This window comes from Stutzerimonas stutzeri, from assembly GCF_000219605.1.
Taxonomy (GTDB): Bacteria; Pseudomonadota; Gammaproteobacteria; order Pseudomonadales; family Pseudomonadaceae; genus Stutzerimonas; species Stutzerimonas stutzeri.
In genome coordinates this window covers 2,158,651-2,389,336 of record NC_015740.1, presented here as the reverse complement: position 1 = coordinate 2,389,336, position 230,686 = coordinate 2,158,651, and the positions used below count along the sequence as shown (strand labels likewise).

Annotated in this window: 184 protein-coding genes, 2 tRNA genes, 3 rRNA genes and 3 pseudogenes (2 of these 192 running past the window's edge); 91 read left to right on the top strand and 101 right to left on the bottom strand. The window is 63.6% G+C overall.

Annotated features, from left to right (window positions below; translation table 11 throughout):
- From gyrA to rpsA, 7 genes are all read left to right on the top strand, one after another.
- On the top strand, positions 1–1,786 hold the 3' portion of the coding sequence (gene gyrA, locus PSTAB_RS11085; protein WP_013982968.1) for a DNA gyrase subunit A. Its footprint begins 1,022 nt before the window's first position; the window shows 1,786 of its 2,808 coding nt (coding positions 1,023–2,808); the start codon falls outside the window, past its left edge; the stop codon is at positions 1,784–1,786.
- A 119-nt stretch (positions 1,787–1,905) separates the two neighbouring features.
- The gene (gene serC, locus PSTAB_RS11080; RefSeq protein WP_013982967.1) at positions 1,906–2,991 is read left to right on the top strand and encodes a 3-phosphoserine/phosphohydroxythreonine transaminase; all 1,086 of its coding nucleotides are present in this window, start codon (positions 1,906–1,908) and stop codon (positions 2,989–2,991) included.
- Positions 2,991–4,088 carry a prephenate dehydratase gene (gene pheA / locus PSTAB_RS11075; RefSeq protein ID WP_011913461.1) on the top strand — a complete coding sequence of 366 codons (1,098 nt, stop codon included), beginning with the start codon at positions 2,991–2,993 and terminating at the stop codon, positions 4,086–4,088. The genes serC and pheA overlap by 1 nt, the downstream gene beginning before the upstream one ends.
- A gap of 81 nt (positions 4,089–4,169) precedes the next feature.
- Complete coding sequence (hisC, locus tag PSTAB_RS11070) at positions 4,170–5,279, top strand: histidinol-phosphate transaminase (RefSeq protein WP_013982966.1); 1,110 nt, start codon at positions 4,170–4,172, stop codon at positions 5,277–5,279.
- 11 nt (positions 5,280–5,290) lie between these two features.
- A complete protein-coding gene (locus PSTAB_RS11065) occupies positions 5,291–7,519 on the top strand; it encodes a bifunctional prephenate dehydrogenase/3-phosphoshikimate 1-carboxyvinyltransferase (protein WP_013982965.1) in 2,229 nt (742 codons plus the stop codon).
- Positions 7,516–8,205: a (d)CMP kinase gene (gene cmk, locus PSTAB_RS11060; RefSeq protein WP_011913458.1), complete on the top strand. Its 690-nt coding sequence runs from the start codon at positions 7,516–7,518 to the stop codon at positions 8,203–8,205. The genes PSTAB_RS11065 and cmk overlap by 4 nt, the downstream gene beginning before the upstream one ends.
- Before the next feature lie 190 nt (positions 8,206–8,395).
- Complete coding sequence (rpsA, locus tag PSTAB_RS11055; protein WP_013982964.1) at positions 8,396–10,078, top strand: 30S ribosomal protein S1; 1,683 nt, start codon at positions 8,396–8,398, stop codon at positions 10,076–10,078.
- Positions 10,079–10,169: 91 nt separating this feature from the next.
- On the opposite strand, the gene PSTAB_RS11050 is transcribed toward rpsA, so the two are convergent.
- Positions 10,170–10,613, bottom strand: a complete 444-nt coding sequence (locus PSTAB_RS11050) for a MarR family winged helix-turn-helix transcriptional regulator (RefSeq protein WP_011913456.1) — start codon at positions 10,611–10,613, stop codon at positions 10,170–10,172.
- Between the two features lie 80 nt (positions 10,614–10,693).
- On the opposite strand from PSTAB_RS11050, the gene PSTAB_RS11045 reads away from it, so the two are divergent.
- Together PSTAB_RS11045 and PSTAB_RS11040 are read left to right on the top strand one after the other, a co-directional pair.
- Positions 10,694–11,860, top strand: coding sequence for an aminotransferase-like domain-containing protein (locus tag PSTAB_RS11045; RefSeq protein WP_041771944.1), 1,167 nt, complete (start codon positions 10,694–10,696; stop codon positions 11,858–11,860).
- Positions 11,861–11,906: 46 nt separating this feature from the next.
- The gene (locus PSTAB_RS11040) at positions 11,907–12,509 is read left to right on the top strand and encodes a glutathione S-transferase family protein (protein WP_013982962.1); all 603 of its coding nucleotides are present in this window, start codon (positions 11,907–11,909) and stop codon (positions 12,507–12,509) included.
- A 43-nt stretch (positions 12,510–12,552) separates the two neighbouring features.
- On the opposite strand, the gene folE is transcribed toward PSTAB_RS11040, so the two are convergent.
- The 3 genes from folE to PSTAB_RS11025 form a co-directional block, all read right to left on the bottom strand.
- Positions 12,553–13,098: a GTP cyclohydrolase I FolE gene (gene folE, locus PSTAB_RS11035; protein WP_011913453.1), complete on the bottom strand. Its 546-nt coding sequence runs from the start codon at positions 13,096–13,098 to the stop codon at positions 12,553–12,555.
- A gap of 95 nt (positions 13,099–13,193) precedes the next feature.
- The gene (locus tag PSTAB_RS11030; protein ID WP_013982961.1) at positions 13,194–13,754 is read right to left on the bottom strand and encodes a Smr/MutS family protein; all 561 of its coding nucleotides are present in this window, start codon (positions 13,752–13,754) and stop codon (positions 13,194–13,196) included.
- A 57-nt stretch (positions 13,755–13,811) separates the two neighbouring features.
- Positions 13,812–14,408: a cysteine hydrolase family protein gene (locus tag PSTAB_RS11025; protein WP_011913451.1), complete on the bottom strand. Its 597-nt coding sequence runs from the start codon at positions 14,406–14,408 to the stop codon at positions 13,812–13,814.
- Positions 14,409–14,710: 302 nt separating this feature from the next.
- On the opposite strand from PSTAB_RS11025, the gene prmB reads away from it, so the two are divergent.
- The 5 genes from prmB (at position 14,711) to rluB (ending at position 19,906) form a co-directional block, all read left to right on the top strand.
- Entirely contained in the window at positions 14,711–15,634 is a 924-nt protein-coding gene (gene prmB, locus PSTAB_RS11020; RefSeq protein WP_013982960.1) for a 50S ribosomal protein L3 N(5)-glutamine methyltransferase, read from the top strand.
- 208 nt (positions 15,635–15,842) lie between these two features.
- Positions 15,843–17,312, top strand: a complete 1,470-nt coding sequence (gene zwf, locus PSTAB_RS11015) for a glucose-6-phosphate dehydrogenase (RefSeq protein ID WP_013982959.1) — start codon at positions 15,843–15,845, stop codon at positions 17,310–17,312.
- Entirely contained in the window at positions 17,299–18,012 is a 714-nt protein-coding gene (pgl, locus tag PSTAB_RS11010) for a 6-phosphogluconolactonase (protein ID WP_013982958.1), read from the top strand. Before zwf ends, pgl begins: the two co-directional genes overlap by 14 nt.
- Before the next feature lie 17 nt (positions 18,013–18,029).
- Positions 18,030–18,674, top strand: a complete 645-nt coding sequence (locus PSTAB_RS11005) for a bifunctional 4-hydroxy-2-oxoglutarate aldolase/2-dehydro-3-deoxy-phosphogluconate aldolase (RefSeq protein ID WP_013982957.1) — start codon at positions 18,030–18,032, stop codon at positions 18,672–18,674.
- Between the two features lie 104 nt (positions 18,675–18,778).
- Positions 18,779–19,906 (top strand): 23S rRNA pseudouridine(2605) synthase RluB, encoded by a 1,128-nt coding sequence (rluB, locus tag PSTAB_RS11000; RefSeq protein ID WP_013982956.1) that lies wholly within the window; start codon positions 18,779–18,781, stop codon positions 19,904–19,906.
- 44 nt (positions 19,907–19,950) lie between these two features.
- Here the strand turns inward: rluB and PSTAB_RS10995 are convergent, their stop codons facing one another.
- From PSTAB_RS10995 to PSTAB_RS10980, 4 genes are all read right to left on the bottom strand, one after another.
- Positions 19,951–20,691 carry a YciK family oxidoreductase gene (locus PSTAB_RS10995; protein ID WP_011913445.1) on the bottom strand — a complete coding sequence of 247 codons (741 nt, stop codon included), beginning with the start codon at positions 20,689–20,691 and terminating at the stop codon, positions 19,951–19,953.
- Positions 20,692–20,775: 84 nt separating this feature from the next.
- Entirely contained in the window at positions 20,776–21,447 is a 672-nt protein-coding gene (mupP, locus tag PSTAB_RS10990; RefSeq protein WP_011913444.1) for an N-acetylmuramic acid 6-phosphate phosphatase MupP, read from the bottom strand.
- Positions 21,447–22,145, bottom strand: coding sequence for a bifunctional 2-polyprenyl-6-hydroxyphenol methylase/3-demethylubiquinol 3-O-methyltransferase UbiG (ubiG, locus tag PSTAB_RS10985; protein WP_011913443.1), 699 nt, complete (start codon positions 22,143–22,145; stop codon positions 21,447–21,449). The genes mupP and ubiG overlap by 1 nt, the downstream gene beginning before the upstream one ends.
- Before the next feature lie 128 nt (positions 22,146–22,273).
- On the bottom strand, positions 22,274–23,611 hold the full coding sequence (locus PSTAB_RS10980) for a TRZ/ATZ family hydrolase (protein WP_080564976.1): 1,338 nt from the start codon (positions 23,609–23,611) through the stop codon (positions 22,274–22,276).
- A gap of 712 nt (positions 23,612–24,323) precedes the next feature.
- On the opposite strand from PSTAB_RS10980, the gene PSTAB_RS10975 reads away from it, so the two are divergent.
- From PSTAB_RS10975 to PSTAB_RS10940, 8 genes and pseudogenes are all read left to right on the top strand, one after another.
- Positions 24,324–25,860 (top strand): 16S ribosomal RNA (locus PSTAB_RS10975).
- Between the two features lie 91 nt (positions 25,861–25,951).
- Positions 25,952–26,028, top strand: a tRNA-Ile gene (locus PSTAB_RS10970).
- A 6-nt stretch (positions 26,029–26,034) separates the two neighbouring features.
- Positions 26,035–26,110, top strand: a tRNA-Ala gene (locus PSTAB_RS10965).
- 254 nt (positions 26,111–26,364) lie between these two features.
- A 23S ribosomal RNA gene (locus PSTAB_RS10960) occupies positions 26,365–29,255 on the top strand.
- A 134-nt stretch (positions 29,256–29,389) separates the two neighbouring features.
- Positions 29,390–29,505: ribosomal RNA gene (gene rrf / locus PSTAB_RS10955) — 5S ribosomal RNA — on the top strand.
- The 16S, 23S and 5S rRNA genes sit together here with 2 tRNA genes alongside, the layout of an rRNA operon.
- A gap of 215 nt (positions 29,506–29,720) precedes the next feature.
- The gene (gene queD, locus PSTAB_RS10950; RefSeq protein WP_026006452.1) at positions 29,721–30,077 is read left to right on the top strand and encodes a 6-carboxytetrahydropterin synthase QueD; all 357 of its coding nucleotides are present in this window, start codon (positions 29,721–29,723) and stop codon (positions 30,075–30,077) included.
- A gap of 195 nt (positions 30,078–30,272) precedes the next feature.
- Positions 30,273–31,589 (top strand): Na+/H+ antiporter family protein, encoded by a 1,317-nt coding sequence (locus tag PSTAB_RS10945; RefSeq protein ID WP_013982953.1) that lies wholly within the window; start codon positions 30,273–30,275, stop codon positions 31,587–31,589.
- Positions 31,590–31,706: 117 nt separating this feature from the next.
- Positions 31,707–32,767: pseudogene (locus tag PSTAB_RS10940) on the top strand (AI-2E family transporter).
- Between the two features lie 46 nt (positions 32,768–32,813).
- Here the strand turns inward: PSTAB_RS10940 and PSTAB_RS10935 are convergent.
- From PSTAB_RS10935 to PSTAB_RS10885, 11 genes are all read right to left on the bottom strand, one after another.
- Positions 32,814–34,808, bottom strand: a complete 1,995-nt coding sequence (locus tag PSTAB_RS10935) for a PhoX family protein (protein ID WP_011913437.1) — start codon at positions 34,806–34,808, stop codon at positions 32,814–32,816.
- A gap of 185 nt (positions 34,809–34,993) precedes the next feature.
- Positions 34,994–36,589 (bottom strand): isocitrate lyase, encoded by a 1,596-nt coding sequence (locus PSTAB_RS10930; protein ID WP_013982950.1) that lies wholly within the window; start codon positions 36,587–36,589, stop codon positions 34,994–34,996.
- Between the two features lie 480 nt (positions 36,590–37,069).
- Positions 37,070–37,879 carry a secretin N-terminal domain-containing protein gene (locus PSTAB_RS10925; protein WP_013982949.1) on the bottom strand — a complete coding sequence of 270 codons (810 nt, stop codon included), beginning with the start codon at positions 37,877–37,879 and terminating at the stop codon, positions 37,070–37,072.
- The gene (locus tag PSTAB_RS10920) at positions 37,876–38,505 is read right to left on the bottom strand and encodes a DUF7931 domain-containing protein (protein ID WP_013982948.1); all 630 of its coding nucleotides are present in this window, start codon (positions 38,503–38,505) and stop codon (positions 37,876–37,878) included. Before PSTAB_RS10920 ends, PSTAB_RS10925 begins: the two co-directional genes overlap by 4 nt.
- 6 nt (positions 38,506–38,511) lie before the next feature.
- Complete coding sequence (locus tag PSTAB_RS10915) at positions 38,512–38,937, bottom strand: GNAT family N-acetyltransferase (protein ID WP_013982947.1); 426 nt, start codon at positions 38,935–38,937, stop codon at positions 38,512–38,514.
- Complete coding sequence (locus tag PSTAB_RS10910; RefSeq protein ID WP_011913432.1) at positions 38,930–40,096, bottom strand: ribosomal protein uL16 3-hydroxylase; 1,167 nt, start codon at positions 40,094–40,096, stop codon at positions 38,930–38,932. The genes PSTAB_RS10915 and PSTAB_RS10910 overlap by 8 nt, the downstream gene beginning before the upstream one ends.
- Before the next feature lie 77 nt (positions 40,097–40,173).
- Complete coding sequence (gene purB, locus PSTAB_RS10905) at positions 40,174–41,544, bottom strand: adenylosuccinate lyase (RefSeq protein ID WP_013982946.1); 1,371 nt, start codon at positions 41,542–41,544, stop codon at positions 40,174–40,176.
- A gap of 85 nt (positions 41,545–41,629) precedes the next feature.
- On the bottom strand, positions 41,630–42,268 hold the full coding sequence (gene hflD, locus PSTAB_RS10900; protein WP_011913430.1) for a high frequency lysogenization protein HflD: 639 nt from the start codon (positions 42,266–42,268) through the stop codon (positions 41,630–41,632).
- On the bottom strand, positions 42,265–43,392 hold the full coding sequence (mnmA, locus tag PSTAB_RS10895; RefSeq protein WP_140416118.1) for a tRNA 2-thiouridine(34) synthase MnmA: 1,128 nt from the start codon (positions 43,390–43,392) through the stop codon (positions 42,265–42,267). Before mnmA ends, hflD begins: the two co-directional genes overlap by 4 nt.
- A 67-nt stretch (positions 43,393–43,459) precedes the next feature.
- Positions 43,460–43,900, bottom strand: coding sequence for an NUDIX hydrolase (locus PSTAB_RS10890; RefSeq protein ID WP_011913428.1), 441 nt, complete (start codon positions 43,898–43,900; stop codon positions 43,460–43,462).
- A gap of 104 nt (positions 43,901–44,004) precedes the next feature.
- The gene (locus PSTAB_RS10885; protein ID WP_013982944.1) at positions 44,005–46,233 is read right to left on the bottom strand and encodes an NADP-dependent isocitrate dehydrogenase; all 2,229 of its coding nucleotides are present in this window, start codon (positions 46,231–46,233) and stop codon (positions 44,005–44,007) included.
- A 355-nt stretch (positions 46,234–46,588) separates the two neighbouring features.
- Between PSTAB_RS10885 and icd the strand changes: the two genes are divergently transcribed.
- The gene (gene icd / locus PSTAB_RS10880) at positions 46,589–47,845 is read left to right on the top strand and encodes an NADP-dependent isocitrate dehydrogenase (RefSeq protein ID WP_011913426.1); all 1,257 of its coding nucleotides are present in this window, start codon (positions 46,589–46,591) and stop codon (positions 47,843–47,845) included.
- A 59-nt stretch (positions 47,846–47,904) separates the two neighbouring features.
- On the opposite strand, the gene cspD is transcribed toward icd, so the two are convergent.
- Entirely contained in the window at positions 47,905–48,168 is a 264-nt protein-coding gene (gene cspD, locus PSTAB_RS10875) for a cold shock domain-containing protein CspD (protein ID WP_013982942.1), read from the bottom strand.
- A gap of 218 nt (positions 48,169–48,386) precedes the next feature.
- On the opposite strand from cspD, the gene clpS reads away from it, so the two are divergent.
- Both clpS and clpA read left to right on the top strand, forming a co-directional pair.
- Positions 48,387–48,749: an ATP-dependent Clp protease adapter ClpS gene (clpS, locus tag PSTAB_RS10870; RefSeq protein WP_041771942.1), complete on the top strand. Its 363-nt coding sequence runs from the start codon at positions 48,387–48,389 to the stop codon at positions 48,747–48,749.
- 29 nt (positions 48,750–48,778) lie between these two features.
- On the top strand, positions 48,779–51,049 hold the full coding sequence (clpA, locus tag PSTAB_RS10865) for an ATP-dependent Clp protease ATP-binding subunit ClpA (protein WP_011913423.1): 2,271 nt from the start codon (positions 48,779–48,781) through the stop codon (positions 51,047–51,049).
- Positions 51,050–51,173: 124 nt separating this feature from the next.
- Here the strand turns inward: clpA and infA are convergent, their stop codons facing one another.
- From infA to trxB, 4 genes are all read right to left on the bottom strand, one after another.
- A complete protein-coding gene (gene infA, locus PSTAB_RS10860) occupies positions 51,174–51,392 on the bottom strand; it encodes a translation initiation factor IF-1 (RefSeq protein ID WP_013982940.1) in 219 nt (72 codons plus the stop codon).
- A gap of 97 nt (positions 51,393–51,489) precedes the next feature.
- A complete protein-coding gene (locus PSTAB_RS10855) occupies positions 51,490–52,197 on the bottom strand; it encodes an arginyltransferase (RefSeq protein ID WP_011913422.1) in 708 nt (235 codons plus the stop codon).
- Between the two features lie 52 nt (positions 52,198–52,249).
- The gene (aat, locus tag PSTAB_RS10850; protein WP_011913421.1) at positions 52,250–52,930 is read right to left on the bottom strand and encodes a leucyl/phenylalanyl-tRNA--protein transferase; all 681 of its coding nucleotides are present in this window, start codon (positions 52,928–52,930) and stop codon (positions 52,250–52,252) included.
- 45 nt (positions 52,931–52,975) lie between these two features.
- Positions 52,976–53,923: a thioredoxin-disulfide reductase gene (gene trxB / locus PSTAB_RS10845; RefSeq protein ID WP_013982938.1), complete on the bottom strand. Its 948-nt coding sequence runs from the start codon at positions 53,921–53,923 to the stop codon at positions 52,976–52,978.
- 209 nt (positions 53,924–54,132) lie between these two features.
- Between trxB and ftsK the strand changes: the two genes are divergently transcribed.
- The 6 genes from ftsK (at position 54,133) to cysG (ending at position 61,826) form a co-directional block, all read left to right on the top strand.
- Positions 54,133–56,538 carry a DNA translocase FtsK gene (gene ftsK / locus PSTAB_RS10840; protein ID WP_013982937.1) on the top strand — a complete coding sequence of 802 codons (2,406 nt, stop codon included), beginning with the start codon at positions 54,133–54,135 and terminating at the stop codon, positions 56,536–56,538.
- A gap of 17 nt (positions 56,539–56,555) precedes the next feature.
- Entirely contained in the window at positions 56,556–57,182 is a 627-nt protein-coding gene (gene lolA / locus PSTAB_RS10835; protein WP_003298841.1) for an outer membrane lipoprotein periplasmic chaperone LolA, read from the top strand.
- 73 nt (positions 57,183–57,255) lie between these two features.
- Positions 57,256–58,581, top strand: a complete 1,326-nt coding sequence (locus PSTAB_RS10830) for a replication-associated recombination protein A (protein ID WP_013982935.1) — start codon at positions 57,256–57,258, stop codon at positions 58,579–58,581.
- A complete protein-coding gene (gene crcB / locus PSTAB_RS10825) occupies positions 58,578–58,952 on the top strand; it encodes a fluoride efflux transporter CrcB (RefSeq protein WP_011913416.1) in 375 nt (124 codons plus the stop codon). Before PSTAB_RS10830 ends, crcB begins: the two co-directional genes overlap by 4 nt.
- A 72-nt stretch (positions 58,953–59,024) precedes the next feature.
- On the top strand, positions 59,025–60,305 hold the full coding sequence (gene serS / locus PSTAB_RS10820; protein ID WP_013982934.1) for a serine--tRNA ligase: 1,281 nt from the start codon (positions 59,025–59,027) through the stop codon (positions 60,303–60,305).
- Between the two features lie 123 nt (positions 60,306–60,428).
- Positions 60,429–61,826, top strand: coding sequence for a siroheme synthase CysG (gene cysG, locus PSTAB_RS10815; protein ID WP_013982933.1), 1,398 nt, complete (start codon positions 60,429–60,431; stop codon positions 61,824–61,826).
- Between the two features lie 24 nt (positions 61,827–61,850).
- Here cysG and PSTAB_RS10810 read toward each other — a convergent pair.
- The 8 genes and pseudogenes from PSTAB_RS10810 to PSTAB_RS10775 form a co-directional block, all read right to left on the bottom strand.
- Positions 61,851–62,516 (bottom strand): annotated as a pseudogene (locus PSTAB_RS10810) (response regulator).
- 53 nt (positions 62,517–62,569) lie between these two features.
- Positions 62,570–63,133: a PQQ-dependent catabolism-associated CXXCW motif protein gene (locus PSTAB_RS10805; protein ID WP_013982932.1), complete on the bottom strand. Its 564-nt coding sequence runs from the start codon at positions 63,131–63,133 to the stop codon at positions 62,570–62,572.
- Positions 63,134–63,236: 103 nt separating this feature from the next.
- Entirely contained in the window at positions 63,237–64,028 is a 792-nt protein-coding gene (locus PSTAB_RS10800) for an ABC transporter permease (RefSeq protein WP_013982931.1), read from the bottom strand.
- Complete coding sequence (locus tag PSTAB_RS10795) at positions 64,025–64,855, bottom strand: ABC transporter ATP-binding protein (RefSeq protein WP_013982930.1); 831 nt, start codon at positions 64,853–64,855, stop codon at positions 64,025–64,027. The genes PSTAB_RS10800 and PSTAB_RS10795 overlap by 4 nt, the downstream gene beginning before the upstream one ends.
- The gene (locus PSTAB_RS10790; protein WP_013982929.1) at positions 64,852–65,823 is read right to left on the bottom strand and encodes a YVTN family beta-propeller repeat protein; all 972 of its coding nucleotides are present in this window, start codon (positions 65,821–65,823) and stop codon (positions 64,852–64,854) included. Before PSTAB_RS10790 ends, PSTAB_RS10795 begins: the two co-directional genes overlap by 4 nt.
- An 18-nt stretch (positions 65,824–65,841) precedes the next feature.
- Positions 65,842–66,318 carry an SEL1-like repeat protein gene (locus tag PSTAB_RS10785; RefSeq protein ID WP_013982928.1) on the bottom strand — a complete coding sequence of 159 codons (477 nt, stop codon included), beginning with the start codon at positions 66,316–66,318 and terminating at the stop codon, positions 65,842–65,844.
- Between the two features lie 2 nt (positions 66,319–66,320).
- Positions 66,321–67,508 carry an ABC transporter substrate-binding protein gene (locus tag PSTAB_RS10780; RefSeq protein WP_013982927.1) on the bottom strand — a complete coding sequence of 396 codons (1,188 nt, stop codon included), beginning with the start codon at positions 67,506–67,508 and terminating at the stop codon, positions 66,321–66,323.
- Positions 67,509–67,637: 129 nt separating this feature from the next.
- Positions 67,638–69,803, bottom strand: coding sequence for a methyl-accepting chemotaxis protein (locus PSTAB_RS10775; RefSeq protein WP_013982926.1), 2,166 nt, complete (start codon positions 69,801–69,803; stop codon positions 67,638–67,640).
- 390 nt (positions 69,804–70,193) lie between these two features.
- On the opposite strand from PSTAB_RS10775, the gene PSTAB_RS10770 reads away from it, so the two are divergent.
- From PSTAB_RS10770 to PSTAB_RS10755, 4 genes are all read left to right on the top strand, one after another.
- The gene (locus PSTAB_RS10770) at positions 70,194–70,631 is read left to right on the top strand and encodes a cupredoxin domain-containing protein (protein WP_041771941.1); all 438 of its coding nucleotides are present in this window, start codon (positions 70,194–70,196) and stop codon (positions 70,629–70,631) included.
- A 40-nt stretch (positions 70,632–70,671) separates the two neighbouring features.
- A complete protein-coding gene (locus PSTAB_RS10765) occupies positions 70,672–71,934 on the top strand; it encodes a sensor histidine kinase (RefSeq protein ID WP_013982924.1) in 1,263 nt (420 codons plus the stop codon).
- Positions 71,934–72,593: a response regulator gene (locus PSTAB_RS10760; protein WP_013982923.1), complete on the top strand. Its 660-nt coding sequence runs from the start codon at positions 71,934–71,936 to the stop codon at positions 72,591–72,593. The genes PSTAB_RS10765 and PSTAB_RS10760 overlap by 1 nt, the downstream gene beginning before the upstream one ends.
- 327 nt (positions 72,594–72,920) lie before the next feature.
- Entirely contained in the window at positions 72,921–75,218 is a 2,298-nt protein-coding gene (locus tag PSTAB_RS10755) for a TonB-dependent receptor (RefSeq protein ID WP_013982922.1), read from the top strand.
- A gap of 100 nt (positions 75,219–75,318) precedes the next feature.
- Here PSTAB_RS10755 and PSTAB_RS10750 read toward each other — a convergent pair whose 3' ends face one another.
- From PSTAB_RS10750 to exaA, 5 genes are all read right to left on the bottom strand, one after another.
- On the bottom strand, positions 75,319–75,963 hold the full coding sequence (locus tag PSTAB_RS10750) for a DUF2703 domain-containing protein (protein WP_013982921.1): 645 nt from the start codon (positions 75,961–75,963) through the stop codon (positions 75,319–75,321).
- Positions 75,964–76,062: 99 nt separating this feature from the next.
- The gene (locus PSTAB_RS10745) at positions 76,063–76,446 is read right to left on the bottom strand and encodes a 3'-5' exonuclease family protein (protein ID WP_011913400.1); all 384 of its coding nucleotides are present in this window, start codon (positions 76,444–76,446) and stop codon (positions 76,063–76,065) included.
- A 64-nt stretch (positions 76,447–76,510) separates the two neighbouring features.
- Positions 76,511–77,827, bottom strand: a complete 1,317-nt coding sequence (locus PSTAB_RS10740) for a methyl-accepting chemotaxis protein (protein WP_011913399.1) — start codon at positions 77,825–77,827, stop codon at positions 76,511–76,513.
- Between the two features lie 135 nt (positions 77,828–77,962).
- Complete coding sequence (locus PSTAB_RS10735; protein WP_013982920.1) at positions 77,963–78,616, bottom strand: pentapeptide repeat-containing protein; 654 nt, start codon at positions 78,614–78,616, stop codon at positions 77,963–77,965.
- 157 nt (positions 78,617–78,773) lie between these two features.
- Positions 78,774–80,645 (bottom strand): quinoprotein ethanol dehydrogenase, encoded by a 1,872-nt coding sequence (gene exaA / locus PSTAB_RS10730; protein ID WP_041771734.1) that lies wholly within the window; start codon positions 80,643–80,645, stop codon positions 78,774–78,776.
- 311 nt (positions 80,646–80,956) lie between these two features.
- Here exaA and pedF point away from each other — a divergent pair, with 311 nt between their 5' ends.
- The 4 genes from pedF (at position 80,957) to PSTAB_RS10710 (ending at position 84,108) form a co-directional block, all read left to right on the top strand.
- Entirely contained in the window at positions 80,957–81,394 is a 438-nt protein-coding gene (gene pedF, locus PSTAB_RS10725) for a cytochrome c-550 PedF (RefSeq protein ID WP_011913396.1), read from the top strand.
- Positions 81,394–82,308: a substrate-binding periplasmic protein gene (locus tag PSTAB_RS10720; RefSeq protein ID WP_011913395.1), complete on the top strand. Its 915-nt coding sequence runs from the start codon at positions 81,394–81,396 to the stop codon at positions 82,306–82,308. The genes pedF and PSTAB_RS10720 overlap by 1 nt, the downstream gene beginning before the upstream one ends.
- Positions 82,309–82,385: 77 nt before the next feature.
- On the top strand, positions 82,386–83,132 hold the full coding sequence (locus tag PSTAB_RS10715; protein ID WP_013982917.1) for a quinoprotein dehydrogenase-associated SoxYZ-like carrier: 747 nt from the start codon (positions 82,386–82,388) through the stop codon (positions 83,130–83,132).
- 46 nt (positions 83,133–83,178) lie between these two features.
- On the top strand, positions 83,179–84,108 hold the full coding sequence (locus PSTAB_RS10710; RefSeq protein WP_013982916.1) for a quinoprotein relay system zinc metallohydrolase 1: 930 nt from the start codon (positions 83,179–83,181) through the stop codon (positions 84,106–84,108).
- A 6-nt stretch (positions 84,109–84,114) separates the two neighbouring features.
- On the opposite strand, the gene PSTAB_RS10705 is transcribed toward PSTAB_RS10710, so the two are convergent.
- Positions 84,115–85,353 (bottom strand): substrate-binding protein, encoded by a 1,239-nt coding sequence (locus PSTAB_RS10705; protein ID WP_013982915.1) that lies wholly within the window; start codon positions 85,351–85,353, stop codon positions 84,115–84,117.
- Positions 85,354–85,632: 279 nt separating this feature from the next.
- Between PSTAB_RS10705 and PSTAB_RS10700 the strand changes: the two genes are divergently transcribed.
- The gene (locus tag PSTAB_RS10700) at positions 85,633–87,408 is read left to right on the top strand and encodes a PQQ-dependent methanol/ethanol family dehydrogenase (protein WP_013982914.1); all 1,776 of its coding nucleotides are present in this window, start codon (positions 85,633–85,635) and stop codon (positions 87,406–87,408) included.
- A 101-nt stretch (positions 87,409–87,509) separates the two neighbouring features.
- Here PSTAB_RS10700 and PSTAB_RS10695 read toward each other — a convergent pair whose 3' ends face one another.
- Positions 87,510–88,379 (bottom strand): helix-turn-helix domain-containing protein, encoded by an 870-nt coding sequence (locus PSTAB_RS10695; RefSeq protein ID WP_013982913.1) that lies wholly within the window; start codon positions 88,377–88,379, stop codon positions 87,510–87,512.
- Positions 88,380–88,712: 333 nt separating this feature from the next.
- Here PSTAB_RS10695 and PSTAB_RS10690 point away from each other — a divergent pair, with 333 nt between their 5' ends.
- On the top strand, positions 88,713–89,477 hold the full coding sequence (locus PSTAB_RS10690) for an SDR family NAD(P)-dependent oxidoreductase (RefSeq protein ID WP_013982912.1): 765 nt from the start codon (positions 88,713–88,715) through the stop codon (positions 89,475–89,477).
- A gap of 102 nt (positions 89,478–89,579) precedes the next feature.
- Here PSTAB_RS10690 and fabI read toward each other — a convergent pair whose 3' ends face one another.
- The 6 genes from fabI to PSTAB_RS10660 are packed head-to-tail and all read right to left on the bottom strand — an operon-like array spanning position 89,580 to position 97,866.
- Positions 89,580–90,374, bottom strand: a complete 795-nt coding sequence (gene fabI, locus PSTAB_RS10685; RefSeq protein WP_011913388.1) for an enoyl-ACP reductase FabI — start codon at positions 90,372–90,374, stop codon at positions 89,580–89,582.
- The gene (locus PSTAB_RS10680; RefSeq protein ID WP_013982911.1) at positions 90,355–92,016 is read right to left on the bottom strand and encodes an ABC transporter ATP-binding protein; all 1,662 of its coding nucleotides are present in this window, start codon (positions 92,014–92,016) and stop codon (positions 90,355–90,357) included. Before PSTAB_RS10680 ends, fabI begins: the two co-directional genes overlap by 20 nt.
- Before the next feature lies 1 nt (position 92,017).
- Entirely contained in the window at positions 92,018–93,037 is a 1,020-nt protein-coding gene (locus PSTAB_RS10675; protein WP_011913386.1) for an ABC transporter permease, read from the bottom strand.
- A gap of 1 nt (position 93,038) precedes the next feature.
- On the bottom strand, positions 93,039–94,112 hold the full coding sequence (locus PSTAB_RS10670) for a microcin C ABC transporter permease YejB (RefSeq protein ID WP_011913385.1): 1,074 nt from the start codon (positions 94,110–94,112) through the stop codon (positions 93,039–93,041).
- 2 nt (positions 94,113–94,114) lie between these two features.
- Positions 94,115–96,040 carry an extracellular solute-binding protein gene (locus PSTAB_RS10665; protein WP_013982910.1) on the bottom strand — a complete coding sequence of 642 codons (1,926 nt, stop codon included), beginning with the start codon at positions 96,038–96,040 and terminating at the stop codon, positions 94,115–94,117.
- Positions 96,037–97,866 carry an extracellular solute-binding protein gene (locus PSTAB_RS10660; protein WP_013982909.1) on the bottom strand — a complete coding sequence of 610 codons (1,830 nt, stop codon included), beginning with the start codon at positions 97,864–97,866 and terminating at the stop codon, positions 96,037–96,039. The genes PSTAB_RS10665 and PSTAB_RS10660 overlap by 4 nt, the downstream gene beginning before the upstream one ends.
- A 139-nt stretch (positions 97,867–98,005) precedes the next feature.
- On the opposite strand from PSTAB_RS10660, the gene PSTAB_RS10655 reads away from it, so the two are divergent.
- A complete protein-coding gene (locus PSTAB_RS10655; RefSeq protein WP_013982908.1) occupies positions 98,006–99,457 on the top strand; it encodes an HDOD domain-containing protein in 1,452 nt (483 codons plus the stop codon).
- A 5-nt stretch (positions 99,458–99,462) separates the two neighbouring features.
- Here the strand turns inward: PSTAB_RS10655 and PSTAB_RS10650 are convergent, their stop codons facing one another.
- Both PSTAB_RS10650 and gloB read right to left on the bottom strand, forming a co-directional pair.
- The gene (locus PSTAB_RS10650) at positions 99,463–101,016 is read right to left on the bottom strand and encodes a LysM peptidoglycan-binding domain-containing protein (protein ID WP_170934291.1); all 1,554 of its coding nucleotides are present in this window, start codon (positions 101,014–101,016) and stop codon (positions 99,463–99,465) included.
- 100 nt (positions 101,017–101,116) lie between these two features.
- Positions 101,117–101,896, bottom strand: a complete 780-nt coding sequence (gloB, locus tag PSTAB_RS10645; RefSeq protein WP_019405891.1) for a hydroxyacylglutathione hydrolase — start codon at positions 101,894–101,896, stop codon at positions 101,117–101,119.
- Between the two features lie 161 nt (positions 101,897–102,057).
- On the opposite strand from gloB, the gene PSTAB_RS10640 reads away from it, so the two are divergent.
- The 7 genes from PSTAB_RS10640 to nudC all read left to right on the top strand — a co-directional run bounded on the left by PSTAB_RS10640 (position 102,058) and on the right by nudC (position 109,945).
- A complete protein-coding gene (locus PSTAB_RS10640) occupies positions 102,058–102,828 on the top strand; it encodes a class I SAM-dependent methyltransferase (RefSeq protein ID WP_013982905.1) in 771 nt (256 codons plus the stop codon).
- A 34-nt stretch (positions 102,829–102,862) separates the two neighbouring features.
- Entirely contained in the window at positions 102,863–103,318 is a 456-nt protein-coding gene (gene rnhA / locus PSTAB_RS10635; RefSeq protein WP_013982904.1) for a ribonuclease HI, read from the top strand.
- Between the two features lie 14 nt (positions 103,319–103,332).
- Positions 103,333–104,058, top strand: coding sequence for a DNA polymerase III subunit epsilon (gene dnaQ, locus PSTAB_RS10630; protein ID WP_013982903.1), 726 nt, complete (start codon positions 103,333–103,335; stop codon positions 104,056–104,058).
- Positions 104,059–104,152: 94 nt separating this feature from the next.
- On the top strand, positions 104,153–106,405 hold the full coding sequence (locus PSTAB_RS10625) for an Orn/Lys/Arg family decarboxylase (RefSeq protein WP_013982902.1): 2,253 nt from the start codon (positions 104,153–104,155) through the stop codon (positions 106,403–106,405).
- Between the two features lie 177 nt (positions 106,406–106,582).
- Positions 106,583–107,395, top strand: a complete 813-nt coding sequence (locus tag PSTAB_RS10620; protein ID WP_011913375.1) for a crotonase/enoyl-CoA hydratase family protein — start codon at positions 106,583–106,585, stop codon at positions 107,393–107,395.
- A gap of 37 nt (positions 107,396–107,432) precedes the next feature.
- Positions 107,433–109,115, top strand: a complete 1,683-nt coding sequence (locus tag PSTAB_RS10615; protein ID WP_013982901.1) for a FimL-related protein — start codon at positions 107,433–107,435, stop codon at positions 109,113–109,115.
- Positions 109,115–109,945, top strand: a complete 831-nt coding sequence (gene nudC, locus PSTAB_RS10610) for an NAD(+) diphosphatase (protein WP_013982900.1) — start codon at positions 109,115–109,117, stop codon at positions 109,943–109,945. The genes PSTAB_RS10615 and nudC overlap by 1 nt, the downstream gene beginning before the upstream one ends.
- On the opposite strand, the gene PSTAB_RS10605 is transcribed toward nudC, so the two are convergent.
- Complete coding sequence (locus tag PSTAB_RS10605; protein WP_011913372.1) at positions 109,913–110,698, bottom strand: TSUP family transporter; 786 nt, start codon at positions 110,696–110,698, stop codon at positions 109,913–109,915. The two genes, nudC and PSTAB_RS10605, sit on opposite strands and share 33 nt — an antisense overlap.
- A 194-nt stretch (positions 110,699–110,892) precedes the next feature.
- On the opposite strand from PSTAB_RS10605, the gene PSTAB_RS10600 reads away from it, so the two are divergent.
- On the top strand, positions 110,893–111,543 hold the full coding sequence (locus tag PSTAB_RS10600; protein WP_013982899.1) for a hypothetical protein: 651 nt from the start codon (positions 110,893–110,895) through the stop codon (positions 111,541–111,543).
- 57 nt (positions 111,544–111,600) lie between these two features.
- Here PSTAB_RS10600 and PSTAB_RS10595 read toward each other — a convergent pair whose 3' ends face one another.
- From PSTAB_RS10595 to PSTAB_RS10580, 4 genes are all read right to left on the bottom strand, one after another.
- Entirely contained in the window at positions 111,601–112,368 is a 768-nt protein-coding gene (locus PSTAB_RS10595; RefSeq protein WP_011913370.1) for an SDR family oxidoreductase, read from the bottom strand.
- Between the two features lie 56 nt (positions 112,369–112,424).
- Complete coding sequence (locus PSTAB_RS10590) at positions 112,425–113,492, bottom strand: phosphotransferase family protein (RefSeq protein ID WP_013982898.1); 1,068 nt, start codon at positions 113,490–113,492, stop codon at positions 112,425–112,427.
- Positions 113,493–113,699: 207 nt separating this feature from the next.
- Positions 113,700–114,014, bottom strand: coding sequence for an SCP2 sterol-binding domain-containing protein (locus PSTAB_RS10585; RefSeq protein ID WP_013982897.1), 315 nt, complete (start codon positions 114,012–114,014; stop codon positions 113,700–113,702).
- A gap of 59 nt (positions 114,015–114,073) precedes the next feature.
- The gene (locus PSTAB_RS10580; RefSeq protein ID WP_013982896.1) at positions 114,074–114,772 is read right to left on the bottom strand and encodes a histidine phosphatase family protein; all 699 of its coding nucleotides are present in this window, start codon (positions 114,770–114,772) and stop codon (positions 114,074–114,076) included.
- 179 nt (positions 114,773–114,951) lie between these two features.
- On the opposite strand from PSTAB_RS10580, the gene sohB reads away from it, so the two are divergent.
- Together sohB and PSTAB_RS10570 are read left to right on the top strand one after the other, a co-directional pair.
- Positions 114,952–115,974 carry a protease SohB gene (gene sohB, locus PSTAB_RS10575; protein WP_011913366.1) on the top strand — a complete coding sequence of 341 codons (1,023 nt, stop codon included), beginning with the start codon at positions 114,952–114,954 and terminating at the stop codon, positions 115,972–115,974.
- 14 nt (positions 115,975–115,988) lie between these two features.
- Positions 115,989–116,981: a YhdH/YhfP family quinone oxidoreductase gene (locus PSTAB_RS10570; protein WP_013982894.1), complete on the top strand. Its 993-nt coding sequence runs from the start codon at positions 115,989–115,991 to the stop codon at positions 116,979–116,981.
- Between the two features lie 267 nt (positions 116,982–117,248).
- Here PSTAB_RS10570 and PSTAB_RS10565 read toward each other — a convergent pair whose 3' ends face one another.
- From PSTAB_RS10565 to PSTAB_RS10530, 8 genes are all read right to left on the bottom strand, one after another.
- On the bottom strand, positions 117,249–117,749 hold the full coding sequence (locus PSTAB_RS10565; protein ID WP_011913363.1) for a DUF934 domain-containing protein: 501 nt from the start codon (positions 117,747–117,749) through the stop codon (positions 117,249–117,251).
- Positions 117,733–119,391, bottom strand: a complete 1,659-nt coding sequence (locus tag PSTAB_RS10560) for a nitrite/sulfite reductase (protein ID WP_011913362.1) — start codon at positions 119,389–119,391, stop codon at positions 117,733–117,735. The genes PSTAB_RS10565 and PSTAB_RS10560 overlap by 17 nt, the downstream gene beginning before the upstream one ends.
- A gap of 337 nt (positions 119,392–119,728) precedes the next feature.
- The gene (locus PSTAB_RS10555) at positions 119,729–119,944 is read right to left on the bottom strand and encodes a DUF2970 domain-containing protein (RefSeq protein WP_011913361.1); all 216 of its coding nucleotides are present in this window, start codon (positions 119,942–119,944) and stop codon (positions 119,729–119,731) included.
- Positions 119,945–120,071: 127 nt separating this feature from the next.
- Positions 120,072–120,602 (bottom strand): Hsp20/alpha crystallin family protein, encoded by a 531-nt coding sequence (locus tag PSTAB_RS10550; RefSeq protein ID WP_013982892.1) that lies wholly within the window; start codon positions 120,600–120,602, stop codon positions 120,072–120,074.
- Positions 120,603–120,753: 151 nt separating this feature from the next.
- Positions 120,754–121,203, bottom strand: a complete 450-nt coding sequence (locus tag PSTAB_RS10545) for a hypothetical protein (RefSeq protein ID WP_013982891.1) — start codon at positions 121,201–121,203, stop codon at positions 120,754–120,756.
- Between the two features lie 28 nt (positions 121,204–121,231).
- Entirely contained in the window at positions 121,232–122,542 is a 1,311-nt protein-coding gene (locus PSTAB_RS10540) for a leucine-rich repeat-containing protein kinase family protein (protein ID WP_013982890.1), read from the bottom strand.
- 91 nt (positions 122,543–122,633) lie between these two features.
- Positions 122,634–123,662 carry an RNA methyltransferase gene (locus tag PSTAB_RS10535; protein ID WP_013982889.1) on the bottom strand — a complete coding sequence of 343 codons (1,029 nt, stop codon included), beginning with the start codon at positions 123,660–123,662 and terminating at the stop codon, positions 122,634–122,636.
- A gap of 22 nt (positions 123,663–123,684) precedes the next feature.
- On the bottom strand, positions 123,685–124,833 hold the full coding sequence (locus PSTAB_RS10530) for an MFS transporter (protein WP_013982888.1): 1,149 nt from the start codon (positions 124,831–124,833) through the stop codon (positions 123,685–123,687).
- Positions 124,834–125,272: 439 nt separating this feature from the next.
- Between PSTAB_RS10530 and PSTAB_RS10525 the strand changes: the two genes are divergently transcribed.
- Positions 125,273–125,572 carry a DUF1883 domain-containing protein gene (locus tag PSTAB_RS10525; RefSeq protein WP_013982886.1) on the top strand — a complete coding sequence of 100 codons (300 nt, stop codon included), beginning with the start codon at positions 125,273–125,275 and terminating at the stop codon, positions 125,570–125,572.
- 40 nt (positions 125,573–125,612) lie between these two features.
- On the top strand, positions 125,613–126,602 hold the full coding sequence (locus PSTAB_RS10520) for a DMT family transporter (protein ID WP_013982885.1): 990 nt from the start codon (positions 125,613–125,615) through the stop codon (positions 126,600–126,602).
- 5 nt (positions 126,603–126,607) lie between these two features.
- Here PSTAB_RS10520 and PSTAB_RS10515 read toward each other — a convergent pair whose 3' ends face one another.
- Together PSTAB_RS10515 and pnuC are read right to left on the bottom strand one after the other, a co-directional pair.
- Complete coding sequence (locus tag PSTAB_RS10515; RefSeq protein ID WP_013982884.1) at positions 126,608–127,132, bottom strand: AAA family ATPase; 525 nt, start codon at positions 127,130–127,132, stop codon at positions 126,608–126,610.
- Complete coding sequence (pnuC, locus tag PSTAB_RS10510) at positions 127,129–127,689, bottom strand: nicotinamide riboside transporter PnuC (RefSeq protein WP_041771940.1); 561 nt, start codon at positions 127,687–127,689, stop codon at positions 127,129–127,131. The genes PSTAB_RS10515 and pnuC overlap by 4 nt, the downstream gene beginning before the upstream one ends.
- A 230-nt stretch (positions 127,690–127,919) precedes the next feature.
- On the opposite strand from pnuC, the gene PSTAB_RS10505 reads away from it, so the two are divergent.
- Positions 127,920–129,017 (top strand): acyltransferase family protein, encoded by a 1,098-nt coding sequence (locus tag PSTAB_RS10505; protein ID WP_013982882.1) that lies wholly within the window; start codon positions 127,920–127,922, stop codon positions 129,015–129,017.
- Between the two features lie 54 nt (positions 129,018–129,071).
- Here PSTAB_RS10505 and PSTAB_RS10500 read toward each other — a convergent pair whose 3' ends face one another.
- Positions 129,072–129,404 (bottom strand): DUF5629 family protein, encoded by a 333-nt coding sequence (locus PSTAB_RS10500; protein WP_013982881.1) that lies wholly within the window; start codon positions 129,402–129,404, stop codon positions 129,072–129,074.
- 54 nt (positions 129,405–129,458) lie between these two features.
- Positions 129,459–133,151 (bottom strand): methionine synthase, encoded by a 3,693-nt coding sequence (metH, locus tag PSTAB_RS10495; RefSeq protein WP_013982880.1) that lies wholly within the window; start codon positions 133,149–133,151, stop codon positions 129,459–129,461.
- A gap of 162 nt (positions 133,152–133,313) precedes the next feature.
- Here metH and PSTAB_RS10490 point away from each other — a divergent pair, with 162 nt between their 5' ends.
- The 4 genes from PSTAB_RS10490 (at position 133,314) to PSTAB_RS10475 (ending at position 138,388) form a co-directional block, all read left to right on the top strand.
- Positions 133,314–135,590 (top strand): fatty acid cis/trans isomerase, encoded by a 2,277-nt coding sequence (locus PSTAB_RS10490; protein ID WP_013982879.1) that lies wholly within the window; start codon positions 133,314–133,316, stop codon positions 135,588–135,590.
- A 123-nt stretch (positions 135,591–135,713) separates the two neighbouring features.
- Positions 135,714–136,298 carry a Fe-S biogenesis protein NfuA gene (nfuA, locus tag PSTAB_RS10485; RefSeq protein WP_011913347.1) on the top strand — a complete coding sequence of 195 codons (585 nt, stop codon included), beginning with the start codon at positions 135,714–135,716 and terminating at the stop codon, positions 136,296–136,298.
- Positions 136,299–136,445: 147 nt separating this feature from the next.
- The gene (locus PSTAB_RS10480) at positions 136,446–137,429 is read left to right on the top strand and encodes a response regulator (protein WP_013982878.1); all 984 of its coding nucleotides are present in this window, start codon (positions 136,446–136,448) and stop codon (positions 137,427–137,429) included.
- A gap of 2 nt (positions 137,430–137,431) precedes the next feature.
- Positions 137,432–138,388, top strand: a complete 957-nt coding sequence (locus tag PSTAB_RS10475; RefSeq protein ID WP_013982877.1) for a sensor domain-containing diguanylate cyclase — start codon at positions 137,432–137,434, stop codon at positions 138,386–138,388.
- An 18-nt stretch (positions 138,389–138,406) separates the two neighbouring features.
- Here the strand turns inward: PSTAB_RS10475 and PSTAB_RS10470 are convergent.
- The 6 genes and pseudogenes from PSTAB_RS10470 to PSTAB_RS10450 form a co-directional block, all read right to left on the bottom strand.
- Positions 138,407–139,503: pseudogene (locus PSTAB_RS10470) on the bottom strand (DNA topoisomerase IB).
- A gap of 56 nt (positions 139,504–139,559) precedes the next feature.
- The gene (locus tag PSTAB_RS21780; protein WP_013982875.1) at positions 139,560–139,724 is read right to left on the bottom strand and encodes a hypothetical protein; all 165 of its coding nucleotides are present in this window, start codon (positions 139,722–139,724) and stop codon (positions 139,560–139,562) included.
- 104 nt (positions 139,725–139,828) lie between these two features.
- Positions 139,829–140,521 carry a DUF421 domain-containing protein gene (locus tag PSTAB_RS10465; RefSeq protein ID WP_011913342.1) on the bottom strand — a complete coding sequence of 231 codons (693 nt, stop codon included), beginning with the start codon at positions 140,519–140,521 and terminating at the stop codon, positions 139,829–139,831.
- A 93-nt stretch (positions 140,522–140,614) separates the two neighbouring features.
- Positions 140,615–140,896: a hypothetical protein gene (locus tag PSTAB_RS10460; RefSeq protein ID WP_013982874.1), complete on the bottom strand. Its 282-nt coding sequence runs from the start codon at positions 140,894–140,896 to the stop codon at positions 140,615–140,617.
- Positions 140,897–141,038: 142 nt separating this feature from the next.
- On the bottom strand, positions 141,039–141,308 hold the full coding sequence (locus tag PSTAB_RS10455; protein ID WP_011913340.1) for a hypothetical protein: 270 nt from the start codon (positions 141,306–141,308) through the stop codon (positions 141,039–141,041).
- Between the two features lie 400 nt (positions 141,309–141,708).
- On the bottom strand, positions 141,709–143,343 hold the full coding sequence (locus PSTAB_RS10450) for a methyl-accepting chemotaxis protein (RefSeq protein WP_013982873.1): 1,635 nt from the start codon (positions 143,341–143,343) through the stop codon (positions 141,709–141,711).
- 259 nt (positions 143,344–143,602) lie between these two features.
- Here PSTAB_RS10450 and PSTAB_RS10445 point away from each other — a divergent pair, with 259 nt between their 5' ends.
- Positions 143,603–144,433: an undecaprenyl-diphosphate phosphatase gene (locus PSTAB_RS10445; RefSeq protein ID WP_013982872.1), complete on the top strand. Its 831-nt coding sequence runs from the start codon at positions 143,603–143,605 to the stop codon at positions 144,431–144,433.
- A 61-nt stretch (positions 144,434–144,494) separates the two neighbouring features.
- Here the strand turns inward: PSTAB_RS10445 and PSTAB_RS10440 are convergent, their stop codons facing one another.
- Positions 144,495–146,084 carry an ABC-F family ATPase gene (locus PSTAB_RS10440; protein ID WP_013982871.1) on the bottom strand — a complete coding sequence of 530 codons (1,590 nt, stop codon included), beginning with the start codon at positions 146,082–146,084 and terminating at the stop codon, positions 144,495–144,497.
- A 381-nt stretch (positions 146,085–146,465) separates the two neighbouring features.
- On the opposite strand from PSTAB_RS10440, the gene PSTAB_RS10435 reads away from it, so the two are divergent.
- Positions 146,466–148,526, top strand: a complete 2,061-nt coding sequence (locus PSTAB_RS10435; RefSeq protein WP_049790820.1) for a TonB-dependent siderophore receptor — start codon at positions 146,466–146,468, stop codon at positions 148,524–148,526.
- A gap of 15 nt (positions 148,527–148,541) precedes the next feature.
- On the opposite strand, the gene PSTAB_RS10430 is transcribed toward PSTAB_RS10435, so the two are convergent.
- Entirely contained in the window at positions 148,542–149,519 is a 978-nt protein-coding gene (locus PSTAB_RS10430; protein ID WP_013982869.1) for a TAXI family TRAP transporter solute-binding subunit, read from the bottom strand.
- 46 nt (positions 149,520–149,565) lie between these two features.
- Positions 149,566–150,810 (bottom strand): D-amino acid dehydrogenase, encoded by a 1,245-nt coding sequence (locus PSTAB_RS10425; protein ID WP_013982868.1) that lies wholly within the window; start codon positions 150,808–150,810, stop codon positions 149,566–149,568.
- 117 nt (positions 150,811–150,927) lie between these two features.
- Here PSTAB_RS10425 and PSTAB_RS10420 point away from each other — a divergent pair, with 117 nt between their 5' ends.
- Entirely contained in the window at positions 150,928–151,836 is a 909-nt protein-coding gene (locus PSTAB_RS10420) for a LysR family transcriptional regulator (protein ID WP_013982867.1), read from the top strand.
- Between the two features lie 32 nt (positions 151,837–151,868).
- Positions 151,869–153,008 carry a cell division protein ZapE gene (gene zapE / locus PSTAB_RS10415; RefSeq protein WP_013982866.1) on the top strand — a complete coding sequence of 380 codons (1,140 nt, stop codon included), beginning with the start codon at positions 151,869–151,871 and terminating at the stop codon, positions 153,006–153,008.
- On the opposite strand, the gene PSTAB_RS10410 is transcribed toward zapE, so the two are convergent.
- Positions 152,996–153,274: a peptidylprolyl isomerase gene (locus PSTAB_RS10410; protein WP_011913333.1), complete on the bottom strand. Its 279-nt coding sequence runs from the start codon at positions 153,272–153,274 to the stop codon at positions 152,996–152,998. The two genes, zapE and PSTAB_RS10410, sit on opposite strands and share 13 nt — an antisense overlap.
- Positions 153,275–153,502: 228 nt before the next feature.
- Here PSTAB_RS10410 and PSTAB_RS10405 point away from each other — a divergent pair, with 228 nt between their 5' ends.
- The 4 genes from PSTAB_RS10405 to gntR all read left to right on the top strand — a co-directional run bounded on the left by PSTAB_RS10405 (position 153,503) and on the right by gntR (position 158,066).
- Positions 153,503–154,582 carry a gluconokinase, GntK/IdnK-type gene (locus PSTAB_RS10405; protein ID WP_013982864.1) on the top strand — a complete coding sequence of 360 codons (1,080 nt, stop codon included), beginning with the start codon at positions 153,503–153,505 and terminating at the stop codon, positions 154,580–154,582.
- Positions 154,583–154,632: 50 nt separating this feature from the next.
- Complete coding sequence (locus PSTAB_RS10400; protein ID WP_011913330.1) at positions 154,633–155,910, top strand: TRAP transporter large permease; 1,278 nt, start codon at positions 154,633–154,635, stop codon at positions 155,908–155,910.
- Between the two features lie 61 nt (positions 155,911–155,971).
- Positions 155,972–156,988, top strand: a complete 1,017-nt coding sequence (locus PSTAB_RS10395) for a TRAP transporter substrate-binding protein (protein ID WP_013982863.1) — start codon at positions 155,972–155,974, stop codon at positions 156,986–156,988.
- A 58-nt stretch (positions 156,989–157,046) separates the two neighbouring features.
- Positions 157,047–158,066 (top strand): HTH-type transcriptional regulator GntR, encoded by a 1,020-nt coding sequence (gntR, locus tag PSTAB_RS10390; RefSeq protein ID WP_013982862.1) that lies wholly within the window; start codon positions 157,047–157,049, stop codon positions 158,064–158,066.
- Positions 158,067–158,090: 24 nt separating this feature from the next.
- On the opposite strand, the gene PSTAB_RS10385 is transcribed toward gntR, so the two are convergent.
- The gene (locus PSTAB_RS10385) at positions 158,091–159,002 is read right to left on the bottom strand and encodes a LysR family transcriptional regulator (protein ID WP_011913327.1); all 912 of its coding nucleotides are present in this window, start codon (positions 159,000–159,002) and stop codon (positions 158,091–158,093) included.
- 146 nt (positions 159,003–159,148) lie between these two features.
- On the opposite strand from PSTAB_RS10385, the gene PSTAB_RS10380 reads away from it, so the two are divergent.
- The gene (locus PSTAB_RS10380; protein WP_013982861.1) at positions 159,149–160,375 is read left to right on the top strand and encodes an acyl-CoA dehydrogenase; all 1,227 of its coding nucleotides are present in this window, start codon (positions 159,149–159,151) and stop codon (positions 160,373–160,375) included.
- Between the two features lie 86 nt (positions 160,376–160,461).
- Here PSTAB_RS10380 and xylB read toward each other — a convergent pair whose 3' ends face one another.
- From xylB to xthA, 10 genes are all read right to left on the bottom strand, one after another.
- Entirely contained in the window at positions 160,462–161,985 is a 1,524-nt protein-coding gene (xylB, locus tag PSTAB_RS10375; protein WP_013982860.1) for a xylulokinase, read from the bottom strand.
- A gap of 10 nt (positions 161,986–161,995) precedes the next feature.
- Complete coding sequence (locus tag PSTAB_RS10370; protein ID WP_013982859.1) at positions 161,996–163,474, bottom strand: mannitol dehydrogenase family protein; 1,479 nt, start codon at positions 163,472–163,474, stop codon at positions 161,996–161,998.
- 102 nt (positions 163,475–163,576) lie between these two features.
- Positions 163,577–164,680 (bottom strand): ABC transporter ATP-binding protein, encoded by a 1,104-nt coding sequence (locus PSTAB_RS10365; protein ID WP_013982858.1) that lies wholly within the window; start codon positions 164,678–164,680, stop codon positions 163,577–163,579.
- Between the two features lie 38 nt (positions 164,681–164,718).
- On the bottom strand, positions 164,719–165,552 hold the full coding sequence (locus PSTAB_RS10360) for a carbohydrate ABC transporter permease (protein ID WP_011913322.1): 834 nt from the start codon (positions 165,550–165,552) through the stop codon (positions 164,719–164,721).
- A 10-nt stretch (positions 165,553–165,562) separates the two neighbouring features.
- Complete coding sequence (locus PSTAB_RS10355; protein ID WP_013982857.1) at positions 165,563–166,507, bottom strand: carbohydrate ABC transporter permease; 945 nt, start codon at positions 166,505–166,507, stop codon at positions 165,563–165,565.
- 82 nt (positions 166,508–166,589) lie between these two features.
- Positions 166,590–167,897 (bottom strand): ABC transporter substrate-binding protein, encoded by a 1,308-nt coding sequence (locus PSTAB_RS10350; RefSeq protein ID WP_013982856.1) that lies wholly within the window; start codon positions 167,895–167,897, stop codon positions 166,590–166,592.
- A gap of 296 nt (positions 167,898–168,193) precedes the next feature.
- Complete coding sequence (locus PSTAB_RS10345; RefSeq protein WP_013982855.1) at positions 168,194–169,099, bottom strand: AraC family transcriptional regulator; 906 nt, start codon at positions 169,097–169,099, stop codon at positions 168,194–168,196.
- A 66-nt stretch (positions 169,100–169,165) separates the two neighbouring features.
- On the bottom strand, positions 169,166–170,098 hold the full coding sequence (locus PSTAB_RS10340) for a carbohydrate kinase family protein (protein ID WP_013982854.1): 933 nt from the start codon (positions 170,096–170,098) through the stop codon (positions 169,166–169,168).
- Between the two features lie 96 nt (positions 170,099–170,194).
- Positions 170,195–171,568, bottom strand: a complete 1,374-nt coding sequence (locus tag PSTAB_RS10335) for a phosphate ABC transporter substrate-binding/OmpA family protein (protein ID WP_013982853.1) — start codon at positions 171,566–171,568, stop codon at positions 170,195–170,197.
- Positions 171,569–171,659: 91 nt separating this feature from the next.
- Positions 171,660–172,472, bottom strand: a complete 813-nt coding sequence (gene xthA / locus PSTAB_RS10330; RefSeq protein ID WP_013982852.1) for an exodeoxyribonuclease III — start codon at positions 172,470–172,472, stop codon at positions 171,660–171,662.
- A 220-nt stretch (positions 172,473–172,692) separates the two neighbouring features.
- Between xthA and PSTAB_RS10325 the strand changes: the two genes are divergently transcribed.
- The 6 genes from PSTAB_RS10325 (at position 172,693) to PSTAB_RS10300 (ending at position 182,846) form a co-directional block, all read left to right on the top strand.
- On the top strand, positions 172,693–173,328 hold the full coding sequence (locus PSTAB_RS10325; RefSeq protein ID WP_011913315.1) for a GNAT family N-acetyltransferase: 636 nt from the start codon (positions 172,693–172,695) through the stop codon (positions 173,326–173,328).
- 201 nt (positions 173,329–173,529) lie between these two features.
- The gene (locus tag PSTAB_RS10320; protein WP_230624853.1) at positions 173,530–175,212 is read left to right on the top strand and encodes an autotransporter assembly complex protein TamA; all 1,683 of its coding nucleotides are present in this window, start codon (positions 173,530–173,532) and stop codon (positions 175,210–175,212) included.
- Positions 175,209–178,889 carry a translocation/assembly module TamB domain-containing protein gene (locus PSTAB_RS10315; RefSeq protein WP_049790817.1) on the top strand — a complete coding sequence of 1,227 codons (3,681 nt, stop codon included), beginning with the start codon at positions 175,209–175,211 and terminating at the stop codon, positions 178,887–178,889. Before PSTAB_RS10320 ends, PSTAB_RS10315 begins: the two co-directional genes overlap by 4 nt.
- A gap of 481 nt (positions 178,890–179,370) precedes the next feature.
- Positions 179,371–180,714, top strand: coding sequence for an alanine/glycine:cation symporter family protein (locus PSTAB_RS10310; protein WP_013982849.1), 1,344 nt, complete (start codon positions 179,371–179,373; stop codon positions 180,712–180,714).
- A gap of 136 nt (positions 180,715–180,850) precedes the next feature.
- Positions 180,851–181,351: a thiol peroxidase gene (gene tpx / locus PSTAB_RS10305; RefSeq protein WP_011913311.1), complete on the top strand. Its 501-nt coding sequence runs from the start codon at positions 180,851–180,853 to the stop codon at positions 181,349–181,351.
- A 307-nt stretch (positions 181,352–181,658) separates the two neighbouring features.
- Positions 181,659–182,846, top strand: coding sequence for an NAD(P)-dependent oxidoreductase (locus PSTAB_RS10300; RefSeq protein ID WP_013982848.1), 1,188 nt, complete (start codon positions 181,659–181,661; stop codon positions 182,844–182,846).
- A gap of 102 nt (positions 182,847–182,948) precedes the next feature.
- Here PSTAB_RS10300 and murJ read toward each other — a convergent pair whose 3' ends face one another.
- The gene (gene murJ, locus PSTAB_RS10295; RefSeq protein ID WP_013982847.1) at positions 182,949–184,415 is read right to left on the bottom strand and encodes a murein biosynthesis integral membrane protein MurJ; all 1,467 of its coding nucleotides are present in this window, start codon (positions 184,413–184,415) and stop codon (positions 182,949–182,951) included.
- A gap of 276 nt (positions 184,416–184,691) precedes the next feature.
- On the opposite strand from murJ, the gene PSTAB_RS10290 reads away from it, so the two are divergent.
- The 4 genes from PSTAB_RS10290 to PSTAB_RS10275 are packed head-to-tail and all read left to right on the top strand — an operon-like array spanning position 184,692 to position 193,636.
- Complete coding sequence (locus tag PSTAB_RS10290; protein WP_013982846.1) at positions 184,692–185,936, top strand: MdtA/MuxA family multidrug efflux RND transporter periplasmic adaptor subunit; 1,245 nt, start codon at positions 184,692–184,694, stop codon at positions 185,934–185,936.
- Positions 185,933–189,013 carry an MdtB/MuxB family multidrug efflux RND transporter permease subunit gene (locus tag PSTAB_RS10285; protein ID WP_011913306.1) on the top strand — a complete coding sequence of 1,027 codons (3,081 nt, stop codon included), beginning with the start codon at positions 185,933–185,935 and terminating at the stop codon, positions 189,011–189,013. The genes PSTAB_RS10290 and PSTAB_RS10285 overlap by 4 nt, the downstream gene beginning before the upstream one ends.
- 28 nt (positions 189,014–189,041) lie before the next feature.
- Positions 189,042–192,146, top strand: coding sequence for an efflux RND transporter permease subunit (locus PSTAB_RS10280; RefSeq protein ID WP_013982845.1), 3,105 nt, complete (start codon positions 189,042–189,044; stop codon positions 192,144–192,146).
- Complete coding sequence (locus tag PSTAB_RS10275; protein WP_013982844.1) at positions 192,143–193,636, top strand: efflux transporter outer membrane subunit; 1,494 nt, start codon at positions 192,143–192,145, stop codon at positions 193,634–193,636. The genes PSTAB_RS10280 and PSTAB_RS10275 overlap by 4 nt, the downstream gene beginning before the upstream one ends.
- A 58-nt stretch (positions 193,637–193,694) precedes the next feature.
- Here PSTAB_RS10275 and PSTAB_RS10270 read toward each other — a convergent pair whose 3' ends face one another.
- The 7 genes from PSTAB_RS10270 to PSTAB_RS10240 all read right to left on the bottom strand — a co-directional run bounded on the left by PSTAB_RS10270 (position 193,695) and on the right by PSTAB_RS10240 (position 203,494).
- Complete coding sequence (locus PSTAB_RS10270; RefSeq protein ID WP_013982843.1) at positions 193,695–194,687, bottom strand: TRAP transporter substrate-binding protein; 993 nt, start codon at positions 194,685–194,687, stop codon at positions 193,695–193,697.
- Positions 194,688–195,014: 327 nt separating this feature from the next.
- Complete coding sequence (locus PSTAB_RS10265) at positions 195,015–195,374, bottom strand: MmcQ/YjbR family DNA-binding protein (RefSeq protein WP_013982842.1); 360 nt, start codon at positions 195,372–195,374, stop codon at positions 195,015–195,017.
- Positions 195,371–196,159 (bottom strand): aminoglycoside nucleotidyltransferase ANT9, encoded by a 789-nt coding sequence (locus PSTAB_RS10260; RefSeq protein WP_041771733.1) that lies wholly within the window; start codon positions 196,157–196,159, stop codon positions 195,371–195,373. Before PSTAB_RS10260 ends, PSTAB_RS10265 begins: the two co-directional genes overlap by 4 nt.
- 253 nt (positions 196,160–196,412) lie before the next feature.
- Complete coding sequence (locus PSTAB_RS10255; RefSeq protein ID WP_013982839.1) at positions 196,413–197,801, bottom strand: efflux transporter outer membrane subunit; 1,389 nt, start codon at positions 197,799–197,801, stop codon at positions 196,413–196,415.
- Entirely contained in the window at positions 197,798–200,968 is a 3,171-nt protein-coding gene (locus PSTAB_RS10250) for an efflux RND transporter permease subunit (protein ID WP_013982838.1), read from the bottom strand. Before PSTAB_RS10250 ends, PSTAB_RS10255 begins: the two co-directional genes overlap by 4 nt.
- Before the next feature lie 98 nt (positions 200,969–201,066).
- Positions 201,067–202,296 (bottom strand): multidrug efflux RND transporter periplasmic adaptor subunit MexE, encoded by a 1,230-nt coding sequence (gene mexE, locus PSTAB_RS10245; protein ID WP_013982837.1) that lies wholly within the window; start codon positions 202,294–202,296, stop codon positions 201,067–201,069.
- 280 nt (positions 202,297–202,576) lie between these two features.
- Positions 202,577–203,494: a LysR substrate-binding domain-containing protein gene (locus PSTAB_RS10240; protein WP_013982836.1), complete on the bottom strand. Its 918-nt coding sequence runs from the start codon at positions 203,492–203,494 to the stop codon at positions 202,577–202,579.
- 259 nt (positions 203,495–203,753) lie between these two features.
- On the opposite strand from PSTAB_RS10240, the gene PSTAB_RS10235 reads away from it, so the two are divergent.
- From PSTAB_RS10235 to fdhE, 8 genes are all read left to right on the top strand, one after another.
- Positions 203,754–204,770: a zinc-dependent alcohol dehydrogenase family protein gene (locus tag PSTAB_RS10235; RefSeq protein ID WP_011913296.1), complete on the top strand. Its 1,017-nt coding sequence runs from the start codon at positions 203,754–203,756 to the stop codon at positions 204,768–204,770.
- Between the two features lie 106 nt (positions 204,771–204,876).
- Positions 204,877–205,734, top strand: coding sequence for an SDR family oxidoreductase (locus PSTAB_RS10230; RefSeq protein ID WP_013982835.1), 858 nt, complete (start codon positions 204,877–204,879; stop codon positions 205,732–205,734).
- A gap of 33 nt (positions 205,735–205,767) precedes the next feature.
- Positions 205,768–206,724 (top strand): non-homologous end joining protein Ku, encoded by a 957-nt coding sequence (gene ku, locus PSTAB_RS10225; RefSeq protein WP_013982834.1) that lies wholly within the window; start codon positions 205,768–205,770, stop codon positions 206,722–206,724.
- 3 nt (positions 206,725–206,727) lie between these two features.
- A complete protein-coding gene (gene ligD / locus PSTAB_RS10220; protein ID WP_013982833.1) occupies positions 206,728–207,648 on the top strand; it encodes a non-homologous end-joining DNA ligase in 921 nt (306 codons plus the stop codon).
- 172 nt (positions 207,649–207,820) lie between these two features.
- Complete coding sequence (fdnG, locus tag PSTAB_RS10210) at positions 207,821–210,886, top strand: formate dehydrogenase-N subunit alpha (protein ID WP_139113516.1); 3,066 nt, start codon at positions 207,821–207,823, stop codon at positions 210,884–210,886.
- A gap of 10 nt (positions 210,887–210,896) precedes the next feature.
- The gene (fdxH, locus tag PSTAB_RS10205; protein ID WP_013982830.1) at positions 210,897–211,835 is read left to right on the top strand and encodes a formate dehydrogenase subunit beta; all 939 of its coding nucleotides are present in this window, start codon (positions 210,897–210,899) and stop codon (positions 211,833–211,835) included.
- Complete coding sequence (locus PSTAB_RS10200) at positions 211,832–212,536, top strand: formate dehydrogenase subunit gamma (protein ID WP_013982829.1); 705 nt, start codon at positions 211,832–211,834, stop codon at positions 212,534–212,536. The genes fdxH and PSTAB_RS10200 overlap by 4 nt, the downstream gene beginning before the upstream one ends.
- A 23-nt stretch (positions 212,537–212,559) precedes the next feature.
- On the top strand, positions 212,560–213,507 hold the full coding sequence (gene fdhE, locus PSTAB_RS10195; RefSeq protein WP_013982828.1) for a formate dehydrogenase accessory protein FdhE: 948 nt from the start codon (positions 212,560–212,562) through the stop codon (positions 213,505–213,507).
- Between the two features lie 3 nt (positions 213,508–213,510).
- On the opposite strand, the gene PSTAB_RS21775 is transcribed toward fdhE, so the two are convergent.
- Entirely contained in the window at positions 213,511–213,675 is a 165-nt protein-coding gene (locus PSTAB_RS21775) for a hypothetical protein (protein ID WP_013982827.1), read from the bottom strand.
- Between the two features lie 319 nt (positions 213,676–213,994).
- On the opposite strand from PSTAB_RS21775, the gene PSTAB_RS10190 reads away from it, so the two are divergent.
- The 3 genes from PSTAB_RS10190 (at position 213,995) to glgB (ending at position 221,674) form a co-directional block, all read left to right on the top strand.
- Positions 213,995–216,007, top strand: coding sequence for an alpha-1,4-glucan--maltose-1-phosphate maltosyltransferase (locus tag PSTAB_RS10190; protein ID WP_011913286.1), 2,013 nt, complete (start codon positions 213,995–213,997; stop codon positions 216,005–216,007).
- A gap of 134 nt (positions 216,008–216,141) precedes the next feature.
- Positions 216,142–219,468: a maltose alpha-D-glucosyltransferase gene (gene treS / locus PSTAB_RS10185; protein WP_013982826.1), complete on the top strand. Its 3,327-nt coding sequence runs from the start codon at positions 216,142–216,144 to the stop codon at positions 219,466–219,468.
- Positions 219,461–221,674: a 1,4-alpha-glucan branching protein GlgB gene (gene glgB, locus PSTAB_RS10180; protein WP_013982825.1), complete on the top strand. Its 2,214-nt coding sequence runs from the start codon at positions 219,461–219,463 to the stop codon at positions 221,672–221,674. Before treS ends, glgB begins: the two co-directional genes overlap by 8 nt.
- A gap of 141 nt (positions 221,675–221,815) precedes the next feature.
- Here glgB and PSTAB_RS10175 read toward each other — a convergent pair whose 3' ends face one another.
- The 6 genes from PSTAB_RS10175 to PSTAB_RS10150 all read right to left on the bottom strand — a co-directional run bounded on the left by PSTAB_RS10175 (position 221,816) and on the right by PSTAB_RS10150 (position 228,263).
- Entirely contained in the window at positions 221,816–222,823 is a 1,008-nt protein-coding gene (locus PSTAB_RS10175) for a lysylphosphatidylglycerol synthase domain-containing protein (RefSeq protein ID WP_013982824.1), read from the bottom strand.
- Positions 222,820–224,064: a cardiolipin synthase ClsB gene (gene clsB, locus PSTAB_RS10170; RefSeq protein WP_013982823.1), complete on the bottom strand. Its 1,245-nt coding sequence runs from the start codon at positions 224,062–224,064 to the stop codon at positions 222,820–222,822. Before clsB ends, PSTAB_RS10175 begins: the two co-directional genes overlap by 4 nt.
- Positions 224,061–224,864 carry an endonuclease/exonuclease/phosphatase family protein gene (locus tag PSTAB_RS10165; RefSeq protein WP_013982822.1) on the bottom strand — a complete coding sequence of 268 codons (804 nt, stop codon included), beginning with the start codon at positions 224,862–224,864 and terminating at the stop codon, positions 224,061–224,063. The genes clsB and PSTAB_RS10165 overlap by 4 nt, the downstream gene beginning before the upstream one ends.
- Positions 224,861–225,778, bottom strand: a complete 918-nt coding sequence (locus PSTAB_RS10160) for a DUF72 domain-containing protein (protein WP_013982821.1) — start codon at positions 225,776–225,778, stop codon at positions 224,861–224,863. Before PSTAB_RS10160 ends, PSTAB_RS10165 begins: the two co-directional genes overlap by 4 nt.
- A 14-nt stretch (positions 225,779–225,792) precedes the next feature.
- Complete coding sequence (locus PSTAB_RS10155; RefSeq protein ID WP_011913279.1) at positions 225,793–227,046, bottom strand: zinc-dependent alcohol dehydrogenase; 1,254 nt, start codon at positions 227,044–227,046, stop codon at positions 225,793–225,795.
- Between the two features lie 296 nt (positions 227,047–227,342).
- Positions 227,343–228,263 carry a LysR family transcriptional regulator gene (locus PSTAB_RS10150; protein ID WP_013982820.1) on the bottom strand — a complete coding sequence of 307 codons (921 nt, stop codon included), beginning with the start codon at positions 228,261–228,263 and terminating at the stop codon, positions 227,343–227,345.
- A gap of 147 nt (positions 228,264–228,410) precedes the next feature.
- Between PSTAB_RS10150 and PSTAB_RS10145 the strand changes: the two genes are divergently transcribed.
- Together PSTAB_RS10145 and PSTAB_RS10140 are read left to right on the top strand one after the other, a co-directional pair.
- A complete protein-coding gene (locus PSTAB_RS10145) occupies positions 228,411–229,202 on the top strand; it encodes a DODA-type extradiol aromatic ring-opening family dioxygenase (protein ID WP_013982819.1) in 792 nt (263 codons plus the stop codon).
- A gap of 27 nt (positions 229,203–229,229) precedes the next feature.
- Positions 229,230–230,069 carry a DUF2218 domain-containing protein gene (locus PSTAB_RS10140; protein WP_013982818.1) on the top strand — a complete coding sequence of 280 codons (840 nt, stop codon included), beginning with the start codon at positions 229,230–229,232 and terminating at the stop codon, positions 230,067–230,069.
- Positions 230,070–230,073: 4 nt separating this feature from the next.
- Here the strand turns inward: PSTAB_RS10140 and PSTAB_RS10135 are convergent, their stop codons facing one another.
- Positions 230,074–230,686, bottom strand: the 3' portion of a protein-coding gene (locus PSTAB_RS10135; RefSeq protein ID WP_013982817.1) for a M23 family metallopeptidase. 236 nt of this gene lie beyond the right edge of the window; the window shows 613 of its 849 coding nt (coding positions 237–849); the start codon falls outside the window, past its right edge; it ends in the stop codon at positions 230,074–230,076.

Sequence of the window (230,686 nt, the reverse complement as noted above, 5' to 3'; positions counted from 1 at the left end):
CCAGCCGCGCACGCTGAACCTCAAGGAACTGCTGGAAGCCTTCGTCCGTCACCGCCGCGAAGTCGTCACCCGGCGTACCGTGTACGAACTGCGCAAGGCGCGCGAGCGCGGGCACATCCTTGAAGGCCAGGCAGTTGCGCTGTCCAACATCGATCCGGTGATTGCCCTGATCAAGGCCTCGCCGACGCCGGCCGAAGCCAAGGATGCGCTGATCTCCACTGCCTGGGAGTCGAGCGCGGTCGAGGCGATGGTCGAGCGCGCCGGGGCAGACGCCTGCCGCCCGGAGAATCTGGACCCGCAGTATGGTCTGCGCGACGGCAAGTATTTCCTCTCGCCGGAGCAGGCCCAGGCGATCCTCGACCTGCGTCTGCACCGCCTGACCGGTCTCGAGCACGAGAAGCTGCTCGCCGAGTACCAGGAAATTCTCACCCAGATCGGTGAGCTGATCCGTATCCTGACCAATCCGGTGCGGCTGATGGAAGTCATCCGCGAGGAGCTCGAGGGCGTGAAGCGCGACTTCGGCGATGCGCGGCGCACCGAGATCCTCGAGTCCCGTCTGGATCTGACCCTGGCCGACCTGATCACCGAAGAAGAGCGCGTCGTCACCATCTCCCATGGTGGCTATGCCAAGTCCCAGCCGCTGGCCGCCTATCAGGCGCAGCGCCGCGGTGGCCGTGGCAAGGCCGCGACCGGGGTGAAAGAAGAGGACTACGTCGAGCATCTGCTGGTCGCCAACAGCCATACCACGCTGCTGCTGTTCTCCAGCAAGGGCAAGGTCTACTGGTTGAAGACCTACGAGATTCCCGAGGCCTCGCGCACCTCGCGTGGGCGTCCGCTGGTCAACCTGTTGCCGCTGGACGAGGGCGAGCGCATCACCGCCATGCTGCAGGTCGATCTCGAGGCCCTGCGCAAGCAGGCTGCCGAGGGTGACGAGGAACTGGACGACGCCGAAGGTCTGGTGATCGAGCATGACGACATCGACGATGTCGAGGGCGACGACGACAGCGATGAGAAGGACGAACCCACCGGTGCCTACATCTTCATGGCGACGGCCAAGGGGACGGTCAAGAAGACACCGCTGGTGCAGTTCAGTCGGCCTCGTACTTCCGGTCTCATCGCACTGAAGCTGGAGGAGGGCGACACCCTGATCGCCGCCGCCGTGACCGATGGTGCCCAGGAAGTGATGATGTTCTCCGATGGAGGCAAGGTCATCCGCTTCAAGGAAAGCAAGGTTCGCATCATGGGCCGCAATGCCCGCGGTGTGCGTGGCATGCGTCTGCCGGAAGGGCAGCGGATCATCTCGATGCTGATTCCGGAGCCCGACGCGCAGATCCTCACCGCCTCGGTGCGCGGTTATGGCAAGCGCACGGCGATGGAAGAGTTCCCGCGACGCGGTCGTGGTGGCCAGGGCGTCATCGCCATGGTGACCAACGAGCGCAACGGTCCGCTGGTCGGTGCCGTACAGGTGCTCGAGGGCGAGGAGATCATGCTGATCTCCGACCAGGGCACGCTCGTGCGGACCCGCGTCGACGAAGTCTCCTCGCTGGGTCGCAACACCCAGGGCGTCACGCTGATCAAGCTGAGCAAAGGCGAACACCTGGTCGGTCTGGAGCGGGTGCAGGAGCCGTCCGAGGAAGAGGTGCTGGAAGACATCGAGGCGCTGCTCGATGACGATGCCCTCGAGAAGGAAATGCCGGTCATCAGTACCGAGCCGAGCGAAGACGAATTGCTTGGCGGTGGCGGCGATGTGTCGCCGGACGTGGTGCCGACCGACGACGAAGACTGATTGGCGATAACGCCATCCGATAGAAAGCAGCACACCGGGCAGACGGTAGCGAGGCGGTCGGTAAAGAAACCGGCCGTCGAGCCCGGGATTCAATATCGAGCAAGAGCGAGAGAACAGCAGTGAGCAAACGCGCCTTTAACTTCTGTGCCGGTCCGGCTGCGCTTCCCGAAGCCGTCCTTCAGCGCGCCCAGGCGGAGCTTCTCGACTGGCATGGCAAGGGCCTGTCGGTCATGGAAATGAGCCATCGCAGCGACGATTACACTGCCATCGCCGAAAAGGCGGAGCAGGATCTGCGCGATCTGCTGGCGATTCCGTCGAACTACAAGGTGCTGTTCCTGCAGGGCGGGGCCAGCCAGCAGTTCGCCGAGATTCCGCTGAACCTGCTGCCCGAGGGTGGCGTGGCCGACTATGTCGATACCGGCATCTGGTCGCGCAAGGCGATCGAGGAGGCCCGTCGTTTCGGGCACGTGAACGTCGCGGCGACTGCCAAGCCTTACGACTACTTCGCGATTCCCGGACAGAACGACTGGCAGCTGAGCGATGGCGCGGCCTATCTGCACTACGCCAGCAACGAGACCATCGGCGGCCTGCAGTTCGATTGGGTACCGGAGCTGGGCGATACCCCACTGGTCGTTGACATGTCGTCGGACATCCTTTCGCGGCCGATCGACGTGTCGAAGTTCGGCCTGATCTATGCCGGGGCGCAGAAGAACATCGGCCCGTCCGGGCTGGTGGTGGTCATCGTCCGTGAGGACCTGCTCGGCCACGCACGCTCCGTCTGCCCGACCATGCTCGATTACAAGATCGCCGCCGACAATGGCTCGATGTACAACACCCCGGCGACCTTCTCCTGGTATCTCTCGGGGCTGGTTTTCGAGTGGCTGAAGGAGCAGGGCGGCGTCGAGGCGATGGAAAAGCGCAATCGCGCGAAGAAGGACATGCTCTACGGCGCCATCGATGCCAGCGATTTCTACACCAACCCGATCGCCGTTAACGCGCGCTCGTGGATGAACGTGCCGTTCCGCCTGGCCGATGAGCGCCTGGACAAGGCCTTCCTGGCTGGTGCCGACGCGCGTGGCCTGCTGAACCTGAAAGGTCATCGCTCCGTGGGCGGCATGCGCGCCTCGATCTACAACGCTGTCGGCCTGGATGCGGTCGAGGCGCTGGTGGCCTACATGGCCGAGTTCGAGAAGGAGCACGGCTGATGAGCGACGCCGATCAGCTGAAGGCGCTGCGGGTTCGAATCGACAGTCTCGACGAGCGTATTCTCGAGCTGATCAGCGAGCGCGCCCGCTGTGCCCAGGAAGTGGCCCGGGTCAAGACCGCTGCGCTGGCCGAGGGCGAGTCGGCGGTGTTCTACCGCCCGGAACGCGAAGCCTGGGTGCTCAAACACATCATGGAACTCAATCGTGGGCCGCTCGACAATGAAGAGATGGCCCGCCTGTTCCGTGAGATCATGTCCTCCTGCCTGGCGCTCGAGCAGCCGCTGCGCGTGGCCTATCTGGGGCCGGAAGGGACGTTCTCTCAGGCCGCCGCGCTCAAGCATTTCGGCCATGCGGTGATCAGCACCCCGATGGCGGCGATCGATGAGGTGTTCCGCGAAGTGGTCGCCGGTGCGGTGAACTTCGGCGTGGTGCCGGTGGAGAACTCCACCGAAGGCGCGGTCAACCACACGCTGGACAGCTTCCTCGAGCACGACATCGTTATCTGTGGCGAGGTGGAGCTGCGCATCCACCATCATCTGCTGGTGGGCGAAACCACCAAGACCGATCGCATTACGCGCATCTATTCCCATGCCCAATCGCTGGCGCAGTGTCGCAAGTGGCTCGATGCGCATTATCCGAACGTCGAGCGGGTGGCGGTTTCCAGCAATGCGGATGCGGCCAAGCGGGTCAAGAGCGAGTGGAACTCGGCCGCCATTGCCGGCGACATGGCGGCCCAGCTGTACGGCCTGACCAAGCTGGCGGAGAAGATCGAAGACCGCCCGGACAACTCCACCCGCTTCCTCATCATCGGTAACCAGGAAGTGCCGCCGACCGGCGACGACAAGACGTCGATCATTGTCTCGATGCGCAACAAGCCGGGTGCGCTGCACGAGCTGCTGGTGCCGTTCCACACCAATGGCATCGACCTTACCCGGATCGAGACGCGGCCGTCGCGCAGCGGCAAGTGGACCTATGTGTTCTTCATCGACTTCCTCGGCCACCACCAGGATCCGCTGATCAAGGACGTGCTGGAGAAGATTGGCCAGGAAGCCGTGGCGCTGAAGGTGCTGGGTTCCTACCCCAAGGCAGTACTTTAATTGCGGCTCCGGGCTTCAGGAGCAGGTGGCAGGCGACAGGCTTGTGCCTGCCGCCTGAGCCTGCAGCCTGAGGCCTAACCAATGAGTTGTGATTTCCTTGCCCTGGCGCAGCCGGGCGTGCAGAAGCTGTCGCCTTACGTACCAGGCAAGCCGGTCGATGAGCTGGCGCGCGAGTTGAAGCTGGACCCCGCCGGAATCGTCAAGCTGGCCAGCAATGAGAACCCTCTGGGGCCCAGCCCGAAGGCGCTGGCAGCGATCCAGGCCGAGCTTTCCGAGTTGACCCGCTACCCCGACGGTAACGGCTTCGTGCTCAAGCAGCGCCTTGCCCAGCGTTATTCGGTGGGTGTCCACCAGGTCACGCTAGGCAATGGTTCCAACGACATCCTCGAGCTGGTCGCCCGTGCCTATCTGGCACCGGGGCTCAACGCCGTGTTCAGCGAACACGCCTTCGCCGTCTATCCGATCGCGACCCAGGCCGTCGGCGCCGAGGGGCGTGCTGTCGCGGCGAAGAACTGGGGGCACGATCTCGACGCGATGGCCGATGCCATCGACGAGAACACCCGGGTCGTCTTTGTCGCCAACCCCAACAACCCCACCGGGACCTGGTTCGATGCCGCTGCGTTGGGTACTTTCCTCGCGCGCGTGCCAGCCCATGTACTGGTGGTGCTGGACGAGGCCTATATCGAGTACGCCGAAGGTCAGGAGCTGCCTGATGGGCTGGCCTACCTCGCCGACTATCCCAATCTGCTGGTTTCGCGCACCTTCTCCAAGGCCTATGGCCTGGCGGCCCTGCGCGTCGGCTACGCCATCAGCTCGCCGGTGATCGCCGACGTGTTGAACCGCGTTCGCCAGCCCTTCAATGTGAACAGCCTGGCGCTGGCCGCCGCCTGCGCGGCGCTGGATGACGTCGATTATCTGGCAGCCAGCCGCCGGGTGAACGACGCCGGGATGGCTCAGCTGGAGCGCGGCTTCCGCCAGTTGGGGTTGGAGTGGATTCCCTCGCGGGGCAATTTCATTGCGGTGGATTTTGCCCGCGATGCTGCACCGATCAATCAGGCACTCTTGCGCGAGGGTGTGATCGTGCGGCCGGTAGCCGGTTACGGAATGCCGACATTCCTGCGGGTTTCCATTGGTACCGAGCGTGAGAATGCACGTTTTCTGGACGTGCTGACGCAGGTACTGCAGCAGTGAGCCCAGCCGCCGTGGAACAACGAGCCGCACCTGTCATCGATCGCCTGGTGGTGATCGGGCTCGGGTTGATTGGCGGTTCGTTTGCCAAGGGGCTGCGTGAGTCCGGCCTTTGCCGCGAGGTGCTCGGCTTCGATCTGGATGCCCGCTCGCGTGAACTGGCGGTCGAGCTGGGCGTGGTGGATCGCTGTGCCGACACGCTGGCCGAAGCCTGCCGTGACGCCGACGTTATTCAGCTCGCCACACCCATCCTCGCCCTGGAACGACTGCTCGGCGAGCTGGCGAAGCTCGACCTGGGCTCCGCCGTGATCACCGATGTCGGCAGCGCCAAGGGCAATGTGGTGCGCTGCGCGCGTAACGTGTTCGGCGAGATGCCGTCGCGTTTCGTTCCCGGCCATCCCATCGCCGGATCGGAGCTCAGTGGTGTCACGGCGGCCAAGAGCACGCTGTTCCGCCGCCACAAGGTCATACTGACTCCGCTGAAGAACACCGATCCGCAGGCGCTTGCGCTGGTGACCCGGCTTTGGGCGGCGCTCGGTGCCGATGTCGAGCACATGGACGTGGCGCACCACGACGAGGTGCTGGCCGCCACCAGTCACCTGCCGCACCTGTTGGCCTTCGGTCTGGTTGATTCGCTCGCCAAGCGCCATGAGAATCTCGAGATCTTCCGCTACGCGGCGGGTGGATTTCGTGATTTCACCCGTATTGCCGGTAGCGACCCGGTGATGTGGCACGACATCTTCCTCGCCAATCGCGAGGCGGTGCTGCATACCCTAGATGATTTTCGTGCCGACCTCGACGCCCTGCGCGCCGCGGTCGATGAAGGAGACGGGCACAGGTTGTTGGGCGTGTTCACGCGCGCCCGGGCTGCCCGGGAACATTTCAGCAAAATACTGGCTCGCCGAGCCTATGTGGACGTTATGCATTCCAATGACCTCGTTTTCCTCGCCAACCCTGGCGGCAGCCTGACCGGCCATTTGCGTGTTCCAGGCGACAAATCCATTTCGCATCGTTCCATCATGCTGGGTTCCCTGGCGGAAGGGACCACCGAAGTCGAGGGTTTTCTCGAAGGTGAAGACGCCCTCGCCACGATTCAGGCGTTCCGTGACATGGGTGTGGTCATCGAAGGCCCGCAGCAGGGGCGGGTGACCGTCCATGGCGTTGGCCTGCATGGTCTGAAGCCGCCGCCTGGCCCGATCTATCTGGGTAACTCCGGCACCTCCATGCGCCTGTTGTCCGGCTTGCTCGCGGCGCAGCCGTTCGATACCACCCTTACTGGCGATGCCTCGCTGTCCAAGCGCCCGATGAATCGCGTCGCCAAGCCGCTGCGCGAGATGGGCGCGGTCATCGAGACGGCTGCCGAAGGTCGTCCGCCGCTGACCATTCGTGGCGGCCAGCGTCTGTCCGGTATGCACTACGACATGCCGATGGCCAGCGCACAGGTCAAATCCTGTCTGCTGCTGGCCGGCCTGTATGCCGCCGACCAGACCTCCGTCACCGAGCCTGCACCGACTCGTGATCACACCGAGCGGATGCTGCGCGGTTTCGGCTACCCGGTAACGGTCGAAGGACGCACCGCGATCGTCGAGCCGGGGCACAAGCTGCGTGGCACCCATATCGAGGTGCCGGCGGATATCTCCTCGGCGGCCTTCTTCATGGTCGCGGCCAGCATTGCACCGGGCTCGGAGATCGTGCTCGAGCATGTAGGGGTCAACCCGACTCGTACCGGTGTGATCGACATCCTCAAGCTGATGGGCGGCGATATCACTCTGGAGAACCTTCGCGAGGTGGGCGGCGAGCCTGTCGCCGATATCCGCGTGCGTGGTGCGCAGCTCAAGGGTATCGACATTCCCGAAGACCTGGTGCCGCTGGCCATCGACGAGTTTCCTGTGCTCTTCGTTGCCGCGGCATGCGCCCAGGGTCGCACCACCTTGCGCGGTGCCGAGGAGCTGCGCGTCAAGGAGTCGGATCGTATCCAGGTCATGGCCGACGGGCTGCAGACGCTGGGTATCAAGGCGGAACCGACACCCGACGGCATCGTCATCGAGGGTGGCATGATCGGTTCCGGTGAAGTCTGGGCGCACGGTGATCATCGTATCGCCATGTCGTTCAGCGTCGCTGCGCTGCGCGCCAGCGGTCCGATCCGCATCCACGATTGCGCGAACGTGGCGACCTCGTTCCCCAATTTCCTGGACCTGGCTCAGCGGGCCGGGATGCAGGTTCAGGCGGAGGGCGCCTCATGATCAAGCCTGTACCAGTCATCACCATCGACGGGCCTAGCGGCTCGGGCAAGGGAACCGTTGCTGCGCTGCTCGCGGGCAAGCTCGGCTGGAATTTTCTCGACTCCGGCGCCCTGTACCGTCTGCTGGCATTCGCTGCGCGTAATCACGGCGTCGATCTGACCAACGAGGAAGCCCTGAAGGTACTTGCCGAGCATCTGGATGTGCAATTCGGCGCTGCCCGCGATGGGCATGGCATGGTCATCATTCTGGAAGGCGAGGACGTCACCGAGGCCATTCGCAACGAGACCGTCGGTGCGGGTGCTTCCCAGGTCGCGGCGTTGCCGGTGGTTCGGACCGCGCTGTTGCAACGGCAGAAGGCCTTTCGCGAGGCCCCCGGCCTGGTTGCCGACGGGCGCGACATGGGAACCGTCGTGTTCCCCGATGCGCCGCTGAAGATCTTCCTCACTGCAAGTGCGGAAGAACGTGCGCGCAGACGCTACTTGCAGTTGAAGGCGCGTGGTGATGATGTTAATCTCGCGAGTCTTCTTGAGGAGATTCGGGAGCGCGACGAGCGCGATACCCAGCGTGCGGTGGCACCGTTGAAGCCGGCAGAAGATGCCATTCAGCTCGATTCCACTACACTTTCCATCGAAGAAGTGCTGCAAAGGATTCTGAGCGAAGTCGCCGATCGCGACTTGGCTGGATGATCGGAACGCCGAAAGGCGGCCAAACGGACTTCGAGGTCAGCGCAGCCGGTAGGCGCGCCTCGAGCCGTTAACAAGGAGGCATGTGGGAGACCAGATCCAGTCCCGCAGGCCTTTTTTTATATGAATGAACCCACATTGTCTGGAATGTGGAGATTGGGCGGATTCTCGCCCGAAAACAGCAGGAATCAACATGAGCGAAAGCTTCGCAGAACTTTTTGAAGAAAGCCTTAAATCCCTCGACATGCAGCCGGGCGCCATCATCACCGGCATCGTGGTCGACATCGACGGTGACTGGGTCACCGTACATGCCGGCCTCAAGTCCGAGGGCGTCATCCCGGTCGAGCAGTTCTACAACGAGCAGGGCGAGCTGACCATCAAGGTGGGTGACGAGGTCCACGTTGCTCTGGACGCGGTTGAAGATGGCTTTGGCGAAACCAAGCTGTCCCGTGAAAAAGCCAAGCGCGCGGAATCCTGGATTGTTCTGGAAGCGGCTTTCGCTGCAGAAGAAGTGGTCAAGGGCGTCATCAACGGCAAGGTCAAAGGTGGCTTCACCGTCGACGTCAACGGCATTCGTGCGTTCCTGCCGGGTTCGCTGGTCGATGTCCGCCCTGTGCGCGACACCACCCACCTGGAAGGCAAAGAACTCGAGTTCAAGGTCATCAAGCTCGACCAGAAGCGCAACAACGTTGTCGTTTCCCGCCGCAGCGTGCTGGAAGCCGAGAACAGCGCCGAGCGCGAAGCTCTGCTGGAATCCCTGCAGGAAGGCCAGCAGGTCAAGGGTATCGTCAAGAACCTCACCGACTACGGTGCGTTCGTTGACCTGGGCGGCGTCGATGGTCTGCTGCACATCACCGACATGGCCTGGAAGCGCATCAAGCATCCGTCCGAGATCGTCAACGTTGGCGACGAGATCGATGTCAAGGTGCTGAAGTTCGACCGCGAGCGCAACCGCGTATCGCTGGGCCTGAAGCAGCTGGGCGAAGACCCATGGGTTGCCATCAAGGCGCGTTACCCGGAAGGCACCCGCGTCATGGCCCGCGTCACCAACCTGACCGACTACGGCTGCTTCGCCGAGCTGGAAGAAGGTGTCGAAGGTCTGGTGCACGTCTCCGAAATGGACTGGACCAACAAGAACATCCACCCGTCGAAGGTCGTTCAGGTCGGCGACGAAGTGGAAGTCATGGTTCTGGACATCGACGAAGAGCGTCGTCGCATCTCCCTGGGCATCAAGCAGTGCAAGTCCAACCCGTGGGAAGACTTCTCTGGCCAGTTCAACAAGGGCGACCGCATCTCCGGCACCATCAAGTCGATCACCGATTTCGGTATCTTCATCGGTCTGGACGGCGGCATCGACGGTCTGGTTCACCTGTCCGACATCTCCTGGAACGAGCCGGGTGAAGAAGCCGTTCGCCGCTTCAAGAAGGGCGACGAGCTGGATACCGTTATCCTGTCGGTCGATCCGGAGCGTGAGCGTATCTCCCTGGGTATCAAGCAGCTGGAAGACGATCCGTTCTCCAACTACGCCGCCGTCAATGACAAGGGCAGCATCGTTCGCGGTACCGTGAAAGAAGTTGACGCCAAAGGCGCCATCATCGATCTGGGCAACGATATCGAAGCGACCCTGAAGGCGTCCGAAATCAGCCGTGACCGCGTTGAAGATGCGCGCAACGTGCTGAAGGAAGGCGACGAAGTCGAAGCCAAGATCATCAGCATCGACCGCAAGTCCCGCGTGATCAGCCTGTCCATCAAGTCCAAAGACGTCGAAGACGAGAAGGATGCGATGAAAGAGCTGCGCACCAAGCAGGAAGTTGAAAGCACCGGCCCGACCACCATTGGTGATCTGATCCGTGCTCAGATGGAAAACCAGAACTAAGTTCGGTTCTTCATGAAAAAGGGCGACTTCGGTCGCCCTTTTTTGTGCCTGCGATTCCACGTGATGGAGCGCCCCGCCTCGGCGAGAGCTGTCAGCCTTTGGCCTTTTCCATGGCGAGCGCCTGGTTGACCGCGAGCCAGCCGTCTACAGACTGTTCCCCCACGTCATCGAAGGCGCGCTGTAGCAGCCTGACCTGTTCCCGGCGCAGTGCTTGCTCGAGCTTCGCTCCCTCGGCGGTGAAGCGCAGCATGCGTTTGCGCTTGTCGTCCTCCGCCGTGAGGCTTTCCACTAGATGCATTTCGATCAGTTGGCGCAATGGTGTGTTCAGCGCCTGCTTGGTAACGCCCAGGTAGCTCAGCAGTTCCTTGACGCTCAGGTCGGGATAGCTGGCGATAAAGAACAGGATGCGGTGATGCACGCGGGACAGACCGCGACGGGCCAGCATCTCGTCAGGCTTTGCCGTGAAAGCCTGATAGCCGAGAAAGAAGCTTTCCATTATCTGGCGCTGCACGGCGCTTTTTTTTAGGTCAGGCATATTGACGTATTTATTATGAGAGGCGTAATTTCGGTCAAGAAGTTTGACTTATTTTGCAACGCCTCGCACCTGGTATGGAAATGGCCTTCTCCGAACGTATTACTCGCCTGAAAAGCTCCCTGATTCGTGAAATTCTCGCCGCAGCCCAGCGTCCTGAGGTGATGTCCTTTGCCGGTGGGTTGCCGGCTGAGGCGATGTTACCCGCGGTGGATTGGGCCGAGCTGCCTGCGAGCATGGGGCAATACGGCATGAGCGAAGGCGAACCCGCCCTTCGCGAAGCCATCGCGGCTCAGGCCCGGGCGCTCGGCGTGCCCTGCGAGGCCAGCCAGGTGCTGATTGTCAGTGGGTCGCAACAGACGCTGGATCTCGCCTCGAAGCTGTTCATCGACTCGGGCACCGAGGTGCTGGTCGAGGCGCCGACCTATCTCGCCGCGCTGCAGTCGTTCCAGCTGTTCGGTGCACAGTGTCTGGCCGTTGCGCAGCAGGCTGACGGACCGGATCTGGCGGCACTGCGTTCCACGCTGGAGCAGCACGCTCCGGCTTTCGCCTACCTGATTCCGACCTTCCAGAATCCTTCTGCGGTCCGTTACAGCGAAGCCAAGCGTGAGGCCGTTGCCGGGCTGCTGGATGAATACGGTGTGACCTTGCTGGAGGACGAGCCGTACCGTGAACTGGTGTTCGACCAGGGCAGTGCCAGGCCCATCGTGTCGCGCCTCAAGCGGGCCAGCTGGATCTACACCGGCACGGTATCCAAGACGCTGCTGCCCGGTTTGCGGGTAGGCTACCTGATCGCGTCTGCGGACCTGTTTCCTTATCTGCTGCGCCTCAAGCAGTCGGCAGACCTGCATACCAATCGGATCGGGCAATGGCAGGCGTTGCAATGGCTGGGCAGCGACCATTACCAGGCGCATCTCGGACAGTTGCGCGAGTTCTACCGAGTCCGCCGCGATGCCATGCAGGCGGCGCTGACGGAGCACTTCAGCGATCTGGCGACCTGGGAGTTGCCGCAGGGCGGGCTGTTCTTCTGGTTGACGCTCAAGCAACCGCTTGACACGCGAACGCTGCTCAATCGGGCGCTGGCCGAGGATGTCGTGTTCATGCCCGGCGAGCCGTTCTTCGTCGAACCGGACGCGAACCCCGGCTATCTGAGGCTGAATTTCAGTCATGTCGCGGCTGAGCGCATGGACGAGGGACTACGCAGGCTGGCCCAGGTCATTCGCGACGCCGGTGCGTTGGAAGCTGCGTGAGGAGTTATTGCCGGCCCGCGCCGCGGGTCGATCGGGAGGGGAGACCATGTTGAAAGTCTATGGCGATTATCGGTCGGGTAATTGCTACAAGATCAAGCTGATGCTGCACCTGCTGGACCAGCCGTACGAGTGGATTGCGATCAATATCCTTCGAGGCGAGACGCGCTCGGAGGAGTTTCTCAAGAAGAATCCGAACGGCAAGATCCCGGTGCTGGAACTCGAGGACGGCTCCTGTCTATGGGAGTCCAACGCCATCCTGAACTACCTGGCCGAGGGCAGCGAGTTCCTTCCGACCGATCCGCGCCTGCGCACTCAGGTGCTGCAGTGGCAGTTCTTCGAGCAGTACAGTCACGAGCCGTTCATTGCCGTGGCGCGGTACATCAAGGTCTATCTGGGTATGCCGGAAGAGCGGCGTGAGGAATACGAGGCCAAGCAGCTCGACGGCTATCATGCCCTTAACGTGATGGAGCAACAGCTGCTGCGCACGCCGTATCTGGTGGGTGATCACTATTCCATCGCCGACGTTGCGCTCTACGCATACACCCACGTGGCGGAAGAGGGTGGTTTCGATCTGGAAGGTTATCCAGCGATCCGTCGGTGGCTGCAGCGCGTTGCGAGCCATCCGCGGCATGTAGGCATGTACGATTGAGGAGCGAAAAAGACAGGGCCGTGAAGGCCCTGTCTTCTCTGTGCTACTTCACCAGCCCGAGAAACTCGCTACGAGTAGCGGCATTGTCGCGGAACTGACCCAGCATCACCGATGTGACCATGGAGGAATTCTGCTTCTCGACACCGCGCATCATCATGCACATGTGCTGGGCTTCGATGACCACGGCTACACCGGAGGCTCCGGTGACCTGCTGCATCGCTTCGGCGATCTCACGGGTCAGGTTTTCCTGAATCTGCAGTCGGCGCGCATACATGTCGACGATCCGGGCGACCTTCGACAGGCCAAGCACCTTACCGTTGGGCAGGTAGGCGACGTGCGCCTTGCCGATGAAAGGCAGCATGTGGTGTTCGCAGAGCGAGTACAGCTCGATGTTCTTGACCAGCACCATCTCGCTGTTGTCGGAGCTGAACAGAGCGCCGTTGGTCACCTCTTCGAGGGTCTGCTGGTAGCCCTTGCACAGGTACTGCATGGCTTTGGCGGCGCGTTTGGGTGTGTCGAGCAGACCCTCGCGGTTAACGTCCTCGCCAAGTTGGCCAAGGATCGCGGTGTAGTGTTGTTCCAGGGACATTGAGCTACCTGTCAGGCATAGGGTCGCGAACGCGAAGGGTAGGGGGCTGCCGCTCTGCTGGCAAGCCTGTCGAGCGACTGGCGTGAGCCGAGCAGTCATTCGTCGCGCCCTTCCAGCATGGTGCGCTTGAGCACCACGTAGAGTGCGCCGGTCCCACCATGACGCGGCAGGCAGGACGTGAAACCAAGCACCTGTGGGTGTTGCCGCAACCAGGTGTTTACGTGGCTCTTGATCAATGGGCGCTTGCCATCCAGCCGCGCGGCCTTGCCATGAGTCACGCGGACGCAACGGACTTCGAAGCGGGTTGCTTCGGCGATGAAGTCCCACAGCTGTTCGCGGGCCTTTTCCACTGTCATCCCATGCAGGTCCAGGCTGCCTTCGAACGGTATCTGGCCGGCCTTGAGCTTGCGCATCTGTGCGTCCTGCACGCCGTCACGCGCCCAGTAGAGCTCATCCTCCGCGCCGACGTCGATGACGAACTGGTCCGACAGTCCGTCGACGCGCGTCGAGTCGTTGCTGAGCGTGGCGTTGCTGCGGCGGGTCGCGATCTGTTCGCGGTTGCTGCGGACCTTGCCGGTCTCGGCACGGTCATGGGTCATCGGCTTGACACCGCGCACGGCCGATTGGAAGAGGGAAAAATCGTCGTCGTCTTGCATGGGGCCTCCAAACAGAAGGCCAGTCTACCCCAGCCACTGCCGCGTGCAGAAAGCGTCCTAGCGGCTCAGGGCTGCCGTGTCCGGCACGCAGACCGCAAAGTTGTCGGCAAGGATGGTCATTTCGATGCGATGGACCTGTTCGGCATCGATGCTGCCTTCGCCCATCGGCAGGTTGCGCGTGGCGCAGGCGCTGTCGACGAGAGTGCAGCGATAGCCGTAATCCTTGGCTGCGCGAACGGTGGTGCTGATGCTCGAATGGGTCATGAAGCCGCAAACGATGAGATCGAGGCGGCCGAGCTTCTGCAGCAGCTCGTGCAGCTCGGTGCCGGAAAAAGCATTGGGGAGGCGTTTGGCGACCACGGGCTCGCCGGGCAGCGGCGCGGCTTCGGGCATGATCTGTCCACGAAAACCTTGCGGATCGAACAGCCCGCCGCTGATGCCCAGGTGATGCACGTGCACGATCGGTGCGCCGGCCGCGCGCGCAGCTGCCAGCAGGCGGGTGATTTCCGGTAGCGCCCGATCCAGGGCGGGCAGGGCCAGAACGCCACTGCGGTATTCCTCCTGCACGTCGATGACCAGCAGGGTGGCATTCGTCAGCGTCGCCGGGTTATAGCTGCGGCCACTGAGCTGAAGCATGGTCTGTGGCTTGGTCATTGTCGGCTCCTTGTGCTGTGAGGGGGCTGATTGTGGCGCCTGAGCGCGCCGATGTGAACCGTCCAGCCGATTGTTTCGCTTGGCAGGCGAGTGACTGCTCGGTCGCGCTCTTGACGCTCGGATTGCCGCAAAAATTCCGTGCCGAAGGGTACTGCCAGTGATCAGCGAACGCTCGCAACGAATTGGGCATTTACAAAGCTGTCTCAACTTTGCTGGCGAACCACAGGTCTCGGCAACCACCGCCGTAGCTCGGGTTTTCCGATGCCTGTTAAACTCGCGCACTTTTTACAGGAGACGCCCTTGTGACCGCTTCGCTCTCTCGCTTGCGTACCCTGCGTGACTATATTCGCTGGGCTGTCAGCCGTTTTCAGGCGGAGCAGCTGTTCTTTGGCCACGGCACCGACAACGCCTGGGACGATGCGCGTCAGCTGGTTCTGGGTGCACTTCATCTGCCGTGGGAGATGTCCGATAGCTATCTGGACTGTCGCCTGGAAGCGGATGAGTGCGAACACTTGCAGAACCTGCTACGTCGGCGCATCGAAGAGCGTGTACCGACTGCCTACCTGCTGGAGCAGGCCTGGTTCTGTGGCCTGCCGTTCATTGTCGATGAGCGCGTGCTCATTCCGAGGTCGCCCATCGGTGAGCTGATCGAGCATCGTTTCGAACCCTGGCTGCCCGGTACCCCGAAACGCATCCTTGATCTTTGCACCGGGTCGGGCTGCATCGGTATCGCCTGTGCGTATGAATTCCTCGAAGCAGAAGTCGTACTGGCGGACATCTCGTTCGATGCGCTCGAGGTGGCCAACCGCAACATCGAGCAGCATGGTCTCGAAGAGCGCGTCTACACCGTGCAAAGCGATGGTTTCGACGGGCTGCCCAATCAGCGCTTCGACCTGATCGTGTCGAACCCGCCTTATGTCGACGCCGAGGATTTCGCGGATATGCCAGATGAGTTCCATCATGAGCCGGAGCTCGGCCTGGCGTGCGGTAACGATGGGCTGGACCTGGTCCGTCGCATGCTCGCCGAAGCCGCGGATCACCTTGCCGACGATGGTGTGCTGATCGTCGAGGTGGGCAACAGTCAGGTTCATGTTCAGGCGCTGTATCCGGAAGTGGATTTCACCTGGCTGGAATTCACCCGTGGTGGACATGGCGTATTCCTGCTGGCCGCACAGCAATGCCGAAAGCATCAGGCACTGTTCCGCTCGCGCCTGGCGGAGAGCTGATCGGTTTTATCTGGAAGGGCGTAGCGCTCGAATCTTCTACTCCTCGCCAGTCCGGCCCTGCATGGCCGATTGGCGAATCTCGCTGAGCATTTGCCCCGCATGGTGGTCTGCATAGAAGTCCGATCGGGAATCTGTGCCGCTGGCTGGCTGCAATTCCGATCGGTCAGTGTTCGAGCCGTCATTCACTGACCATTGAAGTGGACAGCCCATGCCAGGCATCACCGTAGAACCCACCACTTTTTCCTTGTTCGGCGCCCTGGGCGATCTTGCGCTGCGCAAGCTGTTTCCGGCGCTTTACCAGCTGGATCGTGCCGGTCTGCTGCATGGCGATACGCGAATCCTTGCGCTGTCGCGTGAAGGTGGTGAGCCTGAGGCACACAAGACGCGAATCATTCAGGCGTTGCGAACGCGCGTACCGGCTGGCGAACTCGACGAGCCGGCGCTCGAGCGCTTTGCCGAGCGGCTGCGCTACCTCACCATGGATTTCCGTCGCGGTGAGGACTACGCGGCGCTTCGAGAGTGCGTACCGCAGGACTTGCCCCTGGTCGCCTATTTCGCAACGCCCGCCGCGGTGTATGGCGACATCTGCAGGTTCCTCGCGGCGAGCGGGCTCGCCGAACAGGCCCGGGTCGTTCTGGAGAAGCCCATCGGTCACGATCTCGAATCGTCCAGGGTGATCAACGATGCCGTTGCCGAGCATTTTCCTGAGAGCCGTATCTACCGCATCGACCACTATCTCGGTAAGGAAACCGTCCAGAATCTGATCGCGCTGCGCTTCGCCAACAGCCTGTTCGAAACTCAGTGGGACCAGCACCATATTTCCCACGTCGAGATCACCGTGGCCGAAACGGTGGGCATCGAAGGCCGTTGGGGCTATTTCGATCAGGCCGGCCAGCTGCGCGACATGGTGCAGAACCACTTGCTGCAGCTGCTCTGCCTGATCGCCATGGACCCGCCGAGCAATCTCACCGCTGACAGCATCCGTGACGAGAAAGTGAAGGTGCTCAAGGCACTGGCTCCGATCACGGCCGAATCCATCCATCAGCGGGTCGTGCGCGGGCAGTACGCGGCGGGCAACGTAGGTGGCGTTTCGGTGCCGGGTTATCTGGACGAGGAGAATTCCAACGCGCAGAGCAGCACCGAGACGTTCGTCGCCTTGCGGGCCGATATCTGCAACTGGCGATGGTCCGGCGTGCCGTTCTACCTGCGTACCGGCAAGCGCATGGCGCAGAAGCTGTCGCAGATCGTCATCCATTTCAAGGAGCCGCCGTTCTACATCTTCGCCCCCGAGCAACGCGCGCTGATCAGCAATCGCCTGATCATCCGCCTGCAACCGGATGAAGGCATTTCGCTGCAAGTCATGACCAAGGAGCAGGGGCTGGACAAGGGCATGCATCTTCGCAGCGGGCCGCTGCAGCTGAATTTCTCGGAGACTTATAAAAGCGCGCGAATTCCGGATGCTTATGAGCGCCTGTTGCTCGAGGTGATGCAAGGCAACCAGAATCTGTTCGTGCGCAGGGATGAAATCGAATATGCGTGGCAATGGTGTGATCAGTTGATTGACGGTTGGAGCCGGCTCGGTGCTGAGCTCAAACTGTACCCGGCGGGTTCCTGGGGGCCGGTCGCTTCGATTGCACTGATCACGCGCGACGGGAGGGCGTGGTATGGCGATCTCTGAACTGGACTTACCCACGGGCGTGATCGCCCATAGCTCGGCGGACGCGCAGCGGCAGGCCGAACTGATGGCCGACAGCGTCGCCAAGGCGCTGCGCTACGCGGTACAGACACACGGCGTCGCAAGTCTGGTGGTATCCGGTGGGCGGAGCCCGGTTGCGTTCTTCGAGTCCCTCTCTAGGCGAGAGCTGGACTGGGCAAAGATCCAGATCAGCCTGGCCGACGAGCGCTGGGTCTCGCCAACCGATCCGGCCAGCAACGAAGGCTTGCTGCGGCGCCACCTTCTGCAGAATGCCGCGAATGCCGCCCGGCTGATCGGGCTCTACCAGCCAGCCGACTCGCTCGAGCAGGCTGCGGGCTTCGCCAATGCGGCGCTCGACCAATTGCATCAGCCGATTGATGTGCTCGTGCTCGGCATGGGTGACGACGGGCACACTGCTTCGCTGTTCCCAGGCAGCGCCAACTTGGCGCATGCCTTGCGGGAGGATTGCCCCGAGCGCTGTGTGGCTATGCAGGCACCGGTCGCCCCCGAGGCCCGCCTGACGATGACCTATCCTCTACTGGCCTGCGCCAGGATGCAGTGTCTGGCCATTCAAGGCAGCGAAAAGCTTGAAACCCTGCGTGTAGCGCTGAGTGCCGATCCATTGCAGATGCCCATCCGGGCATTCCTGCACGCTCCGCTCGAAATCTACTGGTGCCCTTGAGGCCCGAGGACTCCTGCATGACCATGGACCAGAAGAATGCCCTGATCGAACAGATTTGCGTCGCGGCGCGGATTCTGCCGGTCATCACCATTGGCAGCGAAGAGCAGATCCTGCCGCTCGCCGATGTCTTGTCGGCGGGTGGCCTGCGTACTCTGGAGATTACCTTGCGCTCGCGTCATGGTCTGACCGCTATTCAGCGGTTGCGCCAGGAGCGACCGGACCTCTGCATCGGCGCCGGAACCGTCCTCGACCGGCGCATGATGGACGAAGTGGAGGCGGCCGGCGCCCAGTTCATCGTCACGCCGGGCTCTACCCGCGACATCCTCGAAGCCGGGGTGAGCTGCTCGGTACCCTTGCTACCGGGCGCGAGCAGTGCGTCCGACGTCATGGAAGGCTACGCGCTGGGTTATCGGCGCTTCAAACTGTTCCCGGCCGAGGTGTGTGGCGGCATCGCCGCGCTCAAGGCCCTCGGCGGACCGTTCGGGGACGTTCGGTTCTGCCCGACCGGTGGGGTGAGCGCTGCCAACGCAGCCCAGTACCTGGCGCTGGCTAACGTCATGTGTGTCGGCGGTACCTGGATGATCGACAGCGCAACGCTGGAGCGCGGCGACTGGGCGGGCATCCAGCAGCGTACCGCGGAGGCCCTGGCCGCTTTGCCCTAGGTCGGACTGGCGCCGCCGTCCGACTGGCGCAAGGTGCGCTGCCGGCATGATCCGCGTATGATTCGCGCCCTTTCAATCGGATTGCCACACCGGGAGGTGCCCAGATGACCGAGCACGAAGAAACCACGATCCACGCCACGCACGGCGAAAAGTTGCAAAAAGTCCTTGCCCGTCTGGGCATCGCGTCGCGTCGCGACGTCGAAAAGTGGATCGTCGAGGGCCGCGTCAAGGTCAATGGCGCGGTTGCCACACTCGGCCAGCGTGTCGATTCCCATGACGCCATAGCGGTCGATGGCCGCCTGCTCAAGCGCGAAGAAACCAGCCAGGTGGTGCGGCGTGTGCTGATCTACAACAAGCCCGACGGCGAGATCTGCACCCGCAACGACCCCGAAGGCCGCCCTACGGTGTTCGATCGCCTGCCACGTCCCAAAGAAGGCCGCTGGATCAATATCGGCCGGCTCGATATCAACACGACGGGGCTGCTGCTGTTCACCACTGATGGTGAGCTGGCCAATCGCCTGATGCACCCCTCGTACGAAATGGACCGGGAATACGCGGTACGTGTGCGCGGCGAGGTCGACGACGAGATGATCGAGCGGCTGAAGACCGGGGTGATGCTGGAGGACGGTCCGGCGCGCTTCACCGATATCCAGGAAGCGCCTGGTGGCGAAGGCTTCAACCACTGGTATCACTGCGTGGTCATGGAAGGCCGCAACCGTGAGGTTCGTCGGCTCTGGGAATCCCAGGGGCTGGTCGTCAGCCGGCTGAAGCGTGTCCGTTTCGGGCCGGTGTTCATGACGTCCGACTTGCCGATGGGGCGCTGGCGCGAGATGTCGCAAGCCGAGGTGGACATTCTCAGCGAGGAGGTTGGCCTAAAGCCGGTCGCCTTGCCGAGCATGAAGGCCAAGACGAAGGAGAAGATCGACCGCATGCAGCGCAAGGTGGCCAAGCCACTGGGGCGAGGCGAGCGGCGGTCACGTGTACTTCGTCCTGCCCACGAAGCCGACATGCCTGTAGCGGATAAACCGCGTGCGGCACGAGATGACAAGAGCGAGCGCAAGCCGCGAGGCAGCGAAAAGCCGCGTGGTACGCCGGTCGCCGAGCGTCCGGGGGATACCCGCAAGGGCGGCAAGCGCCACGAAGGCGGCGGGCGTTCATCGGGTCCGGCGAGGAAGCCGGCCGGAGAAGGTCAGCGGCCCGGCTTCGGGCGCGAGCGTAGCAAGCGTCCCTGACCGGTCTGCAGCGCAGCGCAGTGAATGACTGCGCTGCGCGGACTTCATTGCGCGTCTAGCGCCTGGCCGTTGATGCCGGCGCTATCCGGACCCATCAGGTACAGATAGACCGGCATGATTTCTTCCGGCAATGGATTGACGAGCGGGTTCTCGCCCGGGTACGCCTTGGCGCGCATGTCGGTCCGAGTAGCGCCCGGGTTGATGCTGTTGGCACGCACCGGCGCGGTATCGTCCAGCTCGTCGGCCAGAACCTGCATCAGTCCTTCCGTGGCGAACTTCGATACGGCGTAGGCACCCCAGTAGGCGCGGCCTTTGCGTCCGACGCTGCTGGAGGTGAAGATCACCGAGGCGTCTTTGGAGAGCTTGAGCAGCGGTAGCAAGGTGCTGGTCAGCATGAACATGGCATTCACGTTGATCTGCATGACTCGCATGAAATTGTCGCCGGACAACTGCTCGATGGGCGTGCGAGGGCCAACGATCGCAGCGTTGTGCAGCAATCCGTCCAGGTGTCCGAATTCCCGCTCGATCATGGCTGCCAGCTCGTCGTACTGATGCGGCAGGGCTGTCTCCAGGTTGAACGGGATGACAGCGGGGCGCGGATGGCCTGCTGCTTCGATTTCGTCGTACACCCGATTCAGATTGTCTTCATTCTTGCCCAGTAACAGCACGGTAGCTCCGTGGGCCGCGTAGGCCTTGGCAGCAGCTTCACCGATGCCCCGGCCAGCGCCGGTGACCAGGATGATGCGCCCTGCGAGCAGGTCGGGGCGGGCGGAATACTCGAACATCGGATGCCTCGTAAATCGAAAGTGATGGGTGCTTCGGCAATTACTGCCGAGTGATGATGCTGTGGTGGTGACCCTATGGCTGTTTCAGCAACTGCACAGGGCGCTGTCCAGGACCTGGCGCAGATCCAGCGGGTGATCCACCACTACGTCCGCGCCCCAATTGCTCGGGTTGTCTTGCGGATGGATATAGCCATAGCGCACCGCGGCCGTCCTGCTGCCCGCCGCTCGTCCCGATTCGATGTCGCGCAGGTCATCACCGACGAACAGGACCGCAGAAGGATCAAGGTCGAGCTGTTTGCACGCGAGGATCATCGGCTCGGGGTCGGGCTTGCTATTGGCGACGTGATCAGGACAGACCAGCACGGCAGAGCGGGACGCCAGGCCCAGCTGCTGCATGATCGGTTCGGCGAAACGCAGCGGCTTGTTGGTTACCACACCCCAGCGCAGGTTGGATCGCTCGATTTCGTCCAGCAGTTCCGCCATGCCGTCGTAGAGGCGGCTATGCACGGCGCAATGCTCCTGGTAGCGCGCAAGAAACTCCAGGCGCAATGCTTCGAACTCTTCCGACATGGGGTCCACATCGAAGGCGCCGAGCACCATGGCTCTGGCACCACCGGACACCACGTCACGAATCTGTTGATCCGGCACAGGCTCCAGGCCGCGCGCAATCCGCATGGCCTGCGCCACGGCGATGAAATCGGGAGCGGTATCGAGCAGGGTACCGTCCATGTCGAACAGAACAGCGCGCAGGCGCATCAGGACTCCTTGACGGTCTGGACCATGTAGTTGACGTCGACGTCCGCCGACAGCTTGTAGTGCTTGGTCAGCGGGTTGTAGGTAAGGCCGATGATGTCCTTCACGGCCAAGCCGGCATCACGGCTCCAGGCGCCGAGCTCGGAAGGACGGATGAATTTCTTGAAGTCATGTGTGCCGCGCGGAAGCAGCTGCAACACATACTCCGCGCCGATGATGGCGAACGCGTAGGCTTTCGGGTTGCGGTTGATGGTGGAGAAGAACACCTGGCCGCCCGGTTTGACCAGTGTGGCGCAGGCCCGGATGACCGAGGCCGGGTCCGGTACGTGTTCGAGCATCTCGAGACAGGTGACCACGTCGAACTGCTCCGGTGCCTCTGCGGCCATGGCTTCGGCGGTGATCTGCCGATAATCGATTTCGAGTCCGGATTCGAGAAGGTGCAGGCGTGCAACCGACAGCGGAGCCTCGCCCATGTCGATGCCAGTCACCTGAGCGCCACGCTGCGCCATGGCCTCGCTCAGGATGCCGCCACCGCAGCCGATGTCGATGACTTTCTTTCCGGCCAGAGAGATGTGCTCGTCTATCCAATTGACCCGTAATGGATTGATCTCATGCAGTGGCTTGAACTCACTCTCGCGATCCCACCAGCGATGTGCAAGGGCTTCGAATTTGGCGATTTCAGCGTGGTCGACGTTGCTCATGGTCTGGTCCGTTTATAAAGCTTGAAGAAGAAGCTTGAGCTGCAATCGCTCATGTTGCCAGCTTCGGATAGCGGCGAGGGCGCATAGGTCATTCGGTCGCGGGGGTCCTGCATATCTACTCGCCTTCGTCACTGGCTGTCCGTGCTGGCAATCCGGGCGCCCCATTGGCGGGCATTCGCGATGACACGCTGCTCGTCCATCCGGGTCAGCTTGCCGTTGTTCAACAACTGTTTTCCTCCTACCCAGACATGCCGGACGGCGTCTCGCCCTGTGGAATAGATCAGCTGAGAAACCGGATCGTATATTGGTTGCTGAGCCAAACCGGAGAGATCGACGGCGACCAGGTCGGCGAATTTTCCGATCTCCAGCGAGCCGGTGTGATCATCGATCCCCAACGCCCGTGCACCATTGAGCGTAGCCATGCGCAATGCGCGATGTGCATCCAGGGCGGTCGCTGAACCGGCGACCGCCTTGGCCAGCAACGCGGCGGTACGGGTTTCGCCAAGCAGGTCCAGATCGTTGTTGCTCGCGGCGCCATCGGTGCCAATGGCAACATTGACTCCGGCTTCCCACAGGCGCTCTACAGGACAGAAACCGCTGGCGAGCTTCAAGTTCGATTCGGGGCAATGAATGACACTGCAGTTATGCTCGGTGAGCAACGCGATGTCTTCTTCGTCGACCTGGGTCATATGCACAGCCTGGAACCGAGGGCCGAGCAACTGGAGTCGCGCGAGCCTGGCCAAGGGCCGTTCGCCATGCTTGTGCAGCGCCTCCTGAATTTCGTGCGCGGTTTCATGGACGTGCATATGAATGCAGGCGTCCATCTCGGCGACCAGGATTCTGATGTTTTCGAGTTTGTCATCCGCAACCGAATAAGGCGCGTGAGGCCCGAATGCGATCGAGATACGCGGGTGATGCTTGAGATCGTCGAACAATGCCACGCCATTGCGTAGCGCCTCGTCCGCGTCGCGTGCGCCGGGTACGGGGAAATCGAGCACAGGGACGGCAATCTGTGCTCGTACACCATGCTTATGTACCAGTTCGCTTACCACAGCGGGGTGGAAATACATGTCAGAGAAGCAGGTGATGCCGCCTTTGAGCTGCTCGGCAATGGCCAGTTCGGTACCGCAGCGCACGAAGTCGTCGTCGACCCAGCGTGCTTCGGCCGGCCAGATATGGTCGCGCAGCCAGCGTTGCAGCGGTAAATCATCGGCCAGCCCGCGAAACAGCGTCATCGCCGCGTGTCCGTGAGTATTGATCAGGCCGGGAGCCAACATCATTCCTTCGAGTTCGAGCTTTTCCTGCGCCGGATGCTTGAGTGCTTCCTCACGCGGTGCGATGAGTACGATGCGTCCATCACGGATGCCCAATCCATGCCCCTTGAGCACTACTCCCGCTGGCTCGACCGGAACCAGCCAGGTCGGAAATAGAAGCAGATCTAGCGGAGTGAGGCTTTGCCGGGACATGGGGAGCCGTGACTGGATGAGAAGGTCGACTAGTGTAATGGCTGGGGACGCTGGATTGAAGGAAGCCGTAACGCAGGTTGCAGCAGGCGTCCCGGTAGCGCTGCACTCCCTCTATATATAGAGATAGGGCAAATGGCATGGATGAAAACCGAAATAAACGGTTGACGGCTGTTTTCAGGTGCCTATAATGCGCACCACTTCCGGCGCAGTCCTCAAGCAAAACCTTTTGTAAATCAAAAGGTTAGCTAAATAAAAGGGTTGCACTGGTGGCGGATTCGAGTAGAATGCGCTGCGCTGACAGGGTGGCGGTTGAGTCCTGTTGGTGGCTTCGGTCGGATCGATCGAAAGCGGTTGAAAGAGGTGGTTGACAGCGGTTTTGGACGCTGTATGATTCGCCTCCCGCTGACGAGAGATGCAGATTGATCGAGGCGGCAAGCGGTTGAGTAGAAAAGAGATTTTCGAAAAACAGCTTGACAGTAAGAAAGGCTGCTGTAGGATGCGCGGCCTCGGTTGAGACGAAAGGCTTGATCGAAACGCTCTTTAACAACTGAATCAAGCAATTCGTGTGGGTGCTTGTGAATGTAAGACTGGTAGTCGCAAGATTATCAGCATCACAAAGCAACACTCGTTTATTCGAGAGTTACTCTTTCTAGTAAAGAGATTTGCGATTGCTGAGCCAAGTTTAGGGTTTTCTCAAAACCCAAGCAGTATTGAACTGAAGAGTTTGATCATGGCTCAGATTGAACGCTGGCGGCAGGCCTAACACATGCAAGTCGAGCGGATGAGTGGAGCTTGCTCCATGATTCAGCGGCGGACGGGTGAGTAATGCCTAGGAATCTGCCTGGTAGTGGGGGACAACGTTTCGAAAGGAACGCTAATACCGCATACGTCCTACGGGAGAAAGTGGGGGATCTTCGGACCTCACGCTATCAGATGAGCCTAGGTCGGATTAGCTAGTTGGTGAGGTAAAGGCTCACCAAGGCGACGATCCGTAACTGGTCTGAGAGGATGATCAGTCACACTGGAACTGAGACACGGTCCAGACTCCTACGGGAGGCAGCAGTGGGGAATATTGGACAATGGGCGAAAGCCTGATCCAGCCATGCCGCGTGTGTGAAGAAGGTCTTCGGATTGTAAAGCACTTTAAGTTGGGAGGAAGGGCAGTAAGTTAATACCTTGCTGTTTTGACGTTACCAACAGAATAAGCACCGGCTAACTTCGTGCCAGCAGCCGCGGTAATACGAAGGGTGCAAGCGTTAATCGGAATTACTGGGCGTAAAGCGCGCGTAGGTGGTTCGTTAAGTTGGATGTGAAAGCCCCGGGCTCAACCTGGGAACTGCATCCAAAACTGGCGAGCTAGAGTATGGCAGAGGGTGGTGGAATTTCCTGTGTAGCGGTGAAATGCGTAGATATAGGAAGGAACACCAGTGGCGAAGGCGACCACCTGGGCTAATACTGACACTGAGGTGCGAAAGCGTGGGGAGCAAACAGGATTAGATACCCTGGTAGTCCACGCCGTAAACGATGTCGACTAGCCGTTGGGATCCTTGTGATCTTAGTGGCGCAGCTAACGCATTAAGTCGACCGCCTGGGGAGTACGGCCGCAAGGTTAAAACTCAAATGAATTGACGGGGGCCCGCACAAGCGGTGGAGCATGTGGTTTAATTCGAAGCAACGCGAAGAACCTTACCAGGCCTTGACATGCAGAGAACTTTCCAGAGATGGATTGGTGCCTTCGGGAACTCTGACACAGGTGCTGCATGGCTGTCGTCAGCTCGTGTCGTGAGATGTTGGGTTAAGTCCCGTAACGAGCGCAACCCTTGTCCTTAGTTACCAGCACGTTAAGGTGGGCACTCTAAGGAGACTGCCGGTGACAAACCGGAGGAAGGTGGGGATGACGTCAAGTCATCATGGCCCTTACGGCCTGGGCTACACACGTGCTACAATGGTCGGTACAAAGGGTTGCCAAGCCGCGAGGTGGAGCTAATCCCATAAAACCGATCGTAGTCCGGATCGCAGTCTGCAACTCGACTGCGTGAAGTCGGAATCGCTAGTAATCGTGAATCAGAATGTCACGGTGAATACGTTCCCGGGCCTTGTACACACCGCCCGTCACACCATGGGAGTGGGTTGCTCCAGAAGTAGCTAGTCTAACCTTCGGGGGGACGGTTACCACGGAGTGATTCATGACTGGGGTGAAGTCGTAACAAGGTAGCCGTAGGGGAACCTGCGGCTGGATCACCTCCTTAATCGAAGACACCGGCTTCGTCATAAGCTCCCACACGAATTGCTTGATTCACTTGCGAAAGGCGATTGGGTTTAGACCCGAGAGTAACGATTGGGTCTGTAGCTCAGTTGGTTAGAGCGCACCCCTGATAAGGGTGAGGTCGGCAGTTCGAATCTGCCCAGACCCACCAATCGAAGGGGCCATAGCTCAGCTGGGAGAGCGCCTGCTTTGCACGCAGGAGGTCAGCGGTTCGATCCCGCTTGGCTCCACCATTAACTCTAGTCGCCGAAAGCTCAGAAATGAGTGTTTACCAGGATGAGGTTGATTGCCTGGGTTGAACATTGATTTCTGGACTTTGCGCCAGAACTGTTCTTTAAAAATTTGGGTATGTGATAGAAGTAGACCGATGTGTTGCTTTCACTGGCAGCATGTCGCGTCAAGGTAAAATTTGCGTGTTCTCTATGCAAATTTTCGGCGAATGTCGTCTTCACGTTATAGACAGTAACCAGATTGCTTGGGGTTATATGGTCAAGTGAAGAAGCGCATACGGTGGATGCCTTGGCAGTCAGAGGCGATGAAAGACGTGGTAGCCTGCGAAAAGCTTCGGGGAGTCGGCAAACAGACTTTGATCCGGAGATGTCTGAATGGGGGAACCCAGCCATCATAAGATGGTTATCACACACTGAATACATAGGTGTGTGAGGCGAACCAGGGGAACTGAAACATCTAAGTACCCTGAGGAAAAGAAATCAACCGAGATTCCCTTAGTAGTGGCGAGCGAACGGGGACTAGCCCTTAAGCTTCTTTGATTTTAGCGGAACGCTCTGGAAAGTGCGGCCATAGTGGGTGATAGCCCTGTACGCGAAAGGATCTTAGAAGTGAAATCGAGTAGGACGGAGCACGAGAAACTTTGTCTGAACATGGGGGGACCATCCTCCAAGGCTAAATACTACTGACTGACCGATAGTGAACCAGTACCGTGAGGGAAAGGCGAAAAGAACCCCGGAGAGGGGAGTGAAATAGAACCTGAAACCGTATGCGTACAAGCAGTGGGAGCCTACTTTGTTAGGTGACTGCGTACCTTTTGTATAATGGGTCAGCGACTTATTTTCAGTGGCGAGCTTAACCGAATAGGGGAGGCGTAGCGAAAGCGAGTCTTAATAGGGCGTCTAGTCGCTGGGAATAGACCCGAAACCGGGCGATCTATCCATGGGCAGGTTGAAGGTTAGGTAACACTGACTGGAGGACCGAACCGACTACCGTTGAAAAGTTAGCGGATGACCTGTGGATCGGAGTGAAAGGCTAATCAAGCTCGGAGATAGCTGGTTCTCCTCGAAAGCTATTTAGGTAGCGCCTCGTGTATCACTGCTGGGGGTAGAGCACTGTTTCGGCTAGGGGGTCATCCCGACTTACCAAACCGATGCAAACTCCGAATACCAGCAAGTGTCAGCACGGGAGACACACGGCGGGTGCTAACGTCCGTCGTGAAAAGGGAAACAACCCAGACCGTCAGCTAAGGTCCCAAAGTCATGGTTAAGTGGGAAACGATGTGGGAAGGCTTAGACAGCTAGGAGGTTGGCTTAGAAGCAGCCATCCTTTAAAGAAAGCGTAATAGCTCACTAGTCGAGTCGGCCTGCGCGGAAGATGTAACGGGGCTCAAACCATGCACCGAAGCTACGGGTTCAACGCAAGTTGAGCGGTAGAGGAGCGTTCTGTAAGCCTGTGAAGGTGAGTTGAGAAGCTCGCTGGAGGTATCAGAAGTGCGAATGCTGACATGAGTAACGACAATGCGAGTGAAAAACTCGCACGCCGAAAGACCAAGGGTTCCTGCGCAACGTTAATCGACGCAGGGTGAGTCGGTCCCTAAGGCGAGGCTGAAGAGCGTAGTCGATGGGAAACGGGTTAATATTCCCGTACTTCTAGTTACTGCGATGGGGGGACGGAGAAAGCTAGGCCAGCAAGGCGTTGGTTGTCCTTGTTTAAGGTGGTAGGCAGAGATCTTAGGTAAATCCGGGGTCTTAATGCCGAGAGCTGATGACGAGCTTTCTTTTAGAAAGCGAAGTGGTTGATGCCATGCTTCCAGGAAAAGCCTCTAAGCTTCAGGTAACTAGGAACCGTACCCCAAACCGACACAGGTGGTTGGGTAGAGAATACCAAGGCGCTTGAGAGAACTCGGGTGAAGGAACTAGGCAAAATGGCACCGTAACTTCGGGAGAAGGTGCGCCGGTGAGGGTGAAGTATTTACTACGTAAGCCCATGCCGGTCGAAGATACCAGGCCGCTGCGACTGTTTATTAAAAACACAGCACTCTGCAAACACGAAAGTGGACGTATAGGGTGTGACGCCTGCCCGGTGCCGGAAGGTTAATTGATGGGGTTAGCGCAAGCGAAGCTCTTGATCGAAGCCCCGGTAAACGGCGGCCGTAACTATAACGGTCCTAAGGTAGCGAAATTCCTTGTCGGGTAAGTTCCGACCTGCACGAATGGCGTAACGATGGCGGCGCTGTCTCCACCCGAGACTCAGTGAAATTGAAATCGCTGTGAAGATGCAGTGTATCCGCGGCTAGACGGAAAGACCCCGTGAACCTTTACTATAGCTTTGCACTGGACTTTGAGCTTGCTTGTGTAGGATAGGTGGGAGGCTTTGAAGCGTGGACGCCAGTTCGCGTGGAGCCATCCTTGAAATACCACCCTGGCAACCTTGAGGTTCTAACTCTGGTCCGTTATCCGGATCGAGGACAGTGTATGGTGGGTAGTTTGACTGGGGCGGTCTCCTCCTAAAGAGTAACGGAGGAGTACGAAGGTGCGCTCAGACCGGTCGGAAATCGGTCGCAGAGTATAAAGGCAAAAGCGCGCTTGACTGCGAGACAGACACGTCGAGCAGGTACGAAAGTAGGTCTTAGTGATCCGGTGGTTCTGTATGGAAGGGCCATCGCTCAACGGATAAAAGGTACTCCGGGGATAACAGGCTGATACCGCCCAAGAGTTCATATCGACGGCGGTGTTTGGCACCTCGATGTCGGCTCATCACATCCTGGGGCTGAAGCCGGTCCCAAGGGTATGGCTGTTCGCCATTTAAAGTGGTACGCGAGCTGGGTTTAGAACGTCGTGAGACAGTTCGGTCCCTATCTGCCGTGGACGTTTGAGATTTGAGAGGGGCTGCTCCTAGTACGAGAGGACCGGAGTGGACGAACCTCTGGTGTTCCGGTTGTCACGCCAGTGGCATTGCCGGGTAGCTACGTTCGGAAGAGATAACCGCTGAAAGCATCTAAGCGGGAAACTTGCCTCAAGATGAGATCTCACTGGAGCCTTGAGCTCCCTAAAGGGCCGTCGAAGACTACGACGTTGATAGGTTGGGTGTGTAAGCGCTGTGAGGCGTTGAGCTAACCAATACTAATTGCCCGTGAGGCTTGACCATATAACACCCAAACAATTTGGCTGTTAGACGGTAAGTCGACAAACAGACCGAAAATCTGCACGAACACGCAATACCGATTCGATCACATACCCAATTCGCTGCAGCGGCTAAACCCCGAGGCAGCAACCGAATTGCTTGACGACTATAGAGCGTTGGAACCACCTGATCCCATTCCGAACTCAGAAGTGAAACGATGCATCGCCGATGGTAGTGTGGGGTTTCCCCATGTGAGAGTAGGTCATCGTCAAGCTCCTACACCAAACCCCCGATCCGCGTAAGCGGGTCGGGGGTTTGCTTTTGGGGCGCGGAAAGGCTGCAGGATCACCGATTTTTTGGTGCCGACAAATTACCGCAGCTGCTCCCTTTGGCGGTGATTGCCCTGCGTAGCAGCCTCTGTGCATGAATCACGCGGGCAAAACGCGTAAAATTGCGCGCTTCGTCGCGATCAGATCACGAGTGCATACAGTGGAAATATTCAAAGAATTCACATTCGAGTCGGCGCACCGTTTGCCGCACGTACCGCAAGGACACAAATGCGGGCGGCTGCATGGCCACTCCTTCCGTGTTGCCTTGTATATAAGTGGGCCAGTGGATCCACATACTGGTTGGATTCGGGATTTCGGTGAGCTGAAATCCATCTTCAAACCGCTCTACGAGCGTTTGGACCACAACTATCTGAACGACATTCCCGGTCTGGAAAACCCCACCAGCGAGAACCTGGCGAAATGGATCTGGAACGAGCTGAAGCCGCTGCTTCCAGAGCTTTCCCGCGTCCGCATTCACGAGACCTGCACAAGCGGTTGTGAATACCGTGGTGAGTGATCATCGCGTTGGGTTTTATCTGCTCAGTAAAAGCTGGTACCGCTAACGCCGAGCTAGTGATAGGGAACGGCTACTGACAACTCAGAATGCGCTCATTCGTCCTGAATGTGCCGTTCCGATTTTGACAGTTCTGCGCAGTTGCTGCAGAGTGCGGCGCTTTTCTACGCGACTTGGTCGTTTATACGGAGATTTGAAATGAACGCAGTTGTTGCGGCGGTCGGCATCATGCTGGTCTTGAGCCTTTGCCGCGTGCACGTGGTCGTTGCACTTATTGCCGGGGCCATGGCCGGTGGGTTGATTGGCGGGTTGGGTATCGAAGGCAGCCTCGCCGCTTTCAACAAGGGCCTGGGTGGTGGAGCGACAGTGGCGTTGTCATATGCCCTGCTTGGTGCGTTCGCCGTAGCCATCGGCAAGAGCGGTCTGGCCCACGCGCTTGCCGACAAGGCTCTGGCTTTGGTCGGAAAGCAAGGCGGCCAGGGCACCGGTGCGGTGAAGTGGATGATGGTCGCACTTCTGCTGGCGGTAGCGATCTCATCCCAGAACATCCTGCCGATTCATATTGCGTTTATTCCTTTGCTGGTTCCGCCGTTACTTTACGTACTGTCGAAGATGAAGATCGACCGGCGCCTGATTGCCTGTGTGCTCGCGTTCGGGCTGATCACTCCTTACATGTTTCTTCCGGTTGGGTTCGGCAACATCTTCCTCAATGAGATTCTGCTGGCCAACGTTGCCAAAAGCGGTGTGGATGTAACCGGCATCAAGGTCACCCAGGCGATGCTGATCCCAGCTCTGGGCATGTTGTCGGGGCTGGCGATCGCCTTCTATAGCTACCGCAAGCCGCGTGAATATGACCTTGCTCGCATCGAGCAGGTGGAGCCCAGTTCGGTACGTTACAGCCCACTGACCTTGGTGGTGGCAGGCATTGCCGTTGCTGCGGCGTTCGTTATTCAGCTGTGGCTGGACTCGATGATTCTCGGCGCACTTGCAGGGTTCGTGATCTTCTCGGTCTCCGGTGTGGTGCGCTGGCGGGAAGCGGATGACCTGTTTACCGACGGCATGAAGATGATGGCCATGATCGGCTTCATCATGATTGCCGCCGCTGGTTTCGCTGAAGTGATGCGTGAAACCGGTGAGGTGAAACTGCTGGTAGACGCATCCACCGCGTGGATCGGCAACAGCAAGGCCATTGGCGCCCTGTTGATGCTTCTGGTCGGTTTGCTCGTCACGATTGGCATCGGCTCTTCTTTCTCGACCGTGCCAATCATCGCCGCCATTTTCGTGCCGCTTGGCGTCGAGCTGGGCTTCAGCCCCTTGGCGATCGTGAGTCTCGTTGGCACAGCCGGCGCGCTCGGCGATGGTGGTTCCCCAGCATCCGATTCCACGCTTGGGCCAACGGCTGGTCTGAATGCCGACGGTCAGCATAACCATATCTGGGACACCGTCGTGCCGACCTTCCTGCACTACAACCTGCCGCTGCTCGCATTCGGCTGGCTGGCAGCGATGACCCTCTGAACCGAAGAGAAGGGCCGTTCGGACAACAACGGCCCCTGTCGCGAATCAGTCGTCAGGCCCGCACTCGCGCTCTCGCTCGTTGACTAAACAGAACGATACGCAGCGACAGGGTCAACAATGGTCAACTCGACGCTCGAGCAGAAAGTCTTCCTCGCGCTGCTGGTAGTGGTTTCCCTGGCGTTCGGCTGGATTCTGTTGCCGTTCTATGGAGCAGTTTTCTGGGCGGTCATTCTCGCCATCATCTTTGCACCCTTGCAGCGCTACCTTTACCGGCGGTTCAGTCAACGCCGCAATCTGACGGCGTTGTTTACCTTGCTGGTCTGCCTGCTGGTTGCCGTGCTACCTGTCATTCTGATTACGGGCATGCTGGTTCAGGAAGGCGCGACCCTCTACAAGCAGATAGAGAGCGGCGAGCTGGACATTGGTCGCCTCGTATCGGGTCTGCGGGAGCTGTTACCTCAATCGGTCCAGGTGCAGCTTCAGCGCTTCGGCTTCGGGGATCTGGACTCCATGCGGGAGCGGCTGGCATCGGGTGCGCTCGAGGGCAGTCAGTTTCTCGCCACCAAGGCGTTCAGCTTCGGTCAGGGGACGTTTCAGTTCCTGATCAGCTTCTTCGTGATGTTGTATCTGCTGTTCTTTTTCATCCGGGACGGTCGAGAGCTGGTGGCACGGATCAGAAAGGCCATTCCGCTCAGCGATGCCCAGAAAAGGCGCCTTTTCAACAAGTTCACCCGTGTCGTGCGTGCGACGGTGAAGGGCAACATTGTGGTTGCCGTTACTCAGGGGGCTCTGGGCGGAATCATCTTCGCCGTCCTCGGCATATCCGGCGCGCTGCTTTGGGGTGTGTTGATGGCGTTTCTGTCGTTGCTCCCCGCGGTGGGGCCGGACTGATCTGGACGCCCGTCGCCATCTACTTTCTGATGACCGGAGCGATCTGGCAGGGGGTGATTCTCACACTCTATGGCGTGCTCGTGATCGGCCTGGTAGACAACATTCTCAGGCCCATCCTGGTGGGCAAAGACACCAAGATGCCCGATTACGTCGTGCTGATCTCGACGCTGGGCGGTCTGGCGCTTTTCGGTTTGAACGGGTTCGTGATCGGCCCGCTGGTGGCGGCTTTGTTCATATCCACATGGGGGCTGTTCACTTCGCCTGAAGAGCCCCCTCCGGGCCAATGATTGCCGAGGCGGGGGAGGGCCTGGCGCTCGCCAGGCCCCTTGGCGTTTACATCAGGCGCTTACCATCTTCACGAGTGATGATGACGGTGGCCGAGCGGGGACGCCGACCGGCGCCGTCTGGCCAAGTGCTCGTGTAGTTCGTCGAGGTCGAACCCTCACCCGGATGCTGGATGTTCACGAACAGCGTGCGGAAGTCAGGCGTTGCCGTGATTCCTGTCACCTCGGCACCCAGCGGGCCGACCAGGAAACGCTTGGTTTCACCCGTCCTCGGGTCGGAAACCAGCATCTGGTTGTTGCCAAACGGACCGGAGCTCAACTGACTGCCGCTCATGTCGGTCTGGATCCACAGGCGCCCTTCATCGTCGAACCACAATCCATCGGGGCTGGCCAGGATATTCGTGGCGTCCAGCGCACGGCCTTTCGGGCTCCGGCTGTTTTCCTCAGGGCCGGCGAGCAGGTAGATATCCCAGGTGAATCGGGTGCCGGCAAAATCCCGGCTCGCTTCGCGCCAGCGAATGATATGGCCGAACGCATTCGGTGAACGCGGGTTGGCCGCATCGGACTGCTGGCGACCGCTATTGTTGGTGAGCGTGAAATACACCTCACCTGTGTCGGGATGTACCGCACCCCATTCCGGGCGATCCATTTTCGTTGCACCAACGATATCGGCGGCCAGGCGGGTATTGATCAGCACCTCTCCCTGATCGGCGAACCGTACGCCAGCGGCCTTGCAGGCGCGCTGAAACGCTGGGTTGGCATGATCCAGCGCGAGCCAGTCGCCACTGCCATCCGGGTTGAAACGCGCCACGTAGAGGACGCCATCGTCCAGCAGGCGCCCGTCGCTGCGCTGAGGCCGATATTTGTCGCGGCTGACGTACTTGTAGATGTACTCGTTCTGCGAGTCGTCGCCTGAATAGCAGACGACAGGGCGGCCTGGCTTGACCGGCGCGAACACCAAGCCTTCATGGGCGAAACGGCCGAGCGCTGTGTGCTTGATTGGAGTCGAATGGGGATCGAACGGATCGATTTCCACCACCCAGCCAAAGGTGTTTGGCTCGTTGCGGTAATCGCCTTGGGCAGTAGCCGCGATGCGGGTCGCATTGAAGCGCTCGAATTCATCGCCTGCCACGGTTTCCCATCCATAGCGGCCGGCGCCCCGAACGCCGTAGCGGCTGAGCTCACGCGGAAGCTCGGCGTCGGCAGTGGCGAAATAGCCGGCCCAGTTTTCCTCGCAAGTGAGGTAGGTTCCCCACGGCGTGAATCCGTTGGCGCAGTTGTTGAGGGTGCCGCGGGCCGAGGTGCCGCTTGGGCTGTAGCGGGTACGCATCAATGCGTGGCCGCGCGCCGGGCCTTCGATTCGCATCGGTGTCGCGCCGGTGATGCGGCGGTTTCGCGCCGTCGGCAGCACGGACCACTCGCCGCGTGGACCTCGGCGGATTTCAACTACCGAGACACCGTGTGCGTTGATCTCCTTGCGGACTTCGTCGACGTTGACGCGCTTGCCATCCACTACGGTCGGACCGTTACGGTGGAGCAGGGGTGCATCGATGTACTCGTGATTGAGAACCAGCAAGCCGTGGTCGCTCTGCCGTCCGCCCAGCTTCGCGTTCATGGGGAAGAAGTGCATTCCGTCGTGGTGCATGCCGACCTGTTGGGCCTGATCTTCAGCCGTGTTGCTGGCATCTTCCAGCCAGGCCGGATAGCGCCCGGTAATCGGCGTGCCCCAAGGGATGAAGGTGGTGGCGGTATAGCCTGACGGCACGGTTATGGTGTCGGCACGGGTAACGGCCACCGGCACGAACGGCAGGCGGGTACGACGTTTGAACGGAACATCTTTGATCCCGCGGGACATTGGCTCCGCCGCTTGCGCGAGGCCGGGAAGGGATGCGCCAAGAAAGGCCAGGGCACCCATGGCTGCGCCACCCGCGAGCACTTTACGTCGGCCAAGGGAAATCACATCCTGGATATGCGGATTCGTCGAATGGTTACTGGGCAACTCGTCCCCGTTGCCGAACAGAATGTCGTTGTTCTCAGTAATCACGGCGCAGCTCCATAACGATTGTTGTCGGAGCCATGACGCTAAGGTTCGTATGCGACAAGAGAATGACAGTGGAGCGCTGGCCGACGAAGCGTAACCGTGCACCACTCAATCCGTCGCAAAAAAAAAGCCCCGGCTCACGCCAGGGCTTTTTTCACACCGCAGCCGGGGCGGCTGCGAACCTGTTCTTAGTGGAACTGGTTCATGGTGTTGTCTTTGCCGCTTGCCTTCAGAGCAGCTTCGCCAGCGAAGTACTCCTTGTGGTTGTCGCCGATGTCAGAGCCAGCCATGTTCTGGTGCTTGACGCAGGCGATACCCTGACGCAGTTCCTCGCGCTGAACGCCCTTGACGTAGGCCAGCATGCCCTGGTCGGCAAAGTAGCCCTTGGCCAGGTTGTCGGTCGACAGAGCAGCAGTGTGGTAGGTCGGCAGGGTGATCAGGTGGTGGAAGATGCCGGCGTGAGCCGAACCGTCGCGCTGGAAGGTACGGATCTTCTCGTCTGCAACCTTGGCCAGCTCGGTTTCGTCGTACTCGACGCTCATCAGCTTGGCGCGGTCGTAGGCGGACACGTCCTTGCCTTCGGCAACGAAAGCGTCGAACACCTGCTGACGGAAGTTCAGCGTCCAGTTGAAGGACGGGCTGTTGTTATAGACCAGCTTGGCGTTCGGGATGACTTCGCGAATGCGGTCAACCATGGCCTTGATCTGGCCAACGTGCGGCTTCTCGGTTTCGATCCACAGCAGGTCGGCGCCGTTCTGCAGCGAGGTGATGCAGTCCAGAACGCAGCGGTCTTCGCCGGTGCCAGCGCGGAACTGGAACAGGTTGGACGGCAGACGCTTCGGACGCAGCAGCTTGCCTTCGCGCTTGATTACGACGTCGCCATTGCCCAGCTCGGCTTCGGAGATTTCTTCGCAATCCAGGAAGGAGTTGTACAGGTCGCCCAGGTCGCCCGGCTCTTTGGTCACGGCAATCTGCTTGGTCAGGCCGGCACCCAGGGAGTCGGTACGAGCAACGATCACGCCGTTGTCGATGCCCAGCTCGAGGAAGGCGTAACGAACGGCAGCGATCTTGGCGAGGAAGTCGGCGTGCGGAACGGTTACTTTACCGTCCTGGTGGCCGCACTGCTTCTCGTCGGAAACCTGGTTCTCGATCTGGATGCAGCAAGCGCCTGCTTCGATCATGCGCTTGGCCAGCAGGTAGGTGGCTTCCGGGTTACCGAAGCCAGCGTCGATGTCAGCGATGATCGGTACGATGTGGGTTTCGTAGTTGTCGATCTGGTTCTGGATCTCGGCAGCCTTGGCGTTGTCGCCAGCTTCACGAGCAGCGTCCAGGGCGGTGAACAGCAGGTCCAGTTCGCGGCTGTCAGCCTGACGCAGGAAGGTGTACAGCTCCTCGATCAGGTCGGAAACGGCGGTCTTCTCGTGCATGGACTGGTCCGGCAGCGGGCCGAACTCGGAACGCAGAGCAGCAACCATCCAGCCGGACAGGTAGAGGTAGCGCTTGTTGGTGGTCTTCAGGTGCTTCTTGATGGAGATCAGCTTCTGCTGACCAATGAAGCCGTGCCAGCAGCCGAGGGACTGCGTGTAGACGGACGAGTCGGCGTCGTACTCGGCCATGTCCTTGCGCATGATGTCGGCGGTGTACTGAGCGATTTCCAGACCGGTCTTGAAGCGGTTCTGGGCGCGCATGCGAGCGACGGACTCAGGGTTGATGGCGGCCCAGCTGCTGCCGTATTGCTCTTTCAGGGCGGCAACTGCCTTGATGTCGTCTTGATATGCGGACATGTTCAATCCTTCAAAAATAAGTGTGGTTGAGCACCGACTTTTTCCCACCGAACCTACGTGCTATCGCTGATCAGTGCGGGCAACACGCGGCAGAGCGTCGAAATATCGACCGGGACGAGGATTGAACCAAGGGGAAGGGGGGATACGACCGCCGGGCTGGCTGGTTCCGGTTGCTGCGCCCACAGCCGGCGTGGCTGCCGTGTGCGCTACAACAACGAGAAGCTGGTCAGACTGGCTGATGCGTCAATCGCTACCCCGTCCCTCGGGACGACTCGTTCCAGTCGCAACCTCGTCAGTCCGCCTTGTGGGCAGTACAGTCACGGAACGGCTCGGCTGGTTGGCTGGAGCACGCCCCGGAGACCCTTGCCAGGGCCCCTGGTTAGCGGGAGCGGGCCAATAATGCGCCGCTGTTTTTTCATCGTCAACGGTTTTGTAGTGTTTTTTTTAGGTCACTACATTTTTCCGCGCGTCAGCACTGGTTCAGTCGAGAACATCCACTTTCAGGCGCATCGAAAGGTTCTGGCTGCCCTGGGTGGAATAGCGACGCAGCGTGCCGCGCTGGTCAGAACTTGCGCTTTCATCGATGCCGCCCACGGTGATCCATTCGCCGACGCGCCCGCTGACGCGGGTATCGGCATTCTGCACTTCGACGACGCCACTGCGGCCCTGAGCGAGTCGGTCGCGGCTGCTGCTGATGCTGATCTGCACGCGGTCGCCATGCACCGTGGCGGTGGCGTAGAAGCCACGCAGCACATCACGATACTGGGTTTGCTGATAGATCTGGCCATAGCCATCGCTGCCCTGAGTCGCCAGCGGAACACTCTGGCCAACCTGAATCAGTGCCGGATAGCCCTCGCTGGCCTGGATCTGCTGAATGCCACCGTCCCGGCTGTTGGTACTGCGACGAATGATGCGGACCTGGTCCCTGCCTCCGATCTCGCCGCGGCCCGTTTCGAACTCCACGTCGCCAGCGCGTGCCGATCCGTCTACCCGATACCCTCCCGCTGTGCTGTTGGCCGAATCCTGGGTATCGACGCTGATCAACAGACGTTTGGGGGCCACATCCAGTTGGTCCACCACCTGGCGCAGCTCTCGGATCAGCGCGTCCGGCGCGTTGACGATCAGCTGGTTGCCATATGCCGTGACACGGCCCTGGCCGCCCAGTACCGACTCGGCTACCGGGAGCACTTCCTCGCCCATGCGGTTGTTGAGCTGGATGACTTCGGTTGCCGCCTGCAGCGGCAGGCAGATGCTGAGCGCGACGGCCAGCAGCGTGATACGAGGACTCATAACAGGAAGCTCCGCAAGTTTGCGTCCGATTGCCCATGATCCCATGCCTTGTCGAACTCTGCCTGGCGTATGCGCACGCGAGCAGGATCACGATACAGGGCGTAGCCAGCATACTGGTCGGCCTTGGGGCGCTCCAGCAGCCCGCAGTCGTCGGCGAGGAGGTAGGTGCCGTTCGGCTCGGGGTAGTCCGGATGCAGCTTGCGAATATGGACATTGCTGGTCAACCGGCGCGCGAGTTGAAGAAGGCGATGCCCTTCCTTCACGGCGCGAGTTGGGTCGGCGACCAGGATACGCAGCTGGTTGCGAGGGTGTGCGAGCAGAAGGCGAGTGCAGGCCTGCTGAATGCTGCTGTGATGATAGAGCCAGGGCTCCAGGTCAGTGCTGTAGATGCACAGGGCACGGGTCGCCTGCTGCAGCATGGCCAAGGCGTGCTGGCGTACTTCAGTCGGCTTGTCGAATCGTTGCAGTTCGACATCCCGTCCAAGGCGGAAGGGGGCCGCGACCCAGGCTTCGGGCTCGGGAAGATCAGGAGACGGATTGTGTACGGCGAAGCGCCCCGGGGAGTGAAAGTCGATAGCCGGCAGTTCGGCCTGTTCGGTTCGCTCCTTGGGGGCATCGTCGTTCATTTCGTCTCACTGGCTCCGGCGGAGCATCTCAACATGAGGGATGCCGGCTTCAAGAAATTCGTCGCTGACAACCTTGAAGCCAAGCCGCTCGTAAAACGCGGTGGCATGGACCTGAGCGGTCAGAGTCTGTTCGGTCAGGCCGCGGCGCTCGGCTTCGGCAATGACCGCTCGCATCAGCGCATCGCCGACGTTCATGCCGCGCCAGTCGCGCAACACCGCCACGCGGCCAATCTGCCCGTCGGCCAGGAGCCGAGCGGTGCCGATCGGATAGCCGCCCTCGAGTGCAAGGAAGTGCACCGCTTCGGCATCGTCGGCGTCCCACTCCTGCTCGGGCGGTACGGCCTGCTCGGCAATGAATACGGCCTCGCGGATGCGCCGCAGTTCGGCGTTGTCCTGCTGCCAGTCGGCGATCCGTACCTGAACGCTATTCATCAGCAAACTCCAGACTTCCTTGTTTCACCAGTTCGCACAGCAGCGCCCGGCCATCCTCGTCGCTCAGCCATCGACCGACGTTTTCGACATGCAGCGCGTCGGCCGAGCAGATCAGTTTCAACAGTTCGTTCAGCTTAGAGGGAAGCAGGCGGCTCTGGCCACTGGCGAACAGTAGCAGGCCGATATCAACCTCGCTCCAGGCCAGCCGGGCCGCGGGGTTGCGAACCAGTATCGCGCCGTCCTCCAGCGCCGACAGCAATTCGTCCTCGCTCAGTTCCGGGCCCTCGACACGCTCCGGATAACGCGGCTCGGTCATGAATTGGCCGAACCAGGTAAGCAGGAGGCGTTCGTCGCTCATGTGCTCGGCAAGCAATGCCTTCAAACGGTCCAGTGCATCGCTCTGGATCTGGAAGGGGTCATCGCTGGGTTGTAGATCGGCATCACTGTAGCGTTCTTCGTCTGGCAGGAATTGCGCGAGAAAGTCGGTGAAATGGGTCAGGACTTCCGCGGCGCTGGGTGCGCGAAAACCGACCGAGTACGTCATGCAGGCATCCTCGGCGGTGCCAAAGTGAGCGAGGCGAGGCGGCAGGTAGAGCATGTCGCCCGGCTCCAGCACCCATTCTTCGGTGCCCTGGAAGTCGGCGAGAATGCGCAGGTCGCCGTGGGCCAGCATCGGGCTTTCGCTGTCGCACATCTGCCCGATGCGCCAGCGGCGCTGTCCATGGGCCTGCAGCAGGAACACATCGTAGTTGTCGAAGTGCGGTCCGACGCCGCCACCCGGAGCGGCATAGCTGATCATCACATCGTCGATGCGCCAGTTGGGCAGAAAGCGGAAATGCTCGATCAGCTCGGCGACGTCCGGCACGAGCTGGTCGACCGCCTGCACCAACAAGGTCCAGTCACGCTCCGGCAGCTGCTGATAGGTGTCCTCGGTGAATGGGCCTCGGCGCAGCTCCCAGGGGCTTTCGCCGTGTTCGATGACCAGACGGGACTCGACGTCCTCTTCGAGGGAGAGGCCGGCCAGTTCGTCCGGCGAGATCGGGCTCTGGAAACCCGGGATGGCCTGGCGGATCAGCAGCGGCTTCTTCTGCCAGTAATCGCGCAGGAATTCCCGAGCACTGATGCCGCCCAGAATTTGAAGTGGAATATCAGAAGTCATGCGTAACACCTTGCTCTATATGGCAGAGCTGAAAATAAAAACGCCCGGCACAGCCGGGCGTGCAGGCATGGGATCGATCAGATGCGCTTGGCCTGGGCAGCGGCGTTGCCGATGTAGCTTGCCGGCGTCAGCTTGCGCAGCTCCGCCTTGGCGTCGGCCGGGATGTCGAGGCCGTCGATGAAGGCCTGCAGTGCGTCAGGCGTAATGCCTTTGCCGCGGGTCAGATCCTTCAGCTTCTCGTAGGCATTCTCCACAGCATAACGCCGCATGACGGTCTGTACCGGCTCGGCAAGCACTTCCCAGCAGGCATCGAGATCTTCGGCGATGCGGGCAGCGTTGAGCTCCAGTTTGCCGATACCTTTGAGGCTCGCCTCGTAGGCGATGACGCTGTGGGCGAAGCCAACGCCCAGGTTGCGCAGGACGGTGGAGTCGGTCAGATCGCGCTGCCAGCGGGAAATCGGCAGCTTGCTGGCCAGGTGCTGGAACAGCGCGTTGGCAATGCCGAGGTTTCCTTCGGAGTTCTCGAAGTCGATCGGGTTGACCTTGTGCGGCATGGTCGAGGAGCCGATTTCGCCTGCGACGGTTTTCTGCTTGAAGTAACCGAGGGAAATGTAGCCCCAGACGTCGCGATCGAAGTCGATGAGGATGGTGTTGAAGCGCGCGATGGCGTCGAACAGCTCGGCGATGTAGTCGTGCGGCTCGATCTGCGTGGTGTAGGGGTTCCACGACAGGCCCAGATCACCCTCGATGAATTCGCGGGCATTGGCTTCCCAGTCGACGTCTGGGTAGGCGGACAGATGGGCGTTGTAGTTGCCCACGGCCCCGTTGATCTTGCCCAGCAGCGGCACGGCAGCTACCTGAGCGATCTGGCGCTCCAGGCGATAGACCACGTTGGCCAGTTCCTTGCCAAGCGTAGTCGGGGAGGCCGGCTGACCGTGGGTGCGCGACAGCATCGGCACGTCGGCGAACTGGACGGCCAGGCTGCGGATGGCGTCGGCGAGCTGGCGCATCAGCGGCAGCAGAACGGTGTCGCGGCCTTCGCGCAACATCAGCGCGTGGGACAGGTTGTTGATGTCTTCGCTGGTGCAGGCGAAGTGGATGAATTCGTTGACCTTGGCCAATTCAGGCAGCTGCTTGGCCTGCTCCTTGAGCAGGTACTCCACGGCTTTGACGTCGTGGTTGGTGGTGCGCTCGAACTCCTTGACACGCTCGGCGTGCTCCAGCTGGAAGTCCTCTGCCAGCTGATTCAACAGCGTATTGGCTTCGGCGGAGAAGGGCGCGACTTCCGGAATGCCCGGGTGGGCTGCCAGGCGCTGTAGCCAGCGGACCTCGACCTGAACACGGCAACGAATCAGGCCGAATTCGCTGAAGATCGGGCGCAGGGAGCTGGTTTTGCCGGCGTAGCGGCCATCGACGGGGGAAACCGCCGTGAGCGAGGAAAGCTGCATAGAGGGCATTCTCGGACAGTCGGGCAACGAAAAGGGCGCAGATTATACACGAATGTACCGGCACATCCCGGTCCATTCTCCCCGGTTATCGGTCTTCGCTCTGTGTCGAGCGCAGTCGAGGATAGAGTGCATCGAGCAGCTTGCGCCGGCTGAAGATCAGCTGCCAGCGGTGCCCGCCAAGCTGGCGCCAGAGGCGGGCAGAGCGAATGCCGGAGAGCAGCAGGGCGCGAATCTTGGCGGCGTTGTCGCTCTGCTGCAGGTGGCGCATGTCGCCCTGAACCTGGATGCGCTGGCGGAAGGTGCTCAGGGTGTCCTGATAGAGCCCGCCGAACGAGGCGACCACGTTTTCATGGGTGAGGCCGAAGTGCTCGACCTGCTGCTGGATCTGGTCCAGCCGGCTGCCGATGACTTGCAGCATGTCGCCACGTTTGTCCAGCTGTCGCTCCAGACCGATCATCGCCAGCGCATAGCGCAACGGTTCGCGCTGCAGGCTGCTGCTGTCGCGCTCCAGTGCGCCGACCAAGGCACGGTAGCCGTCTCGCAGATTGAGGTCGTCGCCGCCGTAGATTTCCAGTGTGGTCTGCGGGTTGCGCGCCAGTAGGCTACCGAGCATGCAGCCGAGCGCGGCGTTCGGCACCTGGCCGGTTCGGGCGATGCGGTCGACCAGCGTGGCGGCTTCGAACACCGCGCCGAGGGCTATCAGTTGTTCATCCAGCTTGCTCATGCTCGGCCCTCGAACCAGGATTCGGCCTGTTCGATGACGCCGCCGCCGAGGCAGACCTCGCCATCGTAGAACACCACCGATTGGCCAGGCGTGACGGCCCGCTGCGGCACTTCGAACACGGCGCGATAGCCGTCGGATGTCTGCTCCAGTGTGCAAGCCTGGTCGCTCTGGCGATAACGAACCTTGGCGGTCAGCTTGAGCGGGGCGCTGAGGTCCACGGGGTTCACCCAATAGATTTCGGAAGCCAGTAGAGCGCGGGAGAACAGCCATGGGTGGTCATTGCCCTGGCCAACGATCAGCACGTTGCGCTGCAGGTCCTTGCTCAGCACATACCAGGGCTCGTCGGAGGCATCCTTGAGACCGCCGATACCCAGCCCCTGGCGTTGGCCGATGGTGTGATACATCAGGCCGTGGTGCCGGCCAATTACCTCACCGTCGACCGTTTCGATGTTTCCCGGTTGGGCGGGTAGGTACTGCTTGAGGAAATCACTGAAACGCCGTTCGCCAATGAAACAGATGCCGGTGGAATCCTTCTTCTTCGCCGTTGCCAGGCCATGCTTCTCCGCAATCGCGCGGACCTCGGGCTTCTCCAGCTCACCGACGGGAAACAGTGTCTTGGCCAGCTGCTCGCCACCGACGGCATGCAGGAAGTAGCTTTGGTCCTTGTTAGGGTCCAGGCCCTTGAGCAGCTCGCTGCGGCCATCGCGGTCACGACGCCGCACGTAATGGCCGGTGGCGATGAGGTCGGCGCCGAGCATCAGGGCATAATCGAGGAACGCCTTGAACTTGATTTCCCGGTTGCAGAGGATGTCCGGATTGGGCGTGCGGCCCGCCTTGTATTCGGCGAGGAAGTGCTCGAATACGTTGTCCCAGTACTCGGCGGCAAAATTGGCGGTGTGCAGCTTGATGCCGATGCGGTCGCACACGGCTTGGGCGTCGGCCAGGTCTTCCTTGGCGGTGCAGTACTCCGTGCCATCGTCCTCTTCCCAGTTCTTCATGAACAGGCCTTCGACCTGATAGCCCTGCTCGAGCAGCAGGAGGGCGGAAACAGACGAGTCCACGCCGCCGGACATGCCGACGATCACGCGTGTTTTTTCCGGAGCGGAGAGGGTCGCAACAGACATAGAAGTACGCCAGGGCTTTGCAAAGGGGCGAATTCTATCAGCTGGCGCCGGCGTGACGAAGTTGTGATCAGTTGCGAATCACGTCAAGCGGATGCAGTGGCCCGGCCAGGTAGTCGTCGATGCAGCGCGGAACCAGCTCGCTGCGCCAGCGTTCGGGCTGCTGGGCCAGCTCTTCGCGGCTCAACCAGCGAGCCGCAACGATGCCATCGTCGAGTGGGCGCTGCGCATCGTGACGCACGGCCTTGGCGGCAAAGCACACGCGCTGATAGGTGATGCCGTTGCTCGGGGCGGTATACAGGTAGATGCCGACCAGGCCGGTGAGCTCGACCTCCCAGCCCGTTTCCTCCAGCGTCTCCCGGATGGCGGCCTCGCGCAGGTTCTCGTTGGCCTCCAGGTGGCCGGCGGGTTGATTGAGCACCAGTCGGCCTGCCTTGAGTTCCTCCACCAGGAGGAAGCGGCCCTGGTCTTCGATTACGGTAGCGACGGTGATGTGGGGGTGCCAATCCATAGGGGCTGCCTTGCGCAAATGAGGCGATCATAACAGCAGCTGGGCTGCTGAAAGCACGAACCCCGGCGCAAGGCCGGGGTTCGTATTGACGCTCAGGTGCAGACTCAGGCGTTCAGCGCGGCCAGGGCAGCGTTGAAGGTGGCGCTGGGGCGCATCACCTTGCTGGTCAGCTCCGGGTTGGAGCGGTAGTAGCCGCCGATGTCGACCGGCTTGCCTTGCACGGCTGCCAGTTCAGCGACGATGGCCGCTTCCTGCTCGGTCAGGGTCTTGGCCAGCGGAGTGAAGTGAGCCTTCAGCTCGGCATCTTCGTCCTGCGCGGCCAGAGCCTGCGCCCAGTACAGTGCCAGGTAGAAGTGGCTGCCGCGGTTGTCGATCTGGCCAACCTTGCGCGCCGGGGACTTGTTGTTGTCCAGCAACTTGCCAGTGGCCTGGTCCAGGGTCTTGCCGAGGATCTTCGCCTTGCCGTTGCCAGTCTTGATGCCAGTCTCCTCCAGCGAAACCGCCAGGGCGAGGAACTCACCCAGCGAATCCCAGCGCAGATAGTTTTCTTCGACCAGCTGCTGCACGTGCTTCGGCGCGGAACCACCGGCGCCAGTCTCGTACATGCCGCCGCCGGCCATCAGTGGAACGATGGACAGCATCTTGGCCGAGGTGCCCAGCTCCATGATCGGGAACAGGTCGGTCAGGTAATCGCGCAGCACGTTGCCGGTGACGGAAATGGTGTCCTTGCCGCGGATCATGCGCTCCATGCTCAGGCGAATGGCTTCGTTGTAGCCCATGATGCGAATGTCCAGGCCGCTCAGGTCGTGCTCCTGCAGATAGGTTTCGACCTTCTTCTGCAGCTGCATGTCGTGGGCACGCTCCGGGTCCAGCCAGAACACGGCTGGGGTGTTGGACTGGCGGGCGCGGGTAACGGCCAGCTTGACCCAGTCGCGGATCGGCGCGTCCTTGGTCTGGCAGGCACGCCAGATATCGCCTTTCTCGACTTCGTGCTGCATCAGTACGGTGCCATCGGCCAGTACGACGCGCATGGTGCCGTCGGCGTGCATTTCGAAGGTCTTGTCGTGCGAGCCGTATTCCTCAGCCTTCTGCGCCATCAGACCGACGTTCGGCACGCTGCCCATGGTGACCGGGTCGAAGGCGCCGTTGGTTTTGCAGAAGTTGATCATTTCCTGGTAGATGCGGGCGTAGGTGCTCTCCGGCATCACCGCCTTGGTGTCCTTCTGCTTGCCATCCTTGCCCCACATCTGGCCGGAGTTGCGAATCATCGCCGGCATCGAGGCGTCGACGATCACGTCGCTCGGGATGTGCAGGTTGGTGATGCCTTTGACCGAGTCGACCATCGCCATTTCCGGACGGTGGCTGTAGACCTCATGGATGTCGTGCAGGATTTCTTCCTGCTGCGAAGCGGGCAGGGACTTGATCTTGTCGTAGACGCTGCTGATGCCGTTGTTCGGGTTGACGCCCAGCTCCTTGAACAGATCGCCGTACTTGTCGAAGACGTCCTTGTAGTAAACGCTCACGGCATGGCCGAAGACGATCGGGTGGGAGATCTTCATCATGGTCGCCTTGACGTGCAGGGACCACATGATGCCGGTTTCCTTGCAGTCCTGCAGCGTGTCTTCGAAGAACGCGCGCAGCTTCTTGCAGCTCATGAACATGCCATCGAGCACTTCGCCTTCCTGCAGGGCAAGCTGCTTCTTGACCTCTACCTTGCCGTCCTTGCCGACGAACTCGATACGCACGTCACCGGCTTTTTCCATGGTGATCGACTGCTCGCTGGAGAAGAAGTCGCCGCCGCGCATGTAGTCGGCGTGCGATTGCGACGCCTTGCTCCACTTGCCCATCGAATGCGGGTGCTTGCGGGCATAGGCTTTCACGGCGGCCGGAGCGCGGCGGTCGGAGTTGCCTTCGCGCAGCACCGGGTTCACGGCGCTACCGAGCACCTTGCTGTAACGCGCGCGCGCGTCTTTCTCGGCATCGGTCTGCGGGTCTTCGGGGTAGTTGGGGATGTTGTAGCCCAGGGCCTGCAGCTCGGCGATCGCTGCCTTGAGCTGTGGAACGGAGGCGCTGATGTTGGGGAGCTTGATGATGTTGGCGTCGGGCTGGTTGGTCAGCTCGGCAAGCTTGGCCAGATCATCTTCGACTTTCTTGTCGGCATCCAGCTGATCGGCGAAGCTCGCAAGGATGCGCCCTGCAAGAGAGATGTCGCGTGTTTCGACGGAGATGTCAGCGGAGGCTGCGAAGGCTTCTACAATGGGAAGAAGCGAATAGGTTGCCAGGGCTGGAGCTTCGTCGGTGAAGGTATAGATGATCTTCGAAGGGGTGGACATTTAGCGTTAACTCTCTTCTTGCTGGGCGTGCACAGAATCCCGAATGCGCCGGGTAGGCGCCCTGACTCTCCATCTAGTCGAGCCAGAAGGGGATTCGCCGCGGTGATGATGGATGCACCAATAGAGTGTCGAGCGTTTGAACCGCCGAGCCGCGGTGGCAGCGTCAGGGTTCAAGAGGCGGGTCTGGTACAGGCTCGTCCCTTATGACTTGTGAGTCATCGCGGCAGTATACCATCGAGCCCCCCTCTGGCAGAACGGCATTGCGCATACGACGAACGAACATGTAGTTTCAGGCGATTCGAGTGGGTTACCCTCAAACGACGATCGATGTCTAACCACGAAGACGGAGTCCAGCATGGGATACCAAAAGATCCAGGTGCCAGCCAGCGGTGACAAAATCACCGTCAATGCCGATAACACCCTGAACGTTCCCGACAATCCGATCATTCCTTATATAGAGGGGGACGGCATCGGCGTCGACATCAGCCCGGTGATGATCAAGGTCGTGGACGCAGCCGTGCAGAAGGCCTACGGCGGCAAGCGCAAGATCGCCTGGATGGAAATCTATGCTGGCGAAAAAGCCACTCAGGTCTATGACCAAGACACCTGGCTGCCGAAGGAAACACTGGAAGCGGTTCGTGATTATGTGGTGTCCATCAAAGGACCGCTGACCACGCCGGTTGGAGGCGGTATCCGTTCGCTGAACGTTGCGCTGCGTCAGGAACTGGACCTCTATGTCTGCCAGCGCCCGGTTCGCTGGTTCACTGGCGTTCCGAGCCCCGTGAAGAACCCAGGCGATGTGGACATGGTGATCTTCCGCGAGAACTCCGAAGATATTTACGCCGGTGTCGAGTGGAAAGCCGGCTCCCCTGAGGCGGAGAAGGTCATCAAGTTCCTCACCGAGGAAATGGGCGTCAAGAAGATCCGCTTCACCGAGAACTGTGGCATCGGCATCAAGCCCGTCTCGCTGGAAGGTACCAAGCGTCTGGTTCGCAAGGCGCTGCAGTATGCCGTGGACAATGATCGTGACTCGGTCACCTTCGTCCACAAGGGCAACATCATGAAATTCACCGAGGGTGCTTTCAAGGAGTGGGGCTACGAGGTCGCTCGCGACGAGTTCGGCGCAGAGTTGCTCGATGGTGGACCCTGGATGCAGTTCAAGAACCCCAATACCGGCAAGAACATCGTGGTCAAGGACGCCATCGCCGACGCCATGCTGCAGCAGATTCTGCTGCGTCCGGCCGAATACGATGTCATCGCCACGCTCAACCTGAATGGCGACTACCTCTCCGACGCCTTGGCGGCTGAGGTTGGAGGTATCGGTATCGCTCCGGGTGCCAACCTGTCCGACACGGTGGCGATGTTCGAGGCGACCCATGGCACGGCGCCCAAGTATGCCGGTCAGGACAAGGTCAACCCGGGTTCGCTGATCCTTTCGGCCGAAATGATGCTGCGCCACATGGGATGGGTCGAAGCGGCCGATCTGATCATCAAGGGCACCGAAGGCGCCATTGCTGCCAAGACGGTCACCTACGACTTCGAGCGACTGATGGAAGGCGCGCAGCTGATGTCATGCTCGCAGTTCGGCGACGCCATGATCAGCCACATGTAAGCAAGTGGGTAAAAAGGCCGATCGATTGATCGGCCTTTTTTGTTCGCTCCCGCAGGACGTCAGGCGTCGACCGTGGAAGCACCCTGGGCAGCGGCAGGAGTCGTCGCTTCGGACACGGCTTGCTGAGGCCGGATGTCGGTTGCGTGGAGGCCTTTCGGACCCTGCAGGATATTGAACATGACCGCTTGCCCAGCTTTCAGAGTTCTGTAGCCTTCCATCTGGATGGCCGAGTAGTGGGCGAACAGGTCCTCATCGCCGCCGTCTGCTACGATGAAGCCGTAGCCTTTGGCGTTGTTGAACCACTTGACCTTACCGCTTAGCATGCTGTTATCCCTCTGCAAAGGAGTCCATTACTGGAGTAACATCCATTTCATTCCGCGCTTATGCAGCCCGAGGCCTCATGTTGCGCAACCCGTTTGCCCTTGTAGGCACTTACTGTTTGTATCACCGTTTTGCCGATAGTCAAGGCGACTCGTCAGCTGGCTGCGAAGCTGTCCATATTTATCTGGCCCCCGCGCCACGACCTAGAACCGTTATGCGCATGCATGCATTTGCTCAGATTCGACTAACATTCAATCAGGATCGGCCTCTGGAGGACGGAGACGATGCGTCTGGCCTGGCTGTTGAAGAGGCCAAGCCGCAGCTGAAGGCACCACCGATGTATAAAGTTGTCATGTTCAATGACGACTACACGCCGATGGATTTCGTCGTCGAGGTACTGGAAGGCATTTTCAATCACAGCATGGAGCAGGCCACCAAGATCATGCTGGCCGTCCATACCGAGGGGCAGGCCGTCTGTGGTGTGTATACCCGCGACGTCGCCGAAACCAAAGCAATGCAAGTGAATCAATATGCAAGGGAATGCCAGCACCCACTGCTTTGTGAGATCGAGAAGGACGGTTAACTCCGACTGCTGGGGAAGAGGTGAAAGCTATGTTGAACCGTGAGCTCGAAGTCACTCTGAATCTGGCTTTCAAAGAGGCACGTACCAAACGTCATGAGTTCATGACGGTTGAACACCTCCTGTTGGCCCTACTGGACAATGAAGCGGCTGCTACCGTACTGCGGGCCTGCGGGGCGAGCCTGGACAAGCTCCGGCACGACCTGCAGGAATTCATTGATTCCACCACACCACTTATCCCACAGCACGATGAAGAGCGCGAAACCCAGCCAACCCTGGGGTTCCAGCGAGTTCTGCAACGTGCCGTATTCCATGTGCAGAGCTCTGGCAAGCGTGAAGTCACCGGTGCCAATGTCTTGGTCGCCATCTTCAGCGAGCAGGAAAGCCAGGCGGTTTTCCTGCTCAAACAACAGAACGTTGCGCGTATCGATGTCGTCAATTACATCGCTCATGGCATTTCCAAGGTCCCCGGAAATTCCGGCAGTCCAGAGAACGATGCCGACATGCAGGACGAGGACGGCAGCGAGGCGGGTGCTTCCAGCAATCCTCTGGACGCCTATGCCAGCAACCTGAACGAGCTGGCCCGGCAGGGGCGGATTGATCCGCTGGTCGGCCGCGAGCACGAGGTCGAGCGGGTCGCCCAGATCCTGGCGCGGCGTCGCAAGAACAACCCTCTGCTGGTCGGTGAGGCGGGCGTCGGCAAGACGGCTATCGCCGAAGGGCTGGCGAAGCGGATCGTCGATAATCAGGTACCCGATCTGCTGAGCGATAGCGTCGTGTATTCGCTGGATCTTGGTGCGCTGCTGGCCGGTACCAAGTACCGCGGCGACTTCGAGAAACGTTTCAAGGCGCTGCTCGGCGAGCTGCGCAAGCGGCCCCACGCCATCCTGTTCATCGACGAGATCCATACCATCATCGGGGCTGGCGCGGCATCCGGCGGCGTCATGGACGCGTCCAACCTGCTGAAGCCGCTGCTGTCGTCCGGCGAGATCCGCTGCATCGGCTCCACCACGTTTCAGGAGTTCCGCGGCATCTTCGAGAAAGACCGCGCATTGGCGCGGCGTTTCCAGAAGGTAGACGTCACCGAGCCTTCGGTGGAGGACACCATCGGCATCCTGCGCGGGCTCAAGGGGCGTTTCGAGCAGCATCACAACATCGAGTACAGCGACGAGGCATTGCGCGCCGCGGCGGAGTTGGCCTCGCGCTACATCAATGATCGCCATATGCCGGACAAGGCCATCGATGTGATCGACGAGGCCGGTGCCTATCAGCGTCTGCAGCCCGAAGGGCAGCGGGTCAAGTGCATCGATGTCGAGCAGGTCGAGGACATCGTGGCGAAGATTGCGCGGATTCCCCCGAAGCACGTCAGCAGCTCCGACAAGGAATTGCTGCGTAACCTCGAGCGCGATCTGAAGCTCACGGTGTTCGGCCAGGACGATGCGATCGATTCGCTGGCCACCGCCATCAAGCTGTCCCGTGCAGGGCTAAAGGCACCGGACAAACCGGTGGGCTCCTTCCTCTTCGCCGGCCCGACAGGGGTGGGCAAGACCGAAGCTGCACGCCAGTTGGCCCGGGCGCTGGGGGTCGAGCTGATCCGCTTCGACATGTCCGAGTACATGGAGCGGCACACGGTGTCGCGTCTGATCGGTGCACCTCCCGGATATGTCGGATTCGACCAGGGCGGTCTGTTGACCGAGGCCATCACCAAGCAGCCGCATTGCGTGCTGCTGCTGGATGAGATCGAGAAGGCTCACCCTGAGGTCTTCAACCTCCTGCTGCAGGTGATGGATCACGGCACGCTCACCGACAACAATGGGCGCAAGGCCGACTTCCGCAATGTGATCATCATCATGACCACCAATGCGGGGGCGGAAACCGCAGCGCGGGCTTCCATCGGCTTCACCCTGCAGGATCACGCGTCCGATGCCATGGAAGTCATCAAGAAGAGCTTCACGCCGGAGTTCCGCAACCGCCTGGATACCATCATCCAGTTCGGTCGCCTGAGCCATGACGTCATCAAGAGCATCGTCGACAAGTTCCTGATCGAGCTGCAGGCGCAGCTGGAGGACAAGCACGTGACGCTGGAGGTGTCGGATGCTGCCCGTGGTTGGCTGGCAGAGCACGGCTATGACGCCCAGATGGGGGCACGGCCGATGGCCAGGCTGATTCAGGACAAGATCAAGCGGCCTCTGGCTGAGGAGATCCTGTTCGGAGAGCTGGCCGAGCACGGCGGTGTGGTGCATATCGATATTCGTGACGGCGAGCCGTTCTTCGAATTCGAAACCGCTGCCGAACTGGCCTGACGGCCGTTCAACGAGCGCCCGGCTTTTGCCGGGCGTTTTCGTTTGTGCGGTGTGCTGACGGTACGCGATGATAGGCGCAAACAAAAAAGCCCGGTAAGACCGGGCGTTTTTTCTCGCGGCTCGCTTAGCGGGCGCGGTAGGTGATGCGACCCTTGCTCAGATCGTAGGGGGTCAGCTCCACGCGAACCTTGTCACCGGTAAGAATCCGGATGTAGTTCTTGCGCATCTTTCCGGAGAGGTGCGCAGTAACGACGTGCCCGTTTTCCAACTCCACGCGAAACATGGTGTTGGGCAGGGTGTCGACGACAGTACCTTCCATTTCGAAGCTGTCTTCTTTCGACATTCAGTAAAGTCCTCGGTATCCAGATAATTGGCCCGCGTAGATGCACGGGCAAAAGCGGCAAGCATTGTGCCCGAAATGGGTCGATGAGCCAAGGACTTCAGCTGAGCGTCACCCAGCGCTGGTTGACCAGAAGTTCGATGGGCCGATATTCGGTCTTGTAGTTCATCTTTCGGCAGTTCTTGATCCAATAGCCGAGATAGACGGCCTTCAGGCCAAGGCGTGCGGCTTCGCCCATCTGCCAGAGAATCGCATAGCGCCCCAGGCTGCGCCGTTCCTCGTCCGGATCATAAAAGGTGTACACGGCGGACAGTCCGTTGGGTAGCACGTCCGTGACGGCGACAGCCAGCAGCCTGCCATCCAGGCGGAACTCGTAGAAGCGGGAGAATGGTAGGTCGCGTACCAGGAAGGTGTTGAACTGCTCGCGGCTGGGTGGATACATGTCGCCATCGGCGTGGCGTTTCTCGATGTAGTTGGCATACAGCGCATACAACTCTTCGCTGAACGCCGGGCGGACGCCGCGGACTTGCAGGTCGGCGTTGCGCTTGAGGATACGCTTCTGTTGGCGACTGAGTTCCGGTGCATTCACCGGGATGCGGGCCGGAATGCAGGCCGAGCAGCGCTGGCAGTGGGGGCGATACAGATGGTCCCCGCTGCGACGAAAGCCCATCTCCGAAAGCTCCGCATACACCTGCACGTCCATTGGTTGGCTTGGATCGAGGAACAAGGTGGTGGCCTGTTCGTCGGGCAGGTAGCTGCAAGCGTGGGGCTGGGTGGCGTAGAACTTGAGGCGAGCCAGTGAAGTCATGGTCAACTCTCAGAAATCATGAACCCAGTGTAGGCCAGCTTACCGCGGTCGACTAGGCGCGCCAGTCGGCTGCGCTGGGGCGATCCAGATGCATTGCGAGTGCCTCGGCGAACGCCGCGCGTGGGATGCTGCGAGCGCCGAAGCTCTCCAGGTGGCGGGTCGGCATCTGGCAGTCGATCAATGCGAAGCCCCATTCGCGCAGCCGTTCCACCAGCGTGACGAAGCCGACCTTGGACGCATCGGTGGCGCGGCTGAACATCGACTCGCCGAAAAATAGCTCACCCATCGCGAGGCCGTAGAGTCCGCCGACGAGTTGCCCTTGCTGCCAGACTTCCACCGAGTGAGCGACGCCCATCTCGTGCAGCCTGACATAAGCGTCTTGCATCGGTGTCGTGATCCAGGTGCCGTCGGCGTAGCTCCGCGGGCCGGCGCATCCCTGGATGACCTCGGCAAAGGCCTTGTCGAAGGTCACCCGGTAGTCGCCGTGGCGCATGCGCTTGCGCAGGCTGCGCGATACATGCAGCTCGTCAGGAAAGAGCACCGTGCGCGGATCGGGCGACCACCACAACAGGGGTTGGCCTTCCTGGTACCAGGGGAAACAGCCGTGGCGGTAGGCAGCCAGGAGTCGCTCGGGCCGCAAGTCGCCGCCAGCGGCAAGCAGGCCGTTGGGTTCGCGCAGAGCCGTTTCGAGGGGAGGAAAGCTGAGGTCGTCGCGCTTTAGCCAGGTCAGCATGTCGGCACGCAGGGTAGGGGAGGGCGGGCCGAAGCCCGCCTGGGATCAATTGTCCAGGTACTTCTCGGCATCCAGTGCCGCCATGCAGCCGGCGCCTGCCGAGGTGATGGCCTGGCGATAGACGTGGTCAGCCACATCGCCTGCGGCGAACACTCCGGGAATGCTGGTGCAGGTGGCATCGCCTTCACCGCCGCCGCGGATCTTCAGGTAGCCATCCTTCATCTCCAGCTGGCCCTGGAACAGGTCGGTGTTCGGCTTGTGGCCGATGGCGATGAATACGCCCGCGAGGTCCAGCGTGTTTTCTTCACCAGTGAGGGTGCTCTTGAGGCGAACGCCGGTCACGCCGCTGGCGTCGCCGAGCACTTCCTCCAGGGTGTGGTTCCAGTGCAGGCGAATGTTGCCGTTGGTCGCCTTGTCCATGATCTTGTCCTGCAGGATTTTCTCCGAGCGGAGCTTGTCGCGGCGGTGGATCAGGTGGACTTCCTTGGCGATGTTGGACAGGTACAGCGCCTCCTCGACCGCGGTATTGCCGCCACCGATCACCGCGACCACCTGGTTGCGGTAGAAGAAGCCGTCACAGGTGGCGCAGGCGGATACGCCGCGACCGGCGAATGCTTCTTCGGAGGGCAGGCCGAGATACTGCGCCGAAGCGCCTGTTGCGATGATCAGCGCATCGCAGGTGTAGACGCCGCTGTCACCGCGCAAGGTGAACGGGCGCTGCTGCAACTCGGCGGTATGGATGTGATCGAAGACGATCTCGGTGTCGAAGCGCTCGGCGTGTTTCTGCATGCGCACCATCAGATCCGGGCCGGTCAGGCCTTCGACGTCGCCAGGCCAGTTGTCGACCTCGGTGGTGGTGGTCAGCTGGCCGCCGGGCTGGATGCCGGTGATCATCAGTGGCTTCAGGTTGGCGCGGGCAGCGTATACCGCAGCGGTATAACCGGCCGGGCCCGAGCCGAGGATGATCAGACGCGAATGCTTGACTTCACTCATAAAAAGCCCTCATAAGCCTTTGTAGCAAATAGAGAAGCGTGCTCCAGTCGAGCCGCGCCGGGAAATCGGGCGTTTATGCTACACCGAAGCATCGGCAAAAGCCCAAGCCGCCGCGGAACCCGCATGCCATCGAATCGACAAACCCGTACAATGCCGGGGTTCTGGCTGACTACGGTTCATCGCGCCGCAGGCGCAGGAAAGAAAGCGTTTTGAAGAATTCCTCATCTACCGCGCCGGCAACCGTCTGGCGACAACAATTGCACTATCGCCTCAAGGAAGGCGCGTTGATAGCGCTCGGTGCGCTCTGCGTCTACCTGTGGATGGCACTGCTGACCTACGATCCGGGCGATCCGGGGTGGACCCACACGAGCAACGTCGATCAGGTGCGCAACGCCGCGGGGCGCGCGGGCGCCTGGTTCGCCGACGTGCTGTTCATGGCGCTGGGCTACTTCGCATACCTTTTCCCGCTGCTGCTGGGCGTCAAGACCTGGCAGGTGTTCCGCACCCGTCACCAGCCCTGGGTATGGAATGGCTGGCTGTTTTCCTGGCGGCTGATCGGCTTGGTGTTTCTCGTGCTGTCCGGTTCGGCGCTCGCCTATATCCATTTTCAGGGCGGCGAAGCCTTGCCGGCATCCTCAGGCGGTGCGCTGGGCGAAAGCCTTGGCCAGTTGGCGGTGCAGACGCTCAACGTGCAGGGCAGCACGCTCGCCTTGCTGGCGTTCTTCCTGTTCGGGCTGACGGTCTTTACCGACCTTTCCTGGTTCAAGGTGATGGACATCACCGGCAAGATCACGCTCGACCTGCTGGAGTTGATCCAGAGCTTCTTCAGCCGCTGGTGGAGTGCCCGCGCCGAACGCAAGCAGCTGGTCGCACAGCTGCGCGAGGCGGACGACGTGGTGAGCGAGGTGGCCGCGCCGATGGTGCGCGACCGGCGTGAGCAGGCGAAGGTCAAGGAGCGCATCATCGAGCGCGACGAGGCACTGGCCAAGCACATGAGCGAGCTGGAGAAGCGCCCGGCCCCGGTGATCACACCGCCCGCACCGCCCAAACCGGCCGAGCCGAGCAAGCGCGTACTCAAGGAGAAGCAGGCGCCGCTGTTCGTTGACACCGCGGTCGAAGGCACTCTGCCGCCGATTTCCATCCTCGATGTAGCCGAGAAGCAGCAGAAGCAGTATTCGCCGGAGTCTCTCGAGGCCATGTCGCGGCTGCTGGAGATCAAGCTCAAGGAGTTCGGCGTCGAGGTGGTGGTCGAGTCGGTTCACCCAGGCCCGGTGATTACCCGTTTCGAGATCCAGCCTGCGGCCGGCGTCAAGGTTAGCCGCATCTCCAATCTGGCCAAGGACCTGGCGCGTTCGATGGCCATGGTCAGCGTGCGCGTGGTCGAGGTCATTCCCGGCAAGACCACCGTGGGCATCGAGATTCCCAACGAGGATCGGCAGATCGTCCGTTTCTCCGAGGTGCTGTCGTCAGCGCCTTATGACGACGCCAAGTCGCCGGTCACCCTGGCGCTCGGTCACGATATCGGCGGCAAACCGGTCATCGCCGACCTGGCGAAGATGCCGCACCTGCTGGTGGCCGGTACCACCGGTTCCGGTAAGTCGGTGGGGGTCAATGCGATGATCCTGTCGATTCTGTTCAAGTCGACGCCGGAAGAGGCGCGACTGATCATGATCGACCCGAAGATGCTCGAGCTGTCGATCTACGAGGGCATTCCGCACCTGCTTTGCCCAGTGGTCACCGACATGAAGGAGGCTGCCAACGCGCTGCGCTGGAGCGTGGCCGAGATGGAGCGGCGCTACAAGCTGATGGCCGCCATGGGCGTGCGCAACCTGGCGGGCTTCAACCGCAAGATCAAGGAAGCGGAAGAGGCCGGAACGCCGCTGCACGACCCGCTGTACAAGCGCGAGTCGATGGATGACGAGCCGCCTTATCTGAAGAGCCTGCCGACCATCGTGGTGGTGGTCGACGAGTTCGCCGACATGATGATGATCGTCGGCAAGAAGGTCGAAGAGCTGATCGCCCGCATTGCGCAGAAAGCGCGGGCCGCGGGGATTCATCTGATCCTCGCCACCCAGCGTCCGTCGGTGGACGTGATCACCGGTCTGATCAAGGCCAACATCCCGACGCGCATGGCCTTCCAGGTGTCGAGCAAGATCGACTCGCGCACCATCCTCGACCAGGGCGGCGCCGAGCAGCTGCTCGGTCACGGTGACATGCTCTACCTGCCGCCGGGCACCGGCCTGCCGATCCGCGTGCATGGTGCGTTCGTCTCCGATGACGAGGTGCATCGTGTGGTCGAAGCCTGGAAAGCCCGTGGAGCGCCCGACTACATCGAGGACATCCTGGCCGGCGTGGAAGAGGCTGGTAGCGGCTTCGAAGGCGGTAGTGGCGAAGGTGGAGGCGAGGGCAGCGAGGAAGACCCGCTGTACGACGAGGCCGTCCGCTTTGTCACCGAAAGCCGCCGCGCGTCGATCTCCGCCGTGCAGCGCAAGCTGAAGATCGGCTACAACCGCGCCGCACGCATGATCGAGGCCATGGAAATGGCCGGCGTGGTGACATCCATGAATACCAACGGCTCGCGCGAAGTCATCGCGCCGCCACCCATGCGCGATTGAATCGCTTCGAGGGCTACATGCAATTGATCCGTTTGCTGTGTGCATCTGTCCTGATGGTCGCTCTGGCACCGGCCCACGCCGACCAGGCGGCTTCTACCAAACGCCTGACCGGCCTGCTCAACCAGGCCGAAACCCTGACTGGCCGCTTCTCGCAGCTCTCGCTCGATGGCAGTGGCACCCAGCTGCAGGAGACCTCCGGGGAGCTGGCGCTCAAGCGTCCCGGCCAGTTCCGCTGGCACACCGATGCGCCGATGGAGCAGCTGTTGGTGTCCAACGGCAAGAAGGTGTGGCTGTATGACCCGGATCTCGAGCAGGTCACCATCCAGGAGCTCGACCAGCGCCTGACACACACACCGGCTTTGCTGCTGTCCGGCGACGTCTCCACCATCAGCGAGAACTTCGAGGTCTCGCACAAGGAGGCAGGGGATGTGGTGGACTTCACCCTCAAGCCCAAGGCAAAGGACACCCTGTTCGACAACCTGCGGCTGTCCTTCCGCGGTGGCGTGATCAATGACATGCAGCTGATCGACAGTGTCGGTCAGCGCACCAATATCCTCTTCATGGGGGTGAAGATGAATCAGCCGCTCAAGGCCGACCTGTTCACCTTTGAGATTCCCGAAGGGGCCGACGTCATCGCCGAGTGATCGGCGTTCGGCATCCGTTTTTAACGGCGGGCCCGCCTGGCGGGCCGCTGCAATCGAGGTAATCCTGCCGGCAATGGACCTGTTCAGCCGCGAACCCGTCGCCCAGCCGCTTGCCGCGCGTCTGCGCGCAGCCAGCCTCGACGAATACGTCGGGCAGGAACATCTGCTTGCCCGCGGCAAGCCGTTGCGCGAGGCGCTGGAGCAGGGCGCGCTGCATTCCATGGTGTTCTGGGGCCCACCCGGTGTAGGCAAGACCACCCTGGCGCGGCTCTTGGCCAAGGTTTCCGATGCCCATTTCGAGACGGTTTCCGCCGTGCTCGCCGGGGTCAAGGAGATTCGCCAGGCGGTGGAGATCGCCAAGCAGCAGGCGGCGCAGTACGGCCGGCGGACCATTCTGTTCGTCGACGAAGTGCACCGCTTCAACAAGTCTCAGCAGGATGCCTTCCTGCCCTATGTGGAAGACGGCACGCTGATTTTTATCGGCGCCACCACCGAAAACCCCTCTTTCGAACTCAACAACGCCTTGCTCTCCCGGGCCCGCGTCTATGTGCTGAAAAGCCTGGACGAAGCGGCCTTGCGCAAGCTGGTGACGCGCGCGCTGACCGAGCCCAAGGGCCTCGGCGAGCTCCATCTCACGCTGCCGGAAGAGAGCTTCCAGATGCTGCTGGCGGCGGCGGATGGCGATGGGCGGCGGCTGCTCAATCTTCTGGAGAACGCCTCCGACCTGGCCGAGCAGGGTGGCGTCATCAGCACCGACCTGCTGCAGGATCTGCTGGGCGACAGTCGCCGTCGTTTCGACAAGGGTGGCGAGGCCTTCTACGACCAGATATCGGCGCTGCACAAATCGGTTCGCGGCTCGAATCCGGATGCTGCGCTGTACTGGTTTGCGCGCATGCTCGATGGCGGCTGCGACCCGCTGTACATCGCCCGCCGAGTGGTGCGCATGGCCAGCGAAGAAATCGGCAATGCCGACCCCCGCGCGCTGCCGCTGTGCCTGAACGCCTGGGACGTGCAGGAGCGCCTGGGCAGCCCGGAAGGGGAGCTGGCCGTGGCGCAGGCGATCGTCTATCTCGCCTGCGCGCCGAAGAGCAACGCCGTCTATACCGCGTTCAAGGCGGCCATGCGCGACGCGGCGGAAAACGGCTCGCAGGAAGTGCCGCTGCATCTGCGCAATGCGCCGACCAGGCTGATGAAGGAACTGGGCTACGGCAACGAGTACCGCTATGCCCATGACGAGCCGGACGCCTATGCCGCCGGTGAGGATTACTTTCCCGAGGCCATGGAGCCGCGTCGCTACTACCAGCCTGTGCCTCGCGGCCTGGAAAGCAAGATCCGCGACAAGCTGGAGCACCTCGCCCGACTCGATCGCGAAAGCCCCATCCAACGGAGAAAGGAATGATCCGCATGGCTTTCGCCGTCGCCTGCGGCGGCGTGATCGGAACCCTCCTGCGCTTTGCGCTCGCGACCTGGGTCAGCGCCCAATGGCCGCGGCATTTCTATCTGGCTACCGTGGCGGTGAACCTGCTGGGCTGCCTGCTGATCGGCTATCTCTACGCCACCTTTCTCGCCCGGCCGGATATCTCGCCGGAGCTGCGTGGTGCACTGATCATCGGCTTTCTTGGCGCACTCACGACGTTCTCCAGTTTTTCGCTGGATGCACTGCGCCTGCTGGAAAGCGGCCAGCTGGCGACTGCCTTCGCCTACGTCGGCGGCAGCGTGCTGGGTGGTCTGCTCGCGGCCTGGGCGGGTCTGGCGCTCGCCAGGTTATGAACCGACGGCCGTTCACAGTAAACTTCGCTCCCTCTTCGCCCTTCATCCAAGCTTTCACAGACGAGACCCACCATGCTTGATTCGAAACTGGTACGCACTCAGCTACAGGACGTGGCGGCCCGCCTGGCCACCCGTGGCTACCAGCTGGACGTGGCGCGCATCGAAGCGCTGGAAGCTCAGCGCAAGACCGTGCAGACCCGCACCGAACAACTCCAGGCCGAGCGCAATGCGCGTTCCAAGTCCATCGGCCAGGCCAAGCAGCGCGGTGAGGACATCGCCCCGTTGCTCGCCGATGTGGATCGCATGGGCAGCGAACTCGAATCCGGCAAGCAGGAGCTGGACCGCATCCAGAGTGAGCTGGACCAGCTGATGCTGAGCATCCCCAACCTGCCGCACGAGTCCGTGCCGGTCGGTGCGGACGAGGAAGAGAACGTCGAGGTTCGCCGCTGGGGCACGCCGAAGGCCTTCGACTTCCCGGTGCAGGATCATGTCGCCCTGGGCGAGCAGCACGGTTGGCTGGATTTCGAGACCGCCGCCAAGCTGTCCGGCGCCCGCTTCGCCCTGATGCGTGGGCCGATCGCCCGCCTGCATCGCGCCCTGGCGCAGTTCATGATCGATCTGCACACCCGTGAGCATGGCTACGAAGAGGCCTATACCCCCTACCTGGTGCAGGCGCCTGCGCTGCAGGGCACCGGTCAGCTGCCGAAATTCGAGGAAGATCTGTTCAAGATCAGCCGCGAAGGCGAGGCAGACTTCTACCTGATCCCGACCGCAGAAGTGTCGCTGACCAACATCGTGGCCGGCGAGATTCTCGATGCCAAGCAACTGCCGCTGAAGTTCGTCGCCCACACGCCGTGCTTCCGCAGCGAGGCCGGCGCCTCCGGGCGCGATACCCGCGGCATGATCCGTCAGCACCAGTTCGACAAGGTCGAGATGGTGCAGATCGTCGAGCCGTCGAAGTCTTTCGAGGCGCTGGAAGAGCTGACCGGCAACGCCGAGAAGGTGCTGCAGTTGCTGGAGCTGCCTTACCGTGTGTTGTCACTGTGCACCGGTGACATGGGCTTCGGCGCGACCAAGACCTACGACCTGGAAGTCTGGGTGCCGAGCCAGGACAAGTACCGCGAGATTTCTTCCTGCTCCAACTGCGGCGACTTCCAGGCGCGGCGCATGCAGGCGCGCTATCGCAATCCGGAAACCGGAAAGCCGGAGCTGGTCCATACGCTCAACGGCTCGGGGCTGGCCGTCGGCCGTACGCTGGTCGCCGTGCTGGAGAACTACCAGCAGGCCGACGGGCGCATTCTGGTGCCCGAGGTGCTGAAGCCGTACATGGGCGGCATCGAAGTCATCGGCTGAGGCTTCGGCGCGCTGCGTCAACGCGGTCCTGGCATCAGGCCGGATCCTTGATCTTCGACAAGGGGCATCGCGGCCGTAATGGCTGTGATGCCCATACCTCAAACGACCTCCCAGGATTCGCCCATGGAATACCTCCCGCTGTTCCACAACCTCAAGGGCCGCACGGTGCTGATCGTCGGCGGCGGCGAGATCGCACTGCGCAAGGCGCGACTGCTGAGCGACGCGGGGGCACGCTTGCGGGTGGTGGCGCCGAGCATCGAGGCGCAGTTGGTCGAGCTGGTGCACGCGGGCGCTGGGGAATGCTTGGATCGCGGTTACGACCGGCAGGATCTGCAGGGTTGTGTGCTGGCCATCGCGGCGACCGATGACGAACCGCTGAACGCTACGGTGTCGCAGCATGCCAATGCGCTTGGCGTTCCGGTGAACGTGGTCGACTCGCCGCAGCTGTGCAGCGTGATCTTCCCGGCCATCGTCGATCGCTCGCCGCTGGTGGTCGCCGTTTCCAGTGGTGGCGACGCACCGGTGCTGGCGCGGCTGATCCGTGCGCGCATCGAGACCTGGATCCCGGCAGCCTACGGTCAGCTGGCCGGGCTGGCAAAACAGTTTCGTACCCAGGTCAAGGCCAGGTTCGCCAACGTGCAGCAACGGCGGGTGTTCTGGGAGGAGGTGTTTCAGGGGCCTATCGCCGAGCAGGCGCTGGCCGGGCGGACCGCCGAGGCCGAACGGCTGCTGGCCGAGAAGCTTGCCGGCGCGGCGCCTAAGGCGCTGGGCGAGGTTTATCTGGTCGGTGCCGGTCCCGGTGATCCGGACCTGTTGACGTTCCGTGCCCTGCGGCTGATGCAGCAGGCCGATGTGGTGCTTTACGACCGACTGGTCGCCCCGGCGATCATCGACCTGTGCCGGCGCGATGCCGACCGCATCTACGTCGGCAAGCAGCGTGCGGATCATGCCGTGCCGCAGGAGCAGATCAACCAGCAGCTGGTGACACTGGCCAAGCAGGGCAAGCGCGTGCTCAGGCTGAAGGGCGGCGACCCGTTCATCTTTGGCCGCGGTGGCGAGGAAATCGAAGAGCTGGCCGCACATGGCGTGCCGTTCCAGGTAGTGCCGGGTATCACCGCTGCCAGTGGCTGCGCGGCCTATGCCGGTATTCCGCTGACCCATCGTGACCATGCCCAGTCGGTACGTTTCGTCACCGGGCACCTCAAGGATGGCAGCTGCGATCTGCCCTGGTCCGAGCTGGCCGCGCCGGCGCAGACGCTGGTGTTCTACATGGGGCTGGTGGGGCTGCCGGTGATCTGCCAGCAGCTGATCGCTCATGGACGGTCGGCGGGAACACCCGCCGCGCTGGTGCAGCAGGGCACCACCAGCAACCAGCGTGTCTTCACTGCTACGCTGGGGACACTGGCCGAGCGCATCGCACAGGAAGACGTGCAGGCACCGACGCTGCTGATCGTCGGCGAAGTGGTGCAGCTGCGCGAGAAGCTCGCCTGGTTCGAAGGGGCGCAGGCGGCGGGTCGATAGGGCTGGCTGCTGCCTGCGCCGTGTTCAGCGGCGCAGGTAGGCGGTGAAGTCGATGTCGCCGGCGGAAAGGATCGCCTGGACCCGGTTGTGCACGTTGAGCTTGCGCAGGATCGCCGATACGTGGGCCTTTACCGTGGTCTCGGCGATGTCCAGGTTGTAGGCGATCTGCTTGTTCGACTCGCCCTTGGTCATGCGCTCGAGTACCAGCAATTGCTTGCGCGTCAGCGCCTGCAGCAGCTCCGGCGGGATGGAGGGCTCGCTGTGGTGCGAGTGGCGGCTCGGGCTCTTCTGGCTGCGAATGATGTCCGACGGCAGCTAGACATTGCCATTGAGGATCTGCTCGATGGCTTCGGTCATCTGTGCACGTGGCGAAGATTTGGTGATGAAGCCGACCGCGCCATAGGTGATCGCCTGCAGCACGATCTGCTTGTCCTGCTCGGCCGAGACGATCACCACCGGAATGGTCGGCGCCTCGTTGCGCAGGTTGATCAGGCCGTTCAGCCCGTGCATGCCGGGCATGTTCAGGTCCAGCAGCACCAGATCGAGATCATCGTGCTCCAGCGTCAAGGCAAGCGCGCTGTCGAGATCGGCAGTCTCGAGGATTTCGCTGTCGGGAAAGCCATCGCGGATGACGTTATGGATGGCTTCACGGAACAGCGGGTGGTCGTCCGCAATCAGGATCTTGTACAAGGCCGGTCACCTCTTTGTTGTGATTATGGTGGGGCGTGCTCGCGCGCGGTAGGTCAGTCGTCGCCAGGCAGCGGCTCCGGTGTCGCCGGGTGCAGCGGCAGTCCCGCCTGCTCCCAGCCGTCCACCCCGTCGCGATACCAGTACAGGCGTTTATAGCCCAAGGCATGGGCGCGCCTGGTTGCGTTCCAGCCCAGCCAGCAATCGGAGCGGCAGTAGAACACCAGCGGTCGCTCGGTATCGCCCTGGCTGAGTCGTTTCAGGTTGTCACTGAAGTAGCTTGCCCATTCGGGCTGCAGATTTCCATCGCCGGTGTTGGCCAGCCAGATGCTGCCCGGCAGGTTGGCGTGGGGCTCGCTGTCGACGAAGCGACCAGCCAGCCACTGGCTGCGATAGACGTCCACCAGCACCACGTCAGGCGCCTTTGCCAGCAATGCCTGGAGTGCCGCGGTATCCAGCGTCTGCGCGCCCTCGGCGGTTGCCGGCGTCGGGCTGCGGTATTGCGTCTGGCGGTAACCCTCGGCGGAGAACAGGGCGAGCTGCTCTTCGGCCACGGCAGTCACGGACATGCCGAAACCAGGCAGCGCGGCGATCAGCAAGGGCAGCAGCGACCTGAACATAGTCCGTATTCCTTAGGGTTTGGGTGGGTCGATTACAGAACAATGGCCACGTCTTTGAAATCCTACGATGGAGGGGAGAACCGGTACCAAAGTAGTAGTCGTCTCATGCCGACCGGCGCAACGCGGCGTGCTGCGGGTTGAAGCTGAGCACTGCGAGCAGGCTGAAGATGACGGTCAGCCCGAGGCACACCGGCAACGCAGTAGGCGCCAGGCGCAGGTACAGGGCGTTGCGCACCAGTTCCACGGCATGGGTGAACGGGTTGATGGCGCAGATCCAGTACAGCCATTCACTGGCTTCGCGCATCTTCCACAGCGGATACAGCGCCGAGGACAGGAAGAACATGGGGAAGATCACGAAATTCATGACCCCGGCGAAGTTCTCCAGCTGGCGGATGCCGTTTGACAGCAGCAACCCCAGGGCACTCAGCATCAGCGCCACCAGCAGCAGGGCGGGCAGGGCGACCAGCAGACCCAGCGGCGGCGGTTGCACGCCGTAGAACCAGGCAATGGCGAGGAAGGCATAGACCTGCAGCAGTGAGATCAGCGCCGTGGCCAGCAGCTTGCTGGTGAGCAGGAAGCTGCGCGGTAGCGGGCTCGTCAGCAAGACACGCATGCTGCCCATCTCGCGGTCGTAGACCATCGACAGCGAGCCCTGCATGCCGTTGAACAGCAGGATCATGCAGGCCAGCCCCGGCACGATGTAGGTCTCGTAGGTGATGTAGGTGTCGTACGGTTCGATGATGGCGATGCCGAGTGCCGCGCGAAAGCCGGCGGCGAACACCACCAGCCAGAGTAGCGGGCGCACCAGCGCGCTGAGAAAGCGCGAGCGCTGCTGGACGAAACGCAGCCACTCGCGCAGGACGATGCCGCGCAGGCATTCCCAATAGGCCGTCATGAGTGTTTCGCTCCAGAGGCGAGCCCCGTGCTTTCGCCAGCGGGCTCGGTTGTTTTCGGCGGCATGGCTGCGGACCGATGTGCTGCTCCATCGAGCCCTGCGCCTTGCGCGTCGCTCCCGGTCAGCCGTGCAAAGCTCGCTGCCAGATCCTCGCCATCGAGGGCCAAGCTCGCCACGCTGCCCTGAGCGACCAGACGGCCGCGATTGAGCACCAGCAGATCGTCATCGGCCTGGATCTCATCGAGCAGGTGAGTGGTCCAGAGCACGCTCATGCCCTCGTCACGGCAGAGCGCTCGCACATGCTGGTTGAGTGCCTGGCGGCTGGCAGGGTCGAGGCCTGCACTGGCCTCGTCGAGCAACAGCAACTCGGGGCGATGCAGCAACGCGCGGGCGATCTCGACGCGTCGGCGGTGGCCGCCGTTGAGTTCACGCACCTTGCTGCGGCGCCGTTCGCCGAGCTGCTGGCGCTGCAGCTCGAGTTCGATGCGTTCATTCGCCAAGGCCCGCGGCATGCCGTGCAGGGCGGCGTGGTAGCGCAGGTTCTGCTCGACGGTCAGGTCCAGGTCCAGCGTGCTCTGCTGGAACACCACGCCGAGGCGGGCGAGCGCCTGGCGCGGCGCCTCGCGCAGGCCGAAACCGGCGATGCGGATCTGCCCCCGTTGCAGGTCGTACAGGCGCGTGAGCAGGGCGATCAATGTCGACTTGCCCGCGCCGTTCGGCCCCAGCAGTGCGGTGAATCTCCCTTTGGCGGCGGCGAAACTGACACCGTCCAGCGCACGTCGCGCGCCATAGGCGAAGGCCACGTCGCTGACCTCCAGCGAGCTCATGGCGTGACCACCACACCCCAGGGGTAGCGACCGACCTTGATCGACTTGGTGACCTTCAGCTTGGCCACATCGATCACCGAAACGTCACCGCTGACGCCGTTGGTGGTCAGCAGGAGGCTCTCGTCGGGGTTGAACGCCATGTGCCAGACGCGTCGACCGACCAGCAGATAGTCCAGCACCTCGTAGGTCTTCGCATCGACCACCGCGATGTGGTTGGCCGGGCCCAGTGCGATGAAGGCGTATTTGCCGTCGGAAGTGAGCTTGATACCCACCGGTTGAACCTTGTCCGGATGCACGCCCTTGATCTTGAAGGTCAGGGTCTTGAGGATTTCGCGCTTGTCCACGTCCACCACGCTGACCGTTCCGCCGATCTCGGCCGAGGCCCAGAGCAGCTTGCTGTCCTTGGTGAACTCGACGTGGCGAGGGCGCTGGTCGACCAGGGTGTTGTCCACCAGCTGGTTGGTACTGGTGTCGATCCAGTGCAGCATGTTGGTGGTTTCGCTGGTGTTGACTGCCCATTTGCCGTCCGGGCTGACCGCCATGCCCTCCGGCTCGACGCCGACATCGATCTGCGCGAGCACCTCTTCCTTGTCGACATCGACCACGGTGACCAGCGCATCGTCCTCGTTGGAGATGTACAGCCACTTGTTGTTGGGGTGCAGGGCGAACTGCTCGGGGTCCGCGCCGGACGGCAGCTGCTTGACGATCTGGCGGGTGGCCAGATCCATCACCTGCACGGTGTCCGAATCGCTGGCACAGATGTAGAGCAGCTTGTTGTCATGGGAGAGGGTGAGGCCGCGCGGGCGCATTCCGACCTGCAGCGTCTCGACGGTCTCCATCTTGTCGAGATCGATGACGCTGATGCTGTCGTCCTTCTCGTTGGAGACATAGGCGGTAGCCGCGGCCGCGGAGCCGCTGGCGAAGACCAGGGCCAGAGTGATCGCAGAGGCAAGGGCAGTTCTGGGCATGTTTGGGCTCTCTTGTCGTTATTCTGTTGTGCGGGTGGCATCCAGCCGCATGAGGTACTCGGCGGCTTCCTGCTGACCACCGGCCGCGGCACGTTCCAGCCAGGCGCGTGCGGCATCGGGATCGGCGTCGACGCCGCGGCCTTCGGCCAGGGCCACGCCCCAGTGATAGCGCGCCAGGCTGACGTAGGCGGCGTCGTCCGGCTGTTCCGCGCCCTGCTTCAGGAAGGCTGCGGCCTTGGCTTGGTCAGCGGGCACGCCGGAGCCCGATTCGTACATCTGGGCAAGCCAGATCATCGAATACACGTCGCTCCAACGCTCAATGCAGTCCTCGAAGATCTTCCTGGCCGAAGCGTGGTCACCGGTCTTTTCGGCAGCGTAGCCGTAGAGGCATTTGATGCGCTTATCACTGTCGATGTAGGACTCGTAGCTCAGATCGCTGGTCTCGGCGCTTGCCAGGCGGGTGCCTAAAGCCAGCATGAGAAGTGCACGGCGCATGTTTAAGGCTCCTGCTGGTCAAGGCGGCAACGGCTTTCCGGCGCATCGAGGCCCAGGGTGTCCAGCTCGCTGGTGGGATGCAGAAAGCCGTCCTGCGGCGAGTTGGAAACCAGTGCGCGTGGGTGCACCAGCGGGATCGGCTGGCGCAGCTGGCCGTCCCAGGCGCGATAGCTCAGCTTGCGGCCCTTGAAGCCGTCGAGCGGCAGTTCGCCACTGAGCGACAGCTGGCGGATCGCCGCGGCGTCGGTGCCGCGCAGGCGCGTGACGGCCGCGGCGAGGCTGCGCACGCCCATCCAGGCGGCGAAGTCGCGATCGTTCATCCAGCGTCCGGCGTGCGCTTCGAAGCGTTTCTGCAGCTGCGCGGCGCCGTAGGTCTCCACGGTCTTGTGCCAGCCGGTTGCGGTCAGGCCCTGGGTGCCGGCAACCGGCCGTGGCAGCCAGGTCTGGTAGGGCACGTACTCGCCGAAGTCGCCGCGCTCGTCGGCCACCAGCACCACGTCATACTCGGCGGCCTGGGTGAACAGCGGCATCTCCGCCTGGGCGCTGCGGCGTTGGTCGTTGTCGAAGCTCCAGGGCTTTTCCACCAGGATGCGGTGGCCGAAACGCTTGGCCGCGCGCCTCAGCGCCTCGGCGTAGGCCTGGTCGTCTTCGGTAGGGCCGACGATCAGCATCCAGCGATTCCAGCGCCGCGCGGCGAGAAACTGGCCAAGGGCGTCGGCGAGCATGCTTCGACTGGGCAGCGTATGCAGCACGTTGACCTGGCAGTTCTGGCTGCGCAGCGCATCGTCCGCGCTACCGGCGTTGATCAGCAGGCTGTCCGGCATCGCTTCGGCGAGCTGGCGCAGCGTCGCGGCCGGCGCGTTGACCACGAAAAGGCGCAGCCCGTCGGCATGCTGCCGGGCTGCCTGCTGCAGCAGGTCGTCGGAGGTTTCGCTGGTCACGGCGTCCAGCACGTAGCTGTGCTTGAGGAAGCGCCCGGTGCTGTTGCTGTCGGTGATGGCGAGTTCGGCCCCGCGCAGGCCGGCGTCCTCCGGTTCGGGGATCACGTTGGAGAGCAGCGGACCGGGATCGGGGCGGTAGCCGAGATAGCCGATACGCACCTCAAGCTCGGCCCCGGCAGCCGCCAGAGCGAAGGGCGCACAGCAGGCGAGGGCGGCCAGCAAACCGGCTCGTCGTAATACGTGGCGCATGGGCAGCTCCTGTGACGTTGCAGGCAGCATAGGAACCATGGCGGAGCGGGGGAATATGCAGAAAGTACCGGCGGGGCGGTACCAAGGTAGTAGAGAAGCGGCGCAAGGGCGCCGCCTCTCCTTGATCGACTAGCGTACCGAGCGGACCTTGAAGCGTCCGACCTGCTCGATCATCTGCCGCGCCTGCTGCGTCAGTTCCTGAGCCGCCTGGGTCGATTGATCCGAGTTCGAACTGTTGTGGTGCACCACTTCATCGATCTGGCCGATGGCCTGGCTGACCTGTTCGATGCCGGACGCCTGCTGGCTCGAAGCCTGCGCAATCTCTTCCACGAGTTGCGATACCTGCGCTGCCCCGCGAACGATGGCCTCTAGCGCTTGCGCGGTGTCGTCGGTCAACTCCATACCCTTGACCGTCCGTGCATTGGATTCCTGAATCAGGCGGGTCGAGCGTTGCGCGGCCTCGGCACTGCGTGCCGCGAGCTGTCGCACCTCGTCCGCGACCACCGCGAATCCGCGACCATGCTCGCCGGCGCGAGCCGCCTCGATGGCCGCGTTCAGGGCAAGCAGGTTGGTCTGTGTCGCGATCTCCTCGATCGCTCTGATGATGTTGGTGATATCCAGGCCGGACTGATTGATCTCCTGCATGGCGGCCTTCAACGTCGCCATCAGCTCGTTGCCGCCTCGCGCCGAATGTTCGGATTTGCGCGAGAGACTGTTGGCTTCGTTCGCGTACTCGGAGGTCTGACGGATCTGTACCGCCATCTGGTTGATGGTGGCGCTGATTTCGGTGACGGCCGAGGCCGACTCGGTCGCGCCGGTGGATAGCTCGTGGCTCAGACGAGTGACCTGGCCGGCCTTGTCGTTGATGAGCTCGGAACTTAGCTGCACCTGGGAGACCAGCTCGTTCAGGTTGTCCACCATTCGTCGAAGGGCAAGGCCCAGCTGGTCGCGTTCGGATGCCAGACGGACCTCCACCGCCAGGTCGCCCTGAGAGATGCGCTCGGCGACATGCACCTGCTCCTGCAGACTGTCTGCCATGCGATCGAGGCTGGCCGAGAGCTGGCCTACTTCATCAGCCGAGCGATGCCCCAGGCGCTGCGAGAAGTCGCCCTTCTGAATCGCACCAGCCAGTTGTGCGGCCCTGCGGATGGGCAGGGCAATCGCGCGTGCCGAGAGCCATAGCGCAATCACTGCGAGCAGCGATATGACGACCCCGGCGCCGACCTGCTGCAGCATGCTTTGTTGGCTCTGCGCGTCCATCTCGGCTTTGAGTTCGGTCGCCTTGGCCAGGACGATCTGCTTGTCGATCTTGAGCATCATCGACCAGGGTTTGCCGGTGCGGCCCAGGTGAATCGGCGCCAGGACGATCATCATTCCGTTGTCATCCAGCCGCGCAAGCCGTTCGCCTTTCTGGATCGAATCCAGAGCGGGCCGCCACGCGTCCGGCAGTACCTGCTGGAAATGCTGGCCGATCAGGTTGGGATACCGGCTCTCCGCCACGATCAAGCCCTGATCGCTGACGATCGCCACTTCACCCTGGCCCTCGAACAGCTTTGCGGAGACTTCCTGGCTGATACGCTGGACGAAGTCGAGGTCATAGTCGGTACCGGCCACACCGAGGAAGCGACCGTCCGCGATGATTGGTACCGAGAGCGTCGCCAACCAGACCTGCCTGCCCTGTACGACATATGGCAGAGGGCCGAGCACGCTCTCCTTGAGGGTTTCCCGCGGGCCGATGTACCAGCCGCCTTTGAGTACGCCGTTGGGGTGCTTGTCCTGGGTGTCGTATTCCACCAATGGCTGGACGGCGATCTTGCCGTCTGCGCTTCGCGTCCAGTAAGGCGTGAAGCGTCCGGTCTGGGCGTTGTTGCCGTTCTGCCCGTCGGTGAAGAGGTAGTCCTGGCCGTCGATCGCGTCCGGTTCCCAGCACGAATAGGTTCCGTTGAAGTCCGGCTGACTCTTCAGCACGTTCAGCAAGACCGCGTTGACCTCGTCGCGGCCGACCTGCAATCCGCCGTTCTCCTTCGACTTGGCGACCGCGAAGGTGGTTGCCATGCTGCGCGCCGTTTCCAGCGCCTCGGTGAACTCGGTGCGGATCTCTTCCGCGTATTGGCCGGCGAGGTGTTGCAGGTTCTGCAACGCGTCTTCCTGTGCCTGCTGGCTGACACGGGTCGACACCAGATGCTGGGTGGAACTGGCCAGATAAACGCTGTAGCCGATCAAGATTCCCGCGGATATCAGCAGGCATAAGCCGCCGATAACCGCTATTCGCTGCTGGATGGATTTGAGAGGCATCACGGTACGACTCCTGATAACGCATGAGAAGACAGCTGCGGCGAGCCCTCGAGCGCGTGATCGCGTCTCGGCGGTTGCGCGAAATGGGTGATGTCCAATTGGCATCATTGATATCGAGATATTGCGGCCGGACCTCAGGGAAGTTGATCCGTACCTTGGTACCGATACTTTGGTAGCGGTATGGCTGTGGCGGGGCATGCGGCGGTCTTCCGGCCCGCGAGACCTGTGGCTGCCTTTGCGCTGAATCGAGTGGCCGGCTGGCCCAGATTCCATTACTGGCCGGGCTCGACGTGGCGACCTCTGCTGGCCGCGAGGCGCTACCAAGGTAGGAGGTGGTGGCGAGCGCGGCGCCTTAGGATGGTCACCGACAACAATAAAGAGGCCAGTGCCATGCCCACCTACAAAGCTCTGCTGCTCAACGTTCTGTTCATCGGCAGCCTGATCGGCTTCGATTGCAGCCACGCCGCCGGCGATCTCACACGCCGCACCCAGGCTCTGCCGGACCTGCGTTTCGGTTCAGAGGATAGCGACTACGCCGTCTCGCAGAAGGAATACCAGCTGGAGACCGGTGTCGCTTACCAGCTCAAGGTCAGCTCCGACGGCCAGAAGGAGTGCGCGTTCCAGGCTCCGGAGTTCGCCAAGTCGATTTTCTTGCGCAAGGTCGAGGCTGGCGGTGTGGAGATCAAGGCCATCACCCTGGTCGAGCTGGAGTTCGAGGATGCCGGCGAGGCCGAGATTTTCTTCCTGCCGGTCAAGCCGGGCAGCTACCCGTTCTACTGCAAGGGGCTCGAGGGCAAGGGCATGGAAGGCCGCTTCGTGGTCAAGTGAGGCGACACGCGAAGGTGGCTGAATTCCGGAGGTAGCCGATATGTCCGCGCTCTGGCGACTGAACCTGCTGGTGGCACTGTTCTTCGCCCTCGTGGCGATGGTCTGCCTGGCTGTGCTGCTGCGCCAGGCGAGCCACGACGTGCAGCGCGAACTGGATGCCGCAGCGGCCGTGGTTGCCTACCTCGGCGAGATGGCCGAGCGCGATCCCGCCACCTTGCGCCCCGAACTTACCGATAGCCTGCGGCATGTGCGGGTGCGCTGGCTGTCGCCCGGGCAGCCAGCGACCGACAGCGGCGATACGCTGCTCACCGACTGGCTCGGCACGTGGCTGTACCCGGCAGAGCTGGCCGCTCCCAGTGAGCTGCAGCTTCCCGGGGGCGAGCGCCTGCAGATCAGCGTCGATCCGAGCGACGAGGTCGAGGAAGTCAGGGATTCGCTGCTGCAGCTGCTGGCTCTTTTCGGAGTGGCCCTGCTGCTTTGCCTGTTGGCGATCCGTTGGGCGGTGCGCCCCGGCATGCGCGTGTTGGCAGAGCTGTTCGGCGCATTGGTGCGCATCGCCGACGGGCGGCTCGATACCCGGCTGCCGCCCCATCGCTTCGCCGAGGCGCGCGAACTCGCCGAGCGCTTCAATCACATGGCTGCCGCGCTGGAAGACACGCGAGCGGATAACGACCGGCTGACACAGGCGCTGCTCGCGCTGCAGGAACGCGAGCGCACCCGTCTGGCGCAGGCCCTGCATGACGACCTGGGACAGTACCTGGCAGGCATCCGCGCCCGGGCCTGCCTGTTGCGGGTCCAGGCGGACCAGCCGGATGCCGTGCGTGAAACCGCGGCCCATCTCGAACAGCACAGCCTGGATCTGCAGAACGGTTTCCGCACCCTGGTGCGCGACCTCTACCCGGTGATGCTCGATCACCTCGAACTGGCCGATGCCATCGGCCAGCTTGCCGAGCAGTGGCAGAGCACCCAGGGGATCGAGTGCGAACTGCAGTTGCAGGGTGTGCTGCCACCCCTGTCGATGGAGGCCAAGTTGCACCTGTACCGCATGGTGCAGGAGGCACTGACCAACGTGGCGCGCCATGCGCGGGCGACCCGCGTGCGACTGCAGCTACGGGCCGATCGCAACGGGGTGCGGCTGTTGCTGCGCGACGATGGCCATGGCTTGCCGCCTGAGCGGCTCGGGGTCGGTCTGCGTTCGATGGTGGAACACGCCCGCTGTCTCGGCGCGCGGCTGCGCATGCGCCATCGCCCAGGGCACGGCTGGGCGCTTTATCTGAATCTGCCTGTGGAAGGAGCGACGTGATGAAAATACTGCTGGTGGATGACCATGCGGTGGTGCGTCAGGGCTATGCCAGCCTGCTCAAGGCCCTGTTGCCCGAGGTGAGTGTCAGCGAAGCCGAAAGCGGCGAGCAGGCGCTGCAGCAGGTGCAGGAAAGCATTCCGAATCTGGTCGTGCTCGATCTCGGCCTGCCGGGCATCAGTGGCCTGGAGACCTGCCGGCGCCTGCGCCAGCGATTGCCGCTGTTGCCGGTGCTGGTGTTCAGCATGCACGACGAGCTGGCGCTGGTGCGTCAGGCGCTCGACGCCGGCGCTTCGGGTTACCTGACCAAGCGTTGCGCGCCGGACGTGTTGGTCGAGGCGGTACGCAAGGTGCTCGCCGGGCAGACCTTCATCGAGCAGCCGCTGGCGACCGATCTGGCCTGTCAGCGGCCGTCGCGCTCCCCCGTCAAAGGACGGCTGGCAGATATGACGCCGCGTGAAATGGAGATCTTCATCATGCTCGCCCGGGGCATCGGCAATCGCGAGATCGCCGAACGGCTGTGCATCAGCAGCAAGACCGTCTCCAATCACCTGGCGCTGCTCAAGAGCAAGCTCGAAGTCAGCTCCCAGGCTGAGCTGGTGCACCTGGCGATTGACCAGGGCCTGTTGCGCGTCGGCGACCACATGCTCTGCGAGGCCTGACGGCAGCACGGTACGGTCGCATTCATTTTTGCCGCGGTTCTTGCCGCGGCGACCTTCCTCTGGCAGCGCTTCGCTGCCGCTTCCCCGTCTTTCCACGGCCCGTACGGACGGGCGGCGCCTGCGCGCGCTGGAAGTCGTCGGCCGTTCTAGTCCACAGGACGTAATACCAAGCGCCTGGCAATCGGGAAGATTTCCCGCCAGGGCCGGGAAATCTTCCCTGTCGGCGCAGCGGGGCACCTTTCGATAATCGCGCCTGGCCGCTTGCCATCATGCAGCGGCCCGGGCGGCTTGTCCGCCGCGCACCGCCAACAAGAACAAGGAACAACCATGTCGTATCTCTGCCGCAGCGCAATCCTCCGGCGCACGTTGCTGTCCCTTGCCATCGCCAGCGCCCTGCCTGGCCTGGCGCATGCCGACGAAGCGTTCGATCTTGGTCGCGATGACGTGGTTGCCACGACTCCGTTGCCGGGCATCGATCTGCCCAGGGACCAGGTGCCGGCCAATATCCGGACACTGGATGACGAACAGCTGCGCAAGCTGGGCGGCCAGTCGCTCGCCGAGAAGCTGCAACGTGGCCTGCCCAGCGTCAATGTCAACGAAATCCAGGGCAATCCTTACCAGGCCGATCTTAACTACCGCGGTTTCACCGCATCGCCATTGCTCGGCACGCCGCAGGGGTTGTCCGTGTTTCTCGATGGTGTGCGGGTCAACGAAGCCTTTGGTGATGTGGTGCACTGGGACCTGATTCCCAGCACCGCCATCGCCGACATGCTGTTGGTCCCGGGCTCCAATCCGCTGTACGGCCTGAATACCCTGGGTGGTGCGCTGGCACTGCAGACCAAGCGTGGCGATACGCATCCCGGTGGCTCGGCGGAACTCTATGGGGGTTCGTTCGGGCGCAAGGGCGGCGCATTGGAACATGGCGGCAAGCATGAAGAGCTGTCCTGGTACCTGGCCGCGGAGGGCATGGAAGAGGACGGCTGGCGCGATCATTCGCCATCGGAAGTGCGTCAGCTGTTCGGCAAGTTCGCCTGGACCACCGACACCACCGATGTGGCGCTGACCCTGGCTCATGCCGACAACGATCTGATCGGCAACGGCCTGATCCCTGAGAGCATGCACCACCGGAGCCGCCAAGCCATCTTCACCCATCCGGACCAGACCGAAAATCGCAGCCACCTGATGGCGCTCTCGGCCAGCCACTGGCTGAGCGACAGCGATCGATTCTCCGGCACCGTCTATTTGCGTCGTACCCGCACCGCAACGCTCAACGGCGACGGCAACGACGAATACGAGGATGAATATGAGCAATGGGAGGACGACGGCTTTGTGGGCGAGGCGCCAGAGAGCGGTGTGCTGAACCGCACTCGCACCGCTCAGCGTGCGTTCGGCCTGGCCTTGCAATGGACGCATTACGTGGGCGCTCACCAGCTCGCCTTGGGCCTGGCCCACGACAACACGCGCGCCAGCTTCCATCAAAGCGAGCAGGGCGGTGAGCTGACCGATTCGCGCGGCATCAGCGCCACAGAAGAGGAGGAGCAGGCCAACAGCTTGCTGGGTCGCACCCGCACTTCCAGCCTCTACGCCACCGACACCTGGTCACTGACGGATGACCTGCAGCTCACCGGCTCGCTGCGCTACAACCGTACCCGGGTGGTCAATGCCGATCGCATGGGGGACGCGCTCGATGGTGACTTCACCTATCGCAAACTGAACCCGGCGCTCGGCTTCGCCTGGCAACTGCAGCCGGCTGTGACCCTGTATGGCGGCTTCACCCAGGGCAACCGCGCGCCGACCCCCATCGAACTTGGCTGCGCCGATCCGGAGAACCCCTGCAGCCTGCCCAACGCCATGGCCGCCGATCCCTTCCTGAAGCAGGTGGTGACACGCACCCTCGAAGTCGGTGTGCGCGGCGAGCTGGCTGGCGGAACGCGCTGGAACGCCACGGCCTTCCGCAGCATGAACCATGACGACCTGCTGTTCGTCGGCACCGGTGGCAGCATGGGGTACTTCACCAACTTCGGGCGCACCCGCCGACAGGGCATCGAGCTGGGCCTGGCCGGCCAGCAAGGGCCGATCGACTGGCGGCTGGATTACACCTATCTGCACGCCACCTTCCGCTCTGCGGCGTGCCTGCTTGCCGAGAACAACAGCACCGCGGGCGAGGGTGGCTGTCCGGACGACGAAATCCGCGTATCCAGCGGCGATTATCTGCCGGGTCTGCCGAAGCACCACCTCAAGCTGGGCCTGGACTGGAACATCGATGAAAGGCTGCGCCTCGGCACCAGCGTGCTGGCGTACTCGTCGCAGTACGTACGTGGCAACGAGAACAACCGGCATCGGGCCAACGACGAGTTCGAGGGACGCGGCAGGCTTCCCGGCTATGCCGTGGTCAATCTCACTGCCGATTACCGGCTCGCACGTGACTGGACGCTGTTCGGCCGGGTCGACAACCTCTTCGACAAGCGCTACGCCACCGGCGGAGCGCTGGCAGAGAACCCGTTCGTGGGGGCCGGCAATGCCTTCGAAAGTGACCCGGACGAATGGCGGCACGAACAGTTCATCGCCCCTGGCGCTCCGCGTGCCGGTTGGCTGGGTGTGCGTTACCGCTGGGATGCGCTCTGAGCGATCCGGACGCGCAGGCGCCTGCCGAGCGCCGCGCTGGGCAGGCCCACGAAGCGCTCATGGGCGATTGCTACGGCGGGCGTGCGCGCTTCGGAGGGCTTCAGGCGCAGCAGTCGTCATCGGGTAGCGAAGGTGCGACGGGCGCTTCGACGGGGTGGCCGAGCAAGCGTTGCGCCGCGAGCAGTCCGGCCTGCACGATCAGCGCGGCCGGGACCGCCTCATAACGTGTTTCGTTCAACTCAAGGGTCCGGCAGTTGGCCTCGCCGCACGCCGAACAGCATTTGCTCTGCCCGTGAGCTGCGCCCAGCCACCGCTCCAGCGGTACACCGGCGATCCAGATGCGATTCGATTCCAGTGGCGTCCGCAAGAAATCAGCCGGGGTGAGGGCGCAGGTCTGGACCCGCACCCTGACGCCGAACCGGCGCAACGCCTGCTGCAACCGACGGCTCGCCTGGCGTACCGCCTGCTCGGTGGCGCCACAGCGATCGCAGGTCTGGCCGCTGTCATTGACCAGGCGTTGCCAGCGAATCACCAGCGGGTCCATCGTGGTATCGGCGGTTGCGCTCTGTGCGCGCTGCGCGGCCATCAGCAGCTCCTGCTGGTGTTCGGCCGGCAAGGCGAGGAATACCTGCAGCGCGGCGTAGGCATCATTGGCCGCATAGGCTTGCTGCGCTTCGGTCAGTAGCGGATTGGCCCAGTTCGAGGTGGCCAGGCGGCGGGGCTTGTCGATCTGCCTGCCCAGCACCGCAGCGACAGCGCCACGCAGGCCGACCTGGCCCTTCTTGCCCTGATAACGCAGCAGCGAACCGAGATCGAGCAGGCTGTGAGCATGAATGCCCAGCCGTTAGTGCAGCCGTGAGCGGTCGGATTTCAGCCCAAACCCGATCTTCACCACCTGTGCTGCCTGCAGCACGGTGCGGGCCGCCTCGATGGATCCGGGCAGTCCGACTCGCAGCAGGTAGGCTTTCGCCGGCGTGGCGAACTGGATGAGGTGCGGTCCGCTGGAAACTTCGCCGACCCTGAAGGTCGGCTTGGATTCGGTGTCGAAACCGATGCAGGCGCAGGCGAGAAGCTCCTGCGCTGCCGCGGAGAAGGCCTCGGCGCTCGCAGGCATGACGATGGCGTGATTCGGCAATCCGTGGAAGGCCGGCAGCCGCTCGACGTCCGACTGCACCGCGATGTGGATGATGGGCCTCTGGCTCAAGCGCTGATCCTCCGCCGGGTACATGCATCGCCCGATTGCGCTCGGGCCTGCCGGCAAGTGTAGGCGCTGGGCCGAGCGCAGCCCGCCATCAGTTCTTCAGCTGACTGGCGAACTGGCCGACCGCACTGACCACTCGCTGGGCGCCGTCCTGGATCTCGACGATGACCGCGCCGGCCTGGTTGGCGAATTCCAGGCCCTGTTCGGCCTGGTCTCGGCTGCTGGACATGCTGTGCACGGCAGCCTGGGCGAGGTCCTGGTTCTTCTGCACCACCCCGACGATTTCCTCGGCTGCCTTGCTGGTGCGCGCGGCCAGCTGACGCACCTCGTCGGCTACTACGGCGAAGCCGCGGCCCTGATCGCCGGCGCGAGCAGCTTCGATGGCGGCGTTGAGCGCCAGCAGGTTGGTCTGATCGGCGATCCCGCTGATGGTCTTGAGAATGGCGCTGATCAGCTGCGACTGCTTGTCCAGCGCCTCGATGCCATCGGAAGCCTCTTGCATCTGCTGGGCAATGCGATGCATCACATCGACGGTCTGCTGGACCACCTGGGCGCCGCGCTGGGCACTGAGATCAGTGTGGTGCGAGGTGTCATAGGCGATGGTCGCGGCCTCGGCGACGGCCAGCTCGCGGTTGACCTGATCGGTGATCACGGTGGCGAACTTGATGACCTTGTAGAGCTTGCCGTAGGCATCGTGCACCGGGTTGTAGGAAGCCTCCAGCCAGACCGTCCGGCCATGGGCATCGATGCGCTTGAAGCGGTCCGCAATGTACTCGCCGCGGTTCAGGCTGGCCCAGAAATCCCGGTAGGCAGCGGATTCGGCCTCTTCGCGTTCGCAGAACATGCGGTGGTGCTTGCCCTTGATCTGCTCGAGGCGATAGCCCATGCCGTCGAGGAAGCGCTGATTGGCCGTGATGACATGCCCGCCCAGGTCGAATTCGATGACGGCGGTGGAGCGCAGCAGTGCATTGATCACGCTCTCGTGCTCGCGTGACGTCTCGATGGTGCGGGTCAGGTTGGTGGCGCACAGGGTGAAGTGGTGCAGCGTGCCATCGGAGCCCTTGATCGGTTGCCAGATGGAGCGCAGCCAGGCTTCCTGGCCATCGGCACGCAGCAGGCGGTACGCCCCGCTGACATGCTCGGCACGCTGCATGGCGGTCTTGAGCCGTGAATAGTTCGGTTCGCTACGAAACTGCTGGCTGAAGAAGCCATCGAGCGGACGACCGATAAGGTCCTCGCGGCGATAGCCCATTTCGCTGATGAACAGCTCGTTGGCGTGCTGGATGCGTCCTTGCGGGTCCAATTCGAGGACCATCATTTCCCTGTACAACGAGTTCTTGATCTGCTGGTTGATTGCCGCGTCCTCGCGCAACTCAGCCAGTTCCCGTTTTAGGTTTTTGTTGAACATCTGTTTGGCATCCAGTGGAGGGCAAGACCGCCCAGTCACTGCATCGGCGCCGTTCGAGTTTTCCTGAGGCGCAGTGGCCACCCTTCGTTCTATCCCTCCGATTGAGCCCCTCAATCGAACGGGCATGGCGGTGCATCACTTTTCCCAGTCATGCGGGCAGTCCTTGCATCCTTCCATATTGGTGCCCTGAAAGGTCGCGTAATGGCGGCGAGCACCGGTCAGTACGGCATCTGCCAGGTTGGCATCGTTGAGCTTGGCTTCCTGCAGATTGGCGTCGGTGAGGTCCGCCCCCATCAGGTCGGCCTTGCTCAGCCAGGTCATCTCCAGGTCGGCAGCGCGCAGGGTGCTGCCATGCAGCTTCGCGCCGCTCATGCGCGCGAACTCCAGGTAGGCGCCGGTGAGGTCGGCCCCCTTGAACTGCGTGGCCTGGGCGAACAAGCCCCAGCCCTGGATGGCGATCAGCTTGGCATCGGTGAAATTGGCCAGGCGCAGGTTGGCCTGTTGCAGGCTGGCGCGATTAAGCGTGGCGCCGGTGAGGTCGGCCTTTTCCAGATTGGCCAGGTCGAGGTTGGCGTGGCGCAGGTTGGCGCCGGAGAGGTTGGCGCCAGCGAGGTTGATCCGGCGCAGGTCCTGATTGCTGAGGTCGGCGCCGCGCAGGTCGGCGTTGGCGCATTGGCTGTCGGGCTGTAGCACGCAGCCGTTGACGGTCAAGGGGCCGTCATCCGCGGCGAAGACCGCGGCGCTGCTGAACAGGGCCAGTGGCAGAAGCAAACGGCAAGGGGCGTTCATGGGCGTCACCTGAGGCAGCAAATGAAAAGCGGTCGCGTGGCGTTTCTGGCCTGTCGGCGAGAGCGCCAACCCGAAGCCGGCGAGGCCAGGCATGCCGCGCGAACCGCTGTACCTTGAGGGCTAGAGGACGTGCCCGCGTGGGCGGGCACGGCTCCACTCATCGTTTGGCGGTCTTCTTCTCCCAGTCCGGCAGCTTGAATACCCAGAACGAGCCGCCCTGGGCGACCGGCTTGGTCAGTACGGCCATGTCGCCGCCCCACAGGGGCACGGCGCCGCCATAGCCGACCGTTACGCCAATGTACTGCTCGCCGTCCTGTTCCCAGGTGATGGGCGGGGAAATCACGCCGCTGCCGGTCTGGAACTTCCACAGCTCGTCACCGGTTTTGGCGTTGAAGGCCTTGATGTAGCCGTCGCTGGTGCCGGTGAAGACCAGGTTGCCCTTGGTTGCCAGCACGCCGGCCCACAGCGGCAGCTTTTCCTTGTGTTCCCATTCCACCTTGCCGGTGGCGGGATTCATGGCGCGCAGGATGCCGACGTGGTCGTCGTACATGCGCTTGATGCGGAAACCCTGGCCCAGGTAGGCGGAGCCCTTCTTGTAGCTGACTTCCTCGGTCCAGTAGTCCTCCTTCCAGTGGTTGGCCGGCACGTAGAACAGGCCGGTGTCCTGGCTGTAGGCCATGGGGTTCCAGTTCTTGCCACCGAGGAAGGGCGGCGAGACTTCCACCGACTTGCCGTGCTTCTCGCCCGGCTCCGGTTTGGGTGGGCGCTGGCCTTCGTTCTCGACCGGTCGCCCGGTTTTCAGATCGATATGGCTGGCCCAGGTGATGCCGTCGACGAAGGGGAAGGCGTTCTGCAGCTTGCCGTCCTTGCGGTCCACCACATAGAAGAAGCCGTTGCGGTCGGCATGGGCGGTGGCCTTGACGGTCTTGCCGGCCTTGTCCTTGTAGTCGAACAGCACCAGCTCGTTGTTGCCGGAGAAGTCCCAGGCATCGTTCGGGGTGTGCTGGTAGAACCACTTCACCTCGCCGGTGCTCGGATCGACGCCGACCTGCCCTGAGGTGTAGAGGCTGTCGTAGTCGTTCGGATTGCCACCGTCGCTGGTGCGCTCCCAGCCGTTCCAGGGTGCCGGGTTGCCCGCACCGACGATGATGGTGTTGGTCTCCGGATCGAAGCTGGCGCTCTGCCATGGCGCGCCGCCGCCCTGGCTCCAGGCTTCCTTCTTGCCGGTGGGGTGGTTGGGATCGTCCGGCCAGGACGGCGCCTTGATGTCGCCGGTGGGGGTGCTGTCCTTGCCATTGAGGCGGCCCATGTGGCCTTCGACGAACGGGCGCATCCAGATTTCCTCACCGGTATCCGGGTCGCGGGCGAACAGCTTGCCGACGATACCGAACTCGTCACCGGAGCTGCCGTGGATCAGCAGGACCTTGCCGGTCTTGCCGTCCTTTACCAAGGTCGGTGCGCCGGTCATCGTGTAACCGGCGCCATGGTCGCCGAACTTCTTGTTCCAGACGACCTTGCCGGTGTCCTTGTTCAGTGCCACGACACGGGCATCGAGGGTGCAGAAGTAGATCTTGTCGCCATAGATGGCGGCGCCGCGGTTGACCACGTCGCAGCACGGGCGGATGTCGTCGGGCAGGCGATGGGCATAGCTCCACAGGCGCTTTCCGGTCTTCGCATCGAGCGCGAACACCCGCGAATAGGAGCCGGTAACGTAGATCACGCCGTCATGAACGATGGCCTGGGATTCCTGGCCGCGCTGCTTCTCGTCGCCGAAGGAGAACGACCAGGCCGGGGTCAGCTTGAACACATTGCTCTCGTTGACCTGCGCCAGAGGGCTCCAGCGCTGTGCATTGGTGCCCATGCCGTACTGCAGTACGTTGCTGGTGGTGACATGGTCATTGGCGATGTCTTCCCAGCTGACCGGTTTGGCGTGCACGGCGCCCGCCATGGCAAGGCTGCCGGCCAGAGCCAGGCATTGCACGGCAAGTGCGAGCGGGCGGGGTGCGCCGGGGTGCGATCTTGTTTTCATGGTTGCGATTCCCTTGGTCGATTCGAACGAGGCCGCCACATCCGGCTGGCCAGGCGATTCGATTATTGGAAGCGCGGCGCGCGCACCGACACGGAAAAGCTCCCGCCAACACCGGGATTCCTTCCCGGCCGCCGATGATTTGGCCTTGCTACCGGTGGGGTGCCGAAGGTGGTAGCAAAACCCAGTACCAAGGGAGGAGATGCAGGCATCCAAAGCAGGATTCTGCCGATCCGTCCGCGCGGCCAACATGACCACCATGCGCTCCGATTGGGGCTGCCTTGCACAGGTTCTCGATATAGAGGGTGGTAGTCATGAACAACAAGATCATTTTGCGCGCACTGCTGGCAGCGGGTGTCCTCGGGGTTTCCGGACTGGTATTTGCCCATGGCGACGTGACGCCACAGGCGGTCAACACCAAAGGCCTGCCGGCGCTGGGTGAGGAGTGGCTGGACGAGAACCCCTATCGCGCGCCGAGCGAGCACCACGACCTCGCCGTGCAGATCGGCTCCTCCGCCTACAACCAGAACTGCGCCCGTTGCCATGGCCTGGAAGCCATTTCCGGCGGTATCGCTCCGGACCTGCGCGAGCTGGAAGCCAGCTACGACGGCGACGAGTGGTACAAGGAGCGCGTGATCAACGGCGCCGTGCGTGACGGTGCGGTGTACATGCCGCGCATGGCCGACACCCTCAGTCAGGAAGCGCTGTGGGCGATCCGTACCTATATCGAAAGCGAAGCGGCCAAGCAGTGATGGCCGGCGCGCGGCTGTTCCTCGCGCTGTGGCTGACGCTGTGCTGCGCGCTGGCGCAGGCGGACGTGGTCAGGGTGCGCGCCTTCGATGACATCATCGAGTCGGGCGTGCTCAAGGTGGCGATGTACGAGAACTTCCCCCCGTACAGCTACCAGCAGGACGGCCAGCCGCGCGGCGTCGACTTCGAGCTCGCGCAGAAGCTTGCCGAAGGCCTGGGCCTCAAGCTCGAAGTGCTGTGGGTGACGCCGGACGAAACGCTGGACGATGACCTGCGCAACTTCATCTGGAAGGGGCACTACCTGCGCCGCGACGTGCTGGCCGACGTGATGCTGCGCGTGCCGTACGACCGCGAGTTCTCCTACAAGCGCAACGAGCTGGGTGAACTGATCAACGAGCTGGTGGTGATGTTCGGGCCTTACCAGCGCGAGCGCTGGCAGACGGCCTATGACGATCGGCGCATCGAGGACGTGCCCAGCGTGGCGGTATTCCAGTACCACCCGATCGGCGTGGAGGTGGACAGCGTCCCCTCGTTCTACCTGTCCTCGGTCTTCGAGGGTCGGCTGGCGAAAAACCTCCATCACTATCCCAGCGTGCAGCAGGCCTTCGCCGCGCTCAAGGAGGGCGAGGTCGACGCCACCATGGCGATGCGTGGCGAGATCGAATGGCTGATGGCCCAGGCGGGCGACAGCCACCTGAAGCTTGCGGAGAACGCCTACCCGAACATGGGCAAGCAGGTCTGGGATCTGGGCATGGCCGTACACGAGTCCAACCGCCAGCTGGCCTATGCGCTGGAGGAAGTGCTGGAACCGCTGATCCTCGAAGGCGGTATGGAAAAGCTGTACGCCAAGCACGGGCTGCATTACGAGCTGCCCGGCTTGTACCAGGATGTGGAAAACGACGTGGCCGGGCGCTGACGGCGGCGTCATGCCGCTCCGGGCCGAGCGCTGCGCGATACCGATCCCGTTGCGGATCGCCGTTTCGAGGAGTCGACATGAGCGTCCGGATCTTGCTGTTGTTGATCGCCCTTCAGGGGCAGGCCGTGCTGGCGGCGGATGCCGACCCGCTGCAGTCGGTGATGTGGGAGTACCACCACAAGGGCTTGCTCAACGGCGAGCCCTACGTGTTCGACGAACGCGTGCAGGTACAGGTGCCGCCGTTCGCCGAGGACTCGCGGCAGGTGCCGATCCACGTCGATGCGCGTGCCCTGGGCGATGAGGTGGTGCGCATAGAAGCCTGGGCCGACCTCAATCCGATTCCGCGGATCTTCACCTTCGTCCCCGGCGACCAGATGTTGCCGCTGGTGGCGATCCGCATCCGTGTCGAGCAGGCCACCCCGGTACGTGCCGCCGTGCTGACTCGAGATGGTGTCTGGCATGTCGGCTCGGCGAGGGTCGATGCCGCTGGTGGGGGGTGCACCGCGCCCAGCGTGGTGCGCGCGCAGCCCGGCTGGGAGGACCGGCTCGGTGAGGTGATCGGCGGGCGCTTCGCGCGCGGTGACTTCAGCCGCCTGCGCCTGCAGGTCTCCCATCCCATGGATAACGGCCTGGTCGGTGGCATTCCGGAGTTCTTCCTCAACCAGGCCGAGCTGCGCGCTGCCGACGGGCAGGTCCTGGCAGCGCTCGAGCTGTATCCCGCCGTCGCCGAGAACCCCAGCCTCAGCCTGGAGGTGAAAGGCGAGCAGGACACCCGCCTGTGGCTGCGCGACAACAACGGCAACGAGTTCGAAGCCGCGCTCTGAGCCCATCTCCGCTTCGGCCTGCGATAACCCAAGCCAAGGAGGCGTCATGCGCCTGTTCATTCTGATTTTCGCGTTCTGTCTGACGTCATCCGTGCACGCCGAGCTTCGCTACGAGTTGCAGCCGCAACCGCTCGCCGAGGGCGTCTGGCTGCTGGAAGGCTCGACGGCCAACTTCGACAAGGCCAATGGCGGCAACATCGTCAACACCGGTTTCATCGTCACCGACTCTGGCGTGGTGGTGATCGACAGCGGGCCGTCCAGACGCTACGGCGAGGCGATGCGCGAAGCCATTGCCCGGGTGACCGATCGGCCAATCATCAAGGTACTGCTGACCCACCATCATCCGGACCATGTGCTGGGCAACCAGGCATTCGCCGACGTGCCAATCGCCGCGCTGGCCGGTACCACCGAACTGCTGCGCGAGCAGGGCAACGCCATGGCGGAAAACATGTACCGCCTGGTTGGCGACTGGATGCGCGGCACCGAAGTGGTGCTGCCGACCGAGAGCGTCACGACCGGTACGCTGGAAGTCGGTGGGCGCACGCTGCGCCTGTTGGCGCTGCGCGGGCATACCGGTGCGGACCTGGCCATCCTCGACGAGCGCACAGGTGTGCTATTCGCCGGTGACATCCTGTTCTACCAGCGTGCGTTGACGACGCCAAACAGTCCGGGGCTGGATGTCTGGCTGGCTGATCTGGATACCCTCCAGGGCTTGCCCTGGAAGCGCCTGGTGGCCGGGCACGGCCCGGTGGCGGACGATGCCGCGCCATTCGCCCAGATGCGCGACTATCTCGGCTGGCTCGATGGCCTGCTGCGTGATTCCGCCGCCAGCGGGGCGGATATGAACGAGGTGATCCAGAGTCCGATACCGGAGCGTTTCGCCGGCATCAGCCTGACGCGCTACGAACTGATCCGCAGCGTCAGCCACCTCTATCCGCGCTACGAGGCCGACGCGCTCGAACGCGTCGACCAGTGAGGAGTTTCACTGCAGCTGTAGCTGATCGCCGCGTTCCTGTTGCCAGTCATCCAGGCTTGGCGCAGCTTCTTCGCCATCCATGCGGTGGATGATGGTGAAGTAATCCTGCTTGAAACGGTCCTGCATGATTTCGCTGCGGTTGCGGACCCGCACGGCGTAGATGCTCTGCACGTTCTGATGGTCGAAGTCGCGCCAGTACTGCTCGTCCTTGAGCAGGCGATAGCGATGGCCTTCCAGGGCCGCGATCACCGCTTCGCTGTCCAGGCTGCCGGCACGCTGTGCCGCGGCCGCCCACTGCCGGACGATCCCATAGGCCGAGGCGGCGGTGCTGCCAGGGTAGGCCTGGTGCTGGGCGATGAAACGGTCGACGAAGGTCTGCCCTTCGACGCTGTCCACCAGCTTGGGCACGCGCCAGGTCCAGGCCTCGGTTCCGATCACGTTCTCCATGACCAGCGGTCCGGCCTGCTCGACGATGCTCTGGGTCAGATTGGGCACGATGATCTGCATGCGCTTGCCCAGTTCCAGCGTCTGTGCCAGGCGCATGGTCTGTACCAGGTCCTGACCGAGCAGCACGATCACCAGTACGTCGGCGTCGCTGGCGGCAGCCTTCTGCAGTGCCGCCAGGTAGTCACCGCGGCGTGCGCCACGCTCGGCGATCTTCGAATAGCCGTGACGGGCACGGTCGCGGCTCTTGGTCGCCTCGCGCAGGGCCTGTTCCATGCTGCGGCCCCAGGCGTCGTCGAGGCTGATGTAGTAGTAACGCCGGTTGGGCATGTGCCAGCTGAGGTACTCGCCCAGCACCCGCGCGCTCATCCAGGCGCTGTTGGATTCGCGGAACAGATGGCGATGGCCGTCGCGGCCGGTGATCTCGTTGGCGTAGCCGAGGGTCGGGAAGTACAGCAGTCCTAGCTGGCGTGCCCGCTGCCCGGCGGCGAGGGCTTCCTCGCTGTTGGCGCCACCGAACACCATGACGGTGCCCTGGCTGGCAAAACGATCGATATTCGCCTCGGCCTTTTCCGCGCGTGCAGCCGAATTGAGGCTGACCAGCTGTAGCGGACGACCGAGCACACCGCCGCGCCCGTTGATCTCGTCCACGGCGAGCAGGGCGCCGCGACTCAGTTCAAGGCCTTCGGACTTGTAGTTGCCGGTGCTCGGGTAATTGAGCCCCAGGCGGATCGGCTGGGCGGCATTGGCGCTGGCGAGGGGCAGGAGGAGGAGGGTGAAGAGCAGGATCGGGTGAAACATGGCTCGTATCCTTCTGAGCGAGGGGACGTCCGTTTTAGGGGCTGGGCTGGCCGTGCGGAATAGTCTTTTCCGGCCGTTTGGTTGCGACTTCGGTGCCGTCGATGGCCCCTACCAGCCCCGGGAGGGCACGGTTTTCCTGGCCTGCAGCGGCGTATTGCTACCAAGGGAGGAGGAAAATCGGTACTGCGGGCAATTGTTGGCGAGGCGGGGCAAACCAAGAATCTGCAACAGACCGGGAAAATTTCCCGGCATAACAATGAACCCGCAGAGGTAGCCGCAATGAAGCACACCGGTCTTCGCAAGCCCTTCGCCGTGACGGCGCTATGCGCCGCGGTGGCGATGTCCAGCCTGCACGCCTGGGCCGTAACCGACCAGGAAATCCTCAACGACGCCAAGTCCACCGATCAGATCGTCACCAACGGCCTGGGCTTGCAGGGCCAGCGCTACAGCACCCTGGACGCGTTGAACACCAACAACATCAATCAGTTGCGACCGGTTTGGGGCTTCTCTCTGGGCGGTGAAAAGCAGCGCGGCCAGGAAGCACAGCCGCTGATCAAGGACGGCGTGATGTACATCACCGGCTCCTATTCGCGGGTGTATGCGCTCGATGCCCGCACCGGCAAGGAGCTGTGGCAGTACGATGCGCGCCTGCCGGACGGCATCATGCCGTGCTGTGACGTGATCAACCGCGGCGTGGCGCTGTACGACGATCTGGTGATCTTCGGCACCCTGGACGCCAAGCTGGTCGCACTGAACAAGGACACCGGCAAGGTGGTGTGGAAGAAGACCGTCGCCGACTACAAGGCCGGTTACTCGCTGACTGCCGCTCCGCTGGTGGTCAACGGCAAGCTCATCACCGGCGTTTCCGGTGGTGAATTCGGTGTGGTGGGCAAGATCGAGGCCTACAACGCGAAGAATGGCGAACTGCTGTGGACCCGTCCGACCGTGGAAGGTCACATGGGCTACGTGTGGAAGGATGGCAAGAAGGTCGAGGCCGGCATCTCCGGCGGCGAAGCGGGCAAGACCTGGCCCGGCGACCTGTGGAAGACCGGCGGCGCGGCGCCCTGGCTGGGCGGTTACTACGATCCGGACACCGACTCGCTGCTGTTCGGCACCGGCAACCCGGCGCCGTGGAACTCGCACCTGCGTCCCGGCGACAACCTGTATTCCTCCTCGCGCCTGGCGCTGGACCCGAACGACGGCTCGATCAAGTGGCACTTCCAGTCCACGCCGCATGACGGCTGGGACTTCGACGGCGTCAACGAGCTGATCTCCTTCGACTACCAGGAAGGCGGCAAGACCATCAAGGCTGCCGGTACTGCCGACCGCAACGGCTTCTTCTACGTGCTCGACCGCACCAACGGCAAGTTCATCCGCGGCTTTCCGTTCGTCGACAAGATCACCTGGGCCAAGGGCCTGGACAAGAACGGTCGGCCGATCTACGACGACGCCAACCGTCCGGGCAATCCGAACGAGGCCGACAAGGGCAAATCCGTGTTCGTCGCGCCGTCGTTCCTCGGTGGCAAGAACTGGATGCCCATGGCCTACAGCCAGGACACCGGGCTGTTCTACGTGCCGTCCAACGAGTGGGGCATGGACATCTGGAACGAGGGCGTCGCCTACAAGAAGGGCGCGGCCTACCTGGGTGCCGGCTTCACCATCAAGCCGCTCAACGAGGACTTCATCGGCGTGCTGCGCGCCATCGATCCGAAGACCGGCAAGGAAGTCTGGCGCTACAACAACTACGCGCCACTGTGGGGCGGCGTGCTGGCCACCAAGGGCAACCTGGTGTTCACCGGCAACCCGGAAGGCTACCTGATGGCGTTCGACGCCAAGACCGGCAAGAAAGTCTACGAGTTCAACACCGGTTCGGGGATCGTCGGTTCTCCGGTTACCTGGGAGATGGACGGCGAGCAGTACGTTTCCGTCCTGTCCGGCTGGGGTGGTGCGGTCCCTCTGTGGGGCGGTGAAGTCGCCAAGCGCATCAAGGAGTTCAACCAGGGCGGCATGGTCTGGACCTTCAAGCTGCCGAAGGATCTGGTCGCCAAGCGCTGATCGACGATCTGTAGGACGAGTCCGGCGAACGCCGGGCTTCGTGTACGAAACCCCGGTCATCACGGCCGGGGTTTCGTGTTTCTGCGCCTGCGGAATTTCTTTCAGCCCTGGCGATAGGTACTGGGGGTGACGCCCACCTCACGACGAAACACCTGGGAGAAATGGCTGGGGCTCGAGTAGCCCACCTCCAGCCCGATGTCGATGATGCTGCGCGGCGTTTCAAGCAGCAGCTGCCGCGCCCGCGCCATGCGTAGCCCGATGAAGTACTGCGACGGTGAAAGGCCGGTGGCCCGCTTGAACATCCGGCTGAAGTGGTACTCGCTCAGTTCGACGACCTGCGCCAGCGCCGCCAGGCTGAACTCCTCGGCCAGCCGTTCGTTCATCACCCCGATGACCTTGCGCAGCTTGTAGGCGGGCAGGGCATTGCTGCGGCGGATGCTGCCGTGCGGGTCGCGATAGTGGCGCAGCAGATGCACTGCCAGTGCCTGGGCCAGGCCACGAACGTACAGCGGGCTGGCTTGGGGCCGGTCGAGCAGTTCGCGACGCAGCTGATCCATCAACCAGCGCACCGTCTCGTCCCGTGCACCGGAAACGTCCAGCAAGGCAACGCCGGTGCTCTGCGGCCCCAGCAGTTCACGCGCCGCCTGGTCGATGAGCGGCAGGCCGAGATACAGGTGCATCACCTCGAAGCGCTCGCCCTCCAGCGCTTGCCAGCGCATCTCGTAGGGCTCGTCCGTGTCGGTCAGGAAGAAGTCGCCCGCCCGGACGTTCACCGTGCTCCACTGGCCGCCCGGTGTGCGCTCCTCGACCTGCGCTGCACCGGCCAGCACCAGGACCAGCAACGGCTCCACCACCGCCGGCACGCCGATCGGTACTTCGACCGAACGGTGGCTGAACAGCTGCAGCACGACGTCCTGCGTCGGCATTGGCAGCTCGGTCAGCCGCGTTTCGGCGGGCAGGTAACGGCCCATGGCCTGGGCCGGGGCACGGCCGGAAGCTGGCAAGGGCGGGGCGTCGGATGGCCGAGGCACGCGAAACTCCAGGACAAGAACGCAAGCGGCTAGGTCGTTAGCGTAGCGCAGCGGCCGTCCGGTGCCGCGGATCGAACACGGAGCGAACCGCGGGGCGGACTTCAGCCCACCATTGTGCGGTCCTGCGGTCCGCAGATGTCTAGATCCGGCTTTTGCGCGCAAGAGTCCGACAGCCAGAGCAAGCCAGCGAAAGTTCGGGGCGCAACGATGAGCAAGACTGAACCTGTCGATAACCAGGGCGCCCATGGCGCCATATATACCGGAGGAATCAGCATGAGCGATTCGAAGCATAGCGTCATCGCGGAAGTTGCAGGCAAGGTCGCGCTGGTCACTGGCGCTGCCAGTGGTATCGGCAAGGCGATCGCCTTGCTGCTGCACGAGCGAGGTGCCAAGGTCATTGCCGAAGACATCGACCCGGCGGTCGAGGAACTCGCTCGACCGGGGCTAGTGCCGCTTCAGGCCGACATCACCGAAGACGGGGCCGCGGAGCGGGCGGTGGGCCTGGTGGTCGAGCGCTTCGGCCGACTCGACATCCTGGTCAACAATGCCGGCATCATCATCAACAAGCTGGTGGTGGACATGACCCGCGAGGACTGGGAGCGCATCCAGGCGGTCAATGCCACTGCGGCTTTCCTGCATTGCCGCGAAGCGGTCAAGGCAATGATGCCCAACCGCTCGGGGGCGATCGTCAATATCGCCTCCTATGCGTCGTACTTCGCCTTTCCGACCATCGCCGCCTATACGGCTTCGAAGGGGGCGCTGGCACAGCTGACCCGCACGCTGGCACTGGAGGCGATCGAGCATGGCATTCGGGTAAACGCCATCGGCGTCGGCGATGTGGTGACCAACATCCTCAACGATGTGGTCGAGGACGGGCCGGGCTTTCTCGCCCAGCATGGCGAAGCCGCGCCCATCGGCCGCGCGGCGCAGCCGGAGGAGATTGCCGAGGTCGTTGCGTTCCTGGCCTCGGAGCGAGCCAGTTTCATGGTCGGCTCGGTGGTAATGGCCGATGGCGGCATGACGGTGACCGCCGGCTGAGGGCGCTTCGCGCGTGCCGCCAGGCTTGTCTCGGGTTTCCCGGGGCAGAAACAGGAACCCCGCCAAAACGGCGGGGTTCCTTGCGTCGCATGGGGGCCGGGATCAGTCTTCCAGCGAGCCCATCGCGGTGGTGTTGAAGCCGCCGTCGACGTAAAGGATCTCACCGCTGATGCCGGACGCCAGGTCCGAGCAGAGGAAGGCACCGGCGTTGCCGACTTCCTCGATGGTGACGTTGCGGCGCAGCGGGGTCTGCTTCTCGTTGGCGGCGAGCATCTTGCGGAAGCTGGCGATGCCGGAGGCTGCCAAGGTGCGGATCGGGCCGGCGGAGATGCAGTTGACGCGGGTGCCTTCCGGGCCAAGGCTGCCAGCCAGGTAGCGTACACCGGCTTCCAGGCTGGCCTTGGCCATGCCCATCACGTTGTAGTTCGGCATGGTGCGCTCGGCGCCCAGGTAGGAGAGCGTGAGCAGGCTGCCGTTGCGGCCCTTCATCATCTCGCGACCGGCCTTGGCCAGGGCGACGAAGCTGTAGGCACTGATGTCGTGGGCGATCTTGAAGCCTTCGCGGGTGGTGACTTCGGTGAAGTCGCCGTTCAGCTGGTCGCCCGGGGCGAAGCCGACCGAGTGAACGATGCAGTCCAGGCCGTCCCACTTCTTGCCCAGCTCCTCGAACACGCGGGCGATGTCTTCGTCATTGGCGACGTCGCAGGGGAAGCACAGCTCCGGGCTCGAGCCCCAGCCGGCGGCGAATTCCTCGACGCGGCCCTTGAGCTTGTCGTTCTGGTAGGTGAAAGCCAGTTCTGCACCTTCGCGATGCATGGCGGCGGCGATGCCCGAGGCAATCGACAGTTTGCTGGCAACGCCGACGATCAGTACGCGCTTACCGGTGAGAAAACCCATGTGCTTGTCCCTCTTCTGGTTGTTCGGCAGCGCCGGGCGCCATGAAGGCGGATTCCAGCAGCTGCTGTGTATACGGATGTTGCGGTGCCGCGAATATCTCGGCAGCCGCCCCCTGTTCCACCACCTGGCCCTGCTTGACCACCATCATCTGGTGGCTCAGCGCCCTGACCACCGCCAGGTCATGGCTGATGAACAGGTAGGTCAGGTTGTACTTGGCCTGCAACGAGCGCAGGAGCTCCACCACCTGACGCTGTACCGTGCGATCGAGCGCCGAGGTCGGCTCGTCGAGCAGTATCAGCGCCGGCTTCAACACCAGAGCCCGGGCAATGGCAATGCGTTGCCGTTGCCCGCCGGAAAACTCGTGGGGGTAGCGATGCCGGGTTTCCGGATCGAGACCAACCTCCACGAGCGCGTCAATGATTGCCTGTTCCTGCTCCTGCGCATTACCCATGTGGTGAATGCGCAGCCCTTCGCCGATGATCTGCCCGACCGACATCCGCGGGCTCAGGCTGCCGTAGGGGTCCTGGAAAACCACCTGCATCTGCCGGCGCAACGGCCGCACGGCGCGCTGCGACATGCCCTGCAGCTGCTGACCCTGGAAGCGGATCTCGCCGCGACTGGACAACAGACGAAGGATAGCCAACCCCAGGGTCGACTTGCCCGAGCCGCTTTCGCCGACGATCCCCAGCGTCTGCCCCCGGGGCAGGCTGAAGTTCACGCCGTCGACCGCCTTGATGTGATCGACGGTACGCCGCAGCAGGCCCTTCTTGATCGGGAACCAGACGCGCAGATCCTCGACCTCCAGCAGCGGTGCCGCCTGCTCGACCTCCACCGGCCCACCGCTGGGCTCGGCCGCGAGCAGTTCCTGGGTGTACGGATGCTTGGGCGAACGGAACAGTTCTTCACACAACGCCTGTTCGACGACACGACCGCGCTGCATGACACATACGCGATGGGCGACCCGCCGAACCAGGTTGAGGTCGTGGCTGATCAGCAGCAACGCCATGCCCAACCGCGCCTGCAGTTCCTTGAGCAGTTCGAGGATCTTCAGCTGCACGGTAACGTCCAGCGCCGTGGTCGGTTCATCGGCGATCAGCAGCTCCGGCTCGTTGGCCAGGGCCATGGCGATCATCACGCGCTGGCGCTGGCCGCCGGACAGTTCGTGCGGGTAGGCGCGGATGCGCTTGCGCGGCTCCGGTATGCCCACCAGCTCGAGCAATTCCAGCGTGCGGGCACTGGCGGCCTTGCCGCGCAGGCCCTTGTGGATTTCCAGTACCTCGTTGATCTGCTTGCCCACCGTGTGCAGCGGGTTGAGCGAGGTCATGGGCTCCTGGAAGACCATGGCGATACGGTTGCCACGGATCTTGCGCATGGCTTTTTCGTCCGCCTTGATCAGGTCCTGCCCGTGGAAATGAATCTCTCCCTGGGGATGGCGGGCCAGCGGGTAGGGCAGCAGGCGCAGGATGGAATGCGCGGTGACCGACTTGCCCGAGCCGCTTTCGCCCACCAGCGCCAGGGTTTCGCCCTTGCGGATGTCGAAGGACACGCCCTCTACCACGCGCTGGACCTGATCGCCGGTGACGAACTCGACGGCAAGGTCGCGGACCTCGACCAGGTTCTCGCCAATCGAAACTTCGGACATCTTATTTCCTTGGGTCGAAGGCATCGCGCGCCGCCTCCCCGATGAAAACCAGCAGGGTCAGCATTATCGCCAGCACCATGAAGGCGCTGATGCCGAGCCAGGGCGCCTGCAGGTTGGCCTTGCCCTGGGCGACCAGCTCGCCCAGCGACGGCGAGCCTGCCGGCAGGCCGAAACCGAGGAAGTCCAGGGCGGTGAGGGTGCCGATGGCTCCGGTGAGAATGAATGGCATGAAGGTCATGGTGGAGACCATGGCGTTGGGCAGGATGTGGCGGAACATGATCGCGCCGTTCTGCATGCCCAGCGCGCGAGCGGCGCGCACGTACTCCAGGTTGCGTCCGCGCAGGAATTCGGCACGCACCACATCCACCAGACTCATCCAGGAGAACAGCAGCATGATGCCCAGCAGCCACCAGAAGTTGGGCTGCACGAAGCTGGCGAGAATGATCAGCAGGTAGAGCACCGGCAGGCCCGACCAGATCTCCAGCAGGCGCTGTCCGACCAGGTCCACCCAGCCGCCATAGAAGCCCTGCAGCGCCCCGGCGATCACGCCGATCACGGAGCTGATCAGGGTCAGCGTGATGGCGAACAGCACCGAGATGCGAAAGCCGTAGATGACCCGCGCCAGCACGTCGCGGCCCTGGTCGTCGGTGCCCAGCCAGTTTTCCAGCGAAGGCGGTGCCGGCGCCGGCACCTGCAGCTCGTAATTGATGCTCGAATAATTGAAGGGGATGACCGGCCAGATCATCCAGCCATCCTTCTCGGCGATCAGCTCTTGGATGTATGGGCTCTTGTAATTGGCCTGCAGCGGGAACTCGCCACCGAACGCCGTTTCCGGGTAGCGCTTGAACACCGGGAAAAACCATTCGCCGTCGTAGCGCACCACGATCGGCTTGTCGTTGGCGATGATCTCCGCGCCGAGGCTGAGCACGAACAGCGCGAGGAAGATCCACAGCGACCACCAGCCACGCTTGTGTGCCTTGAACAGTGCCAGCCTGCGCTGATTGAGGGGGGACAACTGCATTTCAGGCCTCCCTGCTTTCGAAGTCGATGCGTGGGTCGACCAGCGTATAGGTCAGGTCGCCGATCAGCTTCACCACCAGGCCGAGCAGGGTGAAGAGGAAGAGGGTGCCGAACACCACCGGATAGTCGCGGTTGATCGCCGCCTCGAAACTGAGCAGGCCGAGCCCGTCGAGGGAGAAGATCACCTCGATCAGCAGCGAACCGGTGAAGAACATGCCGATGAAGGCGGCCGGGAAGCCGGCAATGATGATCAGCATGGCATTGCGGAACACGTGACCGTAGAGCACGCGATTCTTGCTCAAGCCCTTCGCCCGTGCCGTGATCACGTACTGCTTGTTGATCTCGTCGAGGAAGCTGTTCTTGGTCAGCAGCGTCAGGGTGGCGAAGTTGCCGATCACCAGGGCGGTGACGGGCAGGGCCAGGTGCCAGAAATAGTCGATGATCTTGCCGCCCAGCGTCAGGTCGTCGAAGTTGGCCGAGGTCAGGCCGCGCAGGGGGAACCAGTTCCAGTAGCTGCCGCCGGCGAACAGCACGATCAGCAGAATGGCGAACAGAAACGCTGGAATGGCGTAACCGACGATGATCGCCGAGCTGGTCCAGACGTCGAACTTGCTGCCGTGGCGCGTGGCCTTGGCGATCCCCAGCGGAATCGAGGCCAGGTACATGATCAGCGTGCTCCACAGCCCCAGCGAGATGGAGACAGGCATCTTCTCGATGATCAGGTCGGTGACCTTGGCGTCGCGGAAGAAGCTCTCGCCGAAGTCCAGCCGCAGGTAGTTGCTGAGCATGATCCAGAAGCGCTCGGCCGGCGGTTTGTCGAAGCCGTAGAGTCGCTCGATCTCGGCGATCAGCTCGGGGTCCAGGCCCTGCGCGCCGCGATAGCTGGTGCCGCCCACCGCGACTTCCGAGCCGCCACCGGCGATACGGCTGGTGGCGCCTTCGAAGCCTTCCAGTTTGGCGATTGCCTGTTCGACCGGGCCGCCTGGCGCTGCCTGGATAATGATGAAGTTGATCAGCAGAATGCCGAACAGCGTCGGAATGATCAGCAGCAGTCGGCGAATGATATAGGCCAGCATGCTTATCGCTCCGCCTCGGCGTCGGTAGCAGAGTCGTCAGCGGCATCGTCGGCTGCCGGTTCCGCCGAAGGTGCCGGGGCGCCGGCCTGCTCGGCCTTCTTCGCTTCCGCCGGGTCGGCTACTGGCGCCTGGGCGTCGGGCTTGCGCCACCAGGTCATCAGACCGATGTCCTGCTGCGGCGTTACCTGCGGATGCGCCAGGTGGTTCCAGTAGGCCACGCGCCAGGTCTTGATGTGCCAGTTCGGGACCACGTAGTGACCCCAGAGCAGCACCCGGTCGAGCGCCCGGGTGTGGGCGACCAGTTCCTTGCGCGAGTCGGCGCCGATCAGCCCTTCGACCAGCACGTCGATGGCCGGGTCCTTCAGGCCGATGAAGTTGCGGCTTCCGGGATTGTCCGCGCTCGCCGAGTGCCAATACTCACGCTGTTCGTTGCCAGGGGAGTTGGACTGGCCGAAGCCGCTGACGATCATGTCGTAATCGCGTGAGCGCAGCCGGTTGATGTATTGCGAGACGTCGACCCGACGGATCTCCAGTTCGATGCCCAGGTCCGCCAGGTTGCGCTTGTAGGGCAGCAGCACGCGCTCGAATTCGGCCTGCACCAGCAGGAACTCCAGTTTCACCGGCTTGCCCTGGGCGTCCAGCATCTGGTCGTTCTCGACTTTCCAGCCAGCCTCGGTCAACAGCCGATAGGCCTGGCGCTGCTGCTCGCGGATCACGCCGTTGCCCGGGGTTTGTGGCAGTTCGAAAGCCTTGTCGAATACCTCGTCCGGCACCTTGCCGCGCAGCGGTTCGAGGATCTTGAGCTCGTCCTCGCTCGGCAACCCGGAGGAGGCCAGCTCGGAATTGTCGAAGTAGCTGCGAGTGCGGGTGTAGGCACCGTTGAACAGCTGGCGATTGGTCCATTCGTAGTCGAACAGCAGGCCCAGGGCTTCACGGACGCGACGATCCTGCAGGTGCGTGCGGCGGATGTTGAAGATGAAGCCCTGCATGCCGGTCGGGTTGTAGTTGCGGATTTCGTCCTTGACGATGCGGCCGTCGCGGACCGCGGCGATGTCGTAGGCGGTGGCCCAGTTCTTCGCACTGGTTTCGAACCAGTAGTCGAAATGCCCGGCCTTGAAGGCCTGCAGCGCTACGGTGTTGTCCCGGTAGTAGTCGAAGTTGACGTGATCGAAGTTGTAGAACCCGCGATTCACCGGCAGGTCCTTGCCCCAGTAATCCTCGACTCGGGCATAGCGGATCGAGCGCCCGGCCTGGACCTTCTCGACGCGGTACGGGCCGCTGCCCAGCGGGATTTCCAGGCTGCCAGAGGTGAATTCGCGCCCCTCCCACCAGTGCTTCGGCAGCACCGGCAGCTGGCCGAGGATCATCGGCAGCTCGCGGTTGCCGGCGTGCTTGAAGTCGAAGCGAACCCGTCGCGGGCTCTCGGCCACCACCTTCTCCACATCGGCGTAATAGCCGCGGTAGTGCGGGGCGCCCTTGCTCATCAGCGTCTCGAAGGTGAACACCACGTCATCGGCGGTTACCGGCTCGCCATCGTGGAAGCGAGCCTGCGGGCGCAGGTGGAAGCGCACCCAGCTGTTGTTCGGGCCCTTTTCGATCTTTTCCGCCAGCAGGCCGTAGACGGTGAACGGCTCGTCCAGGCTGTTGGTGGTGAGTGTGTCGTAGATCAGGCCGATGTCATCGGCGGCGACGCCCTTGTTGATGAAGGGGTTGAGCGAGTCGAAGCTGCCGAAACCGGCCTGGCGCAGCGTGCCGCCCTTGGGGGCCTCGGGATTGACGTACTCGAAGTGCTGGAAATTGGCCGGGTACTTGGGCTTCTCGTCATACAGCGTCAGGGCATGGCGGGGGGCGGCCTCGGCCAGGGTTGCCATGCAGAGCAGACTCAGCAGGCCGGCGCGAAACAGCGAATGGCGCACGCGATTGTTCATTTGCTCTTCTCCAGGCTCTTCAGCCACCAGGCGCGCAGCCCCAGCGTGTAGGGCGGCGTGGTGACGTGGGCGAACCGATTTCGGTACGCCAGGCGATGGTTACTGATGAACCAGTTCGGAATGGTGTAGTGGTTCCACAGCAGCACCCGGTCGATGGCGCGGGCGGCTGCGACCTGCTCGTCGCGGGTCTGCGCGGCGAGCAGCTTGCCGATCAGGTCGTCGACGATGGGGTTGGCGACGCCGGCATAGTTGCGTCCACCCTTGACGTCCACCTGGCTGGAATGGAAGTACAGGTGCTGCTCGATCCCGGGGCTCAGGCTCTGCACCAGCGTCATCAGGATCATGTCGTAATCGTAGTGGTCCAGCCGCTGCTTGTACTGCGCGCCGTCGACGGTGCGCAGGTTGGCCTGGATGCCGATGCGCGCGAGATTCTCCACATAAGGCTGGAGAATGCGCTCCAGCCGCGGATTGACCAGCAGTATCTCGAACCGCAGCGGTTGCCCGGCGCTGTTCAACAGGCCGGCATCGGAGGGTTTCCAGCCCGCTTCGGCGAGCAGGCCCAGGGCACGGCGCAGGGTATCCCGCGGGATGCCGCGGCCATCGGTTTGCGGCAGTTGGAACGGCTCGCTGAACAGCTTGGCCGGAAGCTGCTTGCGATAGGGTGAAAGCAGCAGCCACTCACCGCCTTCGGGCTTGCCGGTGGCGCTGAACTCGCTGTTGGGGTAGTAGCTTTCGCTGCGGCGATAGGCGCCATAGAACAGTGCGCGGTTGGTCCACTCGAAATCGAACATCAGGCCGAGGGCCTCGCGCACGCGCTGGTCGGCGAACGTCGCGCGGCGCCCGTTCATGAACAGCGCCTGGGTTTGGGTCGGAATCTGATGCGGAATCTCCGCGCGGATGATGTCGCCCCGCAGCATGGCCGGGAATTGATAGCCGTTGGCCCAGTTCTTGGCCTGGTGCTCGATGTAGAAGTCGAATTCACCGACCTTGAACGCTTCGAACGCCACCACGTTGTCGCGGTAGAACTCGACCTCGACGCGGTTGAAGTTGTACTTGCCCTGGTTGACCGGCAGCTTCGCCCCCCACCAGTCGCGCACGCGTTCGAACACCACCTGGCGCCCGGGTTGCACCTGCGTGATGCGGTAGGGACCGCTGCCCAGCGGCGGCTCGAAGGTGGTGGCCTTGAAGTCACGATTCTTCCAGTAGTGCTGCGGCAGCACCGGGAGTTCGCCGAGGCGCATGATGAGCAGCGGATTGTTCGGCTGCTCGAAGACGAAGCGGATGCGGTGGCGGTTGAGGATGTCGACGCGCTTCACGCCCTGCAGGTTGGTGCGGTACTGCGGGTGGCCGTCCTTGATCAGGAGGCGGTAGGAGAAGGCGACGTCGTATGCGGTGATGGGCTTGCCGTCATGGAAGCGGGCTTCCTTGCGCAGGTTGAATACCACCCAGCTGTTGTTGTCGCTGTACTCCACCGATTCGGCAATCAGTCCATAACTGGACGCGGGTTCGTCGCCGGATGGGTCGTACAGTCCGGTGCCGACCATCAGCGGTTCGTTGAGCTCGCTGATGCCGTACTGCAGGAAACCGGGCGAGGCGCTCGGGCTGGTGCCTTTGAATGTGTAGGGGTTGAGCGTGTCGAAGGTGCCTGACGCCATCAGCTTGATCCGGCCGCCCTTGGGCGCGCGCGGGTTCACCCAGTCGAAATGGGTAAAGGAGGCTGGGTACTTAAGAGTGCCGAACTGCGCATAACCATGGCTTTCGCTGATGGTGGCGAGGGCGGGAAAGCTCAAGGCCAGACAGGTCAGTAACAGTAGCAGGGCTCGCATCAGACGGGGGATCCGATCCTTGGCGCTTACGGGCTTCTCGGGCCGGTACAGTAACAGCTTGTATGCGCTGGAAAAAGGCCGGTCACCTCGGGCAAACTGCCGTCCATTTCCCGTAATGGCATTGTGGAGAGGTGACCTCTTGGATGTACGTGCCCAGGGTGTGCAGGCGTGGATCGAGCGCCTCAATCAATCGGAGCTGCCCGCGCTGGCGTCCGTGGTGAAGGATCTGCAACGCCTGGCCGCGCACGAGCATGCATCGGTCCAGCAGCTTGCCGATGTGCTGCTGCGCGATGCTTCGCTGACCTCCAAGGTGCTGCGGGTCGGCAACAGCAGCTATTACAACCCCTCCCAGGAAACCATCAAGACCATATCCCGAGCCATCGTGATGATCGGCTTCGAGAACGTCCGTCTGATCAGTCTGTCGGTAACGCTGATCGACAGCCTGCTCGCGCGTGCGCCGCGCGAGCAGCTGCTGGAGCTGCTTGCGCGCTCGTTCCATGCCGCGGTGCAGGCACGCAACATCGCCGGCTACGTGCTGTCGCGGCATGAGGAAGAGGTCTTCATCGCGGCGCTGCTCTATAACGTCGGTGAACTGGCGTTCTGGGGCTGCGGCGGCGAGCAGGTCGAGGAGCTCGCGCAGCTGCTGACGCAACCCGGTATCAAGGCTGACGAGGCGGTGCAGCAGGTGCTGGGCACCAGCTTCCGCCAGCTCAGCCTCGGGTTGGTCAGGAGCTGGAATCTCGGAGAGCTGACCAGCCTCGCGCACAGCCAGGCAGCGGGGAGCGATCCCGCCGCCCGCGCGGTCGCGCTGGGCGTGCAGATCAGCGAAGCCGCGCTGGGTGGATGGGAGTGCGAGCGAATGACCGCCTTGACCAAGGCGGTCGCCGACTTTACCGGCGTGGACGAAAACGACGCGTTGCAGCAGATCCTCGCCAGCGCCGATGAGACGGTGCGAGTGGCTGCCACCTTTGGCGCCAGTCGTCTGGGCAAATTGATCCCGAGCACCGACCCCGAGCAGATTCGCCTGCAGCAGGCCCAGCGCCAGGCAGCCTTGCTGCAGCCGGACCTGCTGCTGATGCAGCAGTCATTGCAGGACCTGGGGTTGATGGTGAACGGCAGCGGCGACGCCAGCTTGATCCTGGACACCCTGCTGCAGGGCCTGCATCGCGGCGTTGGGCTGGAGCGCGTGATGGTGGCGGTGCTGGCCGACCAGCAGAGCCGTTTCAAGGTTCGCTGTGCGATCGGCGAGGGAACCGCGGACTGGCTCCAGGGCTTCGTTCTGCCGGCCGATCAGCCCGAGCAGCCACACGTGTTCAGCTACGCGTTGCGCCATCGGCAGTCGCTGTGGATGGGGGTTCCGGCAAGCTACAACCTGGCGGACCTGGTGACTCAGCCGCTACGACAGCGGCTGGGCAGCGGAATGTTCTTCATTGCGCCGTTGATGGCCGGCACGCGTGAGATCGGTGTGCTTTATGGTGATTGCAGGCTGTCCGGTCGGGCGCTCAAGCACGAGCAGTTCGTTGCGTTCCAGCGCTTCACCCAGCTGACCGGACGCTGCCTGGAGTCACTGGGCAAGCGCCCTGGCGGCTGAATCCTTCAGTTGGGGAGATACAGCGTCAGCAGTTGACCAGGGCGCAGCACGTCGGCGCCCTTGTTCCAGGTCTTGAGGTTGGTCAACTGGACGTTGAAACGCTTGGCGATCTGGTACAGCGAATCGCCTTTCTGCACCTTGTAATAGGTAGGGGCATTGCCTTTCTTTTGCGCAACGCTTGCTGCCGGACCCTGCAGGAACAGCGCCTGGCCGACCTTGAGCTGGCTGCCGGACAGCTTGTTCCAGCGCTGCAGGTCCCGAACCGATACGCGCTGGGCCTTTGCGATGTCCCAGAGGTTGTCGCCGGGCTTCACCCTATAGCTACGCGGAGTCGCGGCCGGCTGACGTGCAACGGCATGCAACAGCTCGCGCGACGCCTGGGCATCGCCACTGGTGGGAATGCTGAGTACCTGACCGACGCGCAGCGAGTCGCTCTTGAGCCGATTGACGTCGCGAATGATATTGACGGTGAGGTGGTGACGGTTGGCGATCGTCCCCAGCGTATCGCCGGCGCGAACCTGATACTGCTGCCAGTCGACCAGCTCTTGGGGCTTCATCAGGGCGAGGTTGGCCGCCAGCATCTCGGCTTTCTCCATGGGTACGAGCAGCTGCTGCGGACCGTCCAGGGTGATCCGCCGGGTGAACGCCGGGTTCAGCTGGTAGAGCTCGTCCTCGTCGAGGTCTGCGAGTTTGGCGACGCGTGCCAGGTCCATGCGCTGCTTGAGCGCGATGACTTCGAAATAGGGTTCGTTGGCGATCGGGCTGAGATTGATGCCATAGGCTTCCGGTGCCTGGATCAGTTGCGACAGCGCCAGCAGCTTGGGCACATAGTCGCGGGTTTCCTGCGGCAGCGGCAGGTTCCAGTAATCGGTGGGCAGGCCCAGCTTCTGGTTGCGCTCGATCGCGCGGCTGACGGTGCCTTCGCCTGCATTGTAGGCCGCCAGTGCCAGCAGCCAGTCACCGTTGAACAGCCCGTGCAGATAGCTCAGATAGCGCAAGGCCGCATTGGTCGAGGCGGTGATGTCGCGGCGGCCGTCGTACCAGCTGGTCTGGCGCAGGTTGAAGTGCCGGCCGGTGGATGGAATGAACTGCCAGAGCCCGACCGCGTGCGCCGGCGAGTAGGCGAAGGGGTCATAGGAGCTTTCGATGATCGGAAGCAACGCGAGCTCCAGCGGCATGTCGCGCTCTTCGAGCCGCTCGACGATGTAATGGATGTAGGGGCTGCCGCGCTCGCTGGCGATCTCTATGGATCGGGGGCGGCTGGAGAAGAAGAGACGCTGCTGTTCGATGCGGGGGTTGCTGTCTAGATGCTCCTGCAGCTTGTAGCCGTCGCGGATTCGCTCCCAGATATCCTGGTGCTCGACCTCGGTGGCGGTGTCGCTCAGCCAGATCGGCTCCTGTGCCGCAGGCACCACTGCGCGCCTTGTCTGTTCGAGAGCATCGTCACGCACGGCGTTGCTCTGACAGCCGGCTAGGGCTACGCAAATGGCGAGGGCCAACGCACGACCAGAGGCTGCCAAGGCGTCCGTTTCGTGGCGTTTCTTGGGAGCTGGCGGCATTGGCTGGAATCTTCCCCGGAAACAAAATTCGGGGGATTCTAGGAATGCACCCAGGTGGGGTCAAGTTTGCAGGCCCCGTTTCGGGAACCTGTCGACCTTGTCAGAAACGATCCTTCCAGGCACGCAAAGCCGCGAAAACCGCGACGTTGGTCGCCAGCGGACTGCCGCAATGCTGGCTCGCCGCCTGCCGTACCGCTTCGACCTCGCTGCGCAGAAACGGGTTGGTCTTGCGCTCGATGTCCAGTCGGCTGGGCAGGCTGAATCGACCTGCCTCGCGCAGCTGGGTTACTTCGCCGATGCGCGCAGCGATGTCGGCGTTGTGTGGCTCAACCGCCTGGGCGAAACGCAGATTGCTCAGCGTGTACTCATGCGTGCAATAGACCAGCGTGTGGTCGGGGGCGCTGGCCAGGCGGGTGAGCGACTCGAACATCTGCTCGGGCGTGCCTTCGAAAAGGCGTCCACAACCGGCTGCGAACAGCGTGTCGCCACTGAGCAGCCATGGCTGGTCTGGGTCAGCGTGAAAGTAGGCGATATGTCCGAGGGTGTGCCCTGGGACGGCGATGATCTGCAGGCGCTTGCCGAGCACCTCGATCCGTTGGCCGTCGCTCAGCGCCTCGTCACGCGCGGGGATCTTCTCGGCGGCAGGCCCGTAGACGCGGGCGCCGGTCTGTGCCTTGAGCCGCTCGACGCCACCGACATGGTCGTGATGGTGGTGCGTCACCAGAATGTCGCTCAGCTGCCAGCCGGGATGTGCCGACAGCCAGTTCAGCACGGGCGCTGCGTCACCGGGATCGACCGCCACGCAACGCCGGGCAGCGTCGTCCTGGAGCAGCCAGATATAGTTGTCGGTGAAGGCGGGCAGGGCTTCGATCTTGAACATGGATGGGTCGCCAAGCGGATCACAAAGGCGCATCCTAGGGGCTGTTCCCGCCAGGCTGCAACCCGCGCCGGAAACGGGAGCGGGCTCTGGCAGTCCCATGGAAGCGTTGAACCTGATCGAACCCAGCGCCCGGCGAATCCTCGGGCGAACGGAGCCGAGCGATGAACGAGCGACCGTCCAACCACGCCAGCGACCATTGGCTGTCCATGATCAGCCAGGCGTCCGACTGGTTCGCCGGCCCCTTGGGCCAGCAGCTGCTTGCGCAGGAGAAGCAGATCCTGACCGATGAGCTGGCCCGATGCTTCGGCAGCTATCTGGTGCACAACGGGCCGTTTGCCGGGGAACCGGTGCAGCCGCAGAACATCAAGCGGAGCGTTCGCCTTGGTGCGCCTCTGCCGGGCGTGGAAATCCACTGCGAGGAACAGGCCTGGCCGCTCGGCGAGCATGCCGCCGACGTGGTCGTCCTGCAGCACGCGCTGGATTTCAGCCTCTCGCCACACGGCCTGCTGCGCGAAGCGGCACGCGGTGTGCGCCCCGGCGGGCATCTGTTGATCGTCGGCATCAATCCCTGGAGCGCCTGGGGGCTGCGCCATCTGGTGTCGCGGGAGGGCTTTCGTCAGGCCCGTTGCATCCGTCCGTCGCGGGTCGGCGACTGGCTGAACCTGCTGGGATTCGCGCTGGAGAAACGCCGCTTCGGATGCTATTGTCCGCCGCTTTCTTCGAGCGACTGGCAGGCGCGATTGTCGCGTCTGGAGTCCATTGGGCAGCAGCTGCAGGCACCGACCGGAGGCTTCTACCTGTTGGTGGCGCGCAAGCTGATGATCGGTCTGCGGCCGTTGCGCCAGGAGCGTCGCGAGCGGATGGGCAAGCTGCTGCCGATGCCGGTAGCCAAGATCAGCCGCCGCGATGCCGAGCACCACCGGTTGCCGTGAAGGCCATCGCCGTCAAAACGAGTAAGCAATCCACATGAGCGACGATTGGGTCGAGATTTATACCGATGGCGCCTGCAAGGGCAATCCTGGTCCCGGTGGCTGGGGAGCGCTGCTTATATATAAGGGCGTAAAGCGCGAGCTCTGGGGCGGCGAGCCGGACACCACCAACAATCGCATGGAGCTCATGGCCGCCATTCGCGCGCTCGCCGAGCTGAAACGTCCATGCAAGGTGCAGCTGGTGACGGATTCGCAATACGTCATGCAGGGTATCAACGACTGGATGCCGAACTGGAAGAAGCGCGGCTGGAAGACGGCGAGCAAGCAGCCGGTGAAGAATGCCGACCTCTGGCAGCAGCTCGACGAGCAGGTCAATCGTCACGAAGTGAGCTGGCAGTGGGTCCGCGGACATACCGGGCACCCAGGCAACGAGCAGGCCGACCTGCTGGCCAACCGTGGCGTGGTTCAGGCCAAACGACAACCCATTGTGTAAGTGAGCGAAACGACATGCGCAGCGTAGTACTCGATACCGAAACCACGGGTATGCCAGTCACCGATGGCCACCGGATCATCGAGATCGGTTGTGTCGAGGTCATCGGTCGCCGCCTGACCGGGCGTCACTACCATGTCTATCTGCAGCCCGATCGTGAGGTTGATGAAGGGGCGATCGCGGTTCACGGCATCACCAATGAATTCCTCGTCGACAAGCCGCGTTTTCGTGATATTGCCGACGAGTTTTTCGAGTTCATCAAGGACGCGCAGCTGGTCATCCACAATGCGGCGTTCGACCTTGGCTTCATCAACAACGAGTTCGCCCTGCTGGGCCAGCAGGATCGTGCCGAAATCACCGACCACTGCACGGTGCTCGATACGCTGCTGATGGCGCGTGAGCGTCACCCGGGGCAGCGCAACAGCCTTGACGCCCTTTGCAAGCGCTACGGTGTGGACAACTCCGGGCGCGACCTGCACGGCGCATTGCTCGACGCCGAGATTCTCGCCGATGTCTGGCTGACCATGACCGGTGGGCAGACGAATCTGTCCCTGGCCGGCGATGGCGAAAGCTCCGATGGCGGGCGACCGCAGCCCAGCCCGATCCGCCGCCTGGCGGCTGATCGGCCGCGCACCGCCGTGCTGCGCGCCAGCGATGAGGAACTGGCTGCGCACATGGCGCGTATGGCGGCAATCGAGAAGGCCGCCGGTGCCGCGCCGCTGTGGATGCAGCTGGAAGGCTGATCGTCTTCACGCGGCATCCGTCCGGTTCCTAATGCGCTGTTCCTTTGCTGCGGACACTTCTACCCTGTAGGAAGACCGTCCGCAGAGAGCGCGCATGTATAAAGACCTGAAATTCCCGATCCTCATCGTCCATCGCGACATCAAGGCCGACACCGTTGCTGGCGAACGCGTGCGAGGCATCGCCTCGGAGCTGGAGCGTGACGGTTTCAATATCCTGCCCACAGCGAGCTCCAGCGAGGGGCGCATCGTGGCGTCGACCCACCACGGACTGGCCTGCATCCTGGTGGCCGCCGAAGGCGCCGGTGACAATCAGCGGCTGCTGCATGATGTCGTCGAACTGATTCGTGTCGCCCGACGCCGCGCGCCGCGTCTGCCGATCTTCGCCCTGGGCGAGCAGGTGACGATCGAAAATGCGCCCGCCGAGGCCATGGCCGATCTCAACGAGCTGCGCGGGCTGCTTTACCTCTACGAGGACACTGTGCCGTTTCTGGCTCGGCAGGTCGCTCGGGCGGCGCGCAACTACCTCGAGGACCTGCTGCCGCCGTTCTTCCGAGCCCTGGTGCAGCACACCGGCGAGTCCAATTACTCCTGGCACACGCCGGGCCACGGCGGGGGGGTCGCCTATCGCAAGAGTCCGGTCGGCCAGGCGTTCCATCAGTTCTTCGGCGAGAACACGCTGCGCTCGGATCTCTCCGTATCGGTGCCGGAGCTCGGTTCGCTGCTCGATCACACCGGGCCGGTGGCCGCCGCGGAAGCCCGTGCCGCGCGCAATTTCGGCGCGGATCATACCTTCTTCGTGATCAACGGCACCTCGACGGCAAACAAGATCGTCTGGCATTCGATGGTGGCGCGTGGCGACCTAGTACTGGTCGATCGCAACTGTCACAAGTCGATCCTCCACGCGATCATCATGACCGGTGCGATACCGCTGTACATGAGCCCCGCACGCAACGAACTGGGCATCATCGGACCCATTCCGCTGGAGGAGTTCACCCGCGAGTCGATCCAGGCGAAGATCGCCGCCAACCCGCTGGCGCGCGGGCGCCCGCCGAAGGTCAAGCTGGCGGTGGTCACGAATTCCACCTACGACGGCCTGTGCTACAACGCCAACCTGATCAAGCGCACCCTGGCCGACAACGTCGAGGTGCTGCATTTCGACGAGGCCTGGTACGCCTACGCGGCATTTCACGAGTTCTACGATGGCCGTTACGGCATGGATACCCGTGAACAGGGGCCGCTGGTATTCACCACCCATTCCACGCACAAGCTGCTGGCCGCCTTCAGCCAGGCCTCGATGATCCACGTACTCGACAGCCAGACCCGGCAGCTGGACCGTGACCGCTTCAACGAAGCCTTCATGATGCATATCTCCACCTCGCCGCAGTACGGCATCCTGGCGTCGCTCGATGTGGCCTCGGCAATGATGGAAGGGCCGGCGGGTCGCTCGCTGATCCAAGAGACCTTCGATGAGGCCCTGAGCTTCCGGCGGGCGCTGGCCAACCTGCGTCAGCACATCGATCCGGACGACTGGTGGTTCAGTATCTGGCAGCCGCCGCGGGTTGACGGCGCCGATGAGCTGGTGACGCGGGACTGGCTGCTGGAGCCCACCGCCGACTGGCATGGTTTCGGCGATGTTGCCGACGACTATGTGCTGCTCGATCCGATCAAGGTCACGCTGGTGACGCCGGGCCTCACCGCGTCCGGTGCGCTGGGCGAAAGTGGCATCCCGGCGGCGGTGGTCAGCAAGTTCCTCTGGGAGCGTGGCTTGGTGGTGGAGAAGACCGGTCTGTACTCGATGCTCGTGCTGTTCTCCATGGGCATCACCAAGGGCAAGTGGAGCACGCTGCTGACCGAGTTGCTGGAATTCAAACGCCATTACGACGCCAACATCCCGCTGATCGAAGCGCTGCCGTCGGTTGCCCGCAGCGGCGCTGCCACCTATGCCGGCATGGGGCTGCGCGACCTGTGCGATGCACTGCATGCCTGTTATTGCGAGAACGCAACGGCGCGGGCGATGCGGCGGATGTACACGGCGCTGCCGGAGCCGGCCATGACCCCGGCGCAGGCCTATGATGCGCTGGTTCGCGGCGAGGTCGAGGCAGTTCCGATCGATGAGCTGGAAGGGCGCGTAGCAGCGGTGATGCTGGTGCCGTATCCGCCGGGCATCCCGCTGATCATGCCGGGCGAGCGTTTCACCGGCGAGACTCGCTCGATTCTCGATTACCTTCGTTTCGCCCGGGACTTCGCCGAGCGCTTCCCGGGCTTCGATGCGGACGTCCATGGCTTGCAACACGAGGTCACCACCAATGGCAGCGCATACACCGTCGATTGCATCCGCCAGGGGTGATGGTCGTGGCTTCGAGGCTCTACATCGGCACGAACGGGCCGTCCGGCGGCGTGGTCTGTATCACATCGTCTGCATCGGCATACACTCGGGCTGGTACCAGTTGTTATAGTTGCCCACCGTCGTCCCGGGCTGCTCCCGTCACGACGTTCCCATGCGCTTGCTGTCGAGGATGATAGCGTGACCGAATACAAAGCCTTCCGCGTAGAGTTGGCAGACAAGATTGCCCGAGTCGTGATCAACCGACCCGAGAAGATCAATGCGATGGATGCCGCGTTCTGGACGGAAATCATCGATATCTTCAATTGGGTCGATGCCACGGATGACGTGCGTGTAGTGGTCCTCAGCGGGGCCGGGGAGCATTTCTCATCAGGCATCGACCTTCAGCTGCTGGCCTCGGTGGGTAGCCAGCTGGGTAGCGATGTCGGGCGCAATGCCGAGCAGCTGCGGCGCAAGATCCTGTCGTTGCAGGCTTCGTTCAACGCGGTCGACAACTGCCGCAAGCCTGTCCTCGCTGCGATCCAGGGCTATTGCCTGGGGGGCGCCATCGATCTCATCTCGGCGTGCGACATGCGTTACAGCACGGTGGATGCGAAGTTCTCGATCAAGGAGATCGACATGGGCATGGCCGCCGATGTCGGTACACTGCAGCGCCTGCCACGTATCATCGGCGACGGCATGATGCGCGAGCTGGCCTTCACCGGCCGCACCATCCGCGGTGATGAGGCGCGCAGCATCGGTCTGGTCAATCGCACCTACGCCGATCAGCAGGCGCTGATGGAGGGTGTGCTGGAGCTGGCCCGCGACATCGCCAGCAAGTCACCGATCGCCATCCGTGGCACCAAGGAAATGATCCGCTACATGCGCGACCACCGCGTCGACGATGGTCTCGAATACATCGCCACCTGGAATGCGGCCATGCTGCAGTCGGCCGATATCAAGGTTGCCATCGCCGCTCACATGAGCAAACAGAAGCCGGACTTTGCCGACTGATGCGCCATCACACGTTTGCGCGGGAGGCGCACTAGGCATGGTTACTGGAGCTACATCACTCGGTCTGGTCCGGGATGAGCTGTTCGCCACTATGGAAGAGGCCGAGCAGAGCCTTGAGCATTTCATCATCGATCGCAACAACGGCGGTCTTCTGCAGCAGGCCGTCGAGAACCTCAAACAGGTCCGCGGCACGCTCAATCTGATCGAACTGACCGGTGCCGAACTGCTCGCCCAGGAAATCCTCCAGCTGGCCACCGATATTCCCGTCGGTGCGGGCGAGGATCGCGACGGGCAGCTGGCCGCGCTGAGCAACGCGCTCTATGTGCTGCGCCGCTACCTGGAAAGCGTCGATGCCAGCCGCCAGGAAATCCCGGAGCTGTTGCTGCCGGCGATCAATGCATTGCGCCAGGCCTGCGCGCAGCCGCCGCTGCCGGAAAGCTTCTTCTTCAGTGTTCGTCTCGATCATGCCCGGCCTGCGCTCGACACGCCGGTTCGACCGGGCGCTGCTCCGGCAGCTGAAGCGCGCAGGCTGCGGCAGATGTACCAGGTGGGCTTGCTCGGCTTCATCCGGGAAGAAAACCTGCCGGCCAGCCTGAAACTGATGGGGCGGGCGCTGACGCGACTCGATCATCTGTTCATCGACTCACCGGCCGGCCGCCTGTGCTGGATCGGCAGTGCGGCCATCGAATCGCAGCTCGATGGCCAGCTGTTGCCACGTAGATCGCGCAAGCAACTGTTCTCGCGGCTCGACAGGGAGCTCAAGCAGGTGCTCGGCAACCCGACATACGAAGCGCCGCGTAGCCTGCTCAAGGAATTGCTATACGTCGTCGCACTGGCGGACAGCAAAGGTCCGATTGCCAGCCAGGTCAGGCAGGTGTTCTCGCTGAGCCCGCTGCCCTTTACCGATCACCTGCTGGAAGATGAATCCCAGCGCCTGGCCGGTCCCGGCCAGGCCGTCATGCGTTCGCTGTCCTCGGCGATTCGCGAAGAGCTGGCCAGCCTGAAGGACCTGCTCGACCTGATCGAGCGCGGTACCGCCCAGGCGGAAGCCTATTCGAACCTGCATAACCTGCTCGGCAAGATGGCCAAAACCCTGGGGATGGTAGGGCTGTCCTCGGCTGCGAGCACGTTGCAGGCGCAGTTGGGCGATGTGTCCGGCTGGAGCCTGGAACAGGCTCCCGAGCCGCAGGCCATCCTGCGCCTGGCCGATGCGGTGCTCTATGTCGAGAGCATGGTCGCCAGCCTGGAACGTGGCGATCGGCGCGATAGCAAACCTCAGGTCGCCCGTCCGGGCATGGAGGCCGAAGCCTTCGCCAACCACCAGCTGACCGAAGCCTGCATCGTGGTGATCGACGAGGCGACCGCCGGGCTTGCGCTGGCCAAGCGCGCCATCACCGCCTATCTCGAGTCCAACGGCGAGAAGCTGCATCTGGCCAACGTGCCGTTCAGCCTGCAGGCTGTTCGCGGCGGCTTGCGCTTCCTCGAGCAGGAGCGTGCTGCCGAGCTGATCGGAGCCTGTGCCGATTTCATCCAGAAGCACATGCTCGAGTCGAATCAGATGCCGCCCGAGCAGCTGCTCGAGACGCTTGCCGACGCCCTGACCAGCCTCGAGTACTACCTCGAGGGCGGCGCGATCCTGCGGCGCGACGATTCGCGGCTCAGCGTGCTCGATCTCGCCAGCGAGAGCGTGCGCGCGCTGGGCATGCCGGTCGCCGCCTGATGAGCCTGCGCTGGCAAGCGGCGCTGCTCGACCCCTCGCTGGCGGGGGGCTGGGCAGTGGTGCATTGCCGGCAACAGTTTCTGGTCGACGACAGCGGTGTTCTGTTTCCGCGGGACTGGCTCAAGCGTCTGGAGCTGCCGCTGCTCAGCGAGCAGGGGCTGGGGCATTTCGATGGCGAGCCGGTCTTTCTCTTCGAACTGGATGTCCCCGCCGATGTGCCTGGTGCGCGCTGGCAGGGGCTGCGTCAGTTCATGCAGCAGGTTGACCCGGACCTGTTTCGCCTGCTCGGCTACGCCACGCAGATCGGCACCTGGGTCAGCCAGCACCGCTTCTGCGGTAGCTGCGGTTCGCCGATGCAGGCGCGAGCCGGTGAGCGCGCCATGTACTGTCCTGCCTGTGGTGTTCAGCACTATCCGCGGCTTTCGCCCAGCATGATCGTCCTGGTCACCCGCGGTGACGAGTTGCTGCTGGCGCGTTCACCTCGCTTTGCACCTGGCGTCTACAGCACGCTGGCCGGCTACGTGGAGCCGGGTGAGTCGGTGGAGCAATGCGTGGCGCGCGAAGTGCGTGAAGAGGTCGGGGTGGATATCCATCCGCCGCAATACATCGCCAGCCAGGGCTGGCCGTTTCCCCACTCCCTCATGCTCGGGTTCCACGCCGAATATGCCGGCGGCGAGATCGTCCCGCAGCCCGAGGAGATCGAGGATGCTCGCTGGTTTCACATCGACAACCTGCCGGCGTTGCCCGCGCGCCAGTCAATCGCTCGCTATCTGATCGAGCTGTACCTGGCGCGTCGGCTAGGCCGCCCCGAACCAGTGCTGCCAGGCTAGGCGAAGGCTCATCGCCAGTACCACGAGGATGAACACCGGCCGGATGAAGCGCGAGCCGCCGCCGATGGCCGTGCGTGCGCCGAAGTAGGCGCCTGTCATCAGCGCCAGCCCCATGCCGATCCCCAGTACCCAGGCGACATGCCCACCCACGATGAACACCGCCAGCGCCACGGCGTTGCTGACGAAGTTCATCGTTCGCGCCACCCCGCTGGCCCGTAACAGGTCGAGGGGATAGAGCAGCATGCTGCTGACGGTCCAGAAAGCGCCCGTCCCGGGCCCAGCGACGCCATCGTAGAAGCCGAGCGACAGGCTCTGCGGCCACTGCCGTCGACGACCGATTTCCGCTGCTTCACCGGCAGCCTTCGCCGGCACTTTGCTGAACAGCAGATAGATGCCGCAGGCGGACACCACCAGCGGCAGCAGCTGATTGAGCCAGCTTGCCGGCATGAATTGCGCCAGCAGTGCGCCCACGGCCGCACCGATGGCGGTACCGATCAGCGCACGCCTCCATACGACTGGTTCGAACAGGCGCCGCCGGTAGAAGGTGTAGCTGGCGGTCGCCGAGCCGAAGGTGGCGGACAGCTTGTTCGTGCCCAACACGAGATGAGGCGGTAGGCCGGCGGTCAGCAGGGCCGGGATGGTCAACAGCCCGCCGCCACCGGCAATGGCATCGATAAAGCCGGCAGTAAAGGCGACGGCAAACAGGATCGCCAGCGTGGACGGGTCCAGCGCCAGCTCGAGGGCGAAGGGCATGCGAATCTCGGTGGGTTGAGGGACTGCGGAGGATAATGCCGCCACCGACCGGGTGAAAGGGCTGCGCCCATATGATCGACGTCGCTCTACGCTCGAACAAGAACGCCGGCTCGTGATCGGCATCCCAGCTCGGTGCTGGCTGCGCTGACGGCCCCTGCGGATAATGTCGCACCCAATGAAAAGGACGCTTGGTTATGCAATATCTCGGGCTTGCGATCGTCGTCGCTCTGCTGGCGTTGATCGTGCTGCTGGTCGCGCTGCGCTTGCTGCTGGGGGGCCACTGGTTCATGGGCTGGTTGCGCGGCACCTGTGGTTTTTTCGTGCTGGCGCTGGCCGGTCTGATCGCCTTGATCGGCTATGACATCAGCACCTACACAGCGCTTCCCCCTGAGCAGAAGCCCCTGGTCACGCTGACGTTCCAGGCGCAGGGCGCACAGCGTTACGAGGTGACGCTGGAGCAGGGGAAGGAAACCCGAACGGTGATGCTGGAAGGTGATCTCTGGCAACTCGACCTGAACCTGTTGCGCTGGAAGAGCCTCGCCGAGCTGATCGGGCTGGAGTCGGGCTATCGCCTGGAGCGGCTCTCCGGGCGTTACCTTGCCGTCGAGCAGCAGAACCTGGCCCGGCATGGCCGCGTCGTGTTGAGCGAGAAGCCCTTGGGCATGGATATCTGGCAGTCGCTGCAGCTGGGGCAGCGCGACATGTACCTGGTCGAGGCGCAGGTATTGCGTGTCGATTACATGCCGATTGCCGATGGCGCCAGCTATGCGGTGGAGCTTGCACCGACCGGCCTGCCGGCCAGACCGTTGAACGCAGCGGCGACCGAAGCGTTGAAGAACTGGTAAGCGTGCAGATGACAAAAGGGAGCCATTGCGGCTCCCTTTTTCATTTGGCTGGTCGGATCAGGCCAGATAGCCGCCATCGACATTGAGCGACACGCCGGTGGTGTAGCTCGATGCCTCGCTGGCCAGGTAGAGCACAGCGCCGGCCATCTCGCTCGGCTGGGCAACGCGGCTCAGCGGAATGTGCTGCAGGGCCATCTGCAGGATCGAGTCGTTCTTGACCAGTGCCGAAGCGAACTTGGTGTCGGTCAGGCCGGGCAGCAAGGCGTTGCAGCGAATGCCGAACTGCGCGCACTCCTTCGCGAACGCCTTGGTCATGTTGATTACGGCACCCTTGGTGATCGAGTAGATCCCCTGGAAGTTGCCTGGCGAAACACCATTGATCGACGCGACGTTGATGATGCTGCCGCCGCCGTGCTCGCGCATCAGCTTGCCGGCCTCGATGGACATGTAGAAATAGCCGCGAATGTTCACGTCGACGGTTTTCTGGAAGGCCGATACGTCAGTGTCCAGCACATGGCAGAACTGCGGGTTGGTGGCGGCGTTGTTGACCAGGATGTCGAGGCGGCCGAACTGCTCGCGGATCTGCGCGAACACCGCCTGAATCTGCTCCAGCTCGCCAATGTGGCAGGCCACCGGGGTGGCCTTTCCGCCAGCCGCGACGATGGCGTCGGCTACCGCCTGGCAACCTTCGATCTTGCGGCTGGAGACGATTACGTGGGCGCCTTGCTGGGCGAGCAGTTTTGCGATCGCCTCGCCGATACCTCGGCTGGCGCCGGAAACGAAGGCGATCTTGCCGTCTAGGTCGAACAGGGTGGTCTTGGACATGGTCGTTCCTCTTTCTTGTTCGTTTCTGTGGCAGGCCACAGACGGATTGGGTGGGGTCAGAGCTTCGATTGCCCGATCACTTGCAGCGCCTTTTGCTCCAGCAGCTTGTTCATGTGAATGAACTGGGCAAAGCGCTTGTCCTGCGTCTGGCCGTGATGGAAGCGGTAGTAGATCTGTTGAACGATTCCAGCCAGGCGGAACAGGCCGTAGGTGTAGTAGAAATCGATGCAGGGGATTTCGATGCCGGCGCGCTGAGCGTAGTAATCGACGAAGCCCTGACGGGTATGCATGCCGGGCAGGTGACTCGGCTGTCGGCGCATCGCCTGCATCGGCTGGGGATCGTTGGCTTCGATCCAGTAGGCCAGGGTGTTGCCCAGATCCATCAGCGGATCACCGATGGTGGTCATTTCCCAGTCCAGCACACCGATGATTTCCATCGGGTTGTCCGGATTGAGAATGACGTTGTCGAAGCGGTAATCGTTGTGAATGATCCCGGGTTTTGGGTGGTCGGCCGGCATCTTGTCCTTCAGCCAGGCCTTGACCGCGTCCCAAGCCGGCGCATCGGGGGTCATGGCGCGCTCGTAACGCTCGCTCCAGCCTTCGATCTGACGTTTCACATAGCCTTCCGGTTTGCCCAGATCGCCGAGCCCGCAGGCCTGGTAGTCGACGTTGTGCAGTTCGACGAACTTGTCGATGAAGCTCTCGCACAGGGCGCGGGTCTGGGCCTCGTCGAAATTCAGCTCCGGAGGCAGTTCCGAACGCAGGATGATGCCGTTGACGCGCTCCATCACATAGAACTCGGCACCGATCACCGATTCATCGGTGCAGTAGACATATGCCTTGGGGCAGTAGGGGAACCCAGCGTTGAGCTGATTGAGAATGCGGAACTCGCGGCCCATGTCATGGGCAGACTTGGCCTTGTGGCCGAATGGCGGGCGACGCAGCACCAGGTCCAGGCCGGGGTATTGCAGCAGGTAGGTCAGGTTCGACGCGCCGCCGGGGAACTGGGAAATCTGCGGTGTTCCGTCCAGTCCCGGGATATGTGCCTTGAGGTACTGGTCGATGACATCGGCGGGCAATTCCTCACCCGTGCGGACAGGGGTGCTTTGATCTGTAAGCGCCATTGTTATCCCTTCTGCTTATGTTTGGTGCCCAAGATGATTCAACAATCTAATGCTCGCGGTGCCTGATACCAAGTGCGGCTGGCCGTTATTGGCCGGCGTGTTGCCTGTCAATCAAGCTGCCTGATCCGCCATTCACGGCTACGTTGGACATAAAAAAACCGAAGTCGGGACTTCGGTTTTTGGTGTCTCTCGACCGCCGAAAGAGGCTCAGGCCGGGAAGAGCTCGCTGAGCTTCAGGGCCAGCATCATGTCGCCCTCGGCGCGCAGCTTGCCGCCCATGAAGGCCTGCATGCCGTCGGTCTCGCCGCTGACGATGCCCTGCATGGTTTCGCTGTCCATGATCAGGGTGACATTGGCGTCGCTGGAGTCGCCCTGCTGCAGGTCACAGGTGCCGTCCTTGACGACCAGGTAGTAGTTCTCGGCATCGGTGATGTTGAACTGGAACACCAGATCCAGGCCGGCGGCGGCGCTGGGGTTGAACTTCGACTGCATGCCTTTGAAGGTTTCGGCGACGTTGCTCATGAGGGTTTCCTTTTTGCTCGTTATGGTTACACGCAGCTTTGGGCCGCGTGGGGCTGGGCTCATCTATGGGTGATGAGCTCCGGATTCTTCAGAAGTTGCAGATGCGCATGACTGTTGAATGACGCGAGCGCGACGTCGCGATCACGAAACTTCAGCTGGCTGAGCGACGTGTTGACGATCTGCCAGTTCATCTCGAAGGCCTTGATCGGCGGTACGCCAATGATCAGTTGCAGCAGCGCGGTAATGGTTCCGCCGGACGTGAAGATGGCAATGCGGTCGCGCTTGCCGGCTTGTTCGAGCACCCGTTCCAGCCCGCCGCGCACGCGACCGAGGAAATGCTGCCAGCTTTCCAGTTCGTCTTTCTCGTGCTCGCCGGAGATCCAGCGATGGACCACATAGGTGAAAAGTCTCTGGAAGTCGGCACGGTGATCGGCGGCATTGCGCAGGATATGCATGGCGTTGGGCTCGACCTTCAGCAGGTCGGGCAGGTGGGCGCGGATCACCGCGTCTGCATGGAATTCGTTGAAGGCCGCATCGATTTCAAGATCGGGTTGCGGACCGAGCCGCGCCAGGGTCGCTCTGGCGGTGTCCTGCTGGCGATCGAGTTCGCCACTGAGGCAGCGGTCGAAGCTCACGCCGAGTTGCGCCAGGTAATCGCCCAGCGCTTCGGACTGGCGATAACCCAGGGGGGAGAGCACGTCATAGTTTTCTGCGCCGAAAGACGCCTGACCATGTCTGATCAGGTAGATACTGCCCATGCTGCTGCTCCGGCCGGCACTGTTTTTTCGCGAGGGTAGGGACATCGTTCCGGAGTGTCAACGATAATTCGAACGTTTGTTTGAATCGCGCCGACTGGCTCAGCCAAGGGGCCATCGGTATGCTGGCGGCTCGGCGTCAAGAGCTGCGGCGGGCGCCTGAAACTCATCGAGGGGGATACGTGGAATTTCTTGTCGACTACGCCAGCTTCCTGGCCAAGACCGTCACGCTGGTGGTGGCTATCGTGATCGTGCTCATCGCACTCGCGTCCATGCGGCGTGGACGCAGCAAACAGGGCGGTGGACATCTGGAGGTGCACAAGCTCAACGAATTCTACAAGTCCATGCGCGAGCGCCTGGAGCAGGCGGTGCTGGAAAAGGACGAGTTCAAGGCGTTGCGCAAGCGGGAGGCGAAGGCGGCCAAGCAGACGAAGAAATCGGAGACGTCCGCACGTGTGTTCGTGCTCGATTTCGACGGCGACATCCGTGCGTCGGCGGTGGAAAACCTGCGCCATGAGATCACCGCATTGCTGACCATGGCGACGCCTCAGGACGAAGTGGTGCTGCGCCTGGAAAGCGGTGGCGGCATGGTTCACGGTTACGGTCTGGCCGCCTCGCAGCTGGTGCGCATCCGCGATGCCGGCGTGCCGCTGACGGTTTGCGTCGACAAGGTCGCGGCCAGCGGTGGTTACATGATGGCCTGCATCGGCAACCGTATCCTCACGGCGCCGTTCGCGATCCTCGGCTCCATCGGCGTGGTTGCGCAGCTGCCCAACGTTCATCGCTTGCTGAAGAAGCATGACGTGGACTTCGAGGTGCTCACCGCCGGTGAATACAAGCGCACGCTCACGGTGTTCGGCGAGAACACCGAAAAGGGCCGGGAGAAGTTCCAGGAAGACCTGGAAACGACCCATGAGCTGTTCAAGAACTTCGTGGCGCGCTACCGCCAGAACCTCTCGATCGACGATGTTGCGACGGGCGAGGTGTGGCTGGGGATCGCCGCACTCGGCAAGCATCTGGCGGATGAGCTCAAGACCAGCGATCAGTATCTCGCCGAGCGCGCGCAGGAGGCCGAACTCTTCCAGCTGCATTACATCCAGAAGAAGAGCTTGCCGGAACGTTTCGGCATGGCGGCCAGCACGATCATGGAGCACGGCTTGCTGAAAGGCTGGAGCCGGCTGAACGAACAACGTTTTTGGCAATGACAAGGGGAACCGCGATGAGCAGCTTCAAGGCACTACAAGTCAGCGAGACCGAAGGTGGCCGTTTCGAGTCGAAGGTCGTCGAGCGAACCACCGAAGACCTGCCCGCCGGTGAGGTGCTCATCCGGGTGCGTTATTCCTCGCTGAATTTCAAGGATGCGCTGTCGGCCAGTGGCAATCGTGGCGTGACCCGGGCCTATCCACATACTCCGGGGATCGATGCCGCCGGTGTCGTGGCCTCGTCCAGCGTGGCCGAGTTCGCCGAAGGCGATGAAGTGATCGTCACCGGCTATGACCTGGGCATGAATACCGCCGGCGGCTTCGGTCAGTACATCCGGGTTCCGGCCGCCTGGGTCATCAAGCGTCCGCAGGGACTGTCACTACGTGACGCGATGATACTCGGCACAGCCGGCCTGACTGCCGCACTCTGTGTCGACAAGCTGGAACAGGCTGGCCTCGAGCCGGGAGACGCGCCGGTGCTGGTGACCGGTGCGACCGGCGGTGTCGGCAGCATTGCGGTGGCGTTGCTGGCCAGCCTCGGCTACAAGGTCGCGGCCGTGACCGGCAAGGCCGACCAGGCCGATTTCCTGACCCGCCTGGGGGCCACGCAGATCGTCGAACGTGCTGCATTGCACGCCGGCGTGGACAAGGCCTTGCTGAAGGAGCAGTGGGGCGGGGCGGTGGATACCGTGGGCGGCGACATCCTGTTCAACGTGGTCAAGTCGCTGCAGCGCGGCGCCAGTGCCGCCTGCTGCGGTCTCACTGCCGGCACGCATTTCCAGGCCAGTGTACTGCCGTTCATCCTTCGCGGCGTGAACCTGCTGGGCGTGGACTCGGTGGAGATTCCGCTGGTGGTCAAGGCATCCATGTGGGACAAGCTGTCGTTGCAATGGAAGCTGGCCAACCTCAATGAGCTGGCCTATGAGATCGGTCTGGAGCAACTGCCGGAGGCCATCGAGCGCATCCTGGCGGGCGGTCAGGTCGGGCGCGTGCTGGTGCGTCTGGATTGAGGGCTGACGCAGCCTCGTCTGGTCAATCGGTACGATAGCGGCAATGAATTTCCTCGGGCGCTGTGTTTGGTCGAATCTATCGCCACTCCTGACCGCAACCGAGGAAATCGCTCATGAAAAAGCTCGCCGAAAAGATCAAACAGATCGCTTCCGGAAAAAAGACCGCTGCAGTGCCCGTGCCGGTCGAGCATCCGAACTTCTGGATGTATCAGTGACGCCAATGAAAAGCCCGCCAATTGGCGGGCTTTTCACTTGCTGGCGTTGTCGTCAGACCTGACGGCGACGGAACAGCGGGCGTTCGTCGTCGGCCGCGGCCTGATAGGTCACCGAGAAGTCCTTGAGACCTTCCAGGGCATCGACGGGATCGCGATCGGCGCGGATGGCGAAGGCGTCGAAGCCACAGCGGCGCATGTAGAACAGCTGGTCTCGCAGCACATCGCCGATGGCGCGGATCTCACCCTTGTAACCGTAGCGCTCACGCAGCAGGCGCGCGCTGGAGTAGTGACGACCATCGGTAAAGCTCGGGAAGTTCAGCGCGATGACCTGGAAGTACTGCAGGTCGTCAGCGATATCTTCCACCTGCTCATGGGCATCGAGCCACACACCCAGGCCACCGTCACGGGCTTTGAGCGCATGTGCATGATCGAGCCACAGGTGCAGCGGCACGATCAGATCGTCGCTATTGCACAGGTCGTCCAGGGTCTGCTCCTTGGGGAGCAGGTGCCAGGTTTCGTCGACCAACTGGTCGTTCTTAATGATTCGCTGCATAGACGCGCTCCTTGAAGGGATCAATGCCGATGCGGCGGAAAGTATCGATGAACTGCTCATCTTCGGTACGCTGCTCCACGTAGACGGTGATGATCTTCTCGATCACGTCGGGCATCGCATCCTGGGCGAAGGATGGGCCGAGGATCTGGCCGAGGCTGGCGTCGCGGCCGGAGCTGCCGCCCAGCGAGACCTGGTAGAACTCGGCGCCTTTCTTGTCCACGCCGAGGATGCCGATGTGGCCGATATGGTGATGGCCACAGGCGTTCATGCAACCGGAGATGTTCAGGTCGATGTTGCCCAGGTCGAACAGGTAATCGAGGTTGTCGAAGCGACGCTGGATGGCTTCGGCGATCGGGATCGACTTGGCGTTGGCCAGCGAGCAGAAATCGCCCCCCGGGCAGCAGATGATGTCGGTCAGCAAGCCGATGTTCGGCGTGGCCAGACCCAGCTCGCGCAGTTCGTGCCACAGTTCGAACAGCCTGGCCTGCTCTACGTCCGCCAGGATCATGTTCTGCTCGTGGGAGTTGCGCACCTCGCCAAAGCTGTAGCGATCGGCCAGATCGGCGATGGCGTCGAGCTGCTTGTCAGTGACGTCGCCAGGGGCCACGCCGGTACTCTTGAGCGACAGCGTCACGGCGGCGTAGCCGGGCTTCTTGTGCGCCACCACGTTGCGCTGGCGCCAGCGGCCGAAACCGGGATGTTCGGCGTCCAGCTGGGCGAGGGCGGTGTCCTGATCCTGCAGAGCCTTGTACTGCGGATCGACGAAGAACTTGCTGACGCGCTGCACTTCGGCTTCGGTCAGGGTGGTGGGGCCGTCTTTCAAGTGCGCCCACTCGGCGTTGACGCGCTCGGCGAATACTTCAGGCGTCAGCGCCTTGACCAGAATCTTGATGCGCGCCTTGAACTTGTTGTCGCGGCGGCCGTAACGGTTGTAAACCCGCAGGATGGCATCGAGGTAGCTCAGCAGGTGCTGCCACGGCAGGAATTCGTTGATGAAGCTGCCGACGATCGGCGTCCGGCCAAGGCCGCCACCGACCGAAACGCGGAAGCCCAGCTCGCCTGCATCGTTCTTCACCGCTTCCAGGCCGATATCGTGCACTTCGATCGCAGCGCGATCGCTCACTGCGCCGTTGACGGCGATCTTGAACTTGCGCGGCAGGAAGGCGAATTCGGGGTGGAAGGTGGACCACTGGCGGATGATTTCGCACCAGGGCCGCGGGTCGATCAGCTCATCACGAGCCACGCCGGCGAACTGATCGGTGGTGGTGTTGCGGATGCAGTTGCCGCTGGTCTGGATGGCATGCATCTGCACCGTGGCCAGTTCGGCGAGAATCTCGGGTACGTCTTCCAGCTCAGGCCAGTTGAACTGCACGTTGGTACGGGTACTGATATGGGCATAGCCCTTGTCGTAGCGACGAGCGATCTCTGCCAGCTTGCGCACCTGCGTCGAGGAAAGCAGGCCATATGGCACGGCAATGCGCAGCATGGGCGCGTAGCGCTGGATGTACAGGCCATTCTGCAGGCGCAGCGGGCGGAATTCCTCATCAGCGAGTTCACCGGCCAGGAAGCGGCGGGTCTGGTCGCGGAACTGCCGGACCCGATCCTCGATGATGTGTTGGTCGTACTGGTCGTAAACGTACATAAATGTCCTGTTCTCAGGCTGCTACAGCTTTCGCGCGCACGGCCGCGCACCCATTTAGGGAGGGCGGCACGATACCAGCTACTTGTTATGCGCAAAAGTGATGTTTGGGAATATGTTTAGAACTAAACCAAGCGAAATGGACTTACGGCCAACACGCCTTGAGCAACCTCGTTCCCTGGTCTTAACTGCGAGAAGAACAGGCTGCGACCGTAGCTGCTAGAGGAGAAGTCCCGTGAGAAATGACCAGCGCGACAGTGTTGTGGATGCCGCGGCGATATTTGCCTTGATCATGCTCGCCGTGGGAACGGCAATTTTCTGGGTCAGCCACCAATAGCGGCTACAGACCCGCCAGATAAAGCACGAGCTTGACCACACCCAGGACGATCAGCACGAACAGTACGGTGAACCCCACGCCGAGAATGATGAAGTGGCTGGGTTTGCCGTGGCTGAAGTCTCTTGCCCGGTTCTTGCCGCTTTGCACACCCAAGGCGGCGGCCAGCACACTGCCGAGCATTTGCCGCAATGTCAGGTTCTTTTCCTGCTCGTCGTTCATGGCTGCCTCGAATCAGGGTTTTCCGAAGTCTAGTCGAGTGATCCGAGGTCGGCGGAGCGTTGACCCGGGCAGCCCGCATCAAGGGGGGAGGAGGGCCGGCCATGCTGGCAGCCGGCCCTTTCGCTGGTCATTCGGCCTTGACCGAGATGGTCTTCGCTCCTTCACCAGTGCCGGGGTGCTTGGGCAGCGAAACACGTAGCACACCCTTGCCGAACTTGGCTTCGATCTGCTCGCGATCCACCCCGTCCGGCAGTGCGAAACTGCGCTGGAAACTGCCGAAGGAGCGCTCGGACAGGTGATAGCCGTCCTTCTCCTCCTTGTGCTCCTGGCGCTTTTCTCCCTTGATCACCAGGCTGTTGCCGACCAGCTTCACCTCGACATCCTTTTCATCGAGGCCAGGCAACTCGGCGGTGATTTCGAAGGAATTTTCCTTCTCGACCACATCTACCGCCGGCATCCGGCTGGGTCCGCCCTGCCAGAGAGGCGCCGTTTCCAGGCCGTGGCGACTGAAGGGCAGATGCCAGGGGCGATCGAACTCATCGAAAAGCCGGTCGACCTGTCGCCGCAGGGTGTCGAAGGGGCGCCATGGGTCTTGCGGTGCCGTCGGCACCTTCTTTTCATCCGTACTGACTGCAGGTTTGTTCGAAGCGTCGTTCATTTCACAAACTCCTGTAGAAGCTCGGGAAGGTCAGAGCGCATTTAGTGTTCTACCGGCGGGCAGATTGAAGTTTGATTCCGATCAACCCCGATCCACTCTCCGCGCGTCATTCAGCGTAGCGTCTTCCTGGCCAGCTACAAGACGCAGGCGGTCAGAGGCTCTCCTTGAACCAGTCCCAGAGTCCGAGGGAAAAATCGGGGAACAGATTGATGCCCAGCGCGGATTTGAGCAGGTAGAGGATTACCAGCCCGACCAGGGCGGAAAACAGCAGGAAGAGGGTCGCCAGCGCAGCCTTGGCGATCAGCGACAGGTTCTGCTGCGGGCGGGTCAGGTTGCGCTTGTTGCGCCCCGCGACGATCGCGAAATAGTAGTGATTGCGCCACAGCCGCACCGTGCCGCGTAGGTCGACCTGGTGCCTGACCCAGGAGCGTGCGCCGAACACACCGCGCAATGCCGCCAGCTGCTCCTCATTGAACGAATCACGCAGGTGCTCGGGCAGCCGCTGCTTAAGTCCACGAACGAAGGGGTCCTGGTCCAGCGGAGTGTCGGCGTAGGGCTTGGGGTAGGGCGAGCGCGGCTCGTCCGCTTCGGGTGAGGTCATGGCGGTGTAGTCGCTCCGGTAATGCGCATCAGAGCGCGGCGAGAAGGCTATGCAGACGGTCGAAGTCCGGTCGCTGCTCGATGTCGTCGTTCAGGCAGTGTCGTTGCAGATCCAGCAGGACATGCTGACGTGGATCGGTGTCTGGGCAGCGTTGCAGCAATTCTTCCAGCAGGCAACCGAAAGCGCGGGCTTCGATGCGCTTGAGGTGCTGTCCGGCTGCGCTGTCGGGCTCGAAGAAGGAGGCCGCGCCGAAATCGCTGAGCAGGCAGGCGCCACTCGGATCGACCAGCAGGTTGTGGGCATAGAGGTCGCCATGCAGGATGCCGCGGCGGTGCAGGTGAGCAACGGCGGACGCGACGCCGCTGGCGATGCGCAGGACCTGTTCGAGGCTGAAACGCTGCTCGGCACCGTAGCTGTCGCGCGTGCAGCTGGCCAGCGAGGGTGGCCCGGCCAGGGGCTGGAAGCCAGGGTCGACGAGATCCATCAGCAGGCCGGGCGTCAGCTCTGCGTGGTCGGCAAGTGGGCCGGCGACGTCGATCAGGTTGGCGTGACGGCCAGCCGCCACGCACGCGGCCATTTCGCTATGCGGCAGGCCGTCGCTGGTGACGTGTCCCTTGAACAGCTTCGCCGCCATGGGTCGCGGTGCCTGGCCGGGCACCTGCCATTGCGCTCGGTGAATGACGCCGGAGGCACCCTGGCCGAGCTGTTCATGCAGCACGACTTGCGTTCGAGCAATCGCGGGTAGCGAGTGGCGTGCAAGACTCGCGGCCTCGTTGGCGTCGCTGAAGGGGTTGCCGGCGAAGGCCAGCCAGCTCAGGCGCGGCAGTGTCAGCAGCCAGTCTGGCAGCAGCTGCAGGCGGTTGGCGGCGATGCGCAACAACTCCAGTTGGGTGCATTCGGACAGGGACAGCGGCAGGCTGGTCAGCCGGTTGCCGGCGAGCATCAGCTTCTGCAGCCTTCGGCAGTTGCCGATCTCGGCGGGCAGGCTTTCCAGCTGGTTATCGGTAAGGATCAGCCAGCGCAGAGCCGGCGGCAAGGAATCGGCAGGCAGATGACGAATACGATTGGCCTTGAAGCCGACCATTTCCAGCTGCGGGCAATCGCCGAGGCACTCCGGCACCTCGGTGAACGGGTTGTCCGAGCAGAACAGGATCCGCAGCTTGCGCAGCCGGGATAGGTCGGCTGGCAGGCTGTCGAGCTGGTTGCCCGAGAGGTTCAGCACTTCCAGCGTATCGGCGAGGCCGAAGATCGCGTCGGGAAAGACGTCAAGGCCGGCGGAAAGATCAAGGCGGCTGATGCCGGCCAGTTCGCCACGTTCGAGTTGTTCCAGGGTATGCATGCGGTGTTGCGCTTTCCTTGCTGAGATGAACACCGAAACGGCGTCTGCTACAGCGCTCCGACAGCCGTTGGCGAGGTGGGTTCAGGCCCGATCAGCGCGGCCGCCTGCGTCCGAGCACTTGCTCGGCGCGGGCGCGGAGCTGGCCGCAGCCGCCATCGATATCCTGGCCGGCCGAATTGCGCACCTTGGTCAGCACGCCGCGGCTGTGCAGATAGCGCACGATCTGCACGATGCGCTCACCCTCAGGCCGCTGGTACGCGTCGTCTTCCAGGCTGTTGTAGGGGATCAGGTTCATCACCGCATACTTGCCCTTGAGCAGGCGCAGGATACCGTCCATCTCCTCCTGGTTGTCGTTGATGCCCTTGAGCAGCGTCCACTGATACTGGATCGGGAAGCCTGTCGCGCGGGCGTAGGTCTCGCCAAGCTCGACCAGTTCCTCCGGGGCGATCTGCGGTGCGCGCGGCAGCAGCGCCTGGCGCAAGGCACCGTCGGTACTGTGCAGCGACAGCGCCAGGGCCGGCTTGACCCGTTGCTGCGGCAGGCGCTCGAACACGCGCAGGTCGCCTACGGTGGAAAACACCAGGTTCTTGTGACCGATGCCGCCCTCGGTACCGAGCAGGTCGATCGCCTCGAGTACGTTGTCGAGGTTGTGCGCCGGCTCGCCCATGCCCATGAACACCACCTTCTTCACCGGGCGGAAGCGGCGGGCGAGGGCGACCTGAGCAACGATTTCGGCACTGCCCAGCTGGCGCAGCAGGCCGCTCTTGCCGGTCATGCAGAACACGCAGCCCACCGCGCAGCCGACCTGGCTGGACACGCACAGTCCGTCGCGCGGCAGCAGCACGCTTTCCACCATCTGCCCATCGCCAAGCTCCACCAGCAGTCTTGCCGAACCATCGGCGGCCGGGTGCTCGGAGCGCAGGCGGGCCAGTGCGTCGATTTCCAGGCTCAGCGCCGGCAGACCTTCGCGCACGCTCAGCGGCAGGAAGTCCTCGGCCTGCTGCTGGCGCCGCCCGACATCGAGCGGCAGGCCCTTGAGCCAGGCGCGGGTCATCCGCCCGATATGACGGGGCTTGGCGCCGATATCGGCGAGGCGTTGCTGGAAGTCGGGGATGCGCATAGGGCGCGCATTCTAGCCGGGCTCACGCCGCGAAGCGACGGCAGAACGGCACGATACCGAGCAGCAGGACGGCGAGCAGTGCGAAGGCCATGCCCAGCGAGCTGAAATGGGCGACCATGCCCATCATCGCCGGGCCGGCGAGCACGCCGGCAAAGCCAATGGTAGTGGCGACGGTGACGGCCAGCTGCACCGGCATGCCGTCCTGCCGGCTCAACGAGGAGATCAGCACGGGCGAAACGTTGGCGCACCCCAGGCCGCACAACCCATAGCCGACCAATGCCAGCGCCCAGTGATCGGCAGTCAGGCTCAGACCGATGCCGAATGCCGCCAGCATGCCGCCGAAGGCGATGACCCGCGCCGTGCCTAGGCTGTTCACCAGCGGAGCGCCAGCGAAACGGGCGATGGTGACCATCAGCGCGAAGGCCGCATAGCCGAGCCCGCCTCTGGCGACTTCCAGGCCTTTCTCACCGGTCAGATAGAGCGCGCTCCAGTCCAGCACGGCGCCCTCGGCGAGGTACACGACGAAACACATCAGGCCGACCAGCATCACCAGCCCGGTCGGGCGGACGAAGGCGAGGCCGCCACCGGGCGCGCGATTCGGCAGGTAGCCGCGCGCAAGGGCCAGGTTCGCCGCCACGATCACGCCGATCATCATGAAGCTACCGACCTCCGGTGCCAGACCCAGGCTCAGCAGGCCGGTCAACACCAGCGCACCACTGATGGCGCCGAGGCTGTACATGCCGTGAAAATTGGACATCAGCCGGCGGCCGACAGCGGTTTCCACCAGCACCGCCTGAATGTTCATGATGACGTCGATGACGCCCAGGCTGCCGCCGAAACAGAACAGCGCCAGGCCCAGCCACCCGATCGAATCGGTCAGCGCCATGCCGGCCAGCGCCAGGGCCAGCAGCGCAACACTGCACAGCTGCACCGGGCGAATGCCCCAGCGGGCCACCAGGACGCCGGAAATGGGCATCCAGGTCAGCGAGCCGATCCCGATGCAAAGCAGCAACAGACCGAACACCGCATCGGTCATCTCGATGCGTTCACGGACGTAAGGCACCAGCGGCGCCCAGACGGAAAGACCGAACCCGGCCATGAAGAAACCGCAACGGGTCGCGTTGCGCACGATGGGGGCATCAATCTGAACGGTGTTACGAACCGCGAACATGGGCGGCGGACCTCGATAAGCAGGAAATGGATGTGCAGGAAAAGGCGCGACTGGGCGCCATCACCACACGGCCAGCAATCCGGTATCGAAGAGAAACAGCAGCCAACTTCCTGCGGGCAGGCTGACAGAGCAGGGACGTGACGTGCTGTACATGGCAGGAAGGAGACTTTCGGACAGGTCGGCAGAGCATACACAACCCGGTCCGTAGGACAACCCGCTCGCGGCGAGCGCGGTCAACCTCGGCGCATCAGGCCCAGGGCGATACCGATACGAGCGCCGATGTCGCCCGTCCACATGTCGATGGCCACGCCAAGCAGGATGCCCTGGGTCAGCCACTTGGGCTGCATGCCTTGTGCGGACCGGGATCGTCGGCAGGCCGGTTCCAGCGGTATGCATGCTATCGTTCTGCGCTTTGCCGCAAACCGTGTCGGAGCAGTTGATGAAGTTCATACACCAGCGCGAGCACCTTGAAGAAGGTGACATCGTCGTTATCCAGTGTTCGCAGACCTGCAATATTCGTCTGATGAACGACGCGAACTTTCGCAGCTTCAAGAATGGCGGCCGGCACACTTACCACGGCGGTGCGTTCGACCGTTTTCCAGCGAAGATCGTCGCGCCAAGCTCGGGTTTCTGGAACATCACCCTGGACACCGTCACTCGGCGCCCGATCAGCGTGACGCGCAAACCGAACCTCACCTATTCCATCAAGGTCATTCGACGGTCGGCGTCGCGTTCATAGACGCCGCGCCAGCCCGAAACCATCCCGCCGGAGCGAAGATTTGAGTCGTCGCTATCAAGAGCCCAGCCATGCGCCCACCATCAGCCGAGACGATCCGCGCGCAGGCGCGACGACGCGCGGCCATGAGCGCAAGCGTGTCACCCAGGCCCATCTCGGCATGCTGCTTTGGGCGCTGTTCGTCGGGCTTTCCTTTCCCGCGGTCGGGCTGCTCAGTGACGGGCTGCCCCCGCTGCTGCTGACGGCGATGCGCTTCGGCATCGCCGCGCTGGTTCTCGCGCCGCTGGCGTGGCGCCAGAGCGACGGGCGCCCGGGCTGGCGAACCCTGTTGCTCTATGCGGCCATGGGGCTCTGCCTGGCGGGCTTCTTCGGCACCATGTTCTGGGCGGCGCATCGGGTCAGTGCACTGTCCATGGCGACCCTGTTCGTCAGCGTGCCGCTGCTGGCGTACTGCCTCGGCCGGGGACTGGGCGTCGAACAGCGCACGGGCAGGCTGCTCGCCATTCTCGCGCTCGGGGCGAGCGGGGCTCTGGGGCTGGTCTGGGCCGAGAACGGCGGCGACTTCTCCGGGATGCAGCTGGGCTTCGGCGAGCTGGGTTTCTTCTTCGGCTGCGTCGCCTCGGCGCTCTATCCGGTGCTCAGCAAATGGGGGCTGGCCAACGGATCGTTGCCGACCCAGGCGGGCCTGCGCACTTTCTGGAGCCTGGTGGCGGGCGCTGTGCTGATCGGCCTGATGGGGGCGATATGGGAGCGCCCGGCGGCGCTGCTGCACATGAATCTGCTGGACCTGTTGCTGGTGACCTACCTGGGCGTGTTCTCCAGCGCGATGACCTTCTTCCTGCAGCAGCGCGCCACCAGCGCACTGACCCCCGGGGCGGTAACGGCCTACAGCTACCTGGTGCCCTTCGTCTCGATGCTGTTGCTGTTCTTCGATCAGCCCGCGCGCATGGGTTGGCACTGGCTGCCGGGCAGCCTGCTGGTCATCCTCGCCATCGGCCTGCTGCTGCGCCGGGACGGGCAGCCAAGCCGCTGAGGCGGTCAGCCATCCAGCAGCGCTCGTGTCCAGGCAATTGCCTGACGTTCGCGCTCGGCCCAGTCGCCAGCGATTTCAACGAACGGCTGCCGATGCTGCCGAAGCCAGTCACGGCATTGCTCGTAGAAGCGCTGCCTGTCGTCTAGATCCGGCTGGCAGCGCTGGCCGTCCGCATGCCACTCGGCGCCTGTGGGCGAGAGCAACAGGTGCTGGTGGTATTCGCGCGCCTGCAGTTCGGCTTCCAGCCAATCGGGGCAGTCGCCGAACAGCGTGCGGCTCCAGAGCATGTTGCTCAGCAGATGGGTGTCGAGGATCAGCAGATGCGGTGCGGCGGCCCGTGCGGCGTCTTCCCGGGCCAGTTGGCCGCGGGCAATGGCCGGGATGTCGGCCAGCGTCGTGTCGCGTTGCGTCCGCTCGATGTAGTGACGCACGTACTCGTCGACCAATAGACCGCCAAAGCGGCGTCGCAAGCGATCGGCCAGCCAGCTCTTGCCGGTGGATTCCGGTCCGGTGAGCACGACGACCTTCATCGGGCGGCCACCAGGGTCGCACGCCATTCACGCAGCCCCATCACCGCCAGTGCGGTGAACAGCGCGTAGAGCCCGGCCGTCAACCAGTAGCCCTGGAAGCTGAAGAAGCCGACAAACAAGGCATCGACCACGATCCACAGTGGCCAGCACTGCAGGCGCTTGAGTGCCATCCACAGCTGCGCGAGCAGGCTGAAGGCGGTCAGGCTGGCATCGATCCAGGGAAACGCCGCCTCGGTGAAGCGAGCCATTGCGCTGCCGAGCAGCAGGCTGCCTAGCACCGCCATGCCGATGCCGACCAGCACTTCCGGCCCGCTGGCCAGGCTCACGCGCCGGCCGTTTCCGTCGGTGCCGCGGGTCCAGGCCCACCAGCCATACAGCTGCATCGCCGCGAAGACGCCGTGCAACAGCACCTGGGAGTACAGCTTGGCATCGAAGAAAAACCACGCATACAGCGACACCATGCCCAGCCCGATGGGCCAGCACCAGCTGTTCTGCCGCACGGTCAGCCAGACGGCGACAACGCCCAGCAATGAGGCGATCAGTTCGAGAAGCGACATGGCGGTGACCGGTGGCGAAGAACGAGGGGCGCGATCATAACGGAGCCGGGCCTCGTCCGGATCGCGGCCGGCGAGATTGAACGACCCCGACATCGACCTGTCTTGGACAATGCAAAGGCGCAGCGGGAGGCTGGCCTGATGTCGAACGAGGCCGCGAGGCGATGGAATCGATCCTGAATGACCCAGGCAATGGCTGGTAGTCGCGGCGGCTGGCGAACAACGGATGGCTTATGAGTGATGCCGGAGCGCGGCACGGCAAGAATCGCAACATTCAATTTCTTCGTGGCCTGGCAATCGTGCTGGTGCTGCTGGCCCACGGCTCGGTCATGCTGATAGGTGCCGAGGCTGTCTGGTGGGATGGGGTGCTGCAGCGCTTCCTGCCGGGTGTCGGAGTCGACCTGTTCTTCCTGATATCCGGCTTCCTGATGGGTGCAACCTTCCTGCGCAAGCACAGGCAATTCGACGCGGCGGCGGTGTACGGGTTCTACAAGAAACGCATTCGCCGCGTGCTGCTGCCGACCTGGTTCTGGTCTGCGGTGGTATTGCTGTTCGCCGTGCTCGAGCCGCCACGCGGCGCACCCAGCTATTCGCTGGACACCCTGCTGGGCGTGACGGCGAGCGCGGCGTTCTTTCTCGCCAATGTGTTCAACGCGCTGCACGAGACGGATTTCGGCTACTTCTGGTCGATCGCCCTGGAAGTACAGTTCTACCTGCTTTTCCCGCTGCTGCTCCTGCTGGGCAGGGCGTTCTGGCCGGCGGTGATCGGCATCGTGCTGTGGTTCAGTTTTGCCAATCCGTTTGCGCCCGAGTGGCTGTTCCGAGCCAACGGGCTGTTCCTCGGCCTGTTGCTGTGGAAACTGTCGTCCCTGGAATCGTTTCGGTTGGTCGAACGGGACATCGAGGCGATGTCGCCTGTGAGCAAGGTGCTGGTGATGGGCCTGGCGGTGCTGGCGGCCAGCGTGCTGGCCATCGCGCTGGAGCCGTTCGCGTCGTTCCGCTGGGCGGCGACGACGCTGGTGTTGGCCGTTCCTTTCATGCTCGCGGCCTGTTCCGGCGAAGCCATCTTCGGCGCGCTCTCGCGCCCGCTGGAAGCCATAGGCCAGGTTTCCTTCTCGCTGTACCTCTGCCATATCCCGGTCTGGCTGCTGTGCATGCACTGGCTAGACGATCAGCCGGTGCTACCGCGCGTTGCGCTCTGCGTGACGGTCTCGCTGATCGTCGCCGGGCTCAGCTACCGGTATATCGAGCGACCGCTGACCGAAGGGGCGGTATCGCGTGAACCGGCGATTGACGAGGTGGGCACCCGCGCAGCCGTCCGCAGCCGTTGACGGATGGGGCGCCTAGCTGGGGGCGCCTCGACGGGTGCGCTGAGGTGCAGTGGACTACTCGTCCTCGTCCTCGTCCTCGCCGCCAATGGCGCTGAGGCATTGCAGGCGGTGCGGGCCTTCCAGCAGCCAGCTTTCATCTTCGGCGTCGCGCTGTGCCTCCATGATCTGGTTGTAGCTGAACCGCCACTGGCGGCGGGTCCGGCCGTCCACCAGGTCGATGGTCAGCAAGGTGGCCTCGCTGGCGAACGGCTGGTTGGCTTCGGCGGCTGCGTCGGCCTGATCCAGCACGGCTTCGTCGAGCGCGAACTGCCACGCGTGCAGGCCGTCGATGATCAGCATGTCGGCATTTTCGAGTTCGTCGATCAGCCAGGGTGTTTCCGATGACATGGTGCACTTGCTCCGTGGATCGAACGCAGGCGTCGGGAGACGCCCGCGTCGAGATCAGTTGTCGTAGCCCAGGTTCGGCATCAGCCAGCGCTCACTGATGGCCAATTCCTGGCCCTTGCGCTGGCTGTAGCTTTCCACCTGATCCTTGTCGATCTTGCCGACAGCGAAATACTGCGCCTCGGGATGGGCGAAGTACCAGCCGCTGACCGCCGCGGTGGGCAGCATGGCGTAGTGCTCGGTGAGCGTGACCTGGCTGATGCCGTCGGCATCCAGCAGCTGGAACAGCGTGCCCTTCTCGGTGTGGTCCGGGCAGGCCGGGTAACCGGGGGCAGGGCGGATGCCCTTGTACTGCTCGCGGATCAGTTCCTCGTTACTCAGCCGCTCGTCAGGCGCATAGCCCCAGTAGTGCTTGCGCACCTGCTCGTGCAGCCATTCGGCACAGGCCTCGGCGAGGCGGTCGGCCAATGCCTTGACCATGATCGAGTTGTAGTCGTCGCCCTTGTCCTGATAGGCCTTGGCCAGTTCCTCGGCACCGATGCCAGCGGTGCAGATGAAACCGCCCACGTAGTCGGTGATGCCGGTGCTCTTCGGTGCCACGAAGTCGGCCAGCGACAGGTTTGGCTTGGCGTCCGGCTTGATGGTCTGCTGGCGCAGGTGGTGCAGGGTGGCCAGCTTCTCGCCGTTGTCACCGTACACTTCCAGGTCATCGTCCTGGATCTGGTTGGCTGGCCAGAAGCCGAACACCGCACGTGCGCGGATCAGCTTCTCGTCGACCAGCTTTTTCAGCATGGCCTGGGCATCGTTGAACAGCGAGGTGGCCGCTTCGCCAACCACCTCGTCCTCGAGGATGCGTGGGTACTTGCCGGCCAGGTCCCAGGCGATGAAGAAAGGCGTCCAGTCGATGTAGTCGACCAGGGTGCGCAGATCGATGTCTTCCAGCACCTGGCGGCCTGTGAAGCTAGGCTTGACCGGGATGTAGCCGCTCCAGTCGAACGGCGGCTTGTTGGCGATGGCATCGAGGTAGCTTAGGCGTTCGGTGCGCGCACTGCGGTTGGCGGTGCGCTCGCGGATCATCGCGTACTCTTCGCGGGTCTTGTCGACGAACGCCGGCTTGAGTTCCTTGGACAGCAGGGTGGTGGCCACGCCGACTGCACGCGATGCATCGGTGACATAGACCACTGCATCGTTGCTGTACTGCGGGTCGATCTTCACCGCGGTGTGCGCCTTGGAGGTGGTGGCGCCGCCGATCATCAGCGGCAGGCTGAAGCCCTGGCGCTGCATTTCCTTGGCCACATGAACCATTTCGTCCAAGGAGGGGGTGATCAGCCCAGAGAGGCCGATGATGTCGCACTTCTCGGCGATGGCGGTCTGCAGGATCTTTTCCGCCGGCACCATCACGCCCATGTCCACCACGTCGTAGCCGTTGCAGCCCAGTACCACGCCGACGATGTTCTTGCCGATGTCGTGCACGTCGCCCTTGACGGTCGCCATGAGGATCTTGCCCTTGGCTTCCGGCTTGTCGCCCTTTTCCGCCTCGATGAAGGGGATGAGGTGTGCCACGGCCTGCTTCATCACGCGGGCGGACTTGACCACCTGGGGCAGGAACATCTTGCCCGCGCCGAACAGATCGCCCACCACGTTCATGCCGCTCATCAGCGGGCCTTCGATCACCTCGATGGGGCGTGCGCACTGCTGGCGGCACTCCTCGGTGTCCTCCACGATGAAGGCGGTGATGCCCTTGACCAGCGCGTGCTCGAGGCGCTTGTCCACCGGCAGACTGCGCCATTCCTCGGTCTCGGCTTCCTTGACCGAGCCATCGCCCTTGTACTTGTCGGCGATCTCCAGCAGCGCCTCGGTGCCGCCGGCGCTGCGGTTGAGCACCACGTCCTCGACCGCGTCGCGCAGCTCCTTCGGGATCTCGTCGTAGATCTCCAATTGGCCGGCGTTGACGATGCCCATGGTCAGGCCCGCCTTGATCGCATGGAACAGGAACACCGAGTGGATCGCTTCGCGCACCGGGTTGTTGCCGCGGAAGGAGAAGGACACGTTGGACACGCCGCCCGAGGTCAGGGCATAGGGCAGGTTGTCGCGAATGAAGGCGCAGGCTTCGATGAAGTCGACGGCGTAGTTGTTGTGCTCTTCGATGCCGGTGGCGATGGCGAAGATGTTCGGGTCGAAGATGATGTCTTCCGGCGGGAAGCCCACCTCGTTGACCAGGATGTCGTAGCTGCGCTGGCAGATTTCGCGCTTGCGTGCAGCGGTATCGGCCTGGCCGGCTTCGTCGAAGGCCATCACCACCACCGCGGCGCCGTAGCGCTTGCACAGGTGGGCGTGGTGTTTGAACTGCTCGACGCCTTCCTTCATGGAGATGGAGTTGACGATGCCCTTGCCCTGGATGCACTTGAGGCCCGCCTCGATCACTTCCCACTTGGAGGAGTCGATCATGATCGGCACGCGGGAGATGTCCGGCTCGCCGGCGATCAGGTTGAGGAAGGTGACCATGGCCGCCTTCGAATCCAGCATGCCCTCGTCCATGTTGATGTCGATCACCTGGGCGCCGGCTTCCACCTGCTGCAGGGCCACTTCCAGCGCCTCGGTGTAGTTCTCCTCGCGGATCAGACGGGCGAACTTGGCCGAACCGGTGATGTTGGTGCGCTCGCCGACGTTGACGAACAGTGAACTGCGGTCGATGGTGAAGGGCTCCAGGCCCGACAGGCGGCAGGCCTTGGGAATGTCCGGGATCACGCGCGGCGGGTACTTGGCCACCGCCTCGGCAATCGCCTGGATATGCGCCGGCGTGGTGCCGCAGCAGCCGCCGATGATGTTGAGGAAACCGCTGGCGGCGAACTCCTCGACCACCGCGGCCATTTCTGCCGGCGTTTCGTCGTATTCGCCGAAGGCATTGGGCAGGCCGGCGTTGGGGTGGGCGGACACGTGGGTGTCGGCCTTGTTGGCCAGCTCTTCCAGATAAGGGCGCAGGTCCTTGGCGCCCAGGGCGCAGTTCAGGCCTACGGAGATCGGCTTGGCATGGCGCACCGAGTTCCAGAACGCCTCGGTGGTCTGGCCTGACAGCGTGCGGCCGGAGGCGTCGGTGATGGTGCCAGAGATCATGATCGGCAGCTCGACGCCATCTTCCTCGAATACCTGCTGCACGGCGAAGATCGCCGCCTTGGCGTTCAGCGTGTCGAAGATCGTTTCGATCAGAATCAGGTCGGCGCCGCCCTCGATCAGGCCACGGGTGGCTTCGATGTAGTTCTCCACCAGCAGGTCGAAGGTGACGTTGCGGTAGCCGGGGTTGTTGACGTCCGGCGAGATGGAGCAGGTGCGGCTGGTCGGGCCGAGCACGCCGGCGACGAAACGCGGGCGATCCGGCGTCTCGGCGGTCTTGGCATCGGCCACTTCCCGAGCCAGGCGCGCACCTTCCACGTTCAGCTCGTAGACCAGTTCTTCCATGCCGTAGTCGGCCTGGGAGACCCGGGTGGCATTGAAGGTGTTGGTTTCCAGAATGTCGGCGCCGGCATCGAGATAGGCCTTCTCGATGGCCTGGATGACGTCGGGGCGGGAGAGCAGCAACAGGTCGTTATTGCCCTTCACGTCGCTCGGCCAATCGGCGAATCGCTCGCCCCGGTAGTCGGACTCCTCCAGCTTGTAGCTCTGGATCATGGTTCCCATACCACCGTCGAGAATCAGGATGCGCTGGCTGAGCGCGTGCTGGAGGGCCTGAAGTCGGGCGATGCGAGCGGACATGGGAACTACCTGAAAAGCGGGAACGAAAAGAGCGCGAATGATAGCAAAGCTGCATGCTTTTTTAGCTGTCGCGCATTTGCATGAAGATTATTCAGGTTAGGCAGGCAGGCGGCGTTTGTCGTGCACGCATAGAATGCAGGGTCACTTTCAGGCGTTCGTTTCATGTCCCACCGTTTCTGGCTCGGCTGTCTGTTCCTGCTCATCGGCAGCGCTGCACAGGCCGAAGTCCTCTCCTATCAGCGCGATATCCAACCGATCTTCACCGCCAAGTGCGTGGCCTGCCATGCCTGCTATGACTCGCCGTGCCAGCTCAATCTGGGCAGCGGCGAGGGTGCCGAGCGTGGTGCGAACAAATTGCCGGTGTACAACGGCGTACGCTCCAAGGCCCAGGCCCCGACTCGCCTGTTTTTCGACGCCGAAGGCGAGCAGGCCTGGCGACGCAAAGGCTTTCATTCGGTGCTCGACGCCCAGGGCGGTCAGGCGGCGCTGATGGCGCGCATGCTGGATCTGGGTCGCAGCCAGCCGCTGACGCCCAATGCCAAGCTGCCTGCGGAGCTGAATATCGGCATCGACCGGGAGAACAACTGCCCGTTGCCCGACGAGTTCGATGGCTATGCTCGCAAGACCCGGCACGGCGGCATGCCTTTCGCCGTGACCGGCCTGAGCGATCAGGAATACGCCACGGTGCAACGCTGGCTGGAGCAGGGCGGCGCGGTCGAGCCTCGACAGCTGCAGCCCTCGGCCCGGGAAGCGACGCAGATCGAACAGTGGGAACGCCTGCTCAATACGCCAGGCCCGCGCGGCAGCCTGGTCGCGCGCTGGCTCTATGAGCACCTCTTTATTGCCCATCTGTATTTCGAGGGAGGCGAACCCGGTCACTTCTATCAGTTGGTGCGTTCGCGTACGCCCAGCGGCGAGCCGGTCGATGCGATCGCCACGCGACGGCCGAATGACGATCCGGGTACCCGTTTCAGCTACCGCCTGCGGCCCATCAGCGACGTGATCGTGCACAAGACGCATATCACCTATCCCTTGAGTGCGACGAAGCTGGCGCGGGTCAGAGCGCTGTTCTTCGCAGGCGACTGGACCGTCGAATCGCTACCCGGTTATGGCGCGAATCACCGGGCCAATCCGTTCAAGACCTTCCAGGCGATTCCTGCCGAGGCGCGATACCAGTTCATGCTGGATAACGCTGAGTACTTCGTGCGCACCTTCATTCGCGGCCCGGTCTGCCGAGGCCAGATCGCCACTGACGTCATCCGCGACAACTTCTGGGTGTTCTTCCAGGACCCGCAGCACGATCTCTATGTCACCGATCGGCGCTTTCGTGAGCAGGCCACACCGCTGCTGGCCATGCCGGGGCAGTTCGACGAAATGGGCGACCTGCTGGCGTTCTGGAAGACCTATCGCGTGAAGCGCAACCAGTACGAGCAGCTGCGCACCAAGGCTTACGCCAATGCACCGGCCGATTGGCCGCAGATCTGGGCAGGTAACGAGAACGCCTTGCTCAGCGTGTTCCGCCAGCATGACAGCGCCTCGGTGCGCAAAGGGCTGATTGGCGAAATTCCGCAGACGCTCTGGTGGATGGACTATCCGCTGCTGGAGCGCACCTATTACCAGTTGGTGGTCAACTTCGACGTGTTCGGCAATGTGTCCCACCAGGGCCAGACGCGGCTGTATTTCGACCTGATCCGCAACGGCGCCGAGCTCAACTTCCTGCGGCTGCTGCCACCTGCATCGCGTCAGGCCATCCTGGATGATTGGTACGAGAAAAGCGGTCAGCTCAAGCTGCTGCTGGCCTACACATCGGTCGACCGCGCGACACCCACACAGCTTGCGCTGGAAAGTGGCGATCCCAAGCGCGCGTTCGCCCGGCAGCTGCTGGCGCGGCACGCGGGTATCAACGCCGCTCCCGATCCGATCAACCGCTGTCAGGGCACGCACTGCTATCGCGACCACCAGCCGGCCGAGCTGCAGCGTGTCGAACAGGCGCTCAGCCGGCTGACCAACCGGATGGCGGCCGGTATGCCTGCCATCCTGCATCTGCCCGAGGCGACCCTGGTGCGGGTCGAGTACGCCGGGGACCGCCGGGAAATCTACAGCCTGCTGCGCAACCGGGCTCACAGCAATGTGGCGTTCATGTTTGGCGAGTCGCTGCGTTGGCAGCCGCGCCTGGATACCCTGACAGTCTATCCGGGCATCCTCAGCAGCTACCCGAACTTCATCTTCAACCTGCCGGCGGCGGACGTCCCGACCTTCGTTGCGGCGATGGAGCAGGTGAAGGCGGGCGCCGATCTCGAGCGGCTGGTCGAGCGCTGGGGCATCCGCCGCAGCCATCCGCAGTTCTGGCACTACTTCAACGATCTGACGCGCTATCTCGAGGAGACCGAGCCGGTAGAGGCCGGCGTTCTGGACATGAACCGTTATGAAAACCTCTAGCAGGCGTTCCAGGGCGATCCACGGAACGTGGAACTTGAAATCCGATAGTCCGACTAAAATACTAGGACTTAACCGTGGCAGTGGTTTGACGTACACTGCCACGCATGTCTGCGAGGAGTTCCCATGAGCGCGATCACCATTACCGAAGCTGCACACGATTATCTGGCCGACCTGCTCGCGAAGCAGAACACCACCGGCATCGGAATTCGCATCTTCATCACCCAGCCCGGCACGCCCTACGCGGAAACCTGCATCGCCTACTGCAAGCCCGGTGAAGAAAAGCCGGACGACATCGCCCTGGCACTCAAGAGCTTCACTGCCTGGATCGACGGTACCAGCGAGCCATTTCTGGAAGACGCACTGGTCGACTACGCCACCGACCGCATGGGTGGCCAGCTGACGATCAAGGCGCCGAACGCCAAGGTGCCGATGGTCAACGAAGACAGCCCGATGAACGAGCGCATCAACTACTACCTGCAGACCGAGATCAATCCGGGACTGGCCAGCCACGGCGGCCAGGTAACGCTGATCGATGTGGTCGAGGAAGGCATCGCCGTGCTGCAGTTCGGTGGCGGTTGTCAGGGCTGCGGCCAGGCGGACGTGACCCTGAAAGAGGGTATCGAGAAAACCCTGCTGGCCCGGATTCCCGAGCTCAAGGGCGTGCGCGACGTGACCGATCACACCAACCGCGAGAACGCCTATTACTGATGGCGGCGGCCCGGCGGCGGCGTCCGCCGGGCCGTTCGGCAGGTTTCCAGGCAAAATGCCACTATTTTGCCTTCATGGGGCACACAGCGTCCTTGTCCTGCGATAAGCTCTTGCGCCTAGGTTGTCCGGGCAACGAGAGCTCGTACCATGTCTGCCATTTCCCTGTTGATCTGCGATGACTCAGCCCTCGCGCGCAAGCAGCTGCTGCAAGCGCTGCCAGCTGGCTGGCCGGTAACCGTCTGTCAGGCGGCGACCGGCTTGGAAGCGCTGGAGCGGATTCGCCAGGGTGGCGTCGACGTGATGCTGCTCGACCTCACGATGCCGGAGCTGGACGGCTATCAGGTGCTTGCGCAGCTGCGCGAAGAACAGCTCCAGTGCAAGACCATCGTCATCTCCGCGGATATCCAGGATGAGGCCGTGCGCCGCGTGCTGGCACTCGGCGCGCTGGCCTTCATCAAGAAACCCGCCGATCCGGTGCATCTTCATCAGACGCTGGCGAGCCTCGGCCTGCTGGACGATGTGTCGTCATTCATCGGTCGCGTCGAGGGCGGCCGGATCAGCTTCCGCGACACCTTCCGTGAAGTGGTCAACGTCGCCATGGGTCGCGCCGCTGCGCTGCTGGCGCGGGTGCTGGGCGTATTCATCCAGTTGCCGATACCCAACGTGAACATTCTCGAGGTCGGCGAGCTGCACATGGCGCTGGCCGATGCGGCCCGTGGCGACAAGCTTACGGCGGTATGCCAGGGCTACATCGGGGGTGGCATCGCCGGTGAGGCACTGCTGCTGTTCCATGACTCGGAAGTCGCCGACATGGCACGCCTCATGCGCCGGCAGGACTACCTGGAGATGGAGATGCTGCTGGATCTGTCGAGCCTGCTGATCAGCGCCTGTCTGAGTGGCATCGCCGAGCAGATCGAGGTGGTGTTCTCCCAGGGGCACCCGCAGGTGCTGGGGCAGCATGCATCCATCGACGAGCTGATCCGGCTCAACAGCGCACGCTGGAAGAAAACCCTGGCGGTGGAGATCAGCTACAGCCTGGAAGGGCATGACATCCACTTTGACCTGCTGTTGTTGTTCACCGAAGATTCGGTCGAGCTGCTGACCCGCAAGCTCGCCCACCTGATGGAATGAGCATGAGCAATTCCGCCGAGTTGAACGAACTTCACTGGCTGCTGGCCATCGTCCAGAGCATCGACGTGGGTGTCGTGGTACTGGACCGCGACTATCGCGTCGAGGTCTGGAACACCTTCATGGAGAATCGCTCCGGTCTGCACCCCGAAAAGGCCCGCGGCCAGACGTTCTTCAACCTTTTTCCCGAAGTGGATGAGGACTGGTTCCGGCGCAAGGTGGAAAGCGTCATGACCCTCGGCACGCCGTCGTTCACCATCTGGGAACAACGGCCGTACCTGTTGCGCTTCAAGAACTACCAGCCGATCACCGGGCTGGAAGACTTCATGTACCAGAACACCACGCTCCTGCCGCTCAAGGGCATCAATGGCAGCATCGACCAGGTGTGCCTGATCATCTATGACGTCACCGATGTCGCGGTCAACCGCCGCCAGCTGCAGGCGGCAAACGCCGAACTGCAGCGTCTGTCGAGCACCGATCGCCTGACAGGTCTGTACAACCGCGGGCACTGGGAAGAAATGCTGCGCCTGGACTACGCCCGTCATCGCCGCTACGACAGCCAGGCCGCGCTGGTCATGTTCGATATCGACCATTTCAAGTCGATCAACGATACCTACGGGCATCAGGTCGGCGACGCGGTGATTCAGCAGGTCGCGGAGCTGATCCGCGAGAACCTGCGCGATTCCGATGTGGCGGGCCGTTATGGCGGTGAAGAGTTCGTCGTGCTATTGCCGGACACCGACAAGCAGGGTGCGCTGACCTTCGCAGAACGACTGCGGCATGCGGTGGAGAGCCATGAGGTGCATCATGAGCAGCATCGCATTCGCTTCACCATCAGCCTCGGCGTGGCCGACCTCAGCGTGCCCAGCAGCAGCCATGCACAGCTGATCGAGTGGGCGGACTCCGCGCTCTATGCCTCCAAGGCGGCAGGGCGCAATCGCGTCACCCTGCATCAGCACTGACCGCGTCGAAGCTGACGCTCAATCGGCCGCTTTGCGCAGAAACGCAAGCAGGGCGACTTCCTCGGCGCTCAGCCATTTGCGCTTGCGCGCTACCCGTAGCTTGACCAGCTCCCCATCGCTGAAGGCTTGCAGAATCGCCGGATGGATATAGCACTGGCGACAGACCGCCGGGGTATTGCCCAGCTGGCTCGCGACCTGCTTGACGGTTTCCACCAGGTTCTGTCGCGCGACACTTGCCGAGGATGCGTCGAGCTTGCGCAACCGTTCCAGCGCCAACGCGCTGCCGGCCCAGGTCCGATAGTCCTTGGCGGTGAAATCGCGGCCGGTCATTTCCCGTAAATAGAGATTCACGTCGTTGGAGCTGACTGCACGGCGTTGGCCATCCTCATCCAGATACTGGAACAACTGCTGGCCCGGTAGCTCCATGCAGCGGCGCATGAGCCTGGCCAGGCGCCGGTCGCGCAGCGTCACCTCGTGCTCCACGCCACTCTTGCCGCGGAAATGGAAGCGGACCGCGGTGCTGCTAACGTTCACGTGGCGCGTGCGCAGTGTGGTCAGGCCGTAGGACCGGTTGTCCCTGGCGTAGCGGGAATTGCCGATGCGAATCAGGGTCGATTCGAGCAACGTGACCACCAGCGCCATGACCTTGTCGCGTGGCATGCCGGGCAGGGCCAGGTGCTTTTCCAGATCGCGGCGCAGCTTGGGCAGGGCTTCGCCGAACTCCAGCATGCGCTCGTACTTGTCGCTGTCGCGGATTTCCCGCCAGCGCGGATGGTAACGATACTGCTTGCGTCCGCGGGCATCGCGTCCCGTGGCCTGGAGATGCCCTTGCGGGTCGGGGCAGATCCAGACGTCCCGATAGGCCGGGGGGATCGCCAGTTTGTTGATCCGGCGAATCTCTTCTTCATCACGGATGCGCTCGCCGCTCGGAGCGAAATAGGCGAACTTTCCACGCGCTGTCGGCGGCGGATGCCTGGCTGCGCATCGTCCACATAATGCAGGTCGGGTGGCAGGGTAGGGCAAAGCAGCGTGCCGGTGTCGGCGGTTTCGTCCAGCGGGACAGGGAGGGTGCCCTCGGCCAGGGGTGGCGGTTCCGTCGCAGTGTCGTGGCGCATGGATGGCGGGTCCCCGCTAGGCCTCGCCAGGGAGCTGGCGAGGCGATGGAATGGGCTCAGTTGTCCTTTTCTGTACTGTTGCGCATCAACAGGCGAATTGCCGCGACAAGTTCGTCGACGGCCTCGCGATAGAGTTCGGGCTTCGCTTCGGTCTCCGCCTGGTCGGCGTGCTTGCGCGCGGTTTCGAGGTGATCGTTGATCGATGAGTAGTCGCCAAGCATGGTCTGCTCCTGCTGTTGATCGGGAAGGTAGCCGGCCGTTGCGCATGGACGCGAACCGCCTCTATTAACTGACCGGCAGGAGCATTGGCGGTTCGTACCGTGCATCAGCGCGAGCGGCGGGTGGAAAGCGCCTTCGACCAGGTCGGATTGGAGCACCGCGGGCATCGCAGCGCTTGCTGGCTTTCCAGCGCCTGCGGAAAGCCGCAGCGGTTGCAGGCATACATGCCCGATGCCGGGATCTGCCGGAAGACCGGCCGGTACTCGGGCGGTAAAACCGAGAGCCCGGGGCGTACCGCTTCCGGCTCATGAAAGAACAGGCTCACGTTGCCGTCGTTTTCCAGTATGCCGAGTCTGACCTGGCCGAGATGCTCCACGCCCTGCTGGCGCAGCTCCATGAAGAACTCGTCCGCCGAAATGTTCATGCTGTCGAGGCTGCGCAGTTCGTAGATGCCGTCGCGAATGATGGTGACGGGTTTGCCTTCCAGCCACACGCCGAACCGCGGGCTGCGGCTCATCAGAAACACCGTCAGGCGGTACAGCGCCAGCAGCGTGGCGAATACGGCCGCAACCGGCAGCAGCGGAACATCGTCGTAAAAGGAGACGTCTCCCGCCGCCGAGCCGAGGGTCAGGATGATCACCAGCTCGAACACCGACAGCTGCCGTATGCCTCGGCGTCCGCTCACCTTGAGGAAGACGAATACCGCGATAAAGGCAAGCAGCGCCCGTAGCGCCACTTCCGCAACGAACATCAGCGGAAACTCATGCAGAAGCATGCGCTGCAGATCAAAGGGGGTCATCTGGGATCGTCCTTCCGAGAAGCCGGCGCATGGCCGGCAGGCATAGCATTCGACCTATTCTGAAACGTCAGCGTCGACGAATGCAGGCCGCAGTCACTCCGCCGCCGCTACCTCGAATTCCAGATCGATGCCATCGCCAGTGCCATCTCCGACCACCGAACCGACGGCGGGCTTGCGTGTGACCTTGCGCCCTTCGTAGGCCTCGCTCAGATGGCGCTGAGCGATCTCGCTGATGTGATCGATCAGCCCGGGCATCTGGACGTCGCGCGGGACAATGAAGTGCAGCTTGACCGCTTGGGCGCTGGAGCCCTGAGGCAGGTCAGCGAGCCCGCAGCTCTGCCACTGATCGTTCACGTACGCTTCTGCACCTTTCATGGTTTTCTCCTGTTTCGCTCGTTGGTGTTGAGACCGCCAAACGGGCGAATGGGTCAGTCGCGAACGGTGCGTGCCGCCAAGCGCTGGGCATGAAAAAAGGCCTGGAGCGTTGGCTGCAGGCCTTGATTCGTGCTGCCCATCGTTATTCAGGCATGTGCCAGGGCGAGAAATGAGCACCGTCGCGGCTTAGCTGCGCGCGGGTCTTTTCCAGGGTTTCGCCCAGTTTCACCGGGTCGGTGAATACGCTGCTGGACATCTTGCAGCGGCCGAGCAGTCGGGCTTCGTCGCGATCGACGACGGTGATGCTGACTTCACCGTTACCTTCGGGCAGCGTCCAGGCGACGCACTGGAAAGGCTTGAACGCACGGTCGGTGATCAAAAGGGCTTCGTTGATACGCAGCGGGGTGTGCATGGGGCATGTCTCTCTGTGTGATACCCAAAATACCTACAGCCAAGCTCGTTGGCGTTGGCCTTACATTGCAGTTGATGTACCCAGAGGACTGGCGAGTCACATGCGAGTTCGAAAAAATTTGAAGGCCTTTGCAATTAGCCAAAGGTATAAGGCTGGCGGTTCTCCGGCAGTCGTTCGGTAAGCGGACTTAAGTCGCTGGAAATACGGGAAAAACCGTTTTCGGCAGAACGAATGCGGTTGTTCTCGCCAGGTCACGGAAAAATCCGGCTGCGACAACCTGTCGCGAATGGCGCGGTCGTTCAGCTGGTGTGTTTCGGCCTCACCATGGTGCCGAGAGGAGGGGGTGTGCCAGAGGATGGTGCCGTGCGGCTCGCCCACGCTGGGCGAGCCGCAGAGGCGGTCAGACGCGGAACTGGCTCAGCAGGCGATTCAGCTGACCGGCGAGTTCGCCGAGTCGCTTGCCGGCTTCGCTGGATTGCTCGGCGGCCAAGGTGCTTTCCTGCGCGAGTCCGGCGGTCTGGGTCACGTTCTGGTTGATGTCTTCCACCACGTGGGACTGCTGCAGCGTTGCGCTGGCAATGGAGGCGTTCAGGCCGGAAAGGTTGCGCAGCGCCTGGGCGATCTCACCGAGACTTTCGCCGGCCTGACTGGCTTGCTCGACGGTGAGCTGGGAGGCGCGATTGCTTTCCATGATGACGTTCACCGCGGCGCCGGAGTTCTTCTGCAGGCGTTCGATCATGCTGTGAATCTCGGCAGTCGACTGCTGGGTGCGCTGCGCCAGCAGGCGGACCTCGTCGGCCACCACGGCGAAGCCACGGCCTTGTTCGCCGGCACGGGCAGCCTCGATCGCGGCGTTGAGTGCGAGCAGGTTGGTCTGCTCGGCGATCGAGCCGATCACCTCGAGCACCGAACCGATCTTGGTGGTTTCGTCGGCCAGCGACTGGATCACATCCACCGCCTGGCCGATGGTTGCCGACAGCGCGTCGATCTGCTGCAGGCTCGTTTCGATGTTGCGTTGTCCCTGGCCAGCCTGGTTTTCCGCGCTGCCCACTTCGGTGGAAGCGTGTTCGGCATTCTTCGCCACTTCCTGCACAGCGTACGTGACTTCGTTGACCGCGGTGGCGACCTGTTCCATCTGCAGCATCTGCTGCTGACTTTGCTCATGGGCCTGGCTGGACAGTTCGCTCAGCGCGCGGGACGACTGGTCCAGCGCGCCGGAAGTCTCGAACAGCTGGCCGACGACGGTGCGCAGCTTCTGGGTGAAGCGATTGAAGTCGCGCCCCAGGGTGGTCAGCTCATCGTTGCCGGAGACGTCCAGCGTGCGGGTCAGGTCGGCTTCGCCGCTGGCAATATTGGCCATGGCCGCCATGGTATGGCGCAGCGGTCGGACGATGCTGCGAATCAGGATGGCGACCAGAACCGCCATGATTGCCGAGATCAGCAGGCCGATCAGCGAGAAGCGCGTCAGGTAGTTCCAGAACTCCTGCTCGACGTCGTCCACATAGATGCCGGAACCGATGATCCAGCCCCAGGGTTTGAACAGCTGCACGTAGGAGATCTTCGGAACCGGGTTCTCTTCACCGGGCTTGGCCCACATGTAGTCCACCAGTCCGGCGCCGTCACGCCGGGCAATGGCGACCATCTCGTTGAACAGCTCCTTGCCTTCCGGGTCCTTGATCTTCGACAGATCCTGACCGTCGAGCTTCGGCTGCATCGGATGCATGATCATCTTCGGGCCGAGATCGTTGATCCAGAAGTAGTCCTGACCGTCGTAGCGGAGCAGGCGAATCTGCTCGATGGCGGCCTGCTGAGCGTCGGCCGTGGTCATGGCTCCGCTGGTTTCGAGCTTGTGGTAGTGCTCGAACACACCGGCGGCTGCTTCCACGACGTTGCGGGTCGCTTCCTGCTTGCCGCGGTACAGGTCGGAGCGGACTTGCTGAATCATCAGCATGCCGAGAATGAACAGCATGACCACGGCGACCACGGGGATCAGCCAGAGGCGCTTGCTGATGGGGACATTGCGCAGCAGATTCATGAATAGGCTCCTGAGGTTTCTTTCTTATCGTTGTATCTGACGGGTCGGTGCTAGCGCATCGCTCCGACCTCTCATAGCGGTCGTGCCGCGGCACTCTGAGTAGCTTTTCGGCCGCGCGTGGCTAAAAATGAGCCCCCTTTTGTCGTCCGTCGAGGAATTTAATTCTCCTGGACGAGTCAGAACAGCCGGCCAGATGGCTTTCTGACATATACCTTGGTTGCATTGAGTCGCGATGGACTGCATCGCTGTAGGGGAATAGATGGATCTTTGGGTTGCGATTCAGGCGCTGATCTTGGGTGTCGTCGAGGGGATTACCGAATTTCTTCCGGTCTCCAGCACCGGTCACCAGATCATCGTGGCGGATCTGATCGGCTTTGGCGGCGAACGCGCGCTGGCCTTCAATATCATCATTCAGCTGGGGGCGATCCTCGCGGTGATCTGGGAGTATCGGCGCAAGATCATCGACGTGGTGGTCGGCCTGCCCAAGGAGCGTCAGGCACAGAAGTTCACCGTCAACCTGCTGATTGCCTTCATGCCGGCCGTGGTGCTCGGCGTCGCCTTTGCCGATCTGATTCACGAATACCTGTTCAACCCGATCACCGTGGCCGCCGCGCTGGTCATCGGAGGCATCGTCATGCTCTGGGCCGAGCGTCGTGACCACGCGATCCGCGCCGAGACAGTCGATGACATGACCTGGACACTGGCCTTGAAGGTCGGTTTCGCTCAGTGTCTGGCGCTGGTGCCGGGCACCTCGCGGTCGGGCTCGACCATTATCGGCGGGCTGCTGTTCGGCCTGTCGCGCAAGGCCGCCACCGAGTTCTCGTTCTTTCTGGCAATGCCCACCATGGTCGGTGCTGCGGTTTACTCCGGCTACAAGTATCGCGATCTGTTCCAGCCGGGTGACTTTGCCGTGTTCGCCATCGGCTTCGTCACTTCGTTCATCTTCGCCATGCTGGCCGTGCGGGCACTGCTGAAATTCATCGGCAACCACAGCTATGCCGCGTTTGCCTGGTACCGGATCGGTTTCGGGTTGCTGATCCTGGCGACCTGGCAGCTGGGCATGATCGACTGGAGCACGGCTGTCGGCTAGAGCGTCAAAGAAATGAAAAGCCCCGCTAGTGCGGGGCTTTTTTTGGGGGCTGATTCGACGGTCAGACCTGTACGCCCTGGCTGCGCAGGTAGTCGTCGTAGCTGCCGCTGAAATCGGTGACGCCGTTCTCCGACAGTTCGATGATGCGTGTGGCCAGGGAGCTGACGAATTCGCGGTCATGGCTGACGAAGATCAGCGTGCCCGGATAGTTCTCCAGCGCCAGGTTCAGCGCCTCGATGGATTCCATGTCCAGGTGGTTGGTCGGTTCGTCCATCACCAGCACGTTGGGCTTCTTCAGGATCAGCTTGCCGAACAGCATGCGGCCCTGTTCACCACCGGAAATGACCTTGACCGATTTGTTGATCTCGTCGTTAGAGAACAGCATGCGGCCAAGGGTACCGCGCACCAGCTGTTCGCCGCCCTGGGTCCACTGGCCCATCCAGTCGAAGAGGGTGACGTCGTCCTCGAAGTCCTCGGCGTGGTCCTGGGCGAAATAGCCCACGTCGGCACTTTCGGTCCATTTCACTTCACCGGACATGGGTGGCAATTCACCGACTAGAGTGCGCAGCAGGGTGGTCTTGCCGATGCCGTTCGGACCGATGATGGCCACGCGCTCGCCGGCTTCGACCTGCAGATCCAGGTTTCGGAACAGCGGCGTGCCGTCATAGCCCTGGCTGACGCGCTCCAGCGTGACCGCCTGGCGATGCAGCTTCTTGTACTGCTCGAAACGGATGAACGGGCTGACGCGACTGGACGGCTTCACTTCGTCGAGCTGGATCTTGTCGATCAGCTTCGCGCGGCTGGTGGCCTGCTTGGCCTTGGAGGCGTTGGCCGAGAAGCGGCTGACGAAGGTCTGCAGTTCGGCGATCTGCGCCTTCTTCTTGGCGTTGTCCGACAGCAGACGTTCACGGGCCTGGGTCGCGGCGGTCATGTATTCGTCGTAGTTGCCCGGGAACAGCCGCAGCTCGCCATAATCCAGGTCGGCCATGTGGGTGCAGACGCTGTTGAGGAAGTGGCGGTCGTGGGAAATGATGATCATGGTGCTGTTGCGCGCCGTGAGAATCGATTCCAGCCAGCGGATGGTGTTGATGTCCAGGTGGTTGGTCGGTTCGTCCAGTAGCAGCACTTCCGGGTCGGAGAACAGCGCCTGGGCCAGCAATACGCGCAGCTTCCAGCCGGGCGCCACGGCACTCATCGGGCCGAAATGCTGATCGAGCGGGATGCCGAGGCCGAGCAGCAGCTCGCCGGCGCGCGATTCCGCGGTGTAGCCGTCGAACTCGGCGAACTGCACCTCCAGCTCGGCGACAGCCATGCCGTCTTCTTCGCTCATTTCCGGCAGCGAGTAGATGCGGTCGCGCTCGGCCTTCACCTTCCACAGCTCGGTGTGACCCATGATCACCGTGTCGATCACGCTGAAATCTTCATAGGCGAACTGATCCTGGCGCAGCTTGCCCAGACGCACGTTGGGCTCGAGCATCACCTGGCCGGCCGATGGCTCCAGCTCGCCACCGAGGATCTTCATGAAGGTCGACTTGCCGCAGCCGTTGGCGCCGATGAGACCGTAGCGGTTGCCGCCGCCGAATTTGACGGAGACGTTTTCGAACAGCGGCTTGGCACCGAACTGCATGGTGATGTTGGCGGTGGAGATCAAGGACTTACCTATCAATGTATGTGGCGGCGTGCATCGCCGATCCGGCAGCAATACTCGGCGCTCCAGCTCGCAGCGAAGGAGCTGGTGATCCTGCAGTGTTGAGGAGAACGACAGCGACGGAGGCCGGCTGTCAGAACGAATGCGGGGATTGCGGCCGAGCGAAAGGCGCGCATTGTCGCATAGCTACGCCATCGGAGTAAGCAGGGCCGCACGCAGCGATCGAGGCATTGGCCTTTCGCGGCGAAGCAGATGCGAATCGTTCCATTGACAGCGCCAAGCCAAACGGACAGCATTGTTACGATATAACGTCGTTACCTTTGAGCATTAGGCATGAGTGAGAAAGTCGCGGTATTGAAGTGGGTGGGTGCCGGAGCGGCATTGATGCTGGCGGGTGCGCCGCTGGCGGGCGCGCAGGAGGCGGCGGTGCTGGATTCGGTCGTCATCACTGCCGATCAGGAACGTGCCGACGGACCGGTGCAGGGTTATCGCGCCAAGCGCACGCGCAGTGCCACCAGGACCGATACGCCCATCGAGGAAATACCGCAGTCGATCAGCGTCGTCCCGGCCTCGGTGCTGGACGACCTGGACAGCCCGCGAGTGGAAAGGGCGCTGGACTTCGCCGGGGGCGTTGCACGGCAGAACGACTTCGGCGGCCTTACGATGTACGAGTACAGCGTCCGCGGGTTGACCACCAGCGAGTTTTACAAGGATGGCTTCAGCGTCAACCGGGGCTACATGAACCCGCCGGACGCGGCGAGCATCGAACGTGTCGAGGTTCTCAAGGGACCGTCCGCCAGCCTGTACGGCCGTGGCGATCCGGGCGGCACCCTCAACATCGTCAGCAAGCGGCCGCAGCTGGATAGCTTCGCCCGTCTCGACCTGAGCGCCGGGCGTTGGGATCGCTACCGCAGCGCGTTGGACTTGAACACGCCGCTGGGTGAAGACGGCAATATGCTGTACCGCATGAACATCGCCGTCGAAGACAACAAGAGTTTCCGCGACCATCGCGAATCCGAGCGGCAGTTCGTGGCGCCGTCCTTCAGCTGGGAGCTGAGTCCCGATACGCGGTTGCTGGTGCAGGCTGAGGTGGTGCGCAACCGGCAGACCTTCGACCGCGGGGTGGTCGCACCCGGCGGCAACCTGGGCCGGGTGTCCCGCTCGGCATTCTATGGCGAACCCTCCGATGGTCCGATCAGCAACGACAACGAAACGCTGCAGGCCGAACTCGAACACGACCTCAACGAGGTCTGGACACTGCGCCTGGCCAGTCACTACAAGCAGGGGCGCATGGACGGCTATGCCACCGAAGCAGCGGCGGTCGCAGCAGACGGCCGAACGCTGTCGCGCAACTTGCGCTATCGCGACTATGACTGGCAGGACGCGATCACCCAACTGGAGCTGCACGGCCGGGTGGACACCGGTTCGATCGAACATCAGCTGCTGATCGGCACCGAGTACGAACGCTATGCCTTGAGCGAATTCATGCTGCGCTCCGACAACCTGCGCAGCATCGACCTCTACAATCCCGTCTATGGCTCACCGCGACCGGCGTTCAATCCGGCCCGCACGGTCGATCGCAACGAGTTGGTGCACAACCGCGCACTGAATCTGCAGGACCAGATGCGTCTGACCGACAAGCTGTTCGGCGTGGTGGGGGCCCGTTACGACCATTACGAGCAGCGCCTGGACAACGAGGTGAGCGGTCGGCGAGCCGAGCAGACGCACGAAAAGATCACGCCTCGGGTCGGCGTGCTCTACCAGCTGTTGCCGGAGGTCGGCTTGTTCGCCAACGCTTCGCAGTCGTTCAAACCGAACAACGGAGCCGCTGCCAGTGGCGCGACCTTCGATCCGGAAGAGGGCATGGGCTACGAGGCGGGCGTCAAACTCGACCTGTTCGATGGCCGTCTGGGCCTGACCGCCGCGGCATTCCACCTGACCAAGGAGAATGTGCTGACCAGCGATCCGGCCAACGATGGCTTCCAGATCGCTGCGGGCGAAGTTCGCAGCCGTGGTGTGGATCTGCAGCTCGCCGGCCAGCTCACCGACGCCATTCGAGTGATCGGCGCCTACGCCTACGTGGATGCGGAAGTGACCCGCGACAACACCCTGGCGCGCGGCAGTCGCCTGCTCAACGTGCCGCGCCACAGCGGCAGCCTGCTGACCACCTACGAGTTCCAGGATGGCGATCTGCGCGGTCTTTCCCTGGGCGGTGCGCTGAACTATGTTGGCGATCGGGCAGGGCAGGCCCACAGCGACTTCGAACTGCCGTCCTACACCACGGTCGACCTGCTCGCGCGCTACCAGGCCACGCAGAACCTGACGCTGGGAGTCAACCTGAACAACGCCTTCGACCGTACCTACTACGAGCGCTCGTACAGCAACGTCTGGGTGATGCCGGGCGATCCGCGCAACCTCAGCCTGAGCCTGTCCCTGGCGCTCTGACGGCGGTCGGCTGCGTCACAGCCAGCCTTTTTCCCGGTAGTAACGTTCCGCGCCCTCGTGCAGGGGCGCGGTCAGGCCGACGCGGATCATGTCCTCGGCTTGAAGCTCGGCGAAGGCCGGATGCAGGCGCTTGAATCGTTCGAGGTTGTCGAACACCGACTTGACCAGCTGGTAGACGACTTCGGGGTCGGTCTTGCTGGTGGTGGCCATAACCGCCTTGCCGCCGATCGAAGGGACCGCGTCATCGACGCCCGGATAGAGCCCGCCGGGGATCGGCGCCGCGCTGTAGTAGTCGGCCTTGGCGAGCAGGGCGTCGATCGCCTCGCCCTCGACCGGGATGATCCGCGCCTTCACGTTCGTCAGTGCCTCCTGGATCGCACCACTGGGATGGCCCACCACATAGGTGATGGCATCCAGGTTGTTGTCGCCCAGTGCCGAGGCCATCTCTGCGGGTTTGAGTTCGGCGGCCAGGGCGAAGCTGGCATTGCTCCAGCCTTTGGCCTTCATGACTTCCTCGAAGGTATCGCGGCTGCCGGAGCCGGGCACACCGATGTTCACGCGTTTGCCTTCCAGGCCATCCAGATCACGGATGCCGCTGTCCTCGCGCACCACCACGGTGAGAATTTCCGATTGCAGCGAGAACACCGCGCGTAGCTCGTCGACGGCACCGTCGCGGTCGAACGGGGCCAGGCCTTGCAAGGCCTTGTGCTGATGGTCGGACTGGATGAAACCGAAATCGTACTCACCATTCTGCAACGCCACGATGTTGGTCACACTGCCGGCGGTGGAGGGTGCGTTGCACTTGATGGCCGGCTTCACCTCCGCGCGATTGAGGAAGCGGCACACCGACTGGCCGGCGGTGTAGTACACGCCGGTCTGGCCGCCGGTGCCGATGGTGACGAAACGCTCCTGGGCGAGCGCGCCTGGGCTCGCCATTGTCAGCGCGCCTGCCAGGGTGATGCCGAACAGGCCGATACGGATCTGGTGGTTCATCGTGGTTCCCTCTTGTTGGTTTAGTCGGAACGGTACGGCTGTGAGATCAGCAGGTTAGGCTCAGCCCCTGCAGCGAAACCGCTGGCGGCGATCCGCCGATTTCGCTGGCCAGCAGGTCGGCGCTGCCGCAGGCGAGCGTGAAGCCCAGGCTGCCGTGGCCGACGTTGAGCCAGAGATTATCGATGCCGCTGCGGCCGATGAGCGGCGTGCCCTCCGGTGTGGCTGGGCGCAGACCGGCCCATTGGCGGGCGTGCCGGTAGTCCCCCGCGTCGGGGAAGGTCGCGCCAGCCAGGCGCTGCAGCGTCGCGATGCGTTTGTGGTCGAGTGCGCTGTCCCAGCCGCCGATATCCACCATTGCCGCGACGCGCAGCTGATCGTCCAGGCGGGCATAGACGACCTTGTTGTCGTAATCGGTGACGTTGGTCTGCGGCACCTGGCTCCGTTCGCCCAGCGGCAGGGTCAGGCTGTAGCCCTTGAGCGGATAGATCGGCAGATCGATGCCCAGGGGCCGCAGCAGCCCAACACTGGATGTTCCGGCGGCGATCACCACATGATCGACAGTGATCTCCTCCCGGCCGATACGCACGGCACGCACGCGGCGACCGTCGCTGGGCAGCGCCTCCACCGCCTGCCCGGTGTGCAGGCGGAACGCTGGCGAGGACTGCAGCCGCTGCAGCAGCTGGTGGCAGAACCGTTGGCAATCGGCGACCTCGTCACCTGGCGAGTAGATGCCGCCCTGCAATGCGGCGCTCAGTGGCGCCAGTGCAGGTTCGATCTCCACACATTGAGCCGCATCCAGCAGCCGTTGACCGGACCGCTCATCCAGCGCCGCAGCGCCTTTGGCGAGGCTTGCCCGATCACGGTAGATCACCAGCTTGCCGTTGGCGCGCCAGGCGAAGCCGTCCAATCGGTCCTCCTCGCGCCATCTGCGCAGAACCTGTTGGCTGTGCAGGGCCAGGCGCAGCAGATGAGCGGCGTTGCGGCGGTTGACCGAGCGCCGGCAGGCCGCCAGGAAGCGCAGGCACCAGCGCCATTGCCGCAGGCTCGCCCGCGGACTGAAGCGCAGGGGCGCCGTCTGCCCGCGCAGCATCCAGCCCAGTGCCTGCAGCGGCACGCCGGCATCGGCTAGGGGCGAGACGTAGCGATAGCTCAGCTGGCCGCCGTTCGCGAAGCTGGTTTCCTGACCCACATCGTCACGCCGTTCGATCAGCTCGACCGAGTGCCCTTGGCGCACCAGAGAATAAGCGGTGGCCAGCCCGATGACGCCGCCGCCGACGACTGCAACACGCATGCACTGCCCCTCGTATTCGATCAGCGCAGCCTAGGCGCCAGCCAGCGAGGCGGCCAATGAAAGGATGGAGGCCAGCCATAACCTGCGGTTATGCTCGGGGCTGGAGGAGGGCCGCACATGCGTCTGCGTCATATCGAACTGTTCCAGGCGATTCTGCAAACCGGCAGCCTCACTGCCGCGGCCGAGCTGCTGCATATCTCCCAGCCGGCGGCGAGCAAGATTCTCAAGCATGCCGAGCAGCAGCTCGGCTTCGCCCTGTTCGATCGGGTGCGCGGCAAACTGCAGCCCACCGCCGAGGCGCGACTGCTGCAGCAGCAGACCGAGCGCCTCGCCATCGACCTGCAGAACCTGCGCCGCCTGGCCGACAATCTCGGGCGAGGCGACGCCCGAGCCCTGCGTCTGATTTGTACCCCGGCACTGGCCCAGGCGCTGCTGCCGATGGCCTTGCAGCGCTGGCGTGAGCGTTTTCCGCGCACCGCCTGCCAGCTCGCCACTCAGCACACTGTGGAGATCGTCGAGGCCTTGCTGCTACGCGAGGCGGACCTCGGCCTGACGCTGCAGGCAGTGGAACACCCCGGCCTGTGCAGCTGCATGCTCACCGAAGGACGCATGCGGGTGATTGCGCCGCCCGGGTGCTGGGCGCAAGAGGAGCTGGACACGCCAGTCCGGTTGCAGGCGCTGGCGGGCCGGGCGCTGATCGGCCTGGATACCCGCGATGCCCTTGGCAGCCTGCTGCGGGGGCATCTCGAAGAGCTCGACCCACCGCCGCGCGTGGTCACCTGGGTGCAGACCTATCAGCTGGCGCGCCAGCTGGTATCGGCGGGGCAGGGCGTGGCCCTGGTCGATCCATTCACCGCGCTGGCGACCGATGGCGGCGAGGTGCAGACGCGTTTGCTAGAGCCCGCCATCAGCGTGCCGCTCTATGCCCTTACCCGGGTGCACGAGCAGCCGCTGCCGGCGCAGGCAATGCTGCTCGATGCACTCGGCGAGCAGGCCGCGCGATTGCTACAGGCCGAGCATGCCTGAGCGAGGGCCGTTACCATGAGCGCTTTGCGCCGATGACCATGCACGACGATTCACCGCTGCAACGTTACCAGCAGGCCCTTGCGCAGGGTGGATTCGTACCGGATCCCGCGCAGCAGCACGCCGCGCAACTGCTCGAGGCCTGCCACCAGGCGTTGCGTTGCGCTGACGGCGCGCCGTCCGGGGTCTACCTGTGGGGCCCGGTCGGCCGTGGCAAGACCTGGCTGATGGACATCTTCCACGCTTGCGTTCCCGTGCCTGCGCGCCGCCAGCACTTTCACCACTTCATGCGCTGGGTACATGTTCGGCTGTACCAGCTCAATGGCACGGCTGATCCGTTGCAGGCGCTGGCGAAAGGGCTTTCGGAGGAAATTCGCGTGCTCTGCTTCGACGAGTTGTTCGTCGGCGACATCGGCGACGCGATCATCCTCGGTCGGCTGTTCCAGGTGCTCTTCGAGCACGGCGTGGTAGTCGTCGCCACCTCCAACCAGCCACCGGAGCAGCTCTACGCCGATGGCTTCAATCGCGAACGTTTTCTGCCGGCCATCGATGCCATCGTTCGGCACATGCAGGTGCTGAGCGTGGACGGGGACACCGATCACCGCCTGCATCCGGGTGCTGCGCAGCGGCGCTACTGGGTCGCCGCGCCCGGAGCTAGCTCGGCGCTGGCGGTCGTGTTCGCCAGCCTGGCCGGAGGCCCTGGCAGCGGCGAGCCGCTATCCCTGGGCCGTCGCCCCCTGGCGGTGGTGCGCCATGACCAAGCGGTGCTCTGGTGTCGCTTCGCCGACCTTTGCGAACAGCCGTTCTCGGCGCTGGACTTCATCGAGCTGTGCGATCGCTTCACCGCCATACTGATCAGTGATGTACCGCGTCTGGGTGGCGCGCCGCGGGAAGGACGCATCGCCCGTGGCACCGAGGATGCGGCGACGCGAGTGGTCGCAGGAGACCGCCAGCTGCCGACGCTCGCCGCCCGGGACGATGCGGTGCGGCGCTTCATCGCCCTGGTCGACGAGTGCTACGACCGGCGGATTCCGCTGTATATCGAAGCCGAGGTGGCCCTGGACGAGCTGTATACCGAGGGGTATCTGGCGTTCCCGTTCCGCCGCACGCTGAGCCGGCTGCGGGAGATGCAGCTGCAGCGCTTCGGCCACGGGCATCTGAGTCAGTCGCGGTAGAACACCTGCACCAGGTGATAGCCGAACTGGCTCTTTACCGGGCCATGCACCTCACGCAGCGGCTTCTTGAAGATCACCTGATCGATGCTGCGCACCATCTGCCCAGGGCGCACTTCGCCGAGGTCGCCGCCTTTCTTGCCGGACGGGCAGGTCGAATACTTGCGGGCCAGCACGTCGAACGCCTCGCCGTTAGCCAGGCGCTTCTTCAGCTGCGCGGCTTCGGCTTCGGTCTTGACCAGAATGTGGCGGGCCATAGCTTTGGGCATGTCGCTGTCCTCGTGCATTGAGGGGCGCGATTGTAGTCGCCTTGCCGCGCTTGTCGATCGTCCAGCCGTTGCGCTGTCGGCACTGGGTCTGGTCAGGCGCGACGAGCGGTAGTTTTATCTGTATGTTTGATAGCGCTAACATCCGGCCAAACAAGCACAACAACGACGGATTTCTTCATGCCTTCAAAGCAGCCTTCCCGGGCTACCGCGTTGCCGGTCCTGGTTGTCATGGGCGTCAGCGGTTCGGGCAAGACCGATACCAGCCACGCCGTCGCCGACGCGCTCGGCCTGCCGCACATCGAGGCGGATAACTTTCACCCTGCGGAAAACGTCGCGCGTATGCGTGCCGGTACACCGTTGTCCGATACCGACCGCGTGCAATGGCTGCACGCCCTGATCGGCGAGATGCAGCGCACGCTCGATAGCGGCAGTGGCTTCGTCCTGGCCTGCTCGGCGCTCAAGCGCAGCTATCGTGAGCTCTTGCGCAGTGCTGTCCCGGGATTGCGCTTCGCCCATCTGGCCATCGATTACGACACCGCGGTGCAGCGCGTCGGTGCGCGACCGGGGCACTTCATGCCGATCTCCCTGGTCGACAGCCAGTTCGCCACCCTCGAATCGCCCGAGGGTGAGCCAGGCGTGTTGACCGTCGATGCCAGTCAGCCCCGCGACGTGGTGTTGCTGCAAATCGTCGAATGGATGCGCGGCGCCGATGTGGATGAACTGATCGAGTCCCGCGTCGATCTTTCCGCGCGTCCGTTTGATAGCGCTACCACGGCGCCGCCGCTGACCAATGCGCCGATCTACAGCGGCGCGTTGGCGCAGCGTTTCGACCGCCTGACCGACTGGCTGATGGCCGCGCTGATGGCCTTTATGGTCATCGTGGTGTTTTCCAGCGTGGTGCTGCGTTACGCGTTCGGCACCGGCTGGACGGGTGCCGAGGAACTGTCACGGCTGGCATTCGTCTGGCTGGTTTTCGTCGGCGTCGCTTCGAGCATGCGCCGCGGCGAGCTGATGAGCTTCGCCATGCTGCGTGACCGTTTCCCTCATCTGATGCGCCGGCTGGTCGACTCGCTGAGCTGGCTGCTAGTGGCAGGCGCGAGTTGTCTGGCGGCCTGGGGCGGATGGAACCAGATGCAGTTCGGCTGGACCATCAACAGCCCGGTGGTCGGTTACCCGCTGGGCCTGGCAATGCTGCCGGTAGCGGCGAGCATGTTTGCCATGGCTGTACTGGCGCTGGTGCAGCTGGTGAATGTCTGGCGGCGCGACCAGCCAGCGGCAGCAGCCACCGCGAACATCACGGCGGACTGAGCGATGCCGCATTCAGAACAATACGGGCACTGCCCAACCGAGGACCTTTCATGACCGTCGTCGTCTTCCTCTCTTCGTTGCTGGGCTTCATGACGCTTGGCATGCCCATCGCCTTCGCACTGCTGCTCACCGGCTCGGTGCTGATGTGGTACCTGGATTTCTGGGACGTGCAACTGCTCGCGCAGAACCTGCAGGCTGGCGCTGACAGCTTCCCGCTGCTGGCGGTGCCGTTCTTCATCCTGGCCGGCGAGCTGATGAATGCGGGTGGCATCTCACGGCGCATCATCGCCATGGCGCAGGCCTATTTCGGCCACAAGCGTGGCGGCTTGGGTTACGTCGCGATTGCCGCTTCGGTGCTGTTGGCCAGCATGTCCGGCTCGGCATTGGCCGATACCGCCGCGCTGGCGACGCTGCTGCTGCCGATGATGCGCGAGCGCGGCTACCCGCTGAGTTCGTCGTCGGGCCTGGTGGCGGCGGGCGGGATCATCGCCCCGATCATTCCGCCGTCGATGCCGTTCGTGATCTACGGCGTGGTGACCGGCACGTCGATCAGCCAGCTGTTTCTCGCCGGCATGGTGCCGGGGCTGATCATGGGCATGGGCCTGATCGTCGCCTGGACGCTGATCGCCCGGCGGATCGACGAACCGAAGCAGGAAAAGGCCAGCGGTGCCGTGCGCCGCCGCGTGCTGGTCGATGGGGCGGCGGCGCTGATGCTGCCGGTGATCATCGTCGGCGGCCTGCGCGGCGGGCTGTTCACCCCGACCGAAGCCGCCGTGGTCGCCGCGGTCTACGCGCTGGCGGTCTCGACCCTGCTGTATCGCGAACTGACCTGGGCCGGGCTGGTCGAGGTGCTCACGCGTGCCAGCCGCACCACGGCGTCGGTGATGTTTCTCTGCGCCGCGGCGACGGTATCGGCGTACATGATCACCCTGGCCCAGCTGCCCGACGAGATCGCGGCGATGCTCGGTCCGCTGGCGCAGGATCCCAAGCTGCTGATGGTCGCCATCATGCTGCTGATGATCGCTGTCGGCATGGTGCTGGACCTGACCCCGACCATTCTGATCCTCGGTCCGGTGCTGGCGCCGATCGCGATCAAGGCCGGCATCGATCCGGTGTATTTCGGCGTGATGTTCGTGCTGATCGGTTCCATCGGGCTGATCACCCCGCCGGTAGGCACCGTGCTCAACGTGGTCGGCGGCATCGGCCGGCTGCGCATGGAAACCCTGGTGCGCGGCGTGATGCCGTTCTTCCTGGTCTACCTGGTGATCGTCGGGCTGCTCATAGCCGTGCCCTCGATCATCACCGTACCCCTGGCCTGGCTGCGGTAACGCCGGTCGTGCAACTCCAACGACACACCCAACAGCCCAACAACAAGAAAGGTACCGCTCCATGAAACGACTCATCATCAGCACCCTGACCGCCGCATTGCTCGGCAGCACACTCGGCCTCGGCCAGGTCCACGCCGCCGACGACATCCGCCCGCGCATGATCCGCTTCGGCTACGGCCTCAACGAAGACAGCAATCAGGGCAGGGCAGTGAAACTGCTCGCCGAAGAGGTGGCCAAGGCTTCGGACGGCAAGCTGAAAGTGCGTACCTTTGGTTCGGCCAGCCTCGGCTCGGACGACCAGATGCAGAACGCGCTGATCGGCGGCGCACAGGAAATGATGGTTGGCTCGACCGCGACGCTGGTTGGCATCACCAAGGAAATGGCGGTGTGGGACACGCCGTTTCTCTTCACCGATCCTGGGCAGGCCGATCAGGTACTGGACGGGCCGGTGGGTCGGCAGATTATGGACAAGCTCGAGGAAAAGGGGCTGGTCGGGTTGGTCTACTGGGAGAATGGCTTTCGCAACGTGACCAACAGCGCGCGGCCGATCGAGAAGTTCGAGGACTTCAATGGCATCAAACTGCGCGTGATGCCCAATCCGGTGTTCATCGACACCTTCAAGCGCATGGGCGCCAATGCGGTGCCGCTGCCGTTCTCCGAGCTGTTCACTGCGCTGGAAACCAAGGCGGTGGACGGCCAGGAAAACCCCTACAACACCATCCTGTCCGCGAAGTTCTATGAAGTGCAGAAGTTCCTCAGCGTGACCAATCACGTCTACAGCCCCTGGATCGTCACGGCGTCCAAGCGCTGGTGGGACGGGCTCTCGGAAACCGAGCAGGGCATCATCATGGCGGCGGCCCAGAAGGCGCGTGATGCCGAGCGCGAGGACACCCGTCGCGAGGCGAGCCAGGCCCTGGCGGCGCTGAAGGAGCACGGCATGCAGATCAACGAGGTCAGCCCGGAGGAGGTCCAGCGCATGCGCGAACAGGCGCAGCCGGCGATCCAGACGGTGATCGACGCCGTCGGCCAGGAGCTGTTCGACCAGGTCCAGGCCGAAGTCGAAAAGGCCGCGCGCTAGGAGCCGATCGGCACCTGCCCGCTGCTAGAATCCGCCGCTTTCGACCCATGGATTGCGCATGACCACACGCCGTCGCCGCTCCGCCGAGCGGGTAACCCTGTCCGATGTCGCACGCAACGCCGGCTGCTCGCTGATGTCGGCATCCCGCGCGTTGTCACAACCGGAGCTGGTTTCCGATGCATTGCGTGAGCGGGTCGAGCAGGCGGTCAAGGCGCTCGGCTATGTGCCGCACCCCGCGGCGCGCAGCCTGGCCAGTTCGCGATCCAACCTGGTGGCGGTGATCATCCCCTCGCTGTCCAACGCGGTGTTCGTCGATACCGTCGAGGCCATCCAGCGCGTGCTGATGCCGGCGGGCTACGAAATGATGATTGGCGTCAGCCACTATCGGCCCGAGGAGGATGAACGCCTGCTGCGCGCGTACCTGGCCCATCAGCCGGCCGGACTGCTGCTCACCGGTTTCGAGCGCAGCGAGGCGGCGCGGGCAGTGCTGGCCAGCTACACGGCGCCACGGGTCACGCTGATGGAGCTGAGCGATCAGGCGGACAGCTATTGCGTCGGCTTCTCGCAATTGCAGGCCGGCGCGGCGATGACCCGCACGCTGCTCGAGCGCGGCTATCGTCACGTTGCGTTCGCCGCGGCGCAGCTCGACCCTCGGACCCTGCAACGCGCCGAAGGCTACCGTCAGGCCATGCGCCAGGCCGGTCGCTATGAGCCGACGCTGGAGCTGCTGACGCCGCAGCTGTCGTCCATCGGTCTTGGCGCGGAGCTGCTGGATCGGCTGCTGGCGCAGCATCCGCAGATCGACGCGGTGTTCTTCAACAACGACGACCTGGCCCTCGGGGCGCTGTTTCGCGCCCATCAGCTGGGGCTCGAAGTGCCGGGGCGGTTGGCAATTGCCGGTTTCAACGACTTGCCGGCCGCAGCCTGGATGCATCCGGCGCTGAGCACGGTGCGCACCCGGCGTGGCGAGATCGGCGAGCTGGCGGCGCAGATGCTGCTGAGCCTGATGCGGGGTCAGCAGCCTGCGGAGCGTTGTATCGATGTGGGCTTCGAAGTGGTGATGCGCGACAGCGCCTGAGGCGGGCTTTCACCCGCCAGGGCATCAGAGGTCCTGCTGCGCGGTGACCTGCTGGGCGATCTCGATCATCTGCTCGCGCATCCAGCGGTTGGCTGGATCCTGATCGGTGCTTTCATGCCAGTAGATGTGGGTTTCCAGCGGCATGATGTCCACCGGCAGGTCGACCTGGTGCAGGTTGTGGCGCCGGGCGAAACGCTCGGGAACGGTCACCGCCATGTCGGTCTGGTCGATCACCTGGGTCGCCATCAGGTAGTGCTGCGAGCGCAGGGCGATCTTGCGCTGCAGGCCCATCTTGCCCAATGCCAGGTCCACCAGACCGAGCCCGCTGCGGCGGCTGGAAATGTGGATGTGCGACAGCGACAGGTATTGCTCCAGGGTGAGCTTGTCCTTGGCCAGCGGGTGGCCGCGGCGCATGGCGCAGATGTAACGGTCTTCCAGCAGCTTGACGTGACGCACCTGCGGGTCGGTGTTGAGTGGCGCGTCCATGGCGAAGTCCAGGCGGCCGGCGGCCAGCTCCTTGGTCGTCTCGCGGCGCTTGGCCAGCATGCTCTCGATCTTCACGTTGGGTGCCAGGCGGCGCAGGCGCTGGAACAGCGGCGGCAGCATCACCGCCTCGGTGAGGTCGGTCATGCTGATGCGGAACGTCTTGTTTGCCTGCGCCGGGCTGAAGGTGCGGCTTTCCTGCACCGATACCCGCAGCAGCTGCAGCGCATTGCGCACCGGGCCGATGATGTTCTGCGCCATCGGCGTCGGCACCATGCCCTGGGCGGTGCGCACGAACAGCGGATCGTTGAACGTCTCGCGCAAGCGGGCAAGGGCGTTGGAAACAGCGGGCTGGGTGATGCCGACGATCTGCCCGGCACGGGTCAGGTTGGCCTCGGTGTAGATGGCATCGAAGACGATGAAAAGATTCAGATCGACCTTGTTCAGGTTCATTGTTGTGCTCTCCGGCGTGTATCGGAATTCGCCGATCATATATCGGTGATGAATGTTTATACACGAGGAAAATAGCTTCGATAAATCGCTGGGCCTCCTCTAGCATTCAAAACTACAAAACATTACCTGCCAGAAGGTTGTCGCCCATGAATTTCGCCTACTCCCCGAAGGTTCAAGAGCTGAGAGAGCGCGTGCAAGCGTTCATGGATGCTCATGTCTATCCCGCCGAAAAGGTGTTCTACCAGCAGGTCGCCGAGGGTGACCGCTGGCAGCCGACCGCTATCGTCGAGGAGCTCAAGGCCAAGGCCAAGGCGGAGGGGCTGTGGAATCTGTTCCTGCCGGAATCGGAACTGGGCGCCGGCCTGACCAACACCGAATACGCACCGCTGGCGGAAATCATGGGCAGCTCGGGCCTCGGCCCGGAAGCGTTCAACTGCTCGGCGCCGGATACCGGCAACATGGAAGTGCTGGTGCGCTACGGCAGCGAGGCGCAGAAGCGCGAGTGGCTGGAACCGTTGCTGCGCGGCGAAATCCGTTCGGCCTTCGGCATGACCGAGCCTGGCGTGGCCTCGTCCGATGCCACCAACATGGAAGCCCGCGCGGTGCGTGAGGGTGACGAGTGGGTCATCAACGGTCGCAAGTGGTGGACCTCCGGCGCCTGCGACCCGCGCTGCAAGATCATGATCTTCATGGGCCTGACCAACCCGGATGCACCGCGCCACGCCCAACACTCGATGATTCTGGTGCCGATGGATACTCCCGGCGTGAAGGTGCTGCGCCCGCTGCCAGTGTTCGGCTACGACGACGCCCCGCACGGCCACGCGGAAGTGCTGCTGGAAAACGTGCGGGTACCGTACGAGAACGTCATCCTCGGTGAAGGCCGCGGCTTCGAGATCGCCCAGGGGCGTCTCGGCCCAGGCCGCATCCACCACTGCATGCGCTCGATCGGTGTCGCGGAACGCGCACTGAAGCTGATGTGCGAACGTGCCGTCAGCCGTACCGCCTTCGGCAAGCCGCTGGCCCGGCTGGGCGCGAACTTCGACCACATCGCCGAGTGCCGCATCGAGATCAACATGGCGCGCCTGCTGACACTGAACGCGGCGTACATGATGGACACCGTGGGCAACAAGATCGCCGCCAGCGAGATCGCGCAGATCAAGGTGGTCGCACCCAACGTCGCGCTGAAGGTCATCGACCGCGCCATCCAGATCCACGGTGGCGCCGGGGTTTCCGAGGACTTCCCGCTGGCGCACTGGTGGGCGATGCAGCGTACCCTGCGCCTGGCCGATGGCCCGGACGAGGTGCATCGGGTGGCCATTGCCCGTCACGAGCTGGGCAAGTACGTCCCGCGCGAGGCGCTGCGCAGCCGCTGAGGCGTCGTCCCGGGGAGCAAAGGCAAAGCCACACACCGTGGCTTTGCCTTTTTTATGACCGTTTGCCTGTGACCGAGCGCTGCGCCTCAGGAGGCGACCGGCGTCAGCTCCGGCGGTGTCTGCCCGCCGTAGGTGCTCGCCACCAGCTGCCGATAGCGCCGATAGGCCTGCTCATAGGCCCGGACCGACTCGGCGACCGGCGCGACCGCGGTGTCTTCGTCCAGGCTGACGCAGCGCGAGCAGATGGCTTGGAGGCTGGCTTCGGGATCCTGCTGTCGCGCATGGCACCATGCCGCCTGGATCGCGCCGCCCAGCGCCGCGGCCTCGCTGTGGCGGGTGCAGACCACCGGCGTGGCCATCAGGTCGGCGACGATCTCTCGCCACAGCGGGTTCTTCGCGCCGCCGCCGATGAGCTGGATCCGCTCGCTGCGAATGCCGCTTTCGCGCAGCAGGTCCAGCCCGTAGCGCAGGCCGAAGGTCACGCCTTCGAGCACGGCGCGGCAGAGGTTGGCGCGGCTCAGGTTTTCGGCGGTCAGGCCGTGCAGGCTGGCGCTGGCCTGGGGCAGGGCGGGGACGCGCTCGCCGTTTAGAAAGGGCAGCATGGTGACACCCTCGCAGCCGATCGGCGCTTGCGCCACTAGCGCGTTGAACGCCTCCAGGTCCAGCTCCAGCAGGCCGCGCATTGCCGCGTTGGCATTGGTCAGGTTCATGGTGCAGATCAGCGGCAGCCAGCCCCCGCTGGACGAGCAGAAGGTAGCCACCGCCGGCTGCGGGCTGATACGGGGTTCGCCGGAAAAGGCGTAGAGCGTGCCGGACGTGCCCAGGCTCATGGTGATGGCGCCGGGGCGGATATTGCCGGTGCCGATGGCGCCCATCATGTTGTCGCCACCGCCGCTCGCAACCATGGCCTGCGGATTGAGCCCCAGCCGGGCAGCCAGTTCGGGCCGGATGCGGCCGACCGGCTGGTGGGACTCGATCAGCTCGGGCAGCGCGGTCTCCAGACGTCCGTCGGCATCGATATGGCGCAGGATCTCGGGTGCCCATTGCCGCGCGCGCACGTCGAAATAGCCGGTGCCGGAGGCATCGCCGTATTCGCTCGCGCACCGTCCGGTCAGCCAGTAGTTGAGGTAGTCGTGGGGCAACAGGATATGGGCGATGCGTGCGAACAGCGCGGGGTGCTGCTCCTTCATCCACAGCAGCTTGGAAACCGTGTAGCCCGGCGCGATGACGATACCGAGGCGCTGCAGCGAACCCTGTTCACCGCCCAGCCAGTCGAGCAGGCGCTGATTCTCCGCAGCCGACTCCGTGTCGCACCAGAGCTTGGCCGGGCGCAAGACGCGGCCCGCGGCATCGAGCGTGACCAGGCCATGCTGCTGCCCCGAGACACCGATGCCCAGCACGGCGCCGCCGTCGACCCCGGCCTCGGCCAGTGCAGCGGCGGTAGCGCTGGCGAAGGCGGCGGTCCACTGCCCGGTGTCCTGCTCGCGCCGGCCGTTGGGCCCGCTGATCAGATCGTGGCCGGCCGAGCCCTGGCCGAGCACGCGTCCGCTGCTGACGTCGAGCAACAGCGCCTTGGTGCCCTGGGTACCGCAATCGATCCCGAGAAACATGCCGGGTCCCTCACTGCGTCAGCAACAGATCAAGGGTGCCGCTCACCCCCAGCGTGCGCAGCCGCAGCAGGTTGCGCTCGAAGGCATCGCGGAAGGCGAGCGAACGCGGAATCTGCGTGCCGAAGATCTCCTCGCGCCCCAGCAGGCGTTCGGTGAGGCCATCGTCCTCCGCAGCGAGGGACTGGCAGAAATCCGCGCGCGGATCGGGGATGCGGTACCGCTCGCCGTTTTCATCGACGCCCCGCAGATACAGCGCCCACGCGGCGACCACCAGGGCGGCCCGGTCCAGGGCGGCGTTATCGGCGATCAGGCGGTTGATGGTCGGCACAGTGAACTTGGGAAACTTCGACGAGCCGTCGGAGCACACCCGCTCCAGCTGGTCGGCGATCGCGCAGTTGGAGAAGCGCTCGATCAGGGTCTGCTTGTAGCGGGCGAGATCGATGCCTGGCACGGGAGCCAGTTGCGGAGTGACGTCCTCGTCCATGTAGCGGCGGATGTACTCGACGAACAGCGGATCGGCCATGGTTTCGTGGACGAAGCGATAACCGCGCAGGAAGCCCAGGTAGGTCAGCGCGAGGTGGCTGCCGTTGAGCAGCTTGATCTTCATCTCCTCATAGGGCGAAACGTCGTCGGTGAACTGCACGCCGACCTCTTCCCAGGCCGGCCGACCGGCGACAAAGCGGTCTTCCAGTAACCATTGCACGAAGGGTTCGCAGACCACCGGCCAGGCGTCATCGAGGCCGTGCTGACGCTTGAGATCTTGGCGATGCGCCGTGCTGGTCATGGGCGTGATGCGGTCGACCATGGCGTTGGGAAAGCTGACGTTGCGCTCGATCCAGCGGGCCAGGTCAGGGTCGACCAGGCCGGCGAAGGCCAGCGTGGCCTTGCGGGTCACGTCGCCGTTGTGGGGGAGGTTGTCGCAGGACATCACCGTGAAGGGGCCGGCACCGTCGCCGCGGCGCTTGGCCAGCGCCGCGCAGAGCAGACCGAACACGCTGACCGGGCGGCGAGGGTGCTGCAGGTCGTGTTGAATCTGCGGCAGTTGCGCATTGAACTGGCCGGTGCTGTCGTCCAGGCAATAGCCGCCCTCGGTGATGGTCAGCGAGACGATGCGAATCGCCGGATCGGCCAGGCGGGCAACCACCGCCTCGGAACCATCCTCGTCCACCAGCAGCATGTCGCGAATGCTGCCGATCAGCCGGACCTCGGTGTCAGGCCGGTCGTCGAGCTCGACCAGGGTGTAGAGATAGTCCTGCGCGGCCAGCGCGTCGCGCATGGAGCGTTCCTCGGCGCGCGTGCCGATGCCGCAGATGCCCCATTCCAGCCCCTCGCCGGTGTTCATCAGCGCATCGGTGTAGGCCGCCTGATGGGCGCGGTGAAAACCGCCCACGCCGATATGGGCGATGCCGGTGGTGACCTCGGCCAGGCGGTAATCGGGGCGCGCGATAGGGCCCGGCAGCTGTGGCAGATTCGCTTCGTTCAACTTCATCTCGGGCCTCGCTGGGCTTGAATGTGGAAAGCCGGGGGCCGGATCGCTGCCATTGCAGGCGCAGCGATCTGCCGGTAAGTCAGGGCTTGGGTGGCGGGGTGGTCAGGCCGCCTGCTGCAGCGACTGGCCGACTGCGACGCCATTGCTGTCGAAGAGGTGGCAATGGGTGGCTTCCAATGTCAGGGACAGCGACTCGCCATAGCGCGGGGTGAAGTCACCGCGGATGCGCATGGTCAGCTGCTCGCCGTTGCCGGTGACCACGTGGCAGTAGGTGTCGCTGCCCAACCGCTCGCTAACGTCCGCCTTCACGGTCAACTGGCAGTTGCCTTCGCTGCCACGGTTGAGGTGTTCCGGGCGGATGCCGAGGGTGACCGGATCGCCCGTCTTCAGCGTGGCGCCGCTCACCGGCAGGAACAGACGGCAACCGGCGTCGAGCTCGACTTCGCAGCCGCTGGCTTCGACACGGCTTGCGCGGCCTTTGAGAAAGCCCATCTTCGGTGTGCCGAGAAAGCCCGCGACGAAGAGGTTGGCGGGATTGTGATAGAGCTCCATGGGTGAACCCACCTGCTCGATGCGTCCTCCATTGAGTAGCACCACCTTGTCCGCAAGGGTCATGGCTTCGACTTGGTCGTGAGTCACGTAGATCATCGTCGCCTGCAGCTCCTGGTGCAGGCGCGACAGCTCCAGACGCATCTGCACGCGCAGCGCGGCATCGAGGTTGGACAGCGGCTCGTCGAACAGGAAGACCTTGGGGTTACGCACGATAGCGCGGCCAATGGCGACACGCTGGCGCTGGCCGCCGGACAGTTGTCGCGGCTTGCGTTCGAGCAGCGGTTCCAGCTCCAGGGTGCGGGCGGCTGCCTCGATCTTGCGCGCTACTTCCTGTTTGTCCGCGCCGGCGAGATCCAGGGCGAAGGACATGTTCTTGCGCACCGTCATGTGCGGGTAGAGCGCATAGGTCTGGAACACCATGGCCAGGTCACGCTTGGCCGGGCTGACATCGGTGATGTCGCGCCCGTCCAGTTCGATCCGCCCGCTGCTGACCTCCTCGAGCCCCGCGATCAGGCGCAGCAGGGTGGACTTGCCACATCCGGAGGGGCCGACGAAGACGACGAATTCGCGGTCGCGGATGTCCAGGTCGATGCCCTTGATGATCTCGTTGCCGTCGAAGCCTTTCTTCAGGTTGTGGATCTTCAGGTCTGCCATGTTCGAATCCTCAGTTGTTCTTGGTTGTCAGGCGGCACTCATTTCACGGCGCCGAACGACAGGCCGCGCACCAGCTGCTTCTGGCTGATCCAGCCGAAGATCAGTATGGGGGCGCAGGCGAGGGTGGAGACGGCCGAGAGCTTGGCCCAGAACAGGCCTTCGGGACTGGAGTAGGAGGCGATCAGCGCGGTCAGCGGCGCGGCGTTGGACGAGGTCAGGTTCAGCGACCAGAAGGCTTCGTTCCAGCACAGGATCAGCGACAGCAACATGGTCGAGGCGAGCCCGCCCTTGCTGATCGGCAGGAGCACGCGAAGCATCTCCTGCAGCAGCGTGGCACCGTCCATGCGGGCCGCTTCGAGTATGTCGCGGGGGATGTCCTTGAAGTAGGTGTAGATCATCCACACGAGGATCGGCAGGTTGATCAGCGTGTAGATGATGATCAGCACCGCGCGGCTGTCGAGCAGGCCGAACTGCTTGGCCAAGAGGTAGATCGGCACCAGCACGCCCACCGGCGGCAGCATCTTGGTCGAGAGCATCCAGAGCAGCGTGCCCTTGGTGCGCTTGGTCTCGTAGAAGGCCATCGAGTACGCGGCGGGAATGGCGATCAGCATGCCCAGCGCGGTCGCGCCGAAGGAAATGGTCACCGAGTTCCAGGCGTACTTGAAGTAGCCGCTGCGGTCCTGGATGTGCAGGTAGTTTTCCAGCGTCGGCGTGAAGATGAACTGCGGCGGCGTGGCGAAGGCGTCGATCTCGGTCTTCAGGCTGGTCAGCAGCATCCAGAAGATCGGGAAGAACAGCAGCAGCGCCACGGCCCAGGCGAACAGCCCGACCACCAGGGTGTTGAGGCGGCGACTTTGTTTGAGCGTCAGCATCGGTCTGTCCTCAATATTTCTCGGTGAGATTCTTGCCGAGCATCCGCACCAGGATGATCGCCGCGATGTTGGCGATCACCACCGCGATCAGGCCGCCGGCCGAGGCCATACCGACATCGAACTGCAGCAGCGCCTGGTTGTAGATCAGGTAGGCGAGGTTGGTGGATGCGTAGCCGGGACCACCGCTGGTGGTGGTGAAGATCTCGGCAAATACCGAAAGCAGGAAAATGGTCTCGATCATCACCACCACGGCGATGGGGCGGGTCAGGTGGGGCAAGGTCAGGTGCCAGAAGATCGCGATGGGGCCGGCACCATCGAGGCGGGCGGCTTCCTTCTGTTCCTGATCGAGGGACTGCATGGCCGTCATCAGGATCAGGATCGCGAAGGGCAGCCACTGCCAGGACACGATGATCACGATGGACGCCAGCGGATGCTGTGCGAGCCAGTCCACCGGCTGTGCGCCGAAGAACTTCCACACCGCCGCGAGAATGCCCGAGACCGGGTGATAGATGAGGTTCTTCCAGACCAGCGCGCTCACGGTCGGCATGATGAAGAACGGCGAGATCAGCAGCACGCGGACGATCCCGCGCCCGGCGAAGTCCGCTGCCTCCAGCAATGCCGAGATGAGCACGCCGAGTACCACGCTGATCAGCAGCACGCTGCCGACCAGGATCAGGGTGTTGGTCATGCCCGGGATGAAGCCGGCATCGGTCAGGAAGTAGTGGAAGTTCTCCAGCCCGACGAAATCCTTTTCGCCCGGATAGAGCAGGTTGTAGCGCACGAGCGAGAAGTACAGGGTCATCGCCAGTGGAACCAGCATCCACAGCAGCAACAGCACGACCGAAGGGCTGACCAGGAACCAGCTCGGGGCCAACCTCGGCCGGCGGCGCTCGGCAGGTTGTGGTGATGCGTTGCTCGCAGGGGCCTTGGGCAAGGCAGTCGTGGTGGTCGCCATGATGATGCTCCGGCTGAAGAGGGGCCGATGAGGGCTCGCGGAGCCCTCGCGGGTTTACGCCTTCACGGGACGTGCGGCTGGTCTACTTGGGATAACCGGCGCGTTTCATTTCGCGGGTGGTCGACTGCTGCACCGCGGTGAGCATCTGCTCGACCGGCATCTGCCCGGTCAGCGCGGCGGAGAACATCTTGCCGACCTGGGTACCGATGGCCTGGAACTCAGGGATGGTGACCAGCTGGATGCCGACGTAGGGCACCGGCTTGGCCGATGGTGAGGCGGGATCGGCCTGCTTGAGCGACTCCAGGGTGATCTCGGCGAACGGCGCGGCCGCCATGTACTGCTCGTTGTAGGTGGACTCGCGCGTGCCCGGCGGCACGTTGGCGACGCCATCGGTTTCGGCGACGAGCTTGGCGTAGTCCTTGGAAGTCGCCCAGGCGGTGAAGGTCTTGGCGGCGTCCTTCTGCTGGGAGCTGGTCGGGATCGCCAGTGCCCAGGAGTACAGCCAGGCCGAGCCCTTGTCGGTGGTCTCCTGCGGTGCGAAGGTGAAACCGACCTTGTCGGCGACCTTGCTCTGCGATTCATCGGTCACGAAGGAGCCGGCAACGGTCGCATCGACCCACATGGCGCATTTGCCGCTGTTGAACAGCGCCAGGTTTTCGTTGAAGCCATTGCTGGAGGCGCCGGGCGGGCCGTACTGGCTGAGCAGGTCGACATAGAACCTGGCCGCCTTGGTCCATTCGGGGCCGTCGAATTCGGGTTGCCACTTCTCGTCGAACCAGCGCGCGCCGAAGGCGTTGGCGACGGTGGTGACCAGCGCCATGTTCTCGCCCCAGCCGGCCTTGCCGCGCAGGCAGATGCCGTACTGGTCCTCGCCAGGCTCGTGCAGCTTCTCGGCGAACTCGGCCATCTGGGTCCAGGTGGGGTGTTCGGGCATTTGCAGGCCGGCCTGTTCGAACAGGTCGGTGCGGTAGTAGGTCATCGAGCTTTCGGCATAGAAGGGCAGCGCGTAGAGGGTGCCATCGACCGAAAGGCCTTCGCGAACCGAGGGGAATACGTCGTCCAGGTCGTAGTCGTCAGGGAGGTCGGTCATCGGAGCGAGCCAACCCTTGTCGCCCCACAGCGAGGCTTCGTACATACCGATGGTCAGCACGTCGAACTGCCCACCGTTGGTGGCGATGTCGGTGGTCAGGCGCTGACGCAGGACGTTTTCCTCCAGCACCACCCAGTTGAGCTTGATGTCGGGGTGCTGCCGTTCGAAGGTCTTGGAGAGGCGCTGCATGCGGATCATGTCCGCGTTGTTGACGGTGGCGACGGTGAGGGTTTCGGCGGCCTGGGCCATGCCGAGCGAGGCGATGCAGGCGGTGCCGAGCAGCAAGTGGAATGCTTTCATTCGTGGACTCCCCTCCAGGCCGGAACCTGAAGCAGCTATTGTTTTTGTTGTTGCCCGCGTACTGCGCTACGAGCGTCTCGTGGGCATTACAGCGCCCGAAGTGGCAGCGCGACAAAGCCGTGACTGCACTTCTACCGATACGTTTTTGCACTCCTTGGACTGAGGGCGACCGCCCACGGTGCCGCTACCCAGACGCCTTCAAGAGGCTCAAGAACAAGGCTTTTCCATGACCTTAGAGAGGTGTGCGGAGCAACGGGCGAGGAAGAGGGCGTCGAATTCGGCTGGCCGGAAGCGTATCAGCCGGCCAGGTTCTGTTCGGTCAGCCGTTGTTCGACCAGGCGGCGATAGCAGGACGGCGTCATGCCCTTGAGCTGCTGAAAGCGGCGATTGAAATTGGACAGGTTGTTGAAGCCCGACTCGAAGCAGACGTCGGTAACCGGCTTGTCCTGATCGAGCAACAGCTCGCAGGACTTGCTGATGCGCAGGCTGTTGACGAACTCGACATAGCAGCGGCCGGTGGCGCGCTTGAAGAAGCGCGAGAAGTAGGTGGGTTTCATCCCGAGATGGCTGGCGACTTCTTCCAGCGGCAGTTCACGCATGTAGTGCTCGAAGATGTAGTTGACCGCCATGTTGGTGCGGTCGGCATGGTGTTCGTCGCTCAGCTGTGCCGAGGTGGCGCCGGAGAGCAGCTGGTAGTCGTCGCACCGCGCCAGCAGCTCGAGCATGATCAGAAAGTAGCCGAGGCGGGTGGCGCCGCGGCTGTCGGCGATCCGCTGCATCAGCTCGCCGGCCTGGTCTATGGTGCTGGGGCAACGAAATTCGATGCCGTAATGCGAGCGTTCGAGCATCGGCGTGAAACTGCGCAGCTCGGAGAACACGCTGTGGCCGGCCTCCAGCATTTCGTCGGTGAAGTTGACCAGCATGTCGCGCTTGGCCACGACTTCGCCTTCCTCGACCTGGCTGATCCAGTTGTGCGGCAGATGCGGACCGGTGAGAAACAGGCTGTTCGGCCCGAAATTGCCCACGTAGTCGCCGACGAAAACCTTGCCCGAGCTGGCGACGATCAGATGCAGCTCGTACTCCTTGTGGTTGTGCCAGCGCACCAGAGGGCAGGGGAAACCGTGCTCGCGGTAGATCAGTGAGTTGCCATGGTGATCGTCCATGAGTTCGTAGGACGGGTCGGAGATCTTCAACGCTCTCATGCAGGGTCCGTTGTCGAGAAAGGCATCGAAGCGTTATAGCCGCTCTGGCGACGATGGCAAAATCGCTCAGGCAATTTCGTATCGGTAAGGCAGCTCCGGACCACGTCTGGAACAGGTGATGGCTGCCGCCTTGCTGGCGAATTCGAGCATGGCCTGCAGCTGTGCCGGCGACATCTGTGCGAGCCCCGCTGGGGAGTCCAGCCGTTGTTCGGTCAGGTAGGCCAGCAGGGCGGCCTGGAACGTGTCGCCAGCGCCTACGCTGTCGCACACCGTCGCTGGTTGCGCAGCGATAGCGAGCTGGCCGTGCTGCCGGCTGAACAGCTGAGCGCCATCGCCACCCCGGGTGATCACCACCAGCTCGGCGCGGTTGCCCAGCCAGCGTTCGGCAATGCCATGTGGTTCGACGCCCGGGTAAAGCAGGCGCAGATCCTCGTCACTGACCTTGATCAGATGGGCCTGCCCGGCGAAGGCCTCGACCCGCTCGCGCCAGCGGGCAAGATCAGGCTCGACGTTGAGCCGCACGTTCGGGTCGAGGGATATCAGGCGTTGTGCCTGTTCACGGCGCAGCAGTTCCAGCAGCGTCTCGGCGATGGGCGAGGCCACCAGCGAGTAGGAACCGAAGTGGATGCCGCGGACCCTGTCGGGCAGCGGCCGCAACTGTTCGGGCTGCAGCAGACGGTCGGCACAGCCGTCACCGCGAAAGCTGTAGACCGGCGCGCCATCGCTGCCCAGTGCAACCATCGCCAGCGTGGTCGGTGCATCGAAGATCACCAGCTGCCCGGTATCGACGCCTTCCTTCTGCAGCAGACCGAGCAGGCGCTGGCCAAAGTGATCGTTGGACAATCCGCCGAGCAGCGCCGCCTTGACACCCAATCGCGCCAGGCCGACCGCCACGTTATACGGCGAACCACCGGCCACCGCTTCCAGATTCAGGCGATTGCCGCTGGCGCCCGGGCCCGTGAACACATCGAAAAGCGCTTCACCACAGACGAGGTACATGGAGGATTCCTGCTGCTGGAAATCCGCCGAGCTTAAACGCGGCGCCGGCACCGAGACAGTACGCCGGTGGCCGGTCGCCGATACGATCTTGCACTGCTAGTACACCCAGACTTCTACCCGGCGGTTCTTCACTCGGCCGCTTCCCGCATCGTTGGAGGCAACCGGAAGTTCGGAGCCCATCCCATTGATTTCCTTGAGAAACACTCCTCGTTTGTTGAGTTCGCGGCGCACCGTCATGGCGCGCAGCTTGGACAGCAGTGCCGCGCGCGCCGGATCGCCCGTCGCATCGCCGAAGCCCACCAATGCCGCGCTGTCGGTGAGTTTGCCGTTATCGCGCAGGTATTCGACGACCCGCTCGAGGTCACGCTGGGCCTTGTTGTCCAGCTGGGCGCTGCCTTCCTCGAAGCGGAAGTTGACCGTCAGGCGCTGGGCTTCGCTCGCCAGCTGTTGATAGAAGGCGGGCATGTCGGCAAGGGCGGTTTGCCGAATCGCCTCGACATGCTGGGCGACGTAGCCGGATCGCTCGACGATGGTCTGGCCGGCCTTGCTATGGATGAACTCGATGTAGGCCTCGGTCCAGGGCGACTGTTTGCGCGGATGGGCATAGAGGAACAGCCGGCGCGACAACGGGTAGTCCTCGGTCGCGACCAGGGCGCGGGAGGGCAGCATCGGCTGCGAGTCGCCATCGGCGATGGCCAGTGCCTTGGCCTTGCCCAGCGAGGCCAGGCCGGTGAAGCCGATGGCACCTGCATCCAGGGTGACCGCGCGGGACAGCTCGTCGTTGGACTCATAGCGACGCGCGTCGCTCCAGAGCGACTTGCCCTGACGCGCCAATACCAGCTCGTTGAAGGTGTCGTAGGTACCGGAACGGTCATCGCGCGCGTGCAGCCGCACCGGCAGGTCCTGTCCGCCGAGCTCGCGCCAGTTGCGGATTTCGCCGGCGAACAGCCGGGCCAGTTGCGCGGTGGTCAATGAATCGACGGGGTTGCCCGGATGCACGACGATGGCCAGGCCATCGATGGCAATCACCTGTTCCGCCTTGGCGCTGCGCATGTCCCCCAGCTCGGCCAGCTCGGCGCGCTCGCTCGTTTTGATCGGCCTGGACGCTGCTGCGAGATCACCCTGACCATTCTTAAGCCCAGCGAAGCCGGTACCGGTGCCATGCGCGGCCACCGTGGCGATTACCGCTTTGCCCTGAGGCGTGCGAGCGCTGACCCGCTGCTCGTTCTCGACCTCGGTCGGCCGAATGCTGATGTCCTGAAAGCCCTCGGCTTCGAACAGCCCGGCGATGAGCATGGGGGCCAGCTTGGCGCCAACGGTGTTGGAGCCGTGGATGCTCAGTACCGCGGACCCGTCTGCCGGGATCGGCAGTGCGGCGAGGGCGCCGGTCGAGCTGCTGGCTGCCACCGCCAGCAGCAGAGGAGAGAAAAGCCGAATCCAGAACCGTCCAGCAGCGAAACATGGCGCCATCGTGCGACCTCCTTGTAGAAGGCCGCGAGATTAAGACGATCCGGTTACCGAAAGATGACAGACGGCGCGCCCGGCGTGGTATCGATGGCGTTCAACGCAGCTCGATCCAGACCGGACAGTGGTCGGACGGCTTCTCCATCGCGCGGATATCGTAGTCCACGCCGCAATCGGTCACCCGTTCATGTAGCGCATGGGTGGTGAGGATGTAGTCGATGCGCAGGCCGCGACGCGGCTCGTCCTCGAAGCCACGGCTGCGATAATCGAACCAGCTGAAGCGATCGACCACCTCCGGATTGAGGGTGCGGAAGCTGTCCTGCAGGCCCCAGCCTTTGATGCGCTCCAGCCACTCGCGCTCCTCCGGCAGGAAGCTGCACTTGCCGGTGCGCAGCCAGCGCTTGGCATTCACCTCGCCGATGCCGATGTCGCAATCCTGCGGCGAGATATTGAAGTCACCCATCAGCGCCAGCGATTCGTCCGGGCTGAAACGCTGTTCGAGCAGGGCCTGCAGATCGGCATAGAACTTGGTCTTGGCGGGAAACTTCACCGGATGGGCGCGGCTTTCGCCCTGGGGAAAGTAGCCGTTCATGACGGTGACCGGTTGACCATTTGCATCGGCGAAACGGCCCCAGATGAAACGCTTCTGCGACTCCTCGCCGTCGCTGGGAAAGCCCTTGTGAACTTCCAGCGGCGCCTGGCGCGAGAGCAGGGCGACCCCGTAGTGACCTTTCTGTCCGTGATAGTGGACGTGATAGCCGAGGGCCTCGATCTCCGCCTGCGGGAACTGCTCGTCGGCCACCTTGGTTTCCTGCAGGCCGATGACGTCCGGCTGATGCTTCTCGATGATCGCAGAAAGCTGGTGAGGTCTGGCTCGTAAGCCATTGATGTTAAACGAAACGATTTTCATGAGAGTTCCATGGAAGAGGACGCTGTCGGCGCCGCGTATCAACGGCGCGCACTGTAACTGATGGACTTGAAGGGCTGATTCTAGAGACACCACGTGACGGGTACAAAGGCACCGTCATGGCGATTGTCGCGCCGAGCACCGCTGGTCATCCGTCGACATGGCGGGCCGCGCGAAGCGCTGCTAAGTTGCAATCATCCATCATGAAAAGCCGAGAGTCGTCATGCCGATGTCCGCCGAGGTTCGCACGCTCGACAGTGGTTACGACCGCGAAACCCGTTCGCTGCTGTATCACGCTTACCGCCACGAACCGACCTTTGCCTACCTCTTCGAGGCCGACCGCCCGGGCTATCAGCAGCGGGTCCGCGCCACGGTGCGTGAACTGGTGAACCAGCATTTCCTGCAACAGCAACCGGCGCTGGGGCTGTTGCTGAACGACCGGCTGATCGCCGTTGCGCTGATCGCGCCGCCGCAGCGTCGGCTGGACATTACCGAGAGCTGGGCCTGGCGGGCACGGATGCTGCTGACTGCCGGTTTTCGCTGCACGCGGCGCTACCTGGATTACCACGCCGCGGTGCTCGCCTGCCTGCCCAGCGGTGCCGTGCACCTGCTGCCGTTGCTTGGCGTGCACCCGCAGTTCCAGGGCCAGCATTATGGCGAGCAGTTGCTGGAAGCGGTGCATGAGTGGTGTGCCGAGGACGAAACCTCCCAGGGCCTGGTCATCGACACCGGCAACCCGCGCTACCTGAACTTCTATCAACGGCAAGGCTACGAAGAAATCGGCCAGGTGGCAGTAGGGCCGGTCGTCGAACACGTCTTCTTCCATCCGGCGCCCCGGCGGATGGAAGCGGCACGCTAGGTGTGGGCGAATTTTATCCGGCCGGGTCAGTCTGATTGGACTGAAGTCTCGCGATGTCAGCCGATGCCCGTCCCCCCGCAAGATCGCCTTACATACCCTCTGGCCCGCGTGCTCGGGCATGCCAGACAGCCCGTGCTAGCATTGCGCGCCATGCGTAAAACGAACCGAGTCGGCCTGCTGGTAGCCGCAATCGCGATCCTGATGTTGAGCGGCGTTCAGGCCGGCGCGGCCGAGCTGGACGTACGGGTCGAGCCGGAAAACCGCGCGTTGCGGGAGAATATCGAAAACTACATCGGCGACCTGGGCGATCGGGATGCGCGCGAGCTGCTGCGCTACAGCCGGGTGGCGCAGCGTCAGGCTGAGAAAGCGCTGCAGGCGCTTGGCTATTACCGCAGCCGCATCCGCACCGATGTGCGCGAGGGCGAGGAACCGACCCTGGTGCTGCGAGTGCGGACCGGCGAACCGGTGCGCTTGCGCAACATCACCGTGCGCCTGGAAGGGCCAGCGGCCGAGTTTTCGGGCTTTCGCGTCGCCCAGCGCAGCCTGCGCCAGGGTGACGTACTCAATCATGGTCGCTACGAGGACGTGAAGCAGCAGTTCCTCAACCAGGCCTCGCGCTACGGCTATTTCGACGGACGCTTCACCCGCCAGCGCCTGGCGGTCGACCCCCGGGAGAACACCGCCGATGTCGAGCTGGTATTCGACAGCGGGCCGCGTTATCGCCTCGGCGACGTGCGCTTCGAGGGCGATGCGCCATTCGATGACGACCTGCTCTCGCGCATGGTGCCGTTCAAGGCCGATACGCCCTATGACTCCGAGCTGATCGCCGAACTCAGCCAAGCGCTGCAGTCCAGCGGCTACTTCGAGGGCGTGCGGGTCGATGCCAACCCCGCCAGCGCCAGTGAGCAGCGCATTCCCGTCGCCGTTGCCCTGACCACCCGCAAGCCGCGCACCTTTGGCCTCGGCCTTGGCTATTCCACCGACGTCGGGCCGCGCATCCGCCTGAACTGGACGCGCCACTGGGTCAACCCGCAAGGGCACAGCTATGGCGCGGAAACCGAGCTCTCCGCACCGCGGCAGAACGTCGGGCTCTGGTACGACATTCCGCTCGATCCGCCGCTGACCGACAAGCTGCGCTTCGTCGGTGGTTACCAGTACGAGGAGATTGCCGGCACCGACACGCTGAGCCGTCTGCTCAAGGTCGGCCCGGAATGGCACAGCCGCCTGCCCAGTGGCTGGCTACGGGTGCTCTCGCTGAAATGGCAGCATGAGGAATACCGCCTCGGCGACGATTCAGGGCTGAGCACGCTGCTGATGCCCGGCGTCGCCTACAGCTACCTGCGCAGCGACAACCGCATCGATCCCAGCCAGGGCTACCGCCTGCAGTTCGAAGTGGCGGCGGCCAAGGACGGCGTGTTTTCCGATGCCGACCTGATCCACGCCAACGTGCTGCTGCGCGGGCTGACCACCCTGGGGCAGCGCCATCGTTTCCTCGGTCGGGTGCAACTGGGCGGCAACTGGACGGATGAATACGTCAACGTGCCGCCATCGCTGCGCTATTTCGCCGGTGGCGATCAGAGCGTGCGTGGCTACGACTATCAGAGCCTGTCGCCGACCAACTCCGACGGCGACAAGATCGGCGGTCGCTATCAGTTCGCTGTCAGCGCCGAGTATCAGTATTCCATCGCCGAGAAATGGCGGATCGCGACCTTCGTCGATCAGGGCAACGCATTCAATTCGCTGGAGATCCCGACGCTGAAGAGCGCAGTCGGTGTCGGCGTGCGCTGGGTCTCGCCGGTCGGGCCGATTCGCGTCGACCTGGCCCACCCGCTGGATAGCGAGGGTGGCGTGCGGCTGCACTTCTCCATGGGGCCGGAACTGTGAGGCGGCTGTTGTGGGGTATTGGCTTGACGCTGCTGGCCTTGCTGCTGCTGGTTATGATCGGCCTCGGCACGCTGCTGGGCACCACGAGCGGTAGTCGTTGGCTGTTGGCGCAAGTGCCTGGGCTCAACGTGGAAGCGTTCGAAGGCCGGCTCGGCCAGCGCTGGCAGGCCGAGCGCCTGGTCTGGACGCAGGGCGAGGATCGCGTCGAGGTGCAACAACCGCGTCTGGCCTGGTCACCGGCGTGCCTGCTCAAACGCACTCTGTGCATCGAGGAGCTGGTGACCGGGGATATCGAACTCAGTTTCGCCCCATCCGAGCCTGACCCGAACGCCGAGCCGTTCAGCCTGCCGGAGCTGAAGCTGCCGTTGGCGCTGCAGGTCGAGCGTATCGAGATCGGTCGGCTGACGCTCAACGAAAGCGAACAGCTGCGTCGCCTGCACGTGCAGGCCGACTGGCGCGCGGACGGGTTGGACATCCACCGTCTGGAGCTGCGCCGGGACGACCTCGACCTGGTGCTCGACGGCCGTCTGCAGCCCAGTGGTGCATGGCCGCTGCAGCTGCAAGGGCAGGCCGCACTGCGCTCGCCGGACGAGCAGCCGTGGGCCCTGCAGATTGCCGTCGAGGGTGATCTGCGCGAGCAGGTGCGGCTCGAGGTCGAAAGTCAGGGTTACCTCGACGGCATGCTAAGCGGCCATGTCCGTGCGCTGGACGAGCAGCTGCCGGCGACCATCAGGCTCACCGCCGACGGCTTCAAGGCCGTGCCCGATCTGCCCGAAACCCTGCGCGTGCGTGAGCTGGAGCTCACTGCCAGCGGCAACATGGGAGACGGCTACCGCCTGCTCGGTACTGGTCGCCTGCCGGGCGAGGGTGGCGCCGTGCGCCTGGCGCTCGAAGGCGTGGTCAATCCGAGCGGCGCGCAGATCTCCGTGCTCGAACTGGATGCCGGCCAACAGCGCCGGGTGCGCCTGAGCGGCGACGTCGCCTGGCAGGACGGCCTGGCCGCCAACGCCGAGCTGGCGTGGCGCGACTTTCCCTGGCGCCGGCTCTACCCCGAGCTCGAGGAGCCGCCTGTGACGCTGCGCGAACTCAACGTGCAGGTCCAGTACGACAACGGTAACTACCTCGGCAACTTCGACTCGTCCATGACCGGACCGGCCGGCGATTTCACGCTGGCGAGTCCGGTCAGCGGCAATCTCGAAGCCGTGCATCTACCGCAACTGGCGCTGCGGGCCGGGCAGGGCAGCGCCAGCGGTTCGCTGAGCGTCGGTTTCGCGGACGGCATCGACTGGAGGGCCGACCTGGCGCTGAGCGATCTCGATCCCGCCTACTGGCTGGCGGAGCTGCCAGGCAGGCTCGGTGGCACGTTGCGCTCCAGCGGCGCGCTGCGCGACGAACTTCTGCAGGCCGAGGCCCAGCTGGACATCGCTGGCCGGCTGCGTGGGCAGGCCACCAGCCTGCAGTTACAGGCCGACGGACAGGGCGAAAGCTGGAACCTGCCCAGCATCGATCTGCGCATGGGAGACAACCGTGTGCATGGCAGCGGCCGCTGGGCGCAGACGCTGGACGGGCAACTGCAGCTGGAACTGAGCCGGTTGGCGCAGCTCTGGCCTGATCTGCACGGCCAGCTCGCCGGCGAGGTCAGGCTCGGCGGAACCGCTGATGCACCGAGTGGCACCGTCGCACTCGACGGTCGCAACCTTGGCTATCAGGACAACCGGGCGCGGCGGCTGAGCGTCCAGGGCGAGTTGTCCGAAGGCGAGCGTGGCCGCCTGACCTTGAGGGCGGAGCGCATCCGCGCCGGCGAAACCGACCTGGGAACGCTGCAGTTGAACGGCCAGGGCACCGCCGCGCAGCACCAGGCCGAGCTGGAACTGCAGGGGCCACTGCTCGACCTGGTGCTAGCCTTCGACGGTGGTCTGCGCGGCGATGACTGGATCGGCCGGCTCACCCGCGGTGAGCTCAGCGCGCAGCAACAGAACTGGGCGCTACAACGCCCGGCGTCGTTGCAGCGCCTGGCCGATGGCCGCCTCGATCTCGGCGCGCACTGCTGGCTTTCCGGTCCCGCCAGCCTTTGCGCCGAAGATCAGCGGCTGATGCCTGATCCGCGGATCCGCTATCGGCTGCGCGACTTCGCCCTGCAATCCCTGGCCGACTACCTGCCCGAGGATTTCGCCTGGCAGGGTGAGCTGAACGCGGACATCGAACTGGATCTGCCTGCGGCAGGGCCCAACGGGCAGGTGCAAGTCGACGCCGGCCCCGGCGTGTTGCGCATCCGCGATGCGGATCAGTGGCACGACTTTCCCTACCAGACCCTGGCGCTCAATAGCCGCCTGCGGCCTGAACGGGTCGACAGCGAGCTGCGCTTTGCCGGTGGCGAACTGGGCGACCTGGACGTGCAGCTGCGTATCGACCCGCGTCCCGAAGCCAAGCCGATCGACGGCGAGTTCCGCCTCAGCGGTCTCGATCTCGCAGTGGCACGACCCTTCGTGCCGATGGTGGAGCGCCTGCGTGGCGAGTTGAATGGCAGTGGCCAGCTCGCCGGCAGCCTGCAGCAACCCACCCTGAACGGCCAATTGCTGCTGACCGGCGGCGAAATCGCCGGCAGCGAACTGCCTACCACCTTCGAGGACCTGCGGGTACGCCTGCTGATCGAGGGCGAGCGCCTGAACATCGATGGCGGCTGGCGTGCCGGCGAGCAGGGGCGCGGCAGCCTCAGCGGTACGCTGGATTGGCAGGACGAGCTGGACCTGGATCTGGCCATCAAGGGCGACCGCCTGCCGGTGGTGGTCGAGCCCTACGCGGATCTCGAGGTCGAGCCGGATCTGCGCATCGTGCTGAGTGGCCAGCAGCTCGCGGTCAGCGGTCGGGTCGAGGTGCCACGGGGCGCGATCACCGTGCGTGAACTGCCTCCGGCGACGGTGAAGGTCTCAGAGGACACCGTGATCGTCGGCCGGAAAGCCGAGGAGGAGGCCACGCCACTGGCGGTGAAGATGGATATCGATGTGGAGGTCGGCCAGGACCGCCTGCGCTTCTCCGGCTTCGGCCTGACCGCCGACCTTGCCGGTTACCTGCATATCGGCGACAACCTGGATGCCCGTGGCGAGCTGCAGTTGAAGAACGGCCGCTATCGCGCCTATGGCCAGCGGCTGACCATCCGCCGGGCCGAGCTGCTGTTCACCGGCCTGATCAGCCAGCCGTTCCTCAATATCGAGGCGATCCGCCGGATCGAGGCGGAGAACGTCGTTGCCGGCCTGCGCATCACCGGCAGCGCCGAGCAACCGCGTATCGATGTGTTCTCTGAACCGGCCATGAGTCAGGAACAGGCGTTGGCCTATCTTGTCCTGGGTCGGCCATTGGGCGCCGATTCCGGCGATAACAATCTGCTGGCCCAGGCCGCGCTGGGGCTCGGCCTGGCTGGCAGTTCATCGATCACCGGCGGACTCGCGCAGCGGCTCGGCATCCAGGACTTCCAGCTCGACACAGAGGGAACGGGCGCCGGCACCAGTGTGATCGCCACTGGACGGCTTACCGAACGTCTGGCGTTGCGCTACGGCGTGGGCGTGTTCGAACCGACCAACACCATTGCCCTGCGTTATCAGCTGACCCGACGTATCTTTCTCGAAGCGGCCAGCGGCCTGGCCAGTTCGCTCGACGTCTTCTATCGCCGCGATTTCTGACCGCGGCACGGCGCTGGTGCGTGGCGTCCGACGCCGTGCGCCCGTCAGGCCGCTCCCTTGCCGCGACCGCCGCACCAGTGCGAGTCAGCGACCACTGGCGCGTGCACCAGACTGGGCTACGCTGAGTTCGCTTTCCGTGCCATTTGCTATCCGGCGGGCGCGGGCCTGCAGGGTTTGACCGTTCGGTCTGATTCCGGCGTCGATTCGATCATCGAATCTGGCGCGATTGCCCCGCGCCCAACGAGCGAATGCAGTGGTAGCATCCAGGCTTCCGGCCGTCGCGGTCACCGCCGCGCAACGCTCTAGCACGAGTCTTGCAAAGCGCTGTCGACCTCAGCGCTTACAAGCTCCAGAGGCGGATCGGAATCGTCGTTACCTGGTCGCTGAAAAACCACCGCCACAAGCGTCATGTTTTTCAACGGCTCCACGGTAGCGCGACCCCAACGCGAGGGAACTCGCCTATAAGAAATAAGGTGCTCGAATGGAATTTCTGAACAACCTCGTCAACACCATTAACGGCCTCGTCTGGGGCCCGCCCATGTTGGTCCTGATCCTTGGCACCGGCCTGGTGCTGATGATCATGCTCAAGTTCATGCCGCTGACCCGCATTGGTACCGGCTTTGCCCTGATGTGGCGCGGTCGTGCCAAGGGCGACGAATCCACCGGTGAGATCAGCCCGTTCCAGGCGTTGATGACGTCGCTGGCCGCAACGGTAGGTACCGGCAACATCGCCGGCGTCGCCACGGCGATCTTCCTCGGCGGCCCGGGCGCGCTGTTCTGGATGTGGTGCACCGCGCTGGTCGGTATGGCCACCAAGTACTGCGAGGTCGTGCTGGCGGTTCACTACCGCGAGAAGGACGACCGTGGCGAGCACGTCGGCGGCCCGATGTATGCCATCAAGAATGGGCTGGGCAAGAAGTGGGTCTGGCTTGGCACTGCGTTCGCCATCTTCGGCGGGCTGGCCGGCTTCGGCATTGGCAACATGGTGCAGGTCAACAGCATGGCCCACGCGCTGGAAACCACCTTCTCGGTGCCGCTGTGGGCGACCGGCCTGATCACCATGGTCGTGGTCGGCCTGGTGATTCTCGGCGGTATCCGCCGCATCGGCGTTGTGGCCGCGTCGCTGGTTCCCTTCATGTGCCTGGCCTACCTGATCGCTGGTGCGGTGGTGCTGGTGGTGAATGCCTCCGCGATCCCGGCCGCGTTCGACCTGATCTTCACCCATGCCTTCACGCCGATCGCCGCCACTGGCGGTTTCGCCGGTGCCGCGGTGATTGCCGCAATTCGCTTCGGTGTCGCGCGCGGGATCTTCTCCAACGAGGCCGGTCTCGGTACCGCCGGTATCGCCCAGGCCGCCGGTACAACCACCAGCTCGGTGCGCTCGGGCATGATCGGTATGCTGGGCACGTTCATCGACACCATCATTGTCTGCTCGATGACCGGCCTGGCGATCATTTGTACCGGCGTCTGGACCAGCGGCGCCAGCGGCGCGGCATTGTCCGCGGCGGCCTTCGAGTCGGCGATGCCGGGCATCGGTGGGGTGATCCTGACCATCGCGCTGGTGGTCTTCGCCTTCACCACCATCCTTGGCTGGAGCTACTTCGGCGAGAAGTGCTGGGAATTCCTGGTGGGTACCAAGGCCATCTGGCCGTTCCGGGTGATCTGGGTGCTGGCGGTGCCCTTCGGTGCGATCGCTCAGCTGGACTTCGCCTGGCTGCTGGCCGATACGCTCAACGGCCTGATGGCGATCCCCAACCTGGTCTCGTTGCTGCTGCTGAGCCCGGTCGTGGTGAAGCTGACCAAGGAGTATTTCGCGCGCAGCTGATGTCCGATAACGGTCGGTAATCGCCCTAGCTGGCGGTTCACCGATCGGCGGTCCGAGGCTACACTCGGGCCCTCTTTCAGGCCGTGGGGCTGATGGCCCCGCGGCCTTTTCGTGTCACCCATCGAGGAGCGAAGCAATGACAGAAGTCACCCTGAAAGGCACCCCCGTCCAGGTAGCCGGCGAGTTTCCGCAGGCCGGCCAGCAGGCCAAGCCGTTTCGCCTGGTAGGCGCCGACCTCGCCGACGTCGAGCTGGCAGCCTTTGCCGGCAAGCGCAAGATCCTCAACATCTTCCCAAGCGTCGATACGCCGACCTGCGCCACCTCGGTACGCAAGTTCAACGCCCAGGCCAGCGCCCTGGCAAACACCGTGGTGCTTTGCATTTCCGCCGACCTGCCGTTCGCGCAGAAGCGTTTCTGTGGTGCCGAAGGGCTGGAGAACGTGGTCAACCTGTCGACCATGCGCGGTGCCGAATTCCTTCGCGACTACGGCGTGGCCCTGGCCAGCGGCCCTCTGGCAGGCGTCGCCGCACGCGCGGTGATCGTGCTGGATGAGCAGGACCGCGTACTGCACAGCGAACTGGTCAGCGAGATCGGCAGCGAGCCGAACTACGAGGCGGCCATCGCCTCGCTTGGCTGAAGTGCACCGCTAGCAGCTCGGCGGCGAGCCCTGATGGGGCTCGCCGTTTTTTTTTGGCGACGGAAAGCCAGCAGTTCAAGCGAAACCGTCTGTCGTCGTCAATTAGCGCAAACCGAGGTGGCCAACTACTTTCCGTCATGCCCGTGCCCAGGATTTCAAGGGTGAGCGCAGCGCCACAAACATGGCAATTAGGCAGCTTTTTTAAAAAATCTTTTCGCACGGCTGCTGTCATAGAGCTGATGCCCATTGAATGGATTCAGTTATGCCTACCTCAGAAATCAAAAGAATCGGTGTATCCGGAACCGGAATGATCGCCCACGGCTTCGTCCGGTTGATCAAACAGCACTATCAGGACATGCAGATTTCCCGTGTCCTCACGCGCCGACCACTTTCGACGATGACCGACTTCCCGCTGGCGGACGTCCTTACCAATTCGCTGGACGAGCTGATCGACAATTCCGATCTGATCGTCGAGTGCAGTGGTGATGTGTTCCACGGAACGGTCGTCATCGAGCGCGCCTTCGAAGCCGGCTTGAAGGTCGTGACCGTCAACGCCGAATTGCAGGTCACCACGGGTTCGTACCTGGCGGGCAAGGGCTTTCTCACGGAAGCCGAGGGCGATCAGCCCGGTTCGCTGGCGGCCTTGCGTGAGGATGCGCTGCAGATGGGCTTCCAGCCGCTGGTCTACGGCAACATGAAGGGCTATCTGAACCATGACCCTTCCCCCGAGGACATGGCCTACTGGGCCAACCGGCAAGGCATCAGCGTCGATCAGACGACCTCCTTCACCGACGGCACCAAGGTGCAGATCGAGCAGGTGATCATCGGCAACGGGCTGGGTGCGACCATCACCCGTCAGGGCATGGAAGGTCTCGCCTCGACCAATTTGGACGACAGCGCCAGCCTGCTCGGCATGATGGCCGAACGGGTGGGGCAGCCCATCGTCGATTACGTGATCCCCTCCGGCTACCCGGCTGGCGGCGTGTTCCTGGTAGGCAGGCACGACGAGGATCAGGCCCGGGCCATCGAATATTTCAAGCTCGGACGCGGCCCGTTCTACACGCTGGTGCGGCCGTTCCATCTGTGCTCGCTGGAAGTGGGCAAGACCGTACGCCGCGTGCTCAGCGGCGGCGGCGTGCTGCTCAACAACTCGACCGAGCCGACCCTCGGGGTTGCCGCCATCGCCAAGCGCGCCATGAAGCCGGGCGAGCTGATCGAGCGTGGCATCGGCGGCTTCCAGTTCCGCGGTGAGGCGATCAAGCTGGCCCAGCATCCGGATCACGTGCCGATCGGCCTGCTGCGCAAGACGGCGCTCAAGCGTGCCGTCGAGCCTGGCCAGATCATTACCTTCGACGATATCGACATCCTGCCGAGCCGCGCCTTGGATATCGTCATGGAGCAGCGCAAACCGCGGCTGGTGGAAGTCGAGTCGAAGTCGGAAGGCAGGACGGCCCCCTGCATCAACACGATGGGGATGCTTGCCCTGGGTGGTTGAGCGCGACGCGCACAGCAAAAGGCCGCTGCATCTGCAGCGGCCTTTTCGTTTGTGCGATTGATTGCGGGAAGATGCGGCAGTCGCTTACCGCCGTTACGCCCCTCAGGCCTTGCGCATGGACCAGTAGCCAGGTTTGAACAGATCCCGCTCACCCAGCAGCATCACGCCAGCGGCGAAGCCTATCAGCACCAGGCCGATATACAGGCACAGCTGGATGAACCCCTCTGGCTGCGGTACGAAATGCAGCGCCACCGCCAGCACGGTTGCCGTCGCCAGCCAGCGAACCAGCACCGGTACGCCGGCACCGCGCGGCGAGGCGCGATAGACAAACAGGCCCATGAACAGTGCCTGCAGCGCGGCGCCGCTGGAGAACGCCAGCGCCAGGCCTGCGGCGCCGTAATGCCGATAGAGCAGTGCATCGAGCGCGATGGTCATGGTCGAGCTGATCAATGTGATGACCAGGAACAGGCGAGCCTGATGCTGCGCGAGCAGCGCGCGCCCCCAGAGCAGCGCGAGACCCATCGCCGGCAGGCCGAGCGCGTAGATGACCATCAGCGAGGCGGTGGCCTGGGTCTGCGCAGCGCCGAATTCGCCGCGTTCTAGTAGGACCGCCACCACGGCCTCCGGGAAGGAGCAGAGCACCACGGTCGCCGGCACCAGGAACAGCAAAGTCGCCAGCAGCCCCTTGCGGATCACCGCGGCGTGGGCGTTGTGGTCCTCGTCGTTCCAGCTGGAGGAGAACTGCGGGAACAGCACCGACAGCACCGACATGGCATACAGGGTCAGCGGGATCGTGACGATACGGAACGCGAACGACAGCATGGTGATGCTGCCTTCCTCGAGGAACGAGGCGAACATCCGCTCGGCCAGTATGCAGGCCTGCTGCGCACCGGCTGCCAGCAGAATGGGCGCGAAAGCCAGGCCGAACTGGCTGCCATGGCCTTTCTCGAGCGGCATCGCCTCACCGCGCAGGTAATGGATGCGTCGATGCTGCAGGACGATCAGCACCACCTGGGGCAGCAGCATGCCGAGAAAGATGACCATGCCGCTGGGCTCGAACAGCAGAATGCCGATGATCGCGCCGGCATTGAGCAGGAGGGTGCGAGTCATCGGCATGATGAACACGTTGTCCATGTTCAGTAGCGCGCCCTGGCAGTACAGCGCGGCCTGGACGCCGATCAGCAGCGCGCCGACGCAGAAAACCAGCTGGCCGTTGGCGACCTGCTCGGGCGTCCAGCCCGGCGCCAGGGCGTTGAGCACCCAGTAGCTGGTCAGCAGGATCAGCGCGCAGGCTGCGCCACCGAGCAGCATGATGCGCCAGTAGAGCCAGCGCGCGACGGATTCGAACAGAGACTGCGACTGGCTGCGTAGCTTCTGGAGGTAGGGAATCATGGTGTCGCGCAATGCCAGGCCCAGGAAGTTCTCGAAGAACAGCGGCAGGATGAGCGCAACGAAGATGAGATCCGCTTCCCAGCTGAGGCCGAAAGAGCGGGCAATGAACAGGTCGCGAAGAAAACCCAGAAGAAAACTGGCGACAGTCAACGCCAGAATGACCAGCGATACATTCATTCCTTGATCCTATGCGGTCATCGATGCAATGACCGGTTAACGACACGACAATGTCCGATTTCGACGTGCTGCGCGGCGCGAGGCCCGCTTACAGCGTTTTTCTCGCCGCGGAGCCGCGAGAAGAACGTTAAATAGACTTAAGACCTGCCGCATGGTTCCGGTCTGCCGCGCCGACCCGTTCGCATACATGTCGATACGTAAAAATGCCGTAAAGGCACTTTGCGAGCGGTTCGCGACTGCTTATGGTTCACGCTCCTTTTCAAGCGAACTCCGTTCATGTCCGAGACGCATCCCACTACCGCGCGCTCCAGCCTCCGCTGGGCGCTCCTGATCCTCGTCGTCATTGCCATCGCAGCGCTGCTCTGGTGGCTGTGGCCTGCTCCCAACAAGGAAGCGCCGCAGCGCCCGGGCGGCCGTCCCGGCTTCGGTGCATTCGGCGGGGCGGTTCCCGTGCGCGTCGCCAAGGTGGAGCAGGGCGAGTTCGAGGTGTTCAACAAGGCACTCGGCAGCGTCACGCCACTCAACACGGTGAACCTGCGCAGCCGTGTGGCGGGCGAGCTGGTCGAGCTGCGCTTCGAAGAGGGACAACGCGTCAAGAAGGGCGATCTGCTCGCCGTGGTCGATCCGCGCCCTTACAAGGTGGCGTTGCAGCAGGCGGAAGGCACTCTGCAGCAGAATCGCGCGCAGCTGAAGAACGCCCAGGTGGATTTCGAACGCTATCGGGGCCTGTATGCCGACGACAGCATTGCCAAGCAGACGCTGGATACCCAGGAAGCGCTGGTCAGCCAGTACCAGGGCACGCTGGCGGCCAATCAGGCGGCGGTCAACGAAGCGCGACTGAACCTGGAGTTCACCCAGATCCGCGCGCCCATCGATGGCCGCGTCGGTCTGCGACAGCTCGATGTCGGCAATCTGGTCGCCGCCAATGACACCACGCCGCTGGTGCTGATCACCCAGACACAACCGATGTCGATCAGCTTCACGCTGCCGGAAGGCGATCTGCTGCCGGTGCTGACCCGCTACCGCCAGGGCGACAAGCTCGTGGTGCAGATCTGGGACCGTGGTGAAAAGGTCATGTTCGGCGAGGGCGTGCTGGAGAGCATCGACAACCAGATCGACGCCACCACCGGCACCCTGCGGCTGAAGGCGCGTTTCGACAACGAGCAGGAACTGCTCATCCCCAACCAGTTCGTCAATGTTCGCCTGCGGGTCGAAACCCTGCGCGATGCCGTGCTGATTCCGACCGCGGCGCTGCAGTTCGGCTCGCGCGGCACCTTCGCCTACGTCGTTGGCGAGGACAGCAAGGTTCAGCTGCGTCTGCTCAAGGCCGGGCCGAGCAACGGCGAGACGACGGTGGTGCTCGAGGGGCTCGAGGTGGGTGAGCGGGTAGTGATGGAGGGGACCGACCGACTGCGTGACGGTGCCGAGGTGGAAGTGGTCGGCAGTCGCCGCATGGCCGAAGAGGCCGCCGAGAACCCGGTGCTCGGTGGCGGCGAGGCCGCGGAGCGCGAGGCGCAATGAACATCTCCCGTCTGTTCATCCTGCGCCCGGTCGCGACCACGCTGAGCATGGTCGCGATCCTGCTGGCCGGCTTGATCGCCTACAAGCTGCTGCCAGTGGCTGCGCTGCCGCAGGTGGATTACCCGACCATCCGCGTGATGACGCTTTATCCGGGCGCCAGCCCGGAGGTGATGACCAGCGCCGTGACCGCGCCGCTGGAGCGCCAGTTCGGCCAGATGCCGGGGCTGGCACAGATGTCGTCGACCAGTTCCGGCGGCGCCTCGGTGATCACCCTGCGCTTTTCGCTAGATGTCGCACTGGATGTGGCCGAGCAGGAGGTGCAGGCGGCGATCAACGGGGCGAACAACCTGTTGCCCAACGACCTGCCGGCACCGCCGGTGTACAACAAGGTCAATCCGGCCGACACGCCGGTACTGACGCTGGCGGTGACTTCGGAGTCGCTGCCGTTGCCCAAGCTGCACGATCTGGTCGATACGCGCATGGCGCAGAAGCTGGCGCAGATCAGCGGAGTGGGGATGGTCAGCATCGCCGGCGGTCAGCGCCCGGCGGTACGTATCCGCACCAACCCCGAGGCGCTGGCGGCCTATGGGCTGTCGCTGGCAGACGTGCGTTCGCTGATCACCAGCTCCAACGTGAACCAGCCCAAGGGCAACTTCGACGGGCCGACCCGGGTGTCGATGCTCGATGCCAACGACCAGTTGAAGACGCCGGAGGAATACGCCGAGCTGATCCTGACCTACCAGGACGGTGCGGCCCTGCGCCTGAAGGACGTCGCCGATATCGTCGACGGTGCCGAGAACGAGCGCCTGGCCGCCTGGGCCAATGACAGCCAGGCGGTGTTGCTGAACATCCAGCGCCAGCCGGGCGCCAACGTCATCGAGGTGGTCGAGCGCATCCAGGCGCTGTTGCCGGAAGTGAAGGCCAGCATGCCGGCCGGGCTGGACGTGGTGGTGCTCACCGACCGCACCCAGACCATCCGCGCCGCAGTGCGGGACGTGCAGCACGAGCTGATGCTCGCCACCTTCCTGGTGGTGATGGTGACCTTCGTCTTCCTCAAGAAGCTGTCGGCCACGGTGATCCCGTCGATCGCGGTGCCGCTGTCGCTGGTCGGCACCTTCGCCGTGATGTACCTGTGCGGCTTCTCGTTGAACAACCTGACGCTGATGGCGCTGACCATCGCCACCGGCTTCGTGGTGGACGATGCCATCGTCATGCTGGAGAACATCGCGCGGCATCTGGAAGAGGGCGAGACACCGCTCAACGCCGCGCTCAAGGGTGCCAGGCAGATCGGTTTCACGCTGATTTCGCTGACCTTCTCGCTGATCGCCGTGCTGATCCCGCTGCTGTTCATGCAGGACGTGGTGGGCCGGCTGTTCCGCGAGTTCGCCATCACCCTGGCGGTGGCCATCCTCATCTCGCTGGTGGTCTCGCTGACGCTGACGCCAATGATGTGCGCCAAGCTGCTCAAGCCGCACAGTGTCGCCGAGGCCAAGCCGGACTGGGTCGAGCGGTTGATCGGCGGCTACTCGCGCTGGCTGACCTGGGTGCTGCGCCACCAGACCCTGACCCTGCTGGTGGCGGTGGCCACGCTGGGGCTGACGGTGGTGCTCTACCTCGCCGTACCCAAGGGATTCTTCCCGGTGCAGGACACCGGCGTCATCCAGGGCATCAGCGAGGCGCCGCAATCGATCTCCTTCCGCGCCATGAGCGAGCGCCAGCAGGCACTGGCCCGGGTGATCCTCGCCGACCCGGCGGTGGACAGTCTGTCGTCCTATATCGGCGTGGACGGCGACAACGTCACGCTCAACAGCGGGCGTCTGCTGATCAACCTCAAGCCCCACGGCGAGCGCGACTTGACCGCCAGCCAGGTGATCGATCGCTTGCGGCCGGAGCTGGCCAAGGTGCCGGGTATCGAGCTGTATCTGCAGCCGGTACAGGACCTGTCCATCGAGGATCGGGTCAGCCGCACGCAGTTCCAGTTCAGCCTGGAAACGCCGGACAGCGAGTTGCTGCAGGAGTGGACGCCGCGCCTGGTCGAGGCCCTGCGCGAAAGGCCGGAGCTGACCGACGTGGCCAGCGACCTGCAGAGCAATGGCCTGCAGATCTACCTGGACATCGATCGCGACGCGGCGGCGCGCCTGGGTATCCAGGTCGCGGACATCACCGATGCGCTGTACGACGCCTTCGGCCAGCGGCAGATTTCCACCATATTCACCCAGGCCAGCCAGTACCGCGTGGTGCTGGAAGCGGAGGCGGGCAACCGCCTGGGTCCGCAGGCGCTGGAACAGTTGTTCGTGCAAAGCGAAGGTGGCACGCCGGTACGGCTGTCCAGCCTGGCGACGCTGGAGCAGCGCAACGCCCCGCTGCTGATCAACCATATCGGCCAGTTCCCGGCGGTGACGCTCTCGTTCAACCTGGCCAGTGGCGTGTCGCTGGGCAAGGCGGTGCAGGTGATCGAGGCGGTGGAGCAGGAGATCGGCCTGCCTGCCGGCATCCAGACGCGCTTCCAGGGCGCCGCGGAAGCGTTCCGCGCCTCGCTGTCGAGCACGCTGCTGCTAATCCTTGCCGCGGTGGTGACCATGTACATCGTGCTCGGCGTGCTCTACGAGAGCTACATCCACCCGATCACCATCCTCTCGACGCTGCCCTCGGCAGCGGTAGGCGCCTTGCTCGCCTTGCTGCTGACCGGCAACGACCTGGGGCTGATCGCGATCATCGGCATCATCCTGTTGATCGGCATCGTCAAGAAGAACGCGATCATGATGATCGACTTCGCCCTGGAGGCCGAACGGCAGCAAGGCATGAGCCCGCAGGATGCGATCTACCGCGCGGCACTGCTGCGCTTCCGCCCGATCCTGATGACCACCCTGGCGGCGCTGTTCGGTGCGATTCCGCTGATGCTGGCATCCGGATCCGGTGCTGAACTGCGCCAGCCGCTCGGCCTGGTGCTGGTGGGCGGCCTGCTGCTCAGCCAGCTGCTGACACTGTTCACCACACCGGTGATCTACCTCTTCTTCGACCGCCTCGGCCAGCGCTTCGGGCGCCGTCGCGAGCCGCTGGCGGAGGCGCAAGCGTGAGCCGGACTGCAATCGCGCGGGGGCAGGCATGAACCTTTCCGCCCCGTTCATCGCCCGCCCGGTGGCGACCATGCTGCTCAGCCTGGCGATCCTGCTGCTGGGTGGAGTCAGCTTCGGCCTGCTACCGGTGTCGCCGCTGCCGAACATGGATTTTCCGGTGATCACCGTGCAGGCCAGCCTGCCGGGCGCCAGCCCGGAGATCATGGCCTCCAGTGTGGCTACGCCACTGGAGCGCTCGCTGGGCAGCATCGCCGGTGTCAGCCAGATGACCAGTCGCAGCAGCCAGGGCTCGACGCGGATCATCATCCAGTTCGATCTGGATCGGGATATCAACGGCGCTGCACGCGACGTGCAGGCGGCCATCAACGCCTCGCGCAACCTGTTGCCCAGCGGCATGCGCAGCATGCCCACCTACCGCAAGATCAATCCGTCCCAGGCACCGATCATGGTGCTTTCGCTGACATCGGAGGTGCTGGGCAAGGCCGAGCTGTACGACATCGGCTCCACCATCCTGGCGCAGAAGCTGTCGCAGGTGTCCGGCGTCGGCGAAATCCAGGTCGGCGGCAGCTCGCTGCCCGCGGTACGGGTCGAGCTGCAGCCGCAGCAGCTGGAACAGTACGGTGTGTCACTGGACGAGGTGCGCCAGACCATCGCCAACGGCAATGTGCGCCGGCCCAAGGGCATGGTGGAGGACGCCGATCAGCACTGGCAGGTGCGCGCCAACGACCAGCTGCACCAGGCGGCCGACTACACGCCGCTGATCATCCGCTACCAGGATGGCGCCGCGCTGCGTCTCGGCGACGTGGCACGGGTGCGGGATTCGGTGGAAGACCGCTACAACAGCGGCTTCTTCAACAACGAGCAGGCGGTGTTGCTGATCGTCAACCGCCAGGCCGGTGCCAACATCATCGAGACCATCGAAGGCATCCGCCGCGAGCTGCCGGCCCTGCAGGCGATCATGCCGGGCAGCGTCGACCTGAACATCGCCATGGACCGCTCGCCGGTGATTCGCGCGACGCTGCACGAGGCCGAGCGCACGCTGCTGATTGCGGTGGGCCTGGTCATCGTGCTGGTGTTCCTGTTCCTCGGCCGCCTGCGCACCGCACTGATCCCGGCGCTGGCGGTGCCGGTGTCGCTGGTGGGCACCTTCGCCGTCATGTACCTGTTCGGGTTCTCGCTCAACGTGCTGTCGCTGATGGCATTGATCCTGGCCGCCGGGCTGGTGGTGGATGACGCCATCGTGGTGCTGGAGAACATCGCACGGCATATCGACGACGGCATGCCGCCGCTGAAGGCGGCCTACGTCGGCACCCGCGAGGTGGGTTTCACGCTGTTGTCGATGAACCTGTCGCTGGTGGTGGTGTTCGTTTCCATCCTTTACATGGGCGGCATCGTCGAGCGGCTGTTTCGCGAGTTCTCCATCACCCTGGCCGCGGCGATTCTGGTGTCGCTGCTGGTTTCGCTGACCCTGACGCCGATGCTCTGCGCCCGTTGGCTCAAGCCGCACGAACCGGAGAAGGAAGGGCGTCTGCAGCGCTGGAGCCACGATGCCCATCAATGGCTGCTGCGCTACTACGATCGCTCGCTGAGCTGGGCGCTGCGTCATCGGCGCATCACCTTGCTGAGCCTGCTGGCGACCATCGCGCTGAACGTGGTGCTCTACGTGCAGGTGCCCAAGACCTTTCTGCCGCAGCAGGACACCGGACAGATCACCGGTTTCATCCGCGGTGACGACGGCATGTCGTTCCAGGTCATGCAGCCGAAGATGGAAATCTTCCGCAAGGCAGTCCTCGCCGACCCGGCGGTGGAAAGCGTGGCCGGCTTCATCGGTGGGCAGGGCGGCATCAACAATGCCTTCATGATCGTGCGGCTGAAACCGCTTGGCGAGCGCAAGATTTCGGCGCAGAAGGTCATCGAGCGCATCCGCCAGAACCAGCCGAAAGTGCCCGGTGGACGCATGTTCCTCATGGCCGACCAGGACCTGCAGTTTGGCGGTGGCCGGCAGAGCAGCTCGGCCTACGCCTATACGCTGTTGGCGAGCGACCTCAACGACCTGCGTACCTGGGTACCGCGGGTAACCCGGGCGCTATCCGAACTGCCGGAGCTCACCAGCATCGACGCCAACGACGGCGAAGGCGCGCAGCAGATCAGCCTGAAGATCGACCGTGACGCGGCCAAGCGCCTGGGCATCGATATGAGCACCGTGACCACGCTGCTCAACAATGCTTTCAGCCAGCGGCAGATATCGACCATCTACGAATCGCTCAACCAGTATCAGGTGGTGATGGAGATCGACCCGAGCTACGCGCAGTACCCCGAAGTGCTGGAGCAGATCCACGTCGTCACCGGCGATGGCCGGCGGGTGCCGCTGGCGGCCTTCGCCCATTACGAGCGCAGCCTGGAGGAAGATCGGGTCAGCCACGATGGGCAGTTCGCCGCCGAGAACATCGACTTCGACCTGGCCCCCGGCGTCAGCCTCGACCAGGCGACGCTGGCCATCGAACGCGCGGTAGCGGCCATCGGACTGCCGAGCGAGGTGCAGGGGCGGCTCGGCGGCACCGGCAGCGCGTTCCAGACGACCCAGGAAGGCCAGCCGCTGATGATTCTCGGCGCCTTGCTGCTGGTCTACATCGTGCTGGGCATCCTCTACGAAAGCTACATCCATCCGCTGACCATCCTCTCCACCTTGCCCTCGGCCGGGGTAGGCGCCTTGCTGGCGATCATCCTTACCGGCGACCAGTTCAGCCTGATTTCGCTGCTCGGGCTGTTCCTGCTGATCGGGGTGGTGAAGAAGAACGCGATCCTGATGATCGACCTGGCGTTGCAGTTCGAGCGCCAGGACAAGCTGTCGCCCGCCGATTCGATCCATCGCGCCTGTCTGCTGCGGTTCCGACCGATCCTGATGACCACCATGGCGGCGATCCTCGGTGCGTTGCCGCTGCTGCTCGGCGGTGCGGAAGGGGCCGAGATGCGCCAGCCGCTGGGTCTGACCATCATTGGCGGTCTGCTGCTGAGCCAGATCCTCACGCTCTACACCACGCCGGTGGTCTATCTGTACTTGGATCGTCTGCGCCACCGTTTCAACAGCTGGCGCGGTGTACGCACCGATGCCGCCCTGGAAAACTCGCTATGAACTCGTCGTCGTTGCACCCCTCATCGCTGAACCATGTCCTGCGCCCCCTGGCGGTAGCCATGCTCACGCTGTCGTTGGCAGCCTGCACGCTCGGCCCCGACTACCAGCGACCGGATCTGCCTGTGGCCAGCGAATTCAAGCAGGCCGAAGGCTGGAAACCCGCCACGCCGGCCGATGCGCTGCAACGGGGCGAGTGGTGGCGGCTGTACGGCGATGCCGAACTGGATGCGCTGGTGGCGCGGCTGAATGTCTCGAACCAGAACCTCGCCGCGGCCGAGGCGCAGTTTCGTCAGGCGCGGGCACTGGTTCGTGGGGCGCGCTCGCAGCTGTTTCCGATCCTCTCCGGCAACGCAGGCGTCACGCGCTCGGCGCAGGGTGGCAGCCGCTCGGATTCCACCAGCGGAAGTTTCGCCAGTGGTGTCGGCGAAACCTACGAAGCAGGCCTGAGCGCATCCTGGGAGGCCGACATCTGGGGTCGGCTGCGGCGCAACCTCGAAGCCAATCGGGCGAACATGCAGGCCAGCGCAGCGGACCTTGCGGCGGCTCGCCTGAGCCTGCAGGCCGAGCTGGTGCAGACCTATCTGCAGCTGTGGGTGATCGACGAACACCAGCGGCTGCTCGACCAGACCGTTGAAGCCTATGCGCGCTCGCTGCGGCTGACGGAGAACCAGTACCGCGCCGGCATCGTGCCCCGGTCCGATGTCAGCCAGGCGCAGACGCAGCTCAAGAGTACCCAGGCGCAAGCCATCGACCTCAAGTGGCAGCGGGCGCAGATGGAGCATGCCATCGCGGTGCTGGTGGGCGTCGCGCCGTCGGAGCTGGAGATCGCCGTACGCGAGCACATTCCGGCGCTGCCCGATGTACCGCTGGCAGTGCCGTCCCAGTTGCTGGAACGGCGCCCCGACATTGCCTCGGCCGAGCGCCAGGTGATGGCCGCCAATGCCAACATCGGCGTGGCGGAAGCCGCGTGGTATCCGGACCTGACACTGTCGGCCAGCGGTGGCTATCGCAACAGCAGCTTCAGCGACCTGTTCAGCGTGCCGAACCGTTTCTGGTCGCTGGGGCCGCAACTGGCGCTGACCCTGCTCGACTTCGGTAGCCGTCGTGCGGAACTGGAGCGGGCCGAGGCCAGCTACGACCAGACGGTCGCTAACTACCGCCAGACCGTGCTCGACAGCTTCCGCGAAGTGGAGAACTACCTGGTGCAGCTGCGCGTGCTGGAACAGGAGGCGGTGGTGCAGCGCGAGGCGCTGGAGGCCGCACAGGAGTCCCTGCGCCTGATCGAAAACCAGTACCGCGCAGGTACCGTCGACTTCCTCAGCGTGGCCACCGTGCAGACCACCGCGTTGAACAACCAGCGCACCAACCTGACCCTGCTGGGGGATCGCCTGACCGCCAGCGTCCTGCTGATCGCTGCACTGGGCGGCGGCTGGGACGCGCAGCAGCTGGAACAGGATCCACTGCTATCCACGGGCACTGGCAAACTCTGAGCAGGCCACACAAAAAAGCCCCGCCAGCTGGGGGGGGCTTTGTTCATCTGGATGTTCGTCAGTCGCGCTGCTTGCGGTTGACGGTCTCGGCGGCCTTGATGATGTCCGCGCCGATCATCGGTTCGAACTCCTTCCAGACAGGGCGCATCGCTTCGCGCCAGCGCTCGCGCTCTTCCGGCGTCAGGGTAACGATCTCGGAGGTACCCGCCTTGCGAATCCGCTCGCGATCGGCCTGGTTCAGCTCCTCCGCCTCGCGGTTCACCATGAAGCTGACCTCGTCGAGAATCGCCTCCAGTTCGAAGCGGATCTTGTGCGGCATGCTCATCCAGAAGCGTGTGTTGCTCACCACCATGTAGTCCAGCACGCCATGGTCGGTTTCGATGATGTAGGGCTGCACGGTGTGCATTTTCTTGCTGTAGATATTCGACCAGGGGTTCTCCGCGCCCTGTACGGTGCCGGTGCGCAGCGCGTCGTAGACGTCGGCGAAGGCGATCTTCTGGGTGGTGGCACCCACCGCGCCGAACTGCGCTTCGAGTACCGCGGACGGCTGGATGCGGAAGCTCAGCCCCGACGCATCACCCGGCAGGCGCAGCATGCGGGTGGCCGAAAGCTGCTTCATGCCGTTGTGCCAGTACGCCAGGCCGGTGATGTTCTTGTCTTCCATCGAGCGCAGCAGCTGCTTGCCCTTGGTGCGCTTCTGGAAGCGGTTGACGGCGTCGATGTCGTCGAACAGGAACGGCAGGTCGAAAACCTGCAGCTGCTTGGTGTACTGCTCGAACTTCGCAAGCGACGGGGCGAGCAGCTGCACTTCGTTGTTGCGCAACGCTTCCAGTTCCGTGGCATCACCGAACAGCGTCGAATTGGGGTAGACCTCCACGCTGACCTGGCCGGGCAGGCGTTCCTCCGCGAGGCGTTTGAACATCAACGCACCCTTGCCCTTGGGGGTATCCTCGGCCACTACGTGAGAGAACTTGATGACGATGGGCTCTGCCTGGGCGAAGGCGCTGGCGGCTGCCAGCACGAGCCCGGCAAGGGTAATGATCGGCTTCATGAAAGACTCTTTATTCTGGTTGGTTGGCAGTGCATCCATGCGGACCGACCGCGGGGACGCTTCTCGGCTTTCAGCCGCTCCTTATGCCAAAGATGAGTGACGACTTAAAGCGCTTTGCCGCGCCAAGCCGACGGGAGCGGCACTACGTCACATTTTTCCGGTAGCCCAGCGACCGTGGCCTAGCAGCCACGGGTACACCGGTTGGCCCGTCCGGCCTGAAGCGCCGAGGCAGAGGAGGCCGGCGCAGCCGCTGCAGTGACAGGAGGATTCGATATCGCCTGCGTGCATGTCCGTCGGTTCGTTGCGACTGATCCGTCCAGCGCTGACTCAATCCAGATCCAGTAACAGCCCGGGTTGCAGGCGCTTCGGCAGCTTGCGTACCACCAGCTGGTGCGCGCGGGTCAGCAGGTCGCGCAGCTCGTCGTCACCGATGGGGATCTGCCGACTGCTCATGCTGATCCAGTGCGCCCTTGCCAGGTAAGGAGCAGGGCGGATGCCGGGACGGTCCACGAAACCCAGGAAGAGGTCGCTGTGGACCTTGAATGCCAGGTTCTCGCCAAGGAAATCGAGAACGGCGAACATCTTGTTGCCCGCCACGGAAAACACCCGATTGCTGCCCCACTTGAGATCTTCACGGGTGCCGGGCAGAGCCAGGCATAAGGCGGCGATCTGGTCAGTGGTTATCATCGCTCTGCTCCTGTTGGTTGCGACAGCTGCAAATGCGTTTGCGCATGCCGGATGAACGCCTCCACCGCCTGTGGGCTCAGGGCAGGCTTTTCGATCGCGTCGCCCCGATAGGCCTGGCTGGCTTTCTCCAGCACGGCACGGTGCTCATCCGGCAGACGCTCGAGCAGCCAGATCGCTGCGACGTCCTTCGGCGCGATGGCGTCCGTGGTCAGGGTGAGCCAGATGCGCGCCACGGCCAACACCACGTTGCACTCGTCTCCCTGCCAGTCGGCGGGCTCGCGCCATTGCGCCAGCATGTCGCGCAAGGCTTGGCGCATGTCCTCCTCGGGCACCGGGTCGAACAATTCGGCCGCGCCAGGGCCGATCAGACAGGCGCCGTTCTTGCGCGCCTGGTGCAGAAGAATGGCCAGATCGTGGTCCTCTTGGGGCGGCTCGATGCGGCCGGCTTCGATATCGGCGCGCAGCCATTCGCCGAATTGCAATTCGCGCATTGCCGGATAACGCCAGGGCCGTACCGAGTGGTGTACCACCCAGGTGACTTCCAGCGGGCGCATTCGCTCGTTGGCCGGCCAGGCGGAAATCATCAGCAGCTCGCGCATCAGCGAGTGACGCGTGTCCTTCGGCAGGGGGGCGGCGACGGTAACGAGCAGGTCGAGATCGCTGCCGGGTTTCAGGCCACCGACAACGGCCGAGCCGAACAGATGCACGGCCAGCAGGTTCCCGCCCAGGTGACGCTGCAGCAGCGCCAGTGCCTGCTGGAGCTGGCTGGACACGGATGGGTTCATGAGCGCTTCTAGGGGCATCTGGGTCAGTCCGGATTGTTGTCCGCCTCCGACAATACAAACGGGTCGAAGCTGGCGCCAGCCGGTGTATTCATCGGCAGCCTAAGCTGCTGAGGCGTCCAGGCACGGCGTGCTTCGCTCAAGAGCGAGGCGGACGAAAGAGTGGTGCTGCCGAGCGACAAAAAAATGCCCCGCGGCGTTGCAGCACCCGGGGCAGAGTGATCGACCAGGAGGCGATCCAACGAGAGAGCCGATATCAGGCGCTCGGCCTCCAGCCGCCACCGAGCGCCTTGTAGATGGCAACTACGCCGCGATACAGCTCGACTTCGGCCTGGGCCTGGGCGTCTTCGGCCAGCAACCGTTCGCGCTCGGCATCGAGCAGTACGAGAAAGTCCGCCGTGCCTTCGCGGTAGCGAATTTCCGCCTGCTGTGCCGCGGCGCGGCTGGCGGTGGACTGGCGCAGCAGCGACAACAGGCGGTCCTGAGCGCGGGCGTAGTCGCTGAAGGCGTTTTCCGATTCCTCCAACGCCAGCAACACCTGCTGCTCATAACCGGCGAGCGCGGCGTCGGCATCCGCCTCGGCACCGCGCAGACGGGCGCGCACGCTGCCCAGGTCGAACGCCGCCCAGCTGATGCTGGGCGCTACGCCCCAGGCCTGTGCTGCGCTGGAGCCGATCTGCGAGCCGCGTCCGGCGATGAAGCCGAGAAAGCCCGACAGACTCACCCGCGGAAACAGATCGGCTGTGGCCACGCCGACGTTTGCAGTCGCGGCGGCCAGCTGGCGTTCGGCCGCACGAATGTCCGGGCGTCGGCGCAACAACTCGCCGGGGTCGCCGATCGGCAGCGCCTTGGCAATCGCCGGCAGCTCGCGCGGCGACAGGTCGACGCTGAGCTGATCGGCGCGCTGGCCGAGCAGGGTGGCGATGCGGTTGCGGGCGCGGGTCTGCTGCGCCTGCAGCTGTGGCAGGCTCGCCTCGGTGGCCGCCAGACGGGCGTCGGCGCGTAGCACATCGAGTTCGCTGCCGACACCCGCTTCGCGCAGCTGCTCGGTCAGTTCATGGGAATTGCGCTGGTTGGCCAGGTTGTCGCGGGCGATCCGCTCGCGCAGCTGGGCACCGCGCAGCTGACCATAGGCATCCACCAGTTCGGCGATCAGGCTGACCTGTAGCTGATAGAGCTCGGCCTCGGCAGCTTCGGCCTGCGCTTCGCTGGCCTCCAGGCTGCGCTGGATACGGCCGAACAGGTCCAGCTCCCAGGCCATGTCCAGGCCCAGATCGTAACGCTCGGCGTTCACCCGCTCTTCGCTGAAACCGGGTTGCTGGGCCTTGCCGATATCGGCGCGCGCACCTGCGGTGACGGTGGGCAGACGATCATTGCCGACATCATCGCGAATAGCCCGCGCCGCACGCAGACGGGCATAGGCGATACGCAGCTCGCGGTTTTCAGCCAGTGCTTCGCCGACCAGGGCATCCAGTATCGGGTCCTCGAACTGCCGCCACCAGGCCGCCTCGAAGCGCGAGCGGTCGTGATCGCCGCGCTCGGCCTGAAGCAGCCGGGCCGGCTCCGGTTGCGGCGCGCGGTAATCCGGGCCGACGGCGCAACCGGTGATGGTCAGGGCGAGCAGGGAAAGGGCGAAGAACTTCATGCGCGGGCCTCCTTGAATACCGCTTTGCGCGCTTCGCGTTTCTCGACGAAAGCGCGAATCACCAGATAGAACACCGGGGTCAGCAGCAGCCCGAAGAAGGTCACCCCGAGCATCCCGGAGAACACCGCCACGCCCATGGCATGGCGCATCTCGGCGCCGGCCCCGCTGGAAAGCACCAGCGGTACCACGCCCATGATGAAGGCGAAGCTGGTCATCAGGATCGGCCGCAGGCGCAGGCGGCAGGCCTCCAGGGTGGCGGCGAGCCGGTCCATGCCTTCCTCCTGCTTGTCCTTGGCGAACTCGACGATCAGGATCGCGTTCTTGCACGCCAGGCCCACCAGCACGATCAGGCCGATCTGGGTGAAGACGTTGTTGTCGCTACCGGCCAGGATCACCCCGGTGATGGCTGAGAGCAGCGTCATCGGCACGATCAGGATCACCGCCAGCGGCAGGCTCCAGCTTTCGTACTGCGCTGCCAGCACCAGGAAGGCCAGGAGCACGCAGAGCGGGAAGACGAAGACCGCGGTGTTGCCGGCGAGGATCTGCTGGTAGGTCAGCTCGGTCCACTCGTAGGTCATGCCGTTGGGCAGCTCGGCCTGGAGCAGACGTTCCATGGCCGCCTCGGCCTGCCCCGAGCTGTAGCCCGGTGCGGCAGCGCCGTTGATCTCGGCGGTGAGGAAACCGTTGTAATGCATCACCCGGTCCGGGCCGGCGCTGTCCTTGACGTTGACGAAGGTCGACAGCGGGACCATCTCGCCGCGGTTGTTGCGTACCTTCAGCTGGCCGATCTGCTCCGGTGCCAGGCGGAACTTCTGGTCGGCCTGGACGTTGACCTGATAGGTGCGACCGAAGCGATTGAAGTCGTTGGCGTACAGCGAGCCCAGGTAGACCTGCATGGTGTCGAAGATGTCGTCGATGGCCACGCCATGGGTCTTGGCCTTCTCGCGGTCGATATCGGCATCCACCTGCGGCACGTTGACCTGATAGCTGGTGAACAGGCCGGCCAGCTCCGGATAGTCGGCACTCTTGGCGATGACGTTCTGCACCTGGGTGTACAGCTCCTCGTAGCCCAGGTTGCCGCGGTCCTGCACCTGCACGCGGAACCCGCCGATGGTCCCCAGGCCCTGCACGGGAGGCGGCGGGAAGATCGCCAGGAAGGCTTCCTGAATGACGCCGAACTGACCGTTGAGCTCAGCGGCGATGGCGCCCGCGGACAGGCTCTGGTCCCTGCGCTCGCTGAAGTCCTTCAGCGCGACGAAGACGATGCCGCTGTTGGGGCTGTTGGTGAAACCGTTGATCGACAGCCCCGGGAAGGCCACGGTGTTTTCCACGCCCGGATGCTTGCCGGCGATTTCCGACATGCGCTTGATCACGTCCTCGGTGCGGTCCAGGGTGGCGGCGTCCGGCAACTGGGCGAAGGCGACCAGGTATTGCTTGTCCTGCTGTGGAACGAAGCCGGTCGGGGTGGTGGCGAAGCCCATGTACCCCAGGCCCACCAGGCCGACGTAGACCAGCAGCGCCACGGCACTGCCCCGCAGGATGCGCCGTACCATGCCAACGTAACCATGGCTGGCGCGGTCGAACATGCGGTTGAACGGGCGGAACAGCCAGCCGCCGAACAGTCGGTCGAGCAGCCGCGAGAAACCATCCTTGGGCGCATCGTGGGCCTTGAGCAGGGTAGCGGCCAGGGCCGGCGACAGGGTCAGCGAGTTGAACGCCGAGATCACCGTCGAAATCGCGATGGTCAGCGCGAACTGCTGGTAGAACTGCCCGGTAAGGCCGGAAATGAACGCCGTCGGGATGAACACCGCGCAGAGCACCAGGGCGGTGGCGATGATCGGCCCGGTGACTTCCTTCATGGCCTGGCGGGTCGCCTCTACCGGCGACTTGCCGAGGCCGATGTTGCGCTCGACGTTCTCCACCACGACGATGGCGTCATCCACCACGATGCCGATGGCCAGCACCAGGCCGAACAGCGACAGCGCGTTGAGCGAGAAACCGAGCAGGTGCATCACCGCGAAGGTGCCGATCAGCGACACCGGCACGGCGGCCAGCGGAATGATCGAGGCGCGCCAGGTCTGCAGGAACAGGATCACCACCAGCACCACCAGCACGATGGCCTCGAGCAGGGTGTGCACCACCGCCTCGATGGAGCCGCGCACGAAGATGGTCGGGTCGTAGACGATCTCGTAATCCACGCCCTGGGGGAAGCTCTGCTTGAGCTCGGCCATGCGCTCGCGCACCAGGTCCGAGATGGCGATGGCATTGGAGCCCGGCCGCTGGAAGATCGGGATGGCCACCGCTGGCTGGTTGTTCAGCAACGAGCGCAGGGCGTACTGGCTGGAACCCAGTTCGATGCGGGCGATGTCCTTCAGGCGGGTGATCTCGCCGTCCTCGCCGGCGCGCACGATGATGTTCTCGAACTCCTCCTCGTCCACCAGGCGGCCCTGGGTGTTGATCGACAGCTGGAAGTCGGTGGCGCCCGGCGCCGGTGGTGCGCCCAGGGCACCGGCAGCGACCTGACGGTTCTGCTCGCGGATGGCGTTGACCACGTCGGTGGCGGTGAGGTTGCGCTGGGCGACCTTGTTCGGGTCGAGCCAGACGCGCAGGGAATAGTTGCCGAGGCCGAACAGCTGCACGTCGCCCACACCGTCCAGTCGCGCCAGCTCGTCCTTGACGTTGAGCGCGGCGTAGTTGGACAGGTAGAGCATGTCGTAGCGGTTATCCGGCGAGGTCAGGTGCACCACCATGGTCAGGTCGGGGGAGGCCTTGTCCACGGTCACGCCCAGGCGCTGCACCTCGGTGGGCAGGGTCGGCATGGTGCGCGTCACGCGGTTCTGCACCTGCACCTGGGCGTTGTCCAGGTCGGTGCCGAGGGCGAAGGTGATGGTCAGCGTCAGCTTGCCGTCGGCGGTCGCCTGGGACGACATGTAAAGCATGCCCTCGACGCCGGTGATGGCCTGTTCCAGCGGCGAGGCAACGGTCTCGCCGATCACCTTGGGGTTGGCGCCGGGGAAGTTGGCCCGCACCACCACGGTGGGTGGAACGACTTCCGGGTATTCGCTGATCGGCAACTGGAACAGCGAGATGGCGCCGCCGATGAGGATCACCAGCGACAGCACGGCGGCGAAAATCGGCCGTTTGATAAAGAATTGCGAGAAATTCATGGCGCACTCCGGGGTAGGGCGCGGCGGGCGCGCCCTGGCGGATCGATCGGATGGGCGCGCCTGGCGCGCCGGGGTTCAGGGCAGCTGTCGAACGATGCTCAGCTGCTCGGGCGCTGGGCCAGCGTGCGCTCGACCACCTGCGGCTTCATCGCCTCGCTGATCGCGCGGCGCTGGCGATCGAGGGTCGCGAGGGTCTCGGCATCGGCCATCGGTACGCTCTCCGGCTGCACCTGGCTGCCCGGGCGTACCCGCTGCAGGCCGTTCACCACGATGCTTTCGCCCTTGGCCAGACCGCTGCGGACGATGCGCAAGCCTTCGAGCTTGGGGCCCAGCTCGACCGGCCGGTAGGCGACGGTGCCGTCCTCGGCCAGGACCAGAACGAACTTCTTGCCCAGATCCGTGCCGACCGCCACGTCCTTGATCAGCACGGCGTCGTAGGTGGCGCTGCCGACCAGCTTCAGGCGCGCGTACAGGCCGGGAGTGAAGCTGCCGTCGCGGTTGTCGAACACCGCGCGGCCGCGAATGGTGCCGGTGCGCGGGTCGACCTGGTTGTCGATGAAGTTCATGTGGCCCAGGTGCGGGTGGCCATCCTCGTCGGACAGGCCGAGGTAGACCGGCGTGGTCTCGCCGCGGTCGCCATTGCGGGCCAGTTCGCGGTACTTGAGGTAGGTGCGCTCATCCGCTTCGAAGTAGGCGTAGACCTTGTCGGTGGAGACCAGCGTGGTCAACAGTGCCTCGCCGGCATTGACCAGGTTGCCGGAAGTGATCAGCGCGCGGCCGACGCGGCCGTCGATGGGCGCCGTCACGCGAGTGAAGGAGAGGTCCAGCTGGGCCTTGTCCAGTTGCGCCTGGATCGCCGCGACTGCCGACTTGGCTTCGCTGGCGGCACTCACGCGGGCATCGGCCAGTTCGGCGGAGATCGCATTCTTCTGCCGCAGACGCTCACCCCGTTCGGCTTCCGCGACGGTGCGCTGCTGGGTGGCGCGGGCCTGTTGCAGCTGCGCCTGTAGACGCTTGACCTCGGCCTGGAACGGGCGCGGGTCGATCTGGAACAAGAGATCGCCTTTCTTCACCAGCGCACCTTCCTCGAAGGCCACCTTGTCGATGAAACCGGAGACGCGTGGGCGAATCTCCACCGACTCCGGAGCTTCCAGGCGGCCGGTGAGCTCGTCCCACTCGGTCACCGGTTGTTCGATGACCTCGGCGACGCTGACGGCGGGCGGTGGCATGCCCGACTGGGTGGCCTCCGGTGCCTTGCCGCAGGCGGCGGTGATCAGCACCGTCAGGGCAATAAGGGGAAAACGCAAGGCGTTGAGCGAACGTTCCATGCTTGACTCCGCAAGTCGGATTTGTTGATGGCAGGAGTCTGCGTGGTCAAGCCGTTCAGCAGAAATCGAACGAGCCGAAGGTGAATATCATTGACGGTGATGGTTGGGCATTGAACATCAGGCCCACGCGATATCGGCAGGGTGGAAAACGACCCCGGGGTCATTCCTCCAATCGAGCGCTAGCCCGGCTGGTCAAAGAAGCCGCTGGGGCAGGGCAGTGGAATGACGCGGCAGTGTGTAGGGGCGTTTACGCGTGGAATAGGCTGCGCCGTTTTCCGCCCTACAGACTATCCGGGTCGCCGACGAACATCTGGATACGCGAGCGCAGCCAGCGTTCGGCGGGGTCGTTGTCCTGAGCGCCGCGCCAGGCCATGGACAGTTCGAAGTCCTGGCTGGTCTGGAAGGGCAAGGGCTCGGCACGCACGCCGCCGTTCGCCGCCAGCGCGGCCGCGGCGTAATCCGGGACGGTGGCGATGATATCGGTGCCGGCGAGCAGGCTGGCCAGGCCGTTGAACTGCGGCACCGCCAGCACCACCTTGCGCTTGCAGCCGTGCAGGGCCAGTTCCTCGTCGATGTAACCGTTGAGGTCGCCGGCAAAGGAAACCATGGCATGGGGACGGCTGCAGTAGTCCTCCATGCTCAGCCGGCCGGGAATGCTGTCGGCCCGCAGCAGCATCGGTTTGGGCCGGCGCAATACCTTGCGCTTGGCGTTGGCCGGCAGCTCCTCGGTGTAGCAGACGCCCACCGAAATCTCGCCGGATGCCAGCAGGCCGGGCATCAACAGGTAGTTGGCGCGCCGCACCACCAGCACCACGTCCGGTGCCTCGGCGCGCAGGCGACGCAGCAGCGGCGGTAGCAGGGCGAACTCGACTTCATCTGTCAGGCCGATGCGAAACACCTGGGTGCTGGTGGCCGGGTCGAAGGTGGAGGCGCGGCTGACGGCGGTGGAGATCGAGTCCAGCGCCGGCGACAACAGCTGGGCGATGTCCAGCGCGCGGGCAGTGGGTTCCATGCTGCGACCGGTGCGCACGAACAGCGGATCGTCGAACAGCGCGCGCAGGCGGGCCAGCGCGGCGCTGATCGCCGGCTGGCCGAGAAAGAGCTTCTCGGCGGCGCGGGTCACGCTGCGCTCGTGCATCAGCGTTTCGAAGACGATCAGCAGATTGAGGTCAACACGGCGAAGGTCGTTGCGATTCATGCCTGGTTCACGTCGAGCCTGGTGGCCGGACCACGGTCCGGTTCGGTGGGTCGCTGCATTCTAGACAGCTTGCGCAGACGAGCGCATGCCCGATTCCGCTTTCGAAATGCACAAACCTGCGATGCGCCCCGCGGGGATACATACGCAAACCCATCATTGCCGTGCATGGCAACTATCGATGGGAATCCGCGTCGCTCGCTGGAGTTGTGACGATACTGACGATAGAGTCCGTTTGCACAGTAGTAAGCGAGGGGTCGCAATGTCCCGCATCATCCGTTTTCATCAGTTCGGCCCGGCCGACGTATTGCGTCAGGAAGAGCGCGCGGTGCCGGTTGCCGGCCCGGGCGAGGTCCTGATCGGCGTGCGCGCCGTCGGCGTGAGCTGGAACGACGTGCTCTGGCGGCAGGACCTGGCGCCGCGCCATGCGCGTCTGCCCGCCGGGCTCGGCAGCGAGGTGGCGGGTGAGGTGCTGGCGGTGGGAGAGGGCGTCCAGGGCTTCAGCGTCGGCGACCAGGTGGCGGGTTTCCCCGCCCACGATCTCAATCAGTACCCGCTGTATGCCGAACACGCGCTGCTGCCTCAGCAGGCCCTGGTGCATTACCCGGACATGCTCAGCGCCAGCGAGGCGGCGATCCACTACACGCCGATGCTGGTGAGCTATTTCGCCCTGGTCGAACTGGCTCAGCTGGAGCCCGGTCAGTACGTGCTGATCAACCAGGCCGCGCATTGCACCGGCCCGGCTGCCGTGCAGCTGGCCAAGGCGCTGGGCGGACGGGTGATCGCCACCTGTGACACCAGCGAGGACCGTGACTACCTGCGTGAACTGGGTGCCGAGACGGTGATCGTCACCGAGGAAGAAGACCTGGTCGGTCGCCTGCAGAAGCTGACCGAAGGGCGCGGTGTCGAGGTGGTGCTGGATGCCTGTGGCGGCTCGCAGATGAAGCTGCTCGGCGATGTCATGGCGCCGCTGGGCAAGCTGATCCTCTATGGCATGAACGGCGGCAACGAGACCGCGCTACCGGTCTGCGCGGCCTTCAAGAAGAACTTCAAGTTCTTCCTGCATTGCCTGTGCGACTTCACCGGGCAGCCGGAGCTCGGGATCGAGCAGAACCGCGAGGCCGTCGAACGCGCGCTGCAACACATCAACCAACTGACTGTCGACCGCCTGGTGCGTCCGCAGGTCGACCGGCAGTTTCCTTTCGAGCAGGCCATCGAGGCCCATCGTTACGTCGAAAGCGGCATCCCGCGTGGTCGTGTCGTCCTGACGCTTTCCTGATCCGCGAGGGCCCCGTGGCCGGGCCCTCTCATCGCCCCGCAGAAACTTTTCGCGCGCCGTTCCAGTCCTCCGAAGACAGGCTCACTACCTTGACGGAGGATTTTCCATGGCCGATGACAATCAGACCCTACCCCCACAGAAGCAGGCAGAACCCGGCAAGGAAGGGCTGATGAACCCGCGGCCGCAATATCGCGGGGAGGACTACAAGGCGGCCGGCAAGCTCGCCGGCAAGGTCGCCATCATCACCGGTGGCGACAGTGGTATCGGCCGCTCGGTGGCGGTGCTGTTCGCCCGCGAAGGCGCCGACGTGGCCATCCTCTACCTCGACCAACTCCAGGATGCCGAGCAGACACGCAAGGACGTCGAGCAACACGGCCGGCGCTGCCTGACCTTCGCCGGTGACGTGGCCGACCGCGATGTCTGCCGCAAGGTCGTCGACGAGACGCTGGCGCAGTTCGGCAAGCTGGACATCCTGGTCAACAATGCTGCCGAGCAGCATCCCCGCGATCGTTTCGAGGACATCCCACCGGAGCAGTGGGAGCAGACCTTCCGTACCAACGTGTTCGGCATGTTCCAGCTGACCCAGGTGGCGTTGCCGCACCTGCAGGAAGGCGCCTCGATCATCAACACCAGCTCGGTGACCGCCTACAAGGGCAACCCGATGCTGATCGACTATTCCTCCACCAAGGGCGCCATCGTCGCCTTCACCCGTGCCCTGGCCATGAGCCTGGCCGAGCGAGGCATCCGGGTGAACTCGGTGGCGCCGGGACCGATCTGGACGCCCCTGATTCCCTCCACCTTCGATGCCGACAAGGTCGCCGAATTCGGCTCCAACGTGCCGATGAAACGGCCCGGCCAGCCTGAAGAGGTGGCGCCGGCCTACGTCTATCTGGCCAGCAGCGATGCGTCCTATGTCAGTGGGCAGGTGATTCACGTCAACGGCGGCACCGTGGTCAACGGCTGACCGCAGGCCGGCACCTACGAAGGAGTACAGGGTATGCCACGCACGATCTGGAAAGGCGCGGTCAGTTTCGGACTGGTACACATCCCGGTGGCGCTGGTGCCGGCCACTACACGGCAGGGCATCGATTTCGACTGGCTGGACAAGCGCAGCATGGATCGGGTCGGTTACAAGCGCATCAACAAGACCACCGGCGAGGACATCGACAGCGAGAACATCGTCAAGGGCGTCGAGTACGAGAAGGGCCACTACGTGGTCATCAGCGACGACGAGATCAAGGCGGCGCATCCCAAAGCCACGCAGACCGTGGACATCGTCGCCTTCGTCGACGCCAAGGACATTTCCTTTCTCTACATCGACACGCCGTACTACCTGACCCCGGACCGGCGTGGGGAAAAGGTCTATGCGCTCTTGCGCGAGACGCTGATCCAGACCGGCAAGGTCGGCATCGCCAACGTGGTGCTGCGCAATAAGCAGCATCTGGCGGTGGTGATGCCGCTGGGCAAGGCGCTGGTGATGAACACCCTGCGCTGGGCCGACGAGGTGCGCGGCGTCGAATACCTCGAGCTCAAGGACGAAGCGCTCGATCCGGACCTGGCCGAGCGCGAACTGGACATGGCCAAGCGTCTGGTGGAAGACATGACCGAGAAGTGGAAGCCGGAGCAGTACAAGGACACCTTCCAGGACCAGATCATGGACCTGGTGGAGAAGAAGGCACGCGAAGGCAAGCTGGAAGCCGTGGGCGGGCCGGAAGAGTCGGTGGATCGCCGCTCGGCGGATGTCATCGACCTCACCGAGCTGCTCAAGCGCAGCCTGGCTGCCAAGCCGGGCAAGGCGCGCGCCGCCGAGGCGGACGAAGAGGACGATGCGCCGGAAAAGGCGCCAGCCAAATCCAAGCCTGCGAGCAAGGCCAAGACCAGCAAGTCGTCCAGCTCGTCACGCACACGCAAGGCACCGGCGGCGAGCAGCAAATCCAGCAAGAAGGCCAGCTGAGGCATGGCCGCGCGAACGGACAGCGCTCGCCCACTGGCAGGCGGTGTCGGCATCAGCAGCCATCAGCGGGTGATCGACGAGGCCAGCGGCACCACCAAGCTGGCGCTGGCAGAGTATTACCTGGCGGTGGCGGACCGGCTGGTGCCACAGCTCGCCGGGCGACCGCTTTCCATCGTCCGTGCGCCGGAAGGTATCGGCGGCGAGAGCTTCTTCCAGCGTCACTGCGGCCGGTTGAAGATGCCGCACATGCGCGCGCTGCCGAAAAACCTCGATCCCGAGCACGCCCGGTTGATCCAGGCCGACAACATCACCGCCGTCATCGAGGCGGTGCAGATGGGCAGCGTCGAATTCCATACCTGGAACGCCCGCAGCGATCGCATCGAGCGACCGGACCGGGTGATCTTCGATCTGGATCCGGACCCGGCACTGCCCTGGGCGAGCATGGTCGAGGCTACCGAGCTGACCCTGGCGCTGCTGGACGAGCTGGGGCTGCGCGCCTTCCTCAAGACCAGCGGCGGGCGCGGGATGCATGTGGTGGTGCCGATCGAGCGGCGCCACGACTGGGATTGCGCGCGCAGCTTCGGGCGCTCGGTGACGGAGCGGCTGGCGCGGGAGTCGCCGCAGCTGATCGTCGACAAGATGGGCCCGCAGAATCGTGTCGGGCGCATCTTCGTCGACTACCTGCGCAACCAGAAGGGCGCCAGTACCGTCGCCGCCTACTCGGTGCGGGCGCGGCCCGGCCTTGGGGTGTCGCTGCCGGTGAGCCTGGAAGAGGTGCGCCACCTGGAAGGCGCAGATCAGTGGCGGCTCGGCAACGTCCGCGACTACCTGAGCACGCGCAGCGACGACCCTTGGTCCGACTACGGCAACACCCGCCAGCGGCTGGGACGGGAGCTGCTCGAGCGGTTGCGCGAGGGCCGCTAAGCGGCCCTTTGTGCACCCTTGCAGTCACGCTTCCGACGGGGACGCAGCGCATTCCGACCACCACCTTGCACCCCCGGCGGTAGAGCCGCCCGTCATCCCGTCTGAACCTCTGCCAGCCGTACTCAGTCGACCCTCTAGCAGTTGAGCCGAGCATTCATGACAGGAGATACCGATGACGGCACGAGTATCCCGGCGGCAGTTTCTCAAGTTCGGCGCAGCCGGATTGGGCGCTTCCAGCATGGCGATGATGGGGTTCGCCCCGCAGGAGGCGCTGGCCTCGGTGCGGCATTTCAAGCTCACCGGTGCGAAGGTCACCCGCAACATCTGCACCTATTGTTCGGTGGGCTGCGGCATGCTGCTGTACGCGCGCGGCGACGGCGCGATCAACAGCCATGACCATATCTTCCATGTCGAGGGCGACCCGGATCATCCGGTCAGCCGCGGTTCGCTCTGCCCACGGGGCGCCGGCGTGCTCGATTTCATCAAGAGCGATTCGCGGGTGCGCTACCCGCAGGTCCGCGAGCCAGGTACCGACGAGTGGAAGCGCATCAGCTGGGACGAGGCGCTCGACCGCATCGCCCGCCTGATGAAGGACGACCGCGACCGCAACTTCGAGACCCACGATGACCAGGGACAGCTGGTCAACCGCTGGATGACCACCTCCATGGTGGCGGCCTCGGCGTGCACCAACGAGACGGCCTACCTCACGCAGAAGATCTCCCGGGCGCTGGGTATTCTCAAACTCGACAACCAGGCGCGCGTCTGACACGGACCGACGGTGGCAGGTCTTGCCCCTTCATTCGGTCGCGGTGCCATGACCAACAGCTGGGTCGACATCCGCAATGCCAACATCATCCTGTCCATGGGCGGGAATTCGGCCGAGGCGCATCCGGTGGGCTTCCGCTGGGTCATGCAGGCCAAGGAGCGCAGCGACGCGATCCTGATCTCCATCGACCCGCGCTACAACCGCACCACCGCGGTGGCGGACTATCACGCCTGGATCCGTACCGGCACCGATATCGTCTTCCTCGGCGGGCTGATCAGCTACCTGATCGAGAACGATCGCTACGCCCACGAATACGTGCTGCACTACACCGATGCGGCGCACCTGGTGCGTGAAGGCTTCGAATTCAACGACGGGCTGTTCACCGGCTACGACGAGGAGCGCCACCAGTACGACAAGGCCACCTGGAACTTCGACCTGGACGAGCAGGGCTTCGTCCGTCGCGACGAAACGCTGCAGCACCCGCGCTGCGTGTTCCAGATGATGCGCAAGCATTACAGCCGTTACACGGTGGAGATGGTCGAGCGTGTCTGTGGCATGCCGCAGGCCAAGGTCCTGCAGCTTTGGGAACTGCTGGCGCAGAGCGCGGCGCCCGACAAGACCATGACTATCCTCTATGCCCTGGGCTGGACCCAGCATTCCATCGGCGCGCAGATGATCCGCACCGGCGCCATGGTCCAGCTGCTGCTGGGCAACATGGGCATGCCGGGAGGCGGGGTCAACGCGCTGCGCGGGCACTCCAACATCCAGGGGCTGACCGACATCGGCCTGCTCTCCAACCTGCTGACCGGCTACATGACGCTGCCGGCGGCCGGCGCCCAGCGCTACGAGGACTACATCCGGCAGAAGGTGCGCCAGCCGCTGTTGCCCAACCAGGTGTCGTACTGGAAGCACTACGAGCGCTTCTTCGTCAGCATGATGAAGGCGTTCTACGGTGATGCCGCCAGCGCCGAGAACAACTGGTGCTACGACTGGTTGCCGAAGCTCTCCGAGCCGCTGTACGACGTGCTCTATGCGGTCAACGACATGACCAAGGGCAAGATGACCGGCGCCTTCTGCCAGGGCTTCAACATCCTCGCGGCCTTCCCGAACAAGGCGAAGGTGCTGGATGGGCTGTCGAAGCTCAAGTGGCTGGTGATCATGGATCCATTGGCCACCGAAACCGGCGAGTTCTGGAAGAACCATGGCGAGTTCAACGACGTCGATCCGAGCCAGATCCAGACCGCGGTGTTCCGCCTGCCGACCACCACCTTCGCCGAGGACGACGGTTCGATCACCAACAGCTCGCGCTGGCTGCAGTGGCACCACCAGGCGGCACCGCCGCCCGGTGAGGCGAAGACCGACACGGCGATTCTCGCCGGATTGTTCCACCGCCTGCAGAAGCTCTACCAGCAGGAGGGCGGCGCCTTCCCCGAGCCGATCCTCAACCTGACCTGGGACTACAGCGACCCGGCGCATCCCGCCGCGTCGGAGCTGGCCAAGGAATACAACGGCCGCGCGCTGGCGGACATCGAGGACCAGGGGCGGATCATCCGTCGCAAGGGCGAGCTGCTCAACGACTTCGGCGAGCTGCGCGCGGACGGTTCGACGTCCTGCGGCTGCTGGATCTACTCGGGCGCCTGGACCGAGCAGGGCAACATGATGGACCGGCGCGACAACTCGGACCCTTACGACATCGGTGTCACCCTCGGCTGGGCCTGGGCCTGGCCGCTGAACCGGCGGATTCTCTACAACCGCGCGTCGGCCCGTCCCGACGGCACGCCGTGGGACCCGAACCGTGCGCTGGTCTGGTGGAACGGCGAACGCTGGGTCGGTGCCGACGTACCGGACTACCCCGTGGCCGCGCCGCCGGAAGATGACGTCAAGCCGTTCATCCTCACCGAGAGCGGCACCGGGCACTTCTTCGCCAGCGAGTGGCTGGGCGAGGGGCCGTTCCCCGAGCACTACGAGCCGCTGGAATCGCCGATCCCCAACAATCCGCTGCACCCGGACAATCCGCTGGCCTACCACAATCCGGTTGCCCGCATCTTCGCCGAAGATCGACATACCTTCGGCACCTACGAAGAGTTTCCGTATGCGGCGACCACCTACCGCCTCACCGAACACTTCCACTACTGGACGACCCACGTGCTGCTCAATGCCATCGTCCAGCCGGAAAAGTTCGTCGAGATCGGCGAGGTGCTGGCTGGCGAGCTGGGCATCGCCGCGGGGGAAAAGGTGCGGGTGCGCTCCAAGCGCGGGCATATCGATGCGGTGGCGGTGGTGACCAAGCGCCTGCGTCCGCTGCAGGTGGACGGGCGCACCGTGCATCAGGTCGGTATCCCGATCCACTGGGGCTTCACCGGCGTGGCGAGAAAGGCTCACCTGACCAACACGCTGACCCCCTTCGTGGGCGATGGCAACACCCAGACCCCGGAATTCAAGTCGTTCCTGGTGAACGTCGAGAAGCTATAGGAGACGCCTGATGCGAGGTGACCAGATCAACCTGCAGAACATCATCGCGCGTTCGGCGACCACCGAGCCTTCGCCGCAGATCCGCTCGGGCGGCGTGGAGAAGGTGACCAAGCTGATCGACGTGTCGGTGTGCATCGGCTGCAAGGCCTGCCAGGTGGCGTGCATGGAATGGAACGACCTGCGCGACGAGGTCGGCGAATGCGACGGCACCTACAATGCCCCGCAGGACCTGACCCCGTCGTCGTTCGAGGTCATGCGCTTTTCCGAGTACGAGAACGAGGAGGGCGACCTGGAGTGGCTGATCCGCAAGGATAACTGCATGCACTGCGCCGAGCCGGGCTGCCTGAAGGCCTGCCCGTCGCCCGGTGCCATCGTGCAGTACGCCAACGGCATCGTCGACTTCAATTCCGAGCACTGCATCGGCTGCGGCTATTGCGTGGCCGGGTGCCCCTTCAACATCCCGCGCATCTCGAAGAAGGACAACAAGGCCTACAAGTGCACGCTCTGTTCCGACCGCGTCTATCACGGTCTGGAGCCGGCCTGCGTGAAGAGCTGCCCGACCGGCTCGATCCAGTTCGGCACCAAGGAGCAGATGCTCGACTACGGCGCGCATCGGGTCGAGAAGCTCAAGGAGCGTGGCTTCGAGAACGCCGGCATCTACGACCCGGCCGGCGTCGGCGGCACCCATGTGGTCTACGTGCTGCAGCATGCCGACAAGCCGGAGATCTACAGCGGCCTGCCGAAGGACCCGCATATCAGCCCGACGGTGGAGCTGTGGAAGGGCGTGACCAAGCCGATCATGTCCGCGGTACTGGGCGTCTCGGTGCTGGCCGGCTTCTTCCACTACATGACCAAGGGACCGAAGGAAGAACCGGAGGAAGACCCCGAAGCGGAAAAAGCCGCGGCGGACCGTGAACAGGATCTGCGTGACGAGGAGCGGCGGCCATGAGTCATTCCAACGTACGCAAGGGCATCCTGCGCTACGGCCCCTGGGCCCGGGCCAATCACTGGATCGTCGCGATCTGTTTCGTGCTGCTCACCCTGAGCGGACTGGCGCTGTTCTACCCGGCGTTCTTCGGCCTCACCGCGCTGTTCGGCGGGCCGGAGCCGACGCGCATCGTGCACCCGTACATCGGTGTGTTCATGACGCTGTTCTTCCTGATCCAGGCGGTGCGCTTCTTTCGCGCCAATCTGTTCCGCCGCTACGACGTGCAATGGGCGCGGCAGATCGGCGACGTGCTGTCCAACCGGGACGAGCGCCTTCCGCCGGTGGGGCAGAACAATGCCGGGCAGAAGCTGGTGTACTGGGTATTCCTGGCCACGGTACCAGTGCTGCTGGTAACCGGTGTGGTGCTCTGGCGGCCCTGGGTGGCCAGTGAAATGCCGATCTGGGCGCTGCGCTGGGCGGCATTGATCCACGCGGTAACGGCCTTCGTCGCCATCCTCACGCTGATCATCCACGTCTACTCGGCCATCTGGGTCAAGGGTTCGATCCGCGCGATGACCCAGGGCCGGGTCAGCCCGGCCTGGGCCCGGCATCACCATAAGCTCTGGTACGACGAGGTCATGGCCGGCGAGAAACGTGGTGACGAGACGGCCTTGCCCCATCGCGAGCCCGGCGATGCCGCGGCGTCCAGACCCCGAACATGACTGACCAACCAAGGGAATCGAGCATGAAAGGAAAACGCGGCCCCGCGAGCCACGAATTCGGCAGCGCACCCACCACCATCATGGAACCGCCGCAGGTAGTCCTGCCGGACGACCAGTTGTTCAGCCGCCGTGCGCTGCGGCTGCGCGAGCTGATGGTCATGGTGCCGGCGCTGGACGAGTTTCTCGACTTCATGGCGCGCCTGGCGCAGGCCCAGCATCAGGTCCTGAGTGGGCGCGAACCGTCCTGGCGTCCGGCGCCGGATGCCTTCGATCAGGCTTTGGAGCATCGCATGCCGCCGCTGGGCTTTCGTGCGTTGCGCCGCGATCTGGACTGGCAGGGTGATCTGCGCGCGATCCTCGATGCGCTGGCGCTGCACGTCGGTGAGCGGCAGAGACCGCTGCTGCAAGCCCTGCGTGACGCGAATGCCGATGCACTGCAGGCGATCGCCGAGGATGTACTGGAACAGCGCGCCGGCAGCGCCAATACCCGCGGGCTGATGCCGCTGGTGGCAGCCGCGCTGCAGGTGGCCTGGGTGCGCCTGGCGGCGGCCTTGCCACGTCCGCCAGCGCAACCGCTGGCCGAGGCGCGGGCCTTGTGCCCGTGCTGTGGCTCGCCGCCCGTAGCGAGCGTGGTGCACAACGAACCGTATCGCAGCGGCGTGCGCTTCCTGCACTGCGCGCTGTGTGCAACGGAATGGCACCTGGAGCGGGTCAAGTGCAGCAACTGCGAGACGGGTGGGCAGCTGCTCTATCTGGGGCTGGACGATGAGCAGGGCGAGCCGTTCCTGCCGGTACAGGCGGAAGCCTGCGGCGCCTGCGAAAGCTACCTGAAGATCGTGCTGCGACAACTGCAGGGCCGCGCCGACCCGGTCGCCGACGATCTTGCCAGCCTGCCGCTGGACCTGATGCTGGCCGACGAGGGCGTCTATGCCAGAAGCGGCTACAACCCCCTGCTGGTCTTTGGCGAGTAGCGCTCAGGCCGGCTGCGCGCTATCGGCATCCACCACCGTCTGGTTGCCATAGGGGGAGCCGGGTTTGTGCTCGTCCAGCTCGTCGGCGCAGGGTACCTGCGGCACGTCGCCCGGCTGGTCGTGCACGATCGGGTCGGGCTGAGGCACATCGGGGCGTGCATGCGTCATGGTCGTCCTCCTCCTTTTCTGGGGTTTGCGACAGTGCTGAACGTTCTTCATTGAGGGGCGCCACAGGGCAGCGGTTCCGGCCAGACGTCGGCTCTCCAGCGCCCGGCGACAGCCGGCTGCAATCGCTCCTGCGGGCCGGTCGACCGGCCGCCGGACGGGCTGCCTGGCGGCCGGAAAACGCTGAACTTTCCCCAGCCCCTCGGCTCGGAAGATAGAGCCGACAAAAACCGCCATCCGCGGGTCGGCACCCGAACCGCACGATGACGCATCCAGAGGCGGCTCGGGCAATCCGAACCCTTGCGCCTCAGGAGCCCGTTCGATGAGCGATGCACAGCCCAACGCGACGATTCACCCTCGACTCGAACAAGCCTTGCAGATGCCGCGCATCGCCATCGAATCCACCTTGCCGGTGGTGGATGACGGTCGCTTCGCCGCCAAGGCGATCATCGGCCAGCCGGTGATGGTGACCAGCCGGATCTTCGCCGATGGGCACGACCAGCTGGCCGCCGCCGTCTGTTGGCGCGAGAAAGGCGAGAGCAACTGGCGCCGCGCGCGATTGAAGCTGCTCGGCAACGACAACTGGCAAGGCCAGTTCACCCCGACCCAGGTGGCCGAACACGAGTTCGTCATCGAGGCCTGGTGGGATGTGTTCGAAAGCTATCGCTACGAGCTGTCGAAGAAGCACACCGCCGGCGTGCCGGTTCAGCTGGAGCTGGAAGAGGGCCGGCTGCTGCTGGAGAAGGCCGTAGCGCGCGCCCAGGGCGAGAACCGCGCGATCCTCGACGACCTGCTGCACCGGCTGGGTTCGGCGCACCTGGAAGACGAACGCGTGTCGCTGTTGCTGGCGGCGGAAACCGCTGCAGCCATGGCCGCGGCCGACCCGCGCGAGCACTGCAGTCGCAGCCCGGTCTATCCGCTGGATGTCGAACGTCCGCTGGCCCAGTTCGCCAGCTGGTACGAGCTGTTCCCGCGCTCGGAGACCGATGACCCCAATCGACACGGTACCTTCCGCGACGTGCACAAGCGTCTGCCAGCGATCCGCGACATGGGCTTCGACGTGCTGTACTTCCCGCCGATCCACCCCATCGGGCGCCAGCACCGCAAGGGTCCGAACAACAGCCTGCAAGCCGGCCCGAACGACCCGGGCAGCCCCTATGCCATCGGCAGCGAAGAGGGTGGTCACGACGCCATCCACCCGCAGCTGGGCACGCTGGACGATTTCCGCGAACTGGTGGCCGCGGCCCGCGAGCACGGCCTGGAGATCGCTCTGGACTTCGCCATCCAGTGCTCCCAGGACCACCCCTGGCTCAAGGAGCATCCGGGCTGGTTCTCCTGGCGCCCGGACGGCACCATCAAGTATGCCGAGAACCCACCGAAGAAATACCAGGACATCGTCAACGTCGACTTCTACGCCGAGGACGCCATGCCCGACCTCTGGATCGCGCTACGTGACGTGGTCTGGCACTGGGTGGAGCAGGGCGTGAAGATCTTCCGCGTCGACAACCCACACACCAAGCCGTTGCCGTTCTGGGAGTGGCTGATCGCCGATATACGCGAGCGCGACCGCGACGTGATGTTCCTCTCCGAGGCCTTCACCCGCCCGGGCATGATGGCGCGCCTCGGCAAGGTCGGCTTCAGCCAGAGCTATACCTATTTCACCTGGCGCAATACCAAGGCGGAGCTTTCCGAGTACTTCAGCGAGCTGAACGAGCCGCCGCTGCGCGACTGCTACCGGCCGAACTTCTTCGTCAATACACCGGACATCAACCCGTTCTTCCTGCAGGACTCCGGTCGTGCCGGTTTTCTGATCCGCGCGGCACTGGCAACCATGGGCTCGGGGCTGTGGGGCATGTACTCGGGCTTCGAGCTGTGCGAGTCGGCGGCGATTCCGGGGAAGGAGGAGTACCTGGATTCGGAGAAGTATCAGATCCGGCCACGCAACTATCAGGCGCCGGGCAACATCGTGGCCGAGATCGCCCAGCTCAACCGCATCCGCCGGCAGAACCCGGCGCTGCAGACGCACCTGGGTTTCAAGCCCTACCTGGCGTGGAACGACAACATCCTCTACTTCGGCAAGCGCTCGCCGGACCTGTCCAACTTCATCCTGGTGGCCATCAGCCTCGATCCGCACAACGCGCAGGAAGCGCATTTCGAACTGCCGTTGTGGGAGCTCGGCCTGCCGGACGACGCGCATACCCAGGGCGAGGACCTGATGAACGGGCATCGCTGGACCTGGTATGGCAAGACCCAGTGGATGCGTATCGAACCGTGGCATCTGCCATTCGGAATCTGGCGCCTGACTGCCCAGCGGCCGGACCCGGACCTCAAGTAGTTTCTCGGATGTGGCTGGAGTCTGTGCAAAATCAGCATGTTGCATTGATTTGTTGATGTTGGTTCCAGCTGCAGTTTCGTCGTTGCCCGGGCTGCGAACGACCGCGGCCCTTCATTGCGACAGGAATGAACAACATGGCAAAACCGCGCAAACCGGCCGCATTCATCAAGGATCCGCTCTGGTACAAGGACGCGGTGGTGTACCAGGTGCACCTGAAATCCTTCTACGACTCCAACAATGACGGCGTTGGTGACTTCGTCGGGCTGATCGAGAAGCTGGATTACATCGCCGACCTGGGCGTGAACACCATCTGGCTGCTGCCGTTCTATCCCTCGCCGCGGCGCGACGATGGCTACGACATCGCCGATTACCGCGGCGTGCATCCCGAGTACGGCAACATGGCCGATGCCCGGCGCTTCATTGCCGAAGCGCACAAGCGCGGGCTGCGGGTGATCACCGAGCTAGTCATCAACCACACCTCGGACCAGCATCCCTGGTTCCAGCGGGCGCGCAAGGCGAAGAAGGGCTCGGCGGCGCGCAATTTCTACGTCTGGTCCGACACCGACGACAAATACCAGGGCACGCGGATCATCTTTCTCGACACCGAGAAATCCAACTGGACCTGGGACCCGGTGGCCAAGCAGTACTTCTGGCACCGCTTCTATTCCCACCAGCCGGATCTGAATTTCGACAACCCGCAGGTGATGAAGGCGGTACTGGCCGTCATGCGCTTCTGGCTGGACATGGGCATCGACGGCCTGCGGCTGGACGCGATTCCCTACCTGGTCGAGCGTGACGGCACCAACAACGAAAACCTGCCCGAGACCCACGCGGTGCTCAAGGCCATCCGCGCCGAGATCGACGCCAACTATCCCGATCGCATGTTGCTGGCCGAGGCCAACCAGTGGCCGGAGGATACCCAGCTGTACTTCGGTGGCGAAGACGGCGGCCCTGGCGACGAATGCCACATGGCGTTCCACTTCCCGCTGATGCCGCGCATGTACATGGCCATCGCCCAGGAAGACCGCTTTCCGATCACCGACATCCTGCGGCAGACGCCGGACATCCCGGACAACTGTCAGTGGGCGATCTTCCTGCGCAACCACGATGAGCTGACCCTGGAGATGGTCACCGATCGCGAGCGTGACTATCTGTGGAACTACTACGCCTCGGACAAGCGGGCACGCATCAACCTCGGCATCCGTCGGCGTCTGGCACCGCTGCTGGAGCGCGACCGTCGCCGTATCGAACTGCTCAACAGCCTGCTGCTCTCCATGCCGGGCACGCCGGTGATCTACTACGGTGACGAGATCGGCATGGGCGACAACATCTTCCTCGGCGATCGCGACGGTGTGCGCACCCCCATGCAGTGGTCAGTGGACCGCAACGGCGGTTTCTCCCGCGCCGACCCGCCGAACCTGGTGCTGCCGCCGGTGATGGACCCGCTCTACGGCTACTACACCATCAACGTGGAGGCGCAGCAGCGCGACCCGCATTCGCTGCTGAACTGGACACGGCGGATGCTCACCATCCGCAAGCAGTTCAAGGCCTTCGGCCGCGGCACGCTGAAGATGCTGGCGCCGAGCAACCGGCGCATCCTGGCCTATCTGCGCGAATTCACCGGGGCGGATGGCCAGACCGAGATCATCTTCTGCGTGGCCAATGTCTCGCGTTCGGCCCAGGCGGCGGAACTGGAAATGTCGCAGTACGCCGGCATGGTCCCGGTGGAGATGGTCGGCGGCAGCGCCTTTCCACCCATCGGCCAGCTGCCCTACCTGCTGACACTGCCGCCCTACGGGTTCTACTGGTTCCAGCTGGCGCCCACCAACCAGATGCCCAGCTGGCATCAGGAGCCGGTGGAGACCATGCCGGACTTCCAGACCCTGGTACTCAAGCGCCTCGACACCCTGACCGCCGCCAATCGACGCACGCTGGAAGCCGAGTCTCTGCCGGCCTATCTGCCGAAGCGGCGCTGGTTCGCGGCCAAGGATGTGGCAATCGACTCGATCCGCATCAGCTACTGCATACCGTTCGGCGACCCGAACCGGCCGGTGCTGCTCAGCGAACTCTGCGTGGAGTCGGCCGGGCGCAGCGACCTCTACCAGTTGCCGCTGGGCTTCCTCGACGAGTCTGATTTCGGCACCGCGCTGCCCCAGCAGCTGGCATTGGCCAGAGTACGCCGCGGCCCGCAGGTGGGGTTGATGACCGATGCCTTCGCCCTCGAGCAGTTCAGCGCCGCTGTGATCCAGGGACTGCGCGACGAGCTGGTGTTGCCGTGCAGCGACGGTGAAATCCGCTTCGTGCCGATGCCGCAACTGGACGATCTGCAGTTGCCGGAGCAGCCCGAGGTACGCTTCATTTCGGCAGAGCAGTCCAACAGTTCGGCGATCATTGACAACAAGGTGATGATCAAGCTGCTCCGTCGCGTGGCAGCGGGGATTCACCCTGAACTGGAAATGGGCGGGTTCCTCACCGCGCGCGGTTTCGCCCATATTTCCGGCATGCTCGGGCAGGTCAGCCGGATCAACAAGCAGGGCGAGCCGGTGGCGCTGATGGTGATCCAGCACTTCCTCGACAGCCAGGGTGACGCCTGGGTCTGGACGCTGAACAACCTCGACCGCGCCGTACGCGACGAAATCGCCGGCGGTGTATCGATGCACGAGAACCAGTTCAGTGCCCTCGACGAGTTGCAGGCCTTCAACCGGCTGCTCGGGCAGCGTCTGGGCGAGATGCACATGGCCCTGGCAGCGGACACCGACGATGCCGCATTTGCCTACGAAATCACCAGCGCGGCGAACGTCGAGCAGTGGGCGCAGAGCATCAGCGCCCAGCTTGAGCAGGCACTGCAGCGGATCGACGAACACCGTTCCACTCTCGAGCGCAGGGATGCCGCCGCGGTGGGGCAGCTGCTCCAGCGCCGCGATCAGCTGCTCGCACAAGTGAAACGTCTGGCCGCTAGAACGGTGGGGGGCGTGCGCACCCGCGTGCATGGCGACCTGCACCTCGGGCAGGTTCTGGTGGTGCAGGGCGATGCGTATTTCATCGACTTCGAGGGCGAGCCGGCCCGTTCGCTGGATGAACGACGGGCGAAACACAGCCCGTTCAAGGATGTCTCAGGCTTGCTGCGCTCGTTCGAATACGCCGCGGCCATGACCATTCGTGGTGCACAGGTCAGCGACAGCACGCCGGAGGCCGATCAGGCTCGCCAGCGCATTGCCGCGAGCTACCAGCGCAGCGCACAACAAGCCTTCCTCGATGCGTACCGCGATGCCACCCGGGAGCTGCCACATGCCTGGCAGGAGCAGGATGGCGCGAATGCTGCACTGCTGCTGTTCAGCCTGGAGAAATGCGCGTACGAGATCGTTTACGAAGCGGAGAACCGTCCGACCTGGTTGCCCGTCCCGCTACAGGGGCTGATGGCCCTGGCACAACAGCTTTTCGATGGAGATTCCAATGACTGATCGCCCGGCCCTGACCATGCCAGGGGAGACCCTGATGCCTAGTGACGCCGATGTAGATGCTCTGGTGCGAGCCGAGCATGGCAACCCGTTCTCCATTCTCGGGCCGCACCCCGATGGCGAAGCAATGGTGGTGCGCGCCTACCTGCCCAACGCATTGGGCGCGGAAGTGCTGGACCGCAACCAGCAATTGCTGACGGTGATGGAGCAGGGCCAGGTGCCCGGCTTCTTCGTCGCCCGTCTGACTCACCAGCAACCTTACCTGCTGCGCATCCGCTGGGCCGGTGGTGAGCAGATCACTGAAGACCCGTACAGCTTCGGTCCGCAGCTGGGCGAGCTGGACATGCATCTGTTCTCCGAGGGCAACCATCGGCAGATCGGCCGGGTGTTCGGTTCCCAAGTGATCGAGGTCGACGGCGTGCAGGGTGTGCGTTTCGCCGTCTGGGCACCCAATGCGCGGCGCGTCTCGGTAGTCGGCAGCTTCAATGGCTGGGACGGACGCCGACACCCGATGCGGCTGCGCTTTCCGTCTGGCGTATGGGAGCTGTTCATTCCGCGCCTGCAGCCCGGCGATACCTACAAGTACGAGATTCTCGGCCCCAACGGCATCCTGCCGCTGAAGGCTGATCCCGTCGCACTCGCCACCGAGCATCCGCCGGGAACCGCATCGGTCATCGCCCGGCCACTGGATTATCAGTGGAAGGACCAGGCCTGGCTGCAACAGCGGTCCGCGCGCCAGTCACTCGAGGCGCCGATGAGCATCTACGAGCTGCATGCCGGGTCGTGGCGACGCGAGGGTGGCGACGACGGGCGAATGTACAACTGGCACGAGCTGGCCGAGCGGCTGATCCCTTACGTGGTGGACATGGGCTTCACCCATATCGAGCTGATGCCGATCATGGAGCACCCGTTCGGCGGCTCCTGGGGCTACCAGCTGCTTTCGCAGTTCGCTCCCAGCGCGCGCTACGGTAACGCCCACGACTTCGCCGAGTTCGTCGACGCCTGCCATAACGCCGGTATCGGCGTGATCCTCGACTGGGTGCCGGCGCATTTCCCCACCGACGCTCATGGCCTGGGCGAGTTCGATGGCACTGCGCTGTACGAGTACGCCCACCCGTTCGAGGGCTTCCACCAGGACTGGGATACCTACATCTACAACCTCGGCCGCACCGAGGTGCACGGCTTCATGCTGGCCTCGGCGCTGCATTGGCTGCGCGAGTTCCACGTCGATGCGCTGCGCGTGGATGCGGTGGCCTCGATGCTCTACCGGGATTATTCGCGCAAGGACGGCGAATGGATTCCCAACCGCCATGGCGGGCGCGAGAACCTGGAGGCGATCGATTTCCTTCGTCACCTGAACGATGTGGTGGCCACCGAGACCCCCGGCGCGCTGGTGATCGCCGAGGAGTCCACCGCCTTTCCCGGCGTCAGCAAGCCGACCAGTGAAGGTGGGCTGGGCTTTTCCTACAAGTGGAACATGGGCTGGATGCACGACACGCTCAAGTACATCCAGGAAGATCCGATCCACCGGCAGTACCATCACGACAAGCTGACCTTCGGCATGGTCTACGCCTATTCCGAGCATTTCGTGCTGCCGATCTCCCATGACGAGGTGGTGCACGGCAAGGGCTCGCTGATCGACAAGATGCCGGGCGACCGCTGGCAGAAGTTCGCCAACCTGCGCGCCTACCTGTCATTCATGTGGACCCACCCGGGCAAGAAGCTGCTGTTCATGGGCAGCGAGTTCGGTCAGTGGCGCGAGTGGAACCACGACCGCGAGCTGGATTGGCATCTGCTGGAAGACGCCGATCACCGTGGCGTGCAGAACCTGGTGCGCGACCTTAACCGCCTGTATAGCCAGGAGCCGGCGCTGCACGAACTGGACAGCGACCCGCGCGGTTTCCAGTGGCTGATCGGCGACGATCGCGCCAACAGCGTGTTCGCCTGGCTGCGCAAGAGTTCGACCGGCCATCCGCTGCTGGTGATCGGCAACTTCACCCCGGTGGTGCGCGAGGGTTATCGCATCGGTGTGCCGGTGGATGCCAGGTGGCTGGAGGTGTTCAACAGCGACGCCGAATGCTACGGCGGTTCCAACACCGGCAACGGCGGCGGCATGCTGGCCGAGCCGGTGGAGAGTCACGGCGAGAAGGTTTCGCTGTCGCTGACCCTGCCGCCACTGGGCGTGCTGGTAATGCGACCGCAGGTCTGAAGGCTACAGCGATGACAAGCGCCGCTCGGGGCAACCTGAGCGGCGTTTTTTTAGGTGAATTCAACAGCTTGTTAACGCGTGGCGGCGGACTGCACAGCGAGATGCGTGATCAAGACCGCGTCCCACAGATGCTGCGGTCCCTCAGCCCGTTTCCTGGGAAACCGGCTCCTGGTCACCGGCCTGGTTGCTGCTGCGCAGCTTCTTCGCCCGCGCTTCGAGCACCACGTAGACCAGCGTGGCGAACAGCAGCGGGATCAGGAAGTAGATCACCCGATATCCGATCAGGCCGCCGACGATGGCGCCCTTGCTCATCTCGTCGGCGAGCATGGCGACGAACACCGCCTCGATCACCCCGAGCCCGGCGGGAATGTGGGCGACCACGCCGGCGATGCTGCTGATCATCAGGATGCCCAGCACCTCGGGATAGTCCGCCTGCTGCGACAGCATGTAATAGACCACCAGCGCCATCAGCGACCAGTTGGCCGCCCCGAGGACCAGCTGGATCAGCGCCAGGCGCAGCGATGGCAGCTGGATCTCGTGGCCGCGGATGGTCCACGAACGCCGTCTGGAAAAGCCGCACAGGCCCAGGTACACCACGCACGCCACCAACAGGCCACCGCCTACCACGCGCAGGGCGGTGAAGCCGATCTCCCAGCTGGCCGGCGGCTCGATCCAGCCCATGGCGAAGATGAGTCCTGCCAGCCACATGTAGCCCAGCCAGTTGGTCAGGATGCTCATGGTGAACACCCGGGTGATCTGCGCGGGCTTCAGGCCAAGGCGCGAGTACAGGCGAAAGCGCAGGGCGATGCCGCCCACCCAGGCGCTCAGGTTGAGATTGAAGGCATAGCAGACGAAGGTCACCGGAAGGATCTGCCGGACCGGCAGGTCGTGGCGCGCATAGCGTTTACCCAGCACATCGAAGAAGCAGTACACGACGTAGCTGCCGAATGCCGCCGCTCCCGCCATCCACAGGGTCTTCGCCTGGTAGTTGCGCAAGGTGTTGTAGACCTCTTGCCAGTCGAGGTTGCGCGCCAGGCCGATCAGCAGGCCGGCAACCAGCGCGAAGAAGACGTACGTCAGGATCTTCTTGATCAGCGGCCAGCGACGGCGCCAGCCGCTCTTCGCCTCGCCCTGGGTGGTCTCGCTCATCGTTGTTCTCGCTGAATGGGGGCGGGCACGGTATCGAGTGGCGATGCGTCGGCGTCGATCAGCTCCAGGCGCGGCTTGTGCTCGGGGAACAGGTTCACCAGTCCGGGGAAGTGCCGCAGGAAATGGAAGATCAGAAACGCCAGCGGTGCGCGCCACCAGAAGCCGCGGATGATCCGTTCAAGGGGGATGCGCCGGCAGTCGGTCTGCAGCAGATGATCGAGCCGCTCGTGCAGATGTCGGTTGAACACGTGGTCGCGGATGATCAGGTTGGCTTCCAGATTCAGCGACAGGCTCAGCGGGTCGAGGTTGCTCGAACCCACCGTCGACCATTCGTAGTCGGCCAGCGCCACCTTGCCGTGCAACGGTCGGCGGCAGTATTCGTGGATTTCAACGCCGTCGCGCATCAGGTAGTTGTAGAGCATGCGCGCGCCAAACTTGGCGATGGGCATGTCCGGCTCGCCCTGGAGGATCAGCCGCACCCGTACGCCACGTCGCGCAGCGTTGCGGATTTCCCGCAGTACGCGGTATCCGGGAAAGAAATAAGCGTTTGCAATCAATAACCTGGAGCGGGCATCTCGAATCGCTTGCAGGTAGTGCTCTTCGATGTCGTTGCGGTGCTGATCGTTGTCGCGAACGACGAACAGTGCGCGTGCCTCGCCGCGGCTGATGCCGCCGTAGCCCGGCGTCTGCTGGCGCCCGCGGCGTCGGCACCAGCGGTGCTGCGGCGGCTTGTTCGGGGCGATCTGGCTCAGGGCGAAGTGATGGATGTCGCGCACCACCGGGCCTTCCACCTGTAGGGCGTAGTCCTGCTTGGCAGCAGGGCCGAAGTCACCGAGGTGATCGGCGGAGTAGTTGATGCCGCCGATGAAGGCAACCTCGCCATCGACCACCACGATCTTGCGGTGCATACGGCGGAACACGTTGAGCCGGCGGCCGAGCAGACGCTTGCCGGGGTCGAACATGTGGATGCGTACGCCCACACGGGTCATGGCCGTGACGAACTCGCCATGCAGGTCGGCCGAGCCGTAGCCGTCGACCGTGACGTCGACGCTGGCGCCATTCTCTGCCGCAGCGATCAGAGCTTTCTGCAACTCGTTGCCGACCTTGTCCTGAAACAGGATGAAGGTTTCCAGCAACACCTCTTTCTTGGCCTGGGCGATGACCTCGAACACTCGAGGAAAGAACTCTTCGCCGTTTTCCAGTAACTGAAGGCGATTCCCGTCTCTCCAGTGGTAACTCATAGATGTATCTCCACCGCTAGGGGCAGATGATCGGACAAGTGCGTCCAGGGTTTGTTACCAAGTATTCGCGGCTTGTGACTGGTGGCATTGCGCACATAGATGCGGTCCAGGCGCAGCATCGGCCAGCGCGCGGGGAAGGTCTTGGCCACCTGGCCATGGGCGACGGCGAACACTTCGTGCAGGCCGGCGCAGCGGTCCAGGGTGTGCGTAGCCCGTAGCCGCCAGTCGTTGAAGTCACCGGCCACCACCACCGGGGCACCCTGGGGCAGCGAGTCGAGCAGGTTGCAGAGCAGCTCCAGCTGTTGCGCGCGATGCGGCTCACGCAACCCCAGGTGCACGCAGATGGCATGGAACTCCTCGTGCCCCGGCACTTGCAGCACGCTGTGCAGCAGGCCGCGACGCTCGGGGCCGGCGATGGAGATGTCGAGGTTCTCGTAGCGGATGATGGGAAATTTCGAGAGCAGGGCGTTGCCATGGTCGCCGTCGGGATAGACCGCATTGCGCCCGTAGGCGAAATCGGTCCAGATGCTGTCGGCGAGAAACTCGTACTGGGGCGTCTTCGGCCAGTTGTGAAAGCGCATCGCGTGCTTTTCGTGGGTGCCCAGCACTTCCTGCAGGAACACCACGTCCGCTGACACGCTGCGCACCGCTTCGCGCAGCTCGGGCAGGATGAAGCGGCGGTTGAGGGCGGTGAAGCCCTTGTGGGTGTTCACCGTGAGGATGCGGATCGAATTGACCGCAGTGGCCATGTGGGCATCGAGATCGGCGCTTTCGATGGGATGGTCTTTGTCCAGGGTCAAACCATTGCTCCTTCTAGTTGACCGGGCGTGGCCTGCAGCTGTTCGTCCAGGCCGAGCCGGCGCAGCAGTTGCCGCGCGTCGTAGGGCGCGCGGACCTTCACGTCGTTGTCGAAATAGCAGTACACGTCCCGCGAACGCCGGGCCCGCGGTTTCTTCTCGCTGATCAGCCGTGCGTCGTCGGGCTGGCTGCCCTCGCTCCAGCGTCTGATCCGCTGACACCAGTCATCCAGTGCGGCATCGGTGTAGCCGCTGGTGTAGAGCTCCTCGGCACCGTGCAGGCGGATGTAGACGAAGTCGCTGGTGAGGTCTTCCTGGTGCGGCCATTTGCCTGCGGTATCGGCCACCACCAGGGCGACCCGGTACTTGCGCAGCAGGTCGACGAAGACGGGATCGACGAAGCTCGTGTGGCGGATCTCCACCGCATGGCGCATGGGGCGCTTGCGGTCGATGGCCAGGTAGCTGCGACCTTCCATGCGTGGTTCGCAACCCTTGGCGATAGCCAGCGCCGCTTCGCTGTCGTGGGGCAGCTGGCGGAGGAAGGATTCGAACAGCTCGGGATCGAACTTGAACGAGGGTGGGAACTGCCAGAGGATCGGCCCCATCTTTTCCTTGAGCTGGAAGATGCCCGAGGCGAAGAAGTTGGCCAGCGGCTTTTCCACCTCGTTGAGCCGGCGGATGTGGGTGATGTAGCGCGGCCCCTTGATGCTGAATACGAAGCCCTCGGGCGTGTCCTCGTACCAGTCCGCGTAGCGCTCCGGGGTCTGCAGTGAATAGAACGAACCGTTGATCTCGATGCTGCTCACCGCCCGCGAGGCGAAACGCAGCTCCTTTTTCTGCGTCAGCCCCTTGGGGTAGAAGTCGCCGCGCCAGGGCGCGTAACGCCAGCCGGAGATGCCGATGTGGATACCCGCCATGGCCTGCCCTCGGGTCAGCGTGGATTCTGCATGCTGGTCGGGTCGCTGGCGGGGAAGGTTTCGGCCACCGCCTCATCCAGCACCCGCTCTTCGCTGCCGCGCGCATCGCTGCGTTGTGGCTGCAGTTCAACCTTGATCCAGCCGTTCTGCCGTCGATCGAACGACTCGAAGGCCGCGATCACGTCGGTCATCGGCTTCACCTGGGTGAGGATCTTCGCCGGGTCGATACGCCGCGCCTGGACCATCTCGATCAGCCGCGGGATGTACTTGCGGTGGTGGCAGTTGCCCATGTTGATGGTGATGTTCTTGTTCATCGCCATGCCGATGGGGAAGGTCATCGCATCTGGCGGGTAGACGCCTATGATCGATAGCGTGCCGGCCTTGGCGATGCTCTGCACCGCCCATTCCAGCGCCTGGGAGGGAGCATCGCCGGGCTGCCAGAGCTGACCCTGAGCCGAGCTGGAGGTCGCCGCGGCGCCGCAGCAACCATGTTCGGCATCCACACCCACGGCATCGATCACCCGGTCCACACCGATACCGCCGGTGAGCCGCTTGAGCGTCTCGACGGGGTCTTCGCGATCGAAGTTGATCGCCTCCGCGCCCTGGCGCTGCGCCATGCGCAGACGATCGTCATGGCGGTCGATGGCGAACACCCGGCCAGCGCCCAGCAGCTTGGCGCTGGCAATGGCGAACTGGCCCACCGGGCCGCACCCGAACACCGCCACGGTGTCGCCGCTGCCCACCTCGGCCATCTCGGCGCCGAAGTAGCCGGTGGGGAAGATGTCAGAGAGCAGAATCGCCTGATCGTCGCTGATCTCCGGTGGCAGTTTGACCAGCCCGATGTTGGCGAACGGGATACGGGCCTTCTCAGCCTGCAGACCATGGAATGGTCCGGTGGTCTGCGGACCGCCATAGAACGAGGTGCCGGCCTCCTTGCCGTTCGGGTTGGCGCCATCGCACTGGGCGAAGTAGCCGGCCCGGCAATAGGAACAGTTGCCACAGGCGATGGTGGAGGGGATGACGACCCGATCACCGATCTGCAGGTTGCGCACATCGGCGCCCAGGGCTTCGACGATGCCGACACCTTCGTGGCCGAGAATGGTGCCCGGCTGCATGCCGCTGACGGTGCCCCTCACGAAGTGCAGGTCGGTGCCGCAGATCGCCGATGCGGTGATGCGCACAATGGCATCGGTGGGCGCCAGGATGCGTGGTTCCGGCACGTCTTCGAAACGGATATCGCCAACGGCGTGGTAGACAACAGCTTTCATGGTCACTCCATTGGCCCGGCTCGCGGACCGGGACGGATGCTGGCGGAGCGGACGAGCAGGCTGCACGGCGGGAAAGAAGACCGGCGCGAATGTTCGGATCGAAGGCTCCGCGGGGTACTGGAATACTCGCGCGCACGACGGGATTCGCCGGGCACATCTGTTCCGACTTTTCCCGGCGTTGGCGGTTCATCTTTTTCTGGTGCGGCGAGTTCGATGCGACGTGGGCTCGCCGCTTTCTAGGGGGGTAAGGCTGCTGCGGACGACTAGGGTGACCGGCTGAAAGGCGGGAAGGGCGGTCAGGCGGGCGGCAGGCTCCAGGGCAGCTCGCCGGCAAAGGCGTCGACCAGGTAATCGATCATGACCCGGACCTTGGCCGGCGGCCGCCGGTCAGGCGGGTAGACCACATGAATGCCACCCAGCCCCATGCACGGCTGGTCCAGCTCCAGCGCCACCAGCTCGCCGCTGCGCAGGGCGGAGGCGACGATGAACTGCGGCTGATAGATCACCCCCTGGCCGCCCACGGCCGCCGCCACCAGCGCCTCGCCGTTGTTGGCGAGCAGGTCGCCGCTGACGGCGACGCGCAGCTCGGCGTGCTCGCCGAAGGCCCAGTGCTTGCCCCCCGCCAGCGCCGAAAGGCTGTAGCCCAGGCAGTTGTGCTGACCGAGGTCAGCGACAGCGCGCGGTACGCCCCGCTGGTCCAGATAGCTCGGCGCGGCGCACACCAGCAACGGGCAATCCGTCAGACGCCTGGCCTGCAAGGGACTGTCCTCGAGTCGGCCGATGCGCACGGCCATGTCCCAGCCACCATCGAGCAGGTCGACCTGACTGTCGGTCAGGCCCAGCTCCACCTTTACCGCCGGATGGCGGCGGCTGAATTCGGGGATCAGCGGGGCGATGAACTGCGTGCCGAAGGTCAGGGGCACGTTCATCCGTAGCAGTCCGGTGGCTTCCACCCGCTGGGAGGCGACGCTGGCTTCCGCCTCGTCGATCTCGGGGAGGATGCGCTGGCAAGCCTCCAGATAGTTGCCGCCTGCCTCGGTCAGGCTCAGGCGGCGGGTGCTGCGATGGAACAGCTTGACGCCCAGGCGGCGTTCCAGCGCATCCACGTGCTTGCTGGCCATGGCCGGGGACATGTCCAGGTGCCGCGCTGCTGCCGACAGGCTTCCAGCGCTGGCAGCGCGAACGAACACACGCATGCCGGTGATGCGATCGAGCATGGAATTTCTCACTATCAGTAAAAGGTGTCGCCTTGTAATGCCAGGTTCTCGCACCTCTGAGTGTAAGCCATGATGCCCGCATATCCGTTCCGGGAGTTCATGCGATGACCTCTTTCAGCTCGTCGGGCGTCGGGCGTCGGGCAGACCATGCCGACCCTGTTCGTACCGCACGGTGCCGGCCCTTGTTTCTTCATGGACTGGAACCCGCCAACCGCCTGGAATGCCATGGCGGACTTCCTAAAGGGCATCGCCGCGACCTTGCCGGCGAGGCCGACCGCCATCGTCCTGGTTTCCGGCCACTGGCTGCAGCCGACCTTCAGCGTGACCACGGCCGCACGCCCCACGCTGATTTACGACTATCACGGCTTTCCGCCGCACACCTACGAACTGCGCTACCCGGCACCGGGCGATCCGGCACTGGCCAGCCGAATCGCCGGCTTGCTCGACGGTGCGGCACTTGGCGGTCGTGAGGATGCCCAGCGTGGCTTCGACCACGGCATGTTCATCCCGCTGAAGCTGATGTTCCCGGACGCGGACATCCCGGTGGTGCAACTCTCGTTGCGCAGCGACCTCGACCCGCGGGCACACATCGAGGCCGGTCACGCGCTGCAGGCGTTGCGCGGCGAGGACGTGCTGATCGTCGGCAGCGGCATGAGCTTTCACAACATGCGCGGCTATGGCGACCCGCGTTTCGCTCCGATTTCGGACGAATTCGATCATTGGCTCACCGCTGCGGTCGAACTGCCGCCCGGCGAGCGAGACCGGGCGCTGCAGCGCTGGGAAGATGCTCCGGCGGCGCGCCTGTGTCACCCGCCGAGGGCCGAGGAACATCTGATCCCGCTGCTGGTGGCTGCCGGCGCAGCGGGCGATTCGAACGGACGCAAGGTCTTCAGCGACCGCGTCATGCACACCACGCTGTCAGCCTACCGTTTTGGCTGACGCGCACATTTCATCGAGGGGAACACCATGTACCGATCACAAAGCCGAATCACGGCGAGCAATCTGTCGCGCCTGATCAAGCGCCTGTGCAATCACTGGCGGCACAAGTTTCCCGTGCAGCTGGACGAGCAGGGCGGCGACATCGAACTGCCGCTCGGCCGCTGCAGCCTGCGCGGCAATGAGGGCGTGCTGGACGCAAAATTGGAGTCCACCGATCGGGCACAGCTGCAGCAGTTGCAGAAGGTGGTCGCCGATCACCTGGCGCGGATGGCCGGCGACGAGCCGCTTGGCATCGCCTGGCAGACCGAAACCGGTGCCGAGCCAGCCGCACAGCCGGCCGAAAACCGCGCGCTGGATTCCAGAAGCCGCTATGGCACCGTTTCGCGGGTATTCCACTGGCTGATGGCACTGCTGATCGTCTGGCAGTTCCTCAAGCTGGGTGACCGCATCGAAGAGGGGGAGCACTGGGTCGGGCAGACGCTGGTGCCCTGGCACGTTTCCCTGGGGGCCGTGCTGCTGGTTCTGGTGCTGCTGCGCATCTTCTGGTCGGCCAGCCAGCTGAGCCGACGGCCGCTGCACGACCCGGCCACGGCCTGGCTGGTCAAGGCTGGGCACCTGGCGCTGTATGTCTGCATGGTGGCGATGCCGATCACCGGCGTGCTCTATCTGGTCGGCAATGGCTACGGTCTGAAGGTGTTCGGCCAGCAGCTGGTGGAGAAGGGGCCTGAGATCGCCTGGGCGGCCTCGATCGGTGGTCTGCACTCGCCGCTGGCCTGGCTGACCGTACTGCTGGTGATCGGGCATATCGGCGCTGCGCTGTATCACCGGCTGGTGAAGCGCGACGACATCATGCAGCGCATGCTCTAGTTCATCACTGGCTGCTCAACGCGAAGTTGGGCAGCGATTCCACCGGCTGGTTGAAGCGGAAGGGGATCGACACCATCGCCGCGCCGTAGGGCTTCTGTACCACGAAATGCAGGTGCGGGCCGGTACTGCGGCCCGTATTGCCGGACTTGCCGAGCAGTGTGCCGACTTCCACGCGCTGGCCCGGCTCGACCCGCACCGAGCCCCGGCTCAGGTGCAGATAGGCGCTGTGGGTGCCGTCGTCGTGCTCGATGCGGACATGGTTGCCGGCCGGGTCGGGCAGCCGCCCGCCCTGGCCGTCGCGAACCTTCACCACGGTCCCGGCGCGGGCCGCGACGATGGGCGTGCCCACCGGCATCGCGATATCCACCGCATAACGGCCGCTCGGCGAGTTGTGACTGAAGTCGCCGCCGGCGCCCTGGGAGATCCGGAACGGCCCTCCTTGCCACGGCAGCGCGTAGGCCGGGCCATCGACGACACCAGGCTGATCCGGCTCCGGCGAGAAGATCAGCGCATAGCTGAACGAGTGCTTGAACATGATCGGCCCGCCCGCCTGACGCTTGCTCAGCGTGGCGACGCGTACCCGGCTGTTGGCCGGCACCGTCTTGCGGATCACGCCG

Bases quoted from the DNA above. Each gene is read 5' to 3' on its own strand.
- PSTAB_RS10920 (WP_013982948.1), bottom strand. From the start codon at position 38,505: ATGAACGACGATGCCCCCAAGGAGCGAACCGAACAGGCCGAACTGCCG.
- rnhA (WP_013982904.1), top strand. From the start codon at position 102,863: ATGAGCGACGATTGGGTCGAGATTTATACCGATGGCGCCTGCAAGGGC.
- xthA (WP_013982852.1), bottom strand. From the start codon at position 172,472: ATGAAAATCGTTTCGTTTAACATCAATGGCTTACGAGCCAGACCTCAC.
- PSTAB_RS10710 (WP_013982916.1), top strand. From the start codon at position 83,179: ATGCGCCTGTTCATTCTGATTTTCGCGTTCTGTCTGACGTCATCCGTG.
- PSTAB_RS10590 (WP_013982898.1), bottom strand. From the start codon at position 113,492: ATGGCGCTTACAGATCAAAGCACCCCTGTCCGCACGGGTGAGGAATTG.
- rluB (WP_013982956.1), top strand. From the start codon at position 18,779: ATGACCGAGCACGAAGAAACCACGATCCACGCCACGCACGGCGAAAAG.
- PSTAB_RS10785 (WP_013982928.1), bottom strand. From the start codon at position 66,318: ATGCGCCGTGCACTTCTCATGCTGGCTTTAGGCACCCGCCTGGCAAGC.
- PSTAB_RS10480 (WP_013982878.1), top strand. From the start codon at position 136,446: ATGTCTGCCATTTCCCTGTTGATCTGCGATGACTCAGCCCTCGCGCGC.
- PSTAB_RS11030 (WP_013982961.1), bottom strand. From the start codon at position 13,754: ATGCAAGACGACGACGATTTTTCCCTCTTCCAATCGGCCGTGCGCGGT.
- PSTAB_RS10380 (WP_013982861.1), top strand. From the start codon at position 159,149: ATGAATTTCGCCTACTCCCCGAAGGTTCAAGAGCTGAGAGAGCGCGTG.
- PSTAB_RS10400 (WP_011913330.1), top strand. From the start codon at position 154,633: ATGACCGTCGTCGTCTTCCTCTCTTCGTTGCTGGGCTTCATGACGCTT.
- PSTAB_RS10930 (WP_013982950.1), bottom strand. From the start codon at position 36,589: ATGTCCGCATATCAAGACGACATCAAGGCAGTTGCCGCCCTGAAAGAG.
- murJ (WP_013982847.1), bottom strand. From the start codon at position 184,415: ATGAATGTATCGCTGGTCATTCTGGCGTTGACTGTCGCCAGTTTTCTT.
- lolA (WP_003298841.1), top strand. From the start codon at position 56,556: ATGCAATTGATCCGTTTGCTGTGTGCATCTGTCCTGATGGTCGCTCTG.
- PSTAB_RS10530 (WP_013982888.1), bottom strand. From the start codon at position 124,833: ATGTTCGCGGTTCGTAACACCGTTCAGATTGATGCCCCCATCGTGCGC.
- PSTAB_RS10450 (WP_013982873.1), bottom strand. From the start codon at position 143,343: ATGAATCTGCTGCGCAATGTCCCCATCAGCAAGCGCCTCTGGCTGATC.
- hisC (WP_013982966.1), top strand. From the start codon at position 4,170: ATGAGTTGTGATTTCCTTGCCCTGGCGCAGCCGGGCGTGCAGAAGCTG.
- clpA (WP_011913423.1), top strand. From the start codon at position 48,779: ATGTTGAACCGTGAGCTCGAAGTCACTCTGAATCTGGCTTTCAAAGAG.
- folE (WP_011913453.1), bottom strand. From the start codon at position 13,098: ATGTCCCTGGAACAACACTACACCGCGATCCTTGGCCAACTTGGCGAG.
- PSTAB_RS10765 (WP_013982924.1), top strand. From the start codon at position 70,672: ATGTCCGCGCTCTGGCGACTGAACCTGCTGGTGGCACTGTTCTTCGCC.
- PSTAB_RS10755 (WP_013982922.1), top strand. From the start codon at position 72,921: ATGTCGTATCTCTGCCGCAGCGCAATCCTCCGGCGCACGTTGCTGTCC.
- PSTAB_RS10275 (WP_013982844.1), top strand. From the start codon at position 192,143: ATGAACTCGTCGTCGTTGCACCCCTCATCGCTGAACCATGTCCTGCGC.
- PSTAB_RS10395 (WP_013982863.1), top strand. From the start codon at position 155,972: ATGAAACGACTCATCATCAGCACCCTGACCGCCGCATTGCTCGGCAGC.
- PSTAB_RS10585 (WP_013982897.1), bottom strand. From the start codon at position 114,014: ATGAGCAACGTCGCCGAAACCTTCAAAGGCATGCAGTCGAAGTTCAAC.
- PSTAB_RS10325 (WP_011913315.1), top strand. From the start codon at position 172,693: ATGCCGATGTCCGCCGAGGTTCGCACGCTCGACAGTGGTTACGACCGC.
- PSTAB_RS10695 (WP_013982913.1), bottom strand. From the start codon at position 88,379: ATGGGCCGTTACCTGCCCGCCGAAACGCGGCTGACCGAGCTGCCAATG.
- pnuC (WP_041771940.1), bottom strand. From the start codon at position 127,689: ATGTCGCTTCTCGAACTGATCGCCTCATTGCTGGGCGTTGTCGCCGTC.
- PSTAB_RS10605 (WP_011913372.1), bottom strand. From the start codon at position 110,698: ATGCCCTTCGCCCTCGAGCTGGCGCTGGACCCGTCCACGCTGGCGATC.
- PSTAB_RS10595 (WP_011913370.1), bottom strand. From the start codon at position 112,368: ATGTCCAAGACCACCCTGTTCGACCTAGACGGCAAGATCGCCTTCGTT.
- PSTAB_RS10360 (WP_011913322.1), bottom strand. From the start codon at position 165,552: ATGCTGACGCTCAAACAAAGTCGCCGCCTCAACACCCTGGTGGTCGGG.
- hflD (WP_011913430.1), bottom strand. From the start codon at position 42,268: ATGAGCAAGCTGGATGAACAACTGATAGCCCTCGGCGCGGTGTTCGAA.
- rpsA (WP_013982964.1), top strand. From the start codon at position 8,396: ATGAGCGAAAGCTTCGCAGAACTTTTTGAAGAAAGCCTTAAATCCCTC.
- gntR (WP_013982862.1), top strand. From the start codon at position 157,047: ATGACCACACGCCGTCGCCGCTCCGCCGAGCGGGTAACCCTGTCCGAT.
- PSTAB_RS10240 (WP_013982836.1), bottom strand. From the start codon at position 203,494: ATGAATCGCAACGACCTTCGCCGTGTTGACCTCAATCTGCTGATCGTC.
- PSTAB_RS10540 (WP_013982890.1), bottom strand. From the start codon at position 122,542: ATGCATACCCTGGAACAACTCGAACGTGGCGAACTGGCCGGCATCAGC.
- PSTAB_RS10995 (WP_011913445.1), bottom strand. From the start codon at position 20,691: ATGTTCGAGTATTCCGCCCGCCCCGACCTGCTCGCAGGGCGCATCATC.
- PSTAB_RS10175 (WP_013982824.1), bottom strand. From the start codon at position 222,823: ATGAGCGAGACCACCCAGGGCGAGGCGAAGAGCGGCTGGCGCCGTCGC.
- PSTAB_RS10385 (WP_011913327.1), bottom strand. From the start codon at position 159,002: ATGAACCTGAACAAGGTCGATCTGAATCTTTTCATCGTCTTCGATGCC.
- zapE (WP_013982866.1), top strand. From the start codon at position 151,869: ATGACCATGCACGACGATTCACCGCTGCAACGTTACCAGCAGGCCCTT.
- PSTAB_RS10945 (WP_013982953.1), top strand. From the start codon at position 30,273: ATGAACGCAGTTGTTGCGGCGGTCGGCATCATGCTGGTCTTGAGCCTT.
- zwf (WP_013982959.1), top strand. From the start codon at position 15,843: ATGCCAGGCATCACCGTAGAACCCACCACTTTTTCCTTGTTCGGCGCC.
- PSTAB_RS10460 (WP_013982874.1), bottom strand. From the start codon at position 140,896: ATGAAAGGTGCAGAAGCGTACGTGAACGATCAGTGGCAGAGCTGCGGG.
- clsB (WP_013982823.1), bottom strand. From the start codon at position 224,064: ATGAGTTACCACTGGAGAGACGGGAATCGCCTTCAGTTACTGGAAAAC.
- PSTAB_RS10270 (WP_013982843.1), bottom strand. From the start codon at position 194,687: ATGAAGCCGATCATTACCCTTGCCGGGCTCGTGCTGGCAGCCGCCAGC.
- dnaQ (WP_013982903.1), top strand. From the start codon at position 103,333: ATGCGCAGCGTAGTACTCGATACCGAAACCACGGGTATGCCAGTCACC.
- PSTAB_RS10475 (WP_013982877.1), top strand. From the start codon at position 137,432: ATGAGCAATTCCGCCGAGTTGAACGAACTTCACTGGCTGCTGGCCATC.
- PSTAB_RS10980 (WP_080564976.1), bottom strand. From the start codon at position 23,611: ATGTCCCGGCAAAGCCTCACTCCGCTAGATCTGCTTCTATTTCCGACC.
- PSTAB_RS11040 (WP_013982962.1), top strand. From the start codon at position 11,907: ATGTTGAAAGTCTATGGCGATTATCGGTCGGGTAATTGCTACAAGATC.
- PSTAB_RS10600 (WP_013982899.1), top strand. From the start codon at position 110,893: ATGCAATATCTCGGGCTTGCGATCGTCGTCGCTCTGCTGGCGTTGATC.
- nudC (WP_013982900.1), top strand. From the start codon at position 109,115: ATGAGCCTGCGCTGGCAAGCGGCGCTGCTCGACCCCTCGCTGGCGGGG.
- PSTAB_RS10550 (WP_013982892.1), bottom strand. From the start codon at position 120,602: ATGAACGACGCTTCGAACAAACCTGCAGTCAGTACGGATGAAAAGAAG.
- PSTAB_RS10680 (WP_013982911.1), bottom strand. From the start codon at position 92,016: ATGTCCGAAGTTTCGATTGGCGAGAACCTGGTCGAGGTCCGCGACCTT.
- trxB (WP_013982938.1), bottom strand. From the start codon at position 53,923: ATGAGTGAAGTCAAGCATTCGCGTCTGATCATCCTCGGCTCGGGCCCG.
- glgB (WP_013982825.1), top strand. From the start codon at position 219,461: ATGACTGATCGCCCGGCCCTGACCATGCCAGGGGAGACCCTGATGCCT.
- PSTAB_RS10140 (WP_013982818.1), top strand. From the start codon at position 229,230: ATGTACCGATCACAAAGCCGAATCACGGCGAGCAATCTGTCGCGCCTG.
- PSTAB_RS10420 (WP_013982867.1), top strand. From the start codon at position 150,928: ATGCGTCTGCGTCATATCGAACTGTTCCAGGCGATTCTGCAAACCGGC.
- PSTAB_RS11025 (WP_011913451.1), bottom strand. From the start codon at position 14,408: ATGACCAAGCCACAGACCATGCTTCAGCTCAGTGGCCGCAGCTATAAC.
- metH (WP_013982880.1), bottom strand. From the start codon at position 133,151: ATGTCCGCTCGCATCGCCCGACTTCAGGCCCTCCAGCACGCGCTCAGC.
- PSTAB_RS10700 (WP_013982914.1), top strand. From the start codon at position 85,633: ATGAAGCACACCGGTCTTCGCAAGCCCTTCGCCGTGACGGCGCTATGC.
- PSTAB_RS10230 (WP_013982835.1), top strand. From the start codon at position 204,877: ATGGCCGATGACAATCAGACCCTACCCCCACAGAAGCAGGCAGAACCC.
- PSTAB_RS10560 (WP_011913362.1), bottom strand. From the start codon at position 119,391: ATGTACGTTTACGACCAGTACGACCAACACATCATCGAGGATCGGGTC.
- PSTAB_RS10925 (WP_013982949.1), bottom strand. From the start codon at position 37,879: ATGAGTCCTCGTATCACGCTGCTGGCCGTCGCGCTCAGCATCTGCCTG.
- PSTAB_RS10790 (WP_013982929.1), bottom strand. From the start codon at position 65,823: ATGCCCAGAACTGCCCTTGCCTCTGCGATCACTCTGGCCCTGGTCTTC.
- mnmA (WP_140416118.1), bottom strand. From the start codon at position 43,392: ATGTCTGTTGCGACCCTCTCCGCTCCGGAAAAAACACGCGTGATCGTC.
- PSTAB_RS10500 (WP_013982881.1), bottom strand. From the start codon at position 129,404: ATGTCATCGGAAACACCCTGGCTGATCGACGAACTCGAAAATGCCGAC.
- gloB (WP_019405891.1), bottom strand. From the start codon at position 101,896: ATGTTCAAGATCGAAGCCCTGCCCGCCTTCACCGACAACTATATCTGG.
- PSTAB_RS10285 (WP_011913306.1), top strand. From the start codon at position 185,933: ATGAACATCTCCCGTCTGTTCATCCTGCGCCCGGTCGCGACCACGCTG.
- PSTAB_RS10425 (WP_013982868.1), bottom strand. From the start codon at position 150,810: ATGCGTGTTGCAGTCGTCGGCGGCGGCGTCATCGGGCTGGCCACCGCT.
- purB (WP_013982946.1), bottom strand. From the start codon at position 41,544: ATGCAGCTTTCCTCGCTCACGGCGGTTTCCCCCGTCGATGGCCGCTAC.
- PSTAB_RS10370 (WP_013982859.1), bottom strand. From the start codon at position 163,474: ATGAAGTTGAACGAAGCGAATCTGCCACAGCTGCCGGGCCCTATCGCG.
- aat (WP_011913421.1), bottom strand. From the start codon at position 52,930: ATGCTGACCTGGCTAAAGCGCGACGACCTCAGCTTTCCTCCCCTCGAA.
- PSTAB_RS10310 (WP_013982849.1), top strand. From the start codon at position 179,371: ATGGAATTTCTGAACAACCTCGTCAACACCATTAACGGCCTCGTCTGG.
- PSTAB_RS10545 (WP_013982891.1), bottom strand. From the start codon at position 121,203: ATGACCTCACCCGAAGCGGACGAGCCGCGCTCGCCCTACCCCAAGCCC.
- ubiG (WP_011913443.1), bottom strand. From the start codon at position 22,145: ATGAGCAACGTCGACCACGCTGAAATCGCCAAATTCGAAGCCCTTGCA.
- PSTAB_RS10690 (WP_013982912.1), top strand. From the start codon at position 88,713: ATGAGCGATTCGAAGCATAGCGTCATCGCGGAAGTTGCAGGCAAGGTC.
- PSTAB_RS10625 (WP_013982902.1), top strand. From the start codon at position 104,153: ATGTATAAAGACCTGAAATTCCCGATCCTCATCGTCCATCGCGACATC.
- PSTAB_RS10435 (WP_049790820.1), top strand. From the start codon at position 146,466: ATGCTGGCGGGTGCGCCGCTGGCGGGCGCGCAGGAGGCGGCGGTGCTG.
- cysG (WP_013982933.1), top strand. From the start codon at position 60,429: ATGGAATACCTCCCGCTGTTCCACAACCTCAAGGGCCGCACGGTGCTG.
- PSTAB_RS11045 (WP_041771944.1), top strand. From the start codon at position 10,694: ATGGCCTTCTCCGAACGTATTACTCGCCTGAAAAGCTCCCTGATTCGT.
- fabI (WP_011913388.1), bottom strand. From the start codon at position 90,374: ATGGGTTTTCTCACCGGTAAGCGCGTACTGATCGTCGGCGTTGCCAGC.
- PSTAB_RS10650 (WP_170934291.1), bottom strand. From the start codon at position 101,016: ATGCCGCCAGCTCCCAAGAAACGCCACGAAACGGACGCCTTGGCAGCC.
- PSTAB_RS10355 (WP_013982857.1), bottom strand. From the start codon at position 166,507: ATGGCGACCACCACGACTGCCTTGCCCAAGGCCCCTGCGAGCAACGCA.
- PSTAB_RS10855 (WP_011913422.1), bottom strand. From the start codon at position 52,197: ATGACTTCACTGGCTCGCCTCAAGTTCTACGCCACCCAGCCCCACGCT.
- crcB (WP_011913416.1), top strand. From the start codon at position 58,578: ATGATCCGCATGGCTTTCGCCGTCGCCTGCGGCGGCGTGATCGGAACC.
- PSTAB_RS10345 (WP_013982855.1), bottom strand. From the start codon at position 169,099: ATGAGAGCGTTGAAGATCTCCGACCCGTCCTACGAACTCATGGACGAT.
- PSTAB_RS10720 (WP_011913395.1), top strand. From the start codon at position 81,394: ATGGCCGGCGCGCGGCTGTTCCTCGCGCTGTGGCTGACGCTGTGCTGC.
- PSTAB_RS10640 (WP_013982905.1), top strand. From the start codon at position 102,058: ATGAACGAGCGACCGTCCAACCACGCCAGCGACCATTGGCTGTCCATG.
- PSTAB_RS10615 (WP_013982901.1), top strand. From the start codon at position 107,433: ATGGTTACTGGAGCTACATCACTCGGTCTGGTCCGGGATGAGCTGTTC.
- PSTAB_RS10770 (WP_041771941.1), top strand. From the start codon at position 70,194: ATGCCCACCTACAAAGCTCTGCTGCTCAACGTTCTGTTCATCGGCAGC.
- PSTAB_RS10665 (WP_013982910.1), bottom strand. From the start codon at position 96,040: ATGAACAATCGCGTGCGCCATTCGCTGTTTCGCGCCGGCCTGCTGAGT.
- PSTAB_RS10320 (WP_230624853.1), top strand. From the start codon at position 173,530: ATGTTGAGCGGCGTTCAGGCCGGCGCGGCCGAGCTGGACGTACGGGTC.
- PSTAB_RS10290 (WP_013982846.1), top strand. From the start codon at position 184,692: ATGTCCGAGACGCATCCCACTACCGCGCGCTCCAGCCTCCGCTGGGCG.
- PSTAB_RS10580 (WP_013982896.1), bottom strand. From the start codon at position 114,772: ATGGGCAGTATCTACCTGATCAGACATGGTCAGGCGTCTTTCGGCGCA.
- PSTAB_RS10515 (WP_013982884.1), bottom strand. From the start codon at position 127,132: ATGAAGGTCGTCGTGCTCACCGGACCGGAATCCACCGGCAAGAGCTGG.
- PSTAB_RS10535 (WP_013982889.1), bottom strand. From the start codon at position 123,662: ATGCGCATCCCCGACTTCCAGCAACGCCTCGCCGATATCGGCGCCAAG.
- PSTAB_RS10885 (WP_013982944.1), bottom strand. From the start codon at position 46,233: ATGTCCACCCCTTCGAAGATCATCTATACCTTCACCGACGAAGCTCCA.
- treS (WP_013982826.1), top strand. From the start codon at position 216,142: ATGGCAAAACCGCGCAAACCGGCCGCATTCATCAAGGATCCGCTCTGG.
- PSTAB_RS10795 (WP_013982930.1), bottom strand. From the start codon at position 64,855: ATGAGCTCGCTGGAGGTCAGCGACGTGGCCTTCGCCTATGGCGCGCGA.
- PSTAB_RS10565 (WP_011913363.1), bottom strand. From the start codon at position 117,749: ATGCAGCGAATCATTAAGAACGACCAGTTGGTCGACGAAACCTGGCAC.
- PSTAB_RS10280 (WP_013982845.1), top strand. From the start codon at position 189,042: ATGAACCTTTCCGCCCCGTTCATCGCCCGCCCGGTGGCGACCATGCTG.
- PSTAB_RS10670 (WP_011913385.1), bottom strand. From the start codon at position 94,112: ATGCTGGCCTATATCATTCGCCGACTGCTGCTGATCATTCCGACGCTG.
- clpS (WP_041771942.1), top strand. From the start codon at position 48,387: ATGCATGCATTTGCTCAGATTCGACTAACATTCAATCAGGATCGGCCT.
- PSTAB_RS10740 (WP_011913399.1), bottom strand. From the start codon at position 77,827: ATGTTCAACAAAAACCTAAAACGGGAACTGGCTGAGTTGCGCGAGGAC.
- tpx (WP_011913311.1), top strand. From the start codon at position 180,851: ATGACAGAAGTCACCCTGAAAGGCACCCCCGTCCAGGTAGCCGGCGAG.
- PSTAB_RS10505 (WP_013982882.1), top strand. From the start codon at position 127,920: ATGAGTGATGCCGGAGCGCGGCACGGCAAGAATCGCAACATTCAATTT.
- PSTAB_RS11005 (WP_013982957.1), top strand. From the start codon at position 18,030: ATGACCATGGACCAGAAGAATGCCCTGATCGAACAGATTTGCGTCGCG.
- PSTAB_RS10260 (WP_041771733.1), bottom strand. From the start codon at position 196,159: ATGAACCCATCCGTGTCCAGCCAGCTCCAGCAGGCACTGGCGCTGCTG.
- PSTAB_RS10465 (WP_011913342.1), bottom strand. From the start codon at position 140,521: ATGACCCCCTTTGATCTGCAGCGCATGCTTCTGCATGAGTTTCCGCTG.
- xylB (WP_013982860.1), bottom strand. From the start codon at position 161,985: ATGTTTCTCGGGATCGATTGCGGTACCCAGGGCACCAAGGCGCTGTTG.
- ligD (WP_013982833.1), top strand. From the start codon at position 206,728: ATGGCCGCGCGAACGGACAGCGCTCGCCCACTGGCAGGCGGTGTCGGC.
- PSTAB_RS10430 (WP_013982869.1), bottom strand. From the start codon at position 149,519: ATGAACCACCAGATCCGTATCGGCCTGTTCGGCATCACCCTGGCAGGC.
- fdhE (WP_013982828.1), top strand. From the start codon at position 212,560: ATGAAAGGAAAACGCGGCCCCGCGAGCCACGAATTCGGCAGCGCACCC.
- PSTAB_RS10660 (WP_013982909.1), bottom strand. From the start codon at position 97,866: ATGCGAGCCCTGCTACTGTTACTGACCTGTCTGGCCTTGAGCTTTCCC.
- PSTAB_RS10910 (WP_011913432.1), bottom strand. From the start codon at position 40,096: ATGACTTCTGATATTCCACTTCAAATTCTGGGCGGCATCAGTGCTCGG.
- pedF (WP_011913396.1), top strand. From the start codon at position 80,957: ATGAACAACAAGATCATTTTGCGCGCACTGCTGGCAGCGGGTGTCCTC.
- PSTAB_RS10265 (WP_013982842.1), bottom strand. From the start codon at position 195,374: ATGATAACCACTGACCAGATCGCCGCCTTATGCCTGGCTCTGCCCGGC.
- PSTAB_RS10145 (WP_013982819.1), top strand. From the start codon at position 228,411: ATGCCGACCCTGTTCGTACCGCACGGTGCCGGCCCTTGTTTCTTCATG.
- PSTAB_RS10340 (WP_013982854.1), bottom strand. From the start codon at position 170,098: ATGTACCTCGTCTGTGGTGAAGCGCTTTTCGATGTGTTCACGGGCCCG.
- PSTAB_RS10365 (WP_013982858.1), bottom strand. From the start codon at position 164,680: ATGGCAGACCTGAAGATCCACAACCTGAAGAAAGGCTTCGACGGCAAC.
- PSTAB_RS10190 (WP_011913286.1), top strand. From the start codon at position 213,995: ATGAGCGATGCACAGCCCAACGCGACGATTCACCCTCGACTCGAACAA.
- icd (WP_011913426.1), top strand. From the start codon at position 46,589: ATGGGATACCAAAAGATCCAGGTGCCAGCCAGCGGTGACAAAATCACC.
- exaA (WP_041771734.1), bottom strand. From the start codon at position 80,645: ATGAAAACAAGATCGCACCCCGGCGCACCCCGCCCGCTCGCACTTGCC.
- PSTAB_RS10890 (WP_011913428.1), bottom strand. From the start codon at position 43,900: ATGGATTGGCACCCCCACATCACCGTCGCTACCGTAATCGAAGACCAG.
- PSTAB_RS10160 (WP_013982821.1), bottom strand. From the start codon at position 225,778: ATGGCGGGTATCCACATCGGCATCTCCGGCTGGCGTTACGCGCCCTGG.
- PSTAB_RS10255 (WP_013982839.1), bottom strand. From the start codon at position 197,801: ATGAAGTTCTTCGCCCTTTCCCTGCTCGCCCTGACCATCACCGGTTGC.
- PSTAB_RS10830 (WP_013982935.1), top strand. From the start codon at position 57,256: ATGGACCTGTTCAGCCGCGAACCCGTCGCCCAGCCGCTTGCCGCGCGT.
- PSTAB_RS10745 (WP_011913400.1), bottom strand. From the start codon at position 76,446: ATGTACCCGGCGGAGGATCAGCGCTTGAGCCAGAGGCCCATCATCCAC.
- PSTAB_RS10715 (WP_013982917.1), top strand. From the start codon at position 82,386: ATGAGCGTCCGGATCTTGCTGTTGTTGATCGCCCTTCAGGGGCAGGCC.
- PSTAB_RS10805 (WP_013982932.1), bottom strand. From the start codon at position 63,133: ATGTTCAGGTCGCTGCTGCCCTTGCTGATCGCCGCGCTGCCTGGTTTC.
- PSTAB_RS10405 (WP_013982864.1), top strand. From the start codon at position 153,503: ATGGGCGTCAGCGGTTCGGGCAAGACCGATACCAGCCACGCCGTCGCC.
- PSTAB_RS10335 (WP_013982853.1), bottom strand. From the start codon at position 171,568: ATGGCGCCATGTTTCGCTGCTGGACGGTTCTGGATTCGGCTTTTCTCT.
- PSTAB_RS21780 (WP_013982875.1), bottom strand. From the start codon at position 139,724: ATGCTTGGCGACTACTCATCGATCAACGATCACCTCGAAACCGCGCGC.
- cmk (WP_011913458.1), top strand. From the start codon at position 7,516: ATGATCAAGCCTGTACCAGTCATCACCATCGACGGGCCTAGCGGCTCG.
- PSTAB_RS10675 (WP_011913386.1), bottom strand. From the start codon at position 93,037: ATGCAGTTGTCCCCCCTCAATCAGCGCAGGCTGGCACTGTTCAAGGCA.
- PSTAB_RS10490 (WP_013982879.1), top strand. From the start codon at position 133,314: ATGTCCCACCGTTTCTGGCTCGGCTGTCTGTTCCTGCTCATCGGCAGC.
- PSTAB_RS10250 (WP_013982838.1), bottom strand. From the start codon at position 200,968: ATGAATTTCTCGCAATTCTTTATCAAACGGCCGATTTTCGCCGCCGTG.
- PSTAB_RS10775 (WP_013982926.1), bottom strand. From the start codon at position 69,803: ATGCCTCTCAAATCCATCCAGCAGCGAATAGCGGTTATCGGCGGCTTA.
- PSTAB_RS10780 (WP_013982927.1), bottom strand. From the start codon at position 67,508: ATGCGCCACGTATTACGACGAGCCGGTTTGCTGGCCGCCCTCGCCTGC.
- PSTAB_RS21775 (WP_013982827.1), bottom strand. From the start codon at position 213,675: ATGACGCATGCACGCCCCGATGTGCCTCAGCCCGACCCGATCGTGCAC.
- cspD (WP_013982942.1), bottom strand. From the start codon at position 48,168: ATGCTAAGCGGTAAGGTCAAGTGGTTCAACAACGCCAAAGGCTACGGC.
- fdxH (WP_013982830.1), top strand. From the start codon at position 210,897: ATGCGAGGTGACCAGATCAACCTGCAGAACATCATCGCGCGTTCGGCG.
- PSTAB_RS10525 (WP_013982886.1), top strand. From the start codon at position 125,273: ATGAAGTTCATACACCAGCGCGAGCACCTTGAAGAAGGTGACATCGTC.
- mexE (WP_013982837.1), bottom strand. From the start codon at position 202,296: ATGGAACGTTCGCTCAACGCCTTGCGTTTTCCCCTTATTGCCCTGACG.
- PSTAB_RS10350 (WP_013982856.1), bottom strand. From the start codon at position 167,897: ATGAAAGCATTCCACTTGCTGCTCGGCACCGCCTGCATCGCCTCGCTC.
- ku (WP_013982834.1), top strand. From the start codon at position 205,768: ATGCCACGCACGATCTGGAAAGGCGCGGTCAGTTTCGGACTGGTACAC.
- PSTAB_RS10760 (WP_013982923.1), top strand. From the start codon at position 71,934: ATGAAAATACTGCTGGTGGATGACCATGCGGTGGTGCGTCAGGGCTAT.
- PSTAB_RS10800 (WP_013982931.1), bottom strand. From the start codon at position 64,028: ATGACGGCCTATTGGGAATGCCTGCGCGGCATCGTCCTGCGCGAGTGG.
- PSTAB_RS10735 (WP_013982920.1), bottom strand. From the start codon at position 78,616: ATGAACGCCCCTTGCCGTTTGCTTCTGCCACTGGCCCTGTTCAGCAGC.
- PSTAB_RS10705 (WP_013982915.1), bottom strand. From the start codon at position 85,353: ATGTTTCACCCGATCCTGCTCTTCACCCTCCTCCTCCTGCCCCTCGCC.
- PSTAB_RS10445 (WP_013982872.1), top strand. From the start codon at position 143,603: ATGGATCTTTGGGTTGCGATTCAGGCGCTGATCTTGGGTGTCGTCGAG.
- infA (WP_013982940.1), bottom strand. From the start codon at position 51,392: ATGTCGAAAGAAGACAGCTTCGAAATGGAAGGTACTGTCGTCGACACC.
- nfuA (WP_011913347.1), top strand. From the start codon at position 135,714: ATGAGCGCGATCACCATTACCGAAGCTGCACACGATTATCTGGCCGAC.
- PSTAB_RS10300 (WP_013982848.1), top strand. From the start codon at position 181,659: ATGATCGCCCACGGCTTCGTCCGGTTGATCAAACAGCACTATCAGGAC.
- PSTAB_RS10155 (WP_011913279.1), bottom strand. From the start codon at position 227,046: ATGAAAGCTGTTGTCTACCACGCCGTTGGCGATATCCGTTTCGAAGAC.
- PSTAB_RS10570 (WP_013982894.1), top strand. From the start codon at position 115,989: ATGAGCAGCTTCAAGGCACTACAAGTCAGCGAGACCGAAGGTGGCCGT.
- PSTAB_RS10410 (WP_011913333.1), bottom strand. From the start codon at position 153,274: ATGCCCAAAGCTATGGCCCGCCACATTCTGGTCAAGACCGAAGCCGAA.
- pheA (WP_011913461.1), top strand. From the start codon at position 2,991: ATGAGCGACGCCGATCAGCTGAAGGCGCTGCGGGTTCGAATCGACAGT.
- PSTAB_RS10150 (WP_013982820.1), bottom strand. From the start codon at position 228,263: ATGCTCGATCGCATCACCGGCATGCGTGTGTTCGTTCGCGCTGCCAGC.
- pgl (WP_013982958.1), top strand. From the start codon at position 17,299: ATGGCGATCTCTGAACTGGACTTACCCACGGGCGTGATCGCCCATAGC.
- serS (WP_013982934.1), top strand. From the start codon at position 59,025: ATGCTTGATTCGAAACTGGTACGCACTCAGCTACAGGACGTGGCGGCC.
- PSTAB_RS10555 (WP_011913361.1), bottom strand. From the start codon at position 119,944: ATGAACGACGAGCAGGAAAAGAACCTGACATTGCGGCAAATGCTCGGC.
- PSTAB_RS10455 (WP_011913340.1), bottom strand. From the start codon at position 141,308: ATGCACACCCCGCTGCGTATCAACGAAGCCCTTTTGATCACCGACCGT.
- PSTAB_RS10200 (WP_013982829.1), top strand. From the start codon at position 211,832: ATGAGTCATTCCAACGTACGCAAGGGCATCCTGCGCTACGGCCCCTGG.
- PSTAB_RS11050 (WP_011913456.1), bottom strand. From the start codon at position 10,613: ATGCCTGACCTAAAAAAAAGCGCCGTGCAGCGCCAGATAATGGAAAGC.
- PSTAB_RS10915 (WP_013982947.1), bottom strand. From the start codon at position 38,937: ATGAATAGCGTTCAGGTACGGATCGCCGACTGGCAGCAGGACAACGCC.
- mupP (WP_011913444.1), bottom strand. From the start codon at position 21,447: ATGCGCCTGCGCGCTGTTCTGTTCGACATGGACGGTACCCTGCTCGAT.
- PSTAB_RS10235 (WP_011913296.1), top strand. From the start codon at position 203,754: ATGTCCCGCATCATCCGTTTTCATCAGTTCGGCCCGGCCGACGTATTG.